This window comes from Candidimonas nitroreducens, from assembly GCF_002209565.1.
In the GTDB taxonomy this organism is placed as follows: Bacteria; Pseudomonadota; Gammaproteobacteria; order Burkholderiales; family Burkholderiaceae_B; genus Candidimonas; species Candidimonas nitroreducens.
In genome coordinates, this window is the sequence record NZ_NJIH01000003.1 from 115343 (window position 1) to 344192 (window position 228850).

At 63.6% G+C, this 228850-nt stretch carries 211 protein-coding genes, 4 tRNA genes and 1 pseudogene (2 of these 216 cut by a window edge); 65 read left to right on the plus strand and 151 right to left on the minus strand.

Translation table 11 applies throughout. The features are described 5' to 3' along the window. The 4 genes from CEY11_RS04220 to CEY11_RS04235 all read right to left on the minus strand — a co-directional run. Positions 1–2831, minus strand: partial view of an autotransporter outer membrane beta-barrel domain-containing protein gene (locus CEY11_RS04220; protein WP_233154716.1) — the 5' end (the start) only. It extends 3655 nt beyond the left edge of the window; 2831 of the gene's 6486 nt are visible here — the first part of the coding sequence; it begins with the start codon at positions 2829–2831; its stop codon lies off the left edge, out of view. A 520-nt stretch (positions 2832–3351) separates the two neighbouring features. Beyond that, positions 3352–5385, minus strand: coding sequence for a protein-disulfide reductase DsbD (gene dsbD / locus CEY11_RS04225; protein ID WP_088602720.1), 2034 nt, complete (start codon positions 5383–5385; stop codon positions 3352–3354). Between the two features lie 71 nt (positions 5386–5456). Continuing rightward, complete coding sequence (cutA, locus tag CEY11_RS04230; protein WP_088602124.1) at positions 5457–5876, minus strand: divalent-cation tolerance protein CutA; 420 nt, start codon at positions 5874–5876, stop codon at positions 5457–5459. A 25-nt stretch (positions 5877–5901) separates the two neighbouring features. Next, on the minus strand, positions 5902–6831 hold the full coding sequence (locus CEY11_RS04235) for a LysR family transcriptional regulator (RefSeq protein WP_088602125.1): 930 nt from the start codon (positions 6829–6831) through the stop codon (positions 5902–5904). 88 nt (positions 6832–6919) lie between these two features. Between CEY11_RS04235 and CEY11_RS04240 the strand changes: the two genes are divergently transcribed. The 3 genes from CEY11_RS04240 to leuD are packed head-to-tail and all read left to right on the plus strand — an operon-like array spanning position 6920 to position 9859. Next, complete coding sequence (locus tag CEY11_RS04240) at positions 6920–7798, plus strand: alpha/beta fold hydrolase (RefSeq protein WP_088602126.1); 879 nt, start codon at positions 6920–6922, stop codon at positions 7796–7798. Between the two features lie 31 nt (positions 7799–7829). Continuing rightward, complete coding sequence (leuC, locus tag CEY11_RS04245; RefSeq protein WP_088602127.1) at positions 7830–9239, plus strand: 3-isopropylmalate dehydratase large subunit; 1410 nt, start codon at positions 7830–7832, stop codon at positions 9237–9239. Continuing rightward, the gene (leuD, locus tag CEY11_RS04250; RefSeq protein ID WP_088602128.1) at positions 9236–9859 is read left to right on the plus strand and encodes a 3-isopropylmalate dehydratase small subunit; all 624 of its coding nucleotides are present in this window, start codon (positions 9236–9238) and stop codon (positions 9857–9859) included. Before leuC ends, leuD begins: the two co-directional genes overlap by 4 nt. Before the next feature lie 93 nt (positions 9860–9952). On the opposite strand, the gene rplQ is transcribed toward leuD, so the two are convergent. The 18 genes from rplQ to rplN form a co-directional block, all read right to left on the minus strand. After that, a complete protein-coding gene (rplQ, locus tag CEY11_RS04255) occupies positions 9953–10339 on the minus strand; it encodes a 50S ribosomal protein L17 (RefSeq protein ID WP_088602129.1) in 387 nt (128 codons plus the stop codon). 153 nt (positions 10340–10492) lie between these two features. Continuing rightward, positions 10493–11479: a DNA-directed RNA polymerase subunit alpha gene (locus tag CEY11_RS04260; protein ID WP_088602130.1), complete on the minus strand. Its 987-nt coding sequence runs from the start codon at positions 11477–11479 to the stop codon at positions 10493–10495. Between the two features lie 198 nt (positions 11480–11677). After that, entirely contained in the window at positions 11678–12301 is a 624-nt protein-coding gene (gene rpsD / locus CEY11_RS04265) for a 30S ribosomal protein S4 (RefSeq protein ID WP_088602131.1), read from the minus strand. Between the two features lie 11 nt (positions 12302–12312). Next, positions 12313–12714, minus strand: coding sequence for a 30S ribosomal protein S11 (gene rpsK, locus CEY11_RS04270; protein WP_088602132.1), 402 nt, complete (start codon positions 12712–12714; stop codon positions 12313–12315). 14 nt (positions 12715–12728) lie between these two features. Next, on the minus strand, positions 12729–13094 hold the full coding sequence (rpsM, locus tag CEY11_RS04275; RefSeq protein WP_088602133.1) for a 30S ribosomal protein S13: 366 nt from the start codon (positions 13092–13094) through the stop codon (positions 12729–12731). A 35-nt stretch (positions 13095–13129) separates the two neighbouring features. Continuing rightward, on the minus strand, positions 13130–13243 hold the full coding sequence (rpmJ, locus tag CEY11_RS04280; RefSeq protein WP_003805360.1) for a 50S ribosomal protein L36: 114 nt from the start codon (positions 13241–13243) through the stop codon (positions 13130–13132). Between the two features lie 31 nt (positions 13244–13274). Then, positions 13275–13493, minus strand: a complete 219-nt coding sequence (gene infA / locus CEY11_RS04285) for a translation initiation factor IF-1 (protein WP_088602134.1) — start codon at positions 13491–13493, stop codon at positions 13275–13277. 8 nt (positions 13494–13501) lie between these two features. Then, the gene (gene secY, locus CEY11_RS04290) at positions 13502–14827 is read right to left on the minus strand and encodes a preprotein translocase subunit SecY (protein ID WP_088602135.1); all 1326 of its coding nucleotides are present in this window, start codon (positions 14825–14827) and stop codon (positions 13502–13504) included. Positions 14828–14841: 14 nt separating this feature from the next. Continuing rightward, on the minus strand, positions 14842–15282 hold the full coding sequence (rplO, locus tag CEY11_RS04295) for a 50S ribosomal protein L15 (RefSeq protein WP_088602136.1): 441 nt from the start codon (positions 15280–15282) through the stop codon (positions 14842–14844). Positions 15283–15292: 10 nt separating this feature from the next. Beyond that, positions 15293–15478, minus strand: coding sequence for a 50S ribosomal protein L30 (gene rpmD, locus CEY11_RS04300; protein ID WP_088602137.1), 186 nt, complete (start codon positions 15476–15478; stop codon positions 15293–15295). Between the two features lie 3 nt (positions 15479–15481). Continuing rightward, positions 15482–16003: a 30S ribosomal protein S5 gene (gene rpsE / locus CEY11_RS04305; RefSeq protein ID WP_088602138.1), complete on the minus strand. Its 522-nt coding sequence runs from the start codon at positions 16001–16003 to the stop codon at positions 15482–15484. 15 nt (positions 16004–16018) lie between these two features. Next, positions 16019–16384: a 50S ribosomal protein L18 gene (rplR, locus tag CEY11_RS04310; RefSeq protein ID WP_088602139.1), complete on the minus strand. Its 366-nt coding sequence runs from the start codon at positions 16382–16384 to the stop codon at positions 16019–16021. Between the two features lie 21 nt (positions 16385–16405). After that, positions 16406–16939 carry a 50S ribosomal protein L6 gene (gene rplF / locus CEY11_RS04315; protein ID WP_088602140.1) on the minus strand — a complete coding sequence of 178 codons (534 nt, stop codon included), beginning with the start codon at positions 16937–16939 and terminating at the stop codon, positions 16406–16408. 10 nt (positions 16940–16949) lie between these two features. Continuing rightward, on the minus strand, positions 16950–17345 hold the full coding sequence (gene rpsH / locus CEY11_RS04320) for a 30S ribosomal protein S8 (RefSeq protein WP_088602141.1): 396 nt from the start codon (positions 17343–17345) through the stop codon (positions 16950–16952). Between the two features lie 11 nt (positions 17346–17356). Continuing rightward, positions 17357–17662, minus strand: coding sequence for a 30S ribosomal protein S14 (rpsN, locus tag CEY11_RS04325; RefSeq protein ID WP_088602142.1), 306 nt, complete (start codon positions 17660–17662; stop codon positions 17357–17359). An 11-nt stretch (positions 17663–17673) separates the two neighbouring features. Beyond that, the gene (gene rplE, locus CEY11_RS04330) at positions 17674–18213 is read right to left on the minus strand and encodes a 50S ribosomal protein L5 (protein WP_088602143.1); all 540 of its coding nucleotides are present in this window, start codon (positions 18211–18213) and stop codon (positions 17674–17676) included. A 12-nt stretch (positions 18214–18225) separates the two neighbouring features. Further along, complete coding sequence (gene rplX / locus CEY11_RS04335) at positions 18226–18546, minus strand: 50S ribosomal protein L24 (RefSeq protein WP_088602144.1); 321 nt, start codon at positions 18544–18546, stop codon at positions 18226–18228. Between the two features lie 10 nt (positions 18547–18556). After that, a complete protein-coding gene (rplN, locus tag CEY11_RS04340) occupies positions 18557–18925 on the minus strand; it encodes a 50S ribosomal protein L14 (RefSeq protein ID WP_088602145.1) in 369 nt (122 codons plus the stop codon). Between the two features lie 530 nt (positions 18926–19455). Between rplN and CEY11_RS04345 the strand changes: the two genes are divergently transcribed. After that, on the plus strand, positions 19456–20883 hold the full coding sequence (locus CEY11_RS04345) for an NAD-dependent succinate-semialdehyde dehydrogenase (RefSeq protein WP_088602146.1): 1428 nt from the start codon (positions 19456–19458) through the stop codon (positions 20881–20883). Between the two features lie 391 nt (positions 20884–21274). On the opposite strand, the gene CEY11_RS04350 is transcribed toward CEY11_RS04345, so the two are convergent. Continuing rightward, complete coding sequence (locus tag CEY11_RS04350) at positions 21275–22198, minus strand: LysR family transcriptional regulator (RefSeq protein ID WP_088602147.1); 924 nt, start codon at positions 22196–22198, stop codon at positions 21275–21277. 361 nt (positions 22199–22559) lie between these two features. Here CEY11_RS04350 and CEY11_RS04355 point away from each other — a divergent pair, with 361 nt between their 5' ends. Further along, a complete protein-coding gene (locus CEY11_RS04355) occupies positions 22560–24143 on the plus strand; it encodes a sulfatase family protein (protein ID WP_088602148.1) in 1584 nt (527 codons plus the stop codon). 56 nt (positions 24144–24199) lie between these two features. Continuing rightward, positions 24200–25189, plus strand: a complete 990-nt coding sequence (locus tag CEY11_RS04360; RefSeq protein ID WP_088602149.1) for a Bug family tripartite tricarboxylate transporter substrate binding protein — start codon at positions 24200–24202, stop codon at positions 25187–25189. 87 nt (positions 25190–25276) lie between these two features. On the opposite strand, the gene CEY11_RS04365 is transcribed toward CEY11_RS04360, so the two are convergent. Continuing rightward, positions 25277–26200, minus strand: coding sequence for a LysR family transcriptional regulator (locus tag CEY11_RS04365; RefSeq protein ID WP_088602150.1), 924 nt, complete (start codon positions 26198–26200; stop codon positions 25277–25279). Positions 26201–26409: 209 nt separating this feature from the next. On the opposite strand from CEY11_RS04365, the gene CEY11_RS04370 reads away from it, so the two are divergent. The 4 genes from CEY11_RS04370 to CEY11_RS04385 all read left to right on the plus strand — a co-directional run bounded on the left by CEY11_RS04370 (position 26410) and on the right by CEY11_RS04385 (position 30694). Next, entirely contained in the window at positions 26410–27531 is a 1122-nt protein-coding gene (locus CEY11_RS04370; protein ID WP_088602721.1) for a cupin domain-containing protein, read from the plus strand. A gap of 160 nt (positions 27532–27691) precedes the next feature. Next, positions 27692–28603, plus strand: coding sequence for a fumarylacetoacetate hydrolase family protein (locus CEY11_RS04375; RefSeq protein ID WP_088602151.1), 912 nt, complete (start codon positions 27692–27694; stop codon positions 28601–28603). 167 nt (positions 28604–28770) lie between these two features. Beyond that, positions 28771–29808, plus strand: a complete 1038-nt coding sequence (locus CEY11_RS04380; RefSeq protein WP_088602152.1) for a carbon-nitrogen hydrolase family protein — start codon at positions 28771–28773, stop codon at positions 29806–29808. Between the two features lie 157 nt (positions 29809–29965). Beyond that, complete coding sequence (locus CEY11_RS04385; protein WP_233154717.1) at positions 29966–30694, plus strand: GntR family transcriptional regulator; 729 nt, start codon at positions 29966–29968, stop codon at positions 30692–30694. 111 nt (positions 30695–30805) lie between these two features. On the opposite strand, the gene CEY11_RS04390 is transcribed toward CEY11_RS04385, so the two are convergent. Continuing rightward, complete coding sequence (locus tag CEY11_RS04390; RefSeq protein ID WP_088602153.1) at positions 30806–31735, minus strand: PDR/VanB family oxidoreductase; 930 nt, start codon at positions 31733–31735, stop codon at positions 30806–30808. A 173-nt stretch (positions 31736–31908) separates the two neighbouring features. Between CEY11_RS04390 and CEY11_RS04395 the strand changes: the two genes are divergently transcribed. After that, positions 31909–33129 carry a LysR family transcriptional regulator gene (locus CEY11_RS04395; protein WP_158215180.1) on the plus strand — a complete coding sequence of 407 codons (1221 nt, stop codon included), beginning with the start codon at positions 31909–31911 and terminating at the stop codon, positions 33127–33129. Positions 33130–33192: 63 nt separating this feature from the next. Next, entirely contained in the window at positions 33193–33915 is a 723-nt protein-coding gene (locus CEY11_RS04400) for a FadR/GntR family transcriptional regulator (RefSeq protein WP_088602155.1), read from the plus strand. A 47-nt stretch (positions 33916–33962) separates the two neighbouring features. Here CEY11_RS04400 and CEY11_RS04405 read toward each other — a convergent pair whose 3' ends face one another. The 41 genes from CEY11_RS04405 to rpsL all read right to left on the minus strand — a co-directional run bounded on the left by CEY11_RS04405 (position 33963) and on the right by rpsL (position 70663). Beyond that, the gene (locus tag CEY11_RS04405) at positions 33963–35285 is read right to left on the minus strand and encodes a CaiB/BaiF CoA transferase family protein (RefSeq protein WP_088602156.1); all 1323 of its coding nucleotides are present in this window, start codon (positions 35283–35285) and stop codon (positions 33963–33965) included. A gap of 16 nt (positions 35286–35301) precedes the next feature. Next, on the minus strand, positions 35302–36615 hold the full coding sequence (locus tag CEY11_RS04410) for a Rieske 2Fe-2S domain-containing protein (RefSeq protein WP_088602157.1): 1314 nt from the start codon (positions 36613–36615) through the stop codon (positions 35302–35304). Positions 36616–36745: 130 nt separating this feature from the next. Next, positions 36746–37183 (minus strand): Zn-ribbon domain-containing OB-fold protein, encoded by a 438-nt coding sequence (locus CEY11_RS04415; RefSeq protein WP_233154718.1) that lies wholly within the window; start codon positions 37181–37183, stop codon positions 36746–36748. A 15-nt stretch (positions 37184–37198) separates the two neighbouring features. Then, positions 37199–38380: a thiolase C-terminal domain-containing protein gene (locus CEY11_RS04420; RefSeq protein WP_088602159.1), complete on the minus strand. Its 1182-nt coding sequence runs from the start codon at positions 38378–38380 to the stop codon at positions 37199–37201. Beyond that, a complete protein-coding gene (locus CEY11_RS04425; RefSeq protein ID WP_088602160.1) occupies positions 38377–39525 on the minus strand; it encodes a CaiB/BaiF CoA transferase family protein in 1149 nt (382 codons plus the stop codon). The genes CEY11_RS04420 and CEY11_RS04425 overlap by 4 nt, the downstream gene beginning before the upstream one ends. After that, positions 39525–40505 (minus strand): Bug family tripartite tricarboxylate transporter substrate binding protein, encoded by a 981-nt coding sequence (locus CEY11_RS04430; RefSeq protein ID WP_088602161.1) that lies wholly within the window; start codon positions 40503–40505, stop codon positions 39525–39527. The genes CEY11_RS04425 and CEY11_RS04430 overlap by 1 nt, the downstream gene beginning before the upstream one ends. A 214-nt stretch (positions 40506–40719) precedes the next feature. Next, complete coding sequence (locus tag CEY11_RS04435; RefSeq protein ID WP_088602162.1) at positions 40720–41478, minus strand: SDR family NAD(P)-dependent oxidoreductase; 759 nt, start codon at positions 41476–41478, stop codon at positions 40720–40722. A gap of 91 nt (positions 41479–41569) precedes the next feature. Continuing rightward, positions 41570–42880, minus strand: coding sequence for a Rieske 2Fe-2S domain-containing protein (locus tag CEY11_RS04440; protein ID WP_088602163.1), 1311 nt, complete (start codon positions 42878–42880; stop codon positions 41570–41572). Between the two features lie 410 nt (positions 42881–43290). After that, the gene (locus CEY11_RS04445) at positions 43291–43986 is read right to left on the minus strand and encodes an ABC transporter ATP-binding protein (RefSeq protein WP_088602164.1); all 696 of its coding nucleotides are present in this window, start codon (positions 43984–43986) and stop codon (positions 43291–43293) included. Then, complete coding sequence (locus CEY11_RS04450; RefSeq protein ID WP_088602165.1) at positions 43986–44765, minus strand: ABC transporter ATP-binding protein; 780 nt, start codon at positions 44763–44765, stop codon at positions 43986–43988. Before CEY11_RS04450 ends, CEY11_RS04445 begins: the two co-directional genes overlap by 1 nt. After that, on the minus strand, positions 44758–45726 hold the full coding sequence (locus CEY11_RS04455; protein WP_088602723.1) for a branched-chain amino acid ABC transporter permease: 969 nt from the start codon (positions 45724–45726) through the stop codon (positions 44758–44760). Before CEY11_RS04455 ends, CEY11_RS04450 begins: the two co-directional genes overlap by 8 nt. 5 nt (positions 45727–45731) lie before the next feature. Then, entirely contained in the window at positions 45732–46646 is a 915-nt protein-coding gene (locus CEY11_RS04460; RefSeq protein WP_088602166.1) for a branched-chain amino acid ABC transporter permease, read from the minus strand. A 162-nt stretch (positions 46647–46808) separates the two neighbouring features. After that, the gene (locus CEY11_RS04465) at positions 46809–47978 is read right to left on the minus strand and encodes an ABC transporter substrate-binding protein (protein ID WP_088602167.1); all 1170 of its coding nucleotides are present in this window, start codon (positions 47976–47978) and stop codon (positions 46809–46811) included. Positions 47979–48274: 296 nt separating this feature from the next. After that, entirely contained in the window at positions 48275–49477 is a 1203-nt protein-coding gene (locus CEY11_RS04470) for a 3-hydroxybenzoate 6-monooxygenase (RefSeq protein WP_088602724.1), read from the minus strand. Positions 49478–49526: 49 nt separating this feature from the next. After that, positions 49527–50870 (minus strand): FAD-dependent oxidoreductase, encoded by a 1344-nt coding sequence (locus CEY11_RS04475; RefSeq protein WP_088602168.1) that lies wholly within the window; start codon positions 50868–50870, stop codon positions 49527–49529. 166 nt (positions 50871–51036) lie between these two features. Further along, positions 51037–52029, minus strand: a complete 993-nt coding sequence (locus CEY11_RS04480) for a Bug family tripartite tricarboxylate transporter substrate binding protein (RefSeq protein WP_088602169.1) — start codon at positions 52027–52029, stop codon at positions 51037–51039. Continuing rightward, a complete protein-coding gene (locus CEY11_RS04485; protein ID WP_088602170.1) occupies positions 52010–52402 on the minus strand; it encodes a chorismate mutase in 393 nt (130 codons plus the stop codon). The genes CEY11_RS04480 and CEY11_RS04485 overlap by 20 nt, the downstream gene beginning before the upstream one ends. Before the next feature lie 40 nt (positions 52403–52442). Next, positions 52443–53084: a maleylacetoacetate isomerase gene (gene maiA / locus CEY11_RS04490; RefSeq protein ID WP_088602171.1), complete on the minus strand. Its 642-nt coding sequence runs from the start codon at positions 53082–53084 to the stop codon at positions 52443–52445. Between the two features lie 2 nt (positions 53085–53086). After that, a complete protein-coding gene (locus tag CEY11_RS04495) occupies positions 53087–53785 on the minus strand; it encodes a fumarylacetoacetate hydrolase family protein (protein WP_088602172.1) in 699 nt (232 codons plus the stop codon). Between the two features lie 311 nt (positions 53786–54096). Next, positions 54097–54378, minus strand: coding sequence for a 30S ribosomal protein S17 (gene rpsQ / locus CEY11_RS04500; protein ID WP_088602173.1), 282 nt, complete (start codon positions 54376–54378; stop codon positions 54097–54099). Between the two features lies 1 nt (position 54379). Further along, positions 54380–54571 (minus strand): 50S ribosomal protein L29, encoded by a 192-nt coding sequence (gene rpmC / locus CEY11_RS04505; protein ID WP_088602174.1) that lies wholly within the window; start codon positions 54569–54571, stop codon positions 54380–54382. A gap of 9 nt (positions 54572–54580) precedes the next feature. After that, positions 54581–54997, minus strand: coding sequence for a 50S ribosomal protein L16 (gene rplP, locus CEY11_RS04510; RefSeq protein ID WP_088602175.1), 417 nt, complete (start codon positions 54995–54997; stop codon positions 54581–54583). Positions 54998–54999: 2 nt separating this feature from the next. Then, positions 55000–55782, minus strand: coding sequence for a 30S ribosomal protein S3 (gene rpsC / locus CEY11_RS04515; protein WP_088602176.1), 783 nt, complete (start codon positions 55780–55782; stop codon positions 55000–55002). A gap of 9 nt (positions 55783–55791) precedes the next feature. Further along, positions 55792–56121 carry a 50S ribosomal protein L22 gene (gene rplV / locus CEY11_RS04520; protein WP_088602177.1) on the minus strand — a complete coding sequence of 110 codons (330 nt, stop codon included), beginning with the start codon at positions 56119–56121 and terminating at the stop codon, positions 55792–55794. A 3-nt stretch (positions 56122–56124) separates the two neighbouring features. Further along, positions 56125–56400, minus strand: a complete 276-nt coding sequence (gene rpsS / locus CEY11_RS04525; RefSeq protein WP_088602178.1) for a 30S ribosomal protein S19 — start codon at positions 56398–56400, stop codon at positions 56125–56127. Between the two features lie 12 nt (positions 56401–56412). After that, positions 56413–57240, minus strand: a complete 828-nt coding sequence (rplB, locus tag CEY11_RS04530) for a 50S ribosomal protein L2 (protein ID WP_088602179.1) — start codon at positions 57238–57240, stop codon at positions 56413–56415. Next, positions 57241–57537: a 50S ribosomal protein L23 gene (gene rplW / locus CEY11_RS04535; protein ID WP_088602180.1), complete on the minus strand. Its 297-nt coding sequence runs from the start codon at positions 57535–57537 to the stop codon at positions 57241–57243. Continuing rightward, complete coding sequence (rplD, locus tag CEY11_RS04540) at positions 57534–58154, minus strand: 50S ribosomal protein L4 (RefSeq protein WP_088602181.1); 621 nt, start codon at positions 58152–58154, stop codon at positions 57534–57536. The genes rplW and rplD overlap by 4 nt, the downstream gene beginning before the upstream one ends. Before the next feature lie 3 nt (positions 58155–58157). After that, positions 58158–58847: a 50S ribosomal protein L3 gene (gene rplC, locus CEY11_RS04545; protein ID WP_198958832.1), complete on the minus strand. Its 690-nt coding sequence runs from the start codon at positions 58845–58847 to the stop codon at positions 58158–58160. A gap of 391 nt (positions 58848–59238) precedes the next feature. After that, complete coding sequence (locus CEY11_RS04550) at positions 59239–59952, minus strand: alpha/beta fold hydrolase (protein WP_233154757.1); 714 nt, start codon at positions 59950–59952, stop codon at positions 59239–59241. Between the two features lie 72 nt (positions 59953–60024). Next, positions 60025–60417: a Bug family tripartite tricarboxylate transporter substrate binding protein gene (locus CEY11_RS25915; protein WP_269845251.1), complete on the minus strand. Its 393-nt coding sequence runs from the start codon at positions 60415–60417 to the stop codon at positions 60025–60027. Then, positions 60387–60995, minus strand: a complete 609-nt coding sequence (locus CEY11_RS25920; RefSeq protein WP_269845252.1) for a Bug family tripartite tricarboxylate transporter substrate binding protein — start codon at positions 60993–60995, stop codon at positions 60387–60389. The genes CEY11_RS25915 and CEY11_RS25920 overlap by 31 nt, the downstream gene beginning before the upstream one ends. 121 nt (positions 60996–61116) lie before the next feature. Continuing rightward, positions 61117–62010 carry an MBL fold metallo-hydrolase gene (locus CEY11_RS04560; protein ID WP_088602184.1) on the minus strand — a complete coding sequence of 298 codons (894 nt, stop codon included), beginning with the start codon at positions 62008–62010 and terminating at the stop codon, positions 61117–61119. A gap of 166 nt (positions 62011–62176) precedes the next feature. Beyond that, positions 62177–62950 (minus strand): GntR family transcriptional regulator, encoded by a 774-nt coding sequence (locus CEY11_RS04565; RefSeq protein WP_088602185.1) that lies wholly within the window; start codon positions 62948–62950, stop codon positions 62177–62179. Positions 62951–62989: 39 nt separating this feature from the next. Beyond that, positions 62990–63835, minus strand: coding sequence for an ATP-binding cassette domain-containing protein (locus CEY11_RS04570; RefSeq protein ID WP_088602725.1), 846 nt, complete (start codon positions 63833–63835; stop codon positions 62990–62992). After that, positions 63828–65831: a glycine betaine ABC transporter substrate-binding protein gene (locus tag CEY11_RS04575; RefSeq protein ID WP_233154721.1), complete on the minus strand. Its 2004-nt coding sequence runs from the start codon at positions 65829–65831 to the stop codon at positions 63828–63830. Before CEY11_RS04575 ends, CEY11_RS04570 begins: the two co-directional genes overlap by 8 nt. A gap of 97 nt (positions 65832–65928) precedes the next feature. Next, entirely contained in the window at positions 65929–66240 is a 312-nt protein-coding gene (rpsJ, locus tag CEY11_RS04580; RefSeq protein ID WP_013743964.1) for a 30S ribosomal protein S10, read from the minus strand. A 63-nt stretch (positions 66241–66303) separates the two neighbouring features. After that, positions 66304–67494: an elongation factor Tu gene (gene tuf / locus CEY11_RS04585; RefSeq protein ID WP_088602187.1), complete on the minus strand. Its 1191-nt coding sequence runs from the start codon at positions 67492–67494 to the stop codon at positions 66304–66306. A gap of 71 nt (positions 67495–67565) precedes the next feature. Next, entirely contained in the window at positions 67566–69668 is a 2103-nt protein-coding gene (gene fusA / locus CEY11_RS04590; protein WP_088602188.1) for an elongation factor G, read from the minus strand. Positions 69669–69683: 15 nt separating this feature from the next. Then, positions 69684–70154, minus strand: coding sequence for a 30S ribosomal protein S7 (gene rpsG / locus CEY11_RS04595; RefSeq protein ID WP_088602189.1), 471 nt, complete (start codon positions 70152–70154; stop codon positions 69684–69686). A 131-nt stretch (positions 70155–70285) separates the two neighbouring features. Further along, the gene (gene rpsL / locus CEY11_RS04600) at positions 70286–70663 is read right to left on the minus strand and encodes a 30S ribosomal protein S12 (protein WP_088602190.1); all 378 of its coding nucleotides are present in this window, start codon (positions 70661–70663) and stop codon (positions 70286–70288) included. Between the two features lie 968 nt (positions 70664–71631). Between rpsL and CEY11_RS04605 the strand changes: the two genes are divergently transcribed. The 3 genes from CEY11_RS04605 to CEY11_RS04615 all read left to right on the plus strand — a co-directional run bounded on the left by CEY11_RS04605 (position 71632) and on the right by CEY11_RS04615 (position 76005). Continuing rightward, positions 71632–72339 carry a response regulator transcription factor gene (locus CEY11_RS04605; protein ID WP_088602191.1) on the plus strand — a complete coding sequence of 236 codons (708 nt, stop codon included), beginning with the start codon at positions 71632–71634 and terminating at the stop codon, positions 72337–72339. Between the two features lie 52 nt (positions 72340–72391). Next, positions 72392–73495, plus strand: a complete 1104-nt coding sequence (locus CEY11_RS04610) for a FecR family protein (RefSeq protein WP_088602192.1) — start codon at positions 72392–72394, stop codon at positions 73493–73495. Between the two features lie 122 nt (positions 73496–73617). Beyond that, a complete protein-coding gene (locus tag CEY11_RS04615; RefSeq protein WP_088602193.1) occupies positions 73618–76005 on the plus strand; it encodes a CHASE2 domain-containing protein in 2388 nt (795 codons plus the stop codon). A gap of 152 nt (positions 76006–76157) precedes the next feature. Here the strand turns inward: CEY11_RS04615 and CEY11_RS04620 are convergent, their stop codons facing one another. The 5 genes from CEY11_RS04620 to CEY11_RS04640 form a co-directional block, all read right to left on the minus strand. Next, on the minus strand, positions 76158–76964 hold the full coding sequence (locus CEY11_RS04620; RefSeq protein WP_088602194.1) for a family 1 encapsulin nanocompartment shell protein: 807 nt from the start codon (positions 76962–76964) through the stop codon (positions 76158–76160). After that, on the minus strand, positions 76957–78030 hold the full coding sequence (locus CEY11_RS04625; protein WP_088602195.1) for a Dyp-type peroxidase: 1074 nt from the start codon (positions 78028–78030) through the stop codon (positions 76957–76959). Before CEY11_RS04625 ends, CEY11_RS04620 begins: the two co-directional genes overlap by 8 nt. Before the next feature lie 227 nt (positions 78031–78257). Then, on the minus strand, positions 78258–79247 hold the full coding sequence (locus CEY11_RS04630) for a Bug family tripartite tricarboxylate transporter substrate binding protein (protein WP_158215181.1): 990 nt from the start codon (positions 79245–79247) through the stop codon (positions 78258–78260). Positions 79248–79315: 68 nt separating this feature from the next. Next, the gene (locus CEY11_RS04635) at positions 79316–80188 is read right to left on the minus strand and encodes an amidohydrolase family protein (RefSeq protein WP_158215182.1); all 873 of its coding nucleotides are present in this window, start codon (positions 80186–80188) and stop codon (positions 79316–79318) included. Between the two features lie 2 nt (positions 80189–80190). Beyond that, positions 80191–81090, minus strand: a complete 900-nt coding sequence (locus CEY11_RS04640; protein ID WP_088602198.1) for an isocitrate lyase/PEP mutase family protein — start codon at positions 81088–81090, stop codon at positions 80191–80193. A 105-nt stretch (positions 81091–81195) separates the two neighbouring features. Here CEY11_RS04640 and CEY11_RS04645 point away from each other — a divergent pair, with 105 nt between their 5' ends. Then, the gene (locus CEY11_RS04645; RefSeq protein ID WP_088602199.1) at positions 81196–82134 is read left to right on the plus strand and encodes a LysR family transcriptional regulator; all 939 of its coding nucleotides are present in this window, start codon (positions 81196–81198) and stop codon (positions 82132–82134) included. Between the two features lie 91 nt (positions 82135–82225). On the opposite strand, the gene rpoC is transcribed toward CEY11_RS04645, so the two are convergent. The 18 genes from rpoC to CEY11_RS04735 form a co-directional block, all read right to left on the minus strand. Next, positions 82226–86479, minus strand: coding sequence for a DNA-directed RNA polymerase subunit beta' (gene rpoC, locus CEY11_RS04650; protein WP_088602200.1), 4254 nt, complete (start codon positions 86477–86479; stop codon positions 82226–82228). Continuing rightward, complete coding sequence (rpoB, locus tag CEY11_RS04655) at positions 86479–90591, minus strand: DNA-directed RNA polymerase subunit beta (protein ID WP_088602201.1); 4113 nt, start codon at positions 90589–90591, stop codon at positions 86479–86481. The genes rpoC and rpoB overlap by 1 nt, the downstream gene beginning before the upstream one ends. A gap of 160 nt (positions 90592–90751) precedes the next feature. After that, positions 90752–91132, minus strand: coding sequence for a 50S ribosomal protein L7/L12 (rplL, locus tag CEY11_RS04660; RefSeq protein ID WP_088602202.1), 381 nt, complete (start codon positions 91130–91132; stop codon positions 90752–90754). Positions 91133–91205: 73 nt separating this feature from the next. Then, on the minus strand, positions 91206–91730 hold the full coding sequence (gene rplJ / locus CEY11_RS04665) for a 50S ribosomal protein L10 (protein WP_088602203.1): 525 nt from the start codon (positions 91728–91730) through the stop codon (positions 91206–91208). Between the two features lie 262 nt (positions 91731–91992). Next, a complete protein-coding gene (gene rplA / locus CEY11_RS04670) occupies positions 91993–92688 on the minus strand; it encodes a 50S ribosomal protein L1 (RefSeq protein ID WP_088602204.1) in 696 nt (231 codons plus the stop codon). A gap of 3 nt (positions 92689–92691) precedes the next feature. Further along, positions 92692–93123, minus strand: coding sequence for a 50S ribosomal protein L11 (gene rplK / locus CEY11_RS04675; RefSeq protein WP_088602205.1), 432 nt, complete (start codon positions 93121–93123; stop codon positions 92692–92694). A gap of 65 nt (positions 93124–93188) precedes the next feature. Next, positions 93189–93722: a transcription termination/antitermination protein NusG gene (nusG, locus tag CEY11_RS04680; protein WP_088602206.1), complete on the minus strand. Its 534-nt coding sequence runs from the start codon at positions 93720–93722 to the stop codon at positions 93189–93191. A 9-nt stretch (positions 93723–93731) separates the two neighbouring features. Then, positions 93732–94112, minus strand: coding sequence for a preprotein translocase subunit SecE (gene secE / locus CEY11_RS04685; protein ID WP_088602207.1), 381 nt, complete (start codon positions 94110–94112; stop codon positions 93732–93734). 49 nt (positions 94113–94161) lie between these two features. Beyond that, positions 94162–94237 (minus strand) — tRNA-Trp (locus CEY11_RS04690). Positions 94238–94489: 252 nt separating this feature from the next. Continuing rightward, complete coding sequence (tuf, locus tag CEY11_RS04695) at positions 94490–95680, minus strand: elongation factor Tu (RefSeq protein ID WP_088602187.1); 1191 nt, start codon at positions 95678–95680, stop codon at positions 94490–94492. A gap of 55 nt (positions 95681–95735) precedes the next feature. Next, positions 95736–95810 (minus strand) — tRNA-Thr (locus tag CEY11_RS04700). Positions 95811–95854: 44 nt separating this feature from the next. After that, positions 95855–95928 (minus strand) — tRNA-Gly (locus tag CEY11_RS04705). A gap of 34 nt (positions 95929–95962) precedes the next feature. Then, a tRNA-Tyr gene (locus CEY11_RS04710) sits at positions 95963–96049 on the minus strand. A gap of 187 nt (positions 96050–96236) precedes the next feature. After that, positions 96237–97163 carry a ParB/RepB/Spo0J family partition protein gene (locus CEY11_RS04715; RefSeq protein WP_088602208.1) on the minus strand — a complete coding sequence of 309 codons (927 nt, stop codon included), beginning with the start codon at positions 97161–97163 and terminating at the stop codon, positions 96237–96239. 34 nt (positions 97164–97197) lie between these two features. Next, positions 97198–98010, minus strand: a complete 813-nt coding sequence (locus tag CEY11_RS04720; RefSeq protein WP_088602209.1) for a ParA family protein — start codon at positions 98008–98010, stop codon at positions 97198–97200. Further along, positions 98007–98636 carry a 16S rRNA (guanine(527)-N(7))-methyltransferase RsmG gene (rsmG, locus tag CEY11_RS04725; protein ID WP_233154758.1) on the minus strand — a complete coding sequence of 210 codons (630 nt, stop codon included), beginning with the start codon at positions 98634–98636 and terminating at the stop codon, positions 98007–98009. Before rsmG ends, CEY11_RS04720 begins: the two co-directional genes overlap by 4 nt. 53 nt (positions 98637–98689) lie before the next feature. After that, positions 98690–100600: a tRNA uridine-5-carboxymethylaminomethyl(34) synthesis enzyme MnmG gene (mnmG, locus tag CEY11_RS04730; RefSeq protein WP_088602211.1), complete on the minus strand. Its 1911-nt coding sequence runs from the start codon at positions 100598–100600 to the stop codon at positions 98690–98692. 981 nt (positions 100601–101581) lie between these two features. Further along, the gene (locus CEY11_RS04735; protein ID WP_088602212.1) at positions 101582–101788 is read right to left on the minus strand and encodes a cold-shock protein; all 207 of its coding nucleotides are present in this window, start codon (positions 101786–101788) and stop codon (positions 101582–101584) included. Between the two features lie 286 nt (positions 101789–102074). On the opposite strand from CEY11_RS04735, the gene CEY11_RS04740 reads away from it, so the two are divergent. Beyond that, the gene (locus tag CEY11_RS04740; RefSeq protein WP_088602213.1) at positions 102075–103244 is read left to right on the plus strand and encodes a methionine aminotransferase; all 1170 of its coding nucleotides are present in this window, start codon (positions 102075–102077) and stop codon (positions 103242–103244) included. Between the two features lie 659 nt (positions 103245–103903). On the opposite strand, the gene CEY11_RS04745 is transcribed toward CEY11_RS04740, so the two are convergent. Further along, positions 103904–104953 (minus strand): metallophosphoesterase, encoded by a 1050-nt coding sequence (locus tag CEY11_RS04745; RefSeq protein ID WP_088602214.1) that lies wholly within the window; start codon positions 104951–104953, stop codon positions 103904–103906. A gap of 83 nt (positions 104954–105036) precedes the next feature. Between CEY11_RS04745 and CEY11_RS04750 the strand changes: the two genes are divergently transcribed. Both CEY11_RS04750 and ada read left to right on the plus strand, forming a co-directional pair. Continuing rightward, positions 105037–105630 (plus strand): NUDIX domain-containing protein, encoded by a 594-nt coding sequence (locus CEY11_RS04750; protein ID WP_088602215.1) that lies wholly within the window; start codon positions 105037–105039, stop codon positions 105628–105630. A gap of 148 nt (positions 105631–105778) precedes the next feature. Then, entirely contained in the window at positions 105779–106879 is a 1101-nt protein-coding gene (gene ada / locus CEY11_RS04755) for a bifunctional DNA-binding transcriptional regulator/O6-methylguanine-DNA methyltransferase Ada (RefSeq protein WP_088602216.1), read from the plus strand. Positions 106880–106978: 99 nt separating this feature from the next. Here ada and CEY11_RS04760 read toward each other — a convergent pair whose 3' ends face one another. Further along, complete coding sequence (locus CEY11_RS04760) at positions 106979–107491, minus strand: DUF1697 domain-containing protein (protein ID WP_088602217.1); 513 nt, start codon at positions 107489–107491, stop codon at positions 106979–106981. A 144-nt stretch (positions 107492–107635) separates the two neighbouring features. Here CEY11_RS04760 and CEY11_RS04765 point away from each other — a divergent pair, with 144 nt between their 5' ends. Then, positions 107636–108424: an alpha/beta fold hydrolase gene (locus tag CEY11_RS04765; RefSeq protein WP_143322679.1), complete on the plus strand. Its 789-nt coding sequence runs from the start codon at positions 107636–107638 to the stop codon at positions 108422–108424. 128 nt (positions 108425–108552) lie between these two features. Here the strand turns inward: CEY11_RS04765 and mnmE are convergent, their stop codons facing one another. After that, positions 108553–110118: a tRNA uridine-5-carboxymethylaminomethyl(34) synthesis GTPase MnmE gene (gene mnmE / locus CEY11_RS04770; protein WP_088602219.1), complete on the minus strand. Its 1566-nt coding sequence runs from the start codon at positions 110116–110118 to the stop codon at positions 108553–108555. 392 nt (positions 110119–110510) lie between these two features. Between mnmE and CEY11_RS04775 the strand changes: the two genes are divergently transcribed. Together CEY11_RS04775 and CEY11_RS04780 are read left to right on the plus strand one after the other, a co-directional pair. Then, positions 110511–114113, plus strand: a complete 3603-nt coding sequence (locus tag CEY11_RS04775; RefSeq protein ID WP_088602220.1) for an ABC transporter ATP-binding protein/permease — start codon at positions 110511–110513, stop codon at positions 114111–114113. A 415-nt stretch (positions 114114–114528) separates the two neighbouring features. Continuing rightward, entirely contained in the window at positions 114529–115575 is a 1047-nt protein-coding gene (locus tag CEY11_RS04780; protein WP_088602221.1) for a porin, read from the plus strand. 167 nt (positions 115576–115742) lie between these two features. On the opposite strand, the gene CEY11_RS04785 is transcribed toward CEY11_RS04780, so the two are convergent. The 3 genes from CEY11_RS04785 to CEY11_RS04790 all read right to left on the minus strand — a co-directional run bounded on the left by CEY11_RS04785 (position 115743) and on the right by CEY11_RS04790 (position 118453). Then, the gene (locus CEY11_RS04785) at positions 115743–117170 is read right to left on the minus strand and encodes a catalase (RefSeq protein WP_088602222.1); all 1428 of its coding nucleotides are present in this window, start codon (positions 117168–117170) and stop codon (positions 115743–115745) included. 241 nt (positions 117171–117411) lie between these two features. Next, a complete protein-coding gene (locus tag CEY11_RS26040; RefSeq protein ID WP_408608106.1) occupies positions 117412–117540 on the minus strand; it encodes a hypothetical protein in 129 nt (42 codons plus the stop codon). Then, complete coding sequence (locus tag CEY11_RS04790) at positions 117512–118453, minus strand: LysR family transcriptional regulator (protein WP_088602223.1); 942 nt, start codon at positions 118451–118453, stop codon at positions 117512–117514. Before CEY11_RS04790 ends, CEY11_RS26040 begins: the two co-directional genes overlap by 29 nt. A gap of 43 nt (positions 118454–118496) precedes the next feature. Between CEY11_RS04790 and CEY11_RS04795 the strand changes: the two genes are divergently transcribed. The 4 genes from CEY11_RS04795 (at position 118497) to CEY11_RS04810 (ending at position 123090) form a co-directional block, all read left to right on the plus strand. Continuing rightward, entirely contained in the window at positions 118497–119666 is a 1170-nt protein-coding gene (locus CEY11_RS04795; RefSeq protein ID WP_088602224.1) for an LLM class flavin-dependent oxidoreductase, read from the plus strand. Then, positions 119663–120631, plus strand: a complete 969-nt coding sequence (locus CEY11_RS04800; protein WP_088602225.1) for a flavin reductase — start codon at positions 119663–119665, stop codon at positions 120629–120631. The genes CEY11_RS04795 and CEY11_RS04800 overlap by 4 nt, the downstream gene beginning before the upstream one ends. Before the next feature lie 93 nt (positions 120632–120724). Then, positions 120725–121705 carry a Bug family tripartite tricarboxylate transporter substrate binding protein gene (locus tag CEY11_RS04805; protein ID WP_088602226.1) on the plus strand — a complete coding sequence of 327 codons (981 nt, stop codon included), beginning with the start codon at positions 120725–120727 and terminating at the stop codon, positions 121703–121705. A gap of 35 nt (positions 121706–121740) precedes the next feature. Next, positions 121741–123090, plus strand: a complete 1350-nt coding sequence (locus CEY11_RS04810; RefSeq protein WP_088602227.1) for an aldehyde dehydrogenase family protein — start codon at positions 121741–121743, stop codon at positions 123088–123090. A 40-nt stretch (positions 123091–123130) separates the two neighbouring features. Here CEY11_RS04810 and CEY11_RS04815 read toward each other — a convergent pair whose 3' ends face one another. The 10 genes from CEY11_RS04815 to CEY11_RS04860 form a co-directional block, all read right to left on the minus strand. Beyond that, positions 123131–124042, minus strand: a complete 912-nt coding sequence (locus CEY11_RS04815; RefSeq protein WP_143322680.1) for a hydroxymethylglutaryl-CoA lyase — start codon at positions 124040–124042, stop codon at positions 123131–123133. Continuing rightward, the gene (locus CEY11_RS04820) at positions 124039–125262 is read right to left on the minus strand and encodes a CaiB/BaiF CoA transferase family protein (protein ID WP_088602228.1); all 1224 of its coding nucleotides are present in this window, start codon (positions 125260–125262) and stop codon (positions 124039–124041) included. Before CEY11_RS04820 ends, CEY11_RS04815 begins: the two co-directional genes overlap by 4 nt. Positions 125263–125310: 48 nt before the next feature. Further along, a complete protein-coding gene (locus CEY11_RS04825) occupies positions 125311–126234 on the minus strand; it encodes a LysR family transcriptional regulator (protein WP_088602229.1) in 924 nt (307 codons plus the stop codon). Positions 126235–126456: 222 nt separating this feature from the next. Further along, the gene (locus CEY11_RS04830; RefSeq protein WP_088602230.1) at positions 126457–127215 is read right to left on the minus strand and encodes an SDR family oxidoreductase; all 759 of its coding nucleotides are present in this window, start codon (positions 127213–127215) and stop codon (positions 126457–126459) included. A 131-nt stretch (positions 127216–127346) separates the two neighbouring features. After that, positions 127347–129041: a membrane protein insertase YidC gene (gene yidC, locus CEY11_RS04835; RefSeq protein ID WP_088602231.1), complete on the minus strand. Its 1695-nt coding sequence runs from the start codon at positions 129039–129041 to the stop codon at positions 127347–127349. A 123-nt stretch (positions 129042–129164) separates the two neighbouring features. Beyond that, on the minus strand, positions 129165–129398 hold the full coding sequence (gene yidD / locus CEY11_RS04840) for a membrane protein insertion efficiency factor YidD (protein ID WP_088602232.1): 234 nt from the start codon (positions 129396–129398) through the stop codon (positions 129165–129167). Further along, entirely contained in the window at positions 129392–129769 is a 378-nt protein-coding gene (gene rnpA, locus CEY11_RS04845) for a ribonuclease P protein component (protein WP_088602726.1), read from the minus strand. Before rnpA ends, yidD begins: the two co-directional genes overlap by 7 nt. A 155-nt stretch (positions 129770–129924) precedes the next feature. Beyond that, complete coding sequence (gene rpmH / locus CEY11_RS04850; protein ID WP_006578231.1) at positions 129925–130059, minus strand: 50S ribosomal protein L34; 135 nt, start codon at positions 130057–130059, stop codon at positions 129925–129927. A 497-nt stretch (positions 130060–130556) separates the two neighbouring features. After that, positions 130557–131543, minus strand: a complete 987-nt coding sequence (locus CEY11_RS04855) for a quinone oxidoreductase family protein (RefSeq protein WP_088602233.1) — start codon at positions 131541–131543, stop codon at positions 130557–130559. A 100-nt stretch (positions 131544–131643) separates the two neighbouring features. Beyond that, complete coding sequence (locus tag CEY11_RS04860; protein ID WP_088602234.1) at positions 131644–132654, minus strand: Bug family tripartite tricarboxylate transporter substrate binding protein; 1011 nt, start codon at positions 132652–132654, stop codon at positions 131644–131646. Between the two features lie 420 nt (positions 132655–133074). Between CEY11_RS04860 and dnaA the strand changes: the two genes are divergently transcribed. The 3 genes from dnaA (at position 133075) to gyrB (ending at position 138159) form a co-directional block, all read left to right on the plus strand. Beyond that, positions 133075–134499 (plus strand): chromosomal replication initiator protein DnaA, encoded by a 1425-nt coding sequence (gene dnaA, locus CEY11_RS04865; RefSeq protein WP_088602235.1) that lies wholly within the window; start codon positions 133075–133077, stop codon positions 134497–134499. A gap of 2 nt (positions 134500–134501) precedes the next feature. After that, on the plus strand, positions 134502–135611 hold the full coding sequence (gene dnaN / locus CEY11_RS04870) for a DNA polymerase III subunit beta (RefSeq protein WP_088602236.1): 1110 nt from the start codon (positions 134502–134504) through the stop codon (positions 135609–135611). Between the two features lie 97 nt (positions 135612–135708). Beyond that, complete coding sequence (gene gyrB / locus CEY11_RS04875; protein WP_088602237.1) at positions 135709–138159, plus strand: DNA topoisomerase (ATP-hydrolyzing) subunit B; 2451 nt, start codon at positions 135709–135711, stop codon at positions 138157–138159. A 181-nt stretch (positions 138160–138340) separates the two neighbouring features. Here the strand turns inward: gyrB and CEY11_RS04880 are convergent, their stop codons facing one another. From CEY11_RS04880 to CEY11_RS04890, 3 genes are all read right to left on the minus strand, one after another. Continuing rightward, complete coding sequence (locus CEY11_RS04880; RefSeq protein ID WP_088602238.1) at positions 138341–138940, minus strand: NADPH-dependent F420 reductase; 600 nt, start codon at positions 138938–138940, stop codon at positions 138341–138343. Positions 138941–138967: 27 nt separating this feature from the next. Continuing rightward, on the minus strand, positions 138968–139738 hold the full coding sequence (locus CEY11_RS04885; RefSeq protein ID WP_088602239.1) for an SDR family NAD(P)-dependent oxidoreductase: 771 nt from the start codon (positions 139736–139738) through the stop codon (positions 138968–138970). 64 nt (positions 139739–139802) lie between these two features. After that, complete coding sequence (locus CEY11_RS04890; RefSeq protein ID WP_088602240.1) at positions 139803–140432, minus strand: SDR family NAD(P)-dependent oxidoreductase; 630 nt, start codon at positions 140430–140432, stop codon at positions 139803–139805. A 114-nt stretch (positions 140433–140546) separates the two neighbouring features. On the opposite strand from CEY11_RS04890, the gene CEY11_RS04895 reads away from it, so the two are divergent. Continuing rightward, positions 140547–141470: a LysR family transcriptional regulator gene (locus CEY11_RS04895; RefSeq protein WP_088602241.1), complete on the plus strand. Its 924-nt coding sequence runs from the start codon at positions 140547–140549 to the stop codon at positions 141468–141470. Between the two features lie 30 nt (positions 141471–141500). On the opposite strand, the gene CEY11_RS25645 is transcribed toward CEY11_RS04895, so the two are convergent. The 3 genes from CEY11_RS25645 to CEY11_RS04910 all read right to left on the minus strand — a co-directional run bounded on the left by CEY11_RS25645 (position 141501) and on the right by CEY11_RS04910 (position 144147). Beyond that, complete coding sequence (locus CEY11_RS25645) at positions 141501–141803, minus strand: helix-turn-helix domain-containing protein (RefSeq protein ID WP_332888355.1); 303 nt, start codon at positions 141801–141803, stop codon at positions 141501–141503. Between the two features lie 194 nt (positions 141804–141997). After that, positions 141998–143326: an FAD-dependent oxidoreductase gene (locus CEY11_RS04905; protein WP_233154723.1), complete on the minus strand. Its 1329-nt coding sequence runs from the start codon at positions 143324–143326 to the stop codon at positions 141998–142000. A 194-nt stretch (positions 143327–143520) separates the two neighbouring features. Beyond that, on the minus strand, positions 143521–144147 hold the full coding sequence (locus tag CEY11_RS04910; protein WP_088602243.1) for a TetR/AcrR family transcriptional regulator: 627 nt from the start codon (positions 144145–144147) through the stop codon (positions 143521–143523). A gap of 113 nt (positions 144148–144260) precedes the next feature. Between CEY11_RS04910 and CEY11_RS04915 the strand changes: the two genes are divergently transcribed. Further along, the gene (locus tag CEY11_RS04915; RefSeq protein WP_088602244.1) at positions 144261–145364 is read left to right on the plus strand and encodes an alkene reductase; all 1104 of its coding nucleotides are present in this window, start codon (positions 144261–144263) and stop codon (positions 145362–145364) included. A 78-nt stretch (positions 145365–145442) separates the two neighbouring features. Next, complete coding sequence (locus CEY11_RS04920; RefSeq protein ID WP_088602245.1) at positions 145443–146450, plus strand: zinc-dependent alcohol dehydrogenase family protein; 1008 nt, start codon at positions 145443–145445, stop codon at positions 146448–146450. 96 nt (positions 146451–146546) lie between these two features. Here CEY11_RS04920 and CEY11_RS04925 read toward each other — a convergent pair whose 3' ends face one another. The 3 genes from CEY11_RS04925 to CEY11_RS04935 all read right to left on the minus strand — a co-directional run bounded on the left by CEY11_RS04925 (position 146547) and on the right by CEY11_RS04935 (position 149961). Beyond that, a complete protein-coding gene (locus CEY11_RS04925) occupies positions 146547–147596 on the minus strand; it encodes an NAD(P)-dependent alcohol dehydrogenase (protein WP_088602246.1) in 1050 nt (349 codons plus the stop codon). Positions 147597–147704: 108 nt separating this feature from the next. Then, positions 147705–148721: an aldo/keto reductase gene (locus CEY11_RS04930; protein ID WP_088602247.1), complete on the minus strand. Its 1017-nt coding sequence runs from the start codon at positions 148719–148721 to the stop codon at positions 147705–147707. 79 nt (positions 148722–148800) lie between these two features. Further along, positions 148801–149961: an MFS transporter gene (locus tag CEY11_RS04935; RefSeq protein WP_088602248.1), complete on the minus strand. Its 1161-nt coding sequence runs from the start codon at positions 149959–149961 to the stop codon at positions 148801–148803. 335 nt (positions 149962–150296) lie between these two features. On the opposite strand from CEY11_RS04935, the gene CEY11_RS04940 reads away from it, so the two are divergent. Continuing rightward, positions 150297–151199: a LysR family transcriptional regulator gene (locus CEY11_RS04940; protein ID WP_088602249.1), complete on the plus strand. Its 903-nt coding sequence runs from the start codon at positions 150297–150299 to the stop codon at positions 151197–151199. A gap of 88 nt (positions 151200–151287) precedes the next feature. Here the strand turns inward: CEY11_RS04940 and gcvA are convergent, their stop codons facing one another. Next, positions 151288–152199 carry a transcriptional regulator GcvA gene (gene gcvA, locus CEY11_RS04945; RefSeq protein ID WP_088602250.1) on the minus strand — a complete coding sequence of 304 codons (912 nt, stop codon included), beginning with the start codon at positions 152197–152199 and terminating at the stop codon, positions 151288–151290. A gap of 108 nt (positions 152200–152307) precedes the next feature. Between gcvA and CEY11_RS04950 the strand changes: the two genes are divergently transcribed. From CEY11_RS04950 to CEY11_RS04960, 3 genes are all read left to right on the plus strand, one after another. After that, the gene (locus tag CEY11_RS04950; protein ID WP_158215184.1) at positions 152308–153525 is read left to right on the plus strand and encodes a YbfB/YjiJ family MFS transporter; all 1218 of its coding nucleotides are present in this window, start codon (positions 152308–152310) and stop codon (positions 153523–153525) included. A gap of 97 nt (positions 153526–153622) precedes the next feature. Beyond that, complete coding sequence (locus CEY11_RS04955; RefSeq protein WP_158215185.1) at positions 153623–154810, plus strand: MFS transporter; 1188 nt, start codon at positions 153623–153625, stop codon at positions 154808–154810. A gap of 69 nt (positions 154811–154879) precedes the next feature. Next, on the plus strand, positions 154880–155716 hold the full coding sequence (locus tag CEY11_RS04960; protein ID WP_088602253.1) for an NAD(P)H-dependent oxidoreductase: 837 nt from the start codon (positions 154880–154882) through the stop codon (positions 155714–155716). Positions 155717–155861: 145 nt separating this feature from the next. Here the strand turns inward: CEY11_RS04960 and CEY11_RS04965 are convergent, their stop codons facing one another. Continuing rightward, on the minus strand, positions 155862–156590 hold the full coding sequence (locus CEY11_RS04965; RefSeq protein ID WP_233154760.1) for a LysR family substrate-binding domain-containing protein: 729 nt from the start codon (positions 156588–156590) through the stop codon (positions 155862–155864). 21 nt (positions 156591–156611) lie between these two features. Next, positions 156612–156782, minus strand: a pseudogene (locus tag CEY11_RS25650) (LysR family transcriptional regulator); the annotation flags it as partial. A 213-nt stretch (positions 156783–156995) separates the two neighbouring features. Here CEY11_RS25650 and CEY11_RS04970 point away from each other — a divergent pair. The 3 genes from CEY11_RS04970 to CEY11_RS04980 all read left to right on the plus strand — a co-directional run bounded on the left by CEY11_RS04970 (position 156996) and on the right by CEY11_RS04980 (position 160429). Next, on the plus strand, positions 156996–158270 hold the full coding sequence (locus CEY11_RS04970; RefSeq protein WP_198958833.1) for an alpha-hydroxy acid oxidase: 1275 nt from the start codon (positions 156996–156998) through the stop codon (positions 158268–158270). A gap of 28 nt (positions 158271–158298) precedes the next feature. After that, entirely contained in the window at positions 158299–159333 is a 1035-nt protein-coding gene (locus tag CEY11_RS04975; protein WP_408608099.1) for a hydroxyacid dehydrogenase, read from the plus strand. A gap of 85 nt (positions 159334–159418) precedes the next feature. After that, positions 159419–160429, plus strand: a complete 1011-nt coding sequence (locus CEY11_RS04980) for a tripartite tricarboxylate transporter substrate binding protein (protein ID WP_088602256.1) — start codon at positions 159419–159421, stop codon at positions 160427–160429. Between the two features lie 60 nt (positions 160430–160489). Here the strand turns inward: CEY11_RS04980 and CEY11_RS04985 are convergent, their stop codons facing one another. Then, on the minus strand, positions 160490–161140 hold the full coding sequence (locus CEY11_RS04985) for a MarC family protein (protein WP_088602728.1): 651 nt from the start codon (positions 161138–161140) through the stop codon (positions 160490–160492). A 400-nt stretch (positions 161141–161540) separates the two neighbouring features. Between CEY11_RS04985 and CEY11_RS04990 the strand changes: the two genes are divergently transcribed. Continuing rightward, positions 161541–162428, plus strand: coding sequence for a LysR family transcriptional regulator (locus CEY11_RS04990; protein WP_088602257.1), 888 nt, complete (start codon positions 161541–161543; stop codon positions 162426–162428). 34 nt (positions 162429–162462) lie between these two features. Here CEY11_RS04990 and CEY11_RS04995 read toward each other — a convergent pair whose 3' ends face one another. From CEY11_RS04995 to CEY11_RS05010, 4 genes are all read right to left on the minus strand, one after another. Then, positions 162463–163653, minus strand: a complete 1191-nt coding sequence (locus tag CEY11_RS04995; protein WP_088602258.1) for an alpha-hydroxy acid oxidase — start codon at positions 163651–163653, stop codon at positions 162463–162465. Positions 163654–163766: 113 nt separating this feature from the next. Beyond that, complete coding sequence (locus CEY11_RS05000) at positions 163767–164573, minus strand: alpha/beta fold hydrolase (RefSeq protein ID WP_088602259.1); 807 nt, start codon at positions 164571–164573, stop codon at positions 163767–163769. A 51-nt stretch (positions 164574–164624) separates the two neighbouring features. Then, positions 164625–165596: a Bug family tripartite tricarboxylate transporter substrate binding protein gene (locus CEY11_RS05005; protein ID WP_158215186.1), complete on the minus strand. Its 972-nt coding sequence runs from the start codon at positions 165594–165596 to the stop codon at positions 164625–164627. Positions 165597–165792: 196 nt separating this feature from the next. Continuing rightward, positions 165793–166569, minus strand: coding sequence for an MBL fold metallo-hydrolase (locus CEY11_RS05010; RefSeq protein ID WP_088602261.1), 777 nt, complete (start codon positions 166567–166569; stop codon positions 165793–165795). A 277-nt stretch (positions 166570–166846) separates the two neighbouring features. On the opposite strand from CEY11_RS05010, the gene CEY11_RS05015 reads away from it, so the two are divergent. Then, entirely contained in the window at positions 166847–167974 is a 1128-nt protein-coding gene (locus tag CEY11_RS05015; protein WP_088602729.1) for an aminotransferase class V-fold PLP-dependent enzyme, read from the plus strand. 112 nt (positions 167975–168086) lie between these two features. Here the strand turns inward: CEY11_RS05015 and CEY11_RS05020 are convergent, their stop codons facing one another. The 8 genes from CEY11_RS05020 to CEY11_RS05055 all read right to left on the minus strand — a co-directional run bounded on the left by CEY11_RS05020 (position 168087) and on the right by CEY11_RS05055 (position 175117). Beyond that, on the minus strand, positions 168087–168800 hold the full coding sequence (locus tag CEY11_RS05020; protein ID WP_408608100.1) for a hypothetical protein: 714 nt from the start codon (positions 168798–168800) through the stop codon (positions 168087–168089). A gap of 44 nt (positions 168801–168844) precedes the next feature. Further along, positions 168845–169498, minus strand: a complete 654-nt coding sequence (locus tag CEY11_RS05025; RefSeq protein ID WP_088602262.1) for a HugZ family pyridoxamine 5'-phosphate oxidase — start codon at positions 169496–169498, stop codon at positions 168845–168847. A gap of 82 nt (positions 169499–169580) precedes the next feature. Further along, on the minus strand, positions 169581–170402 hold the full coding sequence (locus CEY11_RS05030) for a ferritin-like domain-containing protein (protein ID WP_088602263.1): 822 nt from the start codon (positions 170400–170402) through the stop codon (positions 169581–169583). A 134-nt stretch (positions 170403–170536) separates the two neighbouring features. After that, a complete protein-coding gene (gene yfcF, locus CEY11_RS05035; RefSeq protein ID WP_088602264.1) occupies positions 170537–171178 on the minus strand; it encodes a glutathione transferase in 642 nt (213 codons plus the stop codon). A gap of 187 nt (positions 171179–171365) precedes the next feature. Then, complete coding sequence (locus CEY11_RS05040) at positions 171366–172172, minus strand: ABC transporter ATP-binding protein (RefSeq protein WP_088602265.1); 807 nt, start codon at positions 172170–172172, stop codon at positions 171366–171368. A gap of 2 nt (positions 172173–172174) precedes the next feature. Next, entirely contained in the window at positions 172175–173044 is an 870-nt protein-coding gene (gene ntrB / locus CEY11_RS05045) for a nitrate ABC transporter permease (RefSeq protein ID WP_088602266.1), read from the minus strand. Positions 173045–173145: 101 nt separating this feature from the next. Then, entirely contained in the window at positions 173146–174471 is a 1326-nt protein-coding gene (locus CEY11_RS05050) for a CmpA/NrtA family ABC transporter substrate-binding protein (RefSeq protein WP_088602267.1), read from the minus strand. Between the two features lie 274 nt (positions 174472–174745). Next, on the minus strand, positions 174746–175117 hold the full coding sequence (locus CEY11_RS05055; RefSeq protein ID WP_088602268.1) for a carboxymuconolactone decarboxylase family protein: 372 nt from the start codon (positions 175115–175117) through the stop codon (positions 174746–174748). A 143-nt stretch (positions 175118–175260) separates the two neighbouring features. On the opposite strand from CEY11_RS05055, the gene CEY11_RS05060 reads away from it, so the two are divergent. The 9 genes from CEY11_RS05060 (at position 175261) to CEY11_RS05100 (ending at position 186706) form a co-directional block, all read left to right on the plus strand. Beyond that, positions 175261–176853, plus strand: coding sequence for a glycosyltransferase family 39 protein (locus CEY11_RS05060; RefSeq protein WP_088602269.1), 1593 nt, complete (start codon positions 175261–175263; stop codon positions 176851–176853). A 13-nt stretch (positions 176854–176866) separates the two neighbouring features. Beyond that, a complete protein-coding gene (locus tag CEY11_RS05065) occupies positions 176867–177838 on the plus strand; it encodes a LysR family transcriptional regulator (RefSeq protein ID WP_088602270.1) in 972 nt (323 codons plus the stop codon). Positions 177839–178029: 191 nt separating this feature from the next. Continuing rightward, entirely contained in the window at positions 178030–179427 is a 1398-nt protein-coding gene (gene tcuA, locus CEY11_RS05070; RefSeq protein WP_088602271.1) for an FAD-dependent tricarballylate dehydrogenase TcuA, read from the plus strand. 15 nt (positions 179428–179442) lie between these two features. Beyond that, positions 179443–180609, plus strand: coding sequence for a tricarballylate utilization 4Fe-4S protein TcuB (gene tcuB, locus CEY11_RS05075; protein WP_088602272.1), 1167 nt, complete (start codon positions 179443–179445; stop codon positions 180607–180609). Between the two features lie 198 nt (positions 180610–180807). Next, positions 180808–181782: a Bug family tripartite tricarboxylate transporter substrate binding protein gene (locus CEY11_RS05080; RefSeq protein WP_088602273.1), complete on the plus strand. Its 975-nt coding sequence runs from the start codon at positions 180808–180810 to the stop codon at positions 181780–181782. A 268-nt stretch (positions 181783–182050) separates the two neighbouring features. Further along, entirely contained in the window at positions 182051–183229 is a 1179-nt protein-coding gene (gene dinB / locus CEY11_RS05085; RefSeq protein WP_088602274.1) for a DNA polymerase IV, read from the plus strand. A 183-nt stretch (positions 183230–183412) separates the two neighbouring features. Then, positions 183413–184807, plus strand: a complete 1395-nt coding sequence (locus CEY11_RS05090) for a CoA transferase (RefSeq protein WP_088602275.1) — start codon at positions 183413–183415, stop codon at positions 184805–184807. A 410-nt stretch (positions 184808–185217) separates the two neighbouring features. Next, complete coding sequence (locus CEY11_RS05095; RefSeq protein WP_088602276.1) at positions 185218–186027, plus strand: transporter substrate-binding domain-containing protein; 810 nt, start codon at positions 185218–185220, stop codon at positions 186025–186027. Between the two features lie 19 nt (positions 186028–186046). Continuing rightward, positions 186047–186706, plus strand: coding sequence for an amino acid ABC transporter permease (locus tag CEY11_RS05100; RefSeq protein ID WP_088602277.1), 660 nt, complete (start codon positions 186047–186049; stop codon positions 186704–186706). A 142-nt stretch (positions 186707–186848) separates the two neighbouring features. Here CEY11_RS05100 and CEY11_RS05105 read toward each other — a convergent pair whose 3' ends face one another. Next, entirely contained in the window at positions 186849–187715 is an 867-nt protein-coding gene (locus tag CEY11_RS05105; protein ID WP_088602278.1) for an MOSC domain-containing protein, read from the minus strand. Between the two features lie 429 nt (positions 187716–188144). Between CEY11_RS05105 and CEY11_RS05110 the strand changes: the two genes are divergently transcribed. Beyond that, complete coding sequence (locus tag CEY11_RS05110) at positions 188145–189335, plus strand: acetylornithine transaminase (protein ID WP_088602279.1); 1191 nt, start codon at positions 188145–188147, stop codon at positions 189333–189335. A 95-nt stretch (positions 189336–189430) separates the two neighbouring features. Here the strand turns inward: CEY11_RS05110 and CEY11_RS05115 are convergent, their stop codons facing one another. Next, positions 189431–189622, minus strand: a complete 192-nt coding sequence (locus CEY11_RS05115) for a hypothetical protein (RefSeq protein WP_088602280.1) — start codon at positions 189620–189622, stop codon at positions 189431–189433. An 84-nt stretch (positions 189623–189706) separates the two neighbouring features. Beyond that, complete coding sequence (locus CEY11_RS05120; RefSeq protein WP_088602281.1) at positions 189707–191422, minus strand: FAD-dependent oxidoreductase; 1716 nt, start codon at positions 191420–191422, stop codon at positions 189707–189709. A 470-nt stretch (positions 191423–191892) separates the two neighbouring features. Between CEY11_RS05120 and CEY11_RS05125 the strand changes: the two genes are divergently transcribed. Beyond that, positions 191893–192675: an IclR family transcriptional regulator gene (locus tag CEY11_RS05125; RefSeq protein ID WP_143322682.1), complete on the plus strand. Its 783-nt coding sequence runs from the start codon at positions 191893–191895 to the stop codon at positions 192673–192675. Positions 192676–192769: 94 nt separating this feature from the next. Here the strand turns inward: CEY11_RS05125 and CEY11_RS05130 are convergent, their stop codons facing one another. Further along, positions 192770–193570: a hypothetical protein gene (locus CEY11_RS05130; RefSeq protein WP_088602283.1), complete on the minus strand. Its 801-nt coding sequence runs from the start codon at positions 193568–193570 to the stop codon at positions 192770–192772. A 144-nt stretch (positions 193571–193714) separates the two neighbouring features. Next, a complete protein-coding gene (locus CEY11_RS05135; RefSeq protein ID WP_088602284.1) occupies positions 193715–194626 on the minus strand; it encodes a LysR family transcriptional regulator in 912 nt (303 codons plus the stop codon). Positions 194627–194738: 112 nt separating this feature from the next. Between CEY11_RS05135 and ilvD the strand changes: the two genes are divergently transcribed. After that, complete coding sequence (gene ilvD / locus CEY11_RS05140) at positions 194739–196607, plus strand: dihydroxy-acid dehydratase (RefSeq protein ID WP_088602285.1); 1869 nt, start codon at positions 194739–194741, stop codon at positions 196605–196607. A 121-nt stretch (positions 196608–196728) separates the two neighbouring features. On the opposite strand, the gene CEY11_RS05145 is transcribed toward ilvD, so the two are convergent. After that, positions 196729–197460 carry an IclR family transcriptional regulator gene (locus CEY11_RS05145; protein ID WP_088602286.1) on the minus strand — a complete coding sequence of 244 codons (732 nt, stop codon included), beginning with the start codon at positions 197458–197460 and terminating at the stop codon, positions 196729–196731. A gap of 95 nt (positions 197461–197555) precedes the next feature. Here CEY11_RS05145 and CEY11_RS05150 point away from each other — a divergent pair, with 95 nt between their 5' ends. The 5 genes from CEY11_RS05150 (at position 197556) to CEY11_RS05170 (ending at position 202411) form a co-directional block, all read left to right on the plus strand. Then, entirely contained in the window at positions 197556–198587 is a 1032-nt protein-coding gene (locus tag CEY11_RS05150) for a hydroxymethylglutaryl-CoA lyase (RefSeq protein ID WP_088602287.1), read from the plus strand. Then, the gene (locus tag CEY11_RS05155) at positions 198584–199768 is read left to right on the plus strand and encodes a CaiB/BaiF CoA transferase family protein (RefSeq protein ID WP_088602288.1); all 1185 of its coding nucleotides are present in this window, start codon (positions 198584–198586) and stop codon (positions 199766–199768) included. The genes CEY11_RS05150 and CEY11_RS05155 overlap by 4 nt, the downstream gene beginning before the upstream one ends. Continuing rightward, a complete protein-coding gene (locus CEY11_RS05160; RefSeq protein WP_088602289.1) occupies positions 199765–200427 on the plus strand; it encodes a cysteine hydrolase family protein in 663 nt (220 codons plus the stop codon). The genes CEY11_RS05155 and CEY11_RS05160 overlap by 4 nt, the downstream gene beginning before the upstream one ends. 16 nt (positions 200428–200443) lie before the next feature. Then, a complete protein-coding gene (locus tag CEY11_RS05165) occupies positions 200444–201415 on the plus strand; it encodes a Bug family tripartite tricarboxylate transporter substrate binding protein (RefSeq protein ID WP_088602290.1) in 972 nt (323 codons plus the stop codon). A gap of 78 nt (positions 201416–201493) precedes the next feature. Beyond that, positions 201494–202411, plus strand: a complete 918-nt coding sequence (locus tag CEY11_RS05170) for an isocitrate lyase/PEP mutase family protein (protein WP_088602291.1) — start codon at positions 201494–201496, stop codon at positions 202409–202411. 97 nt (positions 202412–202508) lie between these two features. Here the strand turns inward: CEY11_RS05170 and CEY11_RS05175 are convergent, their stop codons facing one another. From CEY11_RS05175 to CEY11_RS05190, 4 genes are all read right to left on the minus strand, one after another. Then, positions 202509–203648, minus strand: a complete 1140-nt coding sequence (locus tag CEY11_RS05175) for an ABC transporter ATP-binding protein (protein ID WP_088602292.1) — start codon at positions 203646–203648, stop codon at positions 202509–202511. A gap of 23 nt (positions 203649–203671) precedes the next feature. Next, complete coding sequence (locus tag CEY11_RS05180) at positions 203672–205372, minus strand: ABC transporter permease (RefSeq protein WP_088602293.1); 1701 nt, start codon at positions 205370–205372, stop codon at positions 203672–203674. Between the two features lie 240 nt (positions 205373–205612). Then, the gene (locus tag CEY11_RS05185; RefSeq protein ID WP_088602294.1) at positions 205613–206962 is read right to left on the minus strand and encodes an ABC transporter substrate-binding protein; all 1350 of its coding nucleotides are present in this window, start codon (positions 206960–206962) and stop codon (positions 205613–205615) included. A 139-nt stretch (positions 206963–207101) separates the two neighbouring features. Next, on the minus strand, positions 207102–207830 hold the full coding sequence (locus tag CEY11_RS05190) for a ribonuclease activity regulator RraA (RefSeq protein WP_088602295.1): 729 nt from the start codon (positions 207828–207830) through the stop codon (positions 207102–207104). 228 nt (positions 207831–208058) lie between these two features. Here CEY11_RS05190 and CEY11_RS05195 point away from each other — a divergent pair, with 228 nt between their 5' ends. Further along, the gene (locus CEY11_RS05195; RefSeq protein ID WP_088602296.1) at positions 208059–208745 is read left to right on the plus strand and encodes a GntR family transcriptional regulator; all 687 of its coding nucleotides are present in this window, start codon (positions 208059–208061) and stop codon (positions 208743–208745) included. A gap of 21 nt (positions 208746–208766) precedes the next feature. Here CEY11_RS05195 and CEY11_RS05200 read toward each other — a convergent pair whose 3' ends face one another. Then, a complete protein-coding gene (locus CEY11_RS05200; RefSeq protein ID WP_198958834.1) occupies positions 208767–209306 on the minus strand; it encodes a MarR family winged helix-turn-helix transcriptional regulator in 540 nt (179 codons plus the stop codon). A 318-nt stretch (positions 209307–209624) separates the two neighbouring features. Here CEY11_RS05200 and CEY11_RS05205 point away from each other — a divergent pair, with 318 nt between their 5' ends. From CEY11_RS05205 to CEY11_RS05215, 3 genes are all read left to right on the plus strand, one after another. Continuing rightward, positions 209625–210779 (plus strand): amidohydrolase, encoded by a 1155-nt coding sequence (locus tag CEY11_RS05205; protein WP_233154724.1) that lies wholly within the window; start codon positions 209625–209627, stop codon positions 210777–210779. A 216-nt stretch (positions 210780–210995) separates the two neighbouring features. Continuing rightward, complete coding sequence (locus CEY11_RS05210; protein WP_198958835.1) at positions 210996–212315, plus strand: MFS transporter; 1320 nt, start codon at positions 210996–210998, stop codon at positions 212313–212315. 250 nt (positions 212316–212565) lie between these two features. Further along, entirely contained in the window at positions 212566–213960 is a 1395-nt protein-coding gene (locus CEY11_RS05215; protein WP_088602297.1) for a nucleobase:cation symporter-2 family protein, read from the plus strand. A 236-nt stretch (positions 213961–214196) separates the two neighbouring features. Here CEY11_RS05215 and CEY11_RS05220 read toward each other — a convergent pair whose 3' ends face one another. The 6 genes from CEY11_RS05220 to gcl form a co-directional block, all read right to left on the minus strand. Continuing rightward, positions 214197–216365, minus strand: coding sequence for a malate synthase G (locus tag CEY11_RS05220; protein ID WP_088602298.1), 2169 nt, complete (start codon positions 216363–216365; stop codon positions 214197–214199). Between the two features lie 504 nt (positions 216366–216869). Then, entirely contained in the window at positions 216870–218342 is a 1473-nt protein-coding gene (gene pyk, locus CEY11_RS05225; RefSeq protein ID WP_088602299.1) for a pyruvate kinase, read from the minus strand. A 149-nt stretch (positions 218343–218491) separates the two neighbouring features. Beyond that, positions 218492–219754, minus strand: coding sequence for a glycerate kinase type-2 family protein (locus CEY11_RS05230; protein WP_088602300.1), 1263 nt, complete (start codon positions 219752–219754; stop codon positions 218492–218494). A 21-nt stretch (positions 219755–219775) separates the two neighbouring features. Further along, positions 219776–220660 carry a 2-hydroxy-3-oxopropionate reductase gene (locus tag CEY11_RS05235; RefSeq protein ID WP_088602301.1) on the minus strand — a complete coding sequence of 295 codons (885 nt, stop codon included), beginning with the start codon at positions 220658–220660 and terminating at the stop codon, positions 219776–219778. A gap of 180 nt (positions 220661–220840) precedes the next feature. Beyond that, complete coding sequence (hyi, locus tag CEY11_RS05240; RefSeq protein ID WP_088602302.1) at positions 220841–221647, minus strand: hydroxypyruvate isomerase; 807 nt, start codon at positions 221645–221647, stop codon at positions 220841–220843. A 189-nt stretch (positions 221648–221836) separates the two neighbouring features. After that, the gene (gcl, locus tag CEY11_RS05245; protein ID WP_088602303.1) at positions 221837–223618 is read right to left on the minus strand and encodes a glyoxylate carboligase; all 1782 of its coding nucleotides are present in this window, start codon (positions 223616–223618) and stop codon (positions 221837–221839) included. A gap of 414 nt (positions 223619–224032) precedes the next feature. Here gcl and CEY11_RS05250 point away from each other — a divergent pair, with 414 nt between their 5' ends. After that, a complete protein-coding gene (locus CEY11_RS05250) occupies positions 224033–224968 on the plus strand; it encodes a LysR family transcriptional regulator (RefSeq protein ID WP_088602304.1) in 936 nt (311 codons plus the stop codon). Positions 224969–225037: 69 nt separating this feature from the next. Here CEY11_RS05250 and CEY11_RS05255 read toward each other — a convergent pair whose 3' ends face one another. From CEY11_RS05255 to uraD, 3 genes are all read right to left on the minus strand, one after another. Next, positions 225038–225958 (minus strand): CAAX protease, encoded by a 921-nt coding sequence (locus CEY11_RS05255; RefSeq protein WP_088602305.1) that lies wholly within the window; start codon positions 225956–225958, stop codon positions 225038–225040. Between the two features lie 299 nt (positions 225959–226257). Next, the gene (locus CEY11_RS05260) at positions 226258–226785 is read right to left on the minus strand and encodes an ureidoglycolate lyase (RefSeq protein ID WP_088602733.1); all 528 of its coding nucleotides are present in this window, start codon (positions 226783–226785) and stop codon (positions 226258–226260) included. 161 nt (positions 226786–226946) lie between these two features. Further along, positions 226947–227489, minus strand: a complete 543-nt coding sequence (gene uraD / locus CEY11_RS05265) for a 2-oxo-4-hydroxy-4-carboxy-5-ureidoimidazoline decarboxylase (RefSeq protein ID WP_088602306.1) — start codon at positions 227487–227489, stop codon at positions 226947–226949. A 322-nt stretch (positions 227490–227811) separates the two neighbouring features. On the opposite strand from uraD, the gene CEY11_RS05270 reads away from it, so the two are divergent. Together CEY11_RS05270 and CEY11_RS05275 are read left to right on the plus strand one after the other, a co-directional pair. Next, positions 227812–228057, plus strand: a complete 246-nt coding sequence (locus CEY11_RS05270) for an AbrB/MazE/SpoVT family DNA-binding domain-containing protein (RefSeq protein ID WP_088602307.1) — start codon at positions 227812–227814, stop codon at positions 228055–228057. Then, entirely contained in the window at positions 228054–228458 is a 405-nt protein-coding gene (locus CEY11_RS05275; RefSeq protein ID WP_088602308.1) for a PIN domain-containing protein, read from the plus strand. Before CEY11_RS05270 ends, CEY11_RS05275 begins: the two co-directional genes overlap by 4 nt. Positions 228459–228669: 211 nt before the next feature. Here CEY11_RS05275 and CEY11_RS05280 read toward each other — a convergent pair whose 3' ends face one another. Beyond that, positions 228670–228850: the end of an NCS2 family permease gene (locus CEY11_RS05280; RefSeq protein WP_088602309.1), read on the minus strand. Its footprint extends 1208 nt past the window's final position; only the last 181 of its 1389 coding nucleotides appear in the window; its start codon lies off the right edge, out of view — the gene reads right to left on this strand; it ends in the stop codon at positions 228670–228672.

The following is a 228850-nucleotide window of genomic DNA, read 5'->3' on the forward strand; positions in this document are numbered from 1 at the left end:
GAGGCATAGTAGCCATCGGTGCCCAGGTTGACGACCACTTTGCCGCCGCTCGAGGCCGTGCCGCCCGAACCGCCCAAAGCCATGCCGACTTTGCCCGATATGGAGTCGCCGTAAGAAATGCCCGTGGAAAGCGCCGACGCATCGCCGCCGTTTCCGCCTCCGCCCCCAATGGACTGGGCGACAACCGCATGCGAGCCATCACCCAAGGTAGTAATCGACGTTCCCTCGTATAGACCCACTTCTGTCACGCAGGACGAGCCTGAGCCACAGGCGCTGCCGCCTCCCCCGCCGCTGCCGCCGACAGAAGCCTGGAAGCTGAAGGAAATGGGAGGCACCTCCGCGCCCAGCGGAACGGCAACCACAAGATCGCTGGCGCTCGAGCTACCGCCGTTGCCGCCTCCGCCGCCTATGCTTTGCGCCAGCACGCCATACGAATCATCAGGCGCATAGTTGTCGCCCGCCGCGGCAAAGCCCATGCCCGTGGCAATTTGCGAGCGTTTCAAGATGACCTGCGTCTTGGCTCCCGCCCCGCCTGCGCCGCCATTGCCGCCGACCACCACGGCGGCGTTCAGGCCGATCGTGGCGTTGAAGTAATTGGAGTCCCCCCCGGTGCCGCCCCCGCCGCCTATGCTTTGCGCCAGTATGCCCGTCGAATGAGCGCCGCTGGTGCGTATGCCGAGATTCTCGTAATTGATTTGCGTGCCGTCGCCGCCCGCATTGCCCCCTTTGGCACCCTGGCCGCCAAGCTGCAAGGCAGCGAACGAGGCGAGGCTGACGTTGTCGACACTGCCCCCATTGCCGCCCCCGCCGCCGATGTTCTGCGCGATGATGCCGGGCGAATAATCACCCGCTGTCGTCAGGGCGATGCCTTGGGCCGAAGTTTCTCCGCAAAAACCGGCATTGCCCAGACAAAGAGAGCCGCCATTGCCGCCGCCGGATCCGCTGCCGCCTATGGCCACCGATACGCCTGCGGATGCTGTCTGGGTGTCGCCTCCGTTGCCGCCGCCGCCGCCCACGGATTGCGCCAGCACAGCCGGACTGAATCGACCGTCTGTCGTAATGGATCCCAGATCCTGCAACAGGACTCTGCCCCCTTCGCCGCCTGACGCCCCCTCGCCGCCTATGCCGGCAATGCCCTTGCTGTCGCCGCCGCTACCGCCGCCGCCGCCGATGGACTGCGCCAGCACGCCGACCGCGGCATTGCCCGTCGTGTGAATGCTGCCCGAATTCCTTACGATGACCGTCGATCCATTGGAGCCTTCGGTGCCGGTTGCGCTGCCGCCTACGCTGAAGCCGCCGATTGCACTGCCCGACGCCCCGCCGCCTCCGCCGATGGACTGGGCCAGCACGCCATGCGCCGAATAGCCCGCGGTCTTGATCGTTCCGGACTGACTGACTTCGACCTGGCCGGCTGCGCCTCCCCCTGCGCCATCGCCTCCCAGGGCAATGACACCGACATCAAGCCCTCCCGCGCCGCCGCTGCCGGCAATGGACTGGGCCACGATGCCATAGGCATGATCGCCGCTCGTGGTAATGCTTCCAGCGGCATCGACCTTGGCCAGGTTGGCGTTACCGCCGCTGCCGCCATTGCCCGCCTCCCCTGCCAGCACGGAAACAAAGGTGCCGCCCGTTCCGCCTCCACCGCCGATGGACTGCGCCATGATGCCCGCCGCATAGTTGCCGTGGGTTTCTATGGTGCTGCTGCCATCCAGAATCACCTGGGCGCCGCTGGCGTTTCCACCGAACCCGGCGCCGCCGCCCTGGCCGGCCAAGGCAGCGCCGTCACCGCCATCGCCCCCCTGGCCGCCAATGCTCTGCGCCAGGATACCGTACAGATTTTCGCCACGCGTCGTAATGCTTCCATCCCGCAGCGCAACACTGACGTAACCGCCCGTACCGCCTGTACCGCCCGTTTTGTCCTTCGCAGGGCCCGTACCGCCTTTGCCACCCTGGCTCAATGCCGCAATACCGGCCCCCTGGCCGGAAAAAACCCCGGAGACATCGACTAGAGTCTGACCGCCCGAGGTCACAGTAACCGTACCTCCCGCACCGCCCGTGCCACCCGGATCACTGTTGTCGTTATCGTTATTCGCCTGAGTGCCAGCGCCGCCGGAACTGATCGCATGAATGCCATAAACGCCATCCCCATCGTATTTGGCGTCCCAGACCACATCGAGGTCTCCGGTATTGCCCACCGACACCCAGCTGCCGCTACCTGCGCTGCCATAATCGGTTCCCCCGGAGCCCCCATACGATTCGGCATGAATCGCCGCCCCCTGGGGTTTGCCGGAAAGACGGGTCGAGGTACTGCCAAGCCTGATCGCGCCGCTATTGGTCAGGTCGATCGCTCCACCCCAGCCACCGCTCCCACCCAACTGATCCCCCACGACCCCATTGTTCTGGTCGCCTCCGGTACCCCCGCCGCTTACCGCACGGATGCCGAACATGGGAAATACCGTTCTGACATTATCGTGATCGTGATAAGGCTGCACGGTACCGCTGATCGTCAGATTCCCGCTATTGGCAAGCGTTATTTTTTGACCGGAACCGCCATTACCGCCACTGGACTTGTAGTTGTCGTTGTACCCGTCGCCATTGCCGCCGATCGAGGTCGCGGAAATCAGGCTTTGAAAGTACCCCGAATGCGTCGAACCTTCCAGTGAGATGTCGTACTGATTGGTCATGGTGACCGTGCCCCCGGCACCCGCGCTACCCTCGTCGACTCCGGCCCCGCCACCGGTATACCCCATGAACACGCCAGCCACATTGGGTGACACCGACGGGTTCAAGGTGCTGCCCGCATTGGCCCTCATCGGGCCTAGCCCTTCCATGAAGACATTCTCACCCGTCCCGCCTTTCTTTTCGCTGGAGCTGCCATCCTCGCCATCGCTTCCCTTGCAATACCAGTAATTGTGCGAGTCGCTAACGCTATTGCTGCAGGAGGCCTCGGCACTCGGGGAGAGCGCGGCGGCATACACGCCCAAGGCCGAGATCACGGCAAGGCGTAGCAAATGAGGACGAGGGAAGGAAATCTTTCCAGTGGGGCGATTCGGTGCTTGCATGATCGGCGGGCTTCTCTGATTGATTTGCCGCCCTTGCACCTTTCGCGCCGCCTGTACCGGCCGCTACATCAGTCAATCATTCAAAACAACGGTGCATTCGGCAACAAACCATGTGGAAAATTCCCGTCCAGTCTGACAAGCAGTATTTTTTGAAACAAGTTTTTTTCGACGAAAGCGGCCGTTTTATCGACGAAACGACATCGGAAGCGCCAAATGACCCCATTTGATGCGCCGATTCAAAAAGCCGCCCGCCCCACAATCGCGGACTCGACCGGGTATCGACGAAGAATCAACGTCTCCCGTCCGCCAGCACCCCATCCAGCACCGCAGCGAACTGCGCCGCCTTCTGGAACCCGATGACGCGCGCATTCGGCAGCGGCTTGCCGTCAGCACCGAAGAACAAAATGCCAGGCGGCCCGAACAGGTGGAAGCGCTTGAGCAGCGCACGGTCTTCGGGCGTGTTCTTGGTGACATCCGCCTGCAGCAGCAGCAACTGCGACATCTTGCCGGCAACCGCCGGATCGCTGAACGTGAACTTCTCCATTTCCAGGCACGACACGCACCAGTCGGCATAGAAGTCCAGCATGACGGGCCGGCCCGCCTGGGCCAGCGCCGCGTCCAGCTCCTGCACCGAATGCACGCGCTGGAACCTCGAACGCACCGCCAAAGTGGCGGCGGGGTTCAGCCCAGCCGCGCCGGGCGTGCCCGATGCCGATGCGCCCGGGCCGGCCAGTGCGACCCCCGGGGCGCCGGCAACCGCACCCGCACGCCAGCCGGCCAGCGGCTGCAGCAGGCTGCCGCCTCCCGTGGCGGCACCCACCAGCAGCAGCGCCGCCCAGAGGGCCGCCAGCAGCCCCAGCGTCTTGCGCAGGAACGCGCCCAGGCCCGCCCCCGCCGGCATGGCCTCGAAAGCGCCCAGCATCACCGCGGCAAAGCCCGCCAGGAAAGCCCAGCCCAGCATCGAGGCCCATGCCGGCACGACCGAATCCAGCATCCACCATGCCGTGGCCAGCAGCAGCCAGCCGAACAAATGCTTGACGCCCTCCATCCAGGCGCCGGCGCGCGGCAGCAGGGCCCCCGACGAAGCCCCGACCAGCAGCAGCAGCAGACCCTCGCCCCAGGCCAGTGCGAACAGCGCCAGGCCGCCCAGCACCAGATTGCCGGTCTGGGAAATGAACAGCAGTACCCCCGCCAGCGGCGCCGCCACGCAAGGCCCGACGATCAGCGCCGACACCATGCCCATCAGCAGCGCCCCGCCGTAGCGGCCGCCCGGAATGCGCGAGACCTTGTCATTGAGCGCACTCTGCATGCCGCTGGGCGCCTGCAGCGTGTAGACGTCGAACATGGCCAGCGCCAGCAGGGCCAGCAGCAGCGCGAACAGCGCCAGCACCCAGGGCGTCTGCAGCCACACGGCCAGACTCGCCCCGATCAGGCCGGCGGCCACGCCCAGCGCGGTGTACACCAGCGACATGCCCAGCACGTACGAGGCCGCCAGCGACAGCCCGCGCCAGCGCGAGCGCGTACCGGCGGAGCCGGCCTTGCCGGCGTCGCCCGCGACGATCGCCAGCAGGATGGGCACCATGGGCAGCACGCAGGGCGTGAACGACAGCAGCAGCCCGAGCAGCAGGCACAAGGCGATGATGCGGCCCCAGCCGGCGCCGGCAAGATACGCGGCAAAGCCCGTATCGCTCATGTCCAGCACAGAAGAGGATGCGGCGCCAGGGGGCGCTCCTGCGGCTGCCGCAGGAGCCCCGGCAGCAGACGCGGCAGGAGATGCGGCCGAAGATGCCGCGGGAGTTGTCGCAGAAGCCGTTGCCGAAGTCGCCGCAGGGCCGGCCGCAGCCCCCGCCGGCGCAGCCTGCCCCGGCACGGAGCTGCGCACGCCCGGGCCGGACGCGCGATAGCCACCCGCCACGGGCGTAAGCACCACCTCGGTCGTCATGGGCGAGTAGCACAGGCCGGCCTCGGCGCAGCCCTGGCCGGTAACCTCGAGCTTCAGCGGCCCCGCGGCGCCGGGCTGCAGCGGCACGCGTATGGTGACCCCGTCGTGATAGATCTCGAGCTTCTTGTCGAAGGTCGGATCGTATTCGATGATGCCTTTCGGAAAGGACGGCTTGCCCAGGCGGCCGGCATCGGGGCTCAGCGCGAACTCGAAGCGTTCGCGGTACATGTAGTACTTGGGCGCGATCTTGTAGTGCACGTCGATTTCCGCCGGGCCGGCCATGGCGGCGGAAAACGCGAACGCCTGTTCGGGCTCGAGGAAATCTTCGGCATGCGCCGCGCCGGCGCCCAGCAGCACCAGGCAGGCCAGCGCCGCGCACATCGCGGCGACCGCGGCGCGGGCCCGCAAGCCGCCCGCTTCCAGATATGAGATCACTTTGTTTTCCTGCAAATTCATTCTTTGTGCCGCGGCGGCGCCGCGACCTGTTCCCGCATCCAGTCCATATAGCTTGCCAGGCCGCCCAGAACCGGCACCACGAGGATTTCCGGCACTTCGTAGGGGTGTAGCTGCCGCAGCCGGTCGGCAAGCGCCTGCAGGCGTCCGCGCGTGGTCTTGACCAGCAGCGGGATTTCCTCGGCGCCTTCCAGGGTGTCGTGCCACATGTACATCGACAGGCCCGCGGCGCCCAGATGCACACAGGCCGCCAGCCGCTCTTCGATCAGCACGTGCGCAATACGCTTGGCCAGCAGCGCATCGGGCGCGTTCGAGAGCACCAGCACCGCCTCGTCCCCGGGCTCATGGCCGGCCAGGCGCAATTCCGCCGGCGCTTGATCCCGGCCTTGCCCTGCAGAAGAATCGATCGGATCGGACATATGGGACGGTTCTCGAGCAAATACCTCATTTTATCGAACCGCCCGGATTCTTTCCGGCGCGCGCCACCGACTTCGGCAAGGACTCGGCCAGGAAGTCGATGAAGGTGCGCAGCCGTGCCGAACGCTGGCGACGTTCGAGATACACGGCATAAATGTCTGCGTTCGGCAAGACCCAGTCGGGCAAAAGCTCGACCAGGGCGCCGCTGCCCAGATACGGATCGACTTCCCATTGCGAACGTATCGCGACGCCGTTTCCGTTCAGTGCCCATTGGAGCACGGCGAACCCGTCGTTGCTGCTCAGCGGGCCGCGCACTTTGACGGCCTCCTCCTGCCTGCCTCGCGCAAAATGCCAGGTGCCATAGGCGGAGTCGTTTTCCCGCAGCACGAGACACTGATGCTGTGCAAGCTCGCGCGGCGTCTTCGGCACCCCATGCCGCTCGAGGTAGCCAGGCGCCGCGCAGACAATCCGCCGATTGCGTATCAAACGGCGCGCGTGGATGCGTGCATCGGGCAGCTCGCCGAATCGAATGCCGACGTCGAACGCTTGCTCCGGCAGGCTCATGGGGCGATCGCTCAGCTGCAGCTGTACCTCTACCGCCGGATAGCGATCGACGAAGCGCGCGACGGCCGGCGCGACATGCATGCGGCCGAAACCGAAAGACGCATTGACACGCAGCAGCCCCGCCGGCTCCGCGCGGCTGCTGGTCACGGCCTGCTCCAGTTCCGCGACATCGGCAAGTATCCGGGAGCCCTGGACGAGGTACAGCTCGCCTTCATTGGTCAAGCTGATTTGCCGCGTCGTACGGTGCAGCAAGCGTACGCCCAAGCGCTTTTCGAGCCGGCTGAGGCGCTTGCTGACCGATGGCGTGGTCACGCCGAGTTCGCGCGCCGCCGCGGTAAGACTACCCTGACGGGCGACGAGCTCGAAAAGGGCGAGATCCGAAATCGAATCCATTGTTTCCCTACAGTTAACAGCAGTTTGCTTTCCCCGATACCATATCGCAATAGGCATCAATTAGACTAGCAGAAACTGCGAGGTGCACATGTTCGAGAATTTCCAACCGGTTTCAGTCCTTGCCGAAGACGTGGCGATCCACGCCGTCACCGGAGGCAGCGGCCCGGCGCTGCTGCTCTTGCACGGGCATCCCCAGACGAAAGCGATCTGGCACAGGGTCGCGCCCACGCTGGCCGAGTCGTACACCGTGGTGGCCGCCGATCTGCGCGGATACGGCGACAGCAGCAAGCCCGCGGGCCTGGCCGACCACGGCAACTATTCCAAGCGCCGCATGGCGCAGGATCAGGTGGATTTGATGCAGGCACTGGGTTTCGACGAATTCCTGGTGGTCTCGCACGACCGGGGCGCGAGAGTCGCCGCGCGCATGGCCATCGATCACCCCGGGCGCGTACGCAAGCTCGTGACGCTCGACATCGCGCCGACCCTGGCCATGTACCGGCAAACCTCGTTCGAATTTGCGCGGGCATACTGGCACTGGTTCTTTCTGGTTCGCCCCGCGCCGTTTCCCGAGACCTTGATCCGCGCGGATCCCGACCAGTATCTGAAGCAGACGATGGGCGCCCGCAGCGCGGGGCTCAAGCCGTTTTCCCGCGAAGCCTACGCCGAATACCTGCGGTGCCTGTCGGATCCCGCCACCGCACACGGCATCTGCGAAGACTATCGCGCATCGATCACCATCGACCTCGAACACGACCAGGCAAGCCTCGCCGCGGGCGAGAAAATCGTCTGCCCCTTACTCGCGCTTTGGGGCGCCGACGGCGTGGTCGGCAAGTGCTTCGATCCGATCGCCGAGTGGCGCAAATGGAGCGACAGTGTCGACGGCGGCCCCTTGCCCTGCGGCCACTACATTCCCGAGGAAGCCCCCGATGCCTTGCTGGATCGGATCCTGCCCTTTCTACAACGCTGAAAGCGGCATCTATCTTCTATAGGCCTGGACGATGCCACCCCGAACCCTTTATCAAAAACTGGTCGATAGCCATACCGTGCAGCCGGTCGACACCGAGAACGTACTGCTCTATGTCGATCTGCACCTCATGAACGAGTACACCAGCCCGCAGGCATTCGCTGCGCTCGAAGAAAAAGGGCGAACGGTATTGCGCCCGTCCCAGCAGCTCGCCGTCGTGAGCCACATTATTCCCACGCGTGCGGAAACGCCGCGGGTGATCGAGGACGGCCCGTCCAGAAAGCAGGCCGAAAACCTTGCGCGCAACTGCGGCCAGGCCGGTATCCGGCTCTACGACACCAACGATCCGGAACAGGGCATCGAACATGTCGTCGCGCCCGAGCACGGCTACGTGCGCCCCGGCATGGTGATTCTTTGCGGCGACAGCCACACCACGACCTACGGCGCCCTGGGCGCGCTGGGATTCGGGATAGGAACGTCTGAAGTCGAACACGTGCTTGCGACCCAGACGCTTGTCTACCGCCTCGCCAAAACGATGCGCATCGCGGTCGACGGGGCGCTGCCCTTCGGCACGTCCTCGAAAGACCTGGTGCTCTGGATCATCAGCCGCATCGGGGCGCAAGGGGCCAGAGGCTATGCCGTCGAATTCGCCGGTTCGACGATTGCGGCGCTTTCGGCAGAGGCGCGCATGACCCTGTGCAATATGGCGGTCGAAGCCGGTGCCCGGGCGGCCCTGATCGCGCCCGACCGGGTCACGTTCGACTACGTGCGCGCGCACGCCAGGCTGCCGCCCGCCGCGTGGAACGCCGCGATGGACGACTGGGCGGCGCTGCGCACCGACCCGCAAGCCCGATTCGACTGCGAATATTGCTTCGACGCCAGCGATATCGCGCCATTCGTAACCTGGGGAACCAGCCCCGACCAGGCCATCGCGGTCGATCAGCGCGTCCCGCTCGCGCAGGCGCACTCCTCGCGCGAGGCGGCCGATTCGGCGCGGCGGGCGCTCGAATATACCGGACTCGCGCCGGGCCAGCCGATCGCGGGGACACCCGTCGACCGCGTCTTCATCGGCTCTTGCACGAACGGCCGGATCGAAGACTTGCGCCTGGTTGCGTCGATCGCACGCGGACGCCGGGTCGCGCCCGGCGTGCGTGCGATGGTGGTGCCCGGGTCGGGCGCCGTGCGCCGCCAGGCAGAGGCCGAAGGTGTCGCCCGGGTGCTGATCGACGCCGGTTTCGAATGGCGCGCCCCGGGCTGCTCGCTGTGTCTCGCGATGAACGACGACGTCCTGCAGGACGGCGAGCGTTGCGCGTCCACCACCAACCGGAACTTCGAAGGCAGGCAAGGCCGCGGCAGCCGCACGCATTTGATGAGCCCGGCGATGGCCGCGGCCGCGGCGCTTACGGGCTGCATTACCGACGTACGCAAGCTGGAGAAGCAATGACAGGCCCGCTCAGCACCATCGACGGTACGGCATTGCCGCTACCCATCGAGAACCTCGACACGGATCAGATCATGCCGAAGCAGTTTCTGCGCATCATCGACAAGGCCGGCCTGGCCGATGGGCTGCTGTACGACCTCAGGTTCGACGGCAAGGGCACGCCGCTGCCGGATTCGGTATTGAACGATGCCCGATACCGGAACGCATCGATCCTGATCGGCGGGGCGAATTTCGGCTGCGGATCGAGCCGTGAACACGCGGTCTGGGGACTGCAGCAATACGGCATCGCCGCAGTCATCGCACCCAGTTTCGCAGAGATTTTCTACTCGAATGCGATGAACAACCGGCTGCTTCTCATACCGCTGCAGCGCGAGGAAGTCGAAGCCCTGCTGTCCGCAGCGCAGCGCGATCCGCAAGCCCCGCTGCATATCGACATCGAACACCAGTCGGTCAAAGGGCCGGATGGCAAGGAATACCACTACCCGATAGGCGAGCGGCACAAGCGGATGGTCATCGAAGGGGTCGATACGATCGGCCTTACGCTGCAATCGATCGAACAGATCCGGGCATTCGAGCAAAGGCACCGTAACCGCCACCCCTGGGCGATCGTCGAGCCGGAATGAAAAATCCCCGCGGGCGCAAACCTGCGGGGACTCATCGTGGCGGCCAGGGCCGCCGTGCCGCTTCCGGCCGCGAAGGCCGGACTGTACGGACGCTTACTCGGCGTCGTCGGCTTCTTCGACTTGCGGACGGTCGACCAGCTCCATGTAAGCCATGGGCGCGGCGTCGCCCTGGCGGAAGCCCATCTTCAGCACGCGGGTGTAGCCGCCGTTGCGCTCTTTGTAGCGCGGGCCGATTTCGGCGAACAGCTTGACCACGGCGTCGCGGTCGCGCAGGCGGGCAAAGGCCAGGCGCTTGTTGGCCAGGGTCGGTTCCTTGCCCAGGGTGATCAGGGGCTCGACGACGCGGCGCAATTCCTTGGCCTTGGGCAGCGTGGTCTTGATGGCTTCGTGGGTCAGCAGGGACACGGCCATGTTGCGGAACATGGCGAGGCGATGGCTGCTGGTGCGATTCAGTTTACGCAGACCGCTACGGTGACGCATGATGCATTTCCTTTGAATCTATGTGGCGGAAAACCCGCCGGTTATCCGGCTCTTCTATCGGCAACAGCGCCGCGGGCCGGGACTCGTCCGCTGAAACACCGGGGCTTCAGCGGGCTCATTGCGCGGGACACCGGTGGCGCCCCGCGGTAAAACTCAGGGACGTTCCAGGCCCAGCGGCGGCCAGTTCTCGAGCTTCATGCCCAGGGTCAGGCCGCGTGCGGCCAGAACTTCCTTGATTTCGTTCAGGGACTTGCGGCCCAGGTTCGGCGTCTTGAGCAGCTCGTTTTCAGTGCGCTGGATCAGGTCGCCGATGTAGTAGATGTTCTCGGCCTTCAGGCAGTTGGCCGAACGCACGGTGAGTTCCAGGTCGTCGACCGGACGCAGCAGCACCGGATCGATTTGCGGCGTGCCGCGGGCCGGCGCTTCGTAGGAATCGCCCGCGCCTTCCAGGGCGGCGAACACCGAGATCTGATCCATCAGGATGCGGGCCGACTGGCGTACCGCTTCCTCGGGCGAGATCACGCCGTTGGTGGAGATGTCCAGAACCAGCTTGTCCAGGTCGGTGCGCTGCTCGACGCGGGCGCTTTCGACGGCGTAGCTGACGCGGCGCACCGGGCTGTACGAGGCATCCAGGACGATGCGGCCGATGGTGTGCGTGCGGTCGTCGGACAGCGCGCGCACATTGCCCGGCACATAGCCGCGGCCCTGTTCGACCTTGATCTGCATTTCCAGCTTGCCGGCGTCGGTCAGGGTGGCGATGACGTGGTCGGGGTTGATGATCTCGACGTCGTGCGGCAGCTCGATGTCGCCCGCCACGACCACGCCGGCGCCCTGCTTGCGCAGTACCAGGGTGACCTCTTCGCGGTTGTGCAGCTTGAACACTACGCCCTTCAGGTTCAGCAGGATGTCGACCACGTCTTCACGCACGCCGGCGATGGTCGAGTATTCATGCACCACGCCCGTCATCTGGACTTCGGTGGGCGCATAGCCCGTCATGGACGACAGCAGGATGCGGCGCAGCGCATTGCCCAGGGTGTGGCCGTAGCCACGCTCGAACGGTTCCATTACGACCTTGGCGTGGTTCCTGCCCACGGGGGTCACTTCTATGGAGCGGGGTTTCAGAAAACCTTGAGACGACATGTATGTTCCTTTTCAATACCCTCGGCTCGTTACACCGATAAGGCTGACGGACAAAAGCCGGAATGCCGGCGGAAACTCTTGGGTGCCCTGCCGGCCCATGCAGCCGAGGCAGGGCGCCGTGAAACAGAGCACCGGGCCCACTTCCTCGTTGGCGAGAAAGTGGGCCCGTAGCGGGATACTGCGGCTGCAAGCCCGCGATTAGCGGGAATACAGTTCGACGACCATCGATTCGTTGACGTCGCGCGCCACGTCGGCGCGGTCGGGAGCCTGCTTGAAGGTGCCGGCCATCTTGTTGGAATCGACCTCGACCCACTGCGGCAGGCCCTGGCCGGAAGCCAGGTCGAGCGATTCGCGGATGCGGAGCTGGGCCTTGGCCTTCTCGCGGATCGACACCACATCGCCGGACTTGACGATGATGGAGGCGATGTCGGCGGTTCTGCCGTTCAGCTCGATGGCGCGGTGATTCACCAGCTGGCGCGCTTCGGCGCGGGTCGAGCCGAAGCCCATGCGGTACACCACGTTGTCCAGGCGCGATTCCAGCAGCTGGATCAGGGTTTCGCCGGTGTTGCCGCGGCGGCGCTCGGCTTCTTCGAAGTACTTGCGGAACTGCTTTTCCAGTACGCCGTACATGCGCTTGAGCTTTTGCTTTTCACGCAGCTGCAGGCCGTAGTCGGAAGTGCGCGAACCCGAAGTGCGGCCGTGCTGGCCGGGCTTGGACTCGAGCTTGCACTTCGAGTCGAGCGAGCGGCGCGAGCTCTTCAGGAACAGGTCGGTGCCCTCGCGGCGCGAGAGCTTGCATTTAGGTCCAATATAACGTGCCAAGATGCTTCCCCTTAGATGCGACGACGCTTGGGCGGACGGCAGCCGTTATGCGGCACCGGCGTGATGTCGGAGATGCTGGAAATCTTGATTCCCAAGGCATTGAGCGCACGCACGGACGATTCGCGGCCGGGGCCGGGGCCCTTGATGCGGACTTCCAGCGTCTTGATGCCGTATTCCTGGGCCACCCGGCCGGCCGACTCGGCCGCAACCTGCGCGGCGAACGGCGTCGACTTGCGCGAGCCCTTGAAACCGGCACCGCCCGACGTGGCCCACGACAAGGCATTGCCCTGGCGGTCGGTAATGGTGATGATCGTGTTGTTGAAAGAAGCGTGGACGTGCGCGATGCCGTCCGAGACGTTCTTCTTGACTTTTTTGCGGACGCGACTAGCGCCGCTGGTGGAAGCTTTCGCCATCTTCTATTCCTCGATTATTTCTTCAGGGAAGCAGCAGCACGACGCGGGCCCTTGCGGGTACGGGCGTTAGTGCGGGTGCGTTGGCCGCGCACGGGCAGGCCACGCTTGTGGCGCATGCCGCGGTAGGTTCCCAGGTCGATCAGACGCTTGATCGACAGTTGCACTTCGCGACGCAGATCGCCTTCAACCGTGAATACACCGACGTGCTCGCGGATGCGCTCGAGCTCGGCGTCGGTCAGGTCTTTGACCTTCTTCGAGCATTCGACGCCCGATGCTTCGCAAATCTTGCGGGCGCGGGTACGACCAATGCCAAAGATGGCGGTAAGTCCGATTTCGGCGTGTTGATGCGGCGGAATGTTGATGCCAGCAATACGGGCCATGACTGTTCCTCGTTAAATCCGTTGCGTTTCGGCGCTTAGCCTTGACGCTGCTTGTGGCGGGGGTCGGTGCAGATGACACGCACCACGCCGTGACGTTTGATGATCTTGCAGTTGCGGCAGATCCGCTTTACCGATGCCATTACCTTCATGGTTGACTCCTAGTTCTCTGTAGCCGGCCGCTTATTTAGAGCGGAACACAATCCTGGCTCGCGACAGGTCATAGGGCGTGAGCTCCACTGTGACCTTGTCACCCGGCAGGATCCGGATGTAATGCATACGCATCTTGCCTGATATGTGGCCCAGCACCATATGGCCGTTTTCGAGCTTGACGCGAAAAGTTGCGTTGGGGAGGTTTTCCAGAACCTCGCCCTGCATTTGTATGACGTCGTCTTTTGCCATTGTGCCTCTTACCGCATTGGCAGCCCCGCACCCTTGAAGTTCGCCTTCTTGAGCAGCGAGTCATATTGCTGGGACATCATGTAGGCCTGCGCCTGGGCCATGAAATCCATGGTAACCACTACGATGATCAGCAGCGACGTGCCACCGAAATAAAACGGCACGTTCCAGCGCATCTGCATGAATTCCGGCAGCAGGCACACGACCGCGACGTAGATGGCGCCGGCCAGTGTCAGGCGCATCAGGATCTTGTCGATGTAGCGCGAGGTCTGCTCGCCCGGACGGATGCCGGGGACGAAGGCACCGCTCTTCTTCAGGTTGTCTGCCGTCTCGCGGCTGTTGAACACCAGCGCGGTATAGAAGAAGCAGAAGAAGATGATCAGGGCAATATACAACGTTACATACAGCGGCTGGCGCGGCGACAGCGCGGCGGCCAGGTCGCCCAGCCAGCGCATGTGCGGGTTGCTGGAAAACCAGCTGGTCACCGTGGCCGGCAGCAAAATGATCGACGACGCGAAAATCGGCGGGATGACGCCCGACATGTTCAGCTTCAGGGGCAGGTGCGAGCTTTGCCCGCCGTAGATCTTGTTGCCCACCTGACGCTTGGCGTAGTTGACCGTGATGCGGCGCTGGCCGCGCTCGACGAACACCACGAAGTAGGTGACGGCGATGACCAGGGCGACGATGAACAAGACCGACAGCACCGACATGGCATCCGTGCGCACCAGGTCGAGCATGCCCGCCAGGGCGCCCGGCAGGCCGGCGACGATACCCGCGAAGATCAGGATCGAGATGCCGTTGCCCAGACCGCGCTCGGTGATCTGCTCGCCCAGCCACATGACGAACATGGTGCCGGTAAGCAGGGTGACCACGGTGGTGAAGCGGAACATCATGCCCGGATCGATCACCAGGCCGGGCTGGGATTCCAGCGCGACCGAGATGCCCACGGCCTGGATCAGCGCCAGGAACACCGTACCGTAGCGCGTGTACTGCGTGATCTTGCGCTGGCCGGACTGGCCTTCTTTCTTGATCGCTTCCAGGGACGGCACGACCACCGACATCAGCTGCATGATGATCGACGCAGAGATGTACGGCATGATCCCCAGGGCGAAGACCGAGAAACGCTCCAGCGCCCCGCCCGAGAACATGTTGAACAGGCCCAGTATGCCGCCCTGATTCTGCTGGAACAGCTCGGCCAGGGCATCAGGATTGATGCCCGGCACCGGGATATGCGTTCCCAGGCGGTAGACGACCAGGGCGAGCACCAGGAACACCACGCGACGCTTCAGGTCGGCGTAGCGTGCACCCGGCTTACTCTGTGCCTGAGCTTTAGCCACCGTAACCCCTTAGTTCAGGCCAGGGAGCCGCCGGCGGCTTCGATCGCCGCACGCGCGCCCGCCGTCGCGGTCAGGCCGCGCAGGACGACCTTGCGCGACAGCTCGCCGGACTTGATGACCTTGGCATAACGCACCGCCTGGCCGACCACGCCGGCCTGCTTGAGCACTTGCACGTCGACTTCGTCGGCGGACAGGCGCTGCAGGTCGGAGAGGCGGACTTCGGCGTACAGGTGCTGGCCCAGCGGCGTGAAGCCGCGCTTGGGCAAGCGGCGCTGCAGCGGCATCTGGCCGCCTTCGAAGCCGACCTTGTGAAAGCCGCCGGCACGGGACTTCTGACCCTTGTGGCCGCGGCCCGCGGTCTTGCCCAGGCCAGAGCCTATGCCACGGCCGACACGGCGCTTGGCATGCTTGCTGCCTTCGGCGGGCTTGAGCGTGTTGAGTTGAGTTTCAGACATCGCGATTCCTTCAGACTTCCGAGACGGTGACCAGATAGTCGACCTTGCGGATCATGCCTCGCACTTCGGGCGTATCGACCAGGACGCGGCTGCTGTTCACCCGGCCCAGGCCCAGACCGCGCACGGTGGCGCGATGGGACGCTTTGGTGCCGATGACGGAGCGCACGAGGGTGACCTTGATTTGCTTCTGTGCCATGACTTACCCCAGTATTTCTTCGACCGTCTTGCCGCGCTTGGCAGCCACTTCGGCCGGCGTCGAGCAGGCGCGCAGGCCATTGAGCGTAGCGCGCACCAGGTTGTACGGATTGCTCGAGCCCAGGCTCTTGGCCACGACGTTGCGCACGCCCATGACGTCGAAGATGGCGCGCATCGGGCCGCCGGCGATGACGCCGGTACCTTCCGCCGCGGGCGAGATCAGTACGGTCGAGGCACCATGCTTGCCCACTACGGTGTGATGCAGCGTGCCGTTCTTCAGGGCGACCTTGACCAGGCCGCGACGCGCCTGTTCCATGGCCTTCTGAACCGCCACGGGCACTTCGCGGGCCTTGCCCTTGCCCATGCCGATGCGGCCGTCGCCGTCGCCCACTACGGTCAGGGCGGCGAAGCTCATCGTACGGCCACCCTTGACCACCTTGCTGACGCGGTTGACCGCGATCATTTTTTCGCGCAAGCCGTCATCGCGCTCTTGCTCGGCGTTGTGCTTGCCTTGTGCTTTAGCCATTTGACAGTTCCTTGCTTAGAATTTCAGACCGGCTTCGCGCGCGGCATCGGCCAGCGCCTTGACGCGGCCGTGGTAACGGAAGCCGGAACGGTCGAAGGCGACCTGCTCGATGCCGGCAGCCTTGGCCTTCTCGGCCACGCGTTTGCCCACGATGCCCGCAGCGGCCACATTGCCGCCGTTGGCCTTCTGGCTGGCGAGTTCCTTGCGGACTTCGGGCTCGAGCGTCGAAGCGCTGACGAGCACGCGGTCGCCTTCCGGCGAAATGATGTTGGCGTATATGTGCAGGTTCGAGCGGAAAATCGAGAGGCGATGTACGCGCAGCTCGTGGATTTTCCGGCGGGTCGCAACCGCACGACGCAAACGGGAGGTTTTCTTGTCCATGATTCGTCCTTGCCTGCGCGCTTACTTCTTCTTGGTTTCCTTGATGACGACATGCTCGTCCGCATACCGCACGCCCTTGCCCTTGTAGGGTTCGGGTTCGCGATAGGCGCGGATCTCTGCCGCCACCTGTCCGACCACCTGCTTGTCCGAACCCTTGACGATGATTTCCGTCTGGGTGGGGCACTCGATCTTGATGCCGGCAGGCATCTTGTGCAGGATGTCGTGGGAATAGCCAAGCTGCAGCTTGAGCGCGTCGCCTTGAACCTGGGCGCGGAAGCCCACGCCGACCAGGGTCAGTTTGCGTTCGAAGCCCTTGCTGACGCCGGCTACCATATTGGCCACCAGGGCGCGCACGGTGCCCGACATGGCCTTGGCGTGGCGGCTTTCGTTGGCCACGGCAAAGGTGAGCCGGCCGTCTTCCTGGCGGACGACGACGTCGCCCGTAAGATTCTGGGTCAGTGTGCCCAGCGGGCCCTTGACCGAGATCTGGCCGGCGCTGATGGTCGCTTCGACGCCTTTCGGCACGGCGACGGGGTATTTTGCGATGCGTGACATGTGATTCTCCTTATGCCACGTAGCACAGCACTTCGCCGCCCACGCCCGTGGCGCGCGCCTTGCGATCGGTCATGACGCCGCGCGAGGTCGACACGATCGCCACACCCAGGCCGTTCATGACCTGGGGAATGGACGTGCGGCCCTTGTAGATGCGCAGCCCGGGGCGCGATACGCGCTCGATACGCTCGATGACCGGACGGCCGGCGTAGTATTTCAGGGAGATCTCCAGCACAGGCTTGGCCTTCTCGCCGGTAACCTGGAAGCTTTCGATATAGCCTTCGTCCTTCAGCACGGCGGCAATGGCCACCTTGAGCTTGGAGGAGGGCATGGTGACCGACGTTTTGTTGACTTGCTGCGCGTTGCGCACGCGGGTCAACATGTCGGCGATGGGATCGCTCATGCTCATGTATGTTTCTCCTACCAGCTGGCCTTGGTCATGCCCGGCACTTCGCCGCGCATCGCCATTTCGCGCAATTTGTGGCGGGTCAGCCCGAACTTGCTGTAAACACCGCGGGAGCGGCCGGTGACCACGCAGCGGTTGCGCTGGCGGGTCGGGTTGGCGTTGCGCGGCAGTTGCTGCAGTTGCAGGCGAGCCTGATAGCGCTCTTCGTCGGTCTTGGACTGGTCGTCGATGACGGCCTTCAGCGCGGCACGCTTGGCAGCGAATTTTTCAACCAGCTTGGCGCGCTTGATGTCGCGATTGATGAGTGAGAGTTTGGCCACGTCATCGCCCCTTAGTTGCGGAACGGGAAGCTGAAGGCCGTCAACAGCGCCTTGGCTTCTTCGTCGGTCTTGGCACTGGTGGTGATGCTGATGTTCATACCACGCAGAGCGTCGATCTTGTCATATTCGATTTCGGGGAAAATGATCTGTTCCTTGACCCCGATGTTGTAGTTGCCGCGGCCGTCGAAGGCGCGGCCCGAGATCCCCCGGAAATCGCGTACGCGCGGCAGCGCCACGGCGACCAGGCGATCGAGGAATTCGTACATGCGCTGGCCGCGCAGGGTGACCATGCAGCCGATGGGATAGTCTTCACGGATCTTGAAACCCGCGATGGCCTTGCGCGTCTTGGTGACCACCGGCTTCTGGCCGGAGATCTTGGTCATGTCGGACACGGCGTGCTCGATGACCTTCTTGTCGGCCACGGCTTCGGACACACCCATGTTCAGGGTGATCTTGGTGATGCGCGGTACTTGCATCACGCTCTTGTAGCCGAACTTGGCCTGCAGGTCGGCCATTACCTTGTTGCGGTAGAACTCTTGTAAACGAGCCATGCTGTTCGCCCCTTACGCCTTGGCGCCGATCGCGGCGCCGCTGGAACGGAATACACGGACTTTGCGGCCGTCGACTTCCTTGACCCCGACACGATCGGCACGGCCGGTCTCGGGATTGAAAATCGCCACATTCGAGATGTGGACGGGCAAAGTCTTGTCGACGATACCCCCCTGGCTGCCGGCCATGGGGTTGGGCTTGACGTGCTTCTTGACGACGTTGATGCCTTCGACCAGCACGTGGTCGGCGTCGACGCGCTGCAGGACGGTGCCGCGGCGCTTCTTGTCGCGACCGGTCAATACGATGACCTCGTCGCCCTTGCGGATTTTTTCCATGGTTCGCTCCTTACAGCACTTCGGGGGCCAGGGACACGATCTTCATGAATTTCTCCGTACGCAGCTCGCGCGTCACGGGTCCGAAGATGCGGGTGCCGATGGGCTCCAGCTTGGCGTTGAGCAGCACGGCGGCATTGCCGCCGAAACGGATGAGCGAGCCGTCTTTGCGGCGCACGCCCTTGGCGGTGCGAACCACCACTGCGTTGTAAATTTCGCCTTTCTTGACGCGCCCACGGGGAGCGGCATCTTTGACACTGACTTTGATGATGTCACCGATGCCGGCATAACGGCGCTTCGAGCCGCCCAACACCTTGATGCACATGATGGAACGCGCACCCGTGTTGTCGGCCACGTCTAGCGTGGTCTGCATTTGGATCATGATTTTTCCTGTTCCAACTTAACTGCGCCGCCCGCCAACCATTTGGCTATAGCTACGCAACCAGTTTTGGTCCCGTCAGGCCCGGCCAAAAGCCGCGACCCTGGGTTGAAATCTTGCCATGTAGGTTTCCGGCCAGAGCGCCTCTATGTAAGCCTGCTTCCATTTCATAAAAGCAAGCCCGCAAAACGCCCCGCCAGTGCCGCCCGGCCCATAGCTTCTGCCAGGCAAGATAGCGATTCTAGCCTATTTGACAGCACATAGCAAGCGTGGCATGGGAAACCTGTGGCAGCCCGGCCCCGACATGGGGTCGCCGGATGGTGTACAGTTTCCGTTTATCCAGGCGCACCGGGCCGGAGCCTTGGCCCCCGCTGCCGGGGCGGCGGGCCGCCCGAGCGGCCGCGGCACTCCGGCGATGGGTGCCGGCGGTGGGCGGCAGCAGGGCCCGCCCCATGCCATGCGCGGCTTTCCTTTCCGATATCCGCCCTACCCGGGCTTCTCTTTTCATCGCAGTCAATCACAAGGACACCCACATGTACGAAACACTGGCCTTATATATAGACGGTGAATTCCTGGCCGGCGACGGGCGCAAGACCCAGCCGGTGACCAATCCATCCACGCTGGAAGTGCTCGGCCAGCTGCCCCACGCCACCACCGCCGACCTCGACCGGGCGCTGGCCGCTGCGCAGCGCGCCTTCGAGACCTGGCGCCACAGCTCGCCCATGCAGCGTTCCGAGATCCTGCGCAAGGTTGCCACGCTGACCCGCGAGCGCGCCCAGGAAATCGGCCGCAACATGACGCTGGATCAGGGCAAGCCCCTGGTCGAATCCGTGGGCGAAGTGATGGCCTGCTCCGACCACGCCGACTGGCACGCCGAAGAATGCCGCCGCATCTACGGCCGCGTCATTCCGCCGCGCAGCCCCGAGGTACGCCAGATGGTGCTGCGCGAGCCCATCGGCGTGTGCGCCGCCTTCACTCCCTGGAATTTCCCCTACAACCAGGCGATCCGCAAGATCTGCGCCGCCGTCGGCGCCGGCTGCACCATCATCCTGAAGGGCCCGGAAGACTCGCCCAGCGCGGTGGTGGCCATTGCCCGCCTGTTCCACGACGCCGGCCTGCCTCCCGGGGTGCTGAACATCGTCTGGGGCGTGCCCGCCGAGGTTTCCGACTACCTGATCCGTTCGCCCATCGTGCGCAAGGTCTCGTTCACCGGCTCGGTGCCGGTGGGCAAGCACCTGGCGTCGCTGGCCGGCGCGCACATGAAGCGCGTCACCATGGAGCTGGGCGGCCACTCCCCCGTGCTGGTGTTCGCCGACGCCGACATCGACCGCGCCGCCAAGCAGCTGGCCCGCTTCAAGGTGCGCAACGCCGGCCAGGTGTGCGTCTCGCCTACGCGCTTTTACGTGCATGAAAAGGTCTACGACCGCTTCCTCGACGGCTTCGTCAACACCCTCAAGGGCGTGAAGGTCGGCGACGGCCTCGACCCCGAAACCCAGATGGGCCCGCTGGCGCACGAGCGGCGCGTGCCCACCATGGCCAAGTTCGTCGAGAACGCCGTCGAGCGCGGCGGCAAGGTGCTGCTGGGCGGCGAGGCGCTGGAGCGCATCGGCCACTACTTCGCGCCCACGGTGGTCACTGACCTGCCGGACGATTCCATGCTGATGACCGAAGAGCCTTTCGGCCCGATCGCGCCGATCGCCCGCTTCTCCGACACCGACGACGTGATCCGCAAGGCCAATTCCCTGCCCTTCGGCCTGTCTTCCTACGTGTTCACCACCTCGCTGCAGACCGCCACCAAGGTGGCCAATGGCATCGAGGCGGGCATGGTCAACATCAACCACTTCGGCAGCGCCCTGCCCGAGACGCCCTTCGGCGGGGTCAAGGACAGCGGCATCGGCAGCGAAGGCGGCGCGGAAACCTTCGACGGCTACCTCGTCACCAAGTTCGTGACGCACGTCTGACGCTGCGTCCGCCGTTCCCGCAGCGGACGTTCCGACACCCGGTGCCGCATGGGCCGGCCTCCGCCAGGGGGCCGGCCCATGGCATTTCCAGGCGGGTCTTTTTATACGGATTCATAATCAAGATAACGGCGCCACCCGGCCCCGCCCGGCGGGGCGCGCGGCTTATTCCATTTCCAAATCGATCGTGAACGCGAAAGCGAAGCGCAGACAGTACACCTAGTACGGCAAGCGAAGCTGACCACGAGCCAGAGCGCGAGCCCGCCCTTTGGGGCGGGGACGAGCGAGGCCTGGTTCATTTCGGCGCCGTAGGCGCCCCCGAATAGTGGCGGAGAGTCTCCGGCCGAGAGGCCGGAGACTCTTCACAAAGTGCACGGTTGATTTGGAAATGGAATTACACCAGCATGCGCGCCGCCTCGCGGCGGGCGCATTCCATGAAGTCGCCTATCAATTCATCGCCCTGATCCTCGACGCGCCACACCAGGTCGACCGAGCCCTGGTAATTGATGGGGAAGTCGCGCAGCGCCAATGCCTGCGCCTGCAGTCCCTGCACCCCCCAGGCCGTGGCGCGCGACATCGGCGCGATCAGGTCGGTGCCTTCCAGCAGCCTGGCGCTGGTATGAATGTAGGCAGACTCCACCAGGAAATTGGGCTTGCCCTGGTTCATGGCTTCCAGGGCCAGGTCGACCAGGCGCCGGAACGGGCTGCCCGGGGGCGGCACCACCCAGGGGTATTCCAGGGCCCGCTCCCATGGCGCATTCGGCTCGTGCGCCAGCGGGTGCGTACGGCACATCGCCAGGCATAGCGGCGTGTCGCACAGCTTCTCGCGGCCCACCTCGGGCGTCGGCTCTTCTTCCAGGCGCCCGATCAGCACGTCCAGCTCGCCCGAATGCAGGCGCGAACCGAGATGATCCACCGTGTCTTCGCTGACGTGTACGAACACCTCGGGGTGGCGCCCGTGGAATTCGCGCAGCGCACCCGGCAGCAGGGCGATCGCGGCCATGGGCGAGACCCCGACCGCGATCTGGCGGCGCACCGGGCCTTTCATATATTGCACCACGGCGCGCGCACGATCCAGGCGCCCCACAATGGCGCGCGCCTGGCGCGCCAGCTCCAGCGCCAGCGGCAAGGGCTCCAGCCCGCGCGCGTGGCGCTCGAACAGCGGCGCCTCGAGGTGGGCTTCGAAGTCGCGCAGCCACTTCGACAGCGCCGGCTGGGTGATGTTGAGTTCCTGCGCCACTTGGCTGACATTGCGCTGCTCGCACAAGCGCACCAGCATCTGCAGGTTCCTGAGCCTGATTTTGTAGCTCCAGTCCATGCGCGTCTCCTGATCGGCCGAATCGCCGTCGCGGGCCGGCCCCGGGCCAGGGCCTGTTCACACTAAAAGGAGCCCCCTCTTTTAATGTGAAAGAAGCCTCTTTCATCCTTGGGGGCGGCGGTGCTCGCCATGACCGTTAGTGTGAACAGGCCCTAACCCCTATGGGGACGGCCGTTGCCATAACCAAATTACATGCTTCGAGAATTTATTTTCATTATTCATTTATACATTACTTGCCGATAATGGGTGCGTCCCACTGCACGCTGCAGGCTGCTGGTGCCGTATCCCGGCCCATTGCGTTGCGGCCCGCCGAACAGGCGGGCGCCAGGCCCGCCAGCCTCCGAAGGAGTCAGCCACCGCCATGAAGCGACCCAATTTCCTGCTGTTCATCACCGACCAGCACAAAGCCGACCACCTGGGGGCTTACGGCAACCCCGTCCTGCGCACTCCCAACCTGGACGCCCTGGCGGCGCGCGGCTGGAAGGGCGAGAATTTCAACGTGGCCACCCCCATCTGCATGCCCAATCGCTCGTCGCTCATGACCGGCCGCATGCCCTCGGTGCACGGCGCGCGTCACAACGGCATCCCGCTTTCGCTGCAGGCCACGACCTTCGTCGAGAAGCTGCGCGAGCACGGCTACCGCACCGCGCTGGTGGGCAAGGCGCATCTGCAGAACATGACGGGCAAGGCGGCAAAATGGCCCCGCCCCCAAGACCCCAAGACCGAAGGCGAGGCGCGCCATCCGCAGGACGGCAACTACGACCAGGAATGGGCGCCCTTCTGGCGCAACGACCCGAACCACGACGTGCAAACCCCGTTCTACGGCTACTCGCGCGTGGCGCTGACGGTCGACCACGGCGACTTGGCCCAGGGCCACTATTGGCGCTGGCTCGAGGAAAACCACCCCGAGGCGGCGCGCGCAGCCGGCCCCGAGCAGGCCATCCCGACCCCTGAATACGAGCTGAGCCGCTTCCACCAGGCCTGGCGCAGCCGGGTGCCGGAAGAACTTTCCACCAACGGCTATATCGGCATGAAGACGCGCGAGCTGATCCGCGAATACGCGCAGGGCGACCAGCCCTTCTTCATCCAGTGCTCGTTTCCCGACCCGCACCACCCCTTCACGCCCCACGGCAAGTACTGGGACATGTACAAGCCCGAAGACGTCGACCTACCCGCGTCGTTCCACGCCAGCCGGGCGCACACGCCGCCGCCGCACGTGGCCTGGCTCTACCAGCAGCGCGAACAGGCCACGGCGGTGAAGAACACGCCCGCGCTGTTTTCCTGTACCGAGCGCGAGGCGCGCGAAGCCATCGCGCTGAACTACGGCTCGATCAGCCATATCGACCACGTCATCGGCGAAGTGACGGCCGAGCTGCGCAACCAGGGCCTGGCCGAGGACACGATAGTCATCTTCATGAGCGACCACGGCGACTACCTGGGCGACCACCAGCTGCTCTGGAAGGGCCCGATCCACTATCGCAGCCTGATACGCACCCCTTTCATCTGGATGGATCCGGCCAACCCGCAGGCGCGCCACAACCAGGACGCGCTGGCCTCGACCATAGACGTCGCCGCCACCGTGCTGGAACGCAGCGGCATCCTGCCCTTCAACGGCATGCAGGGGCAGTCGCTGCTGCCGCTCATGGACAACCGCCGCCGCTCGCTGCGCGACCACCTGTTGATCGAAGAAGAAGGCCAGCGCGTCATGTTCGGCATGGACACCCGCGTGCGCATGCGCACGCTACTGGACGGCAGATACCGCCTGAGCCTGTACGACAAGGCCGACTTCGGCGAGCTCTACGACCTGCAGGAAGACCCGATGGAGCTCGTCAACCTGTGGGACGCGCCCGCGCACGCGGCGCGCAAGTCGGCCCTGCTGGAGGCGCTTGCCCTGACCATGCTCGACTATACCGACACCAGCCCCAACCCCACCGCGATCGCCTGATCCTCGCGGATACGGCGGCCCGGAAGGCCGCCACACCATTATCAAAGGAGACCACCATGTTGAATCCATTGTTCAAGCGCCCCCTGGCCTGCGGACTCGGCGCGCTCACGCTGTGCCTGGGTGCCAGTGCGCAAGCCGCCTATCCCGAGCGCCCCATCACCCTGGTCGTCAACTTCAGCGCCGGCGGCCCGCTGGACATGACCGCGCGCATGCTGTCCGCCCTGGCCAGCAAGGAACTGCATCAGTCGGTGATCGTCGAAAACAAGCCCGGCGCATCGGGCACCATCGGCGGCGAATACGCGGCGCGCGCCAAGCCCGACGGCTACACGCTGCTGCTGACCGTCGACACCCTGGTCACGGTCAACCCCTTCGTCTACAAAAAAAATCACTTCGACGCGCGCAAGGCCCTGGATCCCATAGGCCTGTGCGGCACATTCAACATGGCGCTGGTCACGCGCAAAGGCCTGGGGCCCACCACCCTGAAGCAGTTCGTGGAATACGCCGGCAAGCACAACGTCAGCTATGCGTCGGCCGGCGCAGCCTCGCCCGGGCACCTCACCACCGAAGCCTTCCGGCTTGCCGTCAAGTCCGACATGAAAATGACGCACGTGCCGTACAAAGGCAACGCCCCCGCCGTCAATTCGCTGCTCGGCGGCCAGGTCGACAGCGGCTTCCTGTCCGTATCGAACATGGTGCCGCTGATCCACGCGCACAAGCTGGTAGGCGTGGCGGTGGCGAGCAAGACCCGCGACCCGCTGCTGCCCGACGTACCCACCATGGCCGAATCGGGCCTGCCGGGCCTGGAGGATTTCGACATGCCCTTCGGCTTCGCGCTGCTGGCTCCGAAAGGCACGCCCAAGGACATCATTACGCGCTGGAACGGCATCTTGAATAATTTCCTGCGCGACCCCTCCGCACTGGCCAAGCTCAAGAATCTGGACATCCAGCCCACGATCAGCACGCCCGAACAGGCCGCGCAGACGCTCGCCGCGACGGCTAAGAAATGGGAGGTCGTAATCGAAAAAGCCCACGTCACCGTGGACTGAAGCGCCCGTATCGCCGCAGCAAGCCGCAGCGCGGGCCGAGCCGCCCGCGCCCTGTAAAACCGGCCCGCGGGCGCGCACCGGCCCTGCTCAGGCCTCGTAGTCGCGGGCGATGCGGCGTATGCAGGCCAGGCCGGCCTCGACCGCCTGCGGGTACAGCTCGTCCCTGCGCCAGTACATGGACACCGAGCCGAAGCCGGGGAACTCGACCGGCAGCGTGCGCAGCAGCTGCAGCCGTCCCAGCATCAGCGTCGCACGGCGCGAGGCGGTACCTATCATGTCGCTGTTGTTCAGCATGGTGATGTTGGCCGTCACCGAATTGGATACCACATAATCGGGCGGCGGCTCCTGGCGCACCGCCACCAAGGCCTGATCCATGGCATTGCGTATCGGGGTGCCGCGCGGCCACACCACCCAGCGGTACGAGCGCAGCTCGTCCCAGTCGAACGAACCGCGCTCGAACAAGGGGTGCCCGGCGCGCGCCACCAAGTCTATGGGCTCGACATACAGCACCTCGGCGCGCACGCTGGACTCGTCGTAGCGCTCGGTGACGCTGCGGCCCAGGACAATATCCAGGTCACCCTGGCCAAGCTGATTCAGCAGCCGGTCTATGGTGCCCTCGACGAACTCGACACGCAGCTGCGGCATTTCGGCCAGCAGCGCCAGTACGGCCCGCGGCGCGGTTTCCGAGGCTGCCGCGCCCGAAGCGCCGATCACCAGCCTGCCCCCGCCGCCGTCGCGCAGCGCCTGCATGTCCGAGGCAGCGCGGTCGAGCTGCGCATCGATGCGCCGGGCGTGGGCCACCAGCGTCTCGCCGTGGGGTGTCAGACGCAGCCCCCGGGCATGCCGCTCGAACAGCTGCAGACCTATGTCTTCCTCGAGATCTTTGAGCCACTTCGACAAGCCGGGCTGCGTGGTGTTCAGCAGCGCGGCCGAATGGCTCAGATTGCGCGTCTGCGCCAGGCTGAGAATGATTTTCAGGTTGCGCAGGCGTATGCGGTGAGTCCAGTCCATGGGATGCCATAGCGTTGAAAGGCCCGGGACAGGCCAATGCGGAAAGCATTTCATCATATTGTGCGCGCGGCACGTATGGGATCGGCCATTTTGCCGCCCTCTATCTGGTATCGGGCTGCGGTTCCTTATATAATTATCGAAAATTATTATTTTTTTATAAAAAACTGCACGACACCCAATCCATATACCCAAAAATACGCGAGGCCACCATGAGTCGAGCCGCCAGAGCCAATTACCGCGAAGACGTCGCCGGACGCGCCAATGTCGAAGACACCCCCGAACTGCTGGCGTATTACGACGAGCTCGAAAACCTGCAGACCGGCGCGCTATGGACGGTCGCCAACAAGATCGAGCCCTGGCAGCCGCAGTCCAGCTCGGTGCCCGTGCTATGGCGCTACCAGGATCTGCGCGCCCACGTGCTGCGCTCGGCGGATCTGGTGTCGCCCGAGAAGGCTGGGCGCCGCGTCATCTACCTGAACAACCCGGGCCGCAAAGACGTCGCCGCCGCCGTCGGCTGGCTGTACTCGGGCCTGCAGACCATGCGCCCCGGCGAGCTGGCCTCGGCGCATGCCCATTCGGCCAGCGCGCTGCGCTTCATCATGGAAGGCCAGGGCGCCTACACCATCGTCGACGGCCACAAGATGACCTTGGGCGCCAACGACTTCGTGCTTACTCCCAACGGCACCTGGCACGAGCACGGCGTCAGCGCCGAAGGCACCCCCTGCATCTGGCAGGACGGGCTGGACATCCCGCTGATGAACGCACTAGAGGCCAATTTCTACGTGGTTCATCCCGACCTGCAGCAGGCCGTCACCCACCCGGTGGACGACAGCCCGGCGGCCTGGGGCGCAACCGCGCTGCACCCGGTCGGCCACAAGTGGGACAAGGGCTATTCGCCGCTGCTCAAGTACCAATGGGAACCCACCTACGAGGCCCTGTCGCGCTACGCGCGGGTCACCGACGGCTCGCCCTACGACGGCGTCATCATGGACTACGTCAACCCGCTGACCGGCGGCCCGGTCATGCAGACCATAGGCGCCAGCATGCAGATGCTGCGCCCTGGCGAACACACCAAGGCGCACCGCCATACCGGCAGCTACATCTACCAGGTGGCCAAGGGCCGGGGCTGGTCCGTCATCAACGGCCAGCGCTTCGACTGGCGCGAACGCGACATCTTCTGCGTGCCTTCCTGGATGTTCCACGAGCACGCCAACGCCAGCGCCGGCGAAGACGCCTGCCTGTTCTGCTTCAACGACCTGCCGGTCATGAAGGCCCTGGGCCTGTACCGCGAGCAGGCGCTGGCCGAAAACGGCGGACACCAGGCGGCCTGAACACCTGGCCGGCGCGGCCCGGGGCCGCGGCCTCAAGCCGCAATGGCCGCGCCATCGGCCGCCGCAATACGCCCGCCACCGTCCCCGTGCCCCACGATCTTTCACCAGTCCGGCCTTGCCGCGCAGCGCGCAAGGCGCACTCAACAACAGGAAACCATTCATGCGCCTAGTCACCTACCGCTCCCACGTACAAGACCGCGCCCGCCTGGGCGCCATCGTCGACGGCCTGGTCGTCGACCTGCAGCGCCTGGGCGCCGCGGCGCAAATGGCGCTGCCCGGCGACATGCTGTCCTTCATCGACCTGGGGCCGGGCGCAGTGCAGACCGTCACGGCGCTGCTGCAGGAACATCGCGGCCGCTGGCCCATAGGCGTGGCGGTGCCGCTGGCCAATGTGCGGCTGCTGGCGCCCATTCCACGGCCGCGCAAGAACATCTTCGGCATCGGGCTGAACTACGTCGAGCACGTGGAAGAATCCAGCCGCTCGCTGGACACCTCGGCCGACCTGCCCAAGCAGCCCATCATTTTCTCCAAGCCGCCCACCTGCGTCATCGGGCCGGACGACGCCATCGAGCACGACGCCAAGATCACCCAGCAGCTGGACTGGGAAGTGGAACTGGCCGCCATCATCGGCACGCGCGCCAAGCGCATCGAAGAAAAAGACGCCTTGTCGCACGTGTTCGGCTACAGCCTGATGCTGGACATGAGCGCGCGCGACTGCCGCCGCGCCGGCCAATGGATCTACTCCAAGGGCCTGGACACCTACGCGCCCTTCGGGCCCTGCATCGTCACCGCCGACGAGATCCCCGACCCCCAGACTCTGGATCTCTGGCTCAAGGTCAACGGCGAGATCAAGCAGCAATCGAACACCCGCTACATGCTGTTCAACGTGGCGCATCTGATCACCGACATCAGCGCCGGCATCGCGCTGGATCCGGGCGACATCATCGCCACCGGCACGCCCTCGGGCGTGGGCGCCGGCCGCAACCCGCAGGAATGGCTCTGGCCCGGCGACGTGGTCGAGGCCTGCGTCGAGGGCATAGGCACGCTGCGGCACCCGGTCGTCGCAGTCTGACACGGATTCGCGATCAAAAAAGATAAGCCCTTGCTTCGCCTTGCGTGCTACTCGTGTTGTTCTCCGGCTTCGCGCCTTGTTCTCTCGACGCAGCTGCCGTCTTGATCGCAAACCCGCAGGGCACCGACCGCAACCTCACAACCCAGACCACAGACAAGGAACACCCCATGCTCGATCTTCCCGTCGTCAAGGTAGCCGCCGTACAGGCGGCTCCGGTCTTCCTCGACACCGAGGCCACCGTAGACAAGGCCTGCGCACTCATCGCCCAGGCCGCCGCCGAGGGCGCATCCCTGGTCGCCTTTCCCGAAGTCTTCGTGCCGGGCTACCCCTACTGGAACTGGATCATGAACCCGGTGGAAGGCAGCCCCTGGTTCGAGAAGCTGTGCCGCTGCGCCATCGAAATCCCCGGGCCCGAAATCCAGCGCATCGCCCAGGCCGCCCGCGCCCATGGCACGCACGTGGTCATCGGCGTGAACGAGCGCAGCGCCACCGGCATAGGCACCTTGTACAACACCCTGGTGTTCATCGGCCCCGACGGCCGCGTGCTGGGCCGCCACCGCAAGCTGATCCCCACCTGGGCCGAAAAGCTCACCTGGGCCAATGGCGACGGCGCCTCGCTGCGCGTCTACGACACGGCCATCGGCAAGCTCGGCGGCCTGGCCTGCGGCGAGAACACCAATACGCTGGCGCGCTTCAGCCTGCTGGCGCAAGGCGAACTGCTGCACGTGGCCAGCTACATCTCGCTGCCGGTGGCGCCGCCCGACTACGACATGGCCGAGGCCATCAAGGTGCGCGCCATGGCGCACTCCTTCGAGGGCAAGGTCTTTACCGTGGTGTCCTGCTCCACCATATCCGAAGAAATCATCCAGGCCTTCGCCGCCACGCATCCCCAATCGGAGGCGATGCTCAGGCGCCGCAACAGCGCCTTTTCGGGGGTGATCGGCCCCGACGGCCGCAGCGTCGGCCAGCCGCTGATCGACGACGAAGGCATTGTCTACGCCGAAGCCGACCTGTCGCGCTGCATACAGCCGCGCCAGATGCACGACATCACCGGCCACTACAACCGCTTCGACATCTTCGACCTGCGGGTCGACCGCCGCAGCCGCCAGCCGGCGCAATTCCTCGATCCCGATGCGCAGGCCGCGGCCGGCGGCCCCGAGGCAGACGCGGACGGAGATCGCACCGCCCGCGATGCGGGCCAGTGAGCGTTAAACTGGCTCGCCCGCTACATCAACAACACGCCCGGCCCCCGCGGCCGCGCCCCTGACCACGTATCCAGACCATGCCCATACCCACGCGGCCGCGCCAACGGCGCACACCTTCCCAGCGGAAGCAGGCCGGACAGCGGCAAAGGGGTACATCATGAACATGTCCGCCACGCCGAACGCAGCCCCCGACGAGAAATCCACCACGCTGGCCGAGCAGGCCTACCTGAACCTCAAGCGGGACATCATGGACGGGGTGCTCGCACCCGGCCAGCCTCTGCGTCTGGAATTCCTGAAACAAAAGTACCACCTGAGCTTCTCGCCCCTGCGCGAGGCCCTCAACCGCCTGCAAAGCGAGCGCCTGGTGGACGCCTTCGCGCTCAAGGGCTTCCGCGTGTCGCCGCTGTCGACCAAGGAGATGTGGGACGCCATCAACGCCCGCATCCTCATCGACTGCGAAGCCCTGCGCCGCTCCATCGCCGCGGGTTCGGACGACTGGGAATCGCGCATCGTGGCCGCCCTGCACGCCCTGGATCGCGCCACCGGGAAAACCGCGGCACCCGACGAACTGCAGGCCCACCACGACCTGGTCGAACAGCGCCACCTGGCCCTGCATCGCGCCCTCATCGACGCCTGCGACTCGCGCTGGCTGCTGGATTTTTCGATGACGCTGTACGTGCAGACCGAGCGCTACCGCAGGCCGATGCTGCTCAACCTGCCCAAATCGGCGACCCCGCGCGACGTCTCGCGCGAACACCACGAAATCGTCGCCGCCACCTTGCAGCGCGACGCCGGGCAGGCCTGCGGGCTGCTGGCGCAGCACTACAGCCGCACGGCGCAACTGATCGAGCAGTCGCTGGGCGGGGCAAACGCGCCGCAGCGGTAAGGCGGCACAATCGCCCGGCTGCGGCATCGCACCCGCAGGGCAGCCGGCACGGCATGCCTGCTGCGTGGGGCACTGTTTCAGCGGGCCAGGGCCTGTTCACACTAACAGGCCCTATATATCCAGCGTAAGCGTTGCGGTTCGCGCGCCCGAGCAGCACACCATGACGGAATCGTTGGCATCCCTCTCCTCTTGAGTCAGGAACTGATCCCGGTGGTCGGGCACCCCTGCGAGCACGGGTGTGCGGCAACTGCCGCAGATACCTTCCATGCAGGCGAACCCTACATCGACTCCGGCGCCCAACAGCGCGTCCAGCATGGTCTCGCCCGCCGCGACCTGGATGACTTTCCCGCTGCGTTGAAGCCGCAGTTGATACCCGCCGTCACACGCCGCCTTGGCATCCGAGGCGAAGTACTCGAAGTGCATGCGCTCGCCCAAGTGCCCGCCTTGCTCGCGAAACGCCGCGAGCAGCCCCGAGGGGCCGCAGCAATAGACGTGCGCGTCAGGCGGCGCGTCGGCGATAAGGCTTTTTAGATCGAGGCGTGGGGTGGATGGCTCGTCATCGATCGTGAGATGCACGTTCGGCAGACCATCCAGCCGCTCCAGGAACGCGGCGCGGTTGCGGCTGCGCACAGCGTAGTGCAGCTCCCACGAGCGTCCCAGGCTCTGCAGCCTGCACAGCATCGACAGCATGGGCGTGATGCCGATGCCGCCGGCAATCAATATGGTATGGCCGGCGTCTTCCTTGAGCGGAAACAGGTTTCTGGGTTCCGAAATTTCAATGACCTGCCCAGGCCTCCAATACTCGTGGATGTGCTGCGATCCTCCCCTGCTCTCGGGGTCGAGCTGCACTCCGATTTCGTATACATCGCCTTGTGCGGGAGAGTTGAGCAGCGAGTAATTGCGTTTCAAGCCGGGCTTCAGGTCGACCTCGATATGAGCGCCCGCGGTGAATGCCGGCAAAGACTCTTGACGCAACGGCTCCAGGCGAAACCCCAGGATGTGGTCGGCTTCCCAGCATATGGATCGAATTCTCACTTGCATTGCATTACTCCTAAATCGCTACCGCCAACCGAACGAGACTCAAAACGGCTCGCGGCCATTCAATAATCGGAAGATTCAACCGGGTACTTGGCACATATTTCGTTTTCCCTGCTATCGTTAGGCTTGATGCGTGGATCACGCCACACCGCGAGACCGCCTAAATGCAAAATGAAATGACCAGCGTCTTTCAACTGAATTTGCGACATATTCGCGGGCTGATCGCGGTTCACGAGTACGGCAGCATCAGCGCCGCCGCAATGGCGATCGGCCTGAGCCAGCCTGCGCTGACCCAAGGGATCCTCAAACTGGAAAGCCAGCTCGGAGAGGTGCTGTTCGAGCGCCGCCCCGACGGCATCGAGGCCACTGCGGCGGGGCGCCTCGTGCTCGAACGAGCCGCCGCGAGCATGCGCCACCTGGCCGCCGGCAGCCGATTGATCGCGGGCGCCAATTTCGAACCCGATCGCCGGCTGACGATGACACAGCTGCGCGCTTTCCTTGGGCTGTCGAAGGCCGGGAGCTTTGCGGCGACCGGCACCGATCTGGGCCTGTCGCAGACGGCCGTGCACCGCGCGGTGCACGAACTCGAGGACGCGCTGGGCCGCAAGCTCGTAGAGCGCCGAGGCCGAGGCGTGCACATGACTTTTCTGGGGCGCCGCTTTGCGCGCAGCTGCCGGCTGGCAGCCAAAGAGCTGCAAGCGGCCTTGTCCGAGCTGGGCCTGGATCCACAAAACCCGGTGATCTCGATCGGCACCACGCCGCTGGCGCGGGCGTTCCTCGTGCCAGAGGCCATATCGCTGATGATGGCCGAGAAGTATCCCGCCAGCTTTCGCGTGCTGGAAGGGGACTGGGGCGACCTGGTCGAGTCCCTGCGCGACGGCGTGATCGACTTCATTGTTGGCGAACTGCCCGCGGCCGGGGTTCCCGATCTTGAATGCTCATCGCTATACACCGAGGCGCCGATAATCGTTGCCGGACATCAGCACGCGCTTGCCGGCAAGGGAAATCCGCCTCATAGAACGCTTGCCTCTTATCCATGGATCATCGCTCCCGAGACCTCGCCGCTGCGCGCGGAATGGGAACGGCTGTTTCCCGGAAAGCGGCCGGAAACGCCCGTCGAGTGCGGCTCGATCATGATCATCGGCAGGCTGCTCACCAGCAGCGACATGCTGACCCTGGCAATGCCCGACCAGGTGGCCTTGCAGATCCGCAACGGTCTGCTTGCCCGCATCGGAGAACCCCTGAAGGGCAGCACGCCCACGATCGGGGTCACCATGCGCCAAAGCTGGCACCCGACCAATGCGCAGCGGCACTTCCTCGATCTTTTGAGCTTTGCCCTGATGGGCGTCGGCGAGACCGCCAGCCGCAAGCCGATGATCGAGGCGCCCTGGGTGTGAGCCTGCCTTCCGGGCATGGGTTTCTGGTAGAATGATCGAACCAATATAGCTTTTGCTCTAGCCATGGAATTTTCCGCAATCGCACCGGCACGAGCCGTTGACGAGATCGCCTCGCAGGTCAGGGACATGATCGCGGCGGGCGCGCTCAAGCCCGGAGACCGCCTGCCGTCCGAACGCGACCTGTCCGCACGGCTGCGCGTAAGCCGCAATACCTTGCGCGAAGCCCTGCGTGCGCTCGAGCACGGCGGCATCATAGAAATGCGCAAGGGCGCTACGGGCGGCGCCTTCGTCCGCCCGGGCAGCTCTGGGGCAATCGTCAACGGCATGCGCGATCTGTACCACCTCGGCGCCATCACGCCCGCAGAACTGACCGAGGCGCGTGTGTGGCTCAGCGAGGTGGTGGTGCGCGTCGCCAGCGACAGGGCCACAGAAGAAGACTTCGCCGCCCTCGAGGCCAATGTCGATGCGGCGTCGAAAGCGGCCAACTTCGACGAGCGCGCCAAGCACAACCGGGAATTCCACATCATCCTGGCCCGCGCAACGCGCAATCCCATACTGGTGATAACAATGGAAGGCATCGTCGAGGTCTTTGCCCAGTTCATTGCGCAGATCGGCCCCAGCGACAACACTTTCATCCTGCCATCGCGCAGGCGCTTCATCAAGCACCTGCGCGCCCGGGACGCGGCGGCGGCCGCCGCCGAAATGAGCAAGGCCCTGGTGCGCCTCCAAACAAAGTACATGGCCCAATGGAGCGCCCGCTCGGCAGCCGGCCAGGCGGCCGACTGAGCATCCGGCGCCGACAGGCACAGATCGAACAGGCAGCCGCATCGCCATCATTGAATCGGCGACTCGCTTTCGCCAGTCGTAGCGGGTATGCGCATGCCGAAGGCGCCCGAGCGGGCCATCTCGGCAATTTTCTCTGGCGCCCAGCCAAGCACGTCTTGCAGAACTTCGCTCGTGTGCTGGCCGATTGCCGGCGCCGGGCTGGGATCCACCACCGGAGTGCGCGCATAGCGGATGGGCGAGGCAATATTGGGGATTTGCCCCAGATCGGGGTGCGGAATGTGGGTGACCAGGTTGCGCGCCTGAGCTTCGGCGGAACGCATGGCCTGGCCCACGGTTCGCACCTCGCCGCAAGGAATCTGCGCCTGCCTCATGCGCGCCTGCCAGTGCAGCCACGGCTGCCGGCGGAACTCCTTGCCCAGCTCCTCGAATAGAAATTCGCGCCGCGCGATCCGGTCATTGCGCCCCTTGAGGCTGTCATCATTGGCGAGATCTTCGCGCTCGAGCACTTGTCCGACCAGCCGCTGGAAGATCTTGTCGTTTCCGCAGTTGATATAGAAAGAAGTGTCCGACGCCTCGAACACGCCGGAAGGACAAGTGTCGGAACTGGTATTGCCATGGCGCTGCGGCTCTTTGCCCGAGACCAGATGCTGCATGGTGGCCCAGCCTGTCATCAGCAGGCCGGTGTCGAATAACGCCACCTCGACGAACTGCCCTTCTCCCTGGCGTTCACGCGAAAAAAGCGCGCCCAGGATGGCGTTGGACACCATCATCGCAGTGCTGATGTCCATCACCGCCGCCGAGGCGCGCACCCCCATCCGGTCGGCATAGCCGTTCATCGAGACGAAGCCGCTTTCGGCCTGAACCACCGGGTCGAAGCCCAGGCGATCCGAGAATGGGCCTTCGCGCCCATAGGCCGAGACCGAGCAGTAGATCAGCTTCGGATTGAGCGCGCGGCAGGTTTCGTAGCCGAGCCCCAGCCGCTTCATGACCCCTGTCGAGAAATTTTCGACCACCACGTCGGCATCGGCGATCAGGCCAAGGGCGACCTCTATGCCGGCGGGCGACTTCAGGTCGAGGGCCACGCTGCGCTTGTTCCGATTGCTCCAGAGGAACGGGCCTCCTTGTGCCTCGAGGCCGGGCACGGCGGGCGGGTAATAGCGCAGCTCGTCGCCGCGCTCGGGAGCCTCGATCTTGACGACATCGGCACCCATGTCGGCCAGAAACATCGTGGCAAGAGGGCCCGCGATGAAGTGGGTGAAATCAACGACGCGGATTCCCTCCAGCGCGACCGGCGCGGCGGAAGGCCTCGGCCTGTAGGCGGGAAACTCTTGTGCCCGTTGAGACAGCGTAGTGTTGTCGATAGCGCTCATGTTCGTTCTGCCTCCTTCATGGCGCGTAGCCGAAATCCTTGCCGGGCTCGGCGCGCATGAACTCGCCGCCCTCGGCCGCCCAGTCGCCATCTTTGGGAATCGTGATCGAAATGGCGCGAACCAAGTATTTTTGTTGCAGGCCGGCGGACGGCGGGCGCGCACCTTCTGCGGCGAGCTGCTTGACCGCTGCCAACAGCATGCGCCGGGTTCGAGCCACGCCGCTGTCGCTCACACCCAGATTTTCTTTGCTGCGATCATAGATGGGCGAGACCCCCGACTGGCAGGCGGCGTCCTGCAGCCACAGGCCCGGCATGCCCGCGTTGTATTTTCTGGCCAAGTCCGGCGAGTAGCCGTAGGCGTTCTCGCGGTTGTACTTGCTCCAGTAGTTGTAATACGGATGAGTGATGGGCTTCGGCTCGAACGAGTTAAGGGAGGCGTGCCCCGTTTCCCTGCCGCCGTGGCCGGCCTCGAACAAGCTGCGCGTCTTTTCGTACAGCGGCTGTGCCGGGTGATAAGAAAACATGATGCACAGCGTGTGCTCATCGTCGATCGGAACCCAGGCATGGCCGCTCAACTCGGGGTATTGGGAAAACGGCGGAACCAGCGTCCAGAACGGCATGAGGAACTGATTGACGCGCACGTAGCTCTTGTCCTCGTCGAGCTTGCGGCGCGCCGCAATGTGCAAGCCGGCGTCGTGTTGCACCACCTCGAACTTGGGCGCCAGATCGGCCGCCTGCTTCCACTGGTCGATACTGCCGCCGGAATCCACCCGCCCATGCAGCATGGCCGCGTGCGCGGAATCGATCTCGCCTTCCAGCGCCTGCAGCCAGTTGCACTCCTGGATACGCATGGACACGTGGACGTTTTCAGGCGGCACCATGTTCCATTCCATTGCCGGCAATTCGGGGGGCGTCTCGTCCGGGCCCATGTATGCCCACAGAACGCCATTGCGCTCGCGCACGGAATAAGCCTTCACGCATACGCGGTTGAGCATGGGCGTATTTTCGGGCTCGGCCGGCATATCGTGGCATCGGCCGTCCACCGAGAACTTCCAGCCGTGGTAGATGCAGCGCAGGCCGCCTTCTTCGTTACGCGCAAAGACCAGTGGCGCGCCGCGGTGAGGACAGGCCTGATCCACCAGGCCGACACGGCCTTCGCTGTCCCGGAACGCCACCAGATCCTCGCCCAGCAGGCGTACGCGATAAGGCTGTCCGTTGGCCGGGACATCCTTGGAAAGCAGGAAGGGGAGCCAGTACAGCCGCATCAATTCGCCCATGGCGGTCTTGGGGCCGACACGCACGAGCAGTTCATTGTCTTCGTGTTTCAGCATTTCCGTTAGCCTTTCAATGGTTCAAACATTGAACTAATTTAGCACAGACGATCGCAGGCTGTCCAGATGGGTGCCGCCAATCGAGCGCATTTACTGGGGATCCGCCCCGCGGATCAGACACAGCCAGAGGTCAATCGAGCTGCCACTGCAGCAGCGTGTAGGGCACCTGGGCATCGTGGTGATGTTCGTAGCGGCCCGACACATGGGCACCGATGGCAACGGCTTGCATCGGGTCGCCCAATAGGTTCCCTACGAGCCGGATGCTGCCCGCGTGGGGCAATTCGACCAATACGGCTACGTAGGGGCAGCTTGCCTTCAATGCGGGATGAACGGGATGCCATATGCGCTCCCAGCTGTAGATCACGCCTTTGGCGGGCACTTCGACCCAGGGCGGGTCGAACTCGTGGCAGTTGTGGCAAATGCACTCGGGCCCGAATTGCCAGGTTCCGCAACGGGAGCAACGCTGCACACGCAGCTTTTCTTCGCGCAGGCCGCCCCAGAACTGGGCCGACACGCCATCAGCTTCGGCGACGGGAGCGGGAAGCCCTTGCGGCAGATAATAGGTCACGATAATTCCTCCAGCTCAAAGAACGGCCTGCGAGCCCAGCAGCAAGTCGCTGGCCGGGGCGACCATGGGCCCGCCTGTCACCAGGGCCACATCGCCGCTCGCGGCCTGGTTCAACGAGGTTCCACGCACTTGCCGGACGGCTTCCAGCACCAATTCGAAGCCGTGCATATAGCACTCCGCGAGATTCCCTCCGCTCGTGTTCAAGGGCAAGCGCCCCGTCGACGCGCGAAGGTTCTCCAATGTAAGGAATTCATTTGCCTCGCCCGGCGGGAAAAAGCCATGTTCGGCCAGGGCCATGACCACTCCACCCGTGAAGTTCTCGTAGCTTTGGACGGAGCCTACGTCCGATGGCGAGAGCTTGGCCATGCGATAAAGATCTTCCGCGACAGTCGTGAAATCGGCCGAGGCATATACCGGAGAGTTATGGGCATGGGCGCCAAACCGGGCGCTGGCGCCAGAGGCGGCGCCCAAGAGATACACCGGCCTTTGCTTCAGGTCTTCGGCCTGCTCGGCATCCATCAGAATCAATGCCGCGGCGCCGTCGTTTTCCATGCAGCAGTCAAAAAGATGGAATGGCTCGACGATCCAGCGCGATTCGTCGTAGCGCTGCTCGCTTAGCGGCTTGCCGTACATCACGGCGCGCGGATTGCTCTGCGCGTGATGATAAGAAGCCAGCGCGATCGCACGCAGGGCTTCCTGGCGGATACCGTGCTCATGCATGTAGCGCATTACGCGCATGGCAAAGCGCTGCGGCGGGGAGATCACGCCGTAGGGCACCAGGTAAGACTTTTCACCCGAGATCGTTCCGGAGTCCGCATTCTGGCCGTAGCGGCCATACTGCCCTTGTGCGAGCGATCGGAACACCACGACGCAATCCGCCTGGCCTGTCGCAATGGCGGCCGCGCCATTGGCCACCGCGGCACAACAGCCTCCGCCGCCGCCGCCCCACTGCATGACGGAAGTTCTCAAGCGCGCCAGCCCAAGCGCGCTCGCCAGCCGCACCGCATCGCTACGCTCATCGCCATATGAAGCAAAGCCGTCGATCTGCTTTGCACTGATGCCGGCATCGTCGCACGCCGCGAGAATGGCTCGCAAAGCGAGCTTGAACTCCGGATCGGGAGATTGGCCGTGTTTGTAATAAGTGGTCTCGCCAATTCCGACGACGGCCACCCGCCCACGCAAAGTACGCTCGCTCATGGATTCGGTTCTCTCCTGACATTGTCGGCCCGGCATGCTTCGCGGCTTTGCCAGCGCCGCAATACGCTTTCTGGAGCAACGGGCCCGATCGAGGGCGGCGAGGCCGACGGCACCGGCGCATGCGAAAAGCGGGGCGCCGGGGCGGGCTGCACCGCTCCGTCCAGACTCACGAAGCTGCCTCGGAAAACGTTGTGCGGGTGCTGCATCGCTTCGCTCAGGGTAAGCACAGGGGTAACGCAGGCATCCGACCCCGCAAACAGCGCCTCGCATTCGGCCCTGGTTCGCGAACCGATTGCGGCACCGATCGCGGCACGCAATTGCGGCCAGCGCGCCACGTCGTGTTGTGCGTCCTGCCACACTTGATCCAGGCCGAGCCGCTCGACGAAAAGCGCATAAAATTTCGGCTCGATAGCGCCGACGGCCACATGACGGCCGTCGGAGGTGGGATAGACGCCGTACCAGGGCGCCCCGCCGTCGAGCATGTTGCTCTCTCGATGCTCGGAAAACCGCCCGCGCTGCTGCTCGCCGATGAACAGCGCCATCAATTGAATCACGCCGTCAGCGATTGCCGCGTCCACGACTTGGCCCACCCCCGAAGCGCGTGCTTCGTAAACCGCCGCCAGGATGCCAAGCGCCAGGTGCAGGCTTCCGCCGGCATAATCGCCCAGCAGGTTCAGCGGCACGACAGGCCGCTCTGGCGTCCCGATGGCCGCCAGAGCACCCGTCAGGGCAAGATAATTGATGTCGTGCCCGGCCGTACTGGCCAATACCCCTTCTTGCCCCCAACCCGTCATGCGCCCATATACGAGCGCCGGATTGAGAGGCATCACCACGTCGGGGCCCAGCCCCAGCCGCTCCATGACGCCTGGGCGAAACCCCTCCACCAGGACGTCGGCCCGGGCTATCAGCGTCAAGATATTTTCACGATCCGCCGCGGACTTCAGATCGGCGTGAATCACCTCGCGCCCACGATTGACGATCCGCAACGGATCGCCGATGTGCGTGCCCGGCCGATCCACCGACACGACATCCGCCCCCATGTCGGCCAGCAACATGCAGGCGAACGGTGCCGGCCCCAGCCCCGCAAACTCAATCACGCGCAAGCCCGACAGGGGCCCCCGGCGTGTACCAGTTTCCTGGCGCATCAGTCGAGATGAATATTGGAATGTTTGGCCACTGCGCCCCACTGCTTCATGTCGTCGCGGATCATCTGTGCGAGCTCCTGCGGCGAACTGCTGTGGGCCTCGACCTGCCGCGCAGTGAACATCTTCTCGACCTCCGGGCGCCCCACCGCATACACCACGGCCTCATGCAGCTTTTCGGCAACCGCGTCCGGAACGCCTCTGGGCGCCAGCACGCCAAACCACGCCACGCTGTGAAAGCCCGGAACCTGCTCGGCAATGGCGGGCAGCTTGGGGAATATTTTTGTGCGCGCGGGCGACGTCACGGCCAGATAGCGCACCTTGCCCGCCTGAGCCATCGCCATTCCGTCCAGGCCGGTTATGAAGGCCGCCTGCAGCTGGCCGCTCGCAAGCGCAATCATCAAGGGCGCCCCGCCGTTGAAAGGGATATGCAGCAGATCGAGGCCGGCCATGCTGTTGAAATACTCACCCGTGAGATGAGACAGTGAACCGTTGCCGACCGACCCGAAATTCCAGGACGATCCCGATTTCTTGGCCAGAGCCAGGAAGTCCTTCAAACTCTTGGCGGGGTTGTTTGCGGTGACGGCCAAAATCAGGGGTGTAACGGCCACGACCGAAATGGGCCGCAAATCCTTCACGGGATCATAGGGCGTCTTGCGCAACAAGGGCAGGATGGCATTGGGCCCGGAATTGCCGAAGACCAGGGTGTATCCATCGGGCGCGGATCTGACCACGGATTCCGTTCCGATGGCACCGCCGGCCCCTACCTTGTTTTCTACGATGACCGGCTGCTTGAGAAACTTCTCCATGGGCTGCTGGATCGCCCGCGCCAGTTGATCCGTGCTGCCGCCGGCCGCATAAGGCACCACTATGCGTATAGGCTTGGACGGAAAAGTGTCTTGCGCCGAGGCACAGGATGCAGCCAGCGCACTCAGGCAAGCAAGCAGGCTCGCGGCCAGGGTCGCGCAACGTGTATAGAGCATTCTTATCTCCGGTGTATTGATATAATGAGGGATTCAATGGTAGATCCATTGACCTATTTTAGTCAATGGCCATGATGCGCCCATGGAATGCCGGCGGCCTTCCGCCCGGTAGCAGCTTGCATATCCGGGCGGCGCGGACACGGCATGGGCCCAATCGCGGGGCGCGGCGCGAGCCGGGGTACTTCGGTACGGAAATCGTCGGGCAGCCTCGGCGCTATCGCATGTACAGGCCGCCGTTCACGTCGATCGTGGCCCCGACGATATAGCCAGCGCGGTCGGAAGCGAGCAACGATACGGCCGCCGCAATTTCAGAGGTGTCCGCGATCCGGCCGACGGGAACCTGGCGCTTGATGTCTTCAAGCATGTTTTTCAGCCGCTCTTTGGCGCTGGCGACCGGGCCCGGCGAGACGGCATTGACCGTGACCCCGGTACCGGCCAGCTGGCGGGCGAAATAGCGCGTGAGGGTAGTGGCTCCACCCTTGGCCGCCGAGTAGTGCGGCGACGCAACCGTGCCGCCGTTGTGGGAGGCCAGGGAAGTGATATTGATGATGCGCCCGTACCCTTTTGCTTTCATGTGGGCGGAGAAAACCTGGCAGCTGAAGAAGACGCTGCGCAGATTGATGGCGATGATCTCGTCGAACTCGTCCGGAGTGATTTGATCGGTCGGGGTTCGCTTGGCGTACCCGGCATTGTTCACGACTATGTCCAGCGTAGGCCATAGGCGAATAACGCGCTCCAAGGCCGATTCAAAATCTTCTTTTTTGCGCACATCGAGCGCAAAGCCCATGGCCGAATCGCCGCTCGCATCCAGGCTTGCGGCGACGGCTTGGGCTCCGTGCCCGTCGACATCAGTGACGGCGACCTTGGCGCCATTTTGATGCAGCTCATGCGCAATAGCCTCGCCGATGCCACGGGCGGCACCGGTAACCAAAGCGACCCTGCCGGATAGAGAACTGCCGAGAGGTGCAGACATTGTGTTATTCCTGCTCAGAATTGAAGACTAGAAAATGATCTCTGGCCATGTGCCCTCCAACCGGCAGGGCAGGCCATAGACGACCCGGTATTTAGATTCGAGGCCGGGTATCCGGCTGCCAGCGCGTGGCTCTTTGCAATTCCGCCTGGTAGGCGTCGGCCAGAGGTGTTTGCGGATCGTCCACCCAGAACGAGCCGGAGCGGGCGCCGAAATAGGTGCCGGGCGCACACGGCACTGCGGCCTGGCTCCCCCTGAATTTATCCAGCGCCTGCGCCAGCTGCCGGCGCACGATTGCAATCATCTGATCCGTGGGCGCCAGGTGTTCGAAAGAATGGTCGGTAATCGGCCCCATGCTTTCGGTGATCGACTGATCCTGCATCGACGGGTTGTCGATGCCCGTGTAGTGGATCATGTCGCGTTGCGCCTGGCGATCCATTCCCCAGTCATTGGGCTCGCCATCGATCGGCAGCCAACGATCGAACCAGCCCGTGCCATTGGGCTTGCGCCGGATCTTCTGGTACATGGGCTCTCCATTCTTCAGCTTGGTCGTGAAGAATGGATTGCCCTCATCGACGCCGCCGGTGATGTCGAAAAGCATGACGTGGGTGTCGTCCATGGGCACCCAGGCCCGGGCGATGGCACGCGAGGCGAACAGAATGTTCGGCGTCATGGTCCAGAACGGGAACAGGAAATGCGCGACGCGCCAGGACATGCGCCCATCTTCGGATTCACGGTAGGCGCCATACATGGCGCCCCAATCCGAGGTGCGCACCTTGTATTCCGGCGAACGGTTATGGACGGTCGGACGCAGAGGAGAATCCTCGGGCAGATCTTCCGGCGTCAATGCGCCGACATGAAGAAAGCCCACGTGGCTGGTGTCGATGTCGCCCTCCAGGGCCTGCAGCCAATTGCATTGGCGCTGCAAACACCAAACTTTGCTGTTTGCAATCAGATTGGCTTCTATGTGCGGCAATTCCGGCGGGCTATCCTGGTCTTCGCCCATGTACACCCAGATCAGGCCATTGCGTTCAGCCGCCCTATAGGCCTTTGCGTGCACTTTGGCCTTGAAATCCTGGCGCTCGGGCACATTGGGCATGTCCAGGCAATTGCCATCGACGTCGAACTTCCACCCGTGGTAGACGCAGCGAATGCCGTTTTCCTCGTTGCGCCCCATGAAGAGCGAGGCACACCGATGCGGGCAGCGGTGGTCGAGAATCCCGACGCGGCCTGCGCTGTCGCGAAAAGCGATGAGCTTTTCTCCCAGAATCATGAGCCTGACGGGAGCGCCATCGGCCTGCACTTCGCCGGACAATGCGGCCGGCAGCCAATAGCGGCGCATGAAATTACCCATGGGCGTTCCGGGCCCAACCCGAAGCAGCTCGTTAATGGAGGTTGCACTCATGAATCGACATTCCCTTGTAAACGTTCGCCGGGTGCGGCGTTCGAGAAAGTATAGGAACGAGTCGGGATGCAGCCTATTGAAATGGCGGCAGGGGTATTGGAAAAATAGAACTTAGATTCCGAGGCGGGCGGCTCGCTTACGCGGCTGCGTCATGAGCTGGCGGCAGCCTTGATATCGGCCCCGCGTGAAGCAGGCAGCGATCGGCCGGAACCGGCGCAGAGCCTGCTTATCGAAGGATTGCGGGGCGTGTCCGCCAGGCCGCCCGGCGTGGTGGAATCCCCCCCTTGGCGGAACGGCACAGGGCGCGAGCCTTACTTCCGGTTTTTGAATACAGTGGCGCCCTTTCGAATCCGCTGCCGGATCGGCCGGGCATGCGGCCGACGCGGCACGCCGAAGCCCGCAATGGCGCCCTACACTCCCAGATAGCGGTCGACCAGCTCGGGCTGCGCCAGCAGTTCCTGCGAGCTGCCGTGCCACATCACCCGGCCCTTCTCGATCATGTAATGCCGGTCGACCAGGTGCTGCATCTCTTTCAAATTCTTGTCGATCAGCAAGATGGTCTGGCCCTCGTCCTTGAGCTGATTCAGGCAGGCCCAGATCTCGTGGCGAATCACCGGCGCCAGGCCCTCGGTGGCCTCGTCCAGGATCAGCAGGCGCGGATTGGTCAACAGCGCCCGCCCTATGGCCAGCATCTGCTGTTCGCCCCCCGACAGCGTGCGCGCCGATTGCGCGCGCCGCTCGCGCAGGCGCGGAAACAGCCCGAACACGCGCTCCAGGTTCCACAGCCCCTTGCGCTCGTTGCGCGAGGTAGCCACCAGGTTTTCCAGCACCGACAGCGAGCCGAAAATGCGCCGCCCTTCGGGCACCAGGCCCAGACCCAGGCGCGCGATGCGATGCGGACGCAGGCCGCCGATCTCCTGGCCGTCGAAGCGCAGCGAGCCGCCCTGCACCGGCAGCATGCCCATCAGCGTCTTGACCGTGGTGGTCTTGCCCATGCCGTTGCGGCCCAGCAGCGACACCACGCTGTGCGCGCCGATTTCCAGATCCAGGCCGAACAGCACCTTGCTGTTGCCGTAGCCCGATTCCAGGCGTTCCGCTTGCAGCATCACTCTCTCCCCAGATAGGCGTCGCGCACCTCTTCGTGTTCGCGCACCTGCGCCGGCGTGCCGGTGAAAATGGGTTTGCCGTAGACCAGCACCGTTACGCGGTCGGCCAGGGCGAACACGATGTCCATGTCGTGCTCGACCAGCAGCATGGCATAGCGCCCCTTCAGATCCATGAGTATGTCCTTCATGCGCAAGGACTCTTCCGCCCCCAGGCCGGCCATGGGCTCGTCCAGCAGCAGCACCGAGGCGTTCAGCGACAGCGCGATCGCCAGTTCCAGCTGGCGCTTCTCGCCGTGAGCCAGATCCGAGACCCGCACCGCGGCGCGATCCTGCAGGCCGACACGGGCCAGCGCCGCACGCGCGGGCTCGCGCAGCTGCGGGTCGCGGCGGGCACTGCGCCAAAGGTTGTAGCGCTGCGGCGCGTGCGCCTGCACCGCCATGGCGACGTTGTCTTCGACCGTGAATTCGGGGTATAGCTGGCTGATCTGGAAAGAGCGCGCCAGCCCCGCGGCGGCGCGCTTGAAAGCGGGCAGGCGCGTGATGTCATGGCCATCGAGCAGCACCTGCCCCGAGTCGGGCAGAATTTCGCCGCTGAGCTGCGAAATCAATGTGGTCTTGCCCGCGCCGTTGGGCCCGATCAGCGCGTGCAGCTCGCCCGGCAGGATGCTCAGGCTGGCGCCCTGCGTAGCTTTTAGCGCGCCGAACGACTTGCACAGGTCGCGGATCTCGAGCTTGGGGGCCGGCTGCGCGGCCTTGGCCGCCCGCGTAGAGTCAGTCATGGCTTTCGCTCCCTGCCAGCCAGCCGAATATGCCGCGCTTGCTGAACAGCACCACCAGTATCAATATGGGCCCCAGGAACAGCAGCCAGTTTTCCGTCCATGCGGTCAGCACTTGTTCCAGTCCCAGGTATGCGGCCGCGCCGAGTATCGGGCCGAATATCGTGCCCATGCCGCCCAGCACGATCATGGCCATGAACTCGCCCGACTTGGTCCAGCCCGCCATGTCGGGGCTGGCATACAGCGCATAGTTGGCCCACAGCGCGCCGGCCAGCCCGGTGCCCGCCGCCGAGATCACGAAGGCCGACAGGCGGTAGCGCAGCGGTGCGTAGCCCAGGTTGATGCTGCGCCGCTCGTTCTGCTTGAAGCCGCGCAGCGTCATGCCGAAGGGCGAGCCCACGATGCGCCGGCACAGCCACACCCAGGCCGCCATCAGCGCCAGGCAGACATAATAGAAAACGGTGGAGTCGCCCAAGTCCAGCCCGGGAAGCACGTTGCGCGCCGTCACCGACAGGCCGTCGTCGCCGCCGTAGACCACCAGGCCTATCAGCACGAAGTACAGCATCTGCGCGAAGGCCAGCGTGATCATGATGAACTGGATACCGCTGGTGCGCAGCGACAAAAAGCCCATCACCAGGCCCACCAGCGCCGCCACCGCCATGGCCAGCGGCCAGATCACCAGGGCCGATTCCGAGCCGCCCCAGCCGAGCAGGGTCTGGCCCTGATCCATATGGAAAGCCACGATCGCCACCACGTAGCCGCCCAGCCCGAAAAAGGCGGCATGGCCGAAGCTGACCATGGCGCCGTAGCCCAGCACCAGGTCGAGGCTGACCGCCGCGATGGCGTATATGACGAACTGCGTCACCAGATTGATCAGGAAGCTGTTGCCCACGCCGTAGGCGATCGGCGGCATGCACAGCAGCACGGCGAACATCAGCGCCACCACCAGGGATTTTCGAGTCATGGGTTTCATCGCTGTGCCGGTATCAGGCCGCGCGGCTTGAGCAGCAACACGATGGCCATGAGGATGTAGATGCTGGCCGAAACCAGGCTGGAACTGATCGAGTCGGCATATTCCGGCGGCAGCAGCTGCGACATCCAGATCGGGATGTAGGCGCGCCCCAGCGCATCGGTCATGCCCACCAGCAGCGAACCCACCAGCGCGCCGCGCACCGAGCCTATGCCGCCCACGACGATCACCACGAAAGTGGTGATCAGCACTTTTTCCCCCATGCCGATTTCCACCGCCAGCAAGGGCGCCGCCATGACGCCGGCGAAGCCGCACAGCAGCGCCCCCAGCCCGAACACCAGCATGAACAGGCGCCGGATGTTGACCCCCAAGGCGTCGACCATGTCGCTGTCATCGGCGCCGGCACGCACCAGCATGCCGACCCGGGTGCGCGAGATCAGCAGCCACAGGCCCACGGCCACCAAGGCGCCCACGGCGATGAAGGCCAGGCGCATGACCGGGTACTGCAGGCCCGGCAGTATGGGCACCGAGCCGGCCAGGAAGGCCGGCGTGGTGACCGTCGGCGGGCTGCGGCCGAACAGCAGCGTCACCAGGGCATTGGTGAAAAAGATCAAACCCAGCGTGGCCAGCACCTGGTCGAGGTGGTCGCGCTGGTACAAGCGGCTGATGACCAGCCGCTCGACCACCAGCCCGTAGAGGCCGGCGCCGACGACGGCCGCGAGCACGGCCACGAAGAACGAACCGCTGGTGGCCAGCGCCGAAGCGGCGCAGAAGGCGCCCACCATATAGAAGGAACCGTGCGCCAGGTTGACGACGTTCATGATGCCGAAAATCAGCGTCAGTCCGGCCGACAGCAGGAACAGCAGCGCCCCGTACTGCAGGCCGTTCATGAACTGCTCGATCAGCATGTACATGGAATGCATCCTAACTCTGGGAACCGCAGCGCAAAGCCGGGCTCGCGGCTCGCTTCGCCGGCACGGCCGCCGAATTGCGCGGGCATCGCATGCCTGTCATTGCGGCTTGCGCCGGCGCCGTTGCGCAAGAACGCGCGGGACGGCGCCGCACCGTTACGCCGATTACATCTTGCACAGCGCGGCGTAGCTGTCGCCGTGATCCTTGACGATGGTGCCGATGTTTTTATAGATCAGCTTGCCGCTGCTGTCGGGCTCGACGCGCAGCAGGTACCAGCTCAGTATCGGATACTGGTTCGAGCCGAACTTGAACGAGCCGCGCACGCTCTGGAAGTCCGCCTTGCGCAGCGCCGCGCGGAAGGCTTCGGGCTTGCCCTTGATGTCGCCGTTCACCGCCTTCAGCGCGGTGCCGATCAGCACCGCGGTGTCGTAGGCCTGGGCCGCATAGACCGTGGGCATGCGCTTGTATTCTTTCTGGAACTCGGCGACGAACTTCTTGTTGGCCGCATTGTCGAAGTCGGCGCTCCAGGGCGCGCTGAGGTAGTAGCCTGCGCCGGCCTTGCCGGCCGCCGCCAGCATGCGGTCGTCCATGGAATAGATCGGCGTGACCATCTTGATGGACTTGTTCAGGCCCGAATTGGCGAACTGCTTGGCGAAATTGATGCCGGCGCCGCCAGGCATGAATTCGAAGATGCCGTCCGGCGCCAGGGAACGTATGCGCGCCAGCTCCACCGAGAAGTCGGTCTGGTCGAGCTTGGTGTAGATCTCGGCCGCTATCTTGCCCTTGTAGGTGCGCTTGAAACCCGTAAGCGCATCGCGCCCGGCCTGGTAGTTGGGCGCCATGATGACGACCTTCTTGACGCCCAGTTCGTTGGCGGCCATGCCCGCGGTGTCGCTGAACGAATCGTTCTGCATGGCCACGCTGAAGAAGTTCTGGTTGCAGGCCTTGCCGGCGAAGTTGGAGGGGCCGGCGTTCAGGCTGACGTAAAAGGCCTTGGCGCGCAGCACGGTGGGCACCACGGCTTCCAGCACATTGGAAAAGTTGATGCCGGTGAACAGCTGCACGCCGTCGTGCAGCATTTTCTCGGCGATCTGCTTGCCGTGGCCCGGCTTCAGGCCGTCGTCTTCCACGTCCAGCTGCACCGGCACGCCGCCCAGCTTGCCGCCCCCGTCCTTGATGACCAGATTGAAAGCATCGCGCTGGTCTTCGCCCATGTAGCCCGCAGGTGTCGAAAGCGTGCCGATGAAGCCGATCTTGAGCGGCTCTTGTGCGTGGCCAAGAGCGGTGACGGCCGAGATGGCCAGGCCTAGCCCGAGTTGCCTGATGTATTTCATTTGTGAACCTCCTTGGTCGTCCTGCTTGGATGTATGCGTTGATTTGCCGGGTGTGCCGCGCGCCTTGCCGGCCGGCCGCCGACCATGGCGGCCGCGGCGCGCCGCGGCAAGGGCATTCGTCCACGCCCACCACGCTGCAAGGCACTACACCTCGCTACACCTCGCGCGCGGGGCGCCAGCTCTATTCTATTAAATTTTCGATAATATTTGAATTTTATAAAATTTCAGCTGCTCTTGCCAGACTGGCACGCCCCTATGTCACGCCGGCACACACGCACTGGCACGCGCCGTCCCGGTCAGGCGTCGGCATCGGCCAGGCAGCTCTCGCGGCGCCAGCCGTACAGCCATTCCAGCGCGGTGTAGAAATGATCCTGCGACTTGCCCTTCCAGAGCCGGTTGCGAACCAGGCGCTCGACACCCTGGGCGTGATAGATGCGCCCCATTTCCCGTGTCGACCAGACCACCCGCGCAGTGCGCGGTATGCGCACCGATTCGTACAGGTGGAATGCCGCGGAGAAATCGCCATCGCAGCGCGCCACGGCCTCGCCCAGCGTCACCGCGTCTTCCAGGGCCATGCAGGCGCCTTGCGCCATGTACTGGGTCATGGGATGCGCCGCATCGCCCAGCAGCGTGGCACGGCCTTCGCCCCAGGACTCGACCGGCTCGCGGTCGGCGGTGGCCCAGCGCCTCCATGAAGTGGGGCGATCCAGCATCTGCCGCGGCCGCGGATGGATGCCGGCGAAATACGAAAGCACCTCTTCCTTGCTGCCGTCGCGCACGCCCCATTCTTCCTGGTCGTGGCTGTGGAAGGTAACCACCAGGTTGTATTGCTGGCCGCCGCGCAAGGGGTAGTGCACCAAGTGGCAGCGCGGGCCGGCCCACAGCATGGGCGCATTGACGCGCAGATCCTCGGGCATGTTCTCGCGTTCCACGACGGCGCGATAGACCACGTGGCCGGTTACGCGATGCGTGCCGCCTATGGTCTTTTCCCGTACCACCGACTTGACGCCGTCGCAGCCGACCACTGCATCGGCCTTGTAGACATTGCCCTGGGTATCCACCACATCGACGCCATTGGCGCCGACATGCACGTCCTGCACATGAGTGGAAGTGCGAAACTGGATCAGCGGGTTCTCGCGCACCGCCTCGAGAATCGACAGGTGGATGTCGGCGCGGTGTATCACCGCATAAGGGCCGCCGAAGCGGCGGCGGAATGCTTCGCCGGTCTCGATGCGCACCACTTCCTGGGCGTCGATGGCGTCCATCATGATGATGTGGTCGGTGAACACCGCGCGGCTGCGCGCCACTTCGCCCACGCCCAGCGCATCCAGCGCCGCAAAGGCATTGGGGCCGAGCTGGATGCCGGCACCGATCTCGCCGATGTGCGCCGCCTGCTCCAGCAACTGTACCTCGATGCCCTGGCGGGTCAGCGCCAGCGCCGCCGCCAGGCCGCCTATGCCGCCACCTACGACGACGACTTTCTGTCCGGTTTTTTTCATGATGTCTTCCATGCCTGTGTTCATTCACCAGGGCGGCTTGCGCCGGGCCCTAGCCGAGAAAAACGCCGTTCTCGCGCAGAACGGCCTGCAGCGGCGCGGCGGACAGCGAGCGCAGGCCCGCGCCCTGCCTGACGCTCATGGCGGCCAGCACCCCGGCCGCCTCACCCATCACGAAGCAGCTGCCGCTGACGCGCGCGGCCGACTGCCCCTCGTGGCTCATGGACGCGCAGCGCCCCGCCACCAATACATTGTCCACGCCCGACTCGCGGCACGGCACGATCATGCGCAAGGGCAGCTGGTTGTAGCCGCGCGACTCGGGTATGGGCGGCCACATCCAGCGCACGTCGCCGGCCACGTGCAGTTCCAGCGGCCAGCCGTTGACGCCTATGCTGTCGTCGAAATCTGCGCAATTCAGCACATCGTCCTGGGTCAGGCAATACTCGCCGCGGATACGGCGCGTCTCGCGGATCCCGAGCTGCGGGGCGATGTCCAGCACGTAAGCGTTCTCGAAGCCCGGCACCTTGGCGCGCAGGAAACGCAAGTAGTCGACCACCTGCCTGCGCCCTTCCAGTTCGGCGCCGGCCAGCGAGTCGGCATCGGTGCCGTCGGCGGCGCTGCCGTCGGGCTGGGTCAGCTGCGTCACGTTGACGCGCCACTCGTAGGCGTGTTTTTGCGGGCGCACGATGGCGCCGCGCCGCGGGAAATGGAATTCGCCGGCGGCCTCGGCCGCATCCATCAATTCAGGGATGCGCTTCCAGGCCTCGCCGGCCCGGTCGGCATCCACATTGCCCACCTTGAACATCAGCGTGGGATAGAGCATCTGCCCCGCCCCCGTGCCTTTTTCGTAGGGAATGCCGGCCCAGTGGGCGAGATCGCCATCGCCGGAACAATCGATATAGCAGGCGGCACGCACGGCCACGCGTCCCGACTTGGTTTCCAGAAACAGGGTCGACACGCCCCCCTGCTCGCCCATGGCCACCCCCGCCGCCAGGGCATGGAACAGCACCTGGGCGCCGCTGTCGCGCACCAGCTCGTCGGCCGCGCACTTGAAGGCAGCAATGTCGTAGGCCAGGGCGTGGATCTTGCCGAAGATCAGATGCGGGTCGTTCAGGCCGTCGAGCCGGCGCATGCGTTCCAGCAGCTCGTCGGTGGTGCCGTGCACCACCTGCCGGATCTCGCCGTGGACATTGGCATGCAGTCCGCAGAAATTGGACACGCCGGCCGCGGTGCCCATGCCGCCCAGGAAGCCGTAGCGCTCTATCAAAAGCACCCGCGCGCCTTGCCGCGCGGCCGTCGCCGCCGCCAGAATGCCGGCCGGGCCGCCTCCCAGCACCGCCACGTCGTACTCGCCGTAAACAGGTACGCGCCTGGCCGGCTCTTGTACATATTCCATCCAGAACTCCTCGTTTGCCGCCGGCGGCGGGGCGCCGCGGGCATCACCGCAGCCCCCGGGGCGCAAACCGGGAGCCAGGGCCGGCCGGACTGCCGGGCCCGAATCTACCCACTACCCGAGCCGCGCCGCCGGCGGCAGCCAGAGCCGGCCTAGTCCGGCCGCGGGCTCAATCCATTTTTATATGCAGCTGCTCGATCAGCGGCTTCCAGCGCGCCAGCTCTTCATCCATGTACTTGCGGAATTCGGCCGGCGTGCTGCCCACGGGATCCATGTACAGGGCCTTGAGCTTCTTGGTGACTTCCGGGTCGTGCAGGGCCTGGATCAGCGTATCCGACAGTTTCTTCTGTATCTCGGGCGGCACCTTCGCGGGGGCCACGAAGCCTACCCAGGCCGAACCCACGATGCCCGGCACACCCACCTCGGCCATGGTCGGAATATCCGGCAGGGCGCTGGAGCGCCGCTCGGAAGTCACCGCCAGCGCGCGCAGCCGCCCGTCCTTGACCATGCCCATGACCGCGATCGGCGGCAGTGCGGCGAACTGGGCGTCGCCGGCCAGCAGCGCATTCAAGGCCTTCGGCGAAGAGGTATAGGGCACGTGCGTGGCCTTGCCGCCGATCTTCTGCAGCAGCAGCTCGATCGCCAGCTGCGACACCGCGCCGGTGCCCGTGGAAGAGAAATTCAGCTTGTCGGGATGATCTTTGATGTCCTTCATCAGCTCTTGGATGGTCTTGATGCCGGACTTGGCCGGCACCACCAGCACGTCGGGCTGATCCACCGCCTGGGTGAGCGGCGCCAGATCCTTGCGCGGATCGTACGGCAGGTGCGAATACAGCACCGTATTGTTCACCATGGGCCCGGTAATAGAAGCGCCGAAGGTGTAGCCGTCCGGCTTGGCGTGCGCGATGCTGGCCGTGCCCAGGTCGCCGCCGGCGCCCGGCTTGTTCTGCACCACGATGGCCTGCCCCAGGAGCTTGCCGGCCTTGTCGGCCACGATGCGCGCCATCAGGTCGGGGCTGGATCCGGCCCCGAAAGGCACGATGAGGGTCAGCGAGTGGTCGGGCCAATTTGCCGCCTGGCCCGCCGCCGGCAGCAGCGCCAGCGCCGAGGCCAGCAGCGCGCCGCGCACCGCCGTCTTCCATTTATCCGCGATCTTGATCATTCTTGTCTCCTGTGGGGGTCATGCTATTGAAATACAGCTGCTCGTTCTGGATGAACGCGGCAACCATGGCCCGGTAGGTCTGTTCGACCACCTGTTCGAGATTCTCGAAACCCCGATTATGCGCGCGTGCCAGATCCACCGCCTTGGCGAACACCTGGGCCTGGCGGGCCGGCGCACTGACCTGAAAAGCGTCGCGCTTGAAACGCGCGGCATCTTTCACATACATGGCGCGCTCGGCGATCAGGCGCACGATCTCGCGGTCGAGCCGGTCGATGTTCGACCGGATCTCACCCAGCGACGCGCATAGGGGAACATACGCGGGATCGGTGAACTCGCGCTGCGCAGCCCCTTCGGTGGCGGGTTCCTGCTGCATTCCGGTCGAGCTTTCCCTCATGGCGTCTTGACTCATGGTTTCAGGCCTGGAAATCGGGCTGCCGCGCGGGAGCCGCCTGCTGGAATGCCGGCAAGGTGTTGCAGTGTTCGTGCACGGCACGCACGCGTTCATAGGCGCTGATATCGCAGCCCATGCGCAAGGCATTGGCCACCTGCGGCACCAGGCAGCAATCGGCCACCGATACCTCGCCGCCCAGGCAGAACGGCCCCGAACCCGCTTGCGCCAGCAGGGCCTCGAGCGAACGCAGGCCTTCGTCTATCCAGTGCGCGTACCAGGCATTCTTCTGCTCGTCGCTGACGCCCAGCTTGCCGACCAGATAACGCAGCACCTTGAGGTTGTTCACCGGATGCATATCGCAGCCGATCAGATTGGCGATTTCCAGCGCCCGCGCGCGCAGCTGCGGCGCTTGCGGAATCAGGCGGGGCTCGGGGTACTTTATATCAAGGTAATCGATGATGGCCAGCGACTGGCTCAGATTGAAGCCCTCGTCGTCCACCAGCAGCGGTACCCCGGCGCTCGGATTCTTGGCTACATAGCCGGGCTCCCTGTGCTGCTGCTCGCGGATGTTGACGGGCAGATACTCATACGGCAGCTGCTTGAGCGCCAGCGCGATGCGCACGCGATAGGACGTGGAGCTGTTGAAGAAACTGTAGAGTTGCATGATCAGACCACCTTTACGTGCAGTTCACCCAGGCCGGCCACGCTGCCCACCATCAGGTCGCCCGCCACCACCGGGCCGACGCCTTCGGGCGTGCCGGTGTAGATCAGGTCGCCGGGCTCCAGGCGGAAATAGCGCGACAGATAACTGACGGTCTCGGCCACCGACCAGATCAGCTTGGCGGTACTGCTGTGCTGCTTGACAGCGCCGTTCACCGTCAGGGAGATCTCGGCATTGTCGACGCCGTGGAATTGCGCGGCCGGATACAGCGGGCCTATGGGCGCGCTGGCATCGAAGGCCTTGCCCAATTCCCAGGGCCTGCCGGCCTGGCGCATTTTCATCTGCAGATCGCGCCGCGTCATGTCCAGGCCCACCGCATAGCCCCATACGTGCCCGAGCGCCTGCTCGACCGCGATGTTCGAGCCCGCCTTGCCGATGGCGGCAACCAGCTCGATTTCATAATGCAGATTGGCGGTTTCGGAAGGGTAGGCGAATTCCAGTGTCTGCCCCTGCACCACCGGACGTATGGCATCGGCCGGCTTGCAAAAGAAGAACGGCGGCTCGCGATCAGGGTCGAAGCCCATTTCCCGCGCATGGGCCGCGTAATTGCGGCCTACGCAATATATGCGCCGTACGGGGTACAGATCGGCGCTGCCGACCACGGGAACCGAAGCCGTTTCCGGCGGGGGGAATACATACGACATCTAGAGTCTCCTGCGGATTTTGCGCGACGGGATAGATAACAGCACGGCGCCAGCGGCATCTTGAACGAAATAAAGGCGCACCCGCCCCGGAGGGGGTGCGTCAAAACCGTTATGTCTATTGTGTCTTGGCAGATATATGTTTAGAAATGAAATATTCTTATTATCTATACTTTAAAACATATGTTTGGGCCAAGGCGGCACCGCTTATGCAACCAGGAGATAACGGCCGGGCGCCGGCACACTCCGCCGGGCGGCCTATAAAAAAAGCCCCGAGGCACGCCCGGGGCTTTTTCACTACAAGACGACAGGGATCAGATGACCCGTGCAGCCTCGATCAGGCGCACGACCGTCCAGGACTTGTCGCGGCTGATGGGGCGGCCTTCGGAGATCTCGACGGTATCGCCCTCGTTGTACTGGTTGGTTTCGTCGTGCGCCTTGTACTTGTTGGAGCGCATGACGATCTTGCCGTACACCGGGTGCTTGACGCGGCGTTCGACCTGCACCACCACCGTCTTGTCCATCTTGTTGCTGACGACCTTGCCGATCAGCGTACGCTGGCGCTTGGCCTGCTGGGTGTTTTGAGTTTCGCTCATGTTACTTCCCTGCCTTCTCAGTTATCAGGGTACGCACGCGCGCGATGTCGCGGCGCACTTTACCGAGTTGGCTGGTGTTGGAAAGCTGTTGCGTGGCACGCTGCATGCGCAGGTTGAATTGCGCCTTCAACAGGCTTTCGAGCTCTTGGCCGAGCTCGGCGGCGTCTTTGGAACGGAGTTCGCTGGCTTTCATGAGATCTCCTTAAGCACCGATGTGACGCGACACGAAGGTCGTCGAGATCGGCAGCTTGGCGGCGGCCAGGCGGAACGCCTCGCGCGCGAGCTCTTCGCTCACGCCTTCCATTTCATAAAGCACCTTGCCGGGTTGGATTTCCGCGACCCAGTATTCCGGATTGCCCTTGCCGTTACCCATACGGACTTCGGCAGGCTTCTGCGAAATCGGCTTGTCGGGGAAGATACGGATCCAGATACGGCCGCCGCGTTTGATGTGGCGGTTGATGGCACGACGCGCCGATTCGATCTGGCGTGCGGTCAGGCGGCCACGGCCCGTGGCTTTCAGGCCGTATTCGCCGAACGACACCTGGGCGCCGCGCGTGGCCAGGCCGGTATTGCGGCCTTTCTGCTCTTTGCGATATTTTCTGCGTGAAGGTTGCAGCATGGTTATTCTCCTTCGGGCGCCGGCGCAGCGTCCGGCTTGCGAGGACCGCGGCCGCGTCCGCCGGGACGGCGGCCATCGGGACGCTCGCCACGGGGCGCACGGCGCGGACGACGCTCGTCATCGCGCGGGGCGGCGGTCTCGGGCGGCATTTCGCCGTTGGGCAGCATGTCGCCCTTGTAGACCCAGACCTTGATACCGATGATGCCGTATGTGGTTTGCGCTTCGGACGTACCGTAATCGATGTTGGCGCGCAGGGTATGCAGAGGCACACGGCCTTCGCGATACCACTCGGTGCGGGCGATTTCGATGCCGTTCAGGCGGCCCGAGCTCATGATCTTGATGCCCTGGGCGCCCAGGCGCATGGCGTTCTGCATGGCGCGCTTCATGGCGCGGCGGAACATGATGCGCTTTTCGAGCTGCTGGGCGATCGAGTCGGCGATCAGCTGGGCGTCGGTTTCCGGCTTGCGGATTTCCTCGATGTTGACGTGCACGGGCACGCCCATCAGGCGCTGCAGATCGGCCTTGAGGCTTTCGATGTCCTCGCCGCGCTTGCCGATCACCACGCCCGGACGGGCCGAGTAGACGGTGATGCGTGCATTCTTGGCAGGGCGCTCGATGACCACGCGGCCGACCGAGGCGCTCTTGAGCTTCTTCTTCAGGTACTCGCGCACACGGATGTCTTCGGCAAGCATGCCGCCGAAGGCCTTGTCATTGGCGTACCAACGCGAGCTCCAGTTGCGGTTGACCGCGAGGCGGAACCCAATCGGGTGTATTTTCTGTCCCATTGCGACTCCTTAAGCCCCGACCTTGACCACGATGTGGCAGGTCTGCTTCTCGATACGGTTGCCGCGGCCTTTCGCACGCGCGGAGAAGCGCTTCATCGACTGGGCCTTGTCCACGTAGATGGTGGTGACCTTCAGCTCGTCGATATCGGCGGCATCGTTGTGCTCGGCGTTGGCGATTGCCGACTCGAGCGCCTTCTTGAGTATGCCGGCGGCCTTCTTGGGGGTGAAAGTCAGGATATTCAGGGCCTGCGACACCGACTTGCCGCGGATCAGATCCGCGACCAGGCGAGTCTTCTGCGCCGAAATATGGACTCCACGAATGATAGCTGTAGTTTCCATCGCTTACCTCTTGGACTTCTTGTCCGCGGCGTGGCCCTTGAACGTACGGGTCAGCGCGAACTCGCCGAGCTTGTGGCCGACCATGTTCTCGTTGATGTAGACGGGAACATGCTGGCGGCCGTTGTGCACGGCTATCGTCAGCCCAATGAACTCGGGCAGGATGGTGGAACGGCGCGACCAGGTTTTGATCGGCTTCTTGTCCTTGCCTTCGACGGCGGCATCGACCTTTTTGATCAGATGCGCATCGACGAACGGACCTTTCTTGATCGAACGTGACATGTTGTTCGCCCCTTACTTGCGCTTGCGACGCGAGACAATCATATTGTCCGTGCGCTTGTTACTTCGGGTTCTGAAGCCCTTGGCCGGCGTACCCCATGGGCTGACCGGTTCCCGACCTTCGCCAGTACGGCCTTCGCCGCCGCCGTGCGGGTGGTCGACCGGGTTCATGGCCACGCCACGAACCGTCGGACGCACGCCGCGCCAGCGCATTGCGCCGGCCTTGCCGATCTGGCGCAAGCTGTGTTCTTCGTTGCCGACTTCACCGATGGTGGCGCGGCAGTCGATGTGCACGCGGCGCACTTCACCCGAACGCAGGCGCACCTGGGCGTACGTGCCTTCGCGAGCCAGCAGCACCGCCGAGGCGCCGGCCGAGCGGGCCAGCTGGGCGCCCTTGCCGGGCAGCATCTCGATGCAGTGGATGGTGGTACCCACGGGGATGCTGCGGATGGGCAGCGTGTTGCCGGCGCGGATCGGGGCTTCCGTCCCGGAGACCAGCGTCGCACCCACGGCCAGGCCGCGCGGCGCAATGATGTAGCGGCGTTCGCCGTCGGCGTAGCACAGCAAGGCGATGTGGGCGCTGCGGTTGGGGTCGTATTCAAGACGCTCGACCTTGGCCACGATGCCGTCCTTGTTGCGACGGAAGTCCACGATACGGTAGTGCTGCTTGTGACCGCCGCCACGATGGCGCACGGTGACATGGCCGTTGTTGTTGCGGCCCGAGCCGCGCGACTGCTTTTCGAGCAGGGAAGCCAGCGGCGCGCCCTTGTGCAGATTGGGACTGACCACCTTCACCATGCCGCGACGGCCGGCGGAAGTCGGCTTGACTTTCACGAGAGCCATTTAGTTCACCTCCGTAAAGTCGAGTTCCTGGCCGTCCTTGAGCGAGACGTAGGCCTTGCGCTCGTTGCGGCGGCGGCCCATGTAGCGGCCAAAGCGCTTTTCCTTGCCCTTGCGGTTCAGCACCTGCACGGACTCGACTTCCACCTTGAACAGCAGTTCGACGGCGGCCTTGATTTCCGGCTTGGTAGCGTCGGCGGCGACGCGGAAAGCAACCTGTTGATTCTTTTCGGCGACGAAGGTGGCCTTTTCGGTCACGATCGGAGCCAGGATAACTTGCATCAGTCGTTCGGCGTTCATCCCAGCATCTCCTCGAGTTGAGCGACGGCCGGCTTGGTGATCAACACTTTCTTGTAGTGGATCAGGGACAGCGGATCGGCGTAGCGCGGTTCGACCACGGCGACATGCGGCAGGTTGCGCGTGGCGAGATAGACGTTCTCGTCGAGCGTATCGGTGATGATGAGCACCGATTCCAGGCCCATGCCCTTGAGCTTGGCGGCTGCCAGCTTGGTCTTGGGGGACTCTAGCGCGAAGGTGTCGACCACCGCCAGGCGGTCTTCCCGCACCAGCTGCGAGAGAATCGCGCGGATGCCGGCGCGATACATCTTCTTGTTGACCTTCTGGCTGAAGTTTTCTTCGGGCGAGTTGGGGAACGTGCGGCCACCCCCACGCCAGATCGGCGAAGAGGTCATGCCCGAACGGGCGCGGCCGGTGCCCTTCTGGCGCCACGGCTTCTTGGTGCTGTGCTTGACTTCGGCGCGATCCTTCTGGGCGCGATTGCCGCTGCGGGCATTGGCCTGGAACGCCACCACGATCTGGTGCACCAGCGCTTCGTTGAAGTCGCGGCCGAACACGGTGTCGGCACCGGCGACGGTCGCGGCGGACTGGCCCTGGTCATTCAGGAGCTTGAGTTCCATGGATTAGGCTCCTTTCTTGGCGGGCGCCTTGACGGCGGGACGCACGATAACATCGGCGTTCTTGTGGCCCGGGACGGCGCCCCTGACCAGCAGCAGGCCGCGCTCGGCGTCGACACGCACGACGTCCAGGTTCTGCACGGTGCGGGTCGCGTCGCCCAGATGGCCGGACATGCGCTTGCCGGGGAAAATGCGGCCCGGATCCTGCGCCTGGCCGATCGAGCCCGGCACGCGGTGCGAACGGGAATTACCGTGCGAGGCGCGCTGCGAACCGAAATGGTGGCGCTTGATGGTGCCGGCAAAACCCTTGCCGATGGTGGTGCCCGTCACGTCCACTTTCTGGCCCGCTTCGAACACGCTTTCGACGGCCACGACGGAGCCAGCCGTGAATTCGGCGGCGCGGGCGGGGTCGAGACGGAATTCCTTGAGGATGCTACCGGCTTCAGAGCCGGCCTTGGCATAGTGCCCTGCCAGCGCCTTGGTCACGCGCGAGGCGCGGCGGGTGCCGTAGGCCACCTGCACGGCAGCATAGCCATCGACTTCGGGCGACTTGACTTGAGTAACGCGGTTGTTGGACACGTCCAGCACGGTTACCGGGATGGATTCACCTTCCTCGGTAAAAATGCGGGTCATGCCGACTTTGCGCCCCACGAGCCCCAGCCGGAAGGCGGCAGGCGTAGGTGTCGAATTCGACATCGTTTTCTCCATTCCCGACTGCGATTGGTCGGGGCTGATTAAGCATGACGCGCCATACTGCGCGAACCACGGCCCTTGAGTATCCGACCCTGGGGCAGAACCCTCGGGGTGGAACCAAGCACCCATCATGCGATTTAAAGTGCACGTGAAGTCTCTGGGCTAACACACCTAACACCAGGCACCCACGCGCGCCAATAGCGGCCAAAAACCATGGCCAAGCTCGCCACTTTACCATAAGAGAGCAAACCTTGGCAAACGGAAGCCCTATCCAATATCAGAGAGTCCGGGCGGGATGACGTGACTCCAACGGCAAAGGAGTCTGAACGGGACAGAAAGGGTCGATCATGGCGAGATGGTGATCGACATGGATACAGCGCGGCACGCCCCCTCTCTACCCGGCCAGGAATTCCCGCAACACGCTCTCGAACCATAATGGCTGTTCCAGGTGGGCGGCATGTCCGCATAGCGGCAATATGCACAGATGCGCATTGCCCAAGGCGCGATAGAGCTCCAGCGCGCTGGCCGGCGGGTGGCTGCGTTCGGCTTCGCCGCTGAGCACCAATGCCGGGGTGGCGCAGCCTTGCAGCTTGCCAGTGTAGTCGGCATTCTGCGTGGCTTCGATGGCGGCTGCGGCGCCCTGCTCGCTCATGCCCGCCGCGGCCTGCAGGCATAGCGCATGGGCTGCGGGGCTGCGCGCGGCATCGGCAAACCAGGAATCCACCACCTTGCGGGCGGCAGTTTCGACGCCCTCGGCCTGCAGCCGCTGCAGGGTCTGCTCCACGGTTTCGAAACGCCGGCCGCGGTTCACGCTAAGGCCGGCGCCATACAGTACGACGCGGCCGAGCCTCTCGGGGTGATGGCACAGCAGCTCCTGCACCACGAAGCCGCTCATGGAATGGCCTACGACGTGCACGCGCTGCAGCCCCAGCTCGTCGGCCAGTGCCAATAAGCCGGAAGCAAAATCCGGCAGGCGGCGGTAGGGCTGGCGCGAGCCGGCGGCGCCGAAACCTGGCCAGTCGGGTGCGATCAGGTCGAAATCGGGCTCCAGGGCATCCATCAGCCCCGACCAGAACAGCGAAGAAGAGGCGAAGCCGTGCAGAAGCATCACGGCCGGCCCCTTTCCCTGGCGGCGATAGAACATGACTGGCGCCCTCCCGGCCACTGGCGGCAAGCGGCCTCAGTTGACTTTCGCGCCCGAGCGCCGCACCACGTCCTGCCAGTAGGGCGCTTCTTTCTGCAGATCGGCCCGGAACTTTGCCGGTGTGCCCAGGTTCACCAGGAAGCCCTGGGACTCGAGCTTTTTCTGTATGGCCGGATCGGACAGCACCTGATGCAGGGCCTTCTGGATGCGATCCACGATCGCCGGCGGCGTCCCTTCGGGAGCCGCCAGCCCCCACCAGTTGCTGACGACGGCTTTGCCTATGCCCACTTCAGCGGTAGTGGGGATGTCGGGCAAGGCCGGAAAGCGCTTGGGCAGCGCCACCGCCAGCACACGCAGCTTGCCCTGCGGCAGATAGGCCGAGGCGATGCCATAGCCGCCTATGTAGACCTGGATCTGATCGGCCAGCAATGCCTGTACGCCCGGCGCCGAGCCGCGGTAGGTAAAATGGCAGTCATCTTGCCGTGCACGGCCTCGGACAGCATCCAGCCCGACAGGGCGGGGGTCGTCCCGGCCCCGGGTGTGCCGTAATTGAGCAAGCCAGGGTGCTTGCCCGCGTAGGCCTTGAAGCTGGCGAAGTCGTGCGCCGGAACCTTGGCGCTCAGATAAATGAAGGCCGGCACGTCCGCCACCCTGGCAATGGGCTCCAGCGCCTTGAGCGGATCGAAGCGCAGCTTGTACAGGTACTGATTGATGACGAAGTTATTGGTTGCGCCGAACAGCAGCGTGTAGCCGTCGGGCGCCGCGCGCACTACCTCCTGGGTACCGATATTGCCGCCCGCGCCGGACTTGTAGTCGAGTATCACGGGCTGGCCCAGCGCCTTGTTCAGCCCCGGCTGCAGCTGCCTGAATATGATGTCGCCCGCCGCGCCGGCGGAATACGGCAGCACCACCCGGATCGGGTGATCCGGGTAGGCCGCCCGCGCAGCCGTGCATAAGCCCAGGCCCAGGGCAGCCAGCCATACACCCCAGTATTTCGTCATGCTCATCTTGTCTCTCCTTGCTTTGGTTCATGCTTGCGGCACGCTGCGGCGGCGCCGAACCCGAGTCCGCCGTGGCGCCGTTATTCCTATGAACGGCACCGCGTGGCGGCCGGGCCCATGCACGCGTCTACAGATCGATACGCATCAGGTCGTGCGCCAGGCGCAGCGGGCCGGCATAGTTTTTGCGCAGGTCGCGTACCACCTCTTCCATCAGGTCGGGGCCCATCAGCTCTATGGGCAGATGATTGCCCGCCGCGCGCTTGATCACCGGACTGGTCGAGTCGAAGTGGCCGAAATGCGTGCCCACCAGCGCGCGGACATTGGCGCGCGTGGCGATCTTGCCCAGCTCCAGCGGGCTGGTGTGCGAATAGGTGCCCACGCCCGACTTGGCGCGGTGCGCCAGGAACGATTCGGGAAAAGTGCATTCATGTATCAGCAGGTCGGCGTCTTTGGCCAGGCGCACCATGGCCTCACAGGGTGCAGTATCACCGCTGAATGCCACTACCTTGCCTTCCGCCTCGAGGCGTATGCCGAAGCAATCGGTGATTTCGCTGGGAATGTGCTCGACCAGGTCGACGAATATCTTCACGTCTTCGTCCTGGTAGATCAGGCCCGGCGCCACTTCGGTTACCGCCGGGCGCACCGCCTCGATGTTTTTCTGCCTGACGCCGTAGGCGGCGCGCGCCTGGATGTCGACGCGATACGCGCCATTCTCGAACGAATGGTCGACGAAGTCCTGCGTGCCGCGCGGCCCGAATACCTGCAGCCGGCCCTCGCGGTTGAAGACCCAGCTCGACAGCACGAAGAACGGCAGGCCGCAGACGTGGTCGTAGTGCAGATGGCTGATGAAGACCCAGCCTACGTCGGCCGGGTTGATGTTGGCGCGCACCATCTGGCGCGTCGAGCCTTCGCCGCAATCGAACAGATAGTTCTTGCCGTTGTCCAGCGTGACGAGTATCGAGGATTGAGCCCGGTCGGGGTCGGGCAGGGCGGCGCCCGTACCCAGCATGGTGATTTTCAAATACGTCTCCAGAAGTCGAGGTTGGAACCTGTTTGCTTGATGCTGATCCGCGGATTCGGCGCCTGCGGTGCCCATGCGGCCTTGCATGCCAGGGCGCCCACCAGAGCCAGCTTATTAAAAATAATAAAGTACGTTTTTTAGTACTTTATACCTCGAAAAAAATTTGTCAATGGGCATCGGCCCCGACTTCGGGCTCCACGTCGGGGTGGAAATGGGTTTCCACGGACAGATACTTGGCCGGATACAGCACCCGCGCCACATAGACCACCTCCCCAGCTGCGTTGCGCGCCACGCGCAGCGCCTGGGCCACTGCCGTGCCGATCTCCAGGTGCAGGTGCTTGGCCGCCAGGGCATCGGCGGCGCGTATGGTCAGAACCTGGGTGGCGGAGTGCAGCTCCGCCCGGAAATAGCGGTTGACTGCCGGCAGCACCGGCTCGGCCTCGAATTCCGCCTGCCTCAGGTCGAACAGGCGCTTGGCCACATACACGGTATTCACGCTGTACGGTATGTGATCCGTCCAGTTGACGCGCAGCGTCCACCAATAAAGCTGATCGGCCGACTGTTCCGGCACCTCGGGCGGCAGCACGCCGACGCCGCTGTCCAGCGTGACGAAGCGCACCTTCAGGTGCTCGATGTGGCGCACCAGCGAGCGCCAGTCGGTGGGCAGCATCAGCCAATGTTCTTTGGCGGCATCGCCTATGACGAAGGTGCCCTTGCCGCGGGTGCGCTGGATCAGGCCCTCGGTTTCCAGCTCGTCGAGCGCGGCGCGCACCGTGGCGCGCGACACGCCATATTCGGCCACCAGCTCCAGCAGCGTGGGAATGCGCGCGCCGAGCGCCCATTCTCCGCGTTCCAGACGGGCCCTCAATACGTATTTGAGCTTGAGCGACAAAGGTAGGCGCGATTGCTTCTTGAGGGCCGTATGGATGCTTTCAATCATTCCGTCATGATTCTTGTCCGACAGCTTGCCATATTACAGCTAACTGTCTGTGGGCGGGCCGCCGGCGGGCTCGCCGCGCCTGATGAATTCCGCCACATGCGGGCTGGCCGGCCGGTCGCGGATATCGTCCGGGGTGCCCGCCTGTTCGACGCGGCCGTCGCGCAGAATGATGATGTGCTGGCCCAGCCGCAGGGCCTCGTCGAGATCGTGCGTGACAAAGACGATGGTCTTGCGCAGGCTGCGCTGCAACGCCTGCAACTGCTCTTGCAGATCGCGGCGGATCAGCGGGTCGAGCGCCGAGAACGGCTCGTCCATCAGCACGATCGGGCTGTCCATGGCCAGGGCGCGCGCCAGGCCGACGCGCTGGCGCATGCCGCCCGACAATTCGTCGGGATAGCTGCGCGCATAGCCCTCCAGCCCGACTCGCTCGATCCAGTCTTGCGCGGCGCGCAGCGCGCGGCCGGCACTGTCGCCGCGCGCCCGCAGCCCGAACGCCACGTTCTCCAGCACATCGAGGTGCGGCAGCAGGCCGAAGCCCTGGAACACCATGCTGATGATGTGGCGGCGCAGGTGCCTCAGGCCCGCTGCGTCGAGCTGCAGAATATCTTGGCTGCCGACCAGGATCTTGCCGGCGCTGGGATCGATCAGCCGGTTCAGGTGGCGCACCAGCGTCGACTTGCCCGAGCCCGACAGGCCCATGATGCAGGATATGCGCCCCGCGGGCAGCGCCATGTCGACGCCGGCCAGGCCCACGTGGCAGCCCAGCTTGGCCTGCACCTCTTGTTTAGAGGCGCCGGCACGCAGCATCGCCAACGCCCGCGGCAGCGAGGCGCGGCCGCCGAAGACCTTGTAGACCTCGCGTACCTGGATCCCGGCCTCAGTCATGCCGCCCTCCCTGCTCCGCGGCGCGCCTGCCGCGCTGCGAGCGGCCATACGCCTGAGTAATCCGGTCTATGACTATGGCCAGCACGACGATCGCCAGGCCTGCCTGCAGGCCCCTGCCCACGTCCAGGGTCTGGATGCCCGCCAGCACGTCTTCGCCCAGGCCGCGCGCACCTATCATCGAGGCCACCACCACCATGGCCAGCGCCATCATGGTCGCTTGATTGACGCCGGCCATGATGCTGGGCCTGGCCAGCGGCAGCATCACGCGGGTCAGCATCTGCCAGCGCGTCAGGCCGAAGGACTGCGCGGCCTCGACGGTCTCGCCGTCGACCTGGCGCAGGCCCAGCGCGGTCAGGCGTATCAGCGGGGGCAATGCATAGACCACCGTGGCCAGCAGCGCCGGCACCATGCCCAGGCCGAACAGCATCAGCACGGGAACCAGGTACACGAAGCTCGGCAGGGTCTGCATGACGTCCAGCACTGGAGCCAGCAACCGCCCCAGCCACGGATGGCGTGCGGCCAGGATGCCGGCAGGCACGCCCAGCAGCACCGCGCACACGGTGGCCACCAGCACCAGCGAAAAGGTCTGCACCAGCTCCGTCCAGAGGCCCAGTGCGCCCACGGCATACAGGCCGGCGACGCAGCACAGCGGCAGCACCCAGCCGCGCGACGCGCGCCAGGCAAGCAGCGCGATGACCAGCAGCAGCACCTCGGGCGGCAGGCGCAGCAGCAGGCGCTCCACCGGCAGCAGCACCCACGCCAGCACGGCATCGCTGGCCGCATGCAGGCCGGCGCCGTATTCCTTCACGACGGCGGTCAGGTGGCGATTCACATAGTCGCCAAAAGACAGCGCCGGGAAAATGCTGCGGCCCTCGCCAGGGCGACCCGCGTCAGGGCGGCCCACGCTAGGGCGGCTCGCTTTGGCGCCGCTGTCACCCTGCCCGGCGGCGGCCGAGTCCGCGGCGTGCGCCAGGCCCAGCGCCAGTTCCAGCCGCCGCGCCCGGTCGGCGGGCAGCCAGGACGTCCACACCTCGCGATGCGTGCGCAGGAAGCCGTCGGCCGCGCGCTCGCCCGGCTCGTGGCTGCGGCTCATGGTGTAGATCATGTTGTCGAGCAGCGCCGGCTCGAATTGCACGCGCGCGAACAGGCTCATCAATTGGGGATTGCGCCGCGCGAACGGAGCCGAGACGGCTATGCCCAGGTGCGCCGTCAGGAAATCGGTGGGGCAGAGCCTGCCCTTGCCGCTGATCATCGCATCCCAGCAGGCCTGATTGAATGGCGGCATGCCGATGCGGTAGAACTTGTACTTCGCCATCAGGGCGGTGGGCTGCCAGTAATAGAACAATATCGGCTTGCCCCGGTCGTAGGCCGAGCTGATGGCCGAATCCAGCGCCGCGCCGGTGCCTGCGCGGAAGTTCGTGTAATAGCGGCCGAGCCCGAACAAGCGCAGGTAGCGCGAGTTGAATTGTTCGCAAGTCCAGCCCGTGGGGCAATTGAGAAAGCGCCCCTTGCCCGGCACTTCGGGATCCTTGAACAGCGGCGCATAGCGCGCGAGAGAATTCCAGTCGCTCAGATCGGGGGCCTGCGCCCGGATGCCGCGCGCCGCATCGCCATGCACCACGTAGTCGGGCACGTACCAGCCCTGCTGCGCGCCGCCCTTGAGCGTATCGCCCACCAGGCGCACGGTGCCGGCCTTGACGCCGCCCTCGATGATGGCCGAGCGGCCCGACCATTGTTCGGCGATCACCTGCAGATCGTCTTGTGTCAGCGCGGTTTCGGTGGCCGCGGGCGTGCCCGGTACGGTTTCGGTCTTGCAGCCGTATGCCTTGCGCAGGATTTCCTGCAGCACATTCGTGGTGAAGTCGGCGCTTTCCCAGCCTTGCTGCGCAAAGCGCACGGGCTGCCCGTCATTGCATGGGGCGGCCTGCGCACGGGCGCAGCCCATTTGCAGCAGGCACGCCAGCCACAAACCCATGCACACGAGAATACGCCCCACGCCCCGCCCCATGTCTGCCTCCCGCGATTTCCGCCCCCGGAAACAAAAACGCCATGCTCTCGAGCATGGCGTTTCCGATACTGCTAGCCGAACTAGCTTACTGCAACGCGATTTCCACGTCCACACCAGCGGGCAAGTCCAGGCGCATCAAGGCGTCCACGGTCTTGTCGGTGGGATCGACGATGTCCATCAGGCGCTGATGAGTGCGCATTTCGAACTGGTCGCGCGACGTCTTGTTCACGTGCGGTGAACGCAGCACGTCGTAGCGGCGGATCCGTGTGGGCAGCGGCACCGGCCCGCGAACGACGGCGCCCGTGCGCTTGGCCGTTTCGACGATCTCGGCGGCCGATTGGTCGATCAGCTTGTAATCGAACGCCTTGAGGCGAATGCGGATTTTCTGGTTTTTCATGGTGTTTCCTAAAGAACGAATGCGGCGGGAGCGAAGCGCCCCCGCCGGAGGCGGGCGAGTGGCTTATTCGAGGATTTTGGCAACGACGCCGGCACCCACGGTGCGACCGCCTTCGCGAATCGCAAAGCGCAGGCCTTCTTCCATGGCGATCGGTGCAATCAGCTTCACCGTCATCGACACGTTGTCGCCCGGCAGCACCATTTCCTTGTCCTTGGGCAGGTCGATCGTCCCGGTCACGTCCGTCGTGCGGAAGTAGAACTGCGGACGATACCCGTTGAAGAACGGCGTGTGACGGCCGCCCTCTTCCTTGGACAGAATGTACACCTCGGCCGTGAAGCCCGTGTGCGGGTTGATCGAACCCGGCTTGGCCAGCACCTGGCCGCGCTCCACGTCTTCGCGCTTCGTGCCGCGCAGCAGGATCCCCACGTTGTCGCCCGCCTGACCTTGGTCGAGCAGCTTGCGGAACATCTCCACGCCCGTGCACGTCGTCTTCTGCGTGGCCTTGATCCCGACGATTTCAATTTCTTCGCCGACCTTGATCACGCCACGTTCAATACGGCCCGTGACCACCGTGCCGCGACCCGAGATCGAGAACACGTCTTCCACCGGCATCAGGAACGCGCCATCGACCGCGCGCTCCGGCGTCGGGATGTACGTGTCCAGCGCCTCGGCCAGTGCCAGGATCGCCTGCTCGCCCAGCGGGCCCTTGTCGCCTTCCAGCGCCAGCTTGGCCGAGCCCTTCACGATCGGCGTGTCGTCGCCCGGAAAGTCGTACTTCGAGAGCAGCTCGCGTACTTCCATTTCCACCAGCTCCAGCAGCTCTTCGTCATCGACCATGTCCGCCTTGTTCAGGAACACCACGATGTACGGCACGCCCACCTGGCGGCTCAGCAGAATGTGCTCGCGCGTCTGCGGCATCGGGCCGTCAGCGGCCGACACCACCAGGATCGCTCCGTCCATCTGCGCCGCGCCCGTGATCATGTTCTTCACGTAGTCCGCGTGGCCCGGGCAGTCTACGTGGGCGTAGTGACGGTTCTTCGTCTCGTATTCCACGTGTGCCGTGTTGATCGTGATGCCGCGCGCGCGCTCTTCGGGCGCCGCGTCGATCTGGTCGTAGCCCTTGGCTTCGCCCCCGAACGCCGTCGACAGCACCGTCGTGATCGCCGCCGTCAACGTCGTTTTGCCGTGGTCCACGTGACCTATCGTTCCCACGTTCACGTGCGGTTTGGTCCGTTCAAACTTGCCTTTTGCCATGATTTATCCCGTCAAATATTTTCAAGGAAAATAAAAAATCCATCCGCCCGCATGCGGCGGGCGGAACCTCGTTACTTGCTGCGTGCGCTGATGACTTCGTCAGCGACGTTCTTGGGTGCTTCGGAGTAATGCTTGAATTCCATGGTGTAGGTGGCGCGCCCCTGCGTCAGCGAACGCAGGTTGGTGGCGTACCCGAACATCTCCGCCAGCGGGACTTCGGCCTTGATGACCTTGCCGCCGCCGACCATGTCGTCCATGCCCTGCACCATACCGCGCCGCGAGGACAGATCGCCCATCACGGTACCGGCATAGTCTTCCGGCGTTTCGACTTCCACGGCCATCATGGGTTCGAGCAGCACCGGCGAGGCCTTGCGCATGCCGTCCTTGAACGCCATGGAGGCGGCCATGCGGAACGCGTTTTCGTTCGAGTCCACGTCGTGGTACGAACCGAAGAACAGCGTAACCTTGACGTCGACCACGGGATAGCCCGCCACCACGCCGGCCGACAGGGTTTCCTGCACGCCCTTGTCCACCGCCGGGATGTACTCGCGCGGCACCACGCCGCCCTTGATCGCGTCGACGAACTCGTAGCCGCCGCCCGGGGGCAGGGGTTCGAGCTTGAGCACCACGTGGCCGTACTGGCCGCGGCCGCCCGACTGCTTGACGAACTTGCCTTCGACTTCGTCGCAAGTCTTGCGGATGGTTTCGCGGTAGGCCACCTGCGGCTTGCCGACATTGGCTTCGACGCCGAATTCGCGCTTCATGCGGTCGACCAGGATTTCCAGGTGCAGTTCACCCATGCCGGAAATAATGGTCTGGCCGGATTCTTCGTCGCTGCGCACGCGGAAGGAAGGATCTTCCTGGGCCAGGCGCTGCAGGGCGATACCCATTTTTTCCTGGTCGGCCTTGGACTTGGGCTCGACCGCCTGCGAAATCACGGGCTCGGGGAATTCCATGCGCTCGAGCAGCACGTGCGAATCCACGTCGCACAGCGTCTCGCCGGTGGTGACGTCTTTCAGGCCGACCACGGCGGCGATGTCGCCCGCCAGAACTTCCTTGATTTCCTCGCGGTTGTTGGCGTGCATCTGCAGGATGCGGCCGATGCGTTCCTTCTTGCCCTTGATGGGGTTGAAGACGGTGTCGCCCGAATGCAGCACACCCGAATACACGCGCACGAAGGTGAGCTGGCCGACGAACGGGTCGGTCATCAGCTTGAACGCCAGGGCCGAGAACTTGGCGTCGTCACTGGCTTCGCGGGTGATCGGATTGCCTTCGTCGTCCTGGCCTGCGACCGGGGGGATATCCACGGGCGAGGGCAGGTAGTCGATGACCGCGTCCAGCATGCGCTGCACGCCCTTGTTCTTGAACGCGGTGCCGCACAGCATCGGCTGGATTTCGCCAGCGATGGTGCGGGCGCGGATCGCCTGGTTCAGCTCTTCTTCGGTCAGGGTGCCCGTTTCCAGGTACTTGTCCATGAGCTCTTCGGACGATTCCGCGGCGGTTTCAACCAGCTTCTCGTGCCATTCGTTGGCCGAATCGACCAGCTCGGCGGGGATGTCGACGTATTCGAACTTGGTACCCTGGCTGGCGTCATCCCACAGAATGGCCTTCATCTTGACGAGGTCGACCACGCCCTTGAAGGTTTCTTCCGCGCCGATGGGTATGACGATGGGCACGGGGTTGGCCTTCAGGCGGGTCTTGAGCTGGTCATAGACCTTGAAGAAGTTGGCGCCGGTGCGATCCATCTTGTTGACGAACGCCAGGCGCGGCACATGGTACTTGTTGGCCTGGCGCCACACGGTTTCGGACTGCGGCTGCACGCCACCCACGGCGCAATACACCATGCAGGCGCCGTCGAGCACGCGCATGGAGCGTTCCACCTCGATGGTGAAGTCCACGTGTCCCGGGGTGTCGATGATGTTGATGCGATGCTCGGGGTAATTGCCCCCCATGCCGCGCCAGAAAGCCGTGGTGGCGGCGGAGGTAATGGTGATGCCACGTTCCTGCTCTTGTTCCATCCAGTCCATCGTGGCGGCGCCGTCGTGGACTTCGCCGATCTTGTGATTGACACCGGTGTAGAACAGAATGCGTTCGGTGGTGGTGGTCTTCCCTGCATCAATGTGCGCAGAAATACCTATGTTGCGATAGCGCTCAATGGGGGTCTTGCGGGCCATGTTTGTATCCTTGGATTACCAGCGGAAATGACTGAAAGCCTTGTTGGCTTCGGCCATTTTGTGCGTGTCTTCGCGTTTCTTCATCGCGGCGCCACGACCTTCCGAGGCGTCGATCAGTTCGCCGGCAAGGCGCAGATCCATCGACTTCTCGCCACGCTTCTTGGCGGCTTCGCGCAGCCAGCGCATGGCCAGGGCCAGGCGGCGCACGGGGCGCACTTCGACCGGCACCTGATAGTTGGCGCCGCCGACGCGGCGGCTCTTCACTTCGACGATGGGCTTGATGTTGTTGACGGCGAGATTGAACACCTCGATAGGCTCTTTGCCAGTTTTAGCCTGCACCTGATCCAGGGCGCCGTAGACGATGCGTTCGGCAACTGCCTTCTTGCCGGACAACATGACGACGTTCATGAACTTGGCCAGTTCGACACTGCCGAACTTGGGATCGGGGAGAATCTCACGCTTGGGAACTTCGCGACGACGGGGCATTTCTTGCTTCCTTGTGACGGTTCAGTTGAGCCGTGCTTGCACGGCCACGGCCACCCATGGGAATGGCCACTTACACGCAGCGGGCTCGGCCCGCCGCTGCACTCTTTGCGGCTGTGAAAAGCCGCGACGAATCAGGCTTTCTTGGGGCGCTTGGCACCGTACTTGGAACGCGACTGCTTGCGGTCTTTCACGCCTTGCAGGTCGAGCGAACCGCGCACGATGTGGTAGCGCACACCCGGCAGGTCTTTGACACGACCGCCGCGCACCAGCACGACCGAGTGTTCCTGCAGGTTGTGGCCTTCGCCGCCGATGTACGAAATGACCTCGAAACCGTTGGTCAGACGCACCTTGGCGACCTTGCGCAGGGCCGAGTTGGGCTTCTTGGGGGTGGTGGTGTATACGCGAGTGCAAACACCACGGCGCTGGGGGCAGTTTTCGAGCGCGGGGCTCTTGCTGCTGGCGCGGCTGACTTCGCGCGGCTTGCGCACGAGTTGACTAATGGTTGGCATGACCTTTACGCATCCTATGACCTGTACGCATCCTGTACTTGCGTACCGGCCTACGTATTGAATGAGTCGCCCAGCCTGCGCCCGGGTGGCAATATCCGGGGGGGCCGACTTGGGCGGTTTACGCAAAACCGCCCAGCCACGAATAACGTAAAAGAGCGGGTCTTGCTTCTGCCAGAAAACCAAAACGCCTGCCCCGAAAGAAACCCGAAAATGGAGTTTGCTTCCTAGTAGCTGCTTTCTGGCTTTTATTGCTTACTGCCCCAGGGCCCGGGGTTACCCGAGCCTCGGGCGACACGGCTGCTCGGCGCGCTTGTACCGCGCTTGTGCTCTGCCGCCCGTGTTCTGCGCCGGCTCGGGCGCACTTCACTTGCTTGGGCTTTGCACTTTGCTCTGCAACCTGTCTCGCCGCGCGGGCATCCGCCCGCTAGGCTATAAGCCAAAGATCCTGACAAAATCTTTAGTTAGCTCGCCATCGTACCATAAGGGTCGACAGACGGTCAATGACTGCCCCAACCGCGGCCGTCCGCTCGGCGGGCCAAACTCGGCCGCGAATTCCCGCGGCGCCGATCCCGAAAAGCCCGATGAGTGAAAACCCCGGCAGTGAAAACCCCCGGCCCATGAGGCGAATACTCGACAGATCAGCGCTCTTTAACATAAGATGCTCGAATTCGCATGCAAACTCAGGGCTTTTTTCCAAGATTCGCAAGTAATCCGAATATCGCGGAAATTGCCCCCCAAGGGCTTGCCGCGGGTCGAAGCTTTTTTGTCGGCGTCCGGATCTTGAGGCCTCGTCGCGAAGCACCACGGCGAAAATTCATTTTCATGCAAGGCGCAAAACACGGACACAACCCGTATCATATAGCGAGTATTTGCACCGCCATGCAGCCGCCCGCCGAACCCTCCGTTCGACGAACCTCCGACCCTTGGCACTAGATACGAACGCCCACCGGCGCTCACGCAATCACTATATGAACATAGCATCTCTCGAAGACGACCCGACCCAGGCGCAACTGATCCAGCAAACCATCTCGGAGGCTGGCCACACCTGCACCATTTTTCCTCTGGGCGGCGAGTTGCTTGCGGCACTGCAAAAGTCCCAGCCTTTCGATCTGCTGCTAATCGACTGGGAAATTCCCGACGTCTCCGGCCTGGACGTGCTGCGCTGGGTACGCGGCAATTTGGGCTACACCATCCCGGTGCTGTTCCTGACCAGCCGCACGCTGGAAGAAGACCTGGTGATCGGCCTGCAGGCCGGTGCGGACGACTACATGACCAAGCCCATACGCCGTGCCGAACTGCAGGCGCGCGTTGCGGCGTTGCTGCGCCGCCACAATTCGGGAGCAGCCGACAACCAGCCATTTCACCTGGGCGCCTATAGCGTCGACCCCTCGGCCGCCAGCATCAGTCTGAATGGCCAGGCCGTTACGCTGGCCCCCAAGGAATACGAGCTGGCCCGCTTGTTCCTGCGCAATCCCGGGCGGCTGTTTTCCCGCGACGTGCTCAGCACCACGGTCTGGAATCGGGAAATCCCCGCCACTTCGCGCACCCTGGACACACATCTGTCCAACATCCGCCAGAAACTGCAGCTGCGTCCCGAAAACGGCGTGCGCCTGATTTCTTCCTATGCGCTCGGCTACCGCCTGGAACTGGTGGCGAACTCCAACGAATCACAATAACGGCAAAGGCCGCCAGGCCCCGCAACAAACCAGCAATAAGAAGGCAAGAACCATGCTTCTGCGCCCTACCCGAATTTCCGCGATATTCCTGCTGGCGGCGACGCTGGCGGCCGCCCCTCGGATCGCCTGCGCCCAGGCCTCGGGCGCGCGCGGCGACGACTTCCTGTACAAGGTCATGAGCGGAGACACGCTGATCCAGCTGGCGCAGCGCTACACCACCGGCACGGCCACCTGGCCACGCCTGCAAAGCCTGAACAATGTGCAGGACACCACCGCACTGCCCATCGGCAAAGAACTGCGCATCCCGTTTTCCATGATTCCCGAGGTGTCCGCCGACGCCACCGTAGTGCACGTCACAGGGCAGGCCAGCGCCAACGGCAGCGCGATACGTCAGCAGTCCCGCGTGGCCGAGGGCCAGACCATCGTCACCGGGCCGGACGGCTTCGTCACGCTGCAGCTAAGCGACGGCAGCCTGCTGTCGGTGCCGTCTTCTTCGACGCTTACGCTGCAGCGCCTGCGCACCTTCAAGAACGCCGGCCTGACCGACTCCATCCTGCACATCAAGCAGGGCTCGGTAGAGTCGGCCGTGGCACCCAAAGGCTCGGGCGTCGGGCGCTTCGAGGTTCACACCCCGCTGAGCATCACCGGCGTGCGCGGCACCGTGCTGCGCGTACACGCCTCGGCGCAGGGCGCGCAAAGCGAAGTGGTCAAGGGTATGGCGCACGTCCGCTCGCAACAGCAGCAAAACGCCACCCTGCAGCAAAGCCAGGGCACCGCCATCAATGCCCAGGGCAAGCTGCTCGGCGTGCGGCCCCTGCTGCCGGCCCCCGCCCTGCCCGAGATCGATCCGAAACAGCTCGGCGCCCATACGCTGGCATTTCCCGCTGTAGCCGGCGCCAGCAAGTACCTGGTGCGGGTATCGTCGGACGCCGCCGGCGCCGACCTGGTGTCCAGCCAGGAATTCACCGAGCCGAAAATCAATTTCTCCGCGCCCGGGCCGGGCACTTACTATGTGGTGGTTCGCGCCATCGATTCCCTGGGCATCGGCGGCCTGGACGCGCACGCCAGCTTCCAGGGCGCAAGCGTCCTGCACAGCCTGGACGGCACCCCCATCAAGACGGGCTTCGGGGGCTACGTCCGCTTGACAGACTATTGACGTGAGACGATTTTCAGGGCCTGTACGTCCGCGGCCCGCCTGCCGCGCAGGTGCGGCAGCCATGAAGCAGCCGGCAAAGGTCGTGCCGCACTCCGGCGCATCTTTCTTGCGGCGGCCCTAAGATGACGCGGCGCCCGCGCAGGTCACGCCGGGGTTTCTGGGATCGCCTGGATCGGCGTATTTTCTTCGAGTGGCAGATGGTGCTGGCGGCGCTGGCGCTGTTTACCTTCCTGCTCAGCTACTTCGCGGCCGATACCGGCCTGGCCCGGCTGAACCAGGTGTTCTACGATGCCAGCCTGGTCACCTCCAGCAGCCGCCCGGCCCTGCAGGACATCGTCATCATCGCCATCGACGACGGCAGCCTCGACGAACTCGGACATTGGCCCTGGCGCCGCGAGGTACATGCCAGGCTGCTCGACAAGCTGCACGCCGCACGCGCAGTCGGCATGGACATCATGTTCGACGCACCGGTCTCCTACTTCCCGCAGGACGACGTGCTGCTGGCCCAGGCCATACACGCCCAGGGCCGGGTCGTGATGCCGCTGGTGCTGGACGGCCAGTCGGTACGGCGACCGCTGCCCGCCCTGGCCGAGGCGGCCCGCACCATGGGCTACATCAACATACGCCCCGACTCGGACGGCACGGTGCGCTCGATCACCCTGGGCCATGAATTCGCTTCGGGCCGCTACCTGCCCCACTTCGTGGTCGCGTTGCTGGAAGCCGCGGGGGCGCACGAGGTGCTCGCGCGCCTGCCGCCGCCCACGACCTTGGCCCCGAGGCTCATACCCTACGCCGGCGGGCCGGGCCATTTCACCATGTATTCCTACCGCGCCGTGCTGGACGGGGCGGTGCCCGAGACGGCATTCGCAGGCAAATACGTGCTGATCGGCGCCTGGAGCACCGGCCTGGGCGACGCATTCCCGACACCGCTGGCCGGTAGCGGCAAGGGCATGGCCGGCGTCGAAATACTGGCCAATGCCTTGCAGGCCTCCATACAAGACGCCTGGATACACACCCCCACGCGCCTGCAGACTGCACTGCTGGCGGTGCTGCCGGTCATCATCGCATGCCTGCTGATGCGCTACCTGTCGCCGCGGCGTTCGCTCTTCGTGACGGTATCGATACTGGCGGCAATTGTGATCGACGACTGGCTGTACATGCGCTACGCCCATGGCTGGGTGGCGCCGGCCGCCGCCCTGATCGGCACCGCGCTCAGTTACCCGGTATGGAGCTGGCGCAGCCAGGAGGCCGCGCTGGGCCAGATCGACCGGGAGCTGTCCAGGCTGCAGCACGAACACACCCCCTTCAGAGAGCATGCGCTGATACGCGACGCAGGCGGCGGCGACCAGTCCCTGCCCGGGCGCGTCATCAAGCTGCACAGCGCCATCGACCAGGTGCGCCACCTGCGGCGCTTCTTCGCCGACAGCCTGGACGCCACACCCGACCCCACCGTCATATTCGACACCGACGGCGTGCTGCGCTTTGCCAGCGCCGCCGCGCTCGCGTATGCTCAGCGGCTGGACGATGCGCGCCCGGCCGACGGCACGGTCGCCGACGAATACCTGCGCAGCATCGTCACGGCCGCCGACCTGCGGCACCGCATTTCGCTGCTGCTGGGCCAGGCAGGGGCCAAGGGGCCGCCCGACGGGGCGCCGGTGCTGGATCTGTGGCACCAGGGCATCGAGGTCAAGGATCGCGGCGGCCACGACATGCTGCTCAAGGGGCTGCCCATCCGCCGCGCCGACGGCTCCAGCGCCGGCACGATCCTGACCCTGGTGGACATTTCCCCCATACGCGAGGCGCAAAGGCGGCGCGAGGAAACCCTGCGCTTCGTGTCGCACGACATGCGCTCGCCGCAGAATTCCATCCTGGCCCTGCTGGAGCTGCAGCGCAACCCGCGCACGGCCTTGCCCGAGCCCGAGCTTTTGGCCCGCATCGGCCAATACTCGCGCAAGACGCTGCGGCTGGTCGACGGCTTCGTGCAACTGGCCCGCGCGGAATCCATGGCCATGGCGTACCGGCCCATGAACCTCGTGGATCTGCTGAGCGAAATCTGCGACGAGTACTGGGCCCTGGCTCACAAGCGGGGCAGCAGCGTCGAACTGCGCTGCGATGAATCCGAAGCGCCGGTGCAAGGCGACCACGACATGCTCGGACGAGCGCTGGGCAACCTGGTGGACAATGCCATCAAATACAGCCCCGCCGACAGCCGCGTGCTGTGCCGCCTGGGCGCCCAGGCCAGGTACTGGGTAGTAGAGATACAGGATCAGGGCCGCGGCATGGATCAGGCCCAGCTGGCAACGCTGTTCACGCCTTTCGTGCGCCTGGACGAGGACAGGCCCGACAACCCGCCCGGAGCGGGCCTGGGCCTGGCCTTCGTCAAGGCCGTCATCACCCGCCACGGCGGCACCATCGAAGCCGCCAGCCGTCCCGGCGCGGGCAGCATCTTCACCGTGCGGCTGCCGCGCGAGTCCGAATCCGGCGCGGACGACTCCTCTTCTTTAATGTGAAAGAAGCCTCTTTCATCCTCGGGGGTGGCCGCAACTGCCATCCCCGTTAGGGTAAAGGCCCCATGCACAAAGCCGAGCGCCTGCAACACGCCTGGGGCGCTCGCAGCGCAATGGGCGCCCGAGCGGCACCTTGGCAGGGGTGGACGCGTGCCTCAGGCGGCGGCCGGCACCACCGATACCGAAGCCTCGCTGGTCAGCATGAGGAACGTCAGCGTTTCATACAAATAGAGCCGCACCACTTTGTCGTCGTGGCTCTGGTAGCCGATCGACAGATCCTGGCCGAGGTGCAGTTCGAAGTCTCCGCCGCGGGTCGACAGCACGCAGCCGCCGTTGATCGCCGGAGCCCAGATGATCTCGCCGTTGAGTATGCGCTTGATATGGCCAATGACCGGGTAGCCCGCATCGCTGCCGCCGCCCAGCGCGGTATAGGCGTCGGCGCCGAGCAAAACGGAATAAGGGCCGTCCACACCCGCCAGCCGCAGCTGTTCGAGCGCATTGCCGATGGCTTCGGGATAGTCGCCGACGTCTTTCGGCAGGGTCAGGGCGGTATTGGACGAGCCCTCGCGTATGCCGACGATGCCGGCGGCCTTGTAGCCATCGAAGATGGCGCGATCTTCGGCGTAGGCGAGTTCTTTGGCGGCGTCCTTCGCTGGCTGCCAGTCGGAATCATTGGCGCCGAGCTCGACGTCGTCGATGGCCTCGCGCTGCAGCTCGAAGGGCACGGTCAGTTCGACTACCGCCTTGAACTCGCGCAGCTTGGCGTTCACGCCCGACTGCGGGGCCGCCACGGCTCGCCTGTGGCCGGTGCCCACCCCGGCCAGCTCGGCGCCGGCCGGCCCCTTGACGTCAACCACGCGGCGGCCGGCAACGGAACGCTTGAAGGTGCGCGCAACTTCTTCCTCGATTTGCTGCCAGGCTGCGCTGGAAACGGGGGCGAGTTCGCGGTGCAGATTATTCATATTGGGTAGTTCCTTTGAGAGAGCCGATATTCAGCGAGCCGTCCGGCGCGGCCGCGGATACGGGGGCGGGTGCGGGAGACGCCGCGGCTGCGGCGTCTTCGCCGGCACCGGCCTCAGCCGCCTGTGGGTCGCGCTCTGCGAGCGCTTCGAGCAGATCGGCCGACGGGACGAAAAACAGGCCGCCCGTGACCGCCCGGCTAAAATCGAGCAGCCGGTCGTAGTTGCCCGGCGGCTTGCCGACGAACATGTTTTCCAGCATCTGCTCGATCGGCGCCGGCGAGCGGGCGTAGCCGATGAAATAAGTGCCGAATTCACCCGACCCGGGCCGGCCGAAAGGCATGTTGTCGCGCAGGATCTTCACTTCCTGCCCGTCTTCGACCAGCGTCGTCAGCGAGCTGTGCGAAGAACTGGGCTTGACGGCCTCGTCGAGCTCGATGTCGGCCAGCTTGGTACGGCCGATGACGCGTTCCTGCGCCTCGACGGGAAGCGCATTCCAGGCGTCCATGTCGTGCAGGTATTTCTGCACCACCACATAACTGCCGTTAGTGAATTCCGGGTCGTCGTCGACCAGGGTGAATTCGAGCGCCTCGCGGCCGGCCGGATTCTCGGTGCCGTCGACGAAGCCCACCATGCTGCGCAGGTCGAAGTAGCGGAAGCCGTGCACTTCGTCGACCACCGTGACCGCGGCGCCCAGCCGCCCCACCAGTTGCGTGGCCAGCTCGAAGCAAAGATCCATCTGATCGGCGCGTATATGCAGCAGCAGATCGCCGGGCGTGGCGATGGCGTGGCGCTCGCCGGCGCCGAATTCGCGGAACGGATGCAGGGCAGCGGGCCGCGGCGCGCCGAACAGGCGATCCCAGGCCGCGGAGCCGAAGCCGCAGACACAGGACAGATTGCCGGCGGGTACGCGCTTGCCGACCGAGCGCACCAGCGCGGCGACGTCCGCGCACCAGGCGCGTACCGTATCGAGGCCGGCCTCATCGGCGGCGAGCGTCGCGACGATGAAGATCGCGCTACGCGTGACCGGCGCGATTACGGCCTGGGGTTCGGGAGAGTTATCGGGCATGGATCCAGTGGTATCGGGTTCTTGTGGCCTACAGTTCTATCGGTTCCGACTGTCTTGGTGTATTGAAACAGAATTATCCAATATTGGCACGGGAGCGCCAAAGGCGCCCCCGGCAGCCGGGCCGATGCGGCTATATATCATATACCTCGAACCGATCCATTCCTGCGGGCCGCGCCGAAGGCAAGCGCGCCTTGCCTATTCAGGGCGAACGGCGGCGACGGCGCGTCTTATTGTTCCAAGCGTATGCCCGTGCGCCGCGCAAAGTCGCGGTACTTCATGTACTCGTCCTGGTTGAATTTGCCGAATTGCGCTGCGGTCATCGTGACGCGCCGTATGCCCAGCTTGGCGAATTGCTCGACGACATCCGGCGTGTTCAATACACGTTCGATGGCCTTGTGCAGAATATCGATGATCGGGGCCGGTGTGCCTGCGGGAGCGACAATGCCGTACCAGTTCGTGATGTTGAAGGACTTGTACCCCAGCTCTTCCATCGTGGGGACATCGGGCAGTTCCGGGTCGCGCTTCTGCCCGGTCACGGCCAGAGCCCGGAGTTTCCCTGCCTTGATGTAGGGCAGCACAGATGCCGTCACGTCGAAATTCATGTCTACGCGTCCCGCCAGCAAGTCCACGGTGGCCGGGCCGCTTCCGCGGTAAGGCACGTGGAAAAGCTTCGCGCCGCTTTCGAAGCGCAGCATCTCGCCCGCCAGGTGGTTCGTGCTGCCGAAGCCCGGCGACGCGAACGACAAGCCGTTGGGCCGCGTCTTGGCTAGCGCCAATAGCGCGGCCACGCTATCGACCGGGGTCGCCGCCGGATTGATCACCAGAATATTGGGCAAGTACCCGATATAGGCGACGGGCGCGAAGTCCTGCACCGGATCGTAGGGCGGATGATCCGTCAGCGCCGGCGCGATCGCCTGCGAATTGACGTGCCCCATCAGCAGCGTATAGCCGTCGGGCGGGGCAGTGGCGACGAATTTAGCCGCGATCATGCCGGTCGCCCCGCTGCGATTCTCCACAACGATCGACTGTCCAAGTTCTTTCGTCAATTTCTCGGCAAGCAGCCGAGCGACGATGTCGGTGCCGCCGCCCGGCGCGAACCCGACCACCAGCCGTACCGCCCTGGTGGGGTAGCTACCGGCGCGGGCCTGGCTGAATACGGCGACCGAAGCCAGTACCAGCGCCAATGACAAACATATGCCGATCCGCCTTAGCGCCATTTGTACTCTCCATGACCTCTTGTTCAAGTGAAACCGCAGCATCATTTTTCTGCTCCGTAATTTCTTGCTTAAGGGAAACCGTACAGCCGCGCAGGATTCCCAACCAGCAGGCGATACCGCGCCTGCTCGTCCGGGATCCACGTTGCAAGCAAATCGACCAGATCCGCATCCGCCTGCATCTTTTCGCGCGCGCTGGCGTGCGGCCAGTCCGTGCCCCACAGCACACGATCCGGCGCCGACCGAACCAATGCCTCGGCCAAACCAGCCACGTCCGTGTAACCGGGCATAGCAGCCGAGATGAAATAAGGCGCCGACAGCTTGACCCAGGAGTCATCCCGGGCCATGAAGCGAAGCAAGGCCCGGAAGCCGGGCGAGCCGGCGCCAGACTGCGCGGGAACCCGCCCGAAATGATCGACCACGACAGGAACCGGCAGCGCGGCAAGCAGGTCTCCGACTTCCGGATTTCGATGAAAGTCGGCATATACCTGCAGGTGCCAGCCAAAGCCGCGAATGCGTTCTGCCAGCGGGCTTGCGTCATTCAGCGTGAGCCCGCGGGTTCCCGCTGCCACATTGATTCGCACACCCCGAAACCCCAGGCCGTGCAGGCGCTCCAGCTCCCGTTCCGTCACATCGGTCTCGACCACGGCAACGGCCCGCAGCGCGATGTCGCCGGACGAGGACAGCGCATCCTCGATCGCCGTATTGTCCGTGCCGTATACACTGGGTTGAACCAATACTGCGCGCTCACAGCCGATACTGCGCAGCATGGCCGAGTAATCGCTCCATGGCGTTTCCCTCGGCACGAAATGCGTATCGCCGAGCAGCGGGTAGCGATCCTGCGGCCCGAATACGTGGGCATGGCAATCGGTGGCGCCGGAAGGCAATCGCAGCGCCGGCCGGCGAGTGGGCGCCACGGGGCCCGGGATGTCGGGTCGTCGCACGATCAATCTTTGGGCTGGCGCGCCTCGACCGTTGCGGCCTCGATCGCATAATGTTCATTCAAATCGATCAGATCCTCGATCTCTTGACGCGACGCCACCCACTCGGCCTGGCTGAGGCCCTTGAAATCGCCCGTGTTCCTTAGCTCGGTCAACAACTGCTTCTGATAGTGGAAGTTGCTGCATATGACGACCTGAGCCTCGATGCACGCCACATAGCCCATGTCCTGCAGATCCTTGCGGCTGTAGATGGGCCGCCCATCCCGATTTCCGCGGCTCTGCACATAAACCAGGGGAAGCCTGGATTTCCGCGGGGCCTCTTCCGCGTCCTTAGGATTGCGCGGGAAAAGCAGCCCCAGATCGGCGCCGACGTCGGCCGCCCGGTTCACCCGCATCAAGGCTTCCTCCAGGCCCATCGCCCGGGCGGTATCGGAGCGGGCGATGATCACGAAGTCGGGATCCGCCGCATCCCGCGCCTTTACCGCATATTCGATCTTCTCGACGAACTCGTCGACGGGTATGCCGTGAACCACGTAGGTGTGGTAATGCGCCCGCTTGGGGTAGAGCGCGTCTTCGATGTGCACGCCCGCGATACCGGCGCGTATGAATTCGCGCACGGTACGCATGGTATGCAGAGGCTCGCCGAATCCGGCGCCGGCGTCCACCACCAGCGGAATACTGATCTTGCTTGCGATTTCCTCGGCCAACCGAACCTGTTCGGTCATGGTCAATTGCGGCTCGGTCACCGTGGAGGCACCTCCCGTCACATAGCCGCCGACATATGTCGCCTCGTAACCCAGCGATTGCACCAGGCGCCCGGTCAAGGCGTCGTAGACGGCAGGCATGTGGAGGAACGTTTTGCTGCGAAGCAGTTCGCGCAGGCGTGTTGATTGTCGCTGTTGCATTGTCGTGTTGCCCTGTGTGAGTTGAAGTACAGGCAAAATTCTCGGCGCGCACAGGAATTCCGTCTAGTGATTTAAAATCATAGAGCTATTACTTCTGGATATGCCATGCCTGCGTCCGCCAACCACCTTCTCGCCCGTCTGCGGTTCCGCCATCTTCAACTCGTCACAGAGGTGGGCCGCACCGGCAGCCTGAGCCGGGCGGCAATCGCCTTGAGCCTGACCCAGCCGGCACTGAGCAAGGCGTTGAAGGAAATCGAGGACATGCTCGGCTTCAGCATCTTCCATCGCGGCCCACGCGGCCTTCAGCAAACCGAGCAGGGCGCCGTGGTCGTGCGAGGGGCGCAACTGATGTTGCGCGAACTGCACCATATGCGCGAGGAGGCCGATGCCGCCGCATCCGGCGCCCGTGCGGCCGCGGTGCTGCGCCTGGGGAGCTCCGCTTTCATCGCACTGGGCATCCTGCAACCCATCATTTCACGACTGACCTGCATGGAGCCCCCCGTCGTCGTGCAGGTAACCGAGAACAATGTCCCGCGGCTTTTCGAGACGCTGATAGCGGGCGATCTGGATGCGCTGATCTGCCTCTACAACTCGGATGTAATGGCCTCCCAGGCGGGGCGCGACATGCGGTTCGAGAAGCTGGGCGAAGAGCCCTACGTCGTCATCGCCCCGGCAGGCCATCGGCTATCCAAGGCCCGTGCGGTCACCTGGCGCAGGCTTGCCGAGGAGCGCTGGGTACTGACCCGCAAGCCGTCGTTTGCGCGGGTTCTCGTCGAAGACAGTTTTCGCCAGCATGGCGTGACGACGCCCATACCGGTATGCGAGACGGACGGGCCGGTGACTGCAGCCAAGCTGGTCGCCAACGGCGTCGGACTGAGCAGTGTGCCGGCGTCGACCGCGCAAGAGCACGTGCGCAGCAAGGCCGCAAACCTGATCCGACTGCAGAGCCCCCAACAGACTGCCATCCTGGGCCTGGTGTATCGGGAAACAAGTATCGACCACCCGAGAATCGCCCGGCTGCGCGAAGCCCTCGATCTCGCTTGACGCTTTCCCGGCCCATTACGACCGCCGTCGAAAAAAAAAGCCGGGCCACTTTCGGCCCGGCTTTTCATCCCTCGACAACAGGATCCAGCAGCTACTCCTGGGCGGCCGCCGGGGAATCGCCCTCTTCCTGCACTGGGCCTTCCTGCGTGTCGGCGGTAACCGTCGCGGGAGCGTCCTCGAACGGGTTGGCCAGGGCGCGAGCGGCCTGGCGTTCCGCGGCTTCGAGGGATTCCTTCTCTTTGCGGGCGGTATGGTAGGACATGCCGGTACCGGCCGGGATCAAGCGGCCGACGATGACATTTTCCTTCAAGCCGCGCAGGTCGTCGCGCTTGCCCATGATGGCCGCCTCGGTCAGCACGCGGGTCGTTTCCTGGAACGAGGCCGCGGAGATGAACGAGTCGGTCGACAGCGAGGCCTTGGTAATGCCCAGCAGCACGTTGTCGTAGGTGGCCGGCAGCTTGCCGTCGGCTTCCACGCGATCGTTCTCGTTGAGCAGTTCGGAACGTTCGACCTGCTCGCCGGGAATGAAGCTGGTGTCGCCGGCATCGACGATGTTCACGCGCCGCAGCATCTGGCGCACGATCACTTCGATGTGCTTGTCGTTGATCTTCACGCCCTGCAGCCGGTAAACGTCCTGCACTTCGTTGACCACGTAGCTCGCCAGCCGCTCGATGCCCTGCAGGCGCAGGATGTCGTGCGGATCGGCCGGGCCGTCGACGATCATTTCACCCTTGTTGACCACCTGGCCGTCGTGCACCAGCACCTGTTTTTCCTTGGGAATCAGGAACTCGTGCGCCACGCCGTCCATGTCGGTGATAACCAGGCGCTGCTTGCCCTTGGTGTCCTTGCCGAACGAAACCGTGCCGGTGACGTCGGCCAGCATCCCGGCATCCTTGGGCGAACGCGCCTCGAACAGCTCGGCCACCCGCGGCAGACCGCCGGTGATGTCGCGCGTCTTTTGCGATTCTTGCGGAATCCGCGCCAGCACCTCGCCCACGGTGACTTCCTGGCCGTCGCGCACGGTAATCAGCGCGCCGACCGGGAACGAGATGTTGACCGCGTGATCGGTACCGGCGATCTTCACTTCTTCGCCGGCCTCGTTGATCAGCTTGATCTGCGGACGCATCATCGACTTGCCGCCGCGTGTCTTGGGCGTGATCACCACCAGCGTCGACAGGCCCGTGACCTCGTCGACCTGCTTGGCCACGGTGGCGCCTTCCTCGATGTTTTCGAAGCGCACCTGGCCGGCGTATTCCGACACGATGGGCCGGGTCAGCGGATCCCAGCTGGCCAGACGCTGGCCGGCCTTGACGACATCGCCGTCGCCCACCAGCACGGTGGCGCCGTAAGGTACTTTGTGGCGCTCGCGCTCGCGGCGGTTGTCGTCGAACACCACCAGCTCGCCCGAACGTGAGATGGCGACACGCTCGCCCTTCGCGTTGGTGACGTAGCGCATGGTGATGGCGAAACCGATGCTGCCGCTGGACTTGGTTTCGATCGAGCTGGCCATGGCGGCGCGCGATGCCGCACCACCGATGTGGAAGGTACGCATCGTCAGCTGCGTGCCCGGCTCGCCGATGGACTGCGCGGCGATGACACCCACCGCTTCGCCCTTGTTGACCATGCTGCCACGGCCCAGGTCGCGGCCGTAGCAGTGCGCGCACAAGCCGTGGCGCGTCTCGCAGGTAAGCGGCGTGCGGATCTTGACTTCGTCCACGCCGATCTGGTCGATGAGCTCGACCAGGTCTTCGTCGAGCAGCGTGCCGGCCGGGATCGCCGTTTCCTGGCTTTCAGGATTGACGATGTCCACCGCCGCGACGCGGCCCAGAATGCGGTCGCGCAGCGGTTCGATGATTTCGCCGCCCTCGACCAGGGCCTTCATCGCGTAGCCTCGGGTGGTGCCGCAGTCGTTTTCGGTGATGACCAGGTCTTGCGTGACGTCCACCAGGCGGCGCGTCAGGTAGCCGGAGTTCGCCGTCTTCAGGGCGGTGTCGGCCAGGCCCTTGCGCGCGCCGTGGGTCGAGATGAAGTACTGCAGTACGTTCAGGCCTTCGCGGAAGTTCGCCGTGATGGGCGTCTCGATGATCGAGCCGTCAGGCTTGGCCATCAGGCCGCGCATGCCGGCCAGCTGGCGGATCTGCGCGGCCGAACCGCGCGCGCCCGAGTCGGCCATCATGTAGATCGAGTTGAACGATTCCTGGCGCACTTCTTCGCCGTGGCGATTGACCACCGGCTCGGTGGCCAGCTGCTCCATCATGGCCTTGCCGACCTTGTCGCCGGCCTTGCCCCAGATGTCCACCACGTTGTTGTAGCGTTCCTGCGCGGTGACCAGGCCCGACGAATACTGCTTGTCGATTTCCTTGACCTCTTTGCTGGCCTGCGCCAGGATTTCTTCCTTGACGCGCGGGATCAGCATGTCGCCCATGGCGATCGAGATGCCGCCGCGGGTGGCCAGGCGGAAGCCCGACTGCATCAGCTTGTCGGCGAAGATCACCGTCGCGCGCAAGCCGCAGCGGCGGAACGACTGGTTGATCAGGCGCGAGATTTCCTTCTTCTTGAGCGGGCGATTCAGCACCGAGAACGGCAGCCCCTTGGGCAGGATCTCGGACAGCAGCGCACGGCCCACGGTGGTCTCGAAACGGCGCAGCACGGGCTGCCATTCGCCGGCGGCGTCTTTCTCGAACTCGTTCAGGCGCACGGTGATGCGGCTTTGCAGCTCGACCTCGCCGTTGTCATAGGCGCGCTGGACTTCGGCCACGTCCATGAAGAACAGGCCTTCGCCCTTGCCGTTGATGCGTTCGCGCGTGGTGTAGTACAGGCCCAGCACGATGTCCTGGGAAGGCACGATGGACGGTTCGCCGTTGGCCGGGAACAGCACATTGTTCGAGGCCAGCATCAGCGTGCGGGCTTCGAGCTGTGCCTCGAGCGACAGCGGCACGTGCACGGCCATCTGGTCGCCGTCGAAGTCGGCGTTGAACGCCGCGCAGACCAGCGGATGCAGCTGGATCGCCTTGCCTTCGATCAGCACCGGCTCGAAGGCCTGGATGCCCAGGCGGTGCAGCGTCGGGGCGCGGTTGAGCATGATGGGATGCTCGCGGATGACTTCCTCGAGTATGTCCCAGACCACGGGCTCCTGGCTTTCGACCAGCTTCTTGGCGGCCTTGATGGTCGTGGCCAGGCCCATCATTTCAAGACGATTGAAAATGAAGGGCTTGAACAGTTCCAGCGCCATGAGCTTGGGCAGGCCGCACTGGTGCAGCTTGAGCTGCGGGCCCACCACGATGACCGAACGGCCCGAGTAGTCGACGCGCTTGCCCAGCAGGTTCTGGCGGAAGCGCCCGCTCTTGCCCTTGATCATGTCGGCCAGCGACTTGAGCTGGCGCTTGTTGGCGCCGGTCATGGCCTTGCCGCGGCGGCCGTTGTCCAGCAGCGAATCGACCGATTCCTGCAGCATGCGCTTTTCGTTGCGCAGGATGATGTCCGGCGCCTTCAGTTCGAGCAGGCGCTTGAGGCGGTTGTTGCGGTTGATGACGCGGCGATACAGGTCGTTCAGGTCGGACGTGGCGAAGCGCCCGCCGTCCAGCGGAACCAACGGACGCAGGTCGGGAGGCAGCACCGGCAGCACTTCCATGACCATCCATTCGGGCTTGATGCCCGACTTCTGGAAGCCTTCCAGCACCTTCAGGCGCTTGGAGATCTTCTTGATCTTGGCATCCGACGTGGTGGCCTTGAGCTCGGCGCGCAGGTGCTCGACATCGCGGTCGATGTCGATGGTGCGCAGCAGCTCGCGCACGGCTTCCGCACCCATCAGGGCGTGGAAGTCGTCGCCGTATTCTTCCGTCTTGGCCAGGAAGTCGTCGTCGGACATGATCTGGCCGCGCTTGAGCGGCGTCATGCCGGGCTCGATCACGCACCAGGCTTCAAAATACAGCACGCGCTCGATGTCGCGCAGCGTCATGTCCAGCACCATGCCCAGGCGCGAGGGCAGGCTCTTCAAGAACCAGATGTGCGCGACCGGGCTGGCCAGCTCGATGTGGCCCATGCGCTCGCGGCGCACTTTGGCAACGGTGACTTCGACGCCGCATTTCTCGCAGATTACGCCGCGATGCTTGAGGCGCTTGTACTTGCCGCAAAGGCACTCGTAGTCCTTGATGGGCCCGAAGATCTTGGCGCAGAACAGGCCGTCGCGCTCGGGCTTGAAGGTGCGGTAGTTGATGGTCTCGGGCTTGCGGACTTCTCCGTAAGACCAGGACCGCACCTTTTCAGGCGACGCGATGCCGATCTTGATGGCATCGAACTGTTCGTCCTGCGTGACTTGTTTGAAAAGGTCGAGTAGCGCTTTCATTATTTACGCTCCAAATCCATGTCGAGAGACAGAGACCGAATTTCCTTGACGAGCACGTTGAAGGATTCCGGCATGCCGGCATCGATGACGTGATCACCCTTGACGATGTTCTCGTAGACCTTGGTACGGCCGGAGATGTCGTCGGACTTGACCGTCAGCATCTCTTGCAGGGTGTACGAGGCGCCGTAGGCTTCCAGGGCCCAGACTTCCATTTCGCCGAAACGCTGGCCGCCGAACTGCGCCTTGCCGCCCAGCGGCTGCTGCGTCACCAGCGAGTACGGGCCGGTGGAACGGGCATGCATCTTGTCGTCGACCAAGTGGTGCAGCTTCAGGTAGTGCATGTAGCCCACAGTGACCGGGCGCTCGAACTGCTCGCCGTTGCGGCCGTCGAACAACCAGGCTTGCGTACGGCTGTCGGTCAGCTTCAGGTCGCGCGCCACCTCGTCGGGATAGGCCAGTTCCAGCATCTTGCCGATTTCTTCTTCGGTCGCACCGTCGAACACCGGCGTGGCGAACGGCATGCCGTTGCTGAGGTTGCGCGCCATCTCGACGACGTCCTCGTCGCTCATGTCGGCGATGCGCGCGCCGGCCCCGGTGGTGTTGTAGACCGATTCCAGATAGGCGCGGATGTCCTTGATCTGCGCCGCCTTTTCTTCCTCGAGCATGTCGGCGATGCGCCGGCCCACGCCCTTGGCGGCCCAGCCCAGGTGCACTTCGAGCACCTGCCCGATGTTCATCCGCGAGGGCACGCCCAGCGGATTGAGCACGATGTCGACGGGGGTGCCGTCGGCCATGTGGGGCATGTCCTCGACCGGGGTGATGCGCGAGACCACACCCTTGTTGCCGTGGCGGCCGGCCATCTTGTCGCCAGGCTGCAGGCGGCGCTTGACGGCCAGGTAGACCTTGATCATCTTCAGCACGCCCGGCGGCAGCTCGTCGCCTTGCGTGAGCTTCTTGCGCTTCTCTTCGAAAGCCAGGTCGAACTGGTGGCGCTTCTGCTCGAGCGATTCCTTGGCCTGTTCCAGCACCACCGCGTGGGCCTCGTCGGCCAGGCGGATGTCGAACCACTGCCAGCGATCGAGATCGGCCAGGTACTCGGCCGTTACCGTGGCACCCTTGGCCAGCTTGCGCGGGCCGCCGTTGACGGTCTTGCCGGTGAGGAACTTGCCGATACGGTCGAAGGTGTCGTCCTCGACGATGCGCAGCTGGTCGTTCAGGTCCTGGCGATAGCGGCGCAGCTCGTCGTCGATGATCGACTGGGCGCGCTTGTCGCGCTCGATGCCTTCGCGGGTGAAGACCTGGACGTCGATGACCGTGCCGATCATGCCCGAAGGCACGCGCAGCGAGGTGTCTTTCACGTCGGACGCCTTCTCGCCGAAGATGGCGCGCAGCAGCTTTTCTTCGGGAGTAAGCTGGGTCTCGCCCTTGGGCGTGACCTTGCCCACCAGCACGTCGTCGGCGCGCACTTCGGCGCCGATGTACACGATGCCGGAATCATCCAGGCGATTCAGTTGCGTTTCGGCCAGGTTGCTGATGTCGCGCGTGATTTCTTCGGCGCCCAGCTTGGTGTCGCGCGCCACCACGGTCAGTTCCTCGATATGGATCGAGGTGTAGCGGTCGTCGGCCACGACCTTCTCGGAGAGCAGGATCGAGTCTTCGAAGTTGTAGCCGTTCCAGGGCATGAACGCCACCAGCATGTTCTGGCCCAGCGCCAATTCGCCCAGATCGGTCGAGGCGCCGTCGGCCAGCACGTCGCCGCGGGCGACGTGGTCGCCGCGCCGCACGATGGGACGCTGGTTGATGTTGGTGTTCTGGTTGGAACGCGTGTACTTGATGAGGTTGTAGATATCGACCCCGACCTCGCCGGCGACGTTTTCGTCGTCGTTGACGCGGATCACCACGCGCTCGGCATCGACGTGATCGACTACGCCGCCGCGGCGCGCCTGCACCGTGGTGCCCGAGTCGACCGCAACGGTGCGTTCGATGCCCGTGCCGACCAGCGGCTTTTCAGGACGCAGGCAGGGCACGGCCTGGCGCTGCATGTTGGCGCCCATCAGTGCGCGGTTGGCGTCGTCGTGCTCGAGGAACGGAATCAGCGAAGCCGCAACCGAAACGATCTGCGAAGGCGCCACGTCCATGTAATGCACGTTCTGCGGCGCGGTCATGATGGTTTCACCAGCCTGGCGGCAAGCCACCAGTTCGTCGGTGAAGTGACCCTGCTCGTCGAGCTGCGCATTGGCTTGGGCAATGACGTAATTGCTTTCCTCGATGGCCGACAGGTAGTCGACCTGCTCGCTGACCTTGCCGTCGACGATCTTGCGGTACGGGGTTTCAAGAAAGCCGTACTCGTTCAGGCGCGCATATAGCGCCATGGAATTGATCAGGCCGATGTTCGGGCCTTCCGGCGTTTCGATCGGGCACACGCGGCCGTAGTGCGTGGGATGCACGTCGCGCACTTCGAAACCGGCGCGTTCGCGCGTCAGGCCGCCGGGCCCCAGGGCCGAGACGCGGCGCTTGTGGGTGATTTCCGACAGCGGGTTGGTCTGATCCATGAACTGCGACAGCTGGCTCGAGCCGAAGAACTCTTTGATCGCCGCGGAAATCGGCTTGGAGTTGATCAGGTCGTGCGGCATGAGGTTTTCGGTCTCGGCCTGGCCCAGGCGTTCCTTGACCGCGCGCTCGACCCGCACCAGGCCGGCGCGGAACTGGTTCTCGGCCAGCTCGCCCACGCAGCGCACGCGACGATTGCCCAGGTGATCGATATCGTCGATCTGGCCACGGCCGTTGCGCAGTTCAACCAGCACCTTGATGGTGTCGAGGATGTCTTCGTTGGTGAGCGTCATCGGGCCGGTGATGTCATCGCCGCGACCCAGGCGGCTGTTGACCTTCATGCGGCCGACACGCGACAGGTCGTAGGCTTCCTCGCTGTAGAACAGGCGCTGGAACAGGGCCTCGACCGCGTCTTCGGTGGGGGGTTCACCGGGGCGCATCATGCGATAGATGGCCACACGCGCCGCCATCTGGTCGGCGGTTTCGTCGGTACGCAGGGTCTGCGAGATGTAGGGGCCGCGATCCAGGTCGTTGGTGTACAGCGTCTGGATGTGGGTGATGCCCGCGTCGCGCAGGTCGGCCAGCAGGGTTTCGGTGATCTCGTCGTTGGCATTGGCCACGACTTCGCCCGTCTCGGCATTGACGACGTTCTTGGCCAGCACGCGGCCGGTCAGGAAGTCATCGGGCACGGACACGTACTCGACCTTGGCCGTGGCCAGGTCGCGCAGGTGCCGCGCATTGATGCGCTTGTCTTTTTCGACGATGACCGTACCGGAACGATCGGTGATGTCGAAGCGCGCCACTTCGCCCTTCCAGCGATCGGGGACGAACTCGAGCATGCCGCCTTCCTTGTGGATCTCGAAGTTGTCGAAATCGAAGAAATGCGCCAGGATCGATTCGGGCGTCATGCCGATGGCCTTGAGCAGGATCGTCACGGGCATCTTGCGGCGGCGGTCGACGCGGAAGAACAGGATGTCCTTGGGGTCGAACTCGAAGTCCAGCCACGAGCCGCGGTAGGGAATCACTCGGGCCGAGAACAGCAGCTTGCCGGAGCTGTGCGTCTTGCCGCGGTCGTGCTCGAAGAACACGCCGGGCGAACGGTGCAGCTGCGACACGATGACGCGCTCGGTGCCATTGATGACGAAGGAACCGGTATCGGTCATGAGCGGGATTTCGCCCATGTATACTTCCTGTTCCTTGACCTCTTTGACCGTGGGCTTGCTGACTTCGCGATCCATCAGCACCAGGCGCACCTTGGCGCGCAGCGGCGAAGCGTAGGTCAGGCCGCGCAGCTGGCATTCCTTGACGTCGAACACGGGCTCGCCGAGTACGTAGCTGACGAACTCAAGGCGGGCCATCTGGTTGTGGCTTACGATCGGGAAGATCGAGGTGAACGCGGCTTGCAGGCCTTCATCTTTTCTCTTGGAAGGTGTAGTATCCGCCTGCAAAAATGTTTTGAATGAATGCAGTTGAGTCGCCAGCAGGTACGGGACGTCTTGCACGTCCTCGCGCTTGGCGAAGCTCTTGCGTATGCGCTTTTTTTCGGTGTACGAATAAGGCATGAGCACTCCGACTCGAGGTTACATTGGCCGTCAACCACGGCCCTGGTTTACGACTCCGGAAAACCCGACTCAAGCGCGCACGCAGAGATGAATCGCAGGTTTTCTGGAAACGCAAAAGCCCGGGAAGGCCATTGCTCTTCCCGGGCAAGCGAAAAAGCGCTTACTTGAGCTCGGCTTTCGCGCCAGCTTCTTCCAGCTTCTTCTTGGCGGCTTCGGCGTCAGCCTTGGCCAGACCTTCCTTCACGGGCTTGGGAGCGCCGTCGACCAAGTCTTTGGCTTCCTTCAGGCCCAGGCCGGTGATTTCACGCACCGCCTTGATGACGCTCACCTTGTTGGCGCCGATTTCGGCCAGCACCACGGTGAATTCGGTCTGCTCTTCAGCAGCGGCGGCAGCGCCACCGGCAGCGGGGGCAGCCACGGCCACGGCAGCGGCAGCAGCCGACACGCCGAATTTTTCTTCCATTTCCTTGATCAGCTCGGACAGCTCGAGCACGGTCATGCCGGCGATCGCGTCAAGGATCTCAGCTTTGCTTAATGCCATTTTCTAGAACTCCAGATTAATTAAATGCCAGGGTTGGGTGTCGCTCGGTCGTTCGACGAAGTAGCGCCCCGCTTTACGCGGCTTGCTTCTGGTCGCGCACGGCTGCAAGGCCGCGGGCGAACTTGGTGGGAACTTCGTTGAGCGTACGCACAAATTGCGCGATCGGGGCTTGCATGGTGCCCAGCAGTTTCGAGAGCAGCTCGTCGCGAGAGGGCATGGTGGCCAGGGCCTTCACGCCATCCAGGCTCAAGACGTTATTGGGCAATGCCCCGCCTTTGAGAACCAGCTTGTCGTTGCTCTTTGCGAAACCGGCAAGTACCTTTGCCGCCGATACCGGATCGGTGCTGATGCCATAGATCAGCGGACCGGTAAGCTGTTCCGACATACCCTCGAAAGGGGTGCCGGACACAGCGCGGCGAACCAGCGTGTTCTTCAGAACACGCAGATACACGCCCGACTCACGCGCAGTTTTGCGCAATACGGTGACAGAGGCGACGTCCAGACCACGGTACTCGGCGATAACAATCGATTGGGCCTTTGCAATTTCTGCAGCTACCTCTTCGATTACTACCGCTTTCTCTTGGCGATTGAGACTCACGGTTTGAACACTCCATCAAAAGACGCCTGGGAAAGATTCCCTTGCGTCAACCGAATGCGGCGCACCTGGTCGAGTTCTTCAGTAAAGAATTCTTCCATGGACGCCGTCTGCGCTGGATCCGATGCTGCGCACAGCTTCGGGATTAAGCCTGAGCACGTGGGACTTGCAGCATGTCGCACGAGCCTGGGCTCCAGCGGTCTTTGACAGCAGCGCCCGGCAAGCCGGGCGCGGCCCAAAGTTCTTGGCCTACGCTATACCGCTATCAGGCGGTCAGCGTGGCGATTTCAACGCGCGCACCGCCGCCCATGGTGGACGATACGGCCAGCTTGCGCAGGTAAATACCCTTGGCGGCGGCGGGACGAGCCTTGTTCAGGGCGTCGACCAGCGCGGCCAGATTGGTTTGCAGCTGTTCCACACCGAACGAGGCACGGCCGATCGTGGCATGCACGATGCCCGCCTTGTCGGTGCGGTACTGCACCTGGCCGGCCTTGGCATTCTTGACCGCGGTAGCCACGTCGGGCGTAACGGTGCCGACCTTCGGGTTGGGCATCAAGCCGCGGGGGCCGAGGATCTGGCCCAGGGCGCCGACCACGCGCATGGTGTCGGGCGAAGCGATCACCACGTCGAAGTCGAGCTGGCCGCCCTTGATGCGCTCGGCCAGGTCTTCCAGGCCGACGATGTCGGCGCCGGCGGCCTTGGCGGCTTCAACCTTGTCGCCCTGGGCGAACACGGCCACGCGCACCGACTTGCCGGTACCGGCGGGCAGCACCACGGAGCCACGCACCAGCTGGTCGGACTTCTTGGGGTCGATGCCCAGCTGCACGGCGACGTCGATCGATTCATCGAACTTGGCGGTGGCCGTTTCCTTGACCAGGGCCAGCGCCTCGCCGACCGGATAGAACTTGCTGCGGTCGATCTTGGCCTGGATGGCGGCAGTACGTTTGCTGATCTTGGCCATGGCTTACACCCCTTCAACCGTAATGCCCATGCTGCGGGCGGTACCGGCGATCGTGCGCACGGCGGCATCCAGATCGGCTGCGGTCAGATCCGGCGTCTTGGTCTTGGCGATTTCTTCGGCCTGGGCACGAGTCAGGGTGCCGACCTTGTCGGCGTTGGGCCGCGCAGAGCCCTTCTGCACGCCGGAAGCCTTCTTGATCAGGACGGTGGCCGGCGGAGTCTTCATGATGAACGTGAAGCTCTTGTCGGCGTACGCGGTGATCACCACCGGAATCGGCAGGCCCGGCTCCATGCCTTGGGTCTTGGCATTGAAGGCCTTGCAGAATTCCATGATGTTCAGCCCGCGCTGACCGAGCGCGGGGCCGATCGGGGGTGACGGATTGGCTTTACCAGCCGGGACTTGCAGCTTGATGAAGCCGACGATTTTCTTCGCCATGCTTTGCTCCTTGCGGGTTCAGACGCGGGGACGGACAGCGCCGCCCTGCTCCCCGGTAATGAAAATCAGGTCTTTTCGACCTGGCCGAAATCGAGTTCCACAGGAGTGGCGCGGCCGAAAATCGTTACCGACACCCGCACCTTGCTTTTCTCGTAATTCACTTCTTCGACGTTGCCGTTGAAATCGGCGAACGGGCCTTCCTTGACACGCACCATCTCGCCCACCTCGAAGAGGATCTTGGGCCGGGGCTTCTCGACGCCTTCTTCCATCTGCGACAGAATCTTCTCGACCTCGCGTTCGGAGATCGGCGCCGGGCGGTTGCCCGAGCCGCCGAGGAAGCCCGTGACACGGTTGGTGTTCTTCACCAGGTGCCAGGTTTCATCGGTGAGATCCATCTCGACCAGGACGTAGCCCGGGAAAATGCGCCTTTCGGATATGGACTTCTTGCCGCCCTTGACCTCTACCACTTCTTCAGAGGGAACCAGGATGCGTCCGAAGGAGGTCTGCAGGCCAGCGCGCTCGATGCGCTCGAGCAGCGCCCTGTGCACGCTTTTTTCCATCCCCGAATAGACATGGACGACATACCAACGCTTGCTCATGCGTGCCCTTTATTTCCAACCCAGCAGCAGGCCATAGATGATCCATTCCATCAGCTTGTCGACCACCCACAACAGCAGCGCCATGGCGGCCACGAAAGCGAACACGATACCCGTCATCTGGGTCGATTCCTTGCGTGTGGGCCAGGTAACGCGCTTGACTTCGTTGTAGGAGTCGCGGCCGAAGCTCAGGGTGCGGCGGCCCGGTTCGCTGAACCACGCAATAAGCGCGGCCACCACCAGGCTGCCTATGAAGACACCGACGCGAACCAGAGGGGGCCGGCCCTCGAGCATGGAAAAAGCCACGATGCCGGCGATGATGACAAGCACCGCCAGGCCCAGCTTGAGACGATCTCGAGTGCTAGTAACGGTTTCTACGTTGGTGTTAGACATATTCCGACGCCAGATCCGCGCCATCGGCGCGTTCTTGCGATGTGATTCGTGGCAGGGGCAGAAGGAATCGAACCCTCAACCTTCGGTTTTGGAGACCGACGCTCTGCCAATTGAGCTATACCCCTAAACCCGACGAGCGGCTATCCCGATTCGCGCCACTGCTTCCACGCCGAATCAAAAGCCCCACTCTTTGAAACTACTTCGTCAAAACTTCGCGGTGTTCACGTGGCCAGCACGCAGCCCCTCGGTTTTCACGCTGTTTTCGTGCAGATCCCACGCTGTAATCCCGCTGTATTCCCGTGGTATCCGCAAGATTCATCAACAGGCGTCTGCTCAAAACCTTCTACAGACGCCCGTCGAACCTGTAAGTATAACGCTTATTCGAGGATTTTGGCAACGACGCCAGCACCCACGGTACGACCGCCTTCGCGGATCGCAAAGCGCAGGCCTTCTTCCATCGCGATCGGCGCAATCAGCTTCACCGTCATCGACACGTTGTCGCCCGGCAGCACCATTTCCTTGTCCTTGGGCAGGTCGATCGTGCCGGTCACGTCCGTCGTGCGGAAGTAGAACTGCGGACGATACCCATTGAAGAACGGCGTGTGACGGCCTCCCTCTTCCTTGGACAGAATGTACACCTCGGCCGTGAAGCCCGTGTGCGGGTTGATCGAACCCGGCTTGGCCAGCACCTGGCCGCGCTCCACGTCTTCGCGCTTCGTGCCGCGCAGCAGGATCCCCACATTGTCGCCCGCCTGACCTTGGTCCAGCAGCTTGCGGAACATCTCCACGCCCGTGCACGTCGTCTTCTGCGTGGCCTTGATCCCGACGATTTCAATTTCTTCGCCAACCTTGATCACGCCGCGTTCAATACGGCCCGTGACCACCGTGCCCCGACCCGAGATCGAGAACACGTCTTCCACAGGCATCAGGAACGCGCCATCGACCGCACGCTCCGGCGTCGGGATGTACGTGTCCAGCGCCTCGGCCAGCGCCAGGATCGCCTGCTCGCCCAGCGGGCCCTTGTCGCCTTCCAGCGCCAGCTTGGCCGAGCCCTTCACGATCGGCGTGTCGTCGCCCGGAAAGTCGTACTTCGAGAGCAGCTCGCGTACTTCCATTTCCACCAGTTCCAGCAGCTCTTCGTCATCGACCATGTCCGCCTTGTTCAGGAACACCACGATGTACGGCACGCCAACTTGGCGGCTCAGCAGAATGTGCTCGCGCGTCTGCGGCATCGGGCCGTCGGCGGCCGACACCACCAGGATCGCCCCGTCCATCTGCGCCGCGCCCGTGATCATGTTCTTCACGTAGTCCGCGTGGCCCGGGCAGTCTACGTGGGCGTAGTGACGGTTCTTCGTCTCGTATTCCACGTGTGCCGTGTTGATCGTGATGCCGCGCGCGCGCTCTTCGGGCGCCGCGTCAATCTGGTCGTAGCCCTTGGCTTCGCCCCCGAACGCCGTCGACAGCACCGTCGTGATCGCCGCCGTCAACGTCGTTTTGCCGTGGTCCACGTGACCTATCGTTCCCACGTTCACGTGCGGTTTGGTCCGTTCAAACTTGCCTTTTGCCATGGCTGACTCCTGACTGTGGAATAGAGCTGTAAAGCGATGTGTGATGAAAAAGAAGTGGTGCCCATGGCGCGGATCGAACGCGCGACCTCTCCCTTACCAAGGGAGTGCTCTACCACTGAGCCACATGGGCATACGCCTTGCATTGCACTTCGACCTTGCGGACGAAAACAAAACTGGAGCGGGTGAAGGGAATCGAACCCTCGTCATAAGCTTGGAAGGCTTCTGCTCTACCATTGAGCTACACCCGCGAGAGGGATTCAATTCTTGGTAACCATGCTCTTTTGGTGGTGGGGGTTGGATTCGAACCAACGTAGGCGCAAGGCCAACAGATTTACAGTCTGCCCCCTTTAACCACTCGGGCACCCCACCGAAAGAGAACTGCTAATTATGTAGAGTTTCCATGTGTTTGTCAAACTGGGCCAGCGCTCGCAGCATTTGGGCGATACCTTGTATCAAATATTTTCGCGGGCAATCGCACCCGGCTCTTGCAAGCATCACCGTCGGCGCGAAATCCGCGGCGCAACGCGCCCCGCATGGCGCGAAAGCGAGCCCGGGCTCAGTGGTCGATGACGTCCGACAAGCCCTGGCGCTCGAGCAGGGAATTCAGGTGTTCCCAGCCATGGAAATCGATCAGCAGCTGACCGCGCTCTTTCGCCCCCATCTTCAGGGTGACCCGCGTGCCGAGGTGGTCGGACAGCGCCTGTTCCAGGCGCTTGGCGTCGCCCGTAAGCACCGCCGCCTTGCGCACACGCCCCGACGCGGCTTCATCGGCCTCGCGCAGGTTGCGCGCCACCAGCTTTTCCGCTTCGCGCACCGACAGCCGCCGGGCGACGATTTCATTGGCCAGCAGGATCTGCGTGGCCGCATCGGCCGCCAGTAACGCCCGTGCATGGCCCATGTCTATGTCGCCGGCCAACAGCATGGTCTGCACCGGGCCGCTCAGGTTCAAGAGCCGCAGCAGATTGCTGGTGGCCGAACGCGAACGGCCTATGGCCTGTGCCGCCTGCTCGTGGGTCAGGCCGAATTCGTCGAGCAGCCTGCGCACGCCATGAGCCTCTTCCAGCGGGTTCAGATCCTCGCGCTGGATATTTTCGATCAGCGCCATGACGGCGGCGTTCTCGTCGGCGACGTCACGCACCAGCACCGGGACTTCCGCGAGCCCCGCCAGCTGCGCCGCGCGGAAGCGGCGTTCGCCGGCGATGATTTCGTAATTGCCGGCATCCTTGCCCGCCAGCGGGCGCACCAATATGGGCTGCATGATGCCCTGGGTGCGTATGGACTCGGCGAGTTCGGCCAGGGCGCCCTCGTCCATGCGTGTGCGCGGCTGGTAGCGGCCGGCGCGCAGCTTCTTCACAGGCAGGGCGGACGGCACCTTGGCGGGCGCCGCGGCCGGTTCCGTGCCCAGCTTGTCGATGGCGTCGGCATCGGCGCCGAGCAGCGCTTCGAGGCCGCGTCCCAGGCCCTTGGGTTTCTTGCTTGCCATGATGATGTATTTCCTTGTTCTTGCGGCGCCCGGCTCAGGCGCGCGCCGCGGCGGCCTCGCGGCCGACCCGCTTGATGAGTTCCTTGCCGAACTCGACATAGGCTTTGGCGCCCCGGGAATTCTTGTCGTACACCGTACCGGGCACGCCATGGCTGGGCGCTTCGGCCAGCCGCACGTTGCGCGGCACCACGGCCTTGAACACCTTGTCGCCGAAGTGCCGTTCAATTTGCGCCGATACCTGCTGCTGCAGGGTGACGCGGGGGTCGAACATCACCCGCAGCAGCCCTATGAGCTTGAGATCCGGGTTGATGTTGCGATGTACGCGCTTGACGGTATTGACCAGATCGGACAGGCCTTCCAGCGCGAAATACTCGCATTGCATGGGAATGATGATACCGTCGGCGCAGGCCAGGCCGTTCAGAGTCAGCAGCGACAGTGTGGGCGGGCAATCTATCAGCACGAAGTCGTATTGGCCACCCACGCCGGCCAGCGCCTGGCGCAGCTGCTGTTCACGGGCATCCATCTGGATCAGGTCGATTTCCGCGCCGGACAGTTCTCGATTCGCCGGCAGCACGTCGTAGCCGCCCGCGTCGGAGCGCACCCGCACCTCTTCGACGCTGGCTTCGCCTATCAGCACCGCATACAGGTTCTTTTGCTCCGCATTTTTGTCTATGCCGCTGCCCATGGTGGCGTTGCCCTGCGGGTCGAGATCGACCAGCAGCACGCGCTTGCCCTGGGCCGCCAGGGCTGCCGCCAGATTGATGGCCGTGGTGGTCTTGCCCACCCCCCCCTTTTGGTTGGCAATACAAAATACGCTGGTTCCGTTGCGGGCTTTTTGCTCAGTCATAGGTTTCCTTGGCGGCGATTCATCCAGACCAGACAGCGCCGGGCATTGAGTTCGGGAACGGAGACGGGCTCGACGCGCGCGACTTCCCATTCGGTTTCTTGCAGGGCCTGGATTTCGTCCAGAGGTTCACGCCCCTTCATGGCGAGCATGCAGCCGTCCGCGGCCACGTGCCTGCCCGCCAGTATGGCAAAATCGAAAAGCGAAGCAAAGGCCCGCGACACCACTACGTCTGCGTTCAATACCGGCAGCGCCTCGACACGCGCGTGCGCGGCGTGCAGATTGGCCAGGCCCAAAACCCCCGCAGCCTGCCGCACGAAAGCCATTTTCTTTTCCACCGCGTCCACGCAATGCACTTGCCAGCCCGGAAACATGACGGCCAGCACCACGCCTGGCAGGCCTGCGCCCGAACCAATGTCGGCCACTCGCGCAGCGCTTTCTTCCCGCCCGTGCCTGCGCAGTTCCGCCTGTAGCGGCTGCACCACCGACAAGCTGTCGAATATATGCTGCACCAGCATCTGCCGCGGATCGCGCACCGCGGTCAGATTGTACGTGCGGTTCCAGCGCTGCAACAGGGCTATATAGTCGAGCAGGGCCTGCTTTTGCGCAGGCTGTAAAGGCACGTTCATTGCGCGCGCGCCCTCGTCCAGGGACGCGCCCAACCTCGGGTCGTCTGCCGCCATCACGCGGCTTTCTTGCCGTATTGCAGGCGTTTCAAATGCACCAGCAGCAGCGAGATCGCCGCCGGCGTAATGCCCGAAATGCGTCCCGCCTGGCCTACGGTTTCGGGCCGGGCGGCCTTGAGCCGCTGGCGCACCTCGAAGGACAGGCTGGCGATCGAGTCGTAGTCCAGATCCACCGGGATAGGCTGGGATTCCAGCGCCGCCAGGCGCTCGACTTCCTCCTGCTGCCGTGTGACATAGCCGGCGTACTTGGCTTGCAGCTCCACTTGTTCCGCAGCAACGCCGTCTTCCAGGCCCGGGCCGGCAAGCAGGCCATCGCCGCCATCCGAAACCGACATTAGGCCGCGGTAGCTGACTTCGGGTCGCCGCAATAAGTCGAAAAGTGAGTACTCACGTTCAATTTGCTTCCCAAGCAAGGTTTGCGCCGTATGCGCCGACAAAGTCTTGGGATTGACCCAGGAGGACTTAAGGCGCTGTACTTCAGCAGCTACCGCGTCGCGTTTGCGATTGAAAGCGTCCCAACGTGCATCATCGACCAGGCCCATATTTCGCCCTACTTCGGTCAAGCGCATATCGGCATTGTCTTCTCGCAGGCTTAGCCGGTATTCCGCTCTCGAAGTAAACATACGGTACGGCTCGGTAACTCCACGAGTAACCAGGTCATCGACCAGCACGCCGAGATACGCTTGATTGCGCGCAGGCACCCAAGGATTCAGTCCACGAGTCTGGCGTGCAGCATTCAGGCCTGCCAGCAAACCCTGTGCCGCGGCTTCTTCGTAGCCGGTGGTACCGTTGATCTGGCCGGCAAAGAACAAGCCTTCTATGGCTTTAGTTTCCAGGCTTGATTTCAGGCCCCTGGGGTCGAAATAATCGTATTCGATAGCGTAGCCCGGCCGCATGATCACGGCGCGCTCCAACCCGGGCAGCGTACGCAGCAAGGCCAGCTGGATATCGAACGGCAAGCTGGTGGAAACCCCATTGGGATAGATTTCCGTGCTGTGCAAGCCCTCTGGCTCCAGGAACACCTGGTGGCTGTCCTTGTCTGCGAACCTCTGAATCTTGTCCTCAATGGACGGGCAATACCGCGGCCCCACTCCTTCAATAATCCCGCTATATAACGGAGATCGATCCAGGCCAGAGCGGATGATATCGTGGGTACGTTGATTGGTGTGGGTTATCCAGCACGGCATCTGGCGGGGATGCATGTCCGCCGACCCGATATAGGAAAAAACCGGCACTGGCTTGGTATCCCCGGGCTGCACTTCGGTGCGATCGAAATCTATGCTGCGCGCATCCACACGCGGAGGGGTTCCGGTCTTAAGGCGCCCTTGGGGCAGTTTGAGTTCCTTCAGGCGCTGACCCAGGCTGATGGCCGGAGGGTCGCCCGCGCGACCTGCTGAATAATGATCCAATCCCACGTGAATCAAGCCGTTGAGAAAAGTTCCGGCAGTCAAGACAACCGCACGACCCTTGAACGTGAGACCTATCTGGGTCACAGCACCAGCAACCCTGTCACCATCCAGCACCAGGTCTTCCACCGACTGCTGGAATATGCTGAGATTTGGCTGATTCTGCAGCATCGTTCGTATGGCGCGCCGGTACAGTGACCTATCAGCTTGTGCCCTTGTTGCCCGCACTGCTGGGCCTTTGGATCGATTCAATATACGAAATTGAATGCCTGCTTGATCCGTGGCTAATGCCATCGCACCGCCCAGGGCGTCGACTTCTTTGACCAGATGTCCTTTACCTATTCCTCCAACAGAAGGATTGCAAGACATTTGGCCCAGAGTCTCCATATTGTGCGTCAGCAGCAGCGTGGAAGCGCCGGAGCGAGCGGCAGCTAGGGCGGCTTCCGTGCCCGCATGCCCGCCACCGATGACGATCACGTCGAATTCTTCAGGGTAAATCATTTTTCGCTGGGAAACTTTTAGATGCTGAATTATAGCGCCGAGCTTGTGTTTCACGTGGAACAAAGAAAACATCCAAGCAGGCATGTTTCACGTGAAACATAGCTACTAATTATGATTTAAGTTTCACCAAATCAGCATAGAGGAATTTGTTCCACGTGAAACATCAAAACATAGAAAACACAACAAGCCAGTATGTGGATAAGTATGGGGATAACAAGGGAATATCGAGTTGATAGATTGTGAATAAAACTGCACTCACAGAACAAAAAGCTAGACGGCACTTAAGGGTAGGGGTAAGCAAATTAACCGCTGAGACAACGCAAAGGCTAAAAATTCAAGACCAATTACCCAGTCATCAAACTTGACACATGTGAACCCGCTTCAGTCATCCAACATACCGCTGCACCAAACAAACCTGCAGGTACCAAGGCCTGAAACTTATGATCAAGCTATGCTGCCACAGTTCACATGTGCTCGTATATCTCGTACATGTCAGGGCGTGCCCACAGAAGAGCAACGGCCGTCATTTCTGTCTTTTCCCTAAGATGGGCTTCATGGGGTGAAATAGCCGAAAAACACCTGGAACCATACATACCAAGCACGCGTAGTGTTTATGTGGATCGTGCCTGACTACAAAATACTCTAGCCAAAGCTGTACATGATTCCATCCTGGCTAAGCCGCCTGGCCTTATAAATATAAAGGCCAGGCCGCAAGCAACGAACAAATGCAGGAAAGCCGAAACACGGGAAAGCCGCAGAGCAGAACAATTCATCCGCGGATCAAGTTCAAGATCCGGAATGGGCAGCACAAAAATATATGTTGAATTCTTTCAGCACCTGCTCAACGCAGCGCTTCGAAGAATGCAAATACCCAAGCCGGGCGCTATGGAGAACAAAAGGGCACGAACAAAACAAAAACGCCCCGGTTATACACCGGGGCGCTGAAAATCTGTGCAGAAAACTACACAAATCTAGCAAAGATTATAGAGGGCGGATCTCCGCGGCTTGCGGGCCTTTGGGGCCATCTTTGACTTCGAATTCAACTTCCTGACCTTCGTTCAAGCTGCGATAGCCGCGGCCTTCGATAGCGGAGAAGTGAGCGAACACGTCGGAACCGCCAGCGTCGGGAGTAATGAAACCGAAGCCTTTATCGGCGTTGAACCACTTAACTTTGCCCTTTTGAGCCATGATGTGTAGCGTCCTAAAAATAAACAAAATTGCAATGAACCAAGAACGCCGACAAGAACCGGGCTCGATTCCGCCATGAATGCCATTTATGCAATCAAAGCATGAATCAAGCAAAACGAACCCGTATACGGCTTGATTTCAAGTGCAGGTGTGAGCATAACCACGCTTTGATCCTTAATCAAATACTTGTTTACCCCAATGTGGTATTTTTTCGTCGCTAGGGTCAGTATTAGACAACTTAGCCACATTTACGCGCAAAACACCTCCACTTCCATTTGCCCCTGTCATGAATCTCGAATCCAAACTTCCCAATGTAGGAACCACCATATTCACAGTAATGAGCCAGCTGGCAACAGAACAGCAGGCCATCAATCTGGGGCAGGGCTTTCCCGACTTCAATCCCGACCCGCGCCTGCTGGACATGGTCAGCAAAGCCATGGCCGACGGACACAATCAATATCCACCCATGCCCGGCATCGTGGCATTACGCGAAGAGATAGCCTCGAAAGTACACAAACTGTATGGCGCGAATTACGACCCACTGACGGAAATCACCGTTACCAGTGGCGCCACCGAGGCGTTGATGGCTACCATACAGGCCTTCGTGAGGGCTGGCGACGAAGTCGTGGTCATAGAGCCCTTCTACGACTTGTATCTGCCCGCTATCGAGCTGGCCGGCGGCATCCCCGTGGTGGTTCCCATGCAGGCTCCGGATGCGACTCATGCTACTTACCGGGTCGATTGGCAGCGTGTACGCGCAGCCATCGGGCCCGCTACGCGCATGCTGATGCTGAACTTCCCGCATAACCCGACAGGCATCGTCATGACGGAGGCCGATCTCGACGCCCTGGAAAGCATCGTGCAGGACACCGGGGTCATGCTGCTGTCCGACGAAGCCTACGAGCACATAGTCTTCGACGGCAACATCCACCAAAGCATCGCGCGCCGCGAACTATTGGCCGCGAATGCCGTGGTTATATCTTCTTTCGGCAAGACCTACCACACCACCGGATGGAAGATCGGCTACTGCTGCGCCCCGCAAGCTCTGACCGCCGAAATACGCAAAGTGCACCAGTTCATTGTGTTCACCGTGCCATCACCCATGCAATATGCGCTGGCACACTACATGCAAGACCCGAAACCTTATCTGGGCTTGTCCGATTTCTATCAGGCCAAGCGTGATCGCCTGCATGCCGGCCTGGCCAAAACCCGCTTTCAGCCTCTGCCTAGCCTAGGCACTTTCTTTCTGCTGGCCCGCTACGATGCCATTTCGGATTTGCCTGAAGCAGACTTCGCCCGCTGGCTGACCCTGGAACACGGCGTGGCCGTCATACCCGTGTCCGCTTTCTACCGCCAACCCGATGCCCCGGAATCGAACCACCGGATCGTACGTTTCTGCTTCGCCAAGCAGGACTCGACGCTGGATGAGGCCGTAGCCAGACTCGCCCGCGTCTGAAACAACCATCTATCCCTACAGCGGCATGCACCCCGTACAGCCCTGATCGCGAATTCTTCAGACACAGCACACCTACACAAAAAAACGTGACACACCGGCTTCAGTCCGGCCAGTTGCAGGACACTGGCCGGACTGAAGCCGTTTTTTTTAACCCCATCTTACGGGCGTCTCTGCGGTGGATGCGACGGTAATTCCCGCGAGCTTTCCGGCTGGCGCCCATTCTATGGGATTTTCATCGAGGGTGTCGTGATTGGCTAGCTGCCTGGAAAAAGAGAGATGTTTTGATTTTTTCCTTATTGCTTTCTATAAAAAGATAACTGATGATGGGTGTCTGTGGATAACTGGCATATCTTGTAAAACTTCAAGTATTACAAGAGCTTGCCAGTGATTTTCAGGATGCACAACTGCGGTGTAGCGCGTGGATCGAAATCGAACAACTTTAGGCTAGACCCGAAAGAGGGCACTTGTCCCTGTTCGATCCACAATCTGTGCACATCGGCGCTTCCTAGCAGTTATCCACAGCCCTGTATTTTGAAACAAAATGTATAATTATGGTCATGAAGGCTATGGGCAAGCCATGACGGGACACAGCCAGCTATTGGCATAGCGGCCTCGAGCGCGGCGCTTGCCACGCCTATTCATGTCTGGAAGAGATGGGCTCAGGAAGTCTCGAGCGTTTGCCCGGAATCGAACACCAGGCGCTTCTCTGGCCACTGCAGCGCGGCCAAACGGAAGCGTGAGGCCCCGATAGGCCGACCGGCCTTGCGGTCACGCCAGCGCGCTCCTACTGAGAAATCCACGCAAAACACATTGCGGCGCTTGCCGTGCCAACTGATGGGGTCTATGCCGCTGAACAGCAGGCTATAGCGTGCCGCGCCGCTGCGCGGCGGGTTGAACATGCGCCAATAGTGGCCAATTACCACTGGAACCTGGTCGTCATAGTCGTTCCACCAACTGACCCGATCGGAGAATCGCCAACGGTTGCCGGCGAAAAAAGGCTTGTCGGTCAGGTTTTCCACCCCCGAAGTCAGCACCTTCAGTGGATTGATCATCTGCTGGGTGGCTTCGTATTGCGCCACGGCGTGCAGGAAGGGGGGAGGATTGTGTTCGTCTTCCAGTTCCCGGGCCCAGTGCTGCCGCTCTTGCTGATAGCGATGGTAGAGGCCGGTAGTGGTAGCCGTAGCCTGTGCCAGGCGATCCCATTGCCGGAATTGTTCCGCTACGCTGCCCAGTGGCAGCGATTCCACCGCACGTATCGCCTCGGCCGTCCAGGCGGCATGCACGATACGGATGTCGTGCCGCTGCAGGGCAACGGGAAGGCTGCCCAGAAATTGCCTGATCTCGTGGCGTTCCGCGGCGGGTGTGCGGCTGAACGGCGCGTAGAACTTCAGGTCGCGTTCGTGGCGCTCGTCGAAAAACCAGCCCGAACCGTCCTTGGCGTCGTCAACCAGCAGATTCATTTCGTGGTTGCCGAGTATGACGCTGGCGCCGCCGTGTTCCACCAGGGCTTGCACGTGGCGGATCACACCGTGGCTGTCGGGCCCGCGATCGCACAGATCGCCGACAAACACCAGCTTGCGCCCGCGCGGGTGCCTGCCGCGCGCGTCATAGCCCAGATGGCCAAGCAAGGCCACCAGCGCAGTTTTTTCCCCGTGGATGTCGCCGATGATGTCCAGAGGATTGTCGGGCAGGCTTTGGACGAGATGCATAGTGAATCGAGAATACCACGCCCGATTGGCCGGGAAAGGCCATGCTAAGCTTTGTGGCAGTCTTAGTCAGTTTCGCCCAAACCATGTCAGAGTCAGATAAAGACGACACCCATCTTGTCGAAACGCGGGTCGACAGCCAGGTTCTGGTGCAGGGCGGCTTCCTGCAGATGCGCCGCGATACGGTGCGCCTGCCCGATGGCGCGCTGGCCAGCCGCGAATATGTAGTGCACCCGGGCGCCGTAGTAATCATCCCGCTGCTGGATGACGACAGGGTGCTGCTGGAGCGCCAGTTTCGCTATCCGGTGGGCCGGGTCATGACCGAATTCCCGGCCGGCAAGCTCGATCCAGGTGAAGATCCGTTGGACTGCGCAAAGCGCGAGCTGTTGGAAGAAACAGGCTACAGGGCAGGGCAGTGGGCCTGCGCCGGGGCCTTGCACCTGGCCATAGCCTATTCCACCGAAATCATCCATATATTCTTCGCCCGCAACCTGGTGGGGGGCACCCCGCAGCGTGACGACGACGAATTCCTGGAAGTGGTCACGGCTGGCATCGATGAATTGTCGGAAGCCTGTCGCAGCGGCGGCGTGACGGATGCCAAGACCTTGACCTGCATGCTTTGGCTGCAGAATGTGCAGGCTGGAAACTGGCATCTGGACTGGCAGGATACGGAAAGTTGAGTGCGGCTTGGCGCGTTGTCAGTTGGCCGCGCGCCGGGCCTAATCCGTTCGTTGCGAGGCAACGAGAATTCAAGCGCAAGAAACGAATTTCCAGCTGTATGGATGCAGATTAACTTCGCATATATAGTCCTACGTATCCGGAGCATCCATGAGCCGCAAATCCGCCAACCGCCTGCCAGACAAGACCTATGCCGACGTAGACAGCCGCTGGGCCGCTGTGCTCGCGCGCGACATTGCTGCCGATGGCCATTTCGTATACGCCGTCAAGACTACCGGCGTGTACTGCAGTCCCAGTTCCTCGGCCCGCCTGCCCAGGCGTGAAAACGTAGAGTTCTTCGACACCGCGCAAGCCGCGGAAGCGGCGGGGTATCGTGCCAGCCGGCGCATGGTTGCGGATCGCGGCGCGGCGGCAAAGCGACGCACCGCGGTGGTGGAACAGGCATGTCGGCTCATCGAAACCCTGGATCCACAGCCTGGCTTGCAGGAACTTGCCGCGCAAGCAGGCATCAGCCCGTTCCATTTCCACAGAATCTTCAAAAGCGAGACCGGCCTTACGCCCAAGGATTACGCCAGCGCCTTTCGCGCCGGCAAGCTGCGCCGCGCATTGGGCCGTGCCGGTACGGTTACGCATGCCATTTACGACGCCGGTTTCAATTCCAACAGCCGCTTCTACGAGAACTCCACAGCCATGCTGGGCATGCGGCCGCGCGACTATCGCAGCGGGGGTCGCCATGCCGAGATTCATTTCGCCGTCGGGCAGTGTTCACTGGGTGCGATCCTGGTCGCCCGCAGCCAGCGCGGCATCTGCGCCATATTCCTCGGCGACGATCCCGATAAGCTGGTGCGCGAATTGCAAGATCAGTTTCCCGAAGCACACTTGATCGGCGGCGATCGGGATTTCGAGCGACTGGTCGCGCAGGTTGTGGGCTTCATCGAGGCGCCCGAACAAGGGCTGAACCTGCCGCTGGACATACGCGGCACCGCTTTCCAGGAACGCGTATGGAAAGCCTTGCGTGAAATCCCCCCGGGCGTGGCGGTCAGCTACGCGCTGGTGGCGCAGCGCATCGGCGCGCCACGGGCCGTGCGGGCCGTGGCGCAGGCCTGCGGCGCCAACCGCCTGGCCGTGGCCATACCCTGCCATCGTGTGGTGCGCCGCGACGGCGATCTTTCCGGCTATCGCTGGGGCGTCGAGCGCAAGCGCAAATTGCTGCTGCGCGAAGCTGCCACGGCGGAAGAGGGCTGGAAATGAAGCGCTGGTAGGGGCTGTGGAAAATGATCGAGGCCGCGATAGCATTCCCGCGCCCAGTCGCTGGCGGCTCGCAAGCTGAATGGTTGTGGAGCGACGTGTCTATGTGGCGGCCGCCATTTCCGCCAGTTTGGCGATGGTATTCATATTGCGCGCCGTTCCTGATTCGGCGGCCGGTATCCTGAATTTCGATCGCCCCATACCCGAGCCGTACCATACATAGATTTCCCGCTTGCCGAGCCGGGCCTCTTCGTCCTGGCGGCCGCGGGCATGCTCGAGCGCGTCGGCTGCAGGCGGCGCATCGAGAAAGATTGCTGCGACCTGGCTCGGCGCGGCATCGGGAAAGGGATTGGCTTTCAGCACGTCGGCCATTTCCGATGCCGTGCGAATCGCGACACCCACGGGCTTGCCCGCGTATTCTCGCAGGCGGTTTTCCAGCCGCCTCTTGACTTGCGTTTCGGGCAGCGGGCTTGAAAACACCACATTGCCGCTGGCAATATAGGTGCGAACCTCCGAGAAGCCCTCGGCCATGCACATGGCTTTGAGTTCAGTCATGGGCAGTTTGCCGGTTCCGCCAACGTTTACCGCGCGCAGCAGGGCTATATAGGCTGTCATGAGTGTTTCCCGTGCTGGAGTTGGATAGCGGTCATACGCCGTACCAAGTGTACCGTCCGCGCTTCGCTTTTGCGCCCGAAGATTGACCGGCTCATTGCCAGGATCTATAGTTTTTCGCCGAAACTCTCGTCCCATGGGGTTCGCATGAAACGCTTATGTTGCACGGTGGCCGCCGTTCTTGCTGCGGCTCAATTGCATGCAGCGCCGCTGGATCATGGGGCACTGGTGGTTTTTCCTACACGAGCGGGCGTGACGCAAGGCCTTTACGTCCAGACGCCTTCGGCCAGCCCGCCACTCGTCGTGGTCATATATTGCGGGGGTGGCGGAATCCTGCGCTTGAACAGCGCCGGCCCTACACAGCTGCATGGCAATTTCGTGATCCGCACTGCGCATTATTGGGTCGACAAAGGATATGCCGCCGTGCTGGTCGATGCGCCGTCCGACCGGCAGTACAAGCCCATGGATGACTACTACCGGCTGGGCAAGGATGCCCTGGCGGATCAGAGGTTCGTCATCGAACAGGTGCGCAAGCACTTCCCCCGCTCGAAGATTGTCCTGCTCAGCACCAGCCGCGGCACGGTAACGGTCGGCAACGTGCTTCAGCACGCGCCGGAACTGGCCGATCTATATGTGCTGACTTCACCCTTGTCGATCGCCGCGCGCGGCCCGGGTATTGCCAACCTGGCCGTGCCGCCGGCCATGCAGGGACGCACGCTGCTGGTTTCGAACAAGCATGATGCGTGCGATGTATCGCGGTATGACGGCGGCAAGCGCCTGGCCGAGCGCAATCATCTTGCTTTCATCACCGAAGAGTCCAGCAAGGGCGGCGGCAGCCCGAAGGCCGACTGCGGCGGGCATTCGCCTCATGGTTTCCTGGGCGTCGAGGACAAGACCCTGAATGACATCAACAGCTGGATCAGACAAAAGCTGTAGGGCACGCGCTGCCGCAGGCCGGGGCCCGTAAAGATCGTCGATTCATGCTCGGGATGTGCCACAAGATATCGGGTGCGCCTGCCGGGGACGCTGCGGGAATACGTCGGTGGGCGTCCGCAGATTCAGCCTCATTTTCCAATACAAAAGCTCGAAAAAATTTCCCCCAGCAAATCGTCGCTGGTGAACTGCCCGGTGATGGCGCACAGTTCGTTGTGCGCCAGGCGCAGTTCTTCAGCGAACAGATCCAATGCCTGGTCGTTGTTGCTGGCGTGGCCGGCGGCGAGGTCGATGTGTTGGGCGGCCAGCTGCAGGGCGCGCTGGTGACGCTCGCGGGCGAGCCAGGGGGATTCGGCGCCGGGGTTCCAGCCGGCTATGTCCAGCAGATGTTTGCGCAGGGCGTCCAGGCCGCGGCCGGTCTTGGCTGAAATTCCCAACGTGGACGGGGAATGTATGCTGGCGGGCCCCGGGATGTTGGGTGGAACAGGGTGAGTGGTAGTGGACGAGACAGATGCGCCAGTAGAAGTTTCCGAGGAGGCGGGAACGGTGCTGTTATTGGCGTCGGTGTCGGAACGGGAGCGAACGCCGCCGCCGGTTCGGGCATCGACACTGGCACGGATTCCCGTACTGTCTGCCTGCGCGGCCAGCATCGTGGCCTGCTCGTCGGGCGCCAGCAGATCGATCTTGTTGTAGACGGTCAGCACCGGGGTGTGCGCCGGCAGGCGCCGCACGATGGCGCGGTCGAGTTCGTCGCCGGGGCGGCGGGCGTCCTGCAGATGCAGGATGACGTCGGCTTTTTCGATTTCGGCCCAGCTGCGTGCTATGCCCAGGCTTTCCACGGTGTCTTCGGTGTCGCGCAGGCCGGCGGTGTCGACGATGTGCAGCGGCACGCCGTCGATATGGATCTGCTGCGCGACCTTGTCGCGCGTGGTGCCGGCGATGGGCGTGACGATGGCGACGTCATCGCCGGCCAACGCGTTCAGCAGGCTGGACTTGCCGACGTTGGGCTGGCCCGCGAGCACGACGTGTAGCCCGGTGCGCAGAATCATGCCCTGGCGGGCCAGGGCGATGAGGGCGCGCAGGTCGTCCTGGATGTGCTGCAGGGCGGGGCGCGCCTGGTATTTTTCCAGGAAGTCGATTTCTTCTTCGGGGAAGTCGAGCGTGGCCTCGACCAGCATGCGCAGGCGCACGACTTGGTCTGCCAGTGTGTTGACGCGAGCGGAGAAGGCGCCGCTGAGCGAGGCCATGGCGCTGCGTGCGGCGGCCTCGGAAGAGGCGTCGATCAGGTCGGCGACGGCCTCGGCCTGGGCGAGGTCGAGCCTTTCGTTGAGGAATGCGCGCTGGGTGAATTCGCCGGGTTCGGCGTGGCGCAGGCCGAGATCCGCACCGGCTTCCAGGCAGCGCCGCAACAGGCGCTGCAACACGGCGGGGCCGCCATGGCCCTGCAGTTCCAGCACGTCTTCGCCGGTGTAAGAGTTGGGCCCCTTGAAGTACAGGGCGATGCCGGCGTCTATGGGCTGGCCCGCGGCGTCGTTGAACGGCAGATAGTGGGCGTGGCGCGGCGCCAGTGTGGTGCCGCCGAACAGTCTGTCGATCAGCAGTGCGAGCTCGCGGCCCGAGACGCGCACTACGCCTATGCCGCCACGGCCCGGGGCGGTGGCGATGGCGGCGATGGGGTCGCTGGCGAAGGTTGTCATGGCGTGTGGTGGATGAGTATCTGGCGTGGCCACGCGGTAGCCTGCGATCAAGCCCTGCTGTGGCCGGAATCGGTGCCGCGCCCCCGATCCGCATCCATGAAATTATGTCTGCGCACACATGGCGGCGTTGCAGCTTGGCGCGAAAGCTGGCGGCTGTTGCTGCGTCTTGGGTCTCGGCTTGCGCACCAATCCGTCAATTTTATAGTGGGCGCGAAGTCGGGGCCACGACGCCGGTGGACACTGGCGGACTAGCGGAATTGTAAATGGATGCGCCGGTCTTGCTCTTGGCAAACCGATCCGGCTTGGACGATGGGCCGTGCTCGGCTATTCTGGCGGCATTGCACCGCGGCGGGCGGGATGCTGCCGATCTGCCGGCACTATACGGAACCATCATGTACTTCGACACCAGACTCTGGGCCATGACGCGCGGGACGCGGCTGCGCATTGCGCTATGTGCCTTGCTGGGCCTGCTCGGCCTGGCCGCGGGCATCGCCCGCTTCGCCTTGCTGGGGCGGTTCCTGGCGCTGTTGTTCGCCGGTGCGCCGGTGGCGGCGTTGTGGCCGCCATTGGCGGGCACGGCGGCGGTCATCGTATTGCGCGGCCTGTTCGAACATTGGCTGAACACACAGGCCAATGCCAACGCGGCGCGCATCCAGGAGCGCCTGCGCGCGCGGCTGTACGACAAGATCGTGGAGCTGGGGCCGGCGTGGTTCGGCGGACAGCGCACCGGCGGGGTGATGCTGGCCGTCATCGACGGGGTCGAGCAGCTGCAGGTGTTTTTCGGGCGCTACCTGCCGCAATTGTTCGTGGCGGCCTGCGCACCGGTGATGATCTTCGCCTTCATCGCCTGGTGGGACTGGCCGGTGGCTCTGGTGCTGCTGGTGGCGGCACTCATTACCCTGATAATGCCGTTGGCCTCGCATCGCGCCAACCGTGTGGCGGCGCAGGGGCGGCAGCAGGCTTTCAAGGAATTCGGCGAGGAATTCCTGGATGCGGTGCAGGGCCTGCCCACGCTCAAGGCCTTCGGGCAGAGCCGCGCCTGGGGCGAACGCCTGGCACGGCGCGCGCGGGCGCTTTCGGACAACACGTTCAAGGTGCTGGGACGCGAGGTCTCGGCGCGCTTCCTGACCGATCTGGGCATTACGCTGGGCGCGGCCGCCGCGCTGGCTCTGGGTGCTTGGCGCGTGTCGCACGGGCAGATGACGCTGGCGGCCTTGCTGGTGGTGCTGATGGCCGGCACGGAAATATTCCGCCCCTTGCGCGACCTGCGTTCGGTGCTGCACAGCGGCATGGCCGGCCAGTCTGCCGCGGCCAGTGTGCACGAACTGCTCGACGCCGTAAGCACCGCGCCGCGCGCTGCCGCGGGGGCGGGCGGTTTGCGTGCCGGGCCCGACGGCCTGGCGCTGGCGCTGCGCAATGTGACGTTCGGGTATCCAGGGGCGCAAGCCGCCACGCACCGTGGGCTGAGTTTTTCGGTGGCGGCGGGCGAACGGGTCGGCATCGTCGGCCCCAGCGGCGCGGGCAAGTCGTCGCTGGTGCAATTGCTGCTGCGGCTGTACGACCCGCAAGAGGGCACCGTCGAGATCGACGGCACGGATCTGCGCCGGCTCGATCCGCAGGCGGTGCGCGCGCTGATTTCGGTGGTGGCGCAGGACAGCATGTTGTTCCACGGCACGGTCGAGGAAAACCTGATGCTGGCGCGCCCAGGTGCAACGCGCCAGCAAATGGAGGCGGCGGCCCTTGCGGCCAATGCGCACGACTTCATCATGCAACTGCCGCAAGGCTATGCCACGGTGCTGGGCGAGCGTGGCGCCCAGCTTTCGGGCGGCCAGCGCCAGCGCCTGGCGATTGCCCGTGCGCTGCTGCGCGATGCGCCCATACTGATCCTGGACGAGGCGTTGTCTTCGGTGGACGCCGCCAACGAGGCCGAGATCCAGCAGGCCCTGGATCGCCTCAGCCGCGGCCGTACCACGCTGGTGCTGGCGCACCGTTTGTCTAGCGTCGTCAATGCGGATCGCATTCTGGTGCTGGACGGCGGTCAAGTGGTTGAAACGGGAACGCATGCCAGCCTGATGAGGGAGGACACGCTGTATCGGCGCCTGATGGGGGCGCAGGATGGCGAGCTGTCGGTGGGCGAACGCGACGCTATTGCGGCGCAAGGCGCGCGCCCGCATGAAGGCAAGCGTGCCGCCGCGGATGTGGATGCGGGCGAGCGGTCGTCCGTGGTGCCGCCATTGGACGAAGATGCGCAGCGGGCCAAGCCGGGCAAGCTCGTGCATACGCTGTTGGAGATCATACGGCCCTGGCGCCGCAGCTTCGCCGTAACCGTGGTCAGCGGCATCGGCCGCGTGGTGGCGTTTATTGGCGTCTCGGCGCTTAGCGCGTTGATCATTGCGCATCTGAAGGACGGCACACCATACAATGCACTGCTGGCGGGCTTGTTCGTCGCGGCGCTGGCCGCCGCCACCTTGCATTGGATCGAATCGTGGCTGGCGCATTCCATCGCCTATCAGCTGCTGGCCGAGATGCGCATTGCGCTGTACGACAAGCTCGAAGCCCTGGCGCCGGCGTATCTGCTGCGGCGCCGTTCGGGCGATTTGGTCGGCCTGGCCACGCAGGACGTGGAAACGGTGGAATACTTTTTCGCCCACACGGTTGCGCCGGCTTTCGTGGCAGTGCTGGTGCCGCTGGTGGTGTTGATCATTCTTGGCATTAGCGCCTGGCCCTTGGTGTTCGCGCTGCTGCCGTTCCTGGCGTGGGCGGCGGCCACGCCGGTGCGCAGCCGCGCGCGCGTCGACGCCATGGGCACGCGCGCCCGCAAGGGGCTGGGTCTGCTCAGCGCCCATCTTTCCGAGACCATCCAGGGCCTGCCCGATCTGCTGTCGTTCTCGGCCACGGGCCGGCGCCGCGATGCCTTCCTGGCTTTGCTGCGCCGCTATCAGGCCACGCGGCTGGCCTTGCTGGCCGACCTATCGCGCCAAAGCGCCTTGCTGGAAATCGCCACTGGCCTGGGAGGCCTGTCCGTCGCCGCGGTGGGAGCATGGTGGGTGATGCAGGGCCATCTTGCGGCCGCGACGCTGCCGCTGTTGATTTTGCTGTCGGTCGCAGCCTTCCTGCCGGTGTCCGAAATCGCGCAGGTGAGCCGCCAGCTGGCCGATACGCTGGCGTCCACGCGGCGCCTGCGCGCCGTGCACGACGAGCCCGTGGCGGTTACCGATGGCACGCAGGCGCCGCCCTTGCGCGCGGGTGGCCTGCCAGTGGATTTCGACCACGTGTCGTTCACCTATCCCGGCCGCCACGCGGCGGCGCTGGACGGGGTCAGCCTGAGCCTGCCGGCGGGCGCCACCCTGGCGCTGGTGGGCCCCTCGGGGGCTGGCAAGAGCACAATCGCCAGCCTGCTGCTGCGCTTCTGGGATCCGGTGCAAGGCGTCTTGCGCATCGACGGCGTGGATCTGCGCGATCTGACGCTTGAGGCGCTGTATGCCCGTATCGCACTGGTGGCGCAGGACACCTGGCTGCTCAACGGTACGCTGGAAGACAATATCCGCCTGGCGCGGCCCGACGCGGATCTTGCCGATGTGCAGCGCGCGGCCGAACAGGCGGCGCTGGGGGGCTTCGTGGCGACGCGCCCCGAGGGGCTGGCCACCCGCGTCGGAGAGCGTGGCGTGGCCTTGTCGGGCGGCCAGCGCCAGCGCATCGCCATTGCCCGGGCGTTCCTGCGCGATGCACCGATACTGGTGCTGGACGAGGCAACCTCGCATCTGGATGCGGTCAGCGAGGCGCAAGTCCACGAGGCCCTGGCAGTCCTGATGCGCAACCGCACCACCTTGATCATCGCGCATCGCTTGTCCACGGTGCGGCAGGCCGACGCCATTGCCGTCGTCGACCGCGGCCGCATCGTCGAGCATGGTACGCACGAGCAATTGCTGGTGCGCGGCGGTGTCTATGCGCAGCTGGTCAGCCGCCAACTGGCGGCGGCGCGCCAGGCGGCATAGCTGCGCGCCTGTCTGTACGGCCTGCGGCTTCTGGCGCCGGCACAAGAGCATGCCGCGCGGATAAGGCCGGTTCATAAGGCCTATGCCGGCGCTGCGTAGCCATTGCGTTGCGCGGGCCGGTCGCGGTCGTGGCCATGGCCGTGGTTCAAATAAGCATTATTAGAAATCGCTAATGTGTTCGGCCCCGCCGTAACGCAATAATTTGCGCTGCCCATCGAAGGCCGCTGCGTGCGCTGCGCGAGCCGAGGCTGTTCGCGAAGAACTGTCGCATGTCCGCGTTTGTTTCGCGGCGCGATGCCGTGTCGACGCGCACAGGCCCGCGGCTTGCTCCATTGTGCGCGCGACTCGGGTGCTTTCCCGCAGCGGGAGGGCAGTGACGGCGAATTCAAAATTTTCAATAACGGACGGAGACTATATGGGTATCAGGAAGCCAGTATTGGCCGGCTGCATCGTGGCCGCGGCACTGTGTGCGAGTGGCGCGGCCTGCGCCGCTTCCAGTGTCGAGCTGTACGGCCAGGTCGATGCGTGGATGGGTGCGCAGAAGAGCCCCGGTGGGTACGATCGTTCATGGACGCAGGGCGGCGGCGGCATGTCGACCTCGTACTGGGGCCTGAAGGGTTCCGAGGATCTCTCCGGCGGCTGGCATACGGTGTTTGCCCTGGAGGATTTCTATAGGCCGCAGACCGGCTCGATGGGCCGCTATGACGGCGACGCTATGTTTTCCCGCAATGCCTATGTGGGGCTGCAAAGCGATACCCTGGGCAAGGTGACGCTCGGCCGGCTGACGACGCCTTATTTCGTGTCCACGATACTGTTCAATCCCTTCGTCGATTCATACACTTTCTCGCCCATGGTGTTCCACACCTATATGGGCATGTCGGGCCAGGGCATAGTGGGCGATTCGGGCTGGAACCACGCCGTCATGTATTCGACGCCGTCCGTCCACGGGCTGACGGCCAATGTGATCTACGGCTTCGGCAATGACGAGAATCATTCGGGGCAGAACAAGTGGGGTGCCAATGCGTTGTATTTCCATGGCCCGTTTTCGGCAACCCTGGCCTACCAGCGGGTGGATTTCGACAGTACCCCCGGCGACCTCGACAACCTGGCGCCCGGCTTTCGCCGCCAGCAGGCCGCGCAGGCCGGTGCGGCCTACGACTTCGGCTGGGCCAAGCTGTACGCCCAATACCAGTACATCAGGAATGTCATCAGCGGCGGCGACGTGACGATGAACGGTGGACAGGCAGGCGTGTCGGTACCGTTGGGCGGCGGCTCGGTGATGGCGTCTTATGCCTATACGGCCAGCGGCGGTGCGAGCGACGTCAAGCGCAATACCTGGGCACTGGGCTACGACTACGCCTTGTCGAAGCGCACCGATGTCTACGCAGCCTACTTCTTGGACAAGATCACCGGCTTGTCGCACGGCGACACCTTCGGCGTGGGGATCCGCAGCAAGTTCTAGGCGGCTTGTGGCCGCAGGGCGCAAGGCCGCGCGCACGAACCGGGGCGCGCGGCCCTGGCGTGCATCGACGGTTTGTATCGGTGATGAGACTGCATAAGTCCGCCCGCTGGGCGCTCCGCGGCGAGCCGAGGAGCGCCCCATGCGGTGGCTAGGCGAGCGGAGATGAGCTACAGCCCCAGCGCTGCCTTGACGCCGGCGCCATAGGCCGGGTCGGCCTTGGTGCAGTGCTCTATGTGGCGCAGTTGTATCTCGCGCGTGACCCCGCCTATGGCCCTGGCGGTGTTCTCGAACAAGGCCTGCTTCTGGGCATCGCTCATCAGCCGGAACAGGGCGCCGGGCTGCGAGTAGTAGTCTTCGTCCACCCTGTGGTTCCAGTGGTCGGCGGCGCCTTCCAGCGACAGGGGCGGTTCGCGGAACTCGGGCTGCTCCTGCCATTCGCCCTGGGCATTGGGCTCATTGCCGGTGATGCCGCCGTAGTTGCCGTCCACGCGCATGGCGCCGTCGCGGTGGAAGCTGTGGAACGGACACTTGGGCGCATTGACCGGAATCTGGTGGTGGTTGACGCCCAGGCGGTAGCGCTGCGCATCGCCGTAAGAAAACAGCCGCGCCTGCAGCATGCGGTCGGGCGAGAAACCTATGCCCGGCACCACATTGGCCGGGTTGAACGCGGCCTGCTCGATCTCGGCGAAAAAGTTGTCGGGGTTGCGGTTCAGCTCCAGTACGCCGACCTCGATCAGGGGGTAGTCCTTGTGCGGCCACACCTTGGTCAGGTCGAAGGGGTTGAGGTGGTACGTGCCGGCCTCTTTTTCGGGCATGATCTGCACGTACAGTGTCCAGCGCGGGAAGTCTTGGTTCTCGATGCTTTCGAACAAATCGCGCTGCGAACTTTCGCGGTCGTGCCCGACGAGTTCGGCGGCCTGCGCGTCGGTCAGGTTCTGTATGCCCTGTTGCGTCTTGAACGTGAACTTCACCCAGTAGCGTTCGTTGCGGTCATTGATGAAGCTGAAGGTATGGCTGCCGAAGGCGTGCATGTGGCGGAAGCCGCGCGGAATGCCGCGGTCGCTCATGACGATGGTGACCTGGTGCAGGGCCTCGGGCAGGCCGGTCCAGAATTCCCAGTTGTTCTGGGCGCTGCGCATGCCGGTGCGCGGATCGCGCTTGACGGCGTGGTTCAGGTCGGGAAATTTCAGCGGATCGCGGAAGAAGAACACCGGCGTGTTGTTGCCGACCAGATCCCAATTGCCTTCTTCGGTATAGAACTTCATGGCCACGCCGCGAATGTCGCGCTCGGCATCGGCCGCGCCGCGTTCACCGGCAACTGTGGAGAAGCGCATCAACACGGGGGTTTCCTTGCCGACGGCCGAGAAGATCTTGGCGCGCGTGTATTGCGTGATGTCGTGGGTGACTTTGAATGTGCCGAAGGCGCCCGCGCCCTTGGCATGCATGCGCCGTTCGGGGATGACCTCGCGGTCGAAGTGAGCGAGTTTTTCGATCAGCCACACGTCCTGCAGCAGCGCGGGGCCGCGCGGGCCGGCTGTGAGGATGTTCTGGTTGTCGGCAACGGGGGCGCCCGCTGCGGTGGTGAGCTTTTTCACTGGTGACCTCCTGTTGTGGAAGCGGGTGGAATCGGCGCCCTGGGTTTTCTGCGGATTCCCGCTAAAGGGCGCCGGCGGGGAACCGGAAGGCTGTATGCCGGGCTTGTGCTTAGGTTAGCCGGCAGGGGTTTAAAAACAAAGGCAATTAATTCTAATAATCCAATAGTCAACAACTATTCTCGTGCTGGGGAATGCGTGCATATTCAATTTCCAGTCGTGGGATCGCAGTCTTTCTGGATGCTTATCCCCGGCCTACGAACGGCATCTTGGTGGCCATGACGGTCATGAACTGCACATTGGCCTCGAGCGGAGGATCGGCCAGCGGATGCACGATGCTAGTCTCATTGAGGACGAAAGAACCTCTTTCCATTGTCCGGATTGCAGAGTTCGCTAACAAGCGAAAACACTCGACGTGCGATCGGACTGGCTTCTTCGGCGTTTACCGCAACAATAACTTGTAATTCCGGAGTTCCGTTGATGCGGACGAATTCAAGCTGGGGTAGCTTCAGGATGGCGGCAGAGCTCGGAACAAATGCGATTCCCATTCCTGCACTCACCAATCCCATAACCATCAGGAATCCGTCTGCTTCTTGCACGCGATCCAGCGCTACATTTTCTCGCGCCAGCCAGCGCATAAGAGTGACATGAACACCTAGCTCTCCTCCGTAATCGGGGAACATAATGAGTCTTTCGTTCAGGAGGTCGCGCAGTTCCACGCATTCCATAGTGGCAAGTCGATGGCCCGCAGGGACGGCGAGCGCAAATTCGTCCCGGTGGATTATGGTCTGTTTCAGATCACGGCCGGCCATTGGAGAACGAAAAAAACCAATATCGATCTCGCCTTCAAGCAGGGCCCGCCGCTGGTTGTAGACCGAAACGGGTTTGATGATCAGATTGACATCGGGGAAATGCTCCGCAATTTTCGCGATCAGAAAAGGGGTGCCGACGAACGCCAGGGATGATATGTGTCCGATGGTCAATGACCCCGAAATTCCTTGAGAGGCGTGCAAAGTGGCTCGTAGTGCTCTTTCGGCGTCCGCTAGAAGGGGGCGCGCATGGTGCAGCAATTCTTTGCCAGCTTCGGTTAGTTCGACCGCTCTTGATCCCCTCCTGAACAGCGTTACTCCGAGGTTGTTCTCCAGTGTCCTGATTTGCATGCTTAGCGCGGGCTGAGCGATATGCAGAACGTCCGCGGCCCGGCCGAAGTGCAGCTCTTCAGCCAGGGCAACGAAATAGCGAATGCTCTTCAATCCAAGGTGCCATAAGGAAGGCTGATGAGCCATGAAAAATTTCCTATTGGACTGTCCAATCTCTTAATCCTAGCATTTGTCGGCCAAGGTGCATCTCGCCTTGCAGCGATATCTTTTGCTGCTTTTTTGCTTTGAGGTCTTTATGCCAGTGAATATTATCGGAATGATCGGGGCGGCGCCTCCTCCGGCGCGCGCTGTTCACGTTATCGGCGGCGGGGTCGATCCTAGTTTCCTGGTCAAGAACGCCCGCGCGCACGAACAAGCCGGCTACGACGAAGTTCTCGTTGGGTATACTTCGGCGTCGCCCGATAACTGGGGATTGACGGCCTGGGCTGCTGCACACACCGAGAAGCTTCGCTTCCTCGTTGCTCATCGGCCAGGACGTATCGTACCGGCGCTGATGGCGCGAAAGGTGGCTACCCTAGATCAGTTGTCGGCCGGGAGGATTTCGCTTCACATCATCATTGGCGCATCCGACGGCGACATGGCCGCTGAAGGGGATTTTAGCGATAAGCCCGCCCGATATCACAGGGGTGCAGAGTTCCTAAATATTATGCGAAGCATCTGGACTGCTGACGGGCCGGTCGATTTTGAGGGGGACTTCTACCGCGTACGTGGCGCACAGTCGAATGTGTCGCCTTTCCAGAAGCCGTACCCACCGATTTATTTCGGCGGATCGTCCAACGGCGCCTTGGAAATGGGGGCGCAGCACTGTGATGTGTTTGCCATGTTCGGGGAGCCATTGAAAGAAACTGGCGAGCGGGTTCTGAGCTACCGGAAACGGTGCGCCGCACACGGCCGCACCGCGCGATTTAATATTTCTTTCCGCCCGATCATCGGTGAAACGGAAGAGCAAGCATGGGACAAGGCGCATCAATATCTGAGCGAGTTCAGCGCAGCGTCGCAGGATCCTCACTTTGTGACGAACAAAGCGAAGAAAGATGTGCCGATTAGCAAATCGAGCCAGCGGATCGTGCAGCTTGCGAACAAGGGCAATGTATATGATGAACGCCTCTGGATGCCGCTGGCCGCGGCCACAGGCGGAATTGGAAATACGACTTGTCTCGTCGGCACGGCCGAGCAAGTTACCCGCGCGTTGATGAAATATTACGCTCTAGGTGTCACTTCTTTCTTGCTCCGTGGGTTTGAGCTGGAGCAGGATCTCGAGATTTATTCTCGTGGGCTCTTTCCGCTCCTACGAGCCGCGGCTTTGGAGCACGACAAAACCAAGGGGCTCGCGGCATGAGGGACGCTGAGGCTGAAGTTTGTTCGACGCTCGTAGATGGCCTTTCCGATTGGGACTCCAAGGAGCTCCGCCGATGCCTGGGGCAATACGCCACCGGCATCACAGTGATGACGGGAAACGTGGGAGGCAGGCTCATCGGTGTCACCGCCAATTCGTTCGCATCTGTTTCGTTAACACCACCGTTGATTCTGTGGTCCGTGGATCGCGCCTCCCGCAGTTACGATGCGTTTGCCAATTCGGAAAACTTTTGTGTCAACGTCCTTAGCCAAGAACAGAGCGCCGTTTCCCAATTATTCGCGAGCAAGGTTGACGACAAGTTCGCCAGTTGCCGGTTTGTTATGGCCGCGAATGGATGCCCTGCTTTCGAAGATGCCCTGGCGATACTGGAATGCAAGGTTGATCGGACATACGAGGCTGGTGATCATCTATTGATGGTTGGTCTGGTGACTCGTATCAGAGTCAGGGAAGGCAAACCGCTACTTTTCGCCCAAGGTCGGTACGGTATCTTTGATGATTTCCCTCTCGTGACGGGTGCGAGTCGATCTGCGGCGATCGGTAGCGATGTGGCATATGAGAATACGATTACCGCCCTGCTTCTGCATGCATATCATCGCACAACTCAGAAATTCGCTGCGCAACGCGCCGCCTTTGGCCTGGACGTTGCTCGCGGTAGAGTGTTGGGATATCTCTACGTGCACGGCGAAGCGTCGATCACAGCGGTATCGAAGCACATGTATCTTGGCGCGAGAGAGTGTGAAGAAGCCGTTCGTCAGCTGATCGATTCGGGCGCCGTGACGAAAGTGAGCCACGATAAATATGCTTTGACCTCTTCGGGACGAGATCTGAGAGAAACAATGGGAAGAGAGTTTCTCGAGTTCGATAGAGCAGTGTCGGTTGCGCTAACGAGCGATGAGGCTGACATACTTCGAAGCGGTTTGCGCAAATTAATAGAAACAACCCACTAGCATTGGCGGTGCAAAGGCATGGTTGTGCCTGGGCGAGTTTTTGTCGGAACCGCTTTGGGTGTCGGCGCGACATGAATATAAAGGAGACGAAGCATGAGCTTTAATGAGAATAGGATTGGGAGAAGAGCCTTCCTGGTTTTGAGTGCTGGCGCGCTGCTCTGCAAGCAGGCATTCGCGCGTAGCGATTTTCCGAATAAGCCGGTAAAGGTAGTTGTTCCTTATTTGCCTGGTGGTAATTCCGATGTTTTGGGACGGATGCTGGCCCGGGGTTTATCGGCCCTATATGGGCAGCAGTTTTTTGTCGAGAATAAGTCGGGCAGTAACTCGATTATTGGAACGAATTACGTTGCGAAGTCTCCCGCTGATGGCTATACCTTGCTGTTTGCGATAAGTGCGCTTGCAAACAACGAGACTCTTTACAAGCGTCTCCCATACAAGCGTAGCGAGTTAACGGCGGTTGCTGGGGTGGCAAGAACGCCTTTGGTTCTGGCAACCGGCCATCCGGTTGAAAGCCTGCAAAAGTTCATAGAATTTCTCCATGGGCGCTCCATGGTTTCGTATGCCACGAGTGGTGTAGGATCTGCCGCGCACCTTTTGTCGGAACGGTTCGTCCAAGCGATGAACCTGCAATCTGCCACACATGTTGCATATAAAGGAAGTGCCGCGATCATTGCAGATCTGGTACCGGGAAGAGTCGATTTCACCTTCGATTCCGTCACGCTCATGGGCGGGTTGATCAAGCAAGGAAAATTGCACGCCCTTGCCGTGACGAGCGAAGAACGGCTACCCGCCTTGCCCACTGTTCCGACTCTGAAGGAGTTGGGGTTTCCCTCGCTTACGTTTTATGTATGGGGAGGTGTTTTTGCGCCCGCCGCTACCCCTCCAGCGGTGGTGGACAGCCTTTCGGCCGCTGTTCAGGAAGTGTTGGGCAAACCGGAAGTGCGTGCCAAGCTGAGAGAGCTGAATATTGAGCCTTTCCTCATAAAGTCGGCCGAGTTCAATAGATTTATTGACCGGGATATTCAGGAAAGTGGTGATCTGATCCGGCGGATGAAAGTCGTGCTGGATCAATAGCGTCGATTCCTCCATTTCTTGAGCGAGAAATTCACATGGTATCTCTGGTTTGCGGTATCGAGACGGAAAGCCCTTCAATTGAAAATTGTCTGGAAGCAACTTCGGCCATTTTCGCTCATGTGAAAAGCACAAGCCCTGCACACCGGGCGGACATCCTTGATGCGATCGCTGACAAGTTGAAGGCCTCCGTCAAAGAGACAGCGGCTACTCTGGTGGCCGAGGCTGACTACCTGTCGCGATCGGACATGGAGTTCGAATGCGAACGCGCAGCAGAGTTGTTCAAGCTTGCTTCCGCTCAAGTCCGCATTGGAATGACGGAAACTTTGCAAGTTGATGTCGTCGAACGCGGTCAAGGGGCGATCGGGTATGTCAAGCGGGAACCGATCGGAGCAATCCTTGGCATAACCGCGTTCAACGCTCCTTTGCTGATTCCCGCTCACAAGATGGCTCCCGCAATTGGCATCGGTGCTCCAATTGTCATAAAGCCGTCCCCACGTGTGCCCCGCGCCGCGGTTGAGCTGGTGAAACTGGCCCTTGAGGTCGGCTGGCCCGCGGAGGCGATTTCGGTTCTCAACGTTTCGGATAGCGAGACACAGGCCTTGATCAAGGACGAGCGGCTGCCTGTAGTCAGCTTCACGGGCGGTCGATTCGGCTGGGTAATCAAGGAGATGATTCCCCGCAAGCACGTTCATCTTGAATTGGGCGGGGTTGGCGCCGTAATCATAATGGGCGATGCGAACATACGCCTTGCGGCCAAGGAGTGTGCCGCTGGGGCGTTCGTACGCTCGGGGCAATCCTGCATTTCGGTTCAGAGAATTCTTGTAGAACAGGGCAGGTACGGTGAATTCGTCGATCTCTTCGGCTTGCAAGTCAAGGCATTGGCGGCTGAGGGCGATGTCCCGCTGGGAACGATGGTTGATGAGGGGTCTGCTGCTCGAGTTGAGGCCCTGGTTCAGGAAGCCGTTGATAACGGAGCGCAGGTGGTGTGTGGTGGCGCGAGGTCGGGCGCGCGTATAGAGCCGACTGTCGTGCGTGATGCCAAACCTACGATGAAGGTCATGCGGGCCGAAGCGTTCGGCCCAGTAGTCGCGATCATGCCGTTTGCGAACATTGAGGACGCCGTCGCCGAGGTAAACGCGGTTGGAGGCGCCATCCAGCACGGTCTCTATACGGCGAACATCGATCTGGCGTTGGCTGTGGCGGATCGGATTCACGCTGGCGGGGTGATCATCAACGGGCCGAGCACCTGGCGGCTTGACCACATGCCTTATGGAGGTGTCGGGGATTCTGGATACGGGCGTGAAGGCGTCCGCTATGCAATGCTCGAGTTCACTAGGCCCAAGGCTGTTGTCATTCGCCCGACGGGTATCGCGAGCCGGATGTAGCCCCGCTCCCTTCGCTAGGAGTTCGGGCGCCGCAGTTCTGCTACTGATGTTGGGGCGGGTGGAGTTCCGTACTGTGGCCGGCCTTTGCAACCTGTCCCGGAACCTCATGTCCGACGATTCTTGGCATTTTACGCGCGGCGGCCATCAGCTGAGACAGATTGATCCCCGTGTCATATCCCATGGCTTGCAGCATATGGATGGCATCCTCGCTGCAGATGTTGCCGGTGGCCCCTGGAGCGTAGGGGCATCCGCCCAGCCCGCCGAGCGAACCGTCGAACCGGTCGATGCCGGCCTGCACGGCGGCAAGCACGTTGGCGAGACCCATTCCGCGCGTGTTATGGAAGTGCAGCGTGAGCTGTAGGTCACTGAAGCGGGCTATAAGTGCTTCCGCCATCCTGGCCACTTGGATGGGGTGCGCCATGCCGGTCGTGTCGCAGATGGTCAGGCCGCGCACGCCGAGACTGGCGTAGCGGTCGGCCCAGCGCAGCACTTCGTCCAGGGGGATTTCGCCTTCCATTGGGCAGCCGAAGGAGGTCGAAAGCGATATGTTCACTGGCACATGGCCGGCAGCTAGGGCAATTACGTCTCGGAGGTCGGCAAGGCTTTTCTCCCGCGACATTCGGAGGTTTGCCAGATTATGGGTTTCAGAGACCGACATCACCAGGTTCAACTCGTCGGCCCGCGATTTGAGCGCGCGTTCCGCTCCACGGACGTTCGGCACGAGCACACTGTATTCCACGTCGGAGCTGCGGCGAATGCGCCTCATTACCTCCTCGGCATCTCGCAGCATCGGGATGGCCCGGGCAGAGGTGAAGGAGGTTGCCTCTATCTTGGAGAAACCGCATTGGCCGAGTTCGTCGATCAAGGCGATCTTCTCGTCCGTGGGGATGAACGTGGGTTCGCTCTGGAATCCGTCCCGGGTAACGACTTCGTTGAAGTGGATGCGCTTCATGCGGCTGTTCCTGCAATGATGCCCCGGTTCTTCAATGCTTGGATCTGTTCCGGGCTCAGGCCGATCTCATGCAAGACGGCGTCGGAGTCTTGGCCCAAGTGGGGTGCGTTGCGACGCCAGCGGCCTGGCGTGCGGGACAGCTTCGGCACGATTCCCGGGACGGCGAGCTTGGTACCATCTTCCATTTCGACCTGCTGCAGCATCCCGCGGGCACGGTAGTGGGGGTCGACGGCGATATCGGCTACGGTGTAGATCCGCCCAGCTGGGACGGACGCACCTTCCAGCAGTTCCAGTGCCTCTCGAGCGCTCCTGTCTGCGATCCAGGCGCCGATCGCTTCGTCCAGCTCTGCCACTCGCGACACGCGTCCCGCGTTGTCAGCAAGACCGGGATCATTGCCCAGGTCGCCGCGGCCAATGACGTTCATGAGCCGACGGAAGATACTATCGCCGTTGCCCGCGATAACTACGAAACCGCCGTCGTTGCAGCGATAAGCGTTGCTTGGGGCGATCCCCGGGAGAGCACTGCCTGCAGGGTCGCGCACTTTGCCGAAGGCGCTGTATTCCGGCACTAGGCTTTCCATGCAATTGAATACTGCTTCGTACAGCGCCACGTCAATGATCTGGCCCCTGCCGCTGAAATGCCGTTCGTGCAACGCCAGCAAAATGCCGATTACGCCATGCAGCGCGGCGAGCGTATCGCCGATGCTGATGCCCACGCGAACGGGTACGCGGCCCAGTTCACCAGTCAGGTGCCGCAAGCCTCCCATGGCTTCAGCCACCACGCCGAAGCCGGGCCGCCTCTGGTAAGGGCCCGTCTGGCCGTAGCCGCTGATACGTAGCACAATGAGCTGCGGGTTCAGTAGTTGCAGAGCTTCTGGGGCGAGTCCCCAGCCTTCGAGCGTACCGGGACGGAAATTCTCGATCAGCACGTCTGCTTCGCTCGCCAGTTTGCGGATGATCTTTTGGCCATCGTTCTCTCGAAGGTCGAGAGCTACTGAGCGCTTATTGCGCGACTGAACCTGCCACCAGACGGAAGTGCCATCCTTCAACATGCGCCATTTGCGCAATGGGTCGCCGGCTCCGGGGGGCTCGATCTTGATTACGTCGGCGCCGAAGTCAGCGAGTGTTTTCGCGGCAAACGGGCCGGCGATGAGTTGTCCTAGCTCGAGAACCTTCAGTCCCGCGAGCGCAGCCGGGGAGGGTTGTATAGCGGTTTCCATGCGCCACAGTATCCGATACCCGCCTCCCCGCGTCCATTCGAACCTCGGTCAGGCTGTCTTCGCATTTCGCGAAGGTGCACATAGGAAATTCCTTAACGCTACAACGGCCGTATCAGGCCCGGGGCGGATGGCCACCTTCAGCTGTCGTTGTGCCCAGCCGTCAGCCAGAGGGCGCCAAGTCAGCCTCAATGCGCGTGCGAGCGGCACGGCAGTGCCCTTGGGGAGGGCTGCGATGCCAAGTCTTGACGCCACCAGATTCCCGACGGCATCGAAGCTGCGTACTTGCATGCGCAGCTTGAACGTGCGTCCAGCGGCAAGCGCGGCCTGTTGCTGCTTTTGCAGCATGGCTGCGCCAGCGTTCAGGCTGATCCATTGCTCGTCTAGCGTGTCGGCGAAGCTGATCGGCGTACGTCCCGCGAGCCGATGCCCGGCCGGCAGTACCAGTACCAGTTCGTCTTTCCGGAAATCGCGCACCTCCAGACCATAAATATCAGGGCCTTCGACAAAGACACCGATATCCGCTCGTCCGTCCCGCAGTGACGCGACGACGAGTTCGGAGAGTTGCTCTTCCACTTCCACCTGTATTTGGGGGCATGTTTCGGCGTGGCGTGCCAGCAACGGTGACAGAAACTGGTTGATCGCCGCAGTGCTTGAACATAGCAGGATATGTCGTGCGATACCTTGGCGGAGGTCGGCGATTTCAGATGCCAGGCTCTCCATCTCTTGCAGCATGTTGAGGCTGTGTTGCAAGAACACGCGCCCCACGGCCGTGGGCGCGAGCCCGCGCGAATGCCGTTCGAACAGCGCATCACCCAGCGCGTTTTCCAAATCGCGGATGCGTCGGCTGGCGGCCGGCAGCGACAGATTGCGGTCGCGTGCGGCGGAAGTCAGGCTGCCAGTCTGGGCACAAGCCACTGCCAAGTGGATAGACACGAAGTCGAACCGGGCGAGGTTGAATCCGGAGGGAGGCACGCGGGTTCCTCGTCTTGCGCAGAATATGCAGGGGATTTTCCAAGTATGCCCGATCGGCCTTTGCTCGTCGACTGGAAATTGTCCGGTGACTCTGCCTTTTTTTGGCAGCAGCGTGTATGGGTCGAGCTGTGCTGCCCGGCCTACGCGGGCCGGGCTGGCCGAATCGCATAGCTTGCGGGTGCCATGCAGGCCGGGCCGCACTGGTGCTGCGGTCGATCGTCCTTATCCCCGGCCTACGAACGGCATCTTGGTGGCCATGACGGTCATGAACTGCACATTGGCCTCGAGCGGCAGGCCGGCCATGTAGAGCACGGCGTCGGCCACGTGCTGTACGTTCATGGTGGGCTCGGCGTGTACCGTGCCGTCGGCCTGCAGCACGCCCTTGCTGATGCCCTCGGTGAGTTCGGTCGAAGCATTGCCGATGTCGATCTGGCCGCAGGCGATGTCGTACTTGCGGCCGTCCAGCGAGGTGGCCTTGGTCAGGCCGGTGATGGCGTGCTTGGTGGCCGTGTACGAAACGGCTTGCGGCCGCGGACAGTGGGCCGAGATCGAGCCGTTGTTGATGATGCGCCCGCCGCGCGGCTGCTGCGCCTTCATGATGCGAAAGGCTTCCTGGGTACAGAGGAAGGCGCCGGTCAGATTGATGTCCACGGCCTGCCGCCATTGTTCCAGCGGCAGGTCTTCCAAAGAACATGAGGCGTTGAAAATGCCGGCGTTGTTGAACAGCAGGTCGAGCCGCCCGAAGCCCGCGCGGATCCGGGCGAACAGCGCCTGTACCGACGCCGGGTCGCTGATGTCGGCGCTGATGGCCAGCGCTCGCGCGCCCTGCTCTGCACCTTGCGCGGCCACCGCCTGCAAAGGCTCGAGGCGGCGCCCCGCCAGCACGACCGCATAGCCATGGCGCATCAATGCCAATGCGATGGCCTTGCCTATGCCCGAGCCGGCGCCGGTGACCAATGCGACTTTGGCGGCGGAATTCATGCGGTGTCTCCTGGTGATGGCGGCCTTGCTGCCAGCATAGCCCAGGCGGATGCGGCGTGACAATAATCGCGGCTGCCGCAAACAAAAACGCCCGGCGCGCGGCCGGGCGTATCGTCTCGTTGCTTGTGCCGTCAGCGGTGCGCTGCCGCGGTCTCTTTCTCGAGTTTCTTCATGATGTAGCGCTGCTGCGCGATCGACACGGCGTTGTTCACGCAGTAGTACAGCGCCAGGCCGGCCGGGAAGAAGAACATCATCCCGCCGAACACCAGGGGCATGATCAGCATCAGCTTGGCCTGCATCGGGTCGGGCGGCGCGGGGTTGAGCTTGATCTGCAGGAACATGGTGGCGGTCATGAGAGCCGGCAGGATGAACCAGGGATCGCGCACCGACAGGTCGTGGATCCAGAGGATCCAGGGCGCGCCGCGCATTTCCACGCTGCCCAGCAGCACCCAGTACAGCGAGATGAAGACCGGCACCTGGATGATCATGGGCAGGCAGCCGCCCAATGGGTTGATCTTCTCGGTGCGGTACATCTCCATCATGGCCTGGTTCATCTTGGCCTTGTCGTCGCCGAATTTTTCCTTCAGCAGCTTGAGCCGCGGCGCCACCTGTTTCATCTTTGCCATCGAGCGGTAGCTGGCGGCGGACAGCGGGTAGAACACGGCCTTGATCAGCAGCGTCAGGGCGACGATGGTCCAGCCCCAGTTGCCCAGCAGGGCGTGGATCCAGGTCATGAGCTTGAACAGCGGCTTGGCGATGACGGTCAGCCAGCCGTAGTCCACCACCAGTTCCAGCCCCGGGGCGAGCGCGCTCATGGCCTTCTGGTCTTGCGGGCCGACCCAGAGATTGGCCTTGACCGTCTGGTGCTGGCCGGGCTGGATCACCCCTACGGGCTCGATCGTGCGGATGGCGTACAGGTTGTCGGACAGGCGCAGCATCTGGTTCTGGCGCACCACGCCTTGGGGAGGCACCCAAGCGCTGGCGAAGTAATGCTGCACCACGGCGATCCAGCCGTTGTTGGCCTGCTTGATGTAGTGGGCCTTGCCCTTTTCGATGTCGGAGAAAGTGGCCTTCTGGAACTTGTCTTCGTTGGAATAGAGCGCGGTGCCGGTGAAGGAATGGGTGTAGCCCGTGGCATCGCCGGTGGGCTCGTTGCCGTCACGCGTCAATTGCAGGTACAGCGACGGGCTGATGGGCGATGCGCCCAGGTTGTAGATGTCGTTGCTGACGGCGATGTCGTAGCTGCCGCGGCGCAAGGTGTAGGTCTTGACCACCTTGACGTCGGCGCTTTCGGCCTCGAACACCACCTTGAGGCTGTCGCCGCTCAGGCTGCGTTCGGACGAAACCACCTTGAAGGGCGTGAGGTGCGTGGGGTAGCTGCTGCCCTCGGGAGCGCCGACCACGCCGGTCTGAGCCACGTAGGTGGCGTTCGGGCCGGAGTCGTCCAGCAGCACCATGGGTTGCTTGGGATGGTCGGGCGCGTCGTACTTCAGCAGCTCGGCCCGCACCAGCTGGGCGCCCTGGGTGTCGAACGTCAGCTTGTAGACGTCGGTGGTGACCGTGATTTTCTCGGACTTGGAGGCCGCCGGCTGGGCGCTGCCCGGCACGTGCGTCTGCGGTTTGGCCGCGGCCGTCGCCGCCGCGGACGGCACATCGGCGCTGCTGGTTCCGGGTGCCGCCGCGGCCTTGGGTGCGTTGGCCGTGTGCGTGGCGGTCGGCGTGGCGCCGAACAGCGAGGGCTTGCCGTTGTGAACCTGCCAGTTGTTCCACAGGAGCAACAGCGAGAAAGAGAAGATCATCCAGAGGACGGTGCGTCGGATATCCATAGCGCCTGTATTCGAATCTAAGCCGGGCAAAAAAGCCCATCAGTTTAACGTAGCCCGGCCCAAGTCGCGCCCGAGCGGGGAAACTACAAGAAAAACTCCGGATGCCGCCGGCCCGCATGCCGGCTATCCATCTTTATGCCGGGGTTCCGGTACCGGATCGTAGCCACCGGGACACCACGGATGGCAGCGGCCGATGCGCCGTGCCGCCAGCCATGACCCGCGCAATGCCCCATGCTTTTCGATGGCTTCGATGGCATAGGCCGAGCAGGTCGGGGTAAAACGGCAGCTTCTGCCCAGCCACGGGCTGAGGAAGTACCGGTAGAACCGGATCGGGGCGATGAGCAGCATTTTCAGCATCGCATGGCTCGATCCAACAGATTTTCCACTTCGTCGCGCACCCGCCGTTTCAGGCCGCTGAGGGTAAGGTCGGCGTCGATGCGGGAATGCAGGCGGAACACCAGGTCGCGCGGCGGCAGGGCGTGGCGGCGGTGGCGGAATGCGTCGCGCACCACGCGCTTGATGGCGTTGCGCGTGACGGCGCGTACGGCATAGCGCTTGGCCACGATCAGCCCCAGTCGGGCCCCCGACGCTTGCTCGGCAGCGGCGCTTGCTCGCGGCGTTGTTACAACGAACAACGCCCCTCGGGCGATACGCCTGCCTTGCAGGGCGGAGGCGTATTCGGAGGGGCGGTGCAAGCGCGCCGAAGGAGGAAACGTGGCACGCATCAGCCTATGTGCCTGCGGGCCCGGTGTGCCGGCGCTTAATACGGGTTTGCGATCAAAACGGCGAGCGCGTCGAGGGAACAAGACGCATAGCCGTGGAACAACGCAGATAGTACGGCAAGGTGCAGCGGCGCCGTTATCTCTTTGATCGCGGATCCGTATTAAACGGCCAGGCGCTTGCGGCCCTTGGCGCGGCGTGCGTTGATCACGGCACGGCCGCCGCGGGTCTTCATGCGGACGCGGAAACCGTGGGTGCGCTTGCGGCGGGTGACGGAAGGTTGGTAAGTGCGTTTCATGGATAGTCCAGATAAAAAAGCAGCCGCGTAGCCTCTGGGCCATTGCCGCGGCAGGCGTTTGGGCGTGTGTCGCCCTGTTCGGAGTAACTTTGGGTCGGGCCGCCAAGGTGCAGGCGGTGCTGCCGTATCGGACGGCGCGGCCGTAAAACCACCAGCCCGTCAACCGTAATCCTGTACTTCGGGCAAGCCTTAGACCGACCCTAGGCCAACAAAATCGGCCCGGCGAGCCTGGCCTGGAAATACCGCGGGCCGAAATTCGGCCACGCGAAAGGTATTTCGATGAATGCCAAGCTTGGGCGCCAAGCCCGGGCGCATTCAGCGCGCCTGTGCCGGGCACCCAGTGCCAGAATTCTTAAAGGCAGCCCGTTATTTCAGCAAATTATGGCCAATTAGTCAACTTTGTCAGTACTGAGCCCCTGATCTGCAAGATATTGGCGGTGCGTTCACACCCTGCTGCCGCAGCGCCCGCGCACCGCCGCCTTGCTGTGGGCAGACCCCTAGTTCAGCGTAAAGATCGTCGATCCGGTCGTTTTGCGCGTGGCCAGCGCGGTTTGCGCGGCTCCGGCGTCTTCCAGCTTGAAGCGTTGGCCGATGATGGGGGTGATTTTCTTTTCGAGAATCAGGCCGAAAAGTTCGTCGCTGGCCTGCGTGAGTTTTTCGTAGGTGGGTACGTAGGCGCCCAGCACCGGCCGCGTAACGTACAGGGATCCCTTGGCGGCCAGTATGCCCAGGTTGACGCCCTGCACGGGGCCCGAGGCGTTGCCGAAGCTGACCATCAGGCCGCGCGGCTGCAGGCAGTCGAGCGACGTCAGCCAGGTGTCTTTGCCCACGCTGTCGTAGACGACCGGTACTTTCATGCCGCCGGTCAGCTCGCTGACGCGGTCGGCCACGTTTTCCCGGGTGTAGTCTATGACTTCCCAGGCGCCGTGCGATTTGGCCAGGGCTGCTTTTTCGGGGCTGGACGTCGTGCCGATCAGCTTGACACCGAGCGCCCGGGCCCACTGGCAGGCGATCAGGCCGACGCCGCCGGCCGCGGCGTGGAACAGTATGGTTTCGCCGCCCTGCAGGCGGTATGTCTGGCGCAGCAGGTATTGCGCCGTAAGGCCCTTGAGCATGATGGCGGCGGCCTCTTCGAAGCCGATGCCGTCGGGAATCTTGACGACCTGGTGGGCGGGTACGTTGCGGATTTCCGCGTAGGCCCCGATGGGGCTCTGGCCGTACGCGACGCGGTCGCCGACCTTCAAGTGCCGCACCTCGGCGCCCACCGCGCTGACCACGCCCGAACCCTCGAATCCGAGACCATGGGGCAGAGGGCGCGGATACAGGCCGGTGCGGCAATATATATCGGTGAAATTCAGGCCGATTGCCTTCTGTTCAATGGTGACCTCGTTTTTTTGCGGCGCGGGCACCGCCACGGTGACGAGCTTGAGGACTTCCGGCCCGCCATTCTCTTCGATACGTATGGCCCTGGTTTGCGTTTCCATCTTGAAAAGGTCTCCTTGCTTGAGATTCGTCGGCAGCCTTGCCGGGTTGGCACGGCCGTCGCGCCGGCTGGGGCGCCGCGACGGCCGTGTTCGCCGGGCCTTATTGCGTCTGGATGTGCCGGTCTTTGATCAGCTTGCTCCAGCGCTGGCGTTCTTTGTTGACGAACGCCCCCAGGTCGGCGCCGAACAAGTGGCCCGCCTCGGCCCCTTGCTTGGCGAAGAGCTCTTCGAGCTTGGGCGACTTGAGCGCGGTTTTGGAGGCGGCGATCAGTTTGTCGATGACGGGCTGGGGCGTGCCCTTGGGCGCCCAGAGGCCGAACCAGGCGATGACGTCGAAGCCCGGCACGCCGGACTCGGCGACGGTGGGCAGGTCGGGCAGGGCGGGCGAGCGCTTGGCCGAGGTCACCGCCAGGCCGCGCAGCCGTTCGCCGCTTTTGATCTGGGCCAGCGAACTGGGCAGATTGTCGAACAGCACGTCTACGTGGCCGCCGGTGACTGCGGGCATGGATTCGGCGCCGCCCTTGAACGGGACGTGCAGCATGTGTATGCCCGCCTCTTGTTCAAAATAGACGCCGGTAAGGTGCACCGACGAACCGACCCCCGGCGAGGCGAACGAGAGCCGATCGCTCTTGCCCTTGGCATCGCGGGCCTTGGCCGTTGCGATCAGGTCGCCCAGTGTCTTGATTTTCGACTTCGCCGACACGGCGATGACATTGGGGGTGGTGATGACCAGGGCGATGGGTACGAAGGCCGTGGACGGGTTGTACGGCATGTTCTTGTATATGAACTGATTGATGCTCTGGGTGCCGATCGTTCCAAGCCCGAGGGTGTAGCCGTCGGGCTTGGCATGCGCCACCAGGCCCATGCCTATCATGCCGCCCGCGCCGGCGCGGTTTTCTATGATGATGGGCTCCTTGAGTTCGCCTTCCATGACGTGGGCGACCGCCCGGGCCGCGATATCGGTGGTGCCGCCGGGCGGGTAAGGCACGATCAGGGTAATCGGCTTGTCCGGGTAGGTGGCGGCTTGCGCGCCGGTAGCGCTGGCCAGGGCGAGCAGCGCCGCGCAGGCGAGGGGCTTGAGCATCTTCAGGGAAAGACCAGATTGCGGCATTGATTGTCTCCTGTGTTGTATACAGATTTGTGGCTCGGCCCGGGCCGGTCGTCGCCCGAGATCTGGGGGGAGATCTGGCCCGGGCGTCCCGTATCGATGGTGCCGCGCAATGGCTGCGCAGCGTTCCGTGCGGCCGTACAGGCTTGCGGCATGCGCGGCTGTGGCCTGCCGATGGGGGCGGGCCCGCCCGAATATCGAGACGGAACCTGATCGATTCTACTCGCCAGATGTAACAGAATCCACCTATACCTGCGACCCCAGTAGACCTTTAGGGCTTGGGTCGCGGCCCTCGAGCCGCCCGGGCGGGTATGCGCCGGATCGGGCTTCGGCAGAGGCCTGCGACACGTCGCGGGCAGGTGGGCGCCTGTGGATAACCACCCCCCGACAAGGTAGAATCGAGGTTTACCGAAGTGGCAGACAATGAAAGATTTCTGGCAGACCTGCATTCAGCGTCTCGAGCAGGACCTTCCCCCCCAACAGATCAGTGCATGGATACGTCCATTGGTTCCGCTTGCGTTTGACGAGGCGCAGGCGGTGCTGCGGGTGGCTGCCCCGAATCGTTTCAAGCTCGATTGGGTGCGCAAGAATTTTTCACACCAGATCGAGTCGCTGGCCTCGGAATGGTATGCGCGGCCGGTGCAAGTAACATTTGAACTGGCGGCTTCCCCAGCCGCGGCGCGCCCCGCTGCTGCGGCCCCCGCGGGCCTGACGGGGGCGAGCGCGGCGGTGGCTGCCGCAGGGCTTGCGGCGGCTCCGGCCACCGCTGCTGCGCCCGCCCCGTCGCCCGCGCCCGCCGCCGCGGCGGCCGAGGCCCTGCACGACCGTTCGCGCCTGAATGCCGACCTTACTTTTGACAATTTCGTCACGGGCAAGGCCAACCAGCTGGCCCGCGCCGCGGCCCTGCAGGTGGCCGAGAACCCCGGAGTGTCCTATAACCCGCTGTTCCTGTACGGCGGCGTGGGCCTGGGCAAGACGCACCTCATCCATGCCATCGGCAACGCGCTGCTGGCGGCCGGCAACGGTGCACGCGTGCGCTACGTGCATGCCGACCAGTACGTCTCGGACGTGGTCAAGGCCTACCAGCGCAAGGCCTTCGACGAGTTCAAGCGCTATTACCATTCGCTCGACCTGCTGCTGATCGACGACATCCAGTTCTTCGCCGGCAAGAACCGTACCCAGGAAGAATTCTTCTACGCCTTCGAGGCCATGGTGGCCCAGCGCAAGCAGATCATCATCACCTCGGATACCTACCCCAAAGAACTGTCCAACATAGACAGCCGCCTGATCTCGCGTTTCGATTCGGGGCTTACGGTAGCCATCGAGCCGCCCGAGCTGGAAATGCGCGTGGCCATCCTGCTGCGCAAGGCCGAGTCGGAAGGCTTCGCCATGCCCGAGGAAGTGGCGTTCTTCATCGCCAAGCACCTGCGCAGCAATGTGCGCGAGCTGGAAGGGGCGCTGCGCAAGGTGTCGGCCTATGCGCGCTTCCATGGGCGCGAAGTGCTTACGGTGGACGTCTGCAAAGATGCCCTGAAAGACCTGCTGTCGGTGTCCAATGGCCAGATCACGGTCGAGAACATCCAGAAGACCGTGGCCGACTTTTATAAAATCAAGGTGGCCGACATGTATTCCAAGCGCCGGCCCGCCAATATTGCCCTGCCGCGCCAGGTGGCCATGTACCTGGCCAAAGAACTGACCCAGAAAAGCCTGCCCGAGATCGGCGATCTGTTCGGCGGGCGCGATCACACCACCGTGCTGCACGCGGTGCGCAAAATATCGGACGCTCGATCGAAGCAGTCCGAACTCAATCACGCTCTACACGTACTAGAACAAACCTTAAAAGGATAACCATGCAACTCGTACAAACGACTCGCGATGCACTGCTGAAACCGTTGTCGACCGTGGCGGGGATTGTCGAACGGCGCAACACGCTGCCGATCCTGGCCAACATCCTGTTGCGTAAAGAGGGCAACAAGGTCGCGTTCATCGCGACCGACCTCGAAGTCCAGATCACCACGCATGCCGAATTCGGCGTAGGGGCCGAGAACGAGGCGACCACGGTGGCGGCGCGCAAGCTGCTCGACATTCTGCGCGCCCTGCCCGAGTCCGGCGAAGTCAGGCTGGGCCTGGCCGGCGCCAAGCTGTCGGTGCAATCGGGCAAGAGCCGTTTCGCGCTGCAAACATTGGGGGCGGCCGAATTCCCCACCTTGTCCCAGCCCGAAAAATGGGACGTCTCCTTTTCCCTGCCGCAAAAAACCCTGAAGCACTTGTTCAATATGGTGCACTTCGCCATGGCGCAACAAGACATCCGCTACTACCTGAACGGCCTGCTGTTCGTGTTCGAGCCCGGCCGCGTGCGCGCCGTGGCCACCGACGGCCACCGCCTGGCGCACAGCGGCACCGAGGCCGAGGGCATTGAAAACCGCCAGGAAGTCATCGTGCCGCGCAAGACCGTGCTCGAGATGCAGCGCCTGCTGGGCGATTCCGACGACCCCGTGGCCATTGACGTGGCGCCCGGCCAGATCCGCTTCCGCTTCGGTGAGGTCGAGCTGGTGTCCAAGCTGGTCGAGGGCAAGTTCCCCGATTTCACGCGCGTCATCCCCACCAACTACACGCGGCACTTCTCGGTGTCGCGCGAGGCCCTGCAGGGCAGCCTGCAGCGCGCCGCCATTCTTACCACCGACAAGCTCAAGGGCGTGCGCCTGCAGCTGGGCGAGAACCTGCTGCGCATCTCTTCTTCCAACGCCGAGCAGGAAGAGGCCCAGGAAGAGCTCGACATCGACTACGCCCACGAGGCGCTGGACGTGGGCTTCAACGTCAGCTACCTGCTGGACGTGCTGGGCAACGTCAAGACCGAGACCGTCAACTGGTCGGTGCAGCCCGATGTCAACGCCTCGGCGCTGATCACCCTGCCCGAAGACGACCAGTTCAAGTATGTCGTAATGCCCATGCGGATCTAAGCCAGCTCCGCACCCATGCCGTATCCGCCGGCACGGCCTCTCTCGGGGCTCGCGCCGGCTTGCAGCCGCAAGGCTTTTATAAGGTTCCAAACACGTTATGTCAGACCAGACCATGAATGCCGCCGTCGCCGGATACGGTGCCGACTCGATCAAGATGCTCAAGGGCCTCGAGGCCGTGCGCAAGCGCCCGGGCATGTACATCGGCGATACATCCGACGGCACGGGCCTGCATCACATGGTCTTCGAGGTGGTCGACAACTCTATCGACGAGGCCTTGGCCGGGTATTGCGACGATATCGTCGTCACCATCCATTCCGACAACAGCATTTCCGTGGCTGACAACGGCCGCGGCATTCCCGTCGCCATCCACAAGGACGACGAGTTCCACCGCAGCGCCGCGGAAATCGTCATGACCGAGCTGCACGCCGGCGGCAAGTTCGACCAGAACTCGTACAAGGTGTCGGGCGGCTTGCACGGCGTGGGCGTGTCCTGCGTCAATGCCTTGTCCGAATGGCTGCGCCTGACCGTCTGGCGCAACGGCCAGACCCACGAGATCGAATTCCGCCAGGGCGAGCGCGTGGCGCCGCTGGCCGTTACCGGCCCCGCCGAGCGCACCGGCACGCGGGTGCAGTACCTGGCCGACCCGGTCATCTTCAATCACATCGAATACCACTACGAAATACTCGCCAAGCGCCTGCGCGAGCTTTCGTTCCTGAACAATGGCGTGAAGATCCGCTTGATCGACGAGCGCCAGGGCAAGGAAGAAAACTTCGCCTTTTCCGGCGGGGTCAAGGGCTTCGTCGAATACATCAACCGCAGCAAGACCGTGCTGCACAGCAATGTGTTCGCCGTCAGCACCGAGTCTTCCGCCGGCGGCACGCTGGTGGGCGTGGACGTCGCCATGCAATGGAACGACAGCTACACCGAGAACGTGCTGTGCTTCACCAACAACATCCCGCAGCGCGACGGCGGCACCCATCTGACCGGTTTGCGCGCGGCCATGACGCGCATCATCAACAAGTACATCGCCGACAATGAACTGGCCAAGAAGGCCAAGGTCGACACTACCGGCGACGACATGCGCGAAGGCCTGGTCTGCGTGCTGTCGGTCAAGGTGCCCGAGCCCAAGTTCAGCAGCCAGACCAAGGACAAGCTGGTTTCCAGCGAGGTGCGGCCCGCCGTGGAAGACGCCGTGGCGCGCTCGCTCGAGACCTGGCTGCTGGAAAACCCCAACGATGCCCGCGCCCTGTGCGGCAAGATCGTTGAAGCCGCGCGCGCCCGCGATGCCGCGCGGCGCGCCCGCGAGATGACGCGGCGCAAGAGCGTGCTGGAAGGCGCCGGCCTGCCCGGCAAGCTGGCCGACTGCCAGGAAAAAGACCCGGCGCTGTGCGAGCTGTACATCGTCGAGGGCGACTCGGCCGGCGGCTCGGCCAAGCAGGGCCGCGACCGCAAGTTCCAGGCCATCCTGCCGCTGCGCGGCAAGGTGCTCAACGTTGAAAAAGCGCGCTTCGACAAGCTGCTGTCCAGCGAACAGATCACCACGCTCATCACGGCGCTGGGCACCAGCATCGGCCCCGATTTCAACGTCGACAAGCTGCGCTACCACCGCATCATCATCATGACCGATGCCGACGTCGACGGTGCGCACATCCGCACGCTGCTGCTGACGCTGCTGTATCGGCAGATGCCCGAACTGGTGCAGCGCGGCTATGTGTATATTGCGCAGCCGCCGCTGTACAAGGTCAAGGTCGGGCGCGAAGAGCGCTATCTTAAAGACGACCAGGAAGAAGCCCAGTTCATGCTGCAGCTGGCGCTTAAAGACGCGGCGCTGGTTCCGGGCGAAAACGCCGCGCCCATATCCGGCGATCCGCTGGCCGAACTGGCACGCCAGTACATTCTGGCCGACTCGGTCATCGCGCGCCTGTCGCGCATGCTCGACACCGAATCGCTGTCGGCCATGGCCGAGGGCGTCGCGCTCAATCTCGACACCGGCGAACTCGCCGAGCAGTCCGCGCGCCGCCTGCAGGACGCCCTATACGACGAGGCCGCGCCGCATACGGTCGAAGTCAAGGCCGAGTACGACGAACAGTCCGACGCGTACCGCGTGGTCGTCAGCCGCATGCACTACGGCAATGTGCGCGTCAGCGTCTTCGACCAGGCCTTCGTACGCGGCGCCGATTACGCGGTGCTGTCGCGTTCCGCCAAGACCTTCCACGGCTTCATGGGGCCGGGCGCCATGGTGATGCGCGGCGAAGGCGAAAAACGCAAGGAAAAGCCCGTGGCCGATTTCCGCGAAACCATGCAGTGGCTGCGCGGCGAGGCCGAGCGCAGCATCACCAAGCAGCGCTACAAGGGCCTGGGCGAAATGAACCCCGAGCAGCTCTGGGAAACCACTATGGATCCCAAGGTGCGCCGCTTGCTGCGCGTCCAGATCGAAGACGCCATCGCTGCCGACGAAGTCTTCACCACTCTGATGGGCGACAACGTCGAACCGCGCCGCGCCTTCATCGAGTCGCATGCACTGCTGGCGGGGAATATCGACGTTTGAGGTTGTGCAGTGCCGGCATTATTGACAAGGATATCCGCGTCCGGCGCCTGGCCGAACAGCACGGCGCATCCTTGTGCAGTGGCGACATCCGCCGCCACGCCAGTCAATTCGGCTTCCGGCAACAGAGCGCATCTCGCGCAATGCGGGTACTCACGATCTTGCCATGATGGTCTCACACCGCTCACGACTCCTTCTTGAACAGATCCTGGAAGATCAGAGGCCCCCAGATCCCGTCCCGCGCGTGCACAAGCGCGCCACCCTCGGCGAGCGCCCCAAGGTTCACGGGTGCGAAGCCAAGCCGCTCGGCGAGAGCGGCCACCGGCACTACTGCGCCACCATCGTCGCTCGCCAGGAACACAACTCTCCTACCACCATGTACAGCCGGGTCTTGGGCAAGGACGGCGGCGGCCAAATGGTTGAAGCCCTTCACCAGGCTGGCTCCGGTGAACGCCTTCGCGACGACGGCAGAGGACGGAAGACCGTCCAGTTCTTCAAGCGGGGCCAACGTGTTCATCGCGTCGATGAGGGTCTTCCCCTTCCAGTTGGGTAGCACCTTCGCGACCTCCGGGTGCGACTCGAAACGGACAGCCAAAAAGATGGTGTCGGCCGTGACAGCCTCCGCCAGGGTTTTGGGAATGATCGTGGGCCCGACTACGGCTGCATCGGATGCGAAGCTTGCCGGCTCGCGCGTGGTTGCAACGGATACCTCGATGCCATTGCGGGCAAATGCTTTGGCAAGAGCATGGCCGATCTTGCCAAAGCCGATAATTGCGTAACTCATATATTCTCCTTGGGTTTTTCGGTGCGGTCAGAGCTTGTAGCCGCCGCTCGCCTCGATCGTCTGGCCGGTCACCCAATGGCCTTCATCGGAAGCCAGGAACGCCACGACGGTGGCGATTTCCGAAGGCTCGCCAAAGCGTCCCAGCGCGATTTCGGCCTCGACCGCCTTCACAAGTTCGGGATTTTCTCGGAAGGCGGCATTCCCGTCCGTTCGCGTGTAGCCCGGCGCGACGGCGTTCGCGGTGATTCCGCGCGGCCCCAGCTCGGACGCGAGCGCATGCGTCAGGGTGTTGATGGCCGCCTTGGCCATCGAATAGACAGGCGCGGCTGTCACGGGCTTCGTGGCGGCAGCGGAAGAGATGTTGATGATGCGCCCACCATCGACGAAACGATCCAGGGCGGCCTGGACGATGAAGAAGGGCGCGCGAGCGTAGACCGCCATCAGAGTGTCCCAACTGTCCGGCGTCGCATCTTTGAAGCCGACCCAACCGGAATTGCCAGCGTTGTTGACCAGGATGTCGAGGGCTGCTTTGCTTCCCTTCCGCTTGGTGAACTCATCGTCGAGTCTTGCGAACAGGGTCGGGACGGCCGCCGGGTCAACGAGGTCTGCCTGGAGCGCGAACGCAGTGCCTCCCGCTTTCTCGATGGCTGCGACCGTTTCGTCTGCGCCAGATTTGCTGGCGTTGTAAGTCAACGCGACCGTCGCGCCATCCTTTGCAAGACGTTCGGCAATGGCGCGGCCAATGCCTCGCGATGCTCCGGTGACGAGAGCCGTTTTTCCTGTGAGGGAGTGTTCCATGTGATTTTCCTTTGGAGGAGTTTGCCTGGCCGGACCGCTGCAGTGACCAGCTGGATGTGGGGTGTCAGAGTTGCGCCAAGCCACCGTCGACGGCGACCTCGCTGGCGGTCATGAAGCTGCTGTCCTGCGATGCGAGAAAGGCAGCGACCGCCCCGAGCTCCGCCGGTTCGGCCATGCGCTGGAGCGGATTCATCGAGGCGAAGACCTTCATTCCCTCTTCACCTAGCGCTTCCTTCGCCAGTTCAGTCGCAGTCGGCCCAGGCGAGAGCACATTTACCCGGATAGCGGTGCCCTTCAGATCCTCTGCCCAGGTCCGCGCGAGATTGCGCACCGCTGCCTTGCTCGCGCTGTAGGCGCTGAATGCCGGGGCACCCGTGGTGCCGGCACTCGATCCGGTCAGGATGATCGACCCACTCCGGCCCATCAGCGGCAACGCCTTCTGGACTGTGAAAATCGTTCCCTTCACGTTCGTGTCGAAGGTTTCGTCAATGTGCTCGGTGGTGATCTGGCCAAGCGGAAGCGGGCTTCCCGTCCCGGCATTGGCGAAGACGATGTCGAGGGTTCCGCGCTCGGCCTTCACCGCCGCGTAGAGCCGATCAAGATCCGCAAGATCGGAGACCGAGCCCCTCACCGCGCGGCCGATACCGGTAGCGCCGCCGGTGATTACGGCGGTCTTTCCACTCAGTCTGTTCATGATGTGTCGCCGGGTCGGCGTCCTCTATTGAAACTGAAAAACAGTCTAGAGCCCTTGACTCATCAAGACAATTGACGAAAAATCGCTTAATAACATCTACTATTTAGATGGAAAATGCTCGATAACGTCACCATCAATCAACTGCGCGCATTTGTTGCGGTATGCGATCAGGGAAGTTTTTCGGGTGCGGCGCTAAAGCTCCGGCGCGCACAGTCCGCCATCAGCCATGCAATCAAGGCGCTGGAGGGCACATTCGATGTCGAGTTGTTCGAGCGAAACACACGGAAAGCGCAGCTCACCGCAGCGGGGCACAGCCTTTTGCCGGATGCGCGGGCGGTAATCTCACGCACGGAAGAGATGAAGAACCGTGCCAGCTCGATCGCCAGAACCGGGATACCGCAAATTTCGGTTGCGATCGATGCCTACTTCCCACGCGCCCACCTGATCGACTGCTTGCGGACGCTGCAAGCGGAATTCTCCACCGCAGTGACCAACTTGCGAATCACGACCATGCAAGGCGGCGAGAGCCTGGTACTCGAAGGGGTGTGTGCCCTGGCCGTCACGATAGAGAACGTGCCGGAGGTGAACCCCGATGCGATAGAACGCCACTGGCTGTCCGAGACGGAGATGGTGACGGTATGTGCACCTGCCCACCCCCTCGCTTCGGCACCGAAACCCATCCCGATGGATGAGTTTGGCAGACATGTCCAGATCGTCGTTACGGACAATCAGCATGGAGCGGAAAGGATCCAACAGGGCGTCGCCGGCAAACGCCAGTGGCTGGTCAACGATCTCGGCGCCAAGCGTGATCTTCTGAACGCCGGTCTCGGCTGGGGGCACTTGCCACGGCACCTCGTTCGCGATGATCTGGCAAGCGGACGGCTCGTTGAACTTGAACGCCGGGCCTGGCACATCGGCGCGCTCACGTTCATGATCTCGCAACGGCGGGGGTATGACCTATCCCCATGCGAGTCGCGGCTAGTCGAGCTTCTCGGCAAACCTGAGCCAGTCCGTCCTTTGCGTGGAGCTTCGATATGAAGCACCCCGCCGCCGGCCACAGTCGGCAGCCTACCTGATCGCCGCCCTCAGATACCGCTGCGGCGGCTCACCCGGCGTTCGCCGGAACATGGTGCTGAAGGCATTGGCCGTGGCATACCCCATGTCGCGTGCCACGCTGTTGACGGACTGACCCAGCGACAGCTGGCAAACTGCCTCGGTCAGACGCAGCTGTCCTTTACAGCGGCTCGGGTCAAGGCGCCTTCTTCCGATGTTGGCTTGGAGCAGATACCATATGGTAGATGAATCCGAACCGGAGCTGCCGTGAGCGCCCCTACCACCCCAATTAGCCCATACCAACCCGGGATTCCCCAAAACAGCCGGGCAGCTGCGTCCTCCAAACCCCTCCTGGAGTTGCTGGCCCAGTGGCGACAGGAAGAATCGCTCGCGCCCGAAGATCAGTTCCCCGAGATCATCGACCCATGGGCTGAGCCAGAGGGTGATCTGTAAGGCGGCCCGTATGCACTCTTTTCTTGCAAAACTCAGGAGGGCGCGTTTACGAATTCACGCTATGTCGCCCCGTGGTTTGGCACTTTTGAAAACAATGCACCCAGGCCTTCCGCCATAGTCGGATGGGCCAGGATAGCATCGCGCAATCGCGTGTAAGGCATGCCTGCCAACATCGCGGTTTGCACCGCGGCCATGACCTCGCCCGCCTCGGCGCCCAGCATCGCAAAGCCAAGGATTCGATCGTCATTCGCAGCGATCAATGCTTTCATGACGCCTTGCCTCTCATCGATCGTTCGTGTCCGCAGCACTGCGCTTGTCGGCATTTTTGCAACGCGCACCGGAATGCCCAGGCGTTGCGCTTCGGTTTCGCTCAGCCCGACACGGGCAAGTGGTGGATCCGTGAACATGCAATAAGGAACCAGGCGCTCGTGCGTAGTGCGATCGCCGCCGGCGAGTCGGTCACGAATCACCCGAAAGTCATCGAGTGATACATGGGTGAACTGGGGGCTGCCCGCACATTCGCCGATGGCCCAGATATCCGTCGCGCTGGTTTCGAGATACTCGTTGACCTTGATGTAACCGCGATCATCCAATTCGACACCAGCGGTGTCGAGCCCGATGTCCGCAGTATTGGGGCGGCGTCCCGCGGCAACCAGGATGTCACTGCCTTCAATGGTCTGCTCGCCTGACTTGGTACGTACGCGAAGGGTAACCTGCTGACCGGATTGACCGTCGGCATGCAGCGTCTCGGCGGACACGCAGATCTCGATTCCATCTTCAGAGAGAATTTGCCGGATCGCTTCCGAGATGTCGGCATCCTCCTTGCCGGCAAGCTGAGGCCCGTGTTCCACAATCGTGACCCGACTGCCGAAGCGGCGGTAAGCCTGTGCCAACTCCAGGCCAACATAGCCGCCGCCGAGCACGATCAGGTGAGACGGCACATAATCCAACTCCAGTGCTTCGATATGCGTGAGGGGATGCGTTGCCGCAAGGCCGGAAATACCCGGAATGGCTGGAGATGTGCCGACATTGAGGAAGATCTGGTTGGCGGCGAGCAGTCGCGTGCCGCCGTCGTTCAGTTGTACCTCGAGCGTTTTGGGCGCCACGAATCGTCCGCTGCCCATAATCAATTCGGCGCCGCTGGCTTCGTAGTTCTGTAGATGCATCTTGATCAAGCCATCGACCATGTCACGCTTGCGCTGGCGAACCCGCGCCATGTCGACGGCGACCGGGCCGACGGTCACGCCGAATGTGTCGGCACGCCGCGCCAGATCTGCTACCTTTGCGCTCCAGATCTCGTTCTTGGTGGGCAGGCAATTGGTATTGGGGCAGGATCCGCCTATCCATTGGCGCTCTACAACGGCGGTGCGTAGTCCGGATTTGGCCAAGTGCCAGGCCAGGTATTTGCCGCCTTCACCACTACCAAGGATAGGGCTTCTATGTGTTCCGGTTCGGTCATGGCGCTCTCCTTGTGTCGATGCGTGCCATTTCACATGCCCATGTCGATGCACTGATGCCCGAGCTTACGCCGATATGGGGTACCTCTTTACAATGCTACCCCTTGCCTGCCTGTAATGATCGATCACTCGGACGCCACCGGCAGCATTCGAACCGCCTGGGCTCCGATATTGGCCAATTCCTGTCGCGAAGTCCCATCGCGGGCTCGGATCGACAGGCCTTCCAGCAGCGTTTTGAGAGCTTCGGCAACGATACCGACGGACGTGTCCTGGCGCAGTTCGCCGCTGGCAATACCCTTGTCGAGCAAGGCCCGAAAACGTGCTACGCCTTGACCGCGTAGTGCCTTGAGCGTATTGCAGACATCATCTGCGCCATCCGAGATGTTCACCGCCGCCAGCACGATCATGCAGCCGCACGGTGTCGCCGGTGCGGTGAGAATATCTGCCGCATCATCGAAGAAACGCTCTACGCCATTGACCACACTGGATGAGGCACCCAGCCGTTCCCAGGCTGCATCCCAATAAACTGACTCGTAGTGGCTTGCGGCCTCAAGAAACAGCGCGGACTTGTTGCCGAAGGCGGCGTACAGACTCGGCGGATTGATGCCCATCGCCGCGCAGAGTTCGCTGATCGTCGCAGGCTCATAGCCTCGTTTCCAGAACACATCGAGTGCCGCATTGAGCGCGGCATCACGGTCGAAGGCGCAGGGCCGTCCCCTGTGGGTAGAAATAGTTGATTGCTTTGTAGCCATGATGCGGCAGTCTGCCCGAAATTGCGTTGACAAATTCTGTAGTGCTCATTATATAATCTATATATGTAGTAATCGATACAGAATTTATTGTCACTCTTGTGAAGGAACCGCAAATGGTTGATTACAGCAAGGCAACCGATCTCTTCTCACCCACCCGGCTTGGCGCCATTAAAGTAAGCAACCGTATCGCCATGGCGCCATTGACTCGCAGCCGGGTCGGTGATGACGGCGTGCCAGGCGATCTGCAGGCTACCTATTATGCCCAGCGTGCCGGCGCTGGCCTGATCGTCAGCGAAGCCACCAATATCTCGGCCGAAGGCCGCGGCTATGCGATGACCCCCGGCATCTGGACCGACGAGCAAGTGGCTGGCTGGCGCAAAGTCACCGATGCCGTTCATGCCGCAGGTGGCAAGATCGTCAACCAGCTTTGGCATGTAGGGCGCATTTCACACGTCGACCTGCAACCCAACGGCCAGCTTCCGGTCGCACCGTCGGCCATCGCCGCCGAGGGCAAGGCCTTTACCAACAATGGGTTTGTCGACTTTTCCACGCCTCGTGCGCTTGAAACCGACGAAATTCCGCGCATCGTCTCCGATTACGCGCACGCTGCCAAGATGGCGAAAGCTGCCGGTTTCGACGGTGTGGAGGTGCACTCCGCCAACAGCTATCTGCTCGATCAGTTCATCCGCGACTCCACCAACAGGCGCACCGACGCCTATGGCGGCTCGATTGAAAACCGTACGCGATTAACGCTGGAAGTCGTAGAAGCCGTAGTCGGCGTCTGGGGGCATGACCGCGTTGGTATTCGTCTATCGCCAACCACGCCGGATGCCGGCAACACGCCGCCCGACAGCAATGTAATGGCCACCTACGGGTATCTGATCGAAAAGCTCAATAACTTTGAACTGGCTTACATGCACTTCGTCGAGGGCGACACGGGCGGCAGCCGCAAGACGCCGCAAGGCGTCGATCTTGATGCCTTGCGTGCGCTGTTCACCGGCCCCTACATCGGCAACAATGGTTATGACTTCGAGCTGGCGAAGAGCCGGCGCGGCGCGGGGCTGGTGGATATGGTGGCGTTCGGACGGCCCTTCATTGGTAATCCCGATCTGATCACGCGCCTGCGCTACGGCCTGGCACTGACCGAAGCCCCGAAGGAAGCTTATTACGGCGGGGGCGCCGAAGGCTATATCGACTTCGCGGCCACCGTCCTGTAAACACCGGCCGCTGCTTTTATAAGCGGTCGATGACGATTTAAATATATGGCCTGGCGCCGGAAAAGGAAAAGAGTAATCATGAAGGTTCAGCAAATACATGAATTTGGCGCTCCTGATGTCTTCAAGATCGCCGAAGTGGAAAAATCCGAGCCCGGATCGGATCAAATTCGTGTGCGCCAGATGGCGACCAGCGTGAACCCGGTCGATATCAAAATCAGACAAATGGGGCCGTCCTTTGCCCCTGCTCTTCCGCCTGTACTGGGTTGCGACGTGGCCGGCGTGGTAGATGCCGTGGGTAAGAACGTATCGCGCTTCCGTACCGGCGACGAGGTGTACGGCTGCGCCGCCGGAGTCATCGGACGAGGGGGCAGCTACGGAGAATACGTCGTCGTCGATGCCGAATTGATGGCGAATAAGCCAAGAACCCTCGGTTGGCGTGAGACTGCCGCCCTGCCGCTGGTGACTATCACCGCCTGGGAAGCCTTGGTGGATCGCTGTCATGTGAAACCGGGAGACCACGTATTGATTCACGGGGGCGCTGGGGGTGTGGGCCACATAGCGATTCAAATCGCCAAGGCACAAGGCGCCTATGTGGCCACCACAGTATCGACGGATGAAAAAGCTGAAATTGCCCGCCGTTGCGGTGCCGACGAAATTATCCGTTATCGAGACGAGCTAGTTGCGGATTATGTCAAGCGATTGACTGATGGGCGCGGCTTCGATGTGGTCTTTGACGCCGCCGGCGGCTCGGACATCGCAAAATCCTTTGAAGCCGCGCGCGTCAGGGGGCAAGTAGCAACTATCACGACGGCCTTTACGGCTGACCTATCTCCCATGCATGGCAAGAGCCTGACGCTGAACGCGGTACTCATGCTCGCAACGATGCTGCGCGGAGCGTCTCCGGAACATAATGGGGAGATTCTTACCAAGGCGGCAGTATTGGCCGATGCAAAGAGACTGAAACCTGTATTGGACGAACAACGTTTCGGTCTATCCGATGTAGGCGCAGCGCATACCCGCCTCGAATCCGGCAACGCCGTCGGCAAGGTTGTTGTCGATATCGCCGATGGCCTCGACAACGCATAATCGGCGCCCGATCTCAGTGTCGATCTTTTGAGCGGACTGAACACCTTAGGGAAGGTCTGATCAAGCTCGGGCGCTCGAGAACGGATTCCCCAAGGCTCATGCCGCTAGTGACGCGCAGTCGATGACGTAGCGGTATTTCACGTCACCCTTGAGCATCCGTTCATAGGCCTCGTTGATCTGATCGGCACGGATCATTTCAATGTCCGCAACGATACCGTGTTCGGCGCAGAAATCCAGCATTTCCTGGGTTTCGGGAATGCCTCCTATCATCGAGCCCGCCAGGCTGCGGCGTTTCGTGATCAGGTTGAATACTTCTGGCGAAGGGTGTGGAGTGGCGGGCGCGCCCACCAGCGTCATTGTGCCGTCACGCTTGAGCAGCGCAAGAAACGCATCGAGGTCGTGCGGCGCGGCCACCGTGTTGAGGATAAAGTCTAGGCTTCCGGCATACGCCGCCATTTCGTCAGCGTTGCGCGAGACGACTACCTCGTGCGCGCCCAATGCTCTGGCCGCCTCGCGCTTGGACTCGGATGTGGTGAAGGCCACTACATGCGCGCCCATTGCGTTCGCGAGCTTGATGCCCATGTGGCCCAGCCCGCCGATACCGACTACACCGACCTTGTGATCCGGCCCCACCTTCCAGTGGCGCAGCGGCGAATAGGTGGTAATGCCCGCGCACAACAGCGGCGCCACTGAAGCCAGTTGCGTCTCGGGGTGGCGCACGCGCAGCACATATCGCTCATGAACCACAATCTGCTGCGAATAGCCGCCCAGTGTGTGGCCGGGCGCGTCCGGGGTCGGCCCGTTGTAGGTGCCGACCATGTGATCACAATAATTCTCCAGCCCGTCTTCACACTCGTCACAATGCTTGCAACTGTCGACGATGCACCCTACTCCGACCAGGTCGCCGACCTTATGGCCGGACACGTGGGCGCCCACGGCCGAGACGCGGCCCACGATCTCGTGGCCGGGGACGCAGGGATAGAGCGTGCCCGCCCACTCGGAGCGTACCTGGTGCAAGTCCGAGTGACAGACGCCGCAGTAGGCGATGTCGATCTGCACGTCGTGCTCGCCCGGCGCCCGGCGCGTAATGGCGAGCGGCTCCAGGGCAAGATTACTGGCGCGGGCGCCATAGGCTTTGATGGTCATGATGTTGTTCCTTGAGTTTCTGAATCATTTAAAGACCCGCGTCACGCTCAGAACCGCCGCCAGCGGCCAGTCGGCCTTCCCGCTGGTGAATCTGCGTGATGGCACAGGTCACGCATGTGTCTTGCGTGGCGCGGCCTCGCGTCCGACCATCGCCAACTGCGATGGCGCGTAGCGTTCGCCTGCGACGGGAATTCGCGCGGCGGCCGTCTCGATGTCTATCAGCTCGGCTCGCGAGAGCTCGACATCGGCGGCGCCCAGATTCTCTTCCAGCCGATGGATCTTGGTCGTGCCGGGGATAGGTGCAATATACGCCCGTTGCGCAAGCAGCCACGCCAAGGCGATTTGAGCGGGTGTCACGCCCTTGTCATCGGCGACCCGCTTCAACAGATCGACCAGGGCCTGGTTCTTTTGCATGGCTTCGGGCGAGAAACGCGGTACCGATTTGCGGAAATCCCCTTCGCCCAGTCGCGTGTCCTTGTTCATCGCACCAGTGAGGAAGCCCTTGCCCAGCGGGCTGTAAGGCACGAACCCGATACCGAGTTCGTCGCAGGCCTGCAAGATGCCATTGGTCTCGACTGCGCGCCACCACAGCGAATACTCGTTCTGCACGGCGGCCACCGGCTGCACCGCATGGGCGCGGCGCAGCGTCTGCACGCCAGGCTCCGACATGCCGAAGTGCTTGACCTTGCCCTCGGAGACCAGGTCTTTGACGGTTCCCGCCACATCCTCGATCGGCACGTCCGGGTCTACGCGGTGCTGATACAGCAGGTCGATCGTCTCGATGCCCAGCCGCCTGAGCGAGCCTTCGACAGCCCGGCGGATGCGCTCGGGGCGGCTGCAGACACCCCGGTTCTCACCGGTTTCGAAGTCAATGTCGAAACCGAACTTGGTGGCGATCACGACCCGATCGCGGAATGGGCGCAGCGCCTCGCCCACCACCTCTTCGTTGGTGAACGGGCCATAGACCTCCGCCGTGTCGAAGAAGGTCACGCCGCGCTTCACGGCCGCGCGGATCAGCTTGACGCCCTCGTCCTTCGGCAGCGCCTCGCCATAGCTGAAACTGATACCCATGCAGCCTAGACCGACGGCTGAAACTTCCAGATTTCCAAGATTGCGCATTTGCATGTTATTGCTCCTGTTCAGAATCAAGGCCTGACCATGAGGCCTCGATGAATTCACGAACGCACGCCTCAGCGGGTGCTGATCATGGCGTTGCTTCTCGAAGGCTGCATTGTTCATAGCCTCGTGCCGTCTCGGCTCGCGCCGCCAGGGAAATCAGGACGGCGGCCGCGAGTAAGGTGGCGGCGCTGGCCGCGAGCATGCTTTTGTAGCCGCTGTAATCGAAGAGCAGGCCACCTGCAGTCGAGCCCAGTGCGATCGAAAACTGGATTATTGCCACCATCAACCCGCCGCCCGCTTCAGCGTCCTGCGGAAATGTGCGCGGCACCCAGACCCACCAGCCCACCGGTGCGGCAGTGGCGATCAGCCCCCAGAAACCCAGTAATACCACCACTGCGGTTGACCAGTTGCCGAGTTCGACCAGAGACACCGCAATGGCTGCCATGAACACCGGAGCGCCGATCAGCGTTCGATAAATGCCGCGCTTGAGCACCGAGCCGATCAACGTGGTGCCAATAAAGCCTGTCACACCGATGACCAGCAGAATCATGGTCACCATGGAGTCATCGACCTGCGTGACGGTTTCGAGAAAGGGCCGGACATAGGTGAACAGCGTAAATTGGCCCATGAAGAAGAGACCCACGCCCAACATGCCAAGAGTTACAACCGGGCCGCGAAAGAGCTTGAATGTATGGCCGGGGCCGGTCTTGCGAGGCTCGATATGCATGGGCGGCAGGCTGATCCATTGCCAGAGGAACGCAGCCAGAGCCACTGGCACCAGACAGAAAAAGGCCCCGCGCCAGCCGATAGCCCCCCCTAGCCAGGCGCCCAGTGGCGCGGCTACCACGGTGGCCAATGCGTTGCCACCGTTGAAGATTGCCAGTGCGCGCTGCACTTGATGTGTTGGCACAAGCCGCAAAGCAGTAGCCGCCGACATCGACCAGAAGCCGCCCACCACGACACCAATGAGCGCTCGCCCGATCATGTAGACGAAATAGTTCGGTGCCAGCGCTATGACCGCGCCCGACAGCGCCATGATCCCGGTCAGGCACAGAAGCAGCGTCTTGCGGTTCATGCGGCCCGCCAGGGTCGAGATGAACAGGCTCGTCAGTACGGCGAAGCCGCCCGAGATGGCAATACCCCGCCCGGCCATGCCCTCTGTGACCTGAAGATCCGCCGCCATGGGCGTGAGCAGACTCACAGGCATGAACTCAGAGGCGATGAGCGCGAAAACGCACAACGTCATTGCGAATACGCCCCCCCAATAGGCCGGTGGTGCGTCGATCCTCTGTGAAGTGATAGACGTGGGCGCAAGCGCGCCGTTTACTTGATCTTTCATAAAATGTGTTGCTGTCCCATGCGCGCTCGAGGCGGATACCGCTTGAAGCAGGCTGTCAGCCCGTCAAACGGGATTCTGTCCATTTGATCGTATAGATCGACGTTATCCGCGCTGGGCACCAACGGCACGTTGGGTTTTTTCATGACGAGCATTTTGACGGAGATGAAGGGCATTGACTAGCTAATGAAAACTTAAATGCCTTATTAGTTGTTCTAATTAATCGTTCGTGAAATACTGGCCTCATGGCCAGACACAACTTCAACGATCTCCTGTATTTCATCACCGTCGCACGGGAAGGCAGCTTCACCCGCGCCGCAGCATTGCTGGGGGTGACGCAGTCGGCAATTAGCCAGGCCATCAGCGGTCTGGAGGCGCGGTTGAAGATTCGCCTGCTCACGCGCACGACCCGCAGCGTATCGCCCACTGCGGCGGGCGAACGGCTTCTACAAGCGATCGGGCATCGTTTCGATGAAATCGAGTCGGAATTGGACGACCTCACGCAGATGCGCGACAAGCCGGCAGGGACGGTGCGAATCACCTGCGGAGACTACGTCTCGCGGCATACGCTGCTGCCCAAGCTTGCGCCGCTGCTGCTCGAATATCCTGACATCAAGATCGAGTTCGACGTGAACTACGGCTTTCGCGATATCGTGGCCGACCGCTTTGACGCCGGGGTTCGGCTGGGGGACACCATCGATAAGGACATGATTGCGCTGCCGATCGGGCCGCCGCTTTGCATGGCGGTCGTAGCCTCCCCCGCCTATTTCAAGACGCATCCCAAGCCCATGCACCCGCGCGATCTGATGAACCATAGATGCATCAACATGCGGATGCAGTCGGGCGGAGGCCTCTTCGTCTGGGACTTCCAGCGCAAGGGTCGGCAGGTCAATGTCCGGGTGGAGGGCCAGCTCATTATCAACACCTCGCCCGCTATCGTGGACGCAGCCCTGGCGGGGCTGGGTGTAGCGTGGCTACCGGACGGAGAATTCGACCCGCACATAGAGGAAGGACGCCTGGTACGCGTGTTGCAGGACTGGTGTGCTCCCTTTGCAGGCTATTACCTGTATTACCCCAGCCGTCGGCAGCCTTCGCCGGCATTCTCGCTGGTGGTAGAGGCATTGCGTGATGAGGCGGGCCGCCGCTGAGCGTGGCATCTATCGCAGGGATCGCCCAGCTGCTCGACACATGATTCCGTCGCGCCGTGCGTGATCAGCGTCGGGCACGCTCATGTTTTCATGGGCTCGATTTTGCAACGGTCGATTGATGCGCCTGCTCCAGCAGCCAGTCGCAGAACACGCGCGCCTTGGACGATAGTGTGCGGTTCTCGGGAAAGACGATGTAGTAGGCGGACGACTGGCGCAACGCCGGCTGATCCTGCAGCACACGCACCAGCTGGCCGCTGGCGAGTTCGGCGCTGATCATGATCGAGTTGGCGAGCATCACCCCTTGCCCTGAAAGCGCAGCCTGCATCGCGAGCGGGTACTCGTTGAAATGAGGCCCCGGTATTGATGGTTCCACATTCGACCCTGCACTTCTGAACCATTCCGCCCAAGGCATGAATGGGTGATGGATCAAGGTGCACTTGCGTAATTCCCCGACTGTTCTTGGCAAGCGCCCGTGGCGATATGCCGGGCTGCAGACTGCCAGATAGACGAGATCGTCCAGTGGCAGCCGATCCGCGCGCAAGCCTGGCCAGACACCTTGGCCGAAACGCAAGGCGAGATCCACGTCGTCGTGACTGAAATCGACCAGCGCGATGGCCCCGCTGAGGTTGATTTCAAGACGCGGGTGGCGTTGCCGGAAGTCCGCCAGTCGCGGCACCAGCCAGATCGCGAGTGAAGGCGGTGCGCTGACGTTCAGTGTCTGTGGCCGGTCATCTGCGCGTACTTCCGCAACACCCTTCGCAATAAGCGCCAGCGCCTCGTTCATCGCAAGGTAGAGTCGCTGGCCGTCCTCGGTCAGCAGCATGGAGTGGCCCGCACGCCGGAACAGCTTGGTTCCGAGTTCGGCCTCTAGCGCCTTGATCTGGTGACTGACGGCACTGTGCGTGAGGAACAATTCCTCGGCAGCACGGCTGTAGCCATGGTGGCGCCCTGCGGCCTCGAAGATGCGTAGAGCCTTGAGCGAAGGCAGGTGATCCGGCATGGGGAAATGTTAGCCCAGCTCACCTATCTGGTCAAAAAATCTCGTTGGATTTCAGCGTCATGCAGGCATAAATTTTCGGCTTCTGTTCGACGAATTGCGGAGCCCAAAATGGACTGTTCCAACTGCACCACGCTCGACCCGCGGCCTTGCCCTGAACGGGCCGCCGCATCAGCCGGCGTTTCGCTATGGGTGCCGGCCGGCCTGGCGATGGGCGCGGCCGCCGCACTGGGCTTTGCGCGGTTTGCGTACTCCCTGTTGCTGCCCGCAATGCGGCACGGCTTGCATTGGAGCTTTGCCCAGGCGGGTTCGCTCGGAACCGCGATGGCGGTGGGTTACTTGCTCGGGTCGCTGCTGACCGTCCAGGCCGAGCGCTGGCTTGGCACCGCGCGCGTGTTCGTGCACGGGCTTCTTCTTACCGCCGCGTCACTGCTGGCCATGGCCCTGTTCCATGACTATGGGGCACTGCTCCTGCTGCGCTTCATCGCGGGTTTCGCGACGGGCTGTGTATTCATCGCCGGTTTCAGCCTCGCCGCGCGGGCGGGCGCGGCCTCGGGCCGCAGCAGCCTGTTTACCATCATTTACGGGTCTGGCGCGGGGATCGGCATGGTCTTGAGCGGCCTGCTCCTTCCGCCTGTGCTGGCCTCGGAATGGAACTGGGCGGGCAGCTGGATAGTGCTGGGGCTGCTGACGCTGTTTACTATCGCGCTGGCGATTCCGGCAGTGAAGCGTGTCCCCCCGATGGCGGCTGCGGCGGCGGACGGCGCGGGCGTCTCGCTGGGTCGGTTGCGTCCGATTTTGTGGGCCTATTTCCTCTATGGCGCTGGCTACTATGCGCTGATGACGTTTGTGATCGCCTACCTTCATGCCGCTGGCTACGGTCAGGCGCGCATCGTGGACTTCTGGATCGTGGCGGGACTGGCGGTCAGTGCTTCGATGGCTCTGTGGGGGCCCTTGCTTGGCCGCCTGAGCGGCAGCCGCGGGGTAGTCCTGACCACAGGCGTATTGATTGCGAGCGCGCTGGTGCTGCTTTTGCAGCATGGCGTCGCCGCGGTCATGCTCTCGGCAGCTTTGTTCGGGGGATCGCTGATGGCCAGCGCGTTTGCGCACCTCGACTACGCGCGCGGACTCGTTCCCTCGCATGCGTGGACGCGGATCATCGCGGCGATGACTGTCATGTTCTCGCTTGGGCAGACAGCAGGGCCGTTGCTGTGCGGGTCGATCGCCGACTATGGCGGAATGCGCATCGGCATGTTTTCTGCAATCGGCCTGCTGGTGCTATGCATTGCGCTTGCGTCACGACAACGCGGATCGACGGTGTCTGCGTAGCTCAAGTCGGCACCGGACAGAATCTACGCCGATCTGCAATGTTCTTACCGGCATTCGTGCTGGCCTATGCCTCGATAATTTGCAAACCGTAAACGTAATGAGACTCTCCTATCGCTATCAGATATTGCTGCTGGCTCTGACTACCTTCGTCGCCGGCGCCAACGAATACATCCTCGCCGGGGAGCTGGATCTGGTTGCACGCGGCCTCGGCATTTCAATAGGATTGGCGGGCCAGCTCATTACCATCTACGCACTGGTGTATGGGTTGTGCGTGCCCGTGGTGGTGGCCTTGACGGGGCGTATCGGACGCCGCACGGTGCTCGTCGCGGCGACGGTCGGTTATGCGCTCGTCAGCGGCCTGTGCTTCTTCGCCTATGACTTCCGGGTCTTCGTCGCGTTGCGCGTGCTCCAGGCACTGCTCGGCGGCCTGGCCGTCGTTTCGTCACTCTCGACTGCCGCCGTCATGGCCGGGCCCGAACGTCGGGGCCGTGCCATTGCCACCGTCATCATGGGATTCACGACGTCCCTCATCGTCGCAGTGCCAATAGGGCGCGAAATTGTGCTGCATTTCGGCTGGAACGCCGTATTCCCATTGACCGCGGTGCTTGGGCTGATCACGGCCTTCATCCAGCGCTACGCGCTGCCGGTGTTGACTCCCGCCGCCTCTATCCCCTTGCAGGAACAGGTGGCCATGCTGACGCGTCCGGCAACCATTGCGGGACTGCTGGTCACCGTGCTCTGGATGGCGGGCTACACGCTGACATACAGCTATCTCACGCCTTATCTGCTCAACGTGCAGCATGTTTCGGGCAACTGGATCAGCGTGATTTTTCTGGCATTCGGGTTTGCCAGCCTGATCGGTTCGCGCCTGGGCGGCTCCTTTAACGACAAACTCGGGCACCATGCCACGCTGGTGATGCTGAAGATTCTTCAGGCGATTTTCCTGGTGGCGATGCCGGCCGTCGCGCTGGCATGGCCGCACGGCTCGCTCCCTACCATCACCATCGTGCTGATGCTCTGGTCGATCACGGCCTGGGCCTGCACGCCCTCGCAACAGGTTCGCGTTGCCGGCATCAATGCGAAGGCAAGCGGGGTGCTGGTCGGACTGAACCAGTCCAGCATACAGATCGGCATTGCAGCGGGATCGGCACTTGGGGGTGTTGCGGCGAGCGCATTTGGCCTGTCGTGGCTACCCTGGCTGTCCGCGCTGCTGGAGATCGGAGCCCTGATGCTGTTGCTGGCTCTGCATCGCGTGAAACTCAGCGTTCGGGCTGCCCGTGCATAGCGATTTTTCAACAGCTGGCGGCCGCAGCTGTCATGAAGCGGCCGCGAAAGCACTCAGGGGGTTCCAGTCATGAAAGTTCTTCTCGTCTACGCGCATCCGGAGCGCACGTCTGTGACGCATCACCTTGTAGAGCTTGCCGCCGAGACGCTTACGGCTCGGGGTCACGAGATCATGCGCTCCGATCTGTATGGCATGGGCTGGAAGGCCGTGTTCGACGGCCGGGATTTCCCTCAGCGGGCCGACCCGAACCGCCTGTCCCTCATTGAGGAATCGGGGCACGCCTTTGCCAACGGCTGCCAGACCCGAGACGTCGAGGAGGAGCAAAGAAAGCTATTGGCGGCTGACGCGGTGATTTTGCTGTTCCCGCTCTGGTGGTACAGCATGCCCGCGATCATGAAGGGATGGGTGGATCGAGTGTGGGCCTATGGCCTGGCCTACGGTTATCAGGGAGCGGGCAATGCGCACCGCTATGGCGAAGGCGGTTTTGCCGGCAAGCGCGCACTGCTGGCGGTCTCTGTCGGCGGGCCGGAGCAAGACTATTCGCCCCGTGGCATCAACGGGCCATTGGAGCAGCTGCTTTTCCCCATCACGCACGGGACGCTGTTCTTCCCCGGCATGCAAGTGCTGCCCACCTTCGCGGTCTATGGTGCTGCCACCATCGGTGCCCAAGGCGTGGCCGAAGCGGCCGCAGCTTGGCGGGGGCGGGTGCAACGGTTGTTCGATGATGAACCCATCGCCTTCCGCCCGCAGAACGGCGGGAGCTATCCAGACCGGCATGTGTTGGCGGATCATGTTGCGCGGGGACAGACAGGGTTGATGGCGCATGTTGCCGGAGCTGTCATGCTTGACGGTCACAACGACTCGTTCCCCGCCGCGTTCGTGGAACCTTGCTATGAAGACGGTTGATGGACATGCGTTACTGCGGTACTCCGGCGGCACGCCATCGACGCGTGCCAGGCTTTGGATATGCCTGTGGCGCTCGAGTGCAAGCGCCACATGGGCGGCACGGGGCATATCCGCCGTGGGGATGGCGTGAGTTTCGAAAAATGGCTCATGCCGGTTGCTCGGCCGTGTGCATTTCGCTGCCTATTAGCTGCAGCGCGGCTTGGCGGAATTTGATGGCCGCCTGGTTTGCTTCGGCTTTCCGGCTTACGAGCACGATGTTGGTGTCGGTGCCCGGATTCGCCAGAGGCCGGAAACAGACCCCCTGGATGCCCGTCACGCTAAAGAGGCTCGGAAGTATGGAGACGCCGCAACTCGCGGCCACCAGGCCGATGATGGTTGGCGCTTCGCGTACTTCCATTGCGACTTTCGGGTCGAAATCGGCATCCCGGCACAGCTTCAGGATCTTGGTATGCAGGGTCGTTCCGTCGTCGTGAGGAAACATCACCAATTTTTCATGCCGCAGGTCATTCATCTCGACCACGGGCAAGATGGCCAACGAATGGGAGCTCGGCATCGCCACATATAGCGGGTCGTCTTCGACCGGCATGAATTCAAGAGCGTCGCCGCTTGCGATTCCGAAAGGCCGTATGAAGCCGAGGTCGAGTGTGCGGTCGTTAATCGCCTCCAGCTGCTTCATGGTCGGCATTTCGTGCATCCGCAGCGCGACTTCGGGGAAATTCGTGCGATAGGCGTTGATGAGCTTCGGGAAAAATGGGGCGTAGGGGACGGATCTGGTAAAGCCGATCGACAATTCCCCTTCCTCGCCGCGCTCGGCCCGGCGAGCGTGCTCGCCGGCGTCGGCCGACATCGTCAGAACCCGCTTGGCCTCTTGCAAGAATACGGATCCTGCGCTGGTCAATCTTACCTTGCGGTGCGATCTGTCCAGCAGCGTTGCACCGATTTCGGCTTCCAGGGCTTGTATTTGCTGGCTTAGCGGTGGCTGCCCGATGTGCAGCCGCTCGGCCGCGCGCGTGAAAGACAATTCTTCTGCGACCGCAACGAAGTACCGTAGGTGGCGTAGTTCCATTTATTATCGTTTTAAAATATACAAAATAACAGAAATATATATTGTACAGATATATTTGGCCCGAGTAGTATCCCGCTATCAAGCAAGAGAGCGGGGAAATCGTGGCAAAAGCAGGGCTGCGCAGCAGGCAAAAAATCAGTGGGCCAGGCCGGACACATGTGCCGATGACTGGGGATTTGCGCCTGGCTCGTGCCGGGAGTTGCGTCGGCCGATATGGCGCGGCCGCAAGTGTGTCCGCCCGGGGCTAGGATCTTGACCTCGCAGACGCTGCGCGCTGGGCCGGCACGTCCGCCCCAAAATAGTGCTGCGCTTGAGCGCCGGATGGCTGGTGTTCTGTGCCTGGACGATTTCGAGTCTCAGGCGCGCAAGCGTCTTCCGCGCGCGATATTCGGCTATATCTCGGGCGCCGCAGAAACGAATGCTTCGCTGCAATTGAATCGGGACAGCTTCCGGGACTATGCATTCGTCCCGAATGCGCTGGTTGATGTGTCCAAGCGCAGCCAGGAAGTGACGCTGTTCGGCAAGACATATGCAGCGCCGATTGGCATGGCGCCGATGGGCTTGAGTGCGCTGTTTGCCTATCGCGGAGATCTCGTGCTGGCGCAGGCCGCAGCGCGGGCCGGCATACCGATGATCATGAGCGGCTCATCGCTGATCCGCTTGGAGGAAGTTGCTCAGGCGTCCAAAGATGCCTGGTTCCAGGCTTATCTGCCCGGCGACCCGTCGCAGATTTCCGCGCTGATCGCGCGCGTGGCCCTTGCCGGTTTTGAGACCTTGGTCGTGACGGTGGATACCCCTGTTCAGGCAAATCGCGAAAACAATGTGCGCAGCGGGTTTTCGACACCCCTGCGGCCGACGCTGCGCCTGGCATGGGATGGATTGACGCACGCCCGCTGGCTATGCGGAACATTCTTGCGGACGCTGGCTCGCCATGGCATGCCGCATTTTGAAAACAATTATGCAACGCGCGGGGCGCCTATCCTCTCGCCCAATGTCTTGCGTGATTTCTCGGATCGGGGCCATCTTACCTGGGATCATTTGCGCGAGATCCGGCGTATGTGGCGGGGCGCCCTCGTCATAAAAGGCATTCTGAACAAGGATGACGCCGTGACTGCCTGCCGGGCCGGTGTCGACGGCATCATCGTTTCCAATCATGGCGGCCGGCAACTCGACGGTAGCGTCGCGCCGTTGCGCGTGCTGCCGTCGATCGTTGATGCGGCGCGCGACATACCAGTAATGATCGACAGCGGCGTACGCCGGGGCACGGATGTGCTGAAAGCCATAGGGCTGGGGGCGCGCATGGCTTTCGTCGGGCGGCCCTTCGCCTACGCGGCCGCCGTTGCGGGCGAGCCCGGAGCCGCCCATGGCATCAAGCTGCTCCAAGACGAGATATTGCGCGACATGGGCTTGCTGGGGATCCATTCCTTATCGCAAATGGGCCCTGAGCGCCTGGTTCCTGCCAGGCCGCTGCCGGCGTCCCATCTTTGATTCACTGCGCCAAATCCAGGAGGCAATATTGGCGATTCAAAAAAAGGTAGTTCGCTCCGGCACATGGACCAATCCCATATTCGACCAGATTCTGGGTGCGATGGCGGATGTAGATCTCGACGTCATTCAGATAGCCGGCGCCGACAATGAAGGCTGGCGCGTTCTGGAACAGGCCCACGCATACCATCTGATGGCGGCAAAGGACGAGCTTCCGCCGCAGTGGCAGGTCACCGAAAGCCTTCTGCGGCGCTGTCCGAATTTGCTGTGTGTGTCCAGCTCGGGGGCTGGCTACGACACGATAGACGTGGAGGCATGTACGAAGGCCGGCGTGGCGGTGGTCAATCAGGCCGGCGGCAACGCGGTGTCGGTGGCGGAGCAGACGATCGGGCTGATGATCGCCGTGTCGCGGCGAATCTGCGAACAGAACCACAAGCTCAGAACCGAACGTGGCTACTCGCGCGAGGACATGATGGGGCACGAGATCGGCGGCCGGATCCTGGGGCTGGTTGGTGTGGGCCACATCGGAACGCGTGTGGCCGCGCTGGCGCATGCATTCGGCATGACGGTGCTGGGCGTCGATCCTTATCTTGACGCGGCAGAAATTGCACGTCGGGGCGCAGTCCCCGTTACGCTGGATGAACTGCTCGGGCGCGCGGACATCGTCTCGCTGCACTGTCCTCGAACGAAAGAGACCACCGGCCTGATCGGTGCGGAGGCATTCGGAAAAATGAAGCCGGGGGCGCTGTTCGTCAGTACGGCGCGCGGCGGCATTCACGATGAAGAGGCGCTGTTCGAGGCATTGTCCTCAGGCCGCTTGAGGGGGGCGGGGCTCGATGTGTGGAGCGCCGAACCTCCTCCGCTGGATCATCCGCTGCTCGGGCTCGACAACGTGGTGGCGACCTTTCATACGGCCGGGGTATCGCACGAGTGCCGCTTCAACGTCGCAAAGATTGCCGCCGAACAGCTGCAGGTATTTTTGACCGGCGGGCGCCCTCCGCGCCTGGTCAACCCTGAGGTGTGGAATTCCGTCACGCAGCGTATCCGGGACGCAAATCTGCTTTGAATCAATCAAGTAATCCGAGCCCGCAGCAGTGTCGACGGCCTGTTGCGGCGGAATGTCTTTAACCATGTAGAAGAGGAGACTCGCAATGCAAACGCAGTTGAAGAGCACGAGGCGCCGAGCGCTGAACAATATGCTGGGTGGGCTCTGCCTGGCTTTGGGGCTCGCTGGCACGGGGGTGGCGGCCAGTGCCGCGGACTATCCCGGCAGGCCGATCAGTGTCCTCGTCGGTTATGCGCCGGGCGGTGGTTCCGACCTTATCGTGCGTCTGCTTGCGCCCTACATTCAAAAGGAATTGGGCCAGGGTGCAATTCTGACGGTGCTGAACCATCCGGGCGCCGGAGGCGCAATCGCCTTTGCCGAGCTGGCCCGGGCCAAGCCCGACGGCTATACGATAGGCCTGATCAATACGCCGAATGTTTTGACCATTCCGATCGAGCGCAAGACCACATACAAATGGACGGATTACGACCTGCTTGGCAATATCGTCGATGATCCGGACAATTTTTCCGTCCGGGCCGATAGCCCGGTCAAGAGCTTGCGCGATCTGGCTGCCTACGCCAAAGCCCATCCGAATGAGGTTACCGTGGGCACTACTGGCGTAGGGTCGGACGATCATCTTGCGATGCTGAAGTTCGAGAGAGGCGCCGGCGTACAGATGATCCACGTCCCGTTCAAAGGTGCTTCTGAAGTGCGTACGGCTCTTCAAGGCGGACAGATCACCCTGGCTGCGGTGAATATCGGCGAGGCGCTGCAGTTTGAAAAAGGGGGCGGCGAATTCCGTAATCTGGGCGTGATGGCCGAGTCGCGCACGGATCTGGCTCCCGATCTTCCTACTTTCAAAGAACAGGGCTACGACATCACCCTCTCTTCGCTGCGGGGCCTGGCCGCACCCAAGGGGCTGCCGCCGGAAGTTCGACAGCGCCTGGTGGATGCGGTGGGGCGTGCAATCGCGAACCCCGAATTCCAGAAGAAGGCCCGATCCATGTTTGCCCCCCTGCGCTACCTGGCCCCGCAACAATACAAGGCCGAGCTGTCCATGGAGGAAGAGCAATTCCGCCAGCTCTGGAAAACCATGCCGTGGCGGGACGACAAATAAATCCGCGGTGCGCATCGGTGCTGCAGGCGCCACGCGCGCCGCAGCGCCTGTGCCTTTTGTTCACGCCAGTCCGGGCAGCAGCATCTTGGCGCCGGCGAACACCATTTCTACGGCAATGGCCGCAAGTATCATTCCCATCAGGCGCGTCACGACGACGCGCATCTTGACCGACAGCAGCCTGCCGATCGAGGCGGCGAAGTACAGAACTACGAACAGCGACAGCAGCACCGCAACCAGTACGATGCCGAACGACACGTATTGGGCGGCGCCGCGTACCTGCGCCGAGTAGATGATCAGCGTGGCGATGGTTCCGGGGCCGACTATCATGGGGAACGTCATCGGGTAGAAGGTGATGCTGTCGTCCGGTTCGCCGCCGCCGGCGGCCGCATCGGCGTGTTTCTCGTGTTCGCCCCGTTCGTGGGACGTGACCGGGCTGCCATTGAGCATGGAGAACGCGATGCCCAGCAGCACCAGGCCGCCGGCTACGCGGAACGCATTGATCGTCACGCCGAAGAAGCTGATGATGTAGCCGCCCGCGAACGAAATGACGACGCACATCACGGTGGTATAGAGCAATATTGCAAGCGCCATGCCGTGCTGCTCGGCGACGGTCTTGTCGGTCGTCATGGACAAGAAGATGGGCAGGGTCATGAAGGGATTCATGATGGCGAACAGCGCGCCCAGGAATTTGGTGGCGAAAACCATGTCCATCGCAGCAGTCCTTTTGCGGGTTTCGATGGCCGCAACGGCGACGGCTGGCCGCAGGCGGCATCCAATGCTGCGCGCGGGGCTTGCGGCGAAAGCGGGCAGGCCAGGCGATGACATGCGTGCCTCATTGGAGTATGTTTCGAGCATTTATATCACGGGAGTTGCGGCATGCTGAATGCGTGCCTCGGGTGGCACGATATCTTGCAGGGCATGGCCGGGCGAGTCTTGCTCGCCGTCTGCATATTGATTCTGATCCTGCCTGCCCGCTGCCCGCTGCCCGCTGCCCGGGGTGCGTGTATGCTGATATGATTTTCGTTTACCTACGCTCTGATCCCAGCCATGGCGACGGATCAGATCAATCGTGGTGGGGTCGGTACACCAAGCCGAGGAAGCCAACGGGAGCATGGAAACCAAATATCTGCACAGTTTCATTGCTGTCATAGAGCATGGTTCTTTTGCGGAAGCAGCAAGGAGATTGAACCTTACTCCCGCTGCCCTGGCTGCGCGGGTCAAGACACTGGAAGAAGACATAGGCGCCACGCTGATCGCCCGCGCCGGGCGCAGTGTCGAGCCCACCGAGGCGGGCATGAAAATCATCGAGCGCGCCCGCTCGATCATCAACGAGACGCGGGACATTCGTGCCATCGCCAATAATGACGAACCCTTGGGTGAACTGAGGCTGGGCGTCACGACGTCGACCCTGGCGCAACTTACGCCTTTGCTGCTCAAGACCGTATATGTACTTCATCCGAAGATGAAGATCTTTGTCGAGTCGGGCTCGTCCAGCTACCTCTACCAAAGAGCCGTTACGCGCAGTATTGACGCGGCCATCATGGTTCAGCCGCTGTATCCCGCGCCCAAGGGCTTCGAATGGGAGCCTGTCAAGGAAGAGCCGCTGGTTGTTATTGCGCCGCACGAAATGCGGGCGGCCGATCCTCACGAGCTGCTGAACAATCAGCCCTTCCTGCGCTTTGATCGATCCATGCGTGGGGGGCATATTGCAGAGCTTTATCTGCGCAAGCACCGGATATTTCCCAATGAGCGCCTGGAGATCGACACGCTGATGACGATCGCCTGCCTGGTCAGGGACGGGGTGGGTGTATCGCTGATTCCCGACTGGGCGCCAGACTGGGTAAACAGCCTGAACGTTGCTCGCTTGGCACTGCCTCACAACACCTTGGCCAGGAATATCGGTGTGTTCTGGTACGTGCATTCGCCGCATTCCAGAATCGTCCGCACCATCATAGAAAATAGCAGGAAGCTGTTCCCGAAATCTGCGGGCCCTGCGTGAAACCTGGCCGGTTGAGCAGGAAGCAGAGCGGTGGCTAGGCGGCCCTCAGGCTGCGCGCCAGGCCCGGCCGATGCAGGAAGCGCCTGCCATCTGCGTGCAGGTCGCTGACTCGGGTCAGGCCGAGCATGGCCATGTCCCTGTCGATTTCCGCGGACAGCAGATCGATGGCTTGCTCTATGCCCTGCTGGCCCGCGACCCCCGCGGCATACGCGAATGGCCTGCCGACGAATACGCATCGGGCGCCCAGTGCCAGGCACTTGAGGACGTCCGAGCCGCGGCGTATGCCGCCATCGAGCATGATGGGAACACGGGGGCAGCGCTCGACGACGAGAGGCAGCATTTCGAAGGGGGACACGGCGCCGTCCAGCTGACGCCCGCCATGGTTGGAAAGAATGATGCCGTCGGCGCCCAATTCGACCGCCATGGATGCGTCTTGGGGGCTCAGGATGCCCTTGACGACCAGGGGGTGCTTCCATAGCCCGCGGATGCGTTTCAGGTGTTCCCAGTTCAGGTGGCCCCTGTCCGAGAAGTCCCGCTCGATATTGCGGGAGACGATAGGGGCGCCGCGCGTTGCATAATTGTTTTCGAAATGCGGGATGCCGTGTTTGATGACGGTTTTGAGGAATGTTCCCGCCAGCCACCTGGGATGGGATATGCCTTGCCAGAACAACCGCGGCGTGAAGCGCAGCGGCGTGGAAAAACCGCTGCGTATGTAGTGTTCTTTGTTTGGATTGATGGGAGTGTCGACCGTGATGACGAGGGTCTTGAACCCCGCCTGGATGACCCTGCGTATCAGCGCGTCGATCTGATCTATGTTTCCGGGCAGGTAGGCCTGGAACCAGGTTTGCGGATTGCGTTGTGCCACTTCTTCGAGTGGGATCAATGAAGATCCGCTCATTATCATCGGGATTTGCCGGCTCGATGCGGCGTTCGATAGTGCCAGGTCGCCTCGGTATGTGAAGAGGGCGCTGAGCCCCACGGGGGCAATGCCGAAAGGCTGCGCGTATCGTTGGCCGAAAAGCTCTACGCCGCAGTCCCGGCGCGATACATCCACGAGCACTCTGTTGACGAACGCACAGCTTTTGAAGGCATTGATGTTGTTGTCGAAAGAGGCGCGCTCTTCCGCCGCTGCGGATATGTAGCCAAAAATAGGTTCCGGCAGCAGGCGTCGCGCATGGCGTTCAAAGTCATTCAGGCACAAACAACTCTTTAGAGCCTTTTTCATACGATCTCGAATCGGTCAGGCTGTGATGGCCCGCTCGACGTGTCCCGCCTCTGCATGATGGTTTGATGGTTGCAATACCTGCCTGTGCCGGCCGTGTGGTACGCGGCCGCCTGTCAGCCCTGCTTTTCCAGAAATTCGAGGGTGGCTTGGGCGCAACCATCGGGGTCGGCGCCGGATGCGTGGTAGCAGTCGATGTCCAGTACCACGACCTCGGCGTGCGGTGCGCCCTCGTGTATGGCGTCGGGGTTCAGCTGGCCTCCGCCTCCGGCATGGGTTTTCTTCGAAGGCTTGGTCATGATGGCAAGTATGGGCCTGCTTATGTTTTTCAGGTCGAGGCGCGATTCTGTGGTGGCCACCCATTTCAAGTAGGCTTTTGCCGTGGAAAGCGAGGTGGCGCCCATCATGTCGACCCACCAGTCTATGCACCGCGGCGCCGTATCGTAGCCCAGCCGGGCCGGCATGGTCTGCCGCGCCCAGCTGCGGATGCCGTGTTCTTCCATGTGAGGCAGCCATTCGCTGCTGCCCGGCGCAACCAAAGGAGGGCAGGACAGAACCAGCGATTTCACGAGGTCGGGCCGGGTTGCGGCCAGGCGCATGGCGCTGATGCATCCGCTTTTGGCCGCTACGACGTGTACCGGGCACTGCGCCAGATGATCGATGACTCTTACCAGATCGTCGACGAACAATTCAGTGGAAAACTTGAAGGTCTCCGCCACCGCAGCCGTCTTGCCGAAACCCCGCAGGTCGAACATGATCAGGCGGTATTTTCTTGCGAGATGAGGTATCCAGCCTCTCCAGCAAGTGCTGTTCTCGGTGAAGCCGTGCACGAAGAGAAGGGTTTCCGAGTCTTTCCAGGGGTCTGTGTAGTCGTGGATTTCGTAATAAGGTTTGAAATCGTCCGACAGTTCTAGATATGGCATGAAGTCCTCACGATGGATGGAGATAAAAGTTCTGGCCGGAAGGGGTTACGGTTACTTTGGCTGGACTCCCGCCGCCTTCAGTGCTTTGCCTATGGACGCGATGTCGTGCACGACCGCCTGCTGCAGTACTTCGGGCGGGCAGCCGATGGGGTTCACGCCTTGCGATTGGAATTTTTTGACCAGCTCGGGGTCGGTCAGCGCCTTGTTGATTGTGGTATTGAGCTTGTCGATAATGGGCTTGGGGGTTCCGGCGGGCGCGAAAATGGCGTTCCAGCCGGTGACGTTGAATTCAGGAAGGCCAGCCTTGGCGACCGGCGGTATTTGGGGCAGTATTGCCGAGCCCTGTTTGTCGGAAATGGCCAGTGCCTTTACTTTTCCGGCCTTGACCATCGCCATGGCGGCAATGGGGGACACGAATGCGGCCTGGATGTCGCCGCGTATCAGGGCGGAAAGTATTTGAGGCTCCCCTTTGTAGGCGACATGGGTCATTTTGATCTTGGCCTGGGACTGGAATAACAGCATGCACAAATCGCCCAGGCTGCCTACGCCGACAGAGCCGTAATTGAGTTTTCCGGGGTGCGCCTTGGCCGATTTGATCAGGTCGGCCACGCTGTTCAAGGGGCTGTCTTTGTTGGTAAGCAAGATTTCGGCGACGGATCCGACCTTGGTGATGGGTGCGAAATCTTTGGCGGTGTCGTAAGGCAGGTTCTTGACCGTGCTGGGATTGACCACGTGCGACGGGAAGGCCATCAGCAGCGTATAGCCGTTGGGCTTGGCCCTGGCCACGTAGCTGGAGCCGATGACGCCGCTGGCGCCGGGGCGGTTGTCCACGATGATGGACTGCCCCAGCATCGGGCTCAGTTTCTGGATCAGGATCCGGGCCAGCGCGTCTGTAATTCCGCCGGCTCCCGAAGGTACGATGAGATGTATGGGTTGATCGGGCCACGATTGCGTCTGGCCATGCACCAGTGCCGGCTGAACCATGGCCAGGGCCAAAGATACCGCGAACATTATTTTTTTCATGGCTTGTCTCCTCGATTGTGTTGAACAATGGAACTGCATTCATTTTATGGATTCGAAGAGGCCGGACGAAAAATAAAATTACATTCCATCCGTTAAAAAATTTAGGATTGGTATCGGTCGTGCCGGGTGCCGGGGGCTCCCCGAGGCTCTGTGGGACGGCCCTTGCAAGAGGTGCGAGAGGCCGTCCCTGTGTATGTCATTCGGCCTTTGGGGGCAGGCAAATGCTGAATGCGGTGGTTTGATCCAGTGTTTCGCCGAACCAGGCCTCTACCGCGGCTTGGCGCGTGCCCAAGTAGGAGACCCCGCCGTCTTCCTGGATCATGGGCAGGTCGTGGCCGGGTACGAGGATGTTGGCGGCGCGGCGGCTCCAGAGACGTTTTATCAGTGCGATGGACTCTGAACTGACGGCTGGGTCGTAGGTGTGGAAGGCGGTGCCGCTGATGAGCTCAGCCCGATTCTTGGCGGCATCGCCGGTGAATATCACATCGATGTCTCGTGTTTGCAGCACGAAGATCATGTGGCCAGGTGTGTGGCCCGGGGCCACATGGGCGGACATCCCCGGAAACAGCTCTGCCCCGTCGGCAATTTTTTTCAAGCGAGGCCAGCGTGCCAGTTCGCGCATGTAAAGCTCGGGCACGGGTGTGATGCCCCATGGCTCGCCAAGCGACCACGCCAGCTCGCTCTCGCCGATGTGTATGTGGGCGTCGGGAAACATCGTCCAGTTCACGGAGTGATCGTAATGGGCGTGAGTGAGGACGACATCCGTGACGTCGGCCGGCTGCAGGCCGTGCCGCGCCAGCTGCTCTATGACCAGGCCTCTTGCCCCGAAGGGGCCTGTATCTACGATGGCGATATGGCCGTCTCCGCGGATAAGAGCCACCGTGCTCCAGCCGAGCGAGCCGTGGCACACGGATTTTCCGGGATATCCTTGCACCAGGATATCGATTTGGTATGCGTCAGCCTGCAGCTTCATGTCGAGCGTGCCCCGAGTGCGACGAAAAATACCAACTAGGATAACGCCGGGCGCTGCAAATAAAAACGGCCTTGTCGTGGTGCCTTCCGTGGCCGAGCGGGAACTTTCTTTGGCGATTTCCGCTGGCGGGATGAAAGCCGGCGGCCGTTGTGAGCCTCGTCCGGCGATTGTGGTAACTTGAATGTCTTGCTGGTATGAATTCCACGCGCACTATGTTGCACTGCGGAATTCCGCGCCTTCGCGCTACCGGCTCTATTCTTTCCTACAGGAGACGAACGTGCCTAGCCTGCTGCCTGATGTCGACCCTGAGGGGTTGCTGGAATATTCGGTGGTTTACACCGACCGGGCCATCAACCATATGTCGAATGTCTTTCAAGAGGTGATGAAAGACATTTCCAAGACCTTGAAGCAGGTCTACAAGGCCCATGCCGCGATCGTGGTGCCGGGCAGCGGCACCTACGGCATGGAGGCGGTGGCGCGGCAGTTCGCCACCGGCAAGCGCTGCCTGGTGATCCGCAACGGCTGGTTCAGTTTCCGCTGGAGCCAGATCTTCGACATGGGATCCATCCCCGCGCATGCCACGGTGCTGAAGGCGCGGCAGGTGGCGCAGGGCAAGCAGGCGCCGTTCGCGCCGCCGCCCATCGATGAGGTGGTGGCGGCGATCGCGGCCGAGAAGCCCGACCTGGTGTTCGCCCCGCATGTGGAAACCGCGTCGGGCATCATCCTGCCGGACGACTACATGCGCCAGGTGGCGCAGGCCGTGCACGCGCATGGCGGCATGTTCGTGCTGGACTGCATCGCGTCGGGCGCGATCTGGGTCGACATGCGGGCGATAGGCGTGGACGTGCTGATCAGCGCGCCGCAAAAGGGCTGGAGCGGCCCGGCCTGCTGCGCGCTGGTGATGCTGGGCGATGCGGCGCGCGAGCGCATCGATGCCACCACCAGCACCAGCTTTGCCTGCGATCTGCGCAAGTGGCTGCAGATCATGGAGGCTTATGAAAAGGGCGGCCATGCCTATCACGCCACCATGCCCACCGATGCCTTGACGACCCTGCGCAATGTCATGGCGGAAACCGCAGCCATAGGTTTCGACACGGCCCGCGACCGCCAGCAGGAATTGGGCGACCGGGTGCGTGCTTTGCTGGCTGAAAAGGGCTTCCCGAGCGTGGCGGCCAAAGGTTTCGAGGCACCCGGGGTGGTGGTCAGCTACACCGACGACGATGGCGTGCACTCGGCCAAGAAGTTCGCACAGGCCGGCCTGCAGGCCGCCGCGGGGGTGCCGCTGCAGTGCGATGAGCCGGCCGGCTTCAAGACCTTCCGCCTGGGCCTGTTCGGCCTGGACAAGCTGCAGCACGTCGACCGCACGGTCGAGACCCTGGCCCGCGCGCTGGACGGGTTTGCCTGATATGTGCAGCTCCGCAGCCCCGCGGCGCAATGCCGCGCGGGGCCTGCAGCGGTGCCGCGCGCAGGGAACCTGATACTGCGCGTTGCCGTGGGGGCGGTAAGGAATGCCGCCTTCAGCGCACCGGCAGGAAATTGAAGAACAGCAGCCCCTGTACGTAATTGATGCCGACGCGGCGCAGGTTTTCGTCGAGCAGGTTGGCGATCAGGTCGAGGCGGCCTATCAGTTCGCCGAACTGGCGCTCGAAGCTCAGGTTGTGGACGTCGCCCGACAGCTCGTTGGACAGCAGCAGGGGGCGGCCGGCGCCGTCGCGGCGATTGGCCAGCAGCCAGGCGGCGATCTCGACGTTGCGGGCGGCGTTGTAGATGCGCTGGGCGTTCAGGATATCGGTGGCGTAGAAGCGTGTCTTGCCGTTGTGCGCCTGGATGATCATATTGGCCAGGCCGAGTATGAAGGCGCGCACCCGGTCGCCTTGGTAGGCCGGATCCAGCGCCACCGAAAGAATCTGGATGTCGCTCAGCCCCTGCAGGTCGGGGGGCGGCTTGCCCACGGCCAGCGCCTTGCGGCCCTGGGCGATGGCCGTGGCCAGATCCGGCGCCCCGGTCTTGCGCCATTCGGAAGGATTGCGGCGGTAGAGTTTTTCCAGCAGCGCGCCCAGGCTGGCCAGGTTGTCGCGCATGGCGATGGTGACCGTGCGGTTGAAATCGGTTTGCGCGAACTGGTCGAACGACATGGCTTCGTCGCTGGGCGCACGCCCGTTTTCGGGGGGCGGCCCGGCGCAGCCGGCCAAGGCCATGGCCAAGGCAAGCGCACAGGCGCGCGCGGCCATGCGAGGCGCCGGGCCGGGGCCGCCAGGGCCGGAACGCGGCCCCATCAGGTGAGCAACGCGAGGACTTGCGCCGCCGTGGCGCGGAGATCGGGTGCCGCGATGGGGGCGTTCGGAAAAGGCTGGCGCTGGCGCCGTCCGCCTTGTTCGAGGTCGGCGCCATAACAGTCCAGGCCGAGCAGGCGGATGTGCGCGGGCAGGGTCGCCGCGAGTTCGTCGCAGCAGGCCTGTTCGGCGGCCGGATCGAGCACCGCGGCCTCGCCCCACTGGGCCTGGTCGATCCAGCCCATGCGGGCGAAGCCGCCGATGTAGCGCGCCCGTTTCGGCTGCAGCCGGAAGAAAGAGAAGTCTCCGAGTTCCAGATAGCGCCGCGCGTCGGGCTGGTAGCGCAGGTAGCGGGCCAGCAGCGTGGGCGAGGCATCCAGCGGCGTCGCGTCGCCTATCAGCGTCAGGCGTGGTTCTTCCAGCACATTGTGGCTGCCCGGCGGGGTTACCAGCAGGCTGGCGCGGCTGTCCGCCTGCAGGTTGCGGGTATGTTCCGCGAGGCGGCTGACGAGCAGTATGGGGCAGTGATGTGCGTCGGGCGCGAAGGGCAGTATCGACGCGTGGGGATAGCCCGGCATCTGGGCCGATTGCGTGGCCAGCGTCGCCGCGGCCGCGCTGTGCAAAAGGTGGATGAGGACGCTGGTTTCCGCCTTCATGCCCGCGCCGCCCCGCCGCCGCGCGGAACCTTGAAACCCTGGGCTGCACGCGCCGGGCGCTGCCGCCACGCCTGGCGCGCGCTTAGCATATGAGCCAGCCGGCCAGCCGGGCCATGGGCCCTTGTATCAGGTGCGCGATAGGGGCGGGCAGGCTCAGCGGCTTGAGCAGCATTTTGGCTGCCATGGTGACCGGGTAATGGCGCCGCACCCGGCGCGTGATGCGCTCGCGCAGGTCGTGGAATTCGGCCTTGTCGGCCGCCGGCCCGAGCTGGGTGGCGTAGGCGTGCCACAGCGCGCATTCGACGTCGTCGTTGCGCACTTCCAGGATGCGCCGCTTCAGCGCGCCCAGCACGCGCAGCCTGCCGGGGGGGTGAGTCGAGTCGTACATGCGGAAGTAGCCGTAGAAGTGCTTGTAGTGATTGATTTCGTCGGAGCGGATGCGTGCGGCGATGCCCGACAGGACAGGCTCGGTGGCGTGCGCCGCCAGCGCCTGGTAGAAGGTGGCCGTGCCGGTCTCGACGACGCAGCGTGCCACCATTTCGAGGCTTTGCTGGGATTCGAGCGCTTCTACGGTGCAGCGCGGGCCGTAGTCGGCATAGAACGCCGCGTAGGCGGCGTCCCAATCGAATTCGGGCCACACATGGCGCACGTAGTCGCGCAGCTTTTTGCCGTGGCGCACTTCTTCGAACTGCCATTTTTCGCGCAGCCAGCCGACGATATCGGCGTTGTTCTCGAAGTGGTTGACGAGGTTCTCGGTGTAGAGATCGGAAGCGATTTCGACGAAAGAGGCGGCCGCCACCAGATACAGCATGTCCGGCTGTGACCGCGCCTGGGCGCGGTCTATGGTGTCGTAGGGGACATGGTCTAGGTTCCAGTGTGGCGTGGTGACGATGGATTCACGCATATCTAGAGATCCCATGGTTGCGGGGCTGTTGCCCGCGCTTTGTCCGTTACTACATTGTATGCCTCTTGTCATTATTGTGAAATGCGGCCGGCGTGTGCGAGGCGTGGGCCGGGCCGTCCGAAGAGGCCGGAAAGTCAAGCCATGGCTTGCTTTGCGCGCTGCCACCAGCCCTGCATTGCCGGATGTTGGAATTGTGTTTCGACGTATTTCAGTATCTGGACTGGAACGGTATCGCCGTTGGCGCTGAGGCGCGCGAGCATGACCGCCAGATCGATGTCGGCAATGCACCAGTCGCCGAACAGCGGGCCGCCGTTGGTGTCTATCAAGGACTCGGCGGCGGCCAGCAGCTTGTCGGCCGCCTTGCGGGCGCCAGCCGACAAGGGCTGCGGGTTCTTGTCGGCGTAGATCACCGTGGTGGGGCGTTCGGCGCGCAGCGCGGCCAGGTCGCTGCGCAGCCACGCCTGGATCTGCCGCGCGCGGGCTCGTAGTTGCGGCCGCGCTGGCAGTACGCGCGCATATTGCGGCGCGCCGTAGGCGTCTTCCAGGTATTCGGCGATGGCCGAGGATTCGGACAGCGAGAAATTGCCGTCCACCAGGGTGGGTATGCGCGAGGTCAGGGAAGCGTGCGCATACTGCGGCGTGGTGTTCTGGCCCGCGTGCAGATCCAGGGCCTGGAGTGTGTGGGGCAGGCCCTTGGCCTGCAGCGCCGCGTATGCCGACAAGGCATAGGGGCTGGAGTAGTTGCTGTCGACGTAAAGAACGAGATTGTGAGCCATGGCTGGATCTTCCGGGCGAGGTGCCGACGCGGGTTGCGGGGTTCGGCATTCATCATAATCCCTCGGCGTCCGGAGTGTTGCGCCAGCCTCGCGCATCCGCGAGCCCCGCAGCGCTTTCCCGCGCCTGCGCGCCGCGCTCGGTTCATGGTTCATGCCCCGCGAGCCGACGTGGGCCGGCCGCGAGGGTTCAGGCTGCCGTGGGCTCGAGCTGGAATTCGTCGTGGCTGCCGTGCAGGAAGTCCATGACTGCGGCGCGGCAGGCCAGGTAGCGGGCGTCGCAGGCCAGGGTGTTGCGCCGGCGCGGACGCGCCAGCCCGGTGGGCAGGATGCGGGCGATGGTGGCTGCCGGGCCTTTGCCGAGCATGACGATGCGATCCGACAACAGCACCGCTTCGTCGATATCGTGGGTGACCATGATGGTGGTGGTGCCGGTGGCCGCGACAATGCCTTGCAGGGCGTCTTGCAGATGCGCCCGGGTCAGCGAATCGAGTGCGCCGAAAGGTTCGTCCATCAGCAGCACCTTGGGCTCGATGGACAGCGCGCGGGCGATGCCGACGCGCTGCTTCATGCCGCCGGAAATTTCCCGCGGATACTTGTGCGCGGCGTGGCTCATGCCGACCAGGCGCAGCGCCGCTGCGCTGCGTTCTTCAAGGTTGCGCGCGCCCTCGGTGGCGCCGAATACCCGCTTCACCGCCAGGTGCACGTTTTCCATGCACGTCAGCCATGGCAGCAGGCAATGGTTCTGGAACACCACGGCGCGATCGGGGCCGGGGCCGCGGATTTCGCGGCCGGCGCACAGCAGTACGCCCTCGCTAGCCGGCACGAGTCCGGCGATCAGGTTCAGCAGTGTGGACTTGCCGCAGCCCGAATGCCCGATCAGCGTGACGAATTCCCCCTGCGCGATCGACAGGTCGATGTCGCGCAGCGCCACGAAGGCGCTGCGTCCGCTGCCGAAGCGCTGGCCGACCCGTTCCAGGCTCACGAAGTTCTTCATGTTCAGTCCCCCTTGTAGTCGAGATGCCGGGCCAGCGCCCCCAGGGCCACGTCCAACGCGAGGCCGACCGCGCCGATCACGAAGATCGCCACCAGGATGTGCTGGACGTTCAGGTTGTTCCATTCGTCCCATAGCCAGAAGCCGATGCCGGTGCCTCCGGTCAGCATCTCGGCGGCCACGATGACCAGCCACGCCGTGCCGATGGACAGCCGCACGCCCGTGATCATCTGCGGCAGCGCCGCGGGCAGCAGGATGCGGGCGAACACCGTGCCTTCGGGCAGGCTCAGCACGCGGGCCACGTTCATATAGTCTTGCGGCACGCGGCGCACGCCGTCGGCCGTGTTGAGGATCAGGGGCCAGATCGAGCAGATGAAAATGGCCCAGATGGCGGCGGGATTGGCGGCCTTGAACAGCAGCAGGCCCAGCGGCAGCCAGGCCAGCGGCGACACCGGCCGCAGCAGGCTGATGACTGGCGCGCAGATTGCGTCCAGGCGCTTGTAGCGGCCGATCAGGAAGCCGGCGGGTATGCCGACCACTGCCGCCAGCGCGAAGCCGGCCGCGACCCTGCCGAGCGAGGCGATGATGTTCCAGCCTATGCCCATGTCATTGGGGCCTTTGTCGTAGAACGGGTCGGCGAACAGCGCGGCGGCCGAACGCAGCGTGCTTGCCGGATCCGGTATGCCGCCGATGTTCATCGAGACGATCTGCCATGCCGCCAGCAGCAGCGCGAATCCGCACAGCGCCGCGGCGCCTTGGTTCAGCCCTTGTGCGGCGCGCCGGCGCCACATGGGCTCGCTGGCGGCCGGCGCGGGGCTCGCGGTGGGTGCGGGCGCCGATGGCGTGGAAGCGAGTTTTGCGGGAAATGGGTTCATTGCGGGCCGTCCTGCATGGTTCGTGGGGAGTCCGGGGCTCTGGTTCCGGTACAAGCCGCCGCGCGGTGATCGCGGTGGTTTGATCGTTGCGGCGCGGCTGCTCAGCCGTGGACGGCGAAGCCGTCGGCATAGGCGGCCGGATTGCTTCCGTCCCAGGTCTTGCCGTCCATCAGCGTGGATGAGCGCATCGGAGCTGCGGGCAGGGGCACCGAGGCGGCCGCGGCCGCTTCCTTGTACAGGCCGATATGGTTGATTTCGCCGGCCACCGCCAGGTAGTCGGGATGCTTGTGCAACAGGCCCCAGCGCTTGTGCTGCGTCAGGAACCACATGCCGTCGCTGAGGTAGGGGAAGTTGACGGCGCCGTCGCCGTGGAAGCGCATGGCGTGCTTGTCCTTCCACGCCCTGCCCAGGCCGTTGCGGTATTCGCCCAGCATGCGCCCCTCTATCAGCCGGGCCTGGGTGTTCACGTACGATTTGGCGGCAATTGTCTGCGCCGTCTTGCGCATGTTCTCGGCCGAGCTGTCTATCCATCGGCTCGCCTCCAGTATGGCGGCGGTGACGGCGCGCGCTGTGTTCGGGTATTTCCGCGCGAAGTCGGCGCGCGTGCCCAGCACTTTCTCGGGGTGGTCGGCCCAGATGTCCTGCGTCGTCGCGGCGCCGAAGCCTATGCCGTCGGCGATGGCGCGCGCATTCCAGGGTTCGCCCACGCAGAAACCGTCCATGGCGCCGATGCGCATATTGGCGACCATCTGCGGCGGCGGCACGGTAATGGCGCGCGCGTCCTTGAAGGGGTCGATGCCGTAGGCGGCCAGCCAGTAATACAGCCACATCGCATGCGTGCCCGTGGGAAACGTCTGGGCAAAGGTGTATGGGCGCTTCGCGGCGGACATGGCCTTTTTCAGGCTCGCGCCGTCGGTCACGCCCGCCGTTTCGTGCAGCTGGCGCGACAGGGTGATGCCCTGCCCGTTCTGGTTCAGGCCCATCAATACCGCCATCTTCGTCGCCGCGCCCGCCAGGCCCAGGTGCATGCCGTAGATCATGCCGTACAGCGCGTGCGCGAAATCCAGGTCGCCGGTGACGAGTTTTTCCCGCACCGAGGCCCACGAGGCTTCCTTGCTGGGCACGATCTTCACGCCGTGCTTCTTGTCCAGCCCGAGCACGCCGGCCATGACGACCGAGGCACAGTCGGCCAGGGGGATGAAGCCTATCTTCACCTCGGCTTTTTCGGGCGCATCCGAGCCCGCGGCCCAGGCGCCGCTGCCGGGCAGCGGACTCAGCAGGCCGCCCGCCGCCAATCCGGCGGCGGATCTGGCGGCGTTACCCAGCCAATCCCGGCGGCGCGCGCCGGCTGCCGTCAGGGCGGGCTGGCCAGGGGTGGAAGAATAGTCGGCATGGCACTTGCCTGGCGTCTTGTCGGCGGCTTTCATTTGCGATCCTGATCCGGAGGTGTGGGTTGCTGCGGCGAGCGCTGGATGGCGCTCGTGCGTACACTCAGGTCATAAGCAATGTTCGTGCCACTGCTGGATCCGTATCGGCCGGGCGATGCTTCATGGGGGATGGCGCGTCGGCGCCTGTCGCTCGCGCCTCCGACTACGCACCAACAACTGGCCTGCGCGACACATTGCGGTGCATGCGCATCGAGCCGGAGTTTTCCGGGGCGCCGCGGCCTGGCCGCAACCACATCGGGAGGCCGGGCGCTGTTCAGGCTTCGCTGAATACCTCTTTAGCCGTGCGCATCGCGTCGATGGCCGCGGGCACGCCGCAATAGATGGCGGCCTGCAGTATGACTTCCACGATTTCTTCCTTGCTGCAGCCGTTGGTCAGCGCGCCGCGCAGGTGCAGCTTCAGTTCGTGCGGCCGGTTGAGCGCGCACAGCATGGCCAGGTTCAGCATGCTGCGCGTCTTGCGCTCGAGCCCGGGGCGCGTCCAGACGCTGCCCCAGCAGTATTCCGTGACCAGCTTTTGTAATTCCATCGACAGCGGGTCGGCGCTGGCCAGCGACTTCTCTACGTGTTCCTTGCCCAGCACGGCCTTGCGCACCGCCAGGCCTGCCTCGAAACGCGAATCTTCCATTTTTGATACTCCGGTTGGTTGGGGTAGGCCCCATGGTAGCGAAAAAGCCGTGCTTAGATGCCCGTTACCGTGGGCGATGGCCTAAAATCTCGCGGTGCCGTGCGTGTGCCGGCCCTTTTTCCACCCTGGCCCGCAGGATTCACATGGCTTCGAACGCCGATACGATACCGACCCCCGCCGCGTCCGCCCGGGGCCGGCCCACGGTCTTCTATGTGCTGCTGTTCCTGGCGGGCATGGTGGTGCTCTGGGCCGTGTTGTGCGGCATCAGCCACAAGTCGCCCGACCTCGACAATATGGAAGAGCTGGTCTGGGCCTCGAGCTTCGAGTGGGGCTACTACAAGCATCCGCCGGTGCCGGCGTGGTTCATGTATGGCCTGACTTCGCTGTTCGGCAAGCCCATCTGGCTGACCTTCCTGGCCGGACAGTTGTTCTCGGCGCTGGCCTTGTGGTTCGTCTGGAAGCTGGGCTGCGAGTTCACCACGCCGCGCCGCGCCCTGATCGCCATGTTGTCGGTGTCGGTCACCGCATACTTCTCGGTGCGCGCGACCATGTACAACCACAATTCGGTGCAGATGTGGTCGATCGTGGCCTCGACCTGGTTCTACTACCGCGCCTTGCGTCACGGACGTTCTTCGGACTGGCTGTGGCTGGGGGCGGCCTGCGGCATGGCCTTCATCACCAAATACAGTGCGCTGATCCAGTTCGCGGCTTTCTTCCTGTTTTTCCTGCGCCAGGGGTATTGGCGCGACCGCGCCGCGCTGCGCGGCGTGGCGCTGGCGCTGCTGACCTTCCTGCTGGTGCTTGCGCCGCACGTCTACTGGCTGTTCCAGCACGCGTTCGAGCCCTTGTACTATGCCGACAAATCCATCGTGCCTGCCGGAGACCCGCAATTCAGCGTGCTGTCGGACATATGGGGCTTCCTGACCACGCAGCTCGGGCGCCTGAGCCCCATGCTGGTCGCCTGGATCGCCGTGTATGTCTGGAGCCGCAGGGCCGCCTCGCGGGCCGTGGCCGTGCCGGATGGCGCCGTCGCCGCGCCGCGCTACGCGCAGGCGCTCAGCGCCTGGGATCGCTCTTTCCTGCTTATCGTGGGTATCGGGCCGGTGCTGCTGACCGTGCTGGTCTCGGGCGTTCTGGGCACGCGCCTGGGCAGTTCCTGGGCCAGCACCTTTTTCGTGCTGTTCGGCTTCTATGCATATTGGTGGCTGCGCGGCGACGAGCGTGTGATGCTGCGCAGGACGGCCATCGTGGTGGTCGTGATCCAGGTGCTGATGGCGGCGGGCTATGCCATAGGCCGGGGCCCGCTGGCGTATTACACCGGCCGCAAGACCGATTCCACCTATCCGGGCAAGCAGATATCGCTGCAGATGCAAGATGTCTGGCGGCAGCATGTTCCGGGCGTGCCCCTGACGCTGGTGGCGGCCGGCACCTGGCTGGGCGGCAATATCGCGGTGCACGTACGGCCCAGCGCCAATGTGTTCATCGACGGCAGCCTGCGCGAATCGCCGTGGCTGAAATCTGTCGATCCGATGCGCTGCGGCATGCTGGTGGCGTACAGCACCGCCGATCACAGCTCGGGCCCGTCGGCCGCGGTGCGCAAGCTGTACGACCAGGCCTCTTACAAAGGGGTGGTGCAGCAGCGCTGGTCCACGCCGAAAAGCCCGCTGATCGTGGTGCACTGGGGCATTATCCCGCCACGGCCCGACTGCCTCTTGCGGGCCACGGCGGCGCGCTGAAATCGGGACAGCCATGGAATTGCGACAGCTGCGCTACTTCGTCTCCGCGGTACAGGCCGGCAGCCTGGGCAAGGCGGCGCTGGAGCTGGGGCTGGTGCCATCGGCGCTGAGTCAGCAGATCAGCCGCCTGGAAGGCGAGCTGGCGACGCGCCTGTTGCAGCGTACGGCCAATGGCGTGATCCCGACCGATGCGGGCGTGGCCTTTTTTCGCCAGGCCCAGCTGGCGCTGCGGCATGTCGAGCATGCCAGCCAGGCTGCCAGGCAGGCGCGCTTGTCCGGCCATGTCAGTGTCGGGCTGGCCCCCACCACGGCGTCCGTGCTGGGCGTGCCGTTCATGGCCGCCATGCGCGAGCGCTATCCCGATGTGCGCCTGCAATTGGTGGAGTCGCTGTCGGGCCATTTGGCGACGATGCTCAATTCGCGCCAGCTCGATCTGGCCGTGGTGTTCCAGACCGATACGGCGCAGCGCTGGAGCACCATCGAGCTGCTGCGCGAGCGGCTGTTCGTCATTTTTCCGCAGGGGCTGCGCGGTGCCCCGCGAGGTCGGCGCGTGCGGCTCGGGCAGATCGGCGCAATCCCCCTGATACTGCCGACCGGGCCGCACGGGCTGCGCTCGGCGCTGAACGCGGCCTTCACACATCATGAAATGGCGCCGAACATCGTCATGGAAATCGACTCGCTGGCCATGCTGATGGACGCGGTGCGCGAGGGCTACGGGGCCACCATACAGCCGGGGGCGGCGGTGGCGCGCCTGAGCGGCGTACCGATGCGCCTGGTGGAAATCGCCGACCCGCAGGTAGAGCGCCACAACGTGCTGGCCAGCCTGAGCGAGGAAGAGCTGTCGCCGGCCGCGCTGGCTGCGCGTGTGGTGCTGCTGGATACGGCCCGGTCGCTGGTGCGGGCGGGACGCTGGGCCGGTGCCCATCTGCCCGCCGGCGCCTCGGCGTCCAGGCCGCAAGCCGGCCCGGGAACCTTGCCTGTTTGATGCCTGGGTCAACCGGGCGGAGCGTTGTGGGCGTAGCGATTGATACGAGACTTCACGAATCGTGAATGGCCCATCGCGGTCTGCCGTCTAGTGGTACCGGCCGCGGCGCGCTAAAGTAGTCGTGCCTGTTCATCCGGGGGCACCCCTTTTGTGCATGGACTCCGGCCAAGACTAGCCTAGGGAGGCGGACAATGATCGATGTATTGGTGGTGGGTGGCGGCAATGCTGCGCTTTGCGCTGCGCTGATGGCGCGCGAGGCGGGTGCCAGCGTGCTGCTGCTGGAATCCGCGCCCAAGGAGTGGCGCGGCGGCAATTCGCAGCACACGCGCAATCTGCGCTGCATGCACGACGCGCCGCAGGATGTGCTGGTGGGTGCCTACCCCGAAGAGGAGTACTGGCAGGATCTGCTGAAGGTGACTGGCGGCCAGACCGACGAGCATCTTGCCCGGCTGGTGATACGCGCCTCGTCGAACTGCCGCGACTGGATGCGCAAGCACGGCGTGTACTTCCAGCCGGCGCTGGCGGGCACGTTGCACGTGGCGCGCACCAACGCCTTCTTCATGGGCGGCGGCAAGGCGCTGGTCAATGCGTATTTCCGCAGCGCCGAGAACCTGGGCATACAGATACGCTACAACGCCAATGTCGAGTCCCTGGAACTGGACGGCGACCGTTTCGTGGCGGCGCATGTCGGCGGCGAGCGTATTCCCGCACGCGCCTGTGTGGTGGCCTGCGGCGGCTTCGAATCCAACCGCGAATGGCTGCGCGAGGCCTGGGGACAGGTCGATGGCCAGTGGGTGGCCGACAATTTCCTGATACGCGGCACGCGCTTCAATATGGGCGTGCTGCTCAAGGATCTGCTGGCCAAGGGCGCCGATTCCATCGGCGATCCGACCCAATCGCACTGCGTGGCGATCGACGCCCGCGCACCGCTGTACGACGGCGGCATCTGTACCCGCATCGACTGCGTGTCGCTGGGCATCGTGGTCAACAACACCGCGCGGCGCTTCTACGACGAGGGTGAAGACTTCTGGCCCAAGCGCTACGCCATCTGGGGCCGGCTGGTGGCACAGCAGCCCGACCAGATCGCCTATTCCATCATCGATGCCAAGGCGGTGGGGCGCTTCATGCCGCCGGTATTCCCGGGGGTGACGGCCGATACGTTGCCCGAGCTGGTGCGCAAGCTGGGACTGCCCGAAGCGCAGTTCCTGCAGACGGTACAGGCCTACAACGAGGCCTGCCGCGTCGGCACCTTCGACCACGAGGTGCAGGACGACTGCCATACCGAAGGCCTGACGCCGCCCAAGACCCACTGGGCGCGGCCCCTGGACACGCCGCCCTTCTATGCCTATGCGCTGCGGCCGGGCATTACCTTCACCTATCTCGGCGTCAAGGTCGACGACCAGGCCCGCGTGCACTTCGGCGGCCAGCCCAGCGGCAATCTGTTCGCGGCCGGCGAGGTAATGGCCGGAAACGTGCTGGGCAAAGGCTATACGGCCGGGGTCGGCATGTCGATCGGCACCGCCTTCGGGCGCATCGCCGGCACGCAGGCGGCGGCCGCCGCCCTGCAACAGCAAGCCGTCGCGGCCTGAGAGGGGAATACATTCATGCAAACACTGGACACACTCAGCGGCGAAGCTGCAAACTGGCAGCCCTTGCCGCTTACGGCCGACGAGGCCGAGGTCGCGCGCGTCATGCAGATCTGCAATGCCTGTCGCTACTGCGAGGGCTTCTGTGCGGTTTTCCCCGCCATGACGCGGCGCCTGGAATTCGCCAAGGCCGACGTCAATTACCTGGCCAATCTGTGCCACAACTGCGGCGCCTGTCTGCATGCCTGCCAGTATGCGCCGCCGCACGAATTCATGGTCAACGTGCCGCAGGCCATGGCCAAGGTGCGGCTCGACACTTATGTCGAATACGCCTGGCCGCGGCCGCTGGGGGCGCTGTACCGGCGCGCCGGCGCCACGCTGGCGCTGGCCCTGTTCGTGGGCCTGGCCCTGTTCCTGGTGCTGGCGGTGGCGCTTAGCGGCTCGCTGTGGCATGCGCCGCTGGCGGGCAATTTCTATGCGATCTTCCCACACAATCTGCTGGCCGTGATGTTCGGCATTGTGTTCCTGTTCATGATCTTGGCGCTGGGCGTGGGGGTGCGGCGCTTCTGGCGCGATGTGTCGGACGGCCGCGACCTGCAGCAAGGCAAGGGCGCGGCCCTGGCCGAGGCCTCGGGCCAGGCCCTCAGCCTGAAGTACCTGGACGGCGGGCACGGCCACGGCTGCAACGAGTCGGACGACCGCTACACGCTGGCGCGGCGCCGCTTTCATCACCTGACGTTCTACGGCTTCATGCTGTGCTTTGCCGCTACCTGTGTGGCCACACTTTATCACTTCCTGCTGGATTGGCCCGCGCCTTATCCCTTTTTCAGCCTGCCGGTGCTGCTGGGCACCGTGGGCGGCCTGGGGCTGCTGGCGGGCCCCGCCGGCCTGCTGTACCTGAACCTGCGTCGCCACCCGCTGCAGGGCGATGCGGCGCAAAAGCCCATGGACCGCGGCTTCATCGTGCTGCTGTTCGTGGTCAGCCTGACCGGTCTGCTGCTGCTGGCGCTGCGCGATACCAGCGCCATGGCGGTGCTGCTGGCGGTGCACCTGGGGGCGGTGATGGCCTTTTTCCTGACCATGCCCTACGGCAAGTTCGCCCATGGCGTGTACCGCTGCGCGGCGCTGCTGAAGAATTCATTCGAGAAAAGGCTGCCCAGCCGGCTGCGTTTGGGATCCGATTGATTCGAGTCCTGGTGCAGATAAGAAGGCGCCGTGGGTCTTGCGGTTTGTATGGCCCACGGCGCCGCGTTGTTTCCTCCACGCGGGCGGGCTGGCATGATCGGCCGGCCCGCTGCGTGTTTGCGGTCGACGCCCCGGCTGCCACATAATGGCAGTCGGGGTGGTTTTATGTAACTTCGAGATATAAAAGGAGCGAAGAAGATGAAGAAATTTTCCCTAGTCAAGACCGGGGCCGTGGCCCTGGCGGCCTGCGCCCTGAGCGCCGGCGCGACGGCGGCCTCGTGGCCCGAACGGCCCATCACGATGGTGGTGCCCTTCACCCCCGGGGGCACCACCGACATGGTGGCGCGCCCCTTGGCGCAGCTGCTGGGCGACGAACTCGGCAAGTCGGTGATCGTCGACAACCGCGCCGGCGCGGGCGGCACCCTGGGCGCAGGCTATGCCGCGCGCGCCAAGCCCGATGGCTACACCATATTCATGTCGACCATCGCGCATACCATCGCGCCCGCCATCTACAAGCACCTGCCCTACAATTTCGAAAAAGACTTCGAGCCCATCACGGTGGTGGCCTCGGTGCCCAACATTCTATTGGTCAACAAGAAGCTGCCGGTCAATTCCGTGCAGCAGCTCATCGACTACGCCAAGAAAAATCCGGGCAAGGTCAACTTCGGTTCCGCGGGCATAGGCAGCACCGAGGACATGGCCGGCGAGATGTTCAAGTCCATGACCAAGACCGATCTGGTGCACGTGCCCTACAAGGGCGGCGCGCCGATGATGACCGACCTGATCTCCGGCCAGATCCAGATGGCCATCGAGACCAGCGGCTCGGCCGCGGCGCAGATCAAGGCCGGCACCGTGCATCCGCTGGCGGTCAGCACCCTGAAGCGTTCCAAGTTCTTCCCGGATCTGCCGACTATCGCCGAATCGGGCGTGCCGGGCTACGACTTCCAGACCTGGTACGGCATTCTGGTGCCCGCCGGTACGCCCACGGCCGTACGCGACAAGATCTACGAGGCGACTGTGAAGGCGCTGAAAGATCCCAAGCTCGTCAAGGTCTTCGATACCCTGGGCGCCGACCCCGGCGGCATGAAGCCGGCCGAGTTCAAGACCTTCATCGCCGATCAAACCAAGAAGTGGGGCGAGATCGCCAAGGCCGTGGACATGCAGAAGAACTGATCGGCACCGGCGCGCGCGGGCGGCAGGCTCCCCGCCTTTGTGCGCGCCGTGCCGGGCAGTGCCGGCCAACGGCAACTGCAGCAGAAAACAAGGGCGCAGCCGCAGGGGATGCGAGCAGTGCGGCAAGGCCCGGCAACATCGTATCGCGCATAGCAACGCCGCGCTGGCGGCGAGTGCATACACACGTATCACAGCGCGGCAGGCCCCGCGTCGATTACACTCGTTTCCAGTTGATGATCGATAGTGGTTCGACTGAAAGCGCTGTTACATGGAATCGAATCCGGCTCCCGCGCAGGAAGCCCCCCGCCGCGTTGCGCACCTCGACATGGATGCCTTCTATGCGTCCGTGGAGCTGCTGCGCTATCCGGAATTGAAGGGGCTGCCGGTGGTGATAGGCGCGGCGCGCAGCGCCGGCCCGCGCCAGCGGCCCGATGGCACGCATGAATTCGCGCGCCTGCGCAATTACGCCGGGCGCGGCGTGGTAACGACCTCTACCTACGAGGCGCGGGCGCTGGGCGTGTTCTCGGCCATGGGCATGATGAAGGCCGCGCAGCTGGCGCCCGACGCCATCATGCTGCCGACCAATTTCCCCGTGTATCGCGAATATTCGCGCCGTTTCAAGCAGGCGGTGGCGGCCATCGCGCCGGCTATCGAAGACCGCGGCATCGACGAAATCTACATCGACCTGAGCGCGCACGCCGAGCCCTCGCGCGAGCTGGCACAGCGCCTGAAGGACGCGGTGCGGCAGGCTACGGGCCTAAGCTGCTCGATCTGCATTTCGCCCAACAAGCTGCTGTCCAAGATCGGTTCCGAGCTGGACAAGCCCGACGGCCTGACCCTGCTCGGCATGGAAGACGTGCCCACGCGCATCTGGCCGCTGCCGGCGCGCAAGGTCAATGGCATAGGCCCCAAGGCCGGGGCGCACCTCGAGTCGCTGGGCATCGTCACGGTGGGCGACCTGGCGCGCGCCGCCCCCGACCTGCTGCAAGAGCATTTCGGCCTGAGCTACGCGCGCTGGCTGATAGCCGTGGCGCAGGGCATCGACGATCGCCCGGTGCGCACCCATACCGAGCCCAAGTCGATCAGCCGCGAAACTACCTTCGAGCGCGACCTGCACGTGCGGCGCGACCGCTCGCAGCTGTCGGACATATTGCAGCGCCTGTGCGAGCAGCTGGCCGCCGACCTGCAGCGCAAGGGCTATGAGGCGCGTACCATAGGCATCAAGCTGCGTTTCGAAGATTTCCGCACGGTCACGCGCGACGTCACGCTGCCCGACGCCGCGATCGATGGGGTCGCCATACTGGTGGCGGCCAGAATCTGCCTGAAGCGCATCGTTCTGGATCATCGCATCCGCTTGCTGGGCGTGCGTGCCGGCAGCCTTGCGGCGCGGCGCGATCCCGATGCGGGGGCGGATCGGGGGCACGGGGTGCAACTGCAGTTGTGCTGAATGGGCGCAGGCGGCAGGGGCGGGCCGTCCATACCCAACCGGTTCCGGCCGCCGCGCATCGCTGGCGGTCGTTCAAGATCCCGGCGGCCCGGTCGAAAGCGGCCGGCGGGTGTTTGGCCGGCCTCCGGCCTGTTGCTATTGGATAAAGCTATTGGATAAAGCTATTGGGTAAAGGAACCGAGCATGGACAGTGCTTCGACGATAGCCGCGTTTCTGGCGGCTTGTGCTTTCGAGGATGATCGGCCCGAGGCTCCGCACCTCGAGGTAGGCGGCATGGGCTCTCTGCCTTCGGCCTTCGCCGTTACCGAACTGGCGACGGCCGCGGTGGGCGTGGCTGCCCAGGCGCTGGCGCAATACATGCGGCTCGGGTTCGGGCGCCCGCCCGCCGTGCGGGTGGATCGGCGCCTGGCCTCGTTCTGGTTCGCCTCGTCGCTGCGGCCCCAGGGCTGGAGCCCGCCCGATGCGCGCGACGCGGTCACGGGCGATTACGCCTGCCGCGACGGCTGGATACGCCTGCACGCCAATATGCCGCCGCATCGCGCCGCCGAGCTGGCGGTGCTGGGCGCCGCGCCCGAACACGACGCGGTGGCGCGCGCCGTGGCCGGCTGGGACGTCCAGGAACTGGAGGCCGCGATCGTGGCCGCGGGGGGCTGCGCCGCCATGATGCGTACGCGCGAGGCATGGGCCGCACATCCGCAGGGCGCGGCGGTGGCGGCGGAGCCCTTGTTCCAAGTGATACCCGGGGCCGGGCAGGCGCCTGGCGAGCCTCCCGCCGCTGCGCAGGCAACGGCGGATCGGCCTTTGGCGGGCTTGAAGGTGCTGGATCTGACCCGGGTGCTGGCCGGCCCGGTCTCGACCCGTTTTCTTGCCGGCTATGGTGCGCAAGTGCTGCGCCTCGATGCGTCATTCTGGGTCGAGCCGGGCATGGTGCCCGAGGTCACGCTGGGCAAGCGCTGCGCCTTGCTGGATCTGAAGGACGAGGCCGGGCGCCGCCAGTTCGCGGCGTTGCTGGCGCAGGCCGATGTGCTGGTGCACGGCTGGCGCCCCGATGCCCTGGAGCGCCTGGGCCTGGGCGCCGAGCGGCGCCAGCAGATACGCCCCGGACTGGTGGATGTCTGCCTGGACGCCTACGGCTGGACTGGCCCGTGGCGCGGGCGGCGCGGCTTCGACAGCCTGGTGCAGATGAGCAACGGCTTCGCGCACGCCGGCATGCTGCACTACGGGCGCGAGCGGCCCACGCCCTTGCCGGTGCAGGCGCTCGATCAGGCTACCGGCTACCTGATGGCGGCGGCGGTCTTGCGCGGTCTGGCGCGGCGCCTGGAACACGGTGCCGGCAGCATGACCCGCTTGTCGCTGGCGCGCACGGCGGTGTTGCTGAACTCGCAGTCCGCACCGTCCGCGGCACAAGACCTCGAGCCCGAGACCGCCGCCGACCTTGCCCCCGCGATCGAGCGTACGGAATGGGGCTCGGCCCGGCGTTTGCGCCCGCCTTGCGAGGTCGAGGGTGCGCCCATGCGCTGGGATCTGCCGGCCAGCCCGCTGCGCAGCGCCCCGCCGTTGTGGCAGGACGGAAAATAGTGCAGCGAAGGTATGAAGTTATAAAGCGCAAGCCCGTGTGGCGGGGGGCGGGCCGCCCAGGCTGCAAGCGCGGCGGCGGGCGCGGTGGCCGACGCAGAGCTTGATGTAAGGATCGATGCAAGAACCGCTGCAAGAACCGCTGCAAGGGCCGATGCAAGGGCCGATGCAAGGGCCGATGCAAGGGCCGGCAAGGGTCGATGCAAGGGTCGATGCAGGGGCCGGCGGCCAAGCCAAAAATAACACCAAGGTATTTGTGTGATTGTTTATATATCAAATAAGAATATATAAGTAAGAATGAAATCGTTACCAATTCGACCGGCCGTTGTTAGCATGAACATATGTGCGACAGATATATATCCGGCGCGGGCGCGCCGGCTCCGTCGCATTTCTCGCTTTAAAAGAGCCAAACAATGAAATTCAGTACTTTCCTGCGCACTGCGCTGGCGGCCGCGACGCTGGCGTTCACCAGCCTGGCCGGCGTCTCCGCTCACGCCGATGGCCTGCTCGGCAATATCAAGGCGCGCGGCACCCTGCTGGTTGGTGTCGAGGGCACGTATCCGCCCTTTAATTTCGTCGACCCCAAGACCCGCCAGCTCGACGGCTTCGACATCGATGTGGCCAAGCTGATCGCCGCCAAGCTCGGCGTCAAGGTGCAGTTCGTCAAAACCGAATGGAGCGGCATTCTGGCCGGCCTGGAGGCTGGCAAGTTCGACGTCATCATCAACCAGGTCGGCATCACTCCCGAACGCCAGAAGACTTTCGACTTCTCGGTGCCCTACGTGGCTTCCAGCCCGCAACTCATCCTGCGCAAGAACGACACCCACGACTACAAGAGCTTTGCCGACCTCAAGGGCAAGAAGCTGGGCGTATCGCAAGGCAGCAACTACGAGGCCCTGGCCAAGGCTCAGCAGGGCGTAATCGTCAAGAGCTATCCGGGCGCGCCCGAATACCTGGCGGATCTGGTGGGCGGGCGCGTCGATGCGGCGCTGAACGACCAGCTGATGACGGCCTACCTGGTCAAGACCTCCAGCCTGCCCATCAAGGGCGGAGCGATCGTCGGCGGCCCGAAGTTCAACGGCATTCCCTTCAAGAAGGGCAACCCGAAATTCGCCGCGGCCCTGAACAAGATTCTTGAAGATTCCTTCAAGGACGGCCAGTTCGCCAAGATCTCCGACAAATGGTTCGGCATCGATGTCAGCAAGGTTCGCAAGGCAAACTGAGCGCGGAGCCGGTTGAACCATGAGTTTGCTCGACCTGTTCAGCCTGGCCGCGCCCATATTGCTCAAGGGCACGGGCTATACGCTCATCTTCGCGTTCTCGGCGATGTTCGGCGGGCTGCTGCTGGGCTTCGCCCTGGCCGTGGCGCGCATCGTGCCCCATCGCCTGAGCCAGTGGCCGGCCGCGGTCTACGTCAGCATGATGCGCGGCACGCCGCTGCTGGTGCAGGTGTTCATCGTGTACTACGGCCTGCCCGGCATCGGCATCTCGTTCGACCCGCTGACCGCGGGCGTGCTGGCGCTGAGCCTGAACGCCGGGGCCTATATTTCCGAGAGCCTGCGCGGGGCCATACTGGGCATAGGCCGCGGCCAGTGGTCGGCCGGCTATAGCCTGGGCCTTACCTATGGACAGAACCTCTATTACGTGGTGCTGCCGCAGGCGCTGCGCCTGGCGGTGCCCTCGATGAGCAACACGCTCATCAGCCTGATCAAGGACACTTCGCTGGTGTCGGTCATCACCGTGACCGAGCTGCTGCTGGCCACCAAGGACGTCATCGCCACCACCTTTCGGCCGCTGCCCCTGTACCTGGCGGCCGCCGGCATCTACTGGGTGCTGAGCCTGTGCCTGGAGCGCGTGCAGCTGCGGCTGGAAAAATATTTCGGGCGCGGCGAGGCCGTCTGATACGGGTTTGCCGCCGAAAAGACCCGTGCCTTGCGCTATGCAAAGGCCTGGTGCTGCCTTGCCGAACGGCTTCCGCCAGCCCCCGCTACGGGCGAGGTTTCCAGCGCGGGCTTGCCGTCCCGTTGGCAAGCCGCCTGCAGGCTCAGAGGTCGAACTCGGGCTCGACCGCATCGTCCACGCGTATCGTGGCGGGCGCGCCGTCCATGACCGCGTTCACGCCGAACAGCACCCCGTCGTCGAAGCTGCGGTAGCGCAGCAGGGTCAGGCCGGGCTCGTCGGCCGACACGGCCGTGTTCTGGTCGATGTTGGGAATGGGGCAGCGCGCGCAGCGCTTGACGAAGGCAAAGTGGTGGCCGCCGATGCCGACCCCGGCCAGATAGTCTTCCTCATTGGGCTCCAGCCCCGCGATGACGATGCTGGGGCGGAAGCGGTTCATGGGCACGGCGGCCACGCCGCGCTCGGCGAGCCTGCGGTTGAGCTCGTCCAGCGAGGCCTGGCCGATGAACAGGAAGGGGTAGCCGTCGGCGAAGGCGAACTGGTGCTCGGCCGGAAAATCGGGCGCCCAGTCGCGGTGCTTGTCTATCCATGGGCCCACGTATTCCGGGTTGGCCGCGCGCCGCGCCTGCGAGTGCACGCGCAGCAGGCGGCAGGCCTGCCCCAGGTGGCGGCTGAGCCATTGCGCCACCGCGTCGCCCTCGTCGGCGCCCAGCGTGTCGGAGTTCCAGATGCGCACCGCCACGGCCTCGCGTGCCGCGCCGCCGTGCCGCAGCGGTACGCGGATGCCGGGCAGGCCGGGCGCCGACAAGTGCAGGAATTCTTCGTCCAGCGCCGGCTGGATCAGCGCCATCGGGGCGCAGCTGCGCTGCGTCATGAAGATGCCGCGCGCATCGACGATTACCCAGTTGCGGTCGTAGGGCAGTCCCGCAGGCGAAACCAGGGCCTGGGTGTGCGCGATGCCGGCGCAGGATTTGACGGGGTAGCTGTACAGGCTGTGAACGGTGACGGGCATGGTGCTGGGCGGTGTGGGTAGTGAGGCGCGGGCGAGCGGCGCCGCGCCTTGTGCATCATACTGTCTTCGGGCCGCGCCCGGCGGAAGGGCTGCCGGATCAGGGCGCTGACACCGATCGGGCGCAAGGGTTGCCAGTTTTCATGGCGTTCGTTCGATTTGGCGCTTGCCCGGCTTCGACGGGCGCAAGCACCGCGGTCTGAAATGCACCGCTGCGCCATTGCCATCTGCGCTGTGACGAAAATGCCGCAAGATTCCGCGGTACGGGCCATTTGCGGCCCGTACGCCGTCGCAATCCGGGATCGGGGGCGGTTTGCTCTTTATAATTTATTTCCCGGCCTTTCCCGGCGCGGCGGCCGCCCTGCGGCGCCACGTTCCCACCCCGGACGGCCCGGCATTCCATTCCCCCCCTTTTCGTACAAGGAAGCCAAAATGAAATTCAGCCAGACGGACGCAAACGCGCTCATGGAAATCACCTCGCGTCCGGAGCTCATGTTCGTCCGCGGCAGCGGCTCTTGGCTGGAAGACAACAACGGCAAGCGATACCTGGACTTCATCCAGGGCTGGGCGGTGAACTGCCTGGGCCATTGCCCCGCGCCCGTGGTCAAGGCCGTCAACGAGCAGGCCGCGAAGCTGATCAACCCTTCGCCGGCGTTCTACAACCAGCCGTCCATCGAGCTGGCCACGCGCTTGGCCGGGGCCTCGTGCTTCGACCGCATCTTCTTCGCCAACAGCGGCGCCGAGGCCAACGAGGGCGCCATCAAGCTGGCGCGCAAGTGGGGCCAGATCAATCGCAAGGGTGCCTACAAGATCATCACCTTCGACCACAGCTTCCATGGCCGCACGCTGGCTACCATGTCGGCATCCGGCAAGCCGGGCTGGGACAAGATCTTCGCACCGCAGGTCGACGGCTTTCCCAAGGCCGACCTGAACGACCTCGATTCAGTGCGCGCCCTGATCGATGACCAGACCGTGGCCGTAATGCTCGAGCCCGTGCAGGGCGAGGGCGGGGTGATCCCCGCCACCGCCGAGTTCCTGCGCGAGCTGCGCCGCCTTACCCAAGAGCGCGGCCTGCTGCTCATCGTCGACGAGGTGCAGACCGGCATGGGGCGTACCGGCAAGCTGTTCGCCTATGAACACGCCGGCATCGAGCCCGACATCATGACCCTGGGCAAGGGCATCGGCGCGGGCGTGCCGCTGGCCGCGCTGTGCGCGCGCGAGGCCGTCAGCTGCTTCAAGCATGGCGACCAGGGCGGCACCTACAACGGCAACCCGCTGATGACGGCCGTGGGCGTGGCGGTGTTCGACACACTGACGGCACCGGGCTTCATGGAGTCCGTCAATGCCCGTGCCGACCAGCTGTCGCGCGGCCTGAACGAGCTGTCGGCCAAGTGGGGCATGAAGGGCGAGCGCGGCCAGGGCCTGCTGCGCGCCCTGATCATGGATCGCGACGACGGCACCGCCATTGTCGACGCCGCGCGCGAGGCATTGCCGGAAGGCATGCTGCTGAATTCGCCGCGCCCCAACCTGCTGCGCTTCATGCCGGCGCTGAACGTGTCGGCCGACGAGGTGGCGCAGATGCTGCAGCGCCTGGACGCGGTGATCAAGCAGCTGCGCGGCTGAACAGGCCCTAGTTGCGGCGAAGGCCGGCTCCGGCCGGCCTTCGGGTTGGGCCGGCAAATCATCGGGCCTGGGCTGCCGCTGGAACAGCTGCGTAGTCAGGCCGCGGCGGCGGGGGCTTCGTTTAGCGCGGCGCGCTCGATCAGGGCGCTTATGCGTTCGGGGTCGCCTATTTCCAGCATGCTGAGCAGGGCGTAGCGGGCCAGAATATCCATGGCCTGCTCTTGCCCCGCGGCGCTCAGGGTCTTGCACAACTGGGTGTAGACGCGATCCAGATCCAGATCATTCATGAGGGTGCTCCTGGTTTTCTGATATGAGGCCGTGCGCGTGGCCAGCGGCAAGGCTCGCCGCCGCGCCGCGCATGCGCTGCCGATTCATGCCGTGCCGTTCAGGCAGGCGCCTATGGCCTGCTCTACCACTGCTGCCGCGGGCGAACGCCAGCGCCCCAGCACGTGACCGTCGGGCCGCACGACATAGACGGTGCCGGGCGTGGCGTCGTACAGGTCGAAGGCCTTGCCGGACGCGTCCAGCGCCTGCGGCGCGGCCTCTGCGCCGCTGTGCTGCGCGGCTTCGCGAGCCACGCTGGCCAGCCGTACCGGTATGCCGCGCTGCTGCAGGTTTTGTGCCGCCGTGGCGATGCCGCCGGCCGGCGTACTGCCCGCGCTGAAATGCAGGATCAGGAATTCCCCGGCACGCAGCAGGTCGAGCAGATGGCCGGCGCCGTAGCTGCCGCTCGCGTCCGCCAGCGATACCGGCACATTGGGCAGCGGCACGCCGGCAGCCGGCCCGCCTATGAAGGCCGAGTCTTCGCTGGCGCCGGCGTTCAGGCTGGACTTGCGGTAAGCGATGGCGCTGGTCTGGCGCGGATTGATCAGCGAGCGCACGCCCGGAGTGTCCAGCGCCAGGTTCAGCACCGCCTCGCGCATCAGCTTGAAGGCGAAGCTGGGCGGGGCCATGAATTCAGTGCTCTTCATGCCGCTGGCGAGGTTCTCGTGGGCGGCGTAGACCCGTTCTTCGGAGTAGGAATCGAGCAGGGTGTCGCGTGCCAGGCCCTTGACCACGCAGGCCAGTTTCCAGCTGAGGTTGTCGGCGTCGTCGATGGCCGAATTGGCGCCGCGCACGCCGAAGATGGGCACCAGGTGCGCCGCGTCGCCCATGAACAGCACGCGCCCGTGGCGATAGCGTTCCAGGCTTAGCGCATTGGCCTTGTAGATGGTGATCCAGAGTGGTTCCCAGGAGCCCTTCAGGCCGATCATTTCCAGGTGCGCGCGTACCCGCGGCAGCACGTTTTCGGGTTTGACGGCTTCGTCGGGGTCTTCGTCGTCGCGCAGCTGGTAGTCGATGCGCCAGACATTGTCGGGCTGCTTGTGCATCAGGATGGTGGAGCCGGGATTCGAGGGTGGGTCGAACCACGCCAGGCGTTCGGTGGGCAGTTCGCAGTCGAGCAGGATGTCGGCCACGATGTAGCGGCCTTCGTAGGCTGTGCCCTGCAGCTGCAGGCCCAGGGCCTCGCGCATGAAGCTGCGCCCGCCGTCGCTGGCAATGGCCCAGTCGGCCTGCAGCGTATAGCTGTGGCCGGGCTCGGCCACGTCCAGCTGCACGCCGCCGGCTTCGTTGCGCAGGCCGGTGACCTTGGCGCCCCAGCGGATGTCGATCAGGTCGGCGTGGCGTTCGGCGGCCTGCACCAGGAACTCTTCCAGATAGTATTGCTGGATGTTGATCATGGGCGGCAGCTTCTGGCTGGCGTCGTGCGGCATCGAGAAGTGCAGCACCTCGGTGTCGCCGTAATACGAGCGGCCGCCCGTCCAGCCCAGCCCTTTTTCCAGCATGGGCTGCTCGGCGCCCAGGCGCTCGAAGATTTCCAGGCTGCGGCGCGAAATGCAGATGGCGCGGCTGCCGTAGCACACGCTAGTGTCGGCCTCCAGCACCACCGAGGGTACGCCCTGGCGCGCCAGGGCCAGCGCCGCCGTGATGCCGCACACGCCGCCGCCGACGATGGCCACCGGGTGCCGCTGTTGTGCCGGGGGCACCGGATTCGTGGGCTGCCGCTCGACGAAGTCGAAGGGATAGGGTTTGAATTCGGTCGCCATTGCTTGTCTCCGCTGGCCGTGTATGGGTATGGATAGGGTGCCTGCCGGAACGATGTTAAAAACCATATTCTCGTTCGATGAGAATGAAGAATAATATTGAAGAAGAATTGTGTCAATATTATTTTTTAATGAGATAATTGTCGTGTTTTGATGGGCTCGGCCCGCGCGGGCGTGCCCTGCTACAGGGCTTGTTCGTTCACCCTAACGAGGATGGCAGTTGCGGCCACCCCCGAGGATGAAAGAGGCTTCTTTCACATTAAGGCTGCATAGGCAAGCAAATGCACATCAGGTGCAGATCCGGCCCCCGGGGCGGGCCTGCGCGGCAAATGCCGGCAAGCGGCGCTGCGCTTCGCTGTACGGCGGGCGCCGGGCGGCGCAATGGCCTGGCCAATGGCCTGGGCCTGCATCGGCACCATGGAGGACATATCTAGTGATTCCTGTTTCCGTGACTTTTGTTGTCCCGCCGGCGCATGGCTGCTAACGAGCGCTCGGTCATCAGCCGCGTGTCGGCCATACTGAACCTGTTCGGCGAGCACAAACCGCTGATCGGCATCGAAGAAATCGCCCAGGCGCTGGAAATAAGCCCGGCCTCGGCCTACCGCTACGCGGCCGACCTGGTGCAGGCCGGCCTGCTGTCGCGCCTGTCGGGCCGCTATCGGCTCGGGCTCAAGATCATCGAGCTGGAATACCTGATCAGCACCTGCGACCCCATCATCGCGGCGGCCCATCAGCCCATGGAGGCGCTGGCCCGCGCCAGCGGCGCCAATGTGCTCTTGTGCAATATGTACGACAGCACGCTGGTGAACGTGGCGCACGTCACGGCGGGCCAGCGGCCGGTGCACGTGCGCTACACCAAGGGCCTGCCCATGCCGCTGTTCCGCGGCTCGCAGGCGCGCGTGGTGCTGGCCTATATGGAACGGCGCCGCCTGCGCCGCCTGTACGACGCCGCGCAGCACGACCCGCAGACCGCCGCCGATGCCCACGCCCTGGGCGCCGGCTGGCGCGATTTCACGCGCGCGCTGCGCGCCATCCGCAAGCAGGGCTATTACATTTCACGCGGCGAGCTGGACGCCGGCATCACCGGCATCGCCGCGCCGGTGTTCGGCGTGCAAGAGGAAATCCTCGGCAGCCTGGTGCTGGTCACCGACGCCGCCGCGCCGCCGCCGCTGCTGCCCGAGGCCGCCCTGGTAGAGCAAGTGATGCAGAGCGCGCATCAGTTGTCGCAACGTATCGGCGAGCTGGCCGATGCCTGACGGTATCCGGTGGCCGGTGCCGCCGGGCGAGCCGGGCCGAGGGCCGGCGTACGCCGTGCTGTTCGGTGCGCGGCGCCCCTTATAGCGTGAAGTTTTAATCGATTATCTGGTCGAGCCCGCGTACCTGCGCCTGCAGCTCGTGCCGCAGCGTGTCGAGCTTATCCGCATTCGTCTTGGCCGAAAGCGTAGCGCGGTTCTTGCGTCCCAGGAAGTAGGCGATGCGCTCGACGTTGGCGCCGGACGGATGCGGCAGTCCATGCAGCACCCTGTCCGGCGCGATCACGCCCTGTTGCGCCAGCCACCGAATGCCGGCGCTGACCCCCGGGCCCAGTGGCACGAATACCGCCGCCGGGCCCAGGGCTCGGGCCGTGGCGGCGAAATGCGCTTCGATCTGCCGCTGCAGGAACGGCGTACGCAGCATGTTTGGGGTGCCGTTGTAGTTGCGGCCGTCGATGAAGACCGGGTGGTGCAGGATCGATCCGGTATGCACGAGATGCGATGCGGCGCCGAACAGGGCAGCGCAGCTTGCCAGGCCCAGCCAGTGCTGCAGTCCTATGTGATCGAGCAAGGCGATCAGGTTCGGCCTGAGCGTACCGCTGAACGCGCCGGCGCGCTTGACTGCCGCAAGATCCACATGCTCTGGCGCGGCCGCCGCCAATTGGCGTTGGGCTTCGCGCATCGCGTTCTTCCATTGTGTAAAGCCGGGCGTGATGCCGACCAGCACCAGTCTGGCGCGGGGGTTCACATGGTCGAAGGGGATGTAGTGGCTGCTGAGCCTGCCGTCCCGGCCCAGGTCGAAGCGCCGCGGAATCTCGGCGGGCTTGCCGATGCGGCCGAGATCCAGTTCCCGTATGGCGGGAGCGTAATGTTCGAAGCGCTGAGGGTCGTCCTGCATAGTTTGCGTTGCAATGGCAATAGGTGAATGGCTGGCCTGGCGCCCCGCGCATTCGGTCGTTTACATCCCCCGCCGCCGGGCTGCTGCGGCTCGTTGGCGATGATACTGCTGCTGCGGCCCGGCCCCGCGGCGTTGCGGCTTTCTTCAGCCCGACGCCGCCAGTTCGCGCGCGATTTCCAGGAAGCGCGCCGTGGTCGGGGTGGTGTCGTCGCGGCGCCAGGCCATGCCGGTTTCCAGCAGCGGCACCGCGCCACCCAAGTCCAGGTAGCTGACGCCGGCGCGCGCCAGGTTGCGCAGCGACGCCGGCACCAGCGCGATGCCCATGCCGGCCGAGACCAGGCTGATGATGGTCTGCATCTGTATGGCTTCCTGGACGATGCGCGCCTGCCCGCCGTGCGCCGCGTAGTAGCCGGTGACCAGATCGTGGAAGGCGGGGGCGCTGCGGCGCGGAAACAATATCAGCGGCTCGCCCGCCACGGCCTCGGGCGCGAGCCGTTCCGACGCGCCGGGCAGCCTGCCCTCGGCGATCCAGCTGTCGGGCACCGCCGCCACCAGCGGCTCGGTCACCAGCGGCAGGTAGGACAGCGCCCCCGGAAACGCGGCTTCCGAGGGCGGGATCACCAGCCCCACGCCTTGCGCGCCTTCGATCAGGGCATCGATCTGCACGTCGCTGGTGGCCTCGGTGAGCGCGATTTCCACCTCGGGGAAAAGCGCGGCGTAGCGGCGCACCAGCGCCGGCAGGATGCTGTAGTCGGCGGTGCTGACGAAGGAAATTTCCAGGCGGCCGGCGGTGCCGTCGCGCAGGCGCTGCGCGATATCGGGCAGGGCGTTCACGCCGTCGAGCGCAGCCTGCACGTGTTGCAGCCACTGCGTGCCGAAGGGCGTAAGCGCCACGCTGCGCTTGGTACGCCGGAACAACGCCGCGCCCAGCTCGCGTTCCAGGGCCATGATGGACTGGCTGAGCGGCGGCTGGGTAATGCCCAGCGCCTCGGCGGCGCGGCCGAAGTGCAGTGTCTGCGCCACCGCCACGAAGTGGCGTAATTGCCGGGCATCCATAAATATATTTTAAGACTTAATAGCCGCTTAATAATATATTTTACTTCCTAAAGAAAGTCCATTACTCTGGGCGCCATTCGATTCGACCCTACTCGCTACCCGGAGATTCCAGATGCCGCAATACCGTTCCAGAACCACGACCCATGGCCGCAACATGGCCGGCGCGCGCGCCTTGTGGCGCGCCACGGGCATGACGGACGGCGACTTCGACAAGCCCATTATTGCGGTGGTGAATTCCTTCACCCAGTTCGTGCCCGGCCACGTCCACCTGAAGGACATGGGCCAGTTGGTGGCGCGCCAGATCGAGGCCGCCGGCGGCGTGGCCAAGGAATTCAACACCATTGCGGTCGATGACGGCATCGCCATGGGCCACGGCGGTATGCTGTATTCGCTGCCTTCGCGCGAGCTGATCGCCGACTCGGTGGAATACATGGTCAATGCGCACTGCGCCGACGCCATGGTGTGCATCTCGAACTGCGACAAGATCACCCCGGGGATGCTGATGGCGGCGATGCGCCTGAATATCCCGGCGGTATTCGTTTCCGGCGGCCCCATGGAGGCCGGCAAGGTGCAGGCGCCGGGCCAGCTCGAGGTCAAGCTGGACTTGATCGACGCCATGATCCAGGCGGCCGACCCCAATGTGTCCGATGCCGAAGCCGCCGAGACCGAGCGCAGTGCCTGTCCGACCTGTGGTTCCTGCTCGGGCATGTTCACCGCCAATTCCATGAACTGCCTGACCGAGGCCCTGGGCCTGTCGCTGCCGGGCAACGGTACTGTGCTGGCCACGCACGCGCGGCGCCGCCAGCTGTTCGAGCGCGCCGGCAGCCTTATCGTCGAGCTGGCCAAGCGCTATTACGAGCAGGACGACGCTTCCGTGCTGCCGCGCAATATCGCGACCTTCCAGGCTTTTGAAAACGCCATGTCGCTGGACGTGTCCATGGGCGGCTCGACCAACACCGTGCTGCACCTGCTGGCCGCGGCCCAGGAAGCCGGCGTGGAGTTCACCATGGCCGACATCGATCGCGTTTCGCGCCGGGTGCCCTGCCTGTGCAAGGTGGCGCCTTCCACCAACAAGTATCACATCGAAGACGTGCACCGCGCCGGCGGCATCCTGGCCATTCTGGGCGAGCTGTCGCGTGCCGGGCTGCTGCATGAAGATGCCGGCAATGTGCACAGCGGCACACTGGGCCGCGCGATACGCGACTGGGACGTCAATAGCGGCCACGCCAGCGACGAGGTGCAGAAGTTCTATCGCACCGCGCCGGGCGGCGTGCGCACCCAGGTGGCCTTCAGCCAGGATCGCTATTTCGCGCAGCTGGATCTGGATCGCGAACAGGGCTGCATCCGCTCCAAAGAGCACGCCTACTCGCAGGACGGCGGCCTGGCGGTGCTGTACGGCAACCTGGCCGAGAAAGGCTGCATCGTCAAGACCGCCGGGGTGGACGAAAGCATACTTACGTTCACTGGCACGGCGCGCGTCTACGAAAGCCAGGAAGCCTCGGTCGCGGGCATTCTGGGCGGCCTGGTCAGGGAAGGCGATGTGGTGGTGATCCGCTACGAGGGCCCCAAGGGCGGCCCGGGCATGCAGGAAATGCTCTACCCCACGTCCTATCTGAAATCCATGGGCCTGGGCAAGGCCTCCGCCTTGTTCACCGACGGCCGCTTCTCCGGCGGCTCGTCGGGCCTGGTGATCGGCCACGCCTCGCCCGAGGCGGCCGAGGGCGGCACCATCGGTTTGGTGCGCGACGGCGACCGCATCGAGATCGACATCCCCAAGCGCCAGATCAACCTGGCGGTCAGCGACGAGGAACTGGCGCAGCGCCGCGCCGAGATGGAAGCGCGCGGCGACCGCGCCTGGCAGCCCGAAGACCGCGATCGCGTGGTGTCGCAGGCCTTGAAGGCCTACGCGGCCCTGGCCACCTCGGCCGACCGCGGCGCAGTGCGGGATATCTCGCAGCTCAAGGCTTCCGGCCGCCGGTAGTGTGATCCGCCCCATGCTCTGAGCCTGGCCCCGATGTCTTGAGTGCGGCCCGGCTCAGGGGGCATGCGGGGACAATCGTGACAAGGCTTGTGGTACTTGCGCACGCTCGGGAAAGCGCGCGCTAAGCCGCGAAGGGCTTGGTGTTTCCGCCCAGCAAGCGTGTCAATTGGTCTGCGGCCTCCCGTACGACCGGGATATGTTGCGCGCCGTAGCGCTGCGCCGGCATGGTCAATGTAACGGCACCCCTGAGTTTTTTCTCGGCATCGAACACGGGCGCCGAAATGCCTGCAAGCTCGGGAGATCGGTCGCTGATCGCTGCAGCGCTGTAACCCGCCTTGCGCACCTCGTCGTAGGGCGCCCCTGGTTCACCCTCGAACGCCAACAGGACGTGCCCACCGGTGCCGCGATCCAACGGCAACAGATCGCCGGCTCGACTCTGATCAATGAGTGGCATTGGCGAATTGACACGATAGAGCACCAGGCGATGGTCTCCCTGGCGAACGTGGAAGGATGCACTTTCCAGGGTGCGCGCCGCCAGAGCCTGCAGCACCGGTAGTACCGCGTCCTGTAGATTGAACGATGCGACATACACGCGGTACAGCTGGGCCGCCGCAGAGCCCAGGGCATATGTGCCGTCGCCGCGCTTCTGCACGAAACCGAAATGCGCCAATGACGCAAGCAGCCGTAGCACGGTGCTTGGAACCAATTGTGCACGCTCGGCGAGCTCGCTGAGTGTGAGCCCCGAATCTGCGTCGCGAAATGCCGTGAGCAGTGTGAGTGCCCTGTCTACGGCCGTCACGCCCCCTTGTGCAATTTGGGCGGCGTCAGGGGGGCGTACGGGATAACGAGGCATAAAAATTGCGCCACCGGCTCTTGACAGCCCAAGATCGGGTGGACTATTCTGATTTCTATTAGAAGAAAGTTAATTTTATTAGATAGAAATAAAAAATGCAAGCAAGAGATGTGCTGATCAGCGAGGTGGGCCCGCGCGACGGGTTGCAGAACATCGCCACCATTATGCCCACACCGGCAAAAACACAATGGATTCGTGCCCTGGCCGCGTCGGGTTTACAAGAGATCGAAATTGGCTCGTTCGTGCATCCCAAGCTATTGCCGCAAATGGCGGATGCAGAAGAAGTTGCGCGCCAGGCGCTGCAGATTCCCGAGCTGGACGTGCTGGCGCTGGTGCCCAACCTCAAAGGCGCCGAACGAGCGCTGGCTGTCGGGGTGCGAAAAATTTCGATCCCGGTTTCGGCCTCGCAAAGCCACAACATGGCTAATGTGCGCATGAGCTGCGAACAGTCCATTGCCGCCATAGCCGATATATGTGCCTATCGAGACGAGCAGGCAAAAAACGGCGTTCGCGCCACCGTCGAGGTGGGCATCGCTTCCGCTTTCGGCTGCTCACGCGAAGGCATTGTCCCCGAAGACTGGGTCATGGAGATGGCGGAAAGGCTGGCTCGCGCCGGCGCGGACTCAATCGGCCTATCCGATTCGGTCGGCGCCGCAAACCCGGTGCAAGTACGGCGCATGTTCGGGCGCCTGCGTCATTTGTTGGGCAACAGGGCGGGTGGCGCCCATCTGCACAACACTCGTGGCCAGGGCCTGGCGAATGCCGTGGCGGCTATCGAGGCGGGCGTAACCACGCTGGACTCATCTCAGGCCGGCCTCGGTGGCTGTCCTTATGCCCCGGGAGCCACAGGCAACATCGTGACCGAAGACCTTGTGTACCTATTGGAATCCATGGGGCTGGATACCGGCATTGATTTGGGCGCCTTGATGCAGGCGCGTGCGCTTCTGGCGCAGGCCTTGTCCGGCGAAAACTTATATGGCCATCTTGCGGACGCCGGCGTGAACCGGGGTTTTCGCTACGCCAACCCGGGCCGTACACGGCAGTGTCCGCCTCCGGGCGCCCACCAAGACAGCTGTCAATCGCTCGCGGAAACCTGCGGCCTTGCCTCAGACAAGGATCGGGCATGACCGAGAACATGCGAATGCTGCCTTTGCATGGCCTGCGCATCGTAGAGATGACGCACATGGTAATGGGGCCCGTCGCAGGGCTGATCCTGGCGGATCTGGGTGCCGACGTGATCAAGATCGAACCGCCTGGCAAGCCCGGGCAAGTAGGCGACCACACACGCTATCTGAAAAATACAGGCGCAGGCTTCTTTGCCGCTTGCAACCGTAACAAGCAAAGCGTCATTCTCGATCTGGACACCGAGCAGGGGCTGGAAGCCCTGAAGGCACTGTTACTGGAGGCCGACGTATTCATCGAAAACTTCAGGCCAGATGCATTGGCTGCCAGGGGCCTGGATTACAGCACCTTGTCCCAAACCAACCCCGGCTTGATCTATTGCTCGTTGAAGGGCTTTCTGGACGGCCCATATGAAAGGCGCACCGCGCTGGACGAGGTCGTCCAGATGATGAGCGGCCTGGCCTATATGACCGGCCCCGTCGGGCGGCCCCTGCGCGCCGGCGCGCCGGTCAATGACATGATGGGCGGAATGTTTGGAGCGATTGCTGTGATGGCCGCTATACGTGAGCGCGACTCCACGGGAGGCGGCCAGCATGTAAAGAGCGGGCTTTTCGAGAACGCGGCCTGGCTGGTGTCGACTCACATGCTGCAGAACGCCATTTCCGGAGATGAGCCTCCTCCGATGTCGGCAGGGCGTCGCGCCTGGGGTATTTACGACGTATTCGACACCTCGGACGGCCGCCAGATTTTCATTGGCGTAGTCACGAACCGTCAGTGGGCGCTGTTTACGCGGGCTCTGGCCGAGCCTGCACTACTGGATCCGCAATGGTCGACCAATAACGCCCGCGCCCAGGATCGCGGCGCGTTGATCCCTCTGGTGGGCACGCTGCTTGCCCGGCGTAGCCTTGCCGAGCTTCAGACTCTGTGCGAACAAGCAGGGCTGCCGTTCGCGCCTATTGCGCGCCCCTGGGATCTCTTCGACGACCCTCATCTGAATGCGAATGGCAGCTTGCTGCCAACCACGCTGCCTGATGGCAGGATCGCCAAGGTGCCGGGGTTGCCCATTCAACTCGATGGACGCCGCCTGGGCGTGCGCTGCGATGTTCCACAGCCGGGGGAACATACCGAAGCAGTATTGAGAACTTTGCCCGGCTATGTCAAAACGGTTCATGGGGAGCAAGGATGAAGGACATAAATGGTGTTCCGGTGCGTGACACCCTCGAGGAATTGATCGAGCCCGGCCGCACTGCATTGATAGTCATAGATGTTCAAAATGATTTCTGTCATGCAGATGGCCATTTTGCAAAGCACGGCAAGAACGTGTCGACGATCTCGGCGATGGTGCCCACCCTCGTGTCGTTCGTGAGTGCGGCGCAAGACATGGGAATATTTACTGTCTTTATTCAACAGCAGACCTTGATGCACGGACGCAGCGATTCGCCTGCATGGCTGCGTTTGAAGTGCCGGGACGGGAAATCGCCGGAATACGCGTTGAAGGACAGTTGGGGCGCCCAATTCGTGGAAGGCCTGCGGCTTCGCGACGGTGATGTGATCGTACCCAAGTTTCGCCCGGATGCATTTGTGCGCACACCCTTGGATGGCATATTGCGCGCCCAGGGCATCGAGTCGCTGGTCATCGTGGGTACGACCACCGAAGGGTGCGTCGAATCGACCGTACGAGGCGCGTCCTATCACGACTACTACGTCATTCCGGTTGTCGATTTGATCGCCGGCCCGAATCCTGACTTGCACGTCAATTCCATCGCTTTCATGCGTGCCCGTTATCCGGCCGCCGAATCGAAAGATGTGCTGCAAACCTGGCGCCACGCGTGCGCCGTCGCCTGACTCCGGAGCAATCGAAATGCTGAAGAAAACTTTGTGCGGTGCCGCCCTGCTGCTGACCGCCTTGGCACTGTCCCCTTTGTCCCATGCGGCCGATTACCCGGTAAAACCAGTCAAGATCCTGGTCGGATTTGCCCCGGGCGGCCCTACGGATTTGATTGCTCGCTTGATCGCCAAGAGTCTGAGCGAAGATCTGGGCCAGCCATTCATCGTCGAAAACAAGGCGGGTGCCGGCGGGGACATCGCCACCCAGGACGCCGCAGCGGCATCGCCTGATGGTTATACCGGCTTGGTGGCCGGCATCAATCTGACCATCAATCCCTGGATGAACGAAAGCCTTCATGTCGACAGCCGCAAAGATCTGCTGCCGGTACGAATTGTTGCCGTTGCGCCCACTGTTTTGGTAGTGCGTAATAGCTTCCCTGCCAAGACGTTTGCTGAATTCTTGCAAGAAGTACGCAAGAATCCAGGCAAGTACAACTCGGCAGCTCCCGGAGCCTCACCTTTGCTCGCTACCGAGCTTTTTTCGCGGCAAACAGGCACAAATATCATTCCGATTCCATACAAGGGTGCGGCACCTGCCATGACTGATTTGATGGCGGGCCACGTAGACCTTTCGTTCGCCACGCTGGGTTCGGTATTGCCGCTTATTAAAAGCGGTAAGGTTAAAGCGCTGGCAGTAGCTTCCCCGTCGCGGGATCCACAGCTGCCCAACGTCCCGACGTTCGCAGAACAGGGTATGAAAGATTTTAAGTTCGACGCGTGGGATGGGCTGGTGATGCCGGCCGGTACACCCCAGCCCATTATCAACAAGCTGGCCAAGTCTCTGGCCAAGATGGCGAAGTCGCCCGAATTCAAGAAGGCAACTTTGCAAATAGGGATGGCGCCCGTTCTGGAAAGTTCGCCGCAGGCCTTTGCCAAGACCATCGACACCGAATTGAAGCTGTACAAGGTGCTGGCTGTGTCCGTACGCAAGAAGATTGCACGCTAATAGAGGCGTCGGTGTTGTACGTCTTTCGGTACGTACAACACCTTTGATTCGAGTAAATATGTTGAACATGGAGCATCTGTGAACACATCCAGGGACGATAAGGGCTACCCTTTGGGCTTGCGCACGGCCCACGGGCGGAACGCGCGGCTGCGCAGCCTGATCGCAGCATCGGAACTTCTAGTCGCCCCGGGAGCATACGACTGCGTAGGCGCACGCTTGATAGAGCAGAGCGGCTTTGGTGCGCTGTACTTGACGGGATCCGGCATGTCGATGTCGGCATTGGGAGCCCCCGACGTGGGGTTGATGTCTTTTTCCGAAATTCTGGACAGGGCCGCCCGCGTTGCCGACACCGTCTCGATACCCGTGATCGTTGACGCGGACACCGGCTATGGGGGGCCGTTGAATCTGATCCGTACGGTGCGTGAGTTCGAGCGCGCAGGGATATCCGGCATTCAGATCGAAGATCAGTCCTGGCCCAAGAAATGCGGCCACGAAAGTGGCCGCAACCTTGTGTCATCGGCGGAAATGGAAGGTCGCATCAAGGCTGCAGTCGATGCGCGCGTAGACCCTGATTTGGTGTTGATTGCGCGCACTGACGCACGTAGCACCGATGGTATCGAGGCCGCTCTGGAGCGCGCGGCGCGTTATGTGCAGGCCGGTGCGGACGTCATCTTTGTTGAAAGTCCGGAGACCGAAGAAGAGTTAGCGATCGTTGCTCGTTCTGTGAATGTGCCGGTGTTGGCCAACATGGTTGAAGGAGGACGAACTCCGATCCTGCCGGCAGGTCAACTGGCCAAATTGGGCTTTTCTATGGCTATATATCCCAATGCACTGACGCGCTGCTTCGCCTACGCCGGGCTGGAAATGCTGCGTGAGCTGGCGGGGTCGGGCACAACTGCCGCCATGGTGCCCCGCATGCTGTCTCATCGAGAACTCTGGACGCTGTTCGAGTATGAAAAATGGACTGCAACAGAGCAGCGGCTGCTGCATCGTTAGATGAGCATGGCGGTAGAAAGCCGTAAAGAAGAAAGCCCTATTTCGCTCAAGATCCCATGTTCGCAATGGCGCGGCGGTCACTGTGCTGCCTCGGCCCTCAGGCAGCAAGAAAAATGGCCTGCGCGGGCGGGATCGACAGCGCCACCTGGTCGCCCGTGCGCAAGTCGGGAGCGCCGCGGATGTGCTTGATGTCCACCAGCAGCGCCAGCTGATTGGCCTCGATGTTGTAGCGCGTGGCTCCGCCGAGGAATTCCGCCGAGCGCACGGTGCCGGCGATGGTCTGTTCGGACGGCGCGGGGGCGACGCTTATGCCTTGCGGGCGGATGACCAGGTGGCCGCGGCCCTCGCCGGCGTCGTCGGCCAGCGGCAGGCGCAATGTGCCCGTGTCGGAGGCGAAGACGATGCCTGCCGCCGTGCGCTGGGTATGGCCGGCGATGATGTTGGCGGTGCCCAGGAAGCGGGCGACGAATTCATTGACCGGGTTGTCGTAGACGTCGGCCGGGCGGCCCACTTGCTGTACTACGCCGGCGGACAAGACGGCGATACGGTCGCAGATGGTGTTGGCTTCTTCCTGGTCATGCGTGACGAAAATGGTGGTGATGCCCAGCCGGCGCTGCAGTTGCAGCAGCTCCTGGCGCATCTGCACGCGCAGGCCTGCGTCGAGATTGGACAGCGGTTCGTCCAGCAGCAGCACGCGCGGCTCGACGGCGATGGTGCGCGCCAGCGCGATGCGCTGCTGCTGGCCGCCCGACAGCTGCGACGGATAGCGCAAGGCGTAGTCCGCCATGCCGACGAGTTCCAGCGCGGCATGCACGCGCGCCTTGATCTCGGGCCGCGCGACGCGCCGCTCTTCGAGGCCGTAGGCCACGTTGCGGGCCACGTTGAGATGCGGCCACAACGCGTAGCTTTGGAACACCATGCCCACGTCGCGCTGCCAGGGCATGCGGCCCGCGATGTCGGCCCCGTCGATGAGTATCCGCCCGCGCGGCGTCGGGCCGAAGCCGGCGATCGCACGCAGCAGCGTGGTCTTGCCCGAGCCCGAAGGGCCCAGGAAGGCGAAGAATTCGCCGGGTTCGATGGAAAGATCGATGCCTTTGAGCACCGTGGTTTCGCCGAACGACAACGTCAGTTGCTCGATGTCGATGCGCACCGGGGCGACTCGCGGGGCCGCGGCGGCCGTGCCCGCGGCGCAGGCAGTGTCCTTGTCGATGGAGGCCGTGGATGTGGCAGTGTTCATATCCGAAGTTTTCCGTGCTGGATTCAGGCCATTTTGCGCCGCGCGCCGGCAACGAGCTGGTGCGACAGGAAGGTTGCGATGCCGACGATGACGACGGCGATGATGCCCAGCGCCGCGCCCGCGCCGCGCCCGGACACGGCCTGCATGAACAGATAGATGCCGTAGGAAATCGGCGCGTCGGCTTCTTTCGAGACCAGCATCAGGGTGGCGGAGAGTTCGACCGCCGCCGTGGCGAAGCTGGTGACGAAGGCCGCAACCAGGCCGCCCGACATCAGTGGCGCGACGATGCGCCATATGGTCTTGACGCTGGTGGCGCCTAGGTTCTGCGAGGCCTCTTCCAGCGAGGCTGGAACCTGCTGCAGCCCGGCCACGCAGGCGCGCAGCGCGTAGGGCAGGCGCCGCACTGAAAGGGCGATGACGATGACGCCCCACCACGAGGCCATGGACTGGTCGGAAAACGGCATCTGCACGTTATTGAAGGCGCGCAGGTAGCCGATGCCGATCACCACGCCGGGAATGGCCAGGGCGGCCATGGCCAGGTAGTCGAGCCATTTGCGCCCGGGCACGCCGGTGCGCTGCCCGATATAGGCGATGGCCGTGCCGATCAGGACGTCGATCAGGCCCGCCAGGCCCGCATACAGCACGGTGTTGGTGATGAAGCCGAAGGCCGTGGTGAAGGCCTGGTGGTAATGGGCCAGGGTGTAGCCGTTGGGCAGCACGCTGAACGACCAGATGGTGCCGAAGGACAGCAGCAGCAGCCCGATATGCGGGGCCAGCACGATGGCCAGGATGAGCAGCACCACGATATAGCAGGCGGCCGATTCGGCCGGGCGCAGGTCGCGCTTGGACAGGCCGCCGCCGCCGCGCTGCACGGTGGCGTAGTCTTTGCCGCGCATGCCCAGGAACGACACCCACATGGCGAACACCGAGAAGGCCACGAGCATGCAGGAAATGACGTAGCCCATGGGATCGGAGATGCCGATGGATGTGATGCGCAGGTACGCTTGCGGCGGCAGCAGCTTGCTGACGTCCAGCAGCAGCGGTGTGCCCAGATCGTCGAACACCTTGACGAACACCAGCGAGGCGCCGGCGACGAAGCCCGGCATGGACAGCGGCAGCACGATCCTGCGAAACAGCCTCAGGCCGCTCGAGCCCAGGGTCTGCGCGGCCTCTTCCATGGATCTGTCGATGTTCGCCAGGCTGGCCGACAAATTGATGAGCAGGAACGGGAAATAATGAATGCTGTCGACCAGAATGACGCCGTTCAGCCCGTGCATGAAGGGGATGGTGAAACCGAAGTGGTCGCGCAGCAGCAGGTTGACGCTGCCATTGGGCCCCAGCAGCAGCTGCATGGCGATGGCGCCGATGAAGGGCGGCATCAGCAGCGGAATGAAAGACAGCGTCTGGATGACGACGGAGCCCGAGAAATTGAAGCGGCTGGTGAAGTAGGCCAGCGGCAGGGCGAACACCGAGGCCAGCACCACCGAGGCGCAGGCCACGTAAAGAGAGTTGAAGAACGATTCGCGGAACAGGCTGTTGGCGAAGAAGTCGTGGAAATTCACCAGTGTCAGCGCACCGGTGTTGGCGTCCTGGAAAGCGACGAATATCACCTTCAATACCGGAAAGGCCAGGAATACGATCAGGAACAGGGCAATCACGCCGTATACGGCGTAGGGCCTGAGGGAAGGAAGCCTGCTTGATAAGTGCGCGGTCGCACTGGCCATCGCTACATCACTCCGGAGTTGGGCCGCGCACGGCGCGGGGCTGCTCAAGGCCGCAAGGCTGGTTCAGGCGCGCGGCGGCCAGGGCGGGACGAGCATCCGAACCTCGCGTGCATAAAGCATGCGTATCGGGCCGCCGGGTCAATCGCGCCGCGCCGGCCTTGCGGGGCCTGGCGTCTGGTTTGCGTAGCCGGTGAACCAGGCAAACCAGACGCTATGGCAAGTGCCGGTACGCGGCCGCGGTCACGCCATCGATTTGGCCTGCTTGGCCAGGTCTTCCGCCTTGCGGTAGTTCGCCACGGCGTGGTTGTCCCAGTCTTTTTCGAACTCGGCCTGGCGCCCGGTGACCTTGTCGGTGGCCTTCTTGCGCTTGCCCGTGAAGGCGGCGCTGAAGTCTTTCTCGCTGGCCTTTTGCTCGGTGATCGGCACGCCATACACCAGCGCCTTGGCTTCGTCGAGCAGCTTCTTGGCCTCGGGCTTGGACGAGCTCTTGAGCGCCGCTTCGGCCTCGTCGATGGCCTTGACGGCCGCGCGCAGCTCGCTGAAGCGGTAGGTGATCATTACGTCGTACAGGGAATTGACGACGTTGTAGCGCGACTGGGACAAGTCTGAATTGAAGTGGACGCTGGCTTTGATCTGGCCTTCGAAGGGGTTGGGGATGCCCGCGGGCGCGTTCTTGTAGGCCTCTTTGTTGACCGGCAGGCGCATGACTTTGGGATTGAAGAGCAGCGCCTGGCCCTGCGGCGACAGCACGAAATTGACGAATTCGTGCGCGGCCTGCTTGTGCGGCGCGTTGGCGACCACGCCTATGGTGGCCGGCACCAGCGTGGTGGCGGGCGGGTAGTGGAACTCGACCGGGAAGCCCGCGGCCTTGGAGGTGAAGCCGAAGTAGTCGATGACGATGCCGATGCCGAATTCACCGCTGTCCACGCCTTCAGGCACGCCGAAGCTGCGGTTGGTGATGCGCTTGGCATTGCTTGCCATTTTCTTGATGGTTGCCCAGCCCTTGTCCCAGCCCTGGGCCTGCAGGATGGTCTCGATTTCGAGGTGGGTGGTGCCCGAGCGCGACGGCGCCGAGATGCCCAAGTGCCCGTAATAGATGGGCTTGGTCAGGTCTTCCCAGGTTTGCGGCACCGGCAGCTTGTAGGACTGCAGGTAGCGCGTGTTCCACATATAGCCGTAGCCCGACAGCGCGAAGCCGAAGAAATAGCCGTCGGGATCGTCGATCTGGTAGCCGCTGATTTCGGACGCGGTGCCCTTGGTGTCGGGCGCGTACTTCTCGAGCAGGTGATTGGCCTTCAGGACTTCAAAGGCGTCGGGTGAAGAAACCCAGAACAGGTCGGTCTTGTTGTTGCCCGCCGTTTCCTGCAGGTACTTGACCCCGGAAGCGGTGCCCTTGTTGATGATGTTGAGCTTGATGTCGGGGTGCGCTTTGGTGAAAGCGTTCTTGAACACCACGGTCTGATCGGGCGCGAACGACGTGACGATCACGAGTTCAGTGTCGGCCGCCGCCGCGGCCGAGGCCGCGAAGAACGTGCCCGCCGCCGCGGTGAATGCGAAGGCGCTGGCCCATATCTTGCGATTAGGCTTCATTGATGACTCCTCCTGATTGTTCTCGGGATGCCTTTATATATAAGACATTTCGGTTATGAGCATATCACCCGAGCGGGAGGTGTCAAGGCCGGGCCGATCATTCGGCGCCCGGCCCGTCAGGCTTGCGATCCGGCGCAGCCTAGCGCCCGTTGGCCTTGCGCCAGGCGGCGAAGTCTTCCGGCGTCTGCGGATCGGTGGCGGGATACAGGCCGAGGATCGAGCGGCCTTCCTTGACCTTTTCGGTGACGAAGTCTTCGAATGCCGTCATTTCCACGGCTTCGGCGGCGATCTCGGCGGCCAGGTGCGCGGGGATCACCACCACGCCTTCGGCATCGCCGAAGATGACGTCGCCGGGAAACACCGGCGCATCGCCGCAGCCGATGGGCACGTTGATGTCTATGGCCTGGTGCAGCGTAAGATTGGTGGGCGAGGACGGGCGGTGGTGGTAGGCGGGTATGCCCAGCTCGCCGATCTCGGGCGAGTCGCGAAAGCCGCCGTCGGTGACCACGCCGGCCACGCCGCGCTGCTGCAGGCGGGTGACGAGTATGCTGCCGGCCGAGGCGGCGCGGGCGTCTTTGCGGCTGTCCATGACCAGCACGTATCCCGGCGGGCATTCTTCGACGGCCTTGCGCTGCGGGTGGCCGCGGTCGCGGAAGACTTCCAGCCCGTTCAGGTCTTCGCGCGCGGGCATGTAGCGCAGCGTGTAGGCCGGGCCGATGATGCGTTCGTCCTTGGGCCGGTTGTGGCCCACGGGGTAGACGCTTTGTATCATCTGGTGGCGCAGGCCGCGCTTGTACAAGGCGGTGGTGACGGTGGCCACGCTGACTTGGCGCAATTGGTCGATAATGGTCTGGTCGAGTGCTGCCATGGAGTATCTCCTGGGAAAATATCCGGTTTGCCGGCGATGATGCCGGCATCCGTTTGTGCGAAATCGAATTGGCAGACCTTCGGGTCGCCGCGGCAGCGAACCAGCGCGCCGCGCAGAAATTGGGCCCGAAACGTATTCCGGTCTTGCCTGCGAGCATACTAATATATTAGTATATTAACAAGAAATATATAATTCGCATATAGATAAATCTACTGATTGGTTTTGACTATGGCATACGCTGCTGAGCTCGATCGGTACCGGCAGGCGGCGCCCCAGCTCTACGAGCTGCTGCGCGACAAGATTGTTTCCATGCAGTACCTGCCTGGGGCGTCTTTGTCGCGGGTACAGATGTCGGCCGAATTCCGCGTCAGCCAGACCCCGGTGCGCGAGGCCCTGCTGCGGCTGGCCGAAGACCGGCTGGTCGATGTGTTTCCGCAGGCCGCCACCAAAGTCAGCCTGATCGACGTGAGCCATGCCGAGGAAACCCATTTCCTGCGCCGCGCCATCGAGCTGGAAATCGTGCGCGATCTTGCACTGCACCCCGATACCGCGCTGCTGGGCCGGCTGCGAACCCTGCTGCGGCGCCAGGCCGAGCTGCGCGACAGCCAGAATTACGGCGAATTCACCGAGACCGACCAGCAATTCCATTGCCTGATGTACGAGGCCACCGGCAAGCTGGCGCTGTGGAAACTGGTGCGCAGCCGCAGCGGCCACATCGACAGGCTGCGCAATCTGCATCTGCCGGCCGGCGACAAGATCGCCCGCATCGTCGGCGATCACAGCCAGATACTGGAAGCCATGGAACGCGGCGATGCCGAGGCCGCCCAGCAGCATCTGCGCACGCATCTGTCGGGCACGCTGGAATCCGTGAGCCGGATCCGTGCCGATCACCCGCAGTATTTCGCTGCGCAATGACCTGCTGGCAGCAATGAGCCGCTAGCCCGCGCCGCGCAGGCGCCGGGCCTTGGCGGTGTGCTTCTCGAGCACCGCGAGCAGGTCTTCGAGGTCGCCCGTTTCGGCCAGGAATTCACGCGCCAGCTTGCCCAGCAGTTCGTCGAGTACAGCGTGCTCGTCGGGCGACAGCACTGACAGCATGACGGCTTCCATGGCGTGTCCGAGGTCGTCGCTGGCCACCCGCACCTGCTTGCCGCGCGCGGTGGGCCAGAGCTGGTGGTGGCGTGCGTCGTCGGGGTGAATGGAGCGGCGCACCAGCTTCAGGCCGACCAGTTCAGCAAGGTCTTTGGACAGCAGCGTCTTCTCGACCAGCGTCAGCTCGCGCAGGCCGGTGGCGGTGACGCCGGGATTGTCGCAGATGGCCCGCAGCAGCCGCAGCGAGCGCACGTCCAGCCCCAGCTCGTGCCGATAGACCTGATTGGCCTGGCGCAGCATTGCCGATTTGACGAGATCGAGCTTGAAGGTGAGATAGCTGGCGTACCCGGAATTCTGGCGCCCGGCGTCGGTGGTTTTTTTTGCCATGGCCCTGTAGGGTGTGTGTGCAGCCTGCATTCTAGCCCAGGCCGTCGGCGCGGGCTGTCGCAATGCGCCCGCATGCCTTGGCAGGCAAGAAGCTGTTTCGGAGTCTCGGCAGGCTAGGGAAATCCACGACGAATAATTAGTTGAAATTTTCAATTATTAAAGTAATCTACTAAAAATCGTTTGACTGGCCTCGTCCGGCCGGCTTCATTTTCGATAGGGCCTGCTCACCCCAAGAGGGGATTCCCCTCTTGGGGTGAGCAGGCCCTAGATCTCCATCGCTGCCGGGCGCCCGGCAGGCAGTCCCGAGGAACCGCGATCATGCTGGCAGAAACCGAAATTTCCCGACTCTCCGACGACATGCAGGCCTGGCGCCGCGACATTCATCGCCACCCCGAGCTGGGCTTCAAGGAACATCGTACCGCTGCCAAGGTGGCCGAGTTGCTGCAGTCCTGGGGCGTTGCGGTCGAGGCTGAATTCGGCGGCACCACTGCGGTGATCGGAACCCTGCGCGGCACGCGCGGCGCCGGCCCCACTCTGGGCCTGCGCGCCGACATGGACGCGCTGCCCATGCAGGAAAAGGGCAGCGCCGAATACCGTTCGGTGCACGACAATGTATTCCACGGCTGCGGCCACGACGGCCACACCGCCATACTGCTGGGCGTAGCCAAGCACCTGGCCGCACACCGCGATTTCCAGGGCACCGTGCATTTCATCTTCCAGCCCGCCGAAGAGACTTTGCGTGGCGGCTCGGAACTGATACGCCTGGGTCTGTTCGACCGCTATCCCTGCGGCGAGGTCTATGCGCTGCACAACAACAACTGCATCCCGGCCGGCAAGGTCGGTGTGCGCAGCGGCGCCATACTCTCGGCCTGCGACCTGTTCCGCATCCACATCCAGGGAGTGGGCAGCCACGCCGCCATGCCGCACAAGTCCATCGACCCCATCGTGGTCGGCACGGCGCTGGTGCAGGCCCTGCAAAGCGTGGTCAGCCGCAATGTCGATCCGCTGGATACCGCGGTGCTCAGCATCTGCCAGTTCCATGCCGGCAGCGCCATCAACGTCATTGCCGACAGTGCGCAGCTCGAAGGCACGCTGCGCACGCTGTCCAGGCAGGCGCAGACGGTGGCGCTGGAGCGCCTGCGCGGCATCTGCGACGGCATTGCCGCCACCTATGGCTGCGGCGTGCGCTTCGAGCACCTGCTGTCTTCGCCGCCCACCATCAACACCGAGGCCGAGACCGAGGTGGTGCGCCGCGCCGCGGCTGCGGTGGTGGGCGCGGACAAGGTCGTGCAGGCCGAGCCCCTGATGGCCTCGGAGGATTTCGCCTTCATGCTGGAGCAGCGCCCCGGTTCGTACTTCTTCCTGGGGCACGACGGGCTGACCTGCCACCATCCCGAATTCGATTTCGACGACAGCAGCGCCGCCACCGGGGCGGCCGTATTCGTCGAGATCGTGCGCCAGCGCCTGGGCTGAGCGGCGCCGCCAGTGGCGGGGCCGCGACAGATCCTTGATTTCCAGTTGATCGGGCCATGGAGTTGGCAAGGCCGGCCACCGGACTGGAGCAAGGGCGGCAAATGAAACGTGTACGGTCTTTTTTCCAGCGCCTGCCTGGTGCGGCGCTTTGAAGAGTGTAAGTACCCGGGCCGGAAGTGGCCTGGATGCCAGATACGCAGATCAAGGAGACAAACGATGAGTGACATGCAAGTTTCGCCGCGCATGATGCGGCGCGTGGTGGCGGCATCGGTCATAGGCAATGCGCTGGAATGGTTCGATTTCGCGATCTTCGGGCTGTTTGCCGTGGTCATTTCGCGGCTGTTCTTTCCCGCGCACAGCGACTTTGCCTCGCTGCTGCTGGCCCTGGCCACCTTCGGCGTGGGCTTTGCCATGCGGCCGCTGGGCGGCGTGATACTGGGCCTGTACGGCGACCGCGTGGGGCGTAAGAAGGCGCTGTCGCTGACCATAGTGCTGATGGCCATAGGCACGGGCATGATGGGCGTGCTGCCCACCTACCAGGCCATAGGCATTGCCGCGCCGCTGCTGATGGTGCTGGCGCGCCTGATACAGGGCTTTTCCACTGGCGGCGAGTTCAGCGGCGCGACCACCATGCTGATCGAATTCGCGCCGGAACACCGCCGCGGCTTCTACGGCAGCTTCCAGATGTGTTCGCAGGCGCTGGCGTTTTCCTGCGGCGCCCTGGCGGCGTATCTGCTGACCGCGCACTTGACGCCGCAGGCTCTGGACGCCTGGGGCTGGCGCATTCCGTTCCTGTTCGGCATTCTGGTCGGCCCGGTGGGCTGGGTGATTCGCGCCCGTGTCGACGAGTCGCCTGAGTTCGTCGCCTATCTGCGCGAGAAGGCTGAAAAGAAACACGCGGGACGCGACAGCATCAAGTCTTCTTTCGTCAGCCTGTTTCGCGATTATCCGCGCGAAATGCTGGCCACGCTGTGTATCTGCGTGGTGGGCACGGTGTCGGCCTACGTCTTCGTGTTCTTCATGCCGATCTTCGCCAAGAGGCAACTGGGCATGCCGATCGCCGACGTGAATCTGGCCACCTTCGTGGGCACGGCGGTGCTGCTGGTGTGCTGCCCGCTGGCCGGCCATCTGTCCGACCGCTACGGCCGCAAGGCCGTGTATCTGCCCGGCATGATCGCCTATGGCATCGCCGGCTATTTCCTGTTCCGGCATTTCGTGCAGTCGCCGTCCTTCGAGTCGCTGCTGCTGGCCCAGGTGCTGATTTCCTTCTTCATGAGCTTCTTCTGGGGCCCCACGCCCATCACGCTGACCGAAGTGTTTCCGGTGGGCGTGCGCTCCACCGGCGCATCGATTACCTATAACGTCGGGGTGCTGGTCTTCGGCGGCCTGGCGCCGTTGTTCAACACCTGGCTGGTGAAGGCGACCGGCAGCAATATGGCGCCTATCTACTACGTGATGGTAAGCGTGGTCATAGGCCTGATCGGCGCGCTGCTGCTGCCCGGTGCGGCCGCTCGTTTGCGTCCCCGTACGGCCTGAAACTTGGTAGAAATACCGATAGACGGGCGCCCACATTCGGGCGCCTTTATACTGGCTATACGGAAATTCCCGATTCTTATGCACCGATCCGCGCCACAATGGCGCCAGGATCCCCGGGCGGGCTGCACTGGTGTTCTGCTTGATGGGTGAATCAGGCAAACAGGACACTGCTCCCGCCCGTGGGCGACCCAGCCGCTGCATGGCCGCGCCCGCGGCGCGACGCATGAATACATAACAGCCGGGAGACAACATGACGACCACTACGGCAAATTCCGCGCAGCCCATACGCCCCATACGCCCCGAAGACGAGCATTTAGGCCTGGGCGCCAACATCGCCTATGGATTCCAGCATGTGCTGACCATGTACGGCGGCATCATCGCCGTGCCGCTGATCGTCGGCCAGGCCGCCGGCCTGCCCGCCGGCGAGATCGGCGTGCTGGTGGCCTCGTGCCTGTTCATGGGCGGCCTGGCCACTCTGCTGCAGACCCTGGGCGTGCCCTGGTTCGGCTGCCGCCTGCCGCTGGTGCAGGGGGTGTCGTTTGCCAGCGTCGCGACCATCGTCGCCATTCTCAAGGCCGGCGGCAGCATCCAGTCGGTGTTCGGCGCCGTGATGATCGCCGCAGTGCTGGGCCTGCTGATCACCCCGGTGTTCTCCAAGGTCATCAAGTTCTTCCCGCCGCTGGTCACCGGCTCGGTCATCACCGTCATCGGCCTGTCGCTGATGCCGGTCGCCGCGCACTGGGCTATGGGCGGCAGTCCGCGCGCGCCGGGCTACGGCAGCATGGGCAATATCGGTTTGGCGGCGCTGACGCTGGCGATCGTGCTGTTGTTGAGCAAGCTCGGCAGCGCGGCCATATCGCGCCTGTCGATCTTGCTGTCCATGATCGTCGGCACGGTGATCGCGGTGTTTTGCGGCCTGGCGGATTTTTCCGGCGTCGGCCACGGGCCGACATTCGCCCTGCCCAACCTGTTCCATTTCGGTGTGCCGCAATTCGACCTGGCCGCGATCATTTCCATGTTCATCGTCATACTGGTGGTGCTGGTGGAAACCTCGGCCGACATCCTGGCGGTGGGCGACATCATCGGCACCGACATCGACGCGCGCCGGCTGGGCGACGGGCTGCGCGCCGACATGATCTCCAGCGCCGTGGCGCCGGTGTTCGGCTCGTTCACGCAAAGCGCCTTTGCGCAGAACGTCGGGCTGGTGGCCGTGACCGGCATCAAGAGCCGCTACGTGGTGGCGGCCAGCGGCGTGATCCTGCTGCTGCTGGGCATGCTGCCTGTAATGGGCCGGGTGATCGCCTGCGTGCCCCCCGCGGTGCTGGGCGGGGCCGGCGTGGTGCTGTTCGGCACCGTGGCGGCCAGCGGCATCCGCACCCTGGCCAAGGTGCGCTACGAAGGCAATATGAACTTGATCATCGTCGCCACCGCCGTGGGCTTCGGCATGATCCCGATTACGGCGCCCGACTTCTACGAGCACTTTCCGCGCTGGGTCGCCACCATCTTCCATTCCGGCATCAGCTCCGCCGCGGTCATGGCGGTGCTGCTGAACCTGGTGTTCAACCACCTGCGCCTGGGCAATCCCGAGGAGCCCTCGGTATTCGCCGCGGGCACGCAGCGCATCATCAAGGAAATCGCCGAGTAACGGCGTGGGGCTCGGCAGGCATCCGGCCGCGCCGTTGCAGCCGCTACGCTGCGAGTGGTAGGACGTAGTGCCTGGTGCGCTGGATCGTGTGGTGGAGGCTTACAGGGGCCGGGCGATCAAGGCCGAGGGATTCGACCCGGGCTCGTGAGCAATGTAAAGGGACGGCCGTGGCCGCCCCTTTACGTTCCCTGCAGCCGCCCGGCGCAGGCCGGGCCGGCTGCAAGGCCGGCGGCGTGCTACGCAGCCTGTTGCGCCTTCACTTCCTGGCGCCAGCGGTGCAGCAGCGGCTCGGTATAGCCGTTGGGCTGTTCCAGGCCCTTGAACACCAGGTCGCAGGCGGCCTGGAAGGCGGCCGAGGTGTCGAAGTGCCCCGCCATCGGGCGGTAGGCCGGGTCGCCCGCGTTCTGGGCGTCGACCACGGCCGCCATGCGCTGCATGGTCTCGCGGATCTGCTCGGCGCTGACCACGCCGTGGTGCAGCCAGTTGGCCATATGCTGGCTGGAGATGCGCAGCGTGGCGCGGTCTTCCATCAGGCCCACGTTGTGGATGTCGGGCACCTTCGAGCAGCCTATGCCCTGGTCGACCCAGCGCACCACATAGCCCAGTATGCCCTGCGAGTTGTTGTCGAGCTCTTCCTGGATTTCCTGCGCCGACCACTGCGCCTTTTCCACCACCGGTATGGTCAGCAGCTTGTCGAGCAGCGGTTCGGACTTGCCTTCCATGCTTTTTTGCACCGCCTGCACGTCGACCTGGTGGTAGTGCAGGGCGTGCAAGGTGGCGGCCGTGGGCGAGGGTACCCAGGCGGTGTTGCCGCCGGCGCGCAGCTGGCCGGCCTTCTGCGCCAGCATGTCGGCCATCAGGTCGGGCATGGCCCACATGCCCTTGCCGATCTGGGCCTGGCCGCGCAGGCCGCATTCCAGGCCGGTCTGCACATTGCTGCGCTCGTAGGCGTCGATCCAGGCGCTGCGTTTCATGTCGCCCTTGCGCACCATCGGGCCGGCCTCCATCGAGGTATGCATTTCGTCGCCGGTGCGATCCAGGAAGCCGGTATTGATGAAGGCCACGCGCGTGCTTGCCTGCGCGATGCAGGCCTTCAGGTTGGCGCTGGTGCGGCGCTCTTCGTCCATGATGCCCATTTTCACGGTGTCGGCCGGCAGGCCGAGCAGCTGTTCGGTGCGCGCGAACAGTTCGCTGGCGAAGGCGACCTCGGCCGGCCCGTGCATCTTCGGCTTGACGATGTAGATCGAGCCGCTGCGCGAATTGCCGCGGCGCTGCATGTCGTGCAGCGCGATCAGCGAGGTGAAGACCGCGTCGAGTATGCCTTCCGGGACTTCCTGGCCTTGCTCGTCGAGCACCGCGGGGTTGGTCATCAGGTGGCCGACGTTGCGGATGAACATCAGTGAGCGGCCGTGCAGCTTGCGCGTCTGGCTCTGCGGATCGAGGTATTCGCGGTCGGGGTTCAGGGCGCGGGTGAAGGTCTTGCCGTTCTTGGTGACTTGTTCGGTAAGCGTGCCCTGCATCAGGCCCAGCCAGTTGCGGTAGGCCAGCACCTTGTCGTCGGCGTCCACGGCCGCGATCGAGTCTTCGCAGTCCATGATGGTGGTGATCGCCGCCTCGAGCAGCAGGTCTTTGACGCCGGCAGCGTCCTGCTTGCCTATGGGGCTGTTCTTGTCGATCTGGATCTCGAAGTGCAGGCCGTTGTGGCGCAGCACGACGGCCTCGGGCGCTTGCGCCTCGCCGCGATGACCCGCGAACAGGCTGGTGTCGGCCAGCCCGGTGGTGGCGCCGTTCTTCAGGGTCACCACCAGTGCGCCGTTAGCCACGGCGTAGCCGGTGGCGTCTTTGTGCGAACCCTGCGCGAGCGGCGCGTGCTGGTCGAGGAAATCGCGGGCGTAGGCAATGACCTTGGCGCCGCGTACCGGGTTGTAGCCGCCGGCGCGCGTGGCGCCGTCGTCTTCCGCGATGGCGTCGGTGCCGTACAGCGCGTCGTACAGGCTGCCCCAGCGCGCATTGGCGGCATTCAGCGCGTAGCGGGCGTTGGTAATGGGCACGACCAGCTGCGGGCCGGCCTGCTGGGTGATCTCGGTGTCGACCTTGCTGGTCTTGACGGCCACCTGGGCGGGGGCTTCCTGCAGGTAGCCGATGCCGCGCAGGAATTCCTGGTAGGCGGCCGCGTCCTTGATGGGGCCGGGATGCGCGCGGTACCAGGCGTCGAGCTCGGCCTGCAGGCGGTCGCGTTCGGCCAGCAGCGCGCGGTTCTTCGGCGCCAGCTCGTGCACCAGCTTGTCGAAGCCCGCCCAGAAGGCGCCGGCGTCCAGGCCAGTGCCCGGCAGTGCTTCCTGTTCTATGAATTGGTGCAGCGCCTGGGCGACTTGCAGCCGCCCGCAGGAGATACGCTCGGTCATGTTTTTCCTTCTCGTCGGATGATTAAGTTTGCTAAACCGGCTGTCGCGGCCCAAGCGTATCCAGCACTGTCCCGCCGTCTGCGGCGCGAAGTATCGGTGCTATGCACGTTGCCTGCTGTGAGGGGAGGCTGGGTATGCAAGTGTCCGGCTTGCCTGTCTTGTGAATCGGGCAAGCCGGACACCGGGCCGGATTGTTTCTGGTGGGCGCTGGTGGCGCGATCGTCACGCGTGATTATAGGACTTGTCGCGCGAGGCCATGCCGCGCCGGCCCCGGGCGGGGCGGCATGGCGTTAGCAAAGAGAAGGAAATCAGCGCTCGAATGCGGCGCTGCGCCCGGCCAATGGCCGGGCACTGGCGTTGCAGTCCGCGGCGGGCCATGCACCAGGAATCATCTGCGGCGGCGATGCGCGGCTGGCGCGCCGGCCGGCCCCTTGGGGGCATGCATGGTTGACGGGTTTCCGGTGCGTGAGGGTTGGCGTGGCCCGCTCCGCGCGCCGCGTGCGTTCAGGCCGGCACGGTTTGCGCCGCTGGCGTGGCGCCTGCCGCGGCGCGGGCGGCCGTGGCGTCGATCGTGGCCACGTGCAGCAGGTTGGTACTGCCGCTGCGCCCGAAGGGCAGGCCGGCGATGACGATGATGTTGTCGCGCTCGCGCGCCAGGCCGCTGCGCAGCGCGCAGGCCACGGCATGCGCGGTAATGCCGGCCACGTCGTCGGGATGAGGTTGGAAATGCATGGGCTGCAGGCCCCAGGCCAGGCTCAGCTGGCGCGCGGTGCGCAGGTCGGGGGTCAGCGCCAGGATCGGCGTGGCGGGGCGTTCGCGGCTGGCCCGCAGGGCGCTGAAGCCCGAGGCGGTGTAGGCCACGGTGGCGGCCGGCTGCAGCAGCTCGGCCACGCGCCGCAGCGCGCAGCAGATCGCGTCCGGCGTGTGGGCCGCGGCCGGGCTGTGGCTGGCGTCCAGGCCGGCGCGCCATGCCGGGTCGCGCTCGACCTCGCCGATGATGTCGGCCATGATGGCCACGGCCTGCACCGGATACTGGCCCGAGGCCGACTCGGCCGACAGCATCACGGCGTCGGCGCCGCTGTAGATGGCGTTGGCCACGTCCGACGCCTCGGCGCGCGTGGGCACCGGGGCCGAGATCATCGATTCCAGCATTTGCGTGGCCACCACCACCGGCTTGCCGGCGGCACGCGCCGCGCGCACGATACGCTGCTGCAGCACCGGCACCTGTTGCGGCGGCATTTCCACGCCCAGGTCGCCGCGCGCCACCATGACGCCGTCGGCCTGGTCGATGATGGCCTGCAGCTGCTCGATGGCGGCCGGCTTTTCCAGCTTGGCCATGATGCGGGCCTGGCCGCCGATCAGCTCGCGCGCCTGTTCGATGTCCTGCGGGCGCTGCACGAAGGACAGGGCGACCCAGTCCACGCCCAGCGACAGGCCGAATTCCAGGTCGGCACGGTCTTTGGCGGTCAACGCCGAGATGGGCAGCACCACGCCGGGCACGTTGACGCCCTTGCGATCCGACAGCGGCCCGCCTGTCACCACGGTGGTCTGCGCGAAGCCGTCGCCGCATTGCTGCACCCGCAGGCGCAGCTTGCCGTCATCCAGCAGCAGGTCGGTGCCGGGGCGCAGCGCGGCGAAGATTTCGGGGTGCGGCAGCGGTACCCGCGTGGCGTCGCCCTCGGCGGGATCGAGATCCAGCCGCAGGGGCTGGCCGGCCTGCAGCATGATGCTGCCGCCGCCGATGCGCCCGACGCGCAGCTTGGGGCCTTGCAGATCCATCAGCACGCCGATGGGGCGGCCCAGCTCGGCCTCCAGCGCGCGCACGCTGCGCAGGCGCTGTGCGTGATCGTCGTGGCTGCCGTGGCTGAAGTTGAGCCGGAACACGTCGACACCGGCGTGGGCCAGTTCGGCGATACGCTGCGGGCTGGAGCTGGCCGGGCCGAGGGTGGCCAGGATGCGGGCGCGGCGGAATGACATGAGTATCTCCCTTGCGCCGGGGGCTTGCCCGGCGCGGTCGGAACTGCGGGTTCGGGACAGCGGTTTCAGAGCATCAGATTCAGGGTGTCGGGCCGGGGCCTGTTTACACGTATTCATTGGCTCCCCTTTTTATGCGGGCAGACACGACACTAAGCCACCAGGATGGCGCGGAAGTCGTTGACATTGGTCAGCGTCGGGCCGGTGATCAGCGAGTCGCCCAGGGCCTGGAAGAAGCCGTGGCCGTCGTTGTCGTCCAGGCTGCTGCGCGCCTGCAGGCCGAGACCGCGAGCGCGTTCCAGTGTGTCGGGTGCGGCGTAGGCGCCGGCGATTTCTTCCTGGCCGTCCACGCCGTCGGTATCGGCGGCCAGGGCGTGTATGCCTGGCGCGCCGTTCAGGGCCACGGCCAGGGACAGCAGGAATTCCACGTTGCGCCCGCCGCGGCCTTTGCCGCGCACGGTGACGGTAGTTTCCCCGCCCGACAGCAGCACACAGGGCGGGGCGATGGGCTGGCCGTGGCGCCGCGCCTGCAGGGCGATGCCGGCCATGGCCTTGCCCACGTCGCGCGCCTCGCCCTCGATGCTGTCGCCCAGGATGCAGGCACGCACGCCGGTCTGTTCGGCAACTGCCGCGGCCGCGGCCAGCGCCATCTGCGGCGTGGCCAGCATATGGGTGCTGACGCCGTTCAGGCGCGTGTCGTCCGGCTTGATGGTCTCGCCGGCGCCGCTTTCCAGCAGGCGCCGGGCGGCCGGCGGCAGCTCGATGGCGTAGCGGGCGGCGATCCGCAGCGCGTCGGCGCAGGTGTCGGGGTCGGCCACCGTCGGCCCCGAGGCGATGTCGCGTTCCAGGTCGCCCGGGACGTCGGATATCAGCAGGTTCACCACCCGCGCCGGATGGCAGGCCGCCGCCAGCCGCCCGCCCTTGATGGCCGACAGGTGGCGGCGCACGCAATTCATTTCCGAGATGCTGGCGCCCGAGGCCAGCAGCGCCCGGTTGACGGCCTGCTTGTCGGCCAGGCTCAGGCCCGCAGCCGGCAGCGGCAATAGCGCAGAGCCGCCGCCCGACATCAGGCATATGGCCAGGTCATCCGCCTGCAGGCCCTGGGCCAGTTCCAGCATGCGCGCCGCGGCGCGGCCGCCGGCTTCGTCGGGCACCGGGTGCGCGGCCTCGACGATCTCGATGCGCTCGCAGGGCACCGCGTAGCCGTAGCGCGTGACCGCCAGGCCTTCGAGCGGCCCGGGCCACACGCGCTCGAAGGCCTGGGCCATGGCGGCCGAGGCCTTGCCGGCGCCCAGCACCACGGTGCGCCCGGCCGGCGCGGCCAGCCGCAGGTCTTGCAGGCAGTGCGCGGGCTGGGCCGCGCGCACCGCGGCGGCGTACATGTCGGCGAGCAGTTGGCGCGGTGCGATCTGCATGTTGCGGCTTCCCGTTGCGGCCTACTGGCCGATTTCGAAATTGGCGGATTTTTCCAGCGCGCGCACCATGCCGGAATGATCCCAGGCCTCGCCGCCATAGGCCGCGCAGGCGTTGAACAGTTCCTGGGCCACGGCGGTGCTGGGCAGCGACACGCCGATCTGCCTGGCGGTGGTCAGCGCCAGGTTCAGATCCTTCTGGTGCAGGGCAATGCGGAAGCCCGGCTCGAAACTGCGCTCGACCATGCGCTGGCCGTGCACTTCCAGGATGCGCGAATTGGCGAAGCCGCCCATCAGCGCCTGGCGCACCTTGCCCGCGTCGGCGCCGGCCTTCGAGGCCAGCAGCAGCGCCTCGCCCACCGCCTCGATGGTCAGCGCGACGATGATCTGGTTGGCCACCTTGGTAATCTGCCCGTCGCCGTTGCCGCCCACCAGGGTAATGTTCTTGCCCATCAGTTCGAACAGCGGCCGCACGATGTCGAAGGCCTTCTGGCTGCCGCCGACCATGATGGTCAGCGAAGCCGCCTTGGCGCCGACCTCGCCGCCCGAGACCGGCGCGTCCAGATATTCGCAGCCCAGCTCGCCGATGCGGCGCGCGAAATCCTTGGTGGCTACCGGCGCGATCGAGCTCATGTCGACCACGATCTTGCCGGGTGCGAGCCCCGCGGCCACGCCTTCCGGGCCGAACAGCGCGGCCTCGACATGCGGCGTGTCGGGCACCATGGTGATGATGATCTCGGCCTGGCGCGCAGCTTCGGCGGCGCTGGCGCAGTCGCTGGCGCCCGCTTCCCGCAGCGCTTGCGGCGTGCCTTCCAGGGTATGGGTGTACAGGCGATGGCCGCCCTTGATCAGGTTCAGCGCCATGGGTGCGCCCATGATGCCCAGGCCGATGAAGCCGATGTTTGCCATGTTGTATCTCCGCTGCGTAATGAGTTGAAAAGCTTGAATTTGTGAAAAAGGAACGTTGGTATTCCGTGCGGTGCGACGGGGCTTTCCGGCCCGATGGCTGGCCGGCCGCCTCGCGCGGGCAGGCCTGTGCCGGCAAGCCGGAGCCACGCGGCTCCTCTTTTAGTTTGGACAGGCCCTGGGTCAGACTGCGGCGGCCTCGGCTTGTTGGCCATAGCCAAACGCGTCGAGCCAGCCCAGGCCGGCCTCGGTGTTGCCGGTGGGCTTGTATTCGCAGCCTATCCAGCCCTGGTAGCCCAGCGCATCGATGTGCTCGAGCAGCCAGGCGTAATTGATTTCGCCGCTGCCGGGCTCGTGGCGCCCGGGGTTGTCGGCAAGCTGGATGTGGCCGATGCTTTGCAGGTGGCGGGCGATGGTGTTGGCCAGCTCGCCCTCCATGCGCTGCGCGTGATAGATGTCGTACTGCACCTGGATATTGTCCGAGCCGGTCTCGGCGATGATGTCCAGGGCCTGCGCCGTACGGCTCAGGTAGAAGCCGGGTATATCGTAGGTATTGATGGGTTCGATCAGCAGGCGGATGCCGGCGCGCTTCAGTTCGTCGGCCGCCAGCATCAGGTTTTCGACGAAGGCGGCGCGCAGCGCCGCGGGGTCGGCGCCCTGCGGGGCGATGCCGGCCAGGCAGTTGACCTGCGTGCAGCCCAGGGCGCCGGCGTACTCGATGGCGCGGGCCACCCCGTCGCGGAATTCGGCGCGCCGTTCGGGCAGGCAGGCGATGCCGCGCTCGCCCTGTTCCCAGTTGCCGGCCGGCAGGTTGTGCAGCACCTGCGTCAGGCCGTTGTCGCGCAGCCGCGCGGCCAGTTCCTGTTTGCCATAGGCATAGGGGAACAGGAATTCCACCCCGCGAAAGCCCGAGCGGGCGGCCGCGGCGTAGCGGTCGAGAAAGTCCAGCTCGGTGTACAGCATGGAAAGATTGGCGGCGAACTTCGGCATGGAAACTCCTTGCGGCTATGTTTGATTTCGAAAATGTTGTGGCGGCGCGTATCGGATGCCGACTAGACATCCCGTGCCCCGGCTTGCTCGTGTCCGCGGTGGCCCCGCTGTGCTTCGCGCCTTCACGGGCGGGCTGTCTTGCGGCCGCGCCGCGCCCCTTCCGGGGCGGGCTGCAGGCCCTAATCGGCCCTAATCCAGCAGCGCCACGGCGGTGGGCGCGTCGGCGGCGCTGGCGGCCATTTCCTCGAATTCGCCGATCTTGTCGATCTCGGTGCCCATCGAGATATTGGTGACGCGCTCCAGGATGCATTCGACCAGCACCGGCACCTGGTATTCCTGCATCCAGGCACGTGCCTGCTCGATGGCCGCACGGATCTGGCCGGGCTCTTCTACGCGGATCGCCTTGCAGCCGAGGCCCTCGGCCACGGCCACGTGATCCACGCCATAGCCCTTGGTTTGCGGGGCGTTGACGTTGTCGAAGGAAAGCTGCACGCAGTAGTCCATGTCGAAGCCGCGCTGCGACTGGCGGATCAGGCCCAGGTAGGCGTTGTTGACCACGATGTGCAGGTAGGGCAGCTTGAACTGCGCCCCCACGGCCAGTTCTTCCAGCATGAACTGGAAGTCGTAGTCGCCCGAGATCGCCACGATCTCTGCCTCGGGGTCGGCGGCGCGCACGCCCAGGGCGGCCGGCACCGTCCAGCCCAGCGGGCCGGCCTGGCCGGCGTTGATCCAGTGGCGCGCTTGGTACACGTGCAGGAACTGCGCCGCCGCGATCTGCGACAGGCCTATCGTGCTCACATAGCGCACGTTGCGCCCGAAGGCCGCATTCATTTCTTCGTAGACGCGCTGCGGCTTGAGTGGCACCGCGTCGAAGTGTGTCTTGCGCTGCATCGATGCCGCGCTCTTGCGCGCCCGGCACTGGCCGGCCCATTCGCCGCGCTCGCGCAGCAGCCCGGCGGCCTTCAGCTCGCGCGCCGCTTCGATCATCAGGTCGAGCGCGGCGCCGGCGTCGGAGACGATGCCGTAGTCCGGGCCGAACACGCGGCCGATCTGCGTGGGCTCGATGTCGATGTGCACGAAGGTACGGCCCTTGGTGTATACGTCGATCGAACCCGTGTGCCGGTTGGCCCAGCGGTTGCCGATGCCCAGCACGAAGTCCGATTCCAGCAGCGTGGCGTTGCCGTAGCGGTGCGAGGTCTGCAGCCCCGCCATGCCGGCCATCAGCGGATGGTCGTCGGGAATCACGCCCCAGCCCATCAGCGTCGGGATCACCGGCACGCCGGTCAGCTCGGCGAAGGCGCGCAGCTTGTCGGCCGCGTCGGCACTGAACACGCCGCCGCCGGAAACGATCACCGGCCGCTGCGCGTGGTTCAGCATGGCCACTGCCTTGGCGGCCTGGGCATGCGTGGCGGCCGGCTTGTACACCGCCAGCGGCTCGTAGGTGTCGGGGTCGAACTCGATCTCGCCCATCTGCACGTCGAAGGGCAAGTCGATCAGCACCGGGCCGGGGCGGCCCGAGCGCATGATGTGGAAGGCCTGCTGGAACACGCGCGGCACCAGCGCCGGCTCGCGCACCGTCACAGCCCACTTGGTGATCGGCTTGGCGATGGATTCGATGTCCACCGCCTGGAAGCTTTCCTTGTGCAGCTGCGCGCGCGGCGCCTGCCCGGTCACGCAGAGGATGGGCACCGAGTCGCCCCAGGCCGAGTACAGGCCGGTCATCATGTCGGTGCCGGCCGGACCCGAGGTGCCCAGGCACACGCCGATATTGCCCGGCTGCGCGCGCGCATAGCCTTCGGCCATGTGCGAGGCGCCTTCGACGTGGCGCGCCAGGATGTGGTGGAAGCCGCCCTTGGCCTGCAGCGCCGAGTACAAGGGATTGATGGCGGCGCCGGGCACGCCGAACAGCGTGCTGATGCCTTCTTTCTGTAAAACCGCGGCGGCCGCGTCGACTGCTCTCATTCGTGCCATGACTGTTCCCTCCAATGCGTGATATTGCGTGGTGCGACGATGGATTGAAGGTCAGGATAAGGAAAAGCGGCGGCCCGGGGAATTGCCGCGGCAATCGATACTGTCGATACTTTTAGTATGTTCTGGGTACGAGATGCGCCGTCGCATGCGCCGTCGCGTGCGTCGCCAGGCCACGGCTCGGCCCTTAAATCCAGGCCCTGCTCCCAGGCATCATGGCCACCCAAGCCCGCGTGCCGGGTCTTCCGCAAAACCCCGGCCGGTGGCACTATATACAGGTGTTTGCGGGCGATGCGCACCAGATCGGGCTAGCGCAAGGCGTGGCCTGCGCATGAAGCCGGCAGGCGCCAGCCACGGCGCCGGCGCGCCGCAAGCTCCTTATATGATTTTCGTGATAATCCTTATAAAAGGTATGGAATGGACCGCTACGCCGCGATACGCAGCTTCGTGCTGGTGGCCGAAAAGGGCAGCTTCGCCGCCGCTGCGCTGGCCGAGGGCGTGACCCCGGTCGTCATGGGCCGGCGCCTCAGTGCGCTGGAGCGCCAGCTGGGCGTGCAGCTGCTGCACCGCTCTACCCGCGGCCTGGCGCTGACCGAGCTGGGCGAGCGCTACCTGGAAAGCTGCCAGCAGCTGATCCGCGACTTCTCGGCCGCCGAAGAAGATGTGCGCAGCGGCGGCGGTGCCGTGCGCGGCCACCTGGTGGTCTCGGCCCCGGCCGCCTTCGGCCGGCGCCACATCGCCCCGCACGCGCCGGCGTTCCGCGCCAGCCATCCGGGCCTGCGGCTGTCTTTCAATTTCACCGACAGCGTGGTCGACGTGGTGCGCGAAGGCTACGACATGGCCGTGCGCATCGGCGAAGTCCGCGACCCCAACTACGTCGCCGCCAAGCTGTTTCCGAATCGCCGCGTGGTCTGCGGCACGCCTGCCTATTTCGAGCTGCACGGCGTGCCGCGCGTGCCTGAAGACCTGGCGCGCCACAACTGCCTGGCCTTCAATCTACAAGGCGGCCAGCAGCGCGGCTGGATTTTCACGCGCGACGGCCGCCCCTTTGCCGTGCGCGTCGACGGCGACCTGGCCTGCAACGACGGCGAACTGCTGTACAACTGGGTCAAGCAAGGCTTGGGCGTGGGCTGGCGCTCTACCTGGGAGATCCAGGCCGAACTCAAGCGCGGCGAACTCATCACCGTACTCGACGAATTCGCCCTGCCCGGCTACGACATCCAGGCCGTCTACCCCCAGCAGCGCTACCTGCCCGCCAAGGTGCGGCGCTTCATCGACTACCTGCGCGAAATCTACCGCCGCCCAGGTTATTGGGATGGCGAATCCGCTGGAACGCCGGCTGTGTCACCTTGAGGGAGGATCGGACATTTGTCCGGCGGACTGGCCTGGCAAAACGCCAAGATCCTCAGCTCTCGGAAGACGTTATGAAGGCAAAATGAAGAATTGTTGCGATCGCCGTCGAGGCAGCTTGGCCTTCAAGACGCAGTTCGTGAGAATGCAATGGTCTACAAGCTCGTCCAATGTGTTCAGTGAGTGGATGTCATGGATATGTACAAGATTCTGGAAACGCCGGATTTCGTTGGCAGTGCAGGCGCGGTGTGCGGCCTGCAGCAGGCCATTTTTTTGTAGACCCTGTGGATTGTCCGGGTGGATAAGTGCCAGCAGGGCTTCTATTCTGGAGACCTTGTCTCGCAAGTGCTCGAGTGCGTCCGCTTCAGTGTGCACGCCATATCGCTTCCAGGCTGGTTCGTGATGGAACAGGCGGTTGCGGAAGTGGCGCAGTGTCGCGACCAGATTGCGGGCATGGCCGAGCACGGTACTTGCCCGGGGTGCAGGCCATGGCCCTCGGAATACCGACGGCATATGTTTGGGCCAGATGAGGCCGCGTCCCATGAATTCCGCGTCCAGAAGGAATTCCCAGGTGGACAACTCCGTTTTTGCCAGCACTCCATCATGGTTGGGGGCGATATGGCCCTGAGTCCGGTGCCGGCTGCGGATTTCGTCAATATATTTGCGCGTAGCCTTGATGAAATTACCTCGGAGTGCTTGAACCGTACGGGGTGTTGCAGCTTCGTGGGTGTACGAGCGATGCCGTAACCGGGTGCCCGACCACCAAAATGTGCCTAGCTCGGCGACCAGCGCTTGATCAATAGCGTTGCGCAGGGTGATCTCTGCCATGTGTATCAAAGGATACAGTGCCCCGCAGACATGGGTGTTCCAAAGATATACGCCTATCAGTTCAATATCGTTGGCCGGCCGGAATACGTTCTGGTAGCTGCTGAGGCGTTTGCTGCTGATGAGAGTTTTCGGCAGTATTGGGTTGTGTTGCGGGGGTGGAAGCATAATGTGGAAGGTTTCCTATGCCTGGCAGGTCAGCCATTGACGCCGAAGAATACGGGCGGCTACAATTTCCAGGAAGGTTGGTGACGGCTTCCAATGGGCGCAAGCCTACGACCCGTCATGTAATACCTGACTTCACCCCGGCCCAGAGCCGGGGATTTCATTTTTCAAGTATGCGTCAGTGAGTCGTGCGGCGGAGAGCTGCATGGCGAATTCGGCATATGGGGAAACTCCCCTGCCTGGCGCAGCGGGAGTCGGGATGCTTGCGGTACGGGGCGGAAGTCGCGCCGCTCGAGTCCCGCTCAAGCCCCGCCCAGCGCCGCCTGTACTTCGGGCTTGGTTATCAACCCGGTTCGTTCCAGCTGCACCACGTCGCAGTTCTCGCCCGGTCCGTCGCGGTCTATGACCAGGAAATCCGATACGTCGTCCAGCGCCATCAGCGGATGGTGCCAGACGCCGGCCGCGTAGTTCACGCCCTGGCTGCCGCGGCAGGCGTATACCCGGATGTCTTCCAGGCGCGGCGCGGGGCCGGCGGGGGCCACGGCCACCAGGTAGGGGCGGCCGGACAGCGGCACGAATGCCTGGCTGGCGCGCGGATGGCGCTCCATCATGCTGATCTCGAACGGCAGCGCCCGCGGCAGTCCGCGGAAAATCGATACGATCGCGCGGCCTTCCGCGCCCGGGTCGATGCGCGCCAGGTCGTGGTAGCGCTCGGTATTGCCCTCGTTGATCGAGAAATGCCGCGCCGCGGCTTCCGTCTCGATCACGTCGCCGAACGGCGCGAAGGATTCGCGTTCCAGCGCCTGTACCGTCAGCACAGCAGCCTTCATCATAGAAGCCTCTATCCCAGCAGCCTTCGGCACAGACGCATCCGACCCTGAAGCTTCCAACGCGCAACCATCAGGTATCGAAGCTTCCAACGCAGAATCATCCGGTGCCGAAGCCTTCAACGCAGAAGCATCCGGCACCGAAGCTTTCGACACAGAGCTCGTCATTGCGCGGCCTCCTGGCCGAAACGCGCCTGCAGCCGCAGGCGCGCGATCTTGCCGATTTCGCGCAGGCAGGTGCGCAGTTCGGTATCGCGATCGTGTTGCAGGCGCGCTTCCATGGCCGCCATGATCTGGTAGCGATCCAGCCCCTTGACCGCGATTACGAAGGGAAAGCCGTGGCGCTCGCGGTAGGCCGCGTTCAGGCCGCGCAGGCGCTGCAGTTCTTCGGCGCTGCACTGATCCAGACCCGCGCCGCGCTGTTCCTGCGTGGAGTTTTGCGTCAGCGTGCCGCGGGCCGCTTCCTTGCCCGCCAGTTCCGGGTGGGCGGCGATCAGCGCCAGCTGGCGTTGCGGCCCCGCGGCGTCCACCGCTGCGACCATGGCCGCATGCAGCGCCGCTACGTCGGCGTAGGGCCGGGCCTGCCAGGCCTGTTCCGCGATCCAGGGAGAATGCTCGAAGATGTCTCCCAGGCAGGCCGTGAATTCAGCTTGCGGCATGTCGGACAGGTCGTCCAGCGTCAGGGTGGGGCTAGCGGTAGGCGTCATGTTGCGTGGCAGTGTAGTTTGCCGGGCATGCGGCCCGGCTGCGCTGTTTCGGGCAGTGTAAGGCGTGCGCGGGCCGCGGGATAGTGCGTGGTTTTTATAGGGAATATATGCGGGAATGTATGAAGTAATGAAATGGATCCGCAGATTGCTTGCCTGCGGCCGGTGACCCCATGCATCGGGCAGACACTTTCCGCGGCTCGGCCAGGAAAAGAGCCGAAGGACAAAGCGCCGCGCGAGGGCCAGGCTCTCCGCGAAATTGACCATAGAGCCTGGGCGTATTACGATAACCAAAAACGTAATACTTTCACCATGGAGGTGCGCCATGACAGATGCCACCACCCTGACATCCAAGGGGCAGGTAACCGTTCCCCGGGAGATACGACAGCGCATGGGGCTGGAGCCCGGCGACAAGATGACCTTCTCCCTGCTCAGCGATGGAACCCTGGTAGTGCGCCCTAAATTGCGGCGCGTGACAGACTTGGCTGGGCTGCTGCATAAGCCAGGCAGGGCCCCGGTGCTGCTCGAGGATATGACGGTTGATTTGTCGGCCGATGACATCGCCTCATGAGCATCGCCCTAGACACGAACGTGCTCGTCCGGCTTTTGACTCGCGACGATGAAGCCCAGTGCGCGGCAGCGGTTCGCATCGTGCAGGCTGCTGCGACAGAGGGCGCACCGGCCCTGATTTCATCGGGTGTGCTGCTCGAGACGGAGTGGGTGCTGCGCAGCCGCTACAAGCTTTTACCGGCGGAGATCCGGCGGGCCTTCAATGCGATTCTGGAGACGCATGAGCTCATCGTGCAAGAGCCTGCTGTTCTGGAGGAAGCTCTCGAGCTATGGCGCAACGTGCCTGGCGCCGACTTCGCCGATTGCATGCATGTTGCCAATGCAGTTCAGCATGTACGTACCCTGGCCACTTTCGATCAAGCTGCAGCCCGGCTGCCGGGCGCGGCAATCATTTCCCTTTGAGCAGATATGGGGCCTATTCACACTAAGAGGGGTTACTCCTTTGTCTTTGTTGGTGTGAACGAGCCCTAGTCCAAATTCGGTGCAAATGTTTTACCGAATTTTCACGGTGTACCCAATGCCGCGCCTTTAAAGGCGCGGCGGGTGTAAACATCTGAACCAAGAACGCCCTAGTCCGCAAGGGGTTATGCTGCGCCCGGGTTCCGCTGCGGGTTCAGATGGCCCAGCCGCCCAGGTAGAACACCGCCAGCGCTGCGGCGATGCCGACGGTGCCGAGGTTCAGGCGGCGCCATTCGCCGGCGGCGATGCGGCCTATTACCAGGGTGCAGAAGCCCAGCATGATGCCCGTGACGATATTGCAGCTGAGCACGATGAACACCGCGCAGGCCAGGCCC

Coding starts and splice junctions, on each gene's coding strand:
- dsbD (WP_088602720.1), bottom strand. CDS start 5,385: ATGTGCGCGGCGCTGGCCTGCCTGGTGCTGCTGGGCGCCGGCGCGGCG.
- cutA (WP_088602124.1), bottom strand. CDS start 5,876: ATGTCCGATCCGATCGATTCTTCTGCAGGGCAAGGCCGGGATCAAGCG.
- CEY11_RS04235 (WP_088602125.1), bottom strand. CDS start 6,831: ATGGATTCGATTTCGGATCTCGCCCTTTTCGAGCTCGTCGCCCGTCAG.
- CEY11_RS04240 (WP_088602126.1), top strand. CDS start 6,920: ATGTTCGAGAATTTCCAACCGGTTTCAGTCCTTGCCGAAGACGTGGCG.
- leuC (WP_088602127.1), top strand. CDS start 7,830: ATGCCACCCCGAACCCTTTATCAAAAACTGGTCGATAGCCATACCGTG.
- leuD (WP_088602128.1), top strand. CDS start 9,236: ATGACAGGCCCGCTCAGCACCATCGACGGTACGGCATTGCCGCTACCC.
- rplQ (WP_088602129.1), bottom strand. CDS start 10,339: ATGCGTCACCGTAGCGGTCTGCGTAAACTGAATCGCACCAGCAGCCAT.
- CEY11_RS04260 (WP_088602130.1), bottom strand. CDS start 11,479: ATGTCGTCTCAAGGTTTTCTGAAACCCCGCTCCATAGAAGTGACCCCC.
- rpsK (WP_088602132.1), bottom strand. CDS start 12,714: ATGGCGAAAGCTTCCACCAGCGGCGCTAGTCGCGTCCGCAAAAAAGTC.
- rpsM (WP_088602133.1), bottom strand. CDS start 13,094: ATGGCCCGTATTGCTGGCATCAACATTCCGCCGCATCAACACGCCGAA.
- rpmJ (WP_003805360.1), bottom strand. CDS start 13,243: ATGAAGGTAATGGCATCGGTAAAGCGGATCTGCCGCAACTGCAAGATC.
- infA (WP_088602134.1), bottom strand. CDS start 13,493: ATGGCAAAAGACGACGTCATACAAATGCAGGGCGAGGTTCTGGAAAAC.
- rplO (WP_088602136.1), bottom strand. CDS start 15,282: ATGTCTGAAACTCAACTCAACACGCTCAAGCCCGCCGAAGGCAGCAAG.
- rpmD (WP_088602137.1), bottom strand. CDS start 15,478: ATGGCACAGAAGCAAATCAAGGTCACCCTCGTGCGCTCCGTCATCGGC.
- rpsE (WP_088602138.1), bottom strand. CDS start 16,003: ATGGCTAAAGCACAAGGCAAGCACAACGCCGAGCAAGAGCGCGATGAC.
- rplR (WP_088602139.1), bottom strand. CDS start 16,384: ATGGACAAGAAAACCTCCCGTTTGCGTCGTGCGGTTGCGACCCGCCGG.
- rplF (WP_088602140.1), bottom strand. CDS start 16,939: ATGTCACGCATCGCAAAATACCCCGTCGCCGTGCCGAAAGGCGTCGAA.
- rpsH (WP_088602141.1), bottom strand. CDS start 17,345: ATGAGCATGAGCGATCCCATCGCCGACATGTTGACCCGCGTGCGCAAC.
- rplE (WP_088602143.1), bottom strand. CDS start 18,213: ATGGCTCGTTTACAAGAGTTCTACCGCAACAAGGTAATGGCCGACCTG.
- rplX (WP_088602144.1), bottom strand. CDS start 18,546: ATGGAAAAAATCCGCAAGGGCGACGAGGTCATCGTATTGACCGGTCGC.
- rplN (WP_088602145.1), bottom strand. CDS start 18,925: ATGATCCAAATGCAGACCACGCTAGACGTGGCCGACAACACGGGTGCG.
- CEY11_RS04345 (WP_088602146.1), top strand. CDS start 19,456: ATGTACGAAACACTGGCCTTATATATAGACGGTGAATTCCTGGCCGGC.
- CEY11_RS04350 (WP_088602147.1), bottom strand. CDS start 22,198: ATGGACTGGAGCTACAAAATCAGGCTCAGGAACCTGCAGATGCTGGTG.
- CEY11_RS04355 (WP_088602148.1), top strand. CDS start 22,560: ATGAAGCGACCCAATTTCCTGCTGTTCATCACCGACCAGCACAAAGCC.
- CEY11_RS04360 (WP_088602149.1), top strand. CDS start 24,200: ATGTTGAATCCATTGTTCAAGCGCCCCCTGGCCTGCGGACTCGGCGCG.
- CEY11_RS04365 (WP_088602150.1), bottom strand. CDS start 26,200: ATGGACTGGACTCACCGCATACGCCTGCGCAACCTGAAAATCATTCTC.
- CEY11_RS04370 (WP_088602721.1), top strand. CDS start 26,410: ATGAGTCGAGCCGCCAGAGCCAATTACCGCGAAGACGTCGCCGGACGC.
- CEY11_RS04375 (WP_088602151.1), top strand. CDS start 27,692: ATGCGCCTAGTCACCTACCGCTCCCACGTACAAGACCGCGCCCGCCTG.
- CEY11_RS04380 (WP_088602152.1), top strand. CDS start 28,771: ATGCTCGATCTTCCCGTCGTCAAGGTAGCCGCCGTACAGGCGGCTCCG.
- CEY11_RS04385 (WP_233154717.1), top strand. CDS start 29,966: ATGAACATGTCCGCCACGCCGAACGCAGCCCCCGACGAGAAATCCACC.
- CEY11_RS04390 (WP_088602153.1), bottom strand. CDS start 31,735: ATGCAAGTGAGAATTCGATCCATATGCTGGGAAGCCGACCACATCCTG.
- CEY11_RS04395 (WP_158215180.1), top strand. CDS start 31,909: ATGACCAGCGTCTTTCAACTGAATTTGCGACATATTCGCGGGCTGATC.
- CEY11_RS04400 (WP_088602155.1), top strand. CDS start 33,193: ATGGAATTTTCCGCAATCGCACCGGCACGAGCCGTTGACGAGATCGCC.
- CEY11_RS04405 (WP_088602156.1), bottom strand. CDS start 35,285: ATGAGCGCTATCGACAACACTACGCTGTCTCAACGGGCACAAGAGTTT.
- CEY11_RS04410 (WP_088602157.1), bottom strand. CDS start 36,615: ATGCTGAAACACGAAGACAATGAACTGCTCGTGCGTGTCGGCCCCAAG.
- CEY11_RS04420 (WP_088602159.1), bottom strand. CDS start 38,380: ATGAGCGAGCGTACTTTGCGTGGGCGGGTGGCCGTCGTCGGAATTGGC.
- CEY11_RS04425 (WP_088602160.1), bottom strand. CDS start 39,525: ATGCGCCAGGAAACTGGTACACGCCGGGGGCCCCTGTCGGGCTTGCGC.
- CEY11_RS04430 (WP_088602161.1), bottom strand. CDS start 40,505: ATGCTCTATACACGTTGCGCGACCCTGGCCGCGAGCCTGCTTGCTTGC.
- CEY11_RS04435 (WP_088602162.1), bottom strand. CDS start 41,478: ATGTCTGCACCTCTCGGCAGTTCTCTATCCGGCAGGGTCGCTTTGGTT.
- CEY11_RS04440 (WP_088602163.1), bottom strand. CDS start 42,880: ATGAGTGCAACCTCCATTAACGAGCTGCTTCGGGTTGGGCCCGGAACG.
- CEY11_RS04445 (WP_088602164.1), bottom strand. CDS start 43,986: ATGCTGCAAGCGGAACGCCTGGAATCGGGCTACGGCAACAGCAAGGTG.
- CEY11_RS04450 (WP_088602165.1), bottom strand. CDS start 44,765: ATGACTGACTCTACGCGGGCGGCCAAGGCCGCGCAGCCGGCCCCCAAG.
- CEY11_RS04455 (WP_088602723.1), bottom strand. CDS start 45,726: ATGACTCGAAAATCCCTGGTGGTGGCGCTGATGTTCGCCGTGCTGCTG.
- CEY11_RS04460 (WP_088602166.1), bottom strand. CDS start 46,646: ATGTACATGCTGATCGAGCAGTTCATGAACGGCCTGCAGTACGGGGCG.
- CEY11_RS04465 (WP_088602167.1), bottom strand. CDS start 47,978: ATGAAATACATCAGGCAACTCGGGCTAGGCCTGGCCATCTCGGCCGTC.
- CEY11_RS04470 (WP_088602724.1), bottom strand. CDS start 49,477: ATGAAAAAAACCGGACAGAAAGTCGTCGTCGTAGGTGGCGGCATAGGC.
- CEY11_RS04475 (WP_088602168.1), bottom strand. CDS start 50,870: ATGGAATATGTACAAGAGCCGGCCAGGCGCGTACCTGTTTACGGCGAG.
- CEY11_RS04480 (WP_088602169.1), bottom strand. CDS start 52,029: ATGATCAAGATCGCGGATAAATGGAAGACGGCGGTGCGCGGCGCGCTG.
- CEY11_RS04485 (WP_088602170.1), bottom strand. CDS start 52,402: ATGCAGCAGGAACCCGCCACCGAAGGGGCTGCGCAGCGCGAGTTCACC.
- maiA (WP_088602171.1), bottom strand. CDS start 53,084: ATGCAACTCTACAGTTTCTTCAACAGCTCCACGTCCTATCGCGTGCGC.
- CEY11_RS04495 (WP_088602172.1), bottom strand. CDS start 53,785: ATGTCGTATGTATTCCCCCCGCCGGAAACGGCTTCGGTTCCCGTGGTC.
- rpsQ (WP_088602173.1), bottom strand. CDS start 54,378: ATGAGCGAAACTCAAAACACCCAGCAGGCCAAGCGCCAGCGTACGCTG.
- rpmC (WP_088602174.1), bottom strand. CDS start 54,571: ATGAAAGCCAGCGAACTCCGTTCCAAAGACGCCGCCGAGCTCGGCCAA.
- rplP (WP_088602175.1), bottom strand. CDS start 54,997: ATGCTGCAACCTTCACGCAGAAAATATCGCAAAGAGCAGAAAGGCCGC.
- rpsC (WP_088602176.1), bottom strand. CDS start 55,782: ATGGGACAGAAAATACACCCGATTGGGTTCCGCCTCGCGGTCAACCGC.
- rplV (WP_088602177.1), bottom strand. CDS start 56,121: ATGGAAACTACAGCTATCATTCGTGGAGTCCATATTTCGGCGCAGAAG.
- rpsS (WP_088602178.1), bottom strand. CDS start 56,400: ATGTCACGTTCGATCAAGAAAGGTCCGTTCGTCGATGCGCATCTGATC.
- rplB (WP_088602179.1), bottom strand. CDS start 57,240: ATGGCTCTCGTGAAAGTCAAGCCGACTTCCGCCGGCCGTCGCGGCATG.
- rplW (WP_088602180.1), bottom strand. CDS start 57,537: ATGAACGCCGAACGACTGATGCAAGTTATCCTGGCTCCGATCGTGACC.
- rplD (WP_088602181.1), bottom strand. CDS start 58,154: ATGGAACTCAAGCTCCTGAATGACCAGGGCCAGTCCGCCGCGACCGTC.
- rplC (WP_198958832.1), bottom strand. CDS start 58,847: ATGTCGAATTCGACACCTACGCCTGCCGCCTTCCGGCTGGGGCTCGTG.
- CEY11_RS04550 (WP_233154757.1), bottom strand. CDS start 59,952: ATGCTTCTGCACGGCTTCGCCTCTTCTTCGCTGTTCTGGTCGGGGCTG.
- CEY11_RS25920 (WP_269845252.1), bottom strand. CDS start 60,995: ATGAGCATGACGAAATACTGGGGTGTATGGCTGGCTGCCCTGGGCCTG.
- CEY11_RS04565 (WP_088602185.1), bottom strand. CDS start 62,950: ATGATTGAAAGCATCCATACGGCCCTCAAGAAGCAATCGCGCCTACCT.
- CEY11_RS04570 (WP_088602725.1), bottom strand. CDS start 63,835: ATGACTGAGGCCGGGATCCAGGTACGCGAGGTCTACAAGGTCTTCGGC.
- rpsJ (WP_013743964.1), bottom strand. CDS start 66,240: ATGAAAAACCAGAAAATCCGCATTCGCCTCAAGGCGTTCGATTACAAG.
- tuf (WP_088602187.1), bottom strand. CDS start 67,494: ATGGCAAAAGGCAAGTTTGAACGGACCAAACCGCACGTGAACGTGGGA.
- fusA (WP_088602188.1), bottom strand. CDS start 69,668: ATGGCCCGCAAGACCCCCATTGAGCGCTATCGCAACATAGGTATTTCT.
- rpsG (WP_088602189.1), bottom strand. CDS start 70,154: ATGCCCCGTCGTCGCGAAGTTCCCAAGCGTGAGATTCTCCCCGATCCC.
- rpsL (WP_088602190.1), bottom strand. CDS start 70,663: ATGCCAACCATTAGTCAACTCGTGCGCAAGCCGCGCGAAGTCAGCCGC.
- CEY11_RS04605 (WP_088602191.1), top strand. CDS start 71,632: ATGAACATAGCATCTCTCGAAGACGACCCGACCCAGGCGCAACTGATC.
- CEY11_RS04610 (WP_088602192.1), top strand. CDS start 72,392: ATGCTTCTGCGCCCTACCCGAATTTCCGCGATATTCCTGCTGGCGGCG.
- CEY11_RS04615 (WP_088602193.1), top strand. CDS start 73,618: ATGACGCGGCGCCCGCGCAGGTCACGCCGGGGTTTCTGGGATCGCCTG.
- CEY11_RS04620 (WP_088602194.1), bottom strand. CDS start 76,964: ATGAATAATCTGCACCGCGAACTCGCCCCCGTTTCCAGCGCAGCCTGG.
- CEY11_RS04625 (WP_088602195.1), bottom strand. CDS start 78,030: ATGCCCGATAACTCTCCCGAACCCCAGGCCGTAATCGCGCCGGTCACG.
- CEY11_RS04630 (WP_158215181.1), bottom strand. CDS start 79,247: ATGGCGCTAAGGCGGATCGGCATATGTTTGTCATTGGCGCTGGTACTG.
- CEY11_RS04640 (WP_088602198.1), bottom strand. CDS start 81,090: ATGCAACAGCGACAATCAACACGCCTGCGCGAACTGCTTCGCAGCAAA.
- CEY11_RS04645 (WP_088602199.1), top strand. CDS start 81,196: ATGCCTGCGTCCGCCAACCACCTTCTCGCCCGTCTGCGGTTCCGCCAT.
- rpoC (WP_088602200.1), bottom strand. CDS start 86,479: ATGAAAGCGCTACTCGACCTTTTCAAACAAGTCACGCAGGACGAACAG.
- rpoB (WP_088602201.1), bottom strand. CDS start 90,591: ATGCCTTATTCGTACACCGAAAAAAAGCGCATACGCAAGAGCTTCGCC.
- rplL (WP_088602202.1), bottom strand. CDS start 91,132: ATGGCATTAAGCAAAGCTGAGATCCTTGACGCGATCGCCGGCATGACC.
- rplA (WP_088602204.1), bottom strand. CDS start 92,688: ATGGCCAAGATCAGCAAACGTACTGCCGCCATCCAGGCCAAGATCGAC.
- rplK (WP_088602205.1), bottom strand. CDS start 93,123: ATGGCGAAGAAAATCGTCGGCTTCATCAAGCTGCAAGTCCCGGCTGGT.
- nusG (WP_088602206.1), bottom strand. CDS start 93,722: ATGAGCAAGCGTTGGTATGTCGTCCATGTCTATTCGGGGATGGAAAAA.
- secE (WP_088602207.1), bottom strand. CDS start 94,112: ATGTCTAACACCAACGTAGAAACCGTTACTAGCACTCGAGATCGTCTC.
- tuf (WP_088602187.1), bottom strand. CDS start 95,680: ATGGCAAAAGGCAAGTTTGAACGGACCAAACCGCACGTGAACGTGGGA.
- CEY11_RS04715 (WP_088602208.1), bottom strand. CDS start 97,163: ATGGCAAGCAAGAAACCCAAGGGCCTGGGACGCGGCCTCGAAGCGCTG.
- CEY11_RS04720 (WP_088602209.1), bottom strand. CDS start 98,010: ATGACTGAGCAAAAAGCCCGCAACGGAACCAGCGTATTTTGTATTGCC.
- rsmG (WP_233154758.1), bottom strand. CDS start 98,636: ATGAACGTGCCTTTACAGCCTGCGCAAAAGCAGGCCCTGCTCGACTAT.
- mnmG (WP_088602211.1), bottom strand. CDS start 100,600: ATGATTTACCCTGAAGAATTCGACGTGATCGTCATCGGTGGCGGGCAT.
- CEY11_RS04735 (WP_088602212.1), bottom strand. CDS start 101,788: ATGGCTCAAAAGGGCAAAGTTAAGTGGTTCAACGCCGATAAAGGCTTC.
- CEY11_RS04740 (WP_088602213.1), top strand. CDS start 102,075: ATGAATCTCGAATCCAAACTTCCCAATGTAGGAACCACCATATTCACA.
- CEY11_RS04745 (WP_088602214.1), bottom strand. CDS start 104,953: ATGCATCTCGTCCAAAGCCTGCCCGACAATCCTCTGGACATCATCGGC.
- CEY11_RS04750 (WP_088602215.1), top strand. CDS start 105,037: ATGTCAGAGTCAGATAAAGACGACACCCATCTTGTCGAAACGCGGGTC.
- ada (WP_088602216.1), top strand. CDS start 105,779: ATGAGCCGCAAATCCGCCAACCGCCTGCCAGACAAGACCTATGCCGAC.
- CEY11_RS04760 (WP_088602217.1), bottom strand. CDS start 107,491: ATGACAGCCTATATAGCCCTGCTGCGCGCGGTAAACGTTGGCGGAACC.
- CEY11_RS04765 (WP_143322679.1), top strand. CDS start 107,636: ATGAAACGCTTATGTTGCACGGTGGCCGCCGTTCTTGCTGCGGCTCAA.
- mnmE (WP_088602219.1), bottom strand. CDS start 110,118: ATGACAACCTTCGCCAGCGACCCCATCGCCGCCATCGCCACCGCCCCG.
- CEY11_RS04775 (WP_088602220.1), top strand. CDS start 110,511: ATGTACTTCGACACCAGACTCTGGGCCATGACGCGCGGGACGCGGCTG.
- CEY11_RS04780 (WP_088602221.1), top strand. CDS start 114,529: ATGGGTATCAGGAAGCCAGTATTGGCCGGCTGCATCGTGGCCGCGGCA.
- CEY11_RS26040 (WP_408608106.1), bottom strand. CDS start 117,540: ATGGAAAGAGGTTCTTTCGTCCTCAATGAGACTAGCATCGTGCATCCG.
- CEY11_RS04790 (WP_088602223.1), bottom strand. CDS start 118,453: ATGGCTCATCAGCCTTCCTTATGGCACCTTGGATTGAAGAGCATTCGC.
- CEY11_RS04800 (WP_088602225.1), top strand. CDS start 119,663: ATGAGGGACGCTGAGGCTGAAGTTTGTTCGACGCTCGTAGATGGCCTT.
- CEY11_RS04805 (WP_088602226.1), top strand. CDS start 120,725: ATGAGCTTTAATGAGAATAGGATTGGGAGAAGAGCCTTCCTGGTTTTG.
- CEY11_RS04810 (WP_088602227.1), top strand. CDS start 121,741: ATGGTATCTCTGGTTTGCGGTATCGAGACGGAAAGCCCTTCAATTGAA.
- CEY11_RS04815 (WP_143322680.1), bottom strand. CDS start 124,042: ATGAAGCGCATCCACTTCAACGAAGTCGTTACCCGGGACGGATTCCAG.
- CEY11_RS04820 (WP_088602228.1), bottom strand. CDS start 125,262: ATGGAAACCGCTATACAACCCTCCCCGGCTGCGCTCGCGGGACTGAAG.
- CEY11_RS04830 (WP_088602230.1), bottom strand. CDS start 127,215: ATGAATTCCGCCGCCAAAGTCGCATTGGTCACCGGCGCCGGCTCGGGC.
- yidC (WP_088602231.1), bottom strand. CDS start 129,041: ATGGATATCCGACGCACCGTCCTCTGGATGATCTTCTCTTTCTCGCTG.
- yidD (WP_088602232.1), bottom strand. CDS start 129,398: ATGCTGAAAATGCTGCTCATCGCCCCGATCCGGTTCTACCGGTACTTC.
- rpmH (WP_006578231.1), bottom strand. CDS start 130,059: ATGAAACGCACTTACCAACCTTCCGTCACCCGCCGCAAGCGCACCCAC.
- CEY11_RS04855 (WP_088602233.1), bottom strand. CDS start 131,543: ATGGAAACGCAAACCAGGGCCATACGTATCGAAGAGAATGGCGGGCCG.
- CEY11_RS04860 (WP_088602234.1), bottom strand. CDS start 132,654: ATGCCGCAATCTGGTCTTTCCCTGAAGATGCTCAAGCCCCTCGCCTGC.
- dnaA (WP_088602235.1), top strand. CDS start 133,075: ATGAAAGATTTCTGGCAGACCTGCATTCAGCGTCTCGAGCAGGACCTT.
- dnaN (WP_088602236.1), top strand. CDS start 134,502: ATGCAACTCGTACAAACGACTCGCGATGCACTGCTGAAACCGTTGTCG.
- gyrB (WP_088602237.1), top strand. CDS start 135,709: ATGTCAGACCAGACCATGAATGCCGCCGTCGCCGGATACGGTGCCGAC.
- CEY11_RS04880 (WP_088602238.1), bottom strand. CDS start 138,940: ATGAGTTACGCAATTATCGGCTTTGGCAAGATCGGCCATGCTCTTGCC.
- CEY11_RS04885 (WP_088602239.1), bottom strand. CDS start 139,738: ATGGAACACTCCCTCACAGGAAAAACGGCTCTCGTCACCGGAGCATCG.
- CEY11_RS04890 (WP_088602240.1), bottom strand. CDS start 140,432: ATGAACAGACTGAGTGGAAAGACCGCCGTAATCACCGGCGGCGCTACC.
- CEY11_RS04895 (WP_088602241.1), top strand. CDS start 140,547: ATGCTCGATAACGTCACCATCAATCAACTGCGCGCATTTGTTGCGGTA.
- CEY11_RS04910 (WP_088602243.1), bottom strand. CDS start 144,147: ATGGCTACAAAGCAATCAACTATTTCTACCCACAGGGGACGGCCCTGC.
- CEY11_RS04915 (WP_088602244.1), top strand. CDS start 144,261: ATGGTTGATTACAGCAAGGCAACCGATCTCTTCTCACCCACCCGGCTT.
- CEY11_RS04920 (WP_088602245.1), top strand. CDS start 145,443: ATGAAGGTTCAGCAAATACATGAATTTGGCGCTCCTGATGTCTTCAAG.
- CEY11_RS04925 (WP_088602246.1), bottom strand. CDS start 147,596: ATGACCATCAAAGCCTATGGCGCCCGCGCCAGTAATCTTGCCCTGGAG.
- CEY11_RS04930 (WP_088602247.1), bottom strand. CDS start 148,721: ATGCAAATGCGCAATCTTGGAAATCTGGAAGTTTCAGCCGTCGGTCTA.
- CEY11_RS04935 (WP_088602248.1), bottom strand. CDS start 149,961: ATGACGTTGTGCGTTTTCGCGCTCATCGCCTCTGAGTTCATGCCTGTG.
- CEY11_RS04940 (WP_088602249.1), top strand. CDS start 150,297: ATGGCCAGACACAACTTCAACGATCTCCTGTATTTCATCACCGTCGCA.
- gcvA (WP_088602250.1), bottom strand. CDS start 152,199: ATGCCGGATCACCTGCCTTCGCTCAAGGCTCTACGCATCTTCGAGGCC.
- CEY11_RS04950 (WP_158215184.1), top strand. CDS start 152,308: ATGGACTGTTCCAACTGCACCACGCTCGACCCGCGGCCTTGCCCTGAA.
- CEY11_RS04955 (WP_158215185.1), top strand. CDS start 153,623: ATGAGACTCTCCTATCGCTATCAGATATTGCTGCTGGCTCTGACTACC.
- CEY11_RS04960 (WP_088602253.1), top strand. CDS start 154,880: ATGAAAGTTCTTCTCGTCTACGCGCATCCGGAGCGCACGTCTGTGACG.
- CEY11_RS04970 (WP_198958833.1), top strand. CDS start 156,996: ATGGCGCGGCCGCAAGTGTGTCCGCCCGGGGCTAGGATCTTGACCTCG.
- CEY11_RS04980 (WP_088602256.1), top strand. CDS start 159,419: ATGCAAACGCAGTTGAAGAGCACGAGGCGCCGAGCGCTGAACAATATG.
- CEY11_RS04985 (WP_088602728.1), bottom strand. CDS start 161,140: ATGGACATGGTTTTCGCCACCAAATTCCTGGGCGCGCTGTTCGCCATC.
- CEY11_RS04990 (WP_088602257.1), top strand. CDS start 161,541: ATGGAAACCAAATATCTGCACAGTTTCATTGCTGTCATAGAGCATGGT.
- CEY11_RS04995 (WP_088602258.1), bottom strand. CDS start 163,653: ATGAAAAAGGCTCTAAAGAGTTGTTTGTGCCTGAATGACTTTGAACGC.
- CEY11_RS05000 (WP_088602259.1), bottom strand. CDS start 164,573: ATGCCATATCTAGAACTGTCGGACGATTTCAAACCTTATTACGAAATC.
- CEY11_RS05005 (WP_158215186.1), bottom strand. CDS start 165,596: ATGAAAAAAATAATGTTCGCGGTATCTTTGGCCCTGGCCATGGTTCAG.
- CEY11_RS05010 (WP_088602261.1), bottom strand. CDS start 166,569: ATGAAGCTGCAGGCTGACGCATACCAAATCGATATCCTGGTGCAAGGA.
- CEY11_RS05020 (WP_408608100.1), bottom strand. CDS start 168,800: ATGGCCGCGCGCGCCTGTGCGCTTGCCTTGGCCATGGCCTTGGCCGGC.
- CEY11_RS05025 (WP_088602262.1), bottom strand. CDS start 169,498: ATGAAGGCGGAAACCAGCGTCCTCATCCACCTTTTGCACAGCGCGGCC.
- CEY11_RS05030 (WP_088602263.1), bottom strand. CDS start 170,402: ATGCGTGAATCCATCGTCACCACGCCACACTGGAACCTAGACCATGTC.
- yfcF (WP_088602264.1), bottom strand. CDS start 171,178: ATGGCTCACAATCTCGTTCTTTACGTCGACAGCAACTACTCCAGCCCC.
- CEY11_RS05040 (WP_088602265.1), bottom strand. CDS start 172,172: ATGAAGAACTTCGTGAGCCTGGAACGGGTCGGCCAGCGCTTCGGCAGC.
- ntrB (WP_088602266.1), bottom strand. CDS start 173,044: ATGAACCCATTTCCCGCAAAACTCGCTTCCACGCCATCGGCGCCCGCA.
- CEY11_RS05050 (WP_088602267.1), bottom strand. CDS start 174,471: ATGAAAGCCGCCGACAAGACGCCAGGCAAGTGCCATGCCGACTATTCT.
- CEY11_RS05055 (WP_088602268.1), bottom strand. CDS start 175,117: ATGGAAGATTCGCGTTTCGAGGCAGGCCTGGCGGTGCGCAAGGCCGTG.
- CEY11_RS05060 (WP_088602269.1), top strand. CDS start 175,261: ATGGCTTCGAACGCCGATACGATACCGACCCCCGCCGCGTCCGCCCGG.
- CEY11_RS05065 (WP_088602270.1), top strand. CDS start 176,867: ATGGAATTGCGACAGCTGCGCTACTTCGTCTCCGCGGTACAGGCCGGC.
- tcuA (WP_088602271.1), top strand. CDS start 178,030: ATGATCGATGTATTGGTGGTGGGTGGCGGCAATGCTGCGCTTTGCGCT.
- tcuB (WP_088602272.1), top strand. CDS start 179,443: ATGCAAACACTGGACACACTCAGCGGCGAAGCTGCAAACTGGCAGCCC.
- CEY11_RS05080 (WP_088602273.1), top strand. CDS start 180,808: ATGAAGAAATTTTCCCTAGTCAAGACCGGGGCCGTGGCCCTGGCGGCC.
- dinB (WP_088602274.1), top strand. CDS start 182,051: ATGGAATCGAATCCGGCTCCCGCGCAGGAAGCCCCCCGCCGCGTTGCG.
- CEY11_RS05090 (WP_088602275.1), top strand. CDS start 183,413: ATGGACAGTGCTTCGACGATAGCCGCGTTTCTGGCGGCTTGTGCTTTC.
- CEY11_RS05095 (WP_088602276.1), top strand. CDS start 185,218: ATGAAATTCAGTACTTTCCTGCGCACTGCGCTGGCGGCCGCGACGCTG.
- CEY11_RS05100 (WP_088602277.1), top strand. CDS start 186,047: ATGAGTTTGCTCGACCTGTTCAGCCTGGCCGCGCCCATATTGCTCAAG.
- CEY11_RS05105 (WP_088602278.1), bottom strand. CDS start 187,715: ATGCCCGTCACCGTTCACAGCCTGTACAGCTACCCCGTCAAATCCTGC.
- CEY11_RS05110 (WP_088602279.1), top strand. CDS start 188,145: ATGAAATTCAGCCAGACGGACGCAAACGCGCTCATGGAAATCACCTCG.
- CEY11_RS05115 (WP_088602280.1), bottom strand. CDS start 189,622: ATGAATGATCTGGATCTGGATCGCGTCTACACCCAGTTGTGCAAGACC.
- CEY11_RS05120 (WP_088602281.1), bottom strand. CDS start 191,422: ATGGCGACCGAATTCAAACCCTATCCCTTCGACTTCGTCGAGCGGCAG.
- CEY11_RS05125 (WP_143322682.1), top strand. CDS start 191,893: ATGGCTGCTAACGAGCGCTCGGTCATCAGCCGCGTGTCGGCCATACTG.
- CEY11_RS05130 (WP_088602283.1), bottom strand. CDS start 193,570: ATGCAGGACGACCCTCAGCGCTTCGAACATTACGCTCCCGCCATACGG.
- CEY11_RS05135 (WP_088602284.1), bottom strand. CDS start 194,626: ATGGATGCCCGGCAATTACGCCACTTCGTGGCGGTGGCGCAGACACTG.
- ilvD (WP_088602285.1), top strand. CDS start 194,739: ATGCCGCAATACCGTTCCAGAACCACGACCCATGGCCGCAACATGGCC.
- CEY11_RS05145 (WP_088602286.1), bottom strand. CDS start 197,460: ATGCCTCGTTATCCCGTACGCCCCCCTGACGCCGCCCAAATTGCACAA.
- CEY11_RS05150 (WP_088602287.1), top strand. CDS start 197,556: ATGCAAGCAAGAGATGTGCTGATCAGCGAGGTGGGCCCGCGCGACGGG.
- CEY11_RS05155 (WP_088602288.1), top strand. CDS start 198,584: ATGACCGAGAACATGCGAATGCTGCCTTTGCATGGCCTGCGCATCGTA.
- CEY11_RS05160 (WP_088602289.1), top strand. CDS start 199,765: ATGAAGGACATAAATGGTGTTCCGGTGCGTGACACCCTCGAGGAATTG.
- CEY11_RS05165 (WP_088602290.1), top strand. CDS start 200,444: ATGCTGAAGAAAACTTTGTGCGGTGCCGCCCTGCTGCTGACCGCCTTG.
- CEY11_RS05175 (WP_088602292.1), bottom strand. CDS start 203,648: ATGAACACTGCCACATCCACGGCCTCCATCGACAAGGACACTGCCTGC.
- CEY11_RS05180 (WP_088602293.1), bottom strand. CDS start 205,372: ATGGCCAGTGCGACCGCGCACTTATCAAGCAGGCTTCCTTCCCTCAGG.
- CEY11_RS05185 (WP_088602294.1), bottom strand. CDS start 206,962: ATGAAGCCTAATCGCAAGATATGGGCCAGCGCCTTCGCATTCACCGCG.
- CEY11_RS05190 (WP_088602295.1), bottom strand. CDS start 207,830: ATGGCAGCACTCGACCAGACCATTATCGACCAATTGCGCCAAGTCAGC.
- CEY11_RS05195 (WP_088602296.1), top strand. CDS start 208,059: ATGGCATACGCTGCTGAGCTCGATCGGTACCGGCAGGCGGCGCCCCAG.
- CEY11_RS05200 (WP_198958834.1), bottom strand. CDS start 209,306: ATGGCAAAAAAAACCACCGACGCCGGGCGCCAGAATTCCGGGTACGCC.
- CEY11_RS05205 (WP_233154724.1), top strand. CDS start 209,625: ATGCTGGCAGAAACCGAAATTTCCCGACTCTCCGACGACATGCAGGCC.
- CEY11_RS05210 (WP_198958835.1), top strand. CDS start 210,996: ATGAGTGACATGCAAGTTTCGCCGCGCATGATGCGGCGCGTGGTGGCG.
- CEY11_RS05215 (WP_088602297.1), top strand. CDS start 212,566: ATGACGACCACTACGGCAAATTCCGCGCAGCCCATACGCCCCATACGC.
- CEY11_RS05220 (WP_088602298.1), bottom strand. CDS start 216,365: ATGACCGAGCGTATCTCCTGCGGGCGGCTGCAAGTCGCCCAGGCGCTG.
- pyk (WP_088602299.1), bottom strand. CDS start 218,342: ATGTCATTCCGCCGCGCCCGCATCCTGGCCACCCTCGGCCCGGCCAGC.
- CEY11_RS05230 (WP_088602300.1), bottom strand. CDS start 219,754: ATGCAGATCGCACCGCGCCAACTGCTCGCCGACATGTACGCCGCCGCG.
- CEY11_RS05235 (WP_088602301.1), bottom strand. CDS start 220,660: ATGGCAAACATCGGCTTCATCGGCCTGGGCATCATGGGCGCACCCATG.
- hyi (WP_088602302.1), bottom strand. CDS start 221,647: ATGCCGAAGTTCGCCGCCAATCTTTCCATGCTGTACACCGAGCTGGAC.
- gcl (WP_088602303.1), bottom strand. CDS start 223,618: ATGGCACGAATGAGAGCAGTCGACGCGGCCGCCGCGGTTTTACAGAAA.
- CEY11_RS05250 (WP_088602304.1), top strand. CDS start 224,033: ATGGACCGCTACGCCGCGATACGCAGCTTCGTGCTGGTGGCCGAAAAG.
- CEY11_RS05255 (WP_088602305.1), bottom strand. CDS start 225,958: ATGCTTCCACCCCCGCAACACAACCCAATACTGCCGAAAACTCTCATC.
- CEY11_RS05260 (WP_088602733.1), bottom strand. CDS start 226,785: ATGAAGGCTGCTGTGCTGACGGTACAGGCGCTGGAACGCGAATCCTTC.
- uraD (WP_088602306.1), bottom strand. CDS start 227,489: ATGACGCCTACCGCTAGCCCCACCCTGACGCTGGACGACCTGTCCGAC.
- CEY11_RS05270 (WP_088602307.1), top strand. CDS start 227,812: ATGACAGATGCCACCACCCTGACATCCAAGGGGCAGGTAACCGTTCCC.
- CEY11_RS05275 (WP_088602308.1), top strand. CDS start 228,054: ATGAGCATCGCCCTAGACACGAACGTGCTCGTCCGGCTTTTGACTCGC.